This is a genomic window from Ligilactobacillus murinus (genome assembly GCF_003288115.1).
GTDB classification, from domain to species: Bacteria; Bacillota; Bacilli; order Lactobacillales; family Lactobacillaceae; genus Ligilactobacillus; species Ligilactobacillus murinus.
Genome location: NZ_CP023565.1, coordinates 1687335 through 1918020, shown reverse-complemented (window position 1 = coordinate 1918020; position 230686 = coordinate 1687335). Strand labels below are relative to the sequence as shown.

General features: G+C 39.9%; 201 protein-coding genes, 2 tRNA genes, 5 pseudogenes and 1 other annotated feature (2 of these 209 only partly in view). Of the genes and pseudogenes, 105 read left to right on the top strand and 103 right to left on the bottom strand.

All coding sequences use genetic code 11. The features are described from left to right. From CPS94_RS09370 to CPS94_RS09360, 3 genes are all read right to left on the bottom strand, one after another. Positions 1-1300: the 5' portion of an ATP-dependent Clp protease ATP-binding subunit gene (locus CPS94_RS09370; RefSeq protein ID WP_112193980.1), read on the bottom strand. It extends 848 nt beyond the left edge of the window; the window shows 1300 of its 2148 coding nt (coding positions 1-1300); the start codon lies at positions 1298-1300; its stop codon lies off the left edge, out of view. Between the two features lie 159 nt (positions 1301-1459). Continuing rightward, a complete protein-coding gene (locus tag CPS94_RS09365; RefSeq protein WP_004051003.1) occupies positions 1460-1687 on the bottom strand; it encodes a hypothetical protein in 228 nt (75 codons plus the stop codon). A 144-nt stretch (positions 1688-1831) separates the two neighbouring features. After that, a complete protein-coding gene (locus tag CPS94_RS09360; protein ID WP_004051005.1) occupies positions 1832-2308 on the bottom strand; it encodes a nucleoside 2-deoxyribosyltransferase in 477 nt (158 codons plus the stop codon). 219 nt (positions 2309-2527) lie between these two features. Between CPS94_RS09360 and CPS94_RS09355 the strand changes: the two genes are divergently transcribed. From CPS94_RS09355 to CPS94_RS09345, 3 genes are all read left to right on the top strand, one after another. Further along, the gene (locus tag CPS94_RS09355; RefSeq protein WP_112193978.1) at positions 2528-3274 is read left to right on the top strand and encodes a deoxynucleoside kinase; all 747 of its coding nucleotides are present in this window, start codon (positions 2528-2530) and stop codon (positions 3272-3274) included. A 57-nt stretch (positions 3275-3331) separates the two neighbouring features. After that, positions 3332-4219 carry a CPBP family intramembrane glutamic endopeptidase gene (locus tag CPS94_RS09350; RefSeq protein WP_112193976.1) on the top strand — a complete coding sequence of 296 codons (888 nt, stop codon included), beginning with the start codon at positions 3332-3334 and terminating at the stop codon, positions 4217-4219. A gap of 72 nt (positions 4220-4291) precedes the next feature. Beyond that, entirely contained in the window at positions 4292-4765 is a 474-nt protein-coding gene (locus CPS94_RS09345) for a universal stress protein (protein ID WP_112195909.1), read from the top strand. A gap of 125 nt (positions 4766-4890) precedes the next feature. Here the strand turns inward: CPS94_RS09345 and CPS94_RS09340 are convergent, their stop codons facing one another. Both CPS94_RS09340 and CPS94_RS09335 read right to left on the bottom strand, forming a co-directional pair. Continuing rightward, entirely contained in the window at positions 4891-11460 is a 6570-nt protein-coding gene (locus CPS94_RS09340) for a Rib/alpha-like domain-containing protein (RefSeq protein WP_112193974.1), read from the bottom strand. A 554-nt stretch (positions 11461-12014) separates the two neighbouring features. Continuing rightward, on the bottom strand, positions 12015-17360 hold the full coding sequence (locus tag CPS94_RS09335; RefSeq protein ID WP_112286475.1) for a Rib/alpha-like domain-containing protein: 5346 nt from the start codon (positions 17358-17360) through the stop codon (positions 12015-12017). Between the two features lie 317 nt (positions 17361-17677). On the opposite strand from CPS94_RS09335, the gene CPS94_RS09330 reads away from it, so the two are divergent. Continuing rightward, positions 17678-18547 (top strand): YitT family protein, encoded by an 870-nt coding sequence (locus CPS94_RS09330; protein WP_004051015.1) that lies wholly within the window; start codon positions 17678-17680, stop codon positions 18545-18547. Here the strand turns inward: CPS94_RS09330 and CPS94_RS09325 are convergent. The 3 genes from CPS94_RS09325 to CPS94_RS09315 all read right to left on the bottom strand — a co-directional run bounded on the left by CPS94_RS09325 (position 18515) and on the right by CPS94_RS09315 (position 22018). Continuing rightward, positions 18515-20200, bottom strand: a complete 1686-nt coding sequence (locus CPS94_RS09325) for an IS1182 family transposase (RefSeq protein WP_112286474.1) — start codon at positions 20198-20200, stop codon at positions 18515-18517. The genes CPS94_RS09330 and CPS94_RS09325 overlap by 33 nt on opposite strands. 168 nt (positions 20201-20368) lie before the next feature. After that, on the bottom strand, positions 20369-20563 hold the full coding sequence (locus CPS94_RS09320) for a hypothetical protein (protein WP_112193971.1): 195 nt from the start codon (positions 20561-20563) through the stop codon (positions 20369-20371). Between the two features lie 204 nt (positions 20564-20767). Next, positions 20768-22018: an RNA-guided endonuclease InsQ/TnpB family protein gene (locus CPS94_RS09315; protein WP_004050805.1), complete on the bottom strand. Its 1251-nt coding sequence runs from the start codon at positions 22016-22018 to the stop codon at positions 20768-20770. Between the two features lie 73 nt (positions 22019-22091). Between CPS94_RS09315 and tnpA (CPS94_RS11650) the strand changes: the two genes are divergently transcribed. Next, positions 22092-22547 carry an IS200/IS605 family transposase gene (tnpA, locus tag CPS94_RS11650; protein WP_112193969.1) on the top strand — a complete coding sequence of 152 codons (456 nt, stop codon included), beginning with the start codon at positions 22092-22094 and terminating at the stop codon, positions 22545-22547. A gap of 447 nt (positions 22548-22994) precedes the next feature. Here tnpA (CPS94_RS11650) and CPS94_RS11385 read toward each other — a convergent pair. The 10 genes and pseudogenes from CPS94_RS11385 to CPS94_RS09265 form a co-directional block, all read right to left on the bottom strand. Beyond that, positions 22995-25502 (bottom strand): annotated as a pseudogene (locus tag CPS94_RS11385) (mucin-binding protein); the annotation flags it as partial. Positions 25503-25563: 61 nt separating this feature from the next. Beyond that, positions 25564-25812 carry a YSIRK-type signal peptide-containing protein gene (locus CPS94_RS09305; protein WP_112193967.1) on the bottom strand — a complete coding sequence of 83 codons (249 nt, stop codon included), beginning with the start codon at positions 25810-25812 and terminating at the stop codon, positions 25564-25566. A gap of 287 nt (positions 25813-26099) precedes the next feature. Then, positions 26100-26579, bottom strand: a complete 480-nt coding sequence (rlmH, locus tag CPS94_RS09300) for a 23S rRNA (pseudouridine(1915)-N(3))-methyltransferase RlmH (RefSeq protein ID WP_004049560.1) — start codon at positions 26577-26579, stop codon at positions 26100-26102. 215 nt (positions 26580-26794) lie between these two features. Continuing rightward, positions 26795-28099: a S1C family serine protease gene (locus tag CPS94_RS09295; RefSeq protein ID WP_112193965.1), complete on the bottom strand. Its 1305-nt coding sequence runs from the start codon at positions 28097-28099 to the stop codon at positions 26795-26797. A 114-nt stretch (positions 28100-28213) separates the two neighbouring features. Beyond that, a complete protein-coding gene (locus CPS94_RS09290) occupies positions 28214-29020 on the bottom strand; it encodes an MBL fold metallo-hydrolase (protein ID WP_004049562.1) in 807 nt (268 codons plus the stop codon). A gap of 21 nt (positions 29021-29041) precedes the next feature. Further along, entirely contained in the window at positions 29042-29854 is an 813-nt protein-coding gene (locus tag CPS94_RS09285; protein WP_112193963.1) for a two-component system regulatory protein YycI, read from the bottom strand. Next, positions 29844-31211: a YycH family regulatory protein gene (locus tag CPS94_RS09280; RefSeq protein WP_112193961.1), complete on the bottom strand. Its 1368-nt coding sequence runs from the start codon at positions 31209-31211 to the stop codon at positions 29844-29846. The genes CPS94_RS09285 and CPS94_RS09280 overlap by 11 nt, the downstream gene beginning before the upstream one ends. Continuing rightward, positions 31201-33066: a cell wall metabolism sensor histidine kinase WalK gene (gene walK, locus CPS94_RS09275; RefSeq protein ID WP_112193959.1), complete on the bottom strand. Its 1866-nt coding sequence runs from the start codon at positions 33064-33066 to the stop codon at positions 31201-31203. Before walK ends, CPS94_RS09280 begins: the two co-directional genes overlap by 11 nt. A gap of 1 nt (position 33067) precedes the next feature. Then, positions 33068-33781 carry a response regulator YycF gene (yycF, locus tag CPS94_RS09270; RefSeq protein ID WP_004049566.1) on the bottom strand — a complete coding sequence of 238 codons (714 nt, stop codon included), beginning with the start codon at positions 33779-33781 and terminating at the stop codon, positions 33068-33070. 218 nt (positions 33782-33999) lie between these two features. After that, positions 34000-34072 (bottom strand) — tRNA-Lys (locus CPS94_RS09265). 248 nt (positions 34073-34320) lie between these two features. Here CPS94_RS09265 and CPS94_RS09260 point away from each other — a divergent pair. Then, positions 34321-35499 (top strand): YSIRK-targeted surface antigen transcriptional regulator, encoded by a 1179-nt coding sequence (locus tag CPS94_RS09260; protein WP_112193957.1) that lies wholly within the window; start codon positions 34321-34323, stop codon positions 35497-35499. A gap of 34 nt (positions 35500-35533) precedes the next feature. Here CPS94_RS09260 and CPS94_RS09255 read toward each other — a convergent pair. The 3 genes from CPS94_RS09255 to CPS94_RS09245 all read right to left on the bottom strand — a co-directional run bounded on the left by CPS94_RS09255 (position 35534) and on the right by CPS94_RS09245 (position 37147). Continuing rightward, positions 35534-35606: transfer RNA gene (locus CPS94_RS09255), tRNA-Lys, on the bottom strand. 134 nt (positions 35607-35740) lie between these two features. After that, a complete protein-coding gene (locus tag CPS94_RS09250; RefSeq protein WP_191981807.1) occupies positions 35741-36304 on the bottom strand; it encodes an ECF transporter S component in 564 nt (187 codons plus the stop codon). A gap of 18 nt (positions 36305-36322) precedes the next feature. After that, positions 36323-37147 carry a pyridoxamine kinase gene (locus tag CPS94_RS09245; RefSeq protein ID WP_112193955.1) on the bottom strand — a complete coding sequence of 275 codons (825 nt, stop codon included), beginning with the start codon at positions 37145-37147 and terminating at the stop codon, positions 36323-36325. 190 nt (positions 37148-37337) lie between these two features. Here CPS94_RS09245 and CPS94_RS09240 point away from each other — a divergent pair, with 190 nt between their 5' ends. Next, entirely contained in the window at positions 37338-37709 is a 372-nt protein-coding gene (locus CPS94_RS09240; RefSeq protein WP_112193953.1) for a DUF1304 domain-containing protein, read from the top strand. Positions 37710-37761: 52 nt separating this feature from the next. Here the strand turns inward: CPS94_RS09240 and CPS94_RS09235 are convergent, their stop codons facing one another. Beyond that, on the bottom strand, positions 37762-39003 hold the full coding sequence (locus CPS94_RS09235) for a NupC/NupG family nucleoside CNT transporter (protein ID WP_076149674.1): 1242 nt from the start codon (positions 39001-39003) through the stop codon (positions 37762-37764). A gap of 993 nt (positions 39004-39996) precedes the next feature. Between CPS94_RS09235 and CPS94_RS09225 the strand changes: the two genes are divergently transcribed. Both CPS94_RS09225 and CPS94_RS09220 read left to right on the top strand, forming a co-directional pair. Continuing rightward, positions 39997-42660 (top strand): HAD-IC family P-type ATPase, encoded by a 2664-nt coding sequence (locus tag CPS94_RS09225; RefSeq protein WP_112193949.1) that lies wholly within the window; start codon positions 39997-39999, stop codon positions 42658-42660. Between the two features lie 128 nt (positions 42661-42788). Then, positions 42789-43298, top strand: a complete 510-nt coding sequence (locus tag CPS94_RS09220; RefSeq protein ID WP_112193947.1) for an acyl-CoA thioesterase — start codon at positions 42789-42791, stop codon at positions 43296-43298. A 52-nt stretch (positions 43299-43350) separates the two neighbouring features. Here the strand turns inward: CPS94_RS09220 and CPS94_RS11440 are convergent, their stop codons facing one another. Next, the gene (locus tag CPS94_RS11440; protein ID WP_004049583.1) at positions 43351-43497 is read right to left on the bottom strand and encodes a hypothetical protein; all 147 of its coding nucleotides are present in this window, start codon (positions 43495-43497) and stop codon (positions 43351-43353) included. 835 nt (positions 43498-44332) lie between these two features. On the opposite strand from CPS94_RS11440, the gene CPS94_RS09215 reads away from it, so the two are divergent. From CPS94_RS09215 to CPS94_RS09200, 4 genes are read left to right on the top strand one after another with little or no spacing between them, the layout of a single operon-like run. Next, positions 44333-45178, top strand: a complete 846-nt coding sequence (locus CPS94_RS09215) for an SAM hydrolase/SAM-dependent halogenase family protein (protein WP_369946819.1) — start codon at positions 44333-44335, stop codon at positions 45176-45178. A gap of 35 nt (positions 45179-45213) precedes the next feature. Continuing rightward, positions 45214-45765 (top strand): ECF-type riboflavin transporter substrate-binding protein, encoded by a 552-nt coding sequence (locus tag CPS94_RS09210; protein ID WP_112193945.1) that lies wholly within the window; start codon positions 45214-45216, stop codon positions 45763-45765. Between the two features lie 4 nt (positions 45766-45769). After that, positions 45770-47479: an ABC transporter ATP-binding protein gene (locus CPS94_RS09205; RefSeq protein WP_112193942.1), complete on the top strand. Its 1710-nt coding sequence runs from the start codon at positions 45770-45772 to the stop codon at positions 47477-47479. Next, entirely contained in the window at positions 47472-48302 is an 831-nt protein-coding gene (locus CPS94_RS09200) for an energy-coupling factor transporter transmembrane component T family protein (protein WP_112193940.1), read from the top strand. Before CPS94_RS09205 ends, CPS94_RS09200 begins: the two co-directional genes overlap by 8 nt. Before the next feature lie 68 nt (positions 48303-48370). Here the strand turns inward: CPS94_RS09200 and CPS94_RS09195 are convergent, their stop codons facing one another. The 20 genes from CPS94_RS09195 to CPS94_RS09105 all read right to left on the bottom strand — a co-directional run bounded on the left by CPS94_RS09195 (position 48371) and on the right by CPS94_RS09105 (position 67788). Further along, positions 48371-48871, bottom strand: coding sequence for a hypothetical protein (locus tag CPS94_RS09195; protein WP_112193938.1), 501 nt, complete (start codon positions 48869-48871; stop codon positions 48371-48373). A gap of 147 nt (positions 48872-49018) precedes the next feature. Beyond that, positions 49019-49849, bottom strand: coding sequence for a pyruvate formate-lyase-activating protein (gene pflA, locus CPS94_RS09190; RefSeq protein WP_112193936.1), 831 nt, complete (start codon positions 49847-49849; stop codon positions 49019-49021). 39 nt (positions 49850-49888) lie between these two features. Then, on the bottom strand, positions 49889-52150 hold the full coding sequence (gene pflB / locus CPS94_RS09185; protein WP_112193935.1) for a formate C-acetyltransferase: 2262 nt from the start codon (positions 52148-52150) through the stop codon (positions 49889-49891). A gap of 224 nt (positions 52151-52374) precedes the next feature. Continuing rightward, positions 52375-53673, bottom strand: coding sequence for an adenylosuccinate synthase (locus tag CPS94_RS09180; protein WP_004049597.1), 1299 nt, complete (start codon positions 53671-53673; stop codon positions 52375-52377). Positions 53674-53866: 193 nt separating this feature from the next. Then, positions 53867-54166: a hypothetical protein gene (locus CPS94_RS09175; protein ID WP_076149685.1), complete on the bottom strand. Its 300-nt coding sequence runs from the start codon at positions 54164-54166 to the stop codon at positions 53867-53869. A 39-nt stretch (positions 54167-54205) separates the two neighbouring features. Further along, on the bottom strand, positions 54206-54925 hold the full coding sequence (locus CPS94_RS09170) for a MerR family transcriptional regulator (protein WP_112193934.1): 720 nt from the start codon (positions 54923-54925) through the stop codon (positions 54206-54208). Positions 54926-55214: 289 nt separating this feature from the next. After that, positions 55215-56564 carry an NCS2 family permease gene (locus CPS94_RS09165; protein WP_004049603.1) on the bottom strand — a complete coding sequence of 450 codons (1350 nt, stop codon included), beginning with the start codon at positions 56562-56564 and terminating at the stop codon, positions 55215-55217. Positions 56565-56684: 120 nt separating this feature from the next. Continuing rightward, a complete protein-coding gene (locus CPS94_RS09160; RefSeq protein WP_112193933.1) occupies positions 56685-57188 on the bottom strand; it encodes a shikimate kinase in 504 nt (167 codons plus the stop codon). A gap of 13 nt (positions 57189-57201) precedes the next feature. Continuing rightward, positions 57202-58491 carry a 3-phosphoshikimate 1-carboxyvinyltransferase gene (gene aroA, locus CPS94_RS09155; protein ID WP_269148573.1) on the bottom strand — a complete coding sequence of 430 codons (1290 nt, stop codon included), beginning with the start codon at positions 58489-58491 and terminating at the stop codon, positions 57202-57204. 35 nt (positions 58492-58526) lie between these two features. Beyond that, a complete protein-coding gene (gene aroC / locus CPS94_RS09150) occupies positions 58527-59705 on the bottom strand; it encodes a chorismate synthase (protein ID WP_162626462.1) in 1179 nt (392 codons plus the stop codon). Between the two features lie 4 nt (positions 59706-59709). After that, positions 59710-59982, bottom strand: coding sequence for a chorismate mutase (locus tag CPS94_RS09145; protein ID WP_112193930.1), 273 nt, complete (start codon positions 59980-59982; stop codon positions 59710-59712). Between the two features lies 1 nt (position 59983). Next, positions 59984-60499, bottom strand: coding sequence for an MFS transporter (locus CPS94_RS11645; RefSeq protein ID WP_238145347.1), 516 nt, complete (start codon positions 60497-60499; stop codon positions 59984-59986). After that, complete coding sequence (locus CPS94_RS11640; RefSeq protein ID WP_238145346.1) at positions 60490-61155, bottom strand: MFS transporter; 666 nt, start codon at positions 61153-61155, stop codon at positions 60490-60492. Before CPS94_RS11640 ends, CPS94_RS11645 begins: the two co-directional genes overlap by 10 nt. Before the next feature lie 22 nt (positions 61156-61177). Further along, positions 61178-62395, bottom strand: coding sequence for an ATP-grasp domain-containing protein (locus CPS94_RS09135; protein WP_112193927.1), 1218 nt, complete (start codon positions 62393-62395; stop codon positions 61178-61180). Between the two features lie 13 nt (positions 62396-62408). Further along, the gene (locus CPS94_RS09130; RefSeq protein ID WP_112193925.1) at positions 62409-63560 is read right to left on the bottom strand and encodes an MFS transporter; all 1152 of its coding nucleotides are present in this window, start codon (positions 63558-63560) and stop codon (positions 62409-62411) included. Beyond that, the gene (locus CPS94_RS09125; RefSeq protein ID WP_112193923.1) at positions 63529-64707 is read right to left on the bottom strand and encodes an ATP-binding protein; all 1179 of its coding nucleotides are present in this window, start codon (positions 64705-64707) and stop codon (positions 63529-63531) included. Before CPS94_RS09125 ends, CPS94_RS09130 begins: the two co-directional genes overlap by 32 nt. A 9-nt stretch (positions 64708-64716) precedes the next feature. Beyond that, the gene (locus tag CPS94_RS09120; RefSeq protein WP_112193921.1) at positions 64717-65388 is read right to left on the bottom strand and encodes a hypothetical protein; all 672 of its coding nucleotides are present in this window, start codon (positions 65386-65388) and stop codon (positions 64717-64719) included. Next, a complete protein-coding gene (locus CPS94_RS09115) occupies positions 65388-66452 on the bottom strand; it encodes a hypothetical protein (protein WP_112193919.1) in 1065 nt (354 codons plus the stop codon). The genes CPS94_RS09120 and CPS94_RS09115 overlap by 1 nt, the downstream gene beginning before the upstream one ends. A 12-nt stretch (positions 66453-66464) precedes the next feature. Continuing rightward, positions 66465-67034: a hypothetical protein gene (locus CPS94_RS09110; RefSeq protein WP_112193917.1), complete on the bottom strand. Its 570-nt coding sequence runs from the start codon at positions 67032-67034 to the stop codon at positions 66465-66467. Next, the gene (locus CPS94_RS09105) at positions 67015-67788 is read right to left on the bottom strand and encodes a hypothetical protein (RefSeq protein WP_112286472.1); all 774 of its coding nucleotides are present in this window, start codon (positions 67786-67788) and stop codon (positions 67015-67017) included. Before CPS94_RS09105 ends, CPS94_RS09110 begins: the two co-directional genes overlap by 20 nt. 238 nt (positions 67789-68026) lie before the next feature. On the opposite strand from CPS94_RS09105, the gene CPS94_RS09100 reads away from it, so the two are divergent. Continuing rightward, positions 68027-68926, top strand: a complete 900-nt coding sequence (locus CPS94_RS09100; RefSeq protein ID WP_112193913.1) for a LysR family transcriptional regulator — start codon at positions 68027-68029, stop codon at positions 68924-68926. A 135-nt stretch (positions 68927-69061) separates the two neighbouring features. On the opposite strand, the gene cysK is transcribed toward CPS94_RS09100, so the two are convergent. Next, on the bottom strand, positions 69062-69985 hold the full coding sequence (gene cysK, locus CPS94_RS09095) for a cysteine synthase A (protein WP_112193911.1): 924 nt from the start codon (positions 69983-69985) through the stop codon (positions 69062-69064). A gap of 13 nt (positions 69986-69998) precedes the next feature. Further along, positions 69999-70826: a homoserine O-acetyltransferase/O-succinyltransferase family protein gene (locus CPS94_RS09090; protein ID WP_112193909.1), complete on the bottom strand. Its 828-nt coding sequence runs from the start codon at positions 70824-70826 to the stop codon at positions 69999-70001. A 162-nt stretch (positions 70827-70988) separates the two neighbouring features. Here CPS94_RS09090 and pepF point away from each other — a divergent pair, with 162 nt between their 5' ends. Beyond that, entirely contained in the window at positions 70989-72794 is a 1806-nt protein-coding gene (gene pepF, locus CPS94_RS09085; RefSeq protein WP_112193907.1) for an oligoendopeptidase F, read from the top strand. Between the two features lie 117 nt (positions 72795-72911). Here the strand turns inward: pepF and CPS94_RS09080 are convergent, their stop codons facing one another. The 6 genes from CPS94_RS09080 to CPS94_RS09055 form a co-directional block, all read right to left on the bottom strand. Then, positions 72912-73559 carry a hypothetical protein gene (locus tag CPS94_RS09080; RefSeq protein ID WP_112193906.1) on the bottom strand — a complete coding sequence of 216 codons (648 nt, stop codon included), beginning with the start codon at positions 73557-73559 and terminating at the stop codon, positions 72912-72914. A gap of 115 nt (positions 73560-73674) precedes the next feature. Next, complete coding sequence (gene hemH, locus CPS94_RS09075; RefSeq protein ID WP_112193904.1) at positions 73675-74613, bottom strand: ferrochelatase; 939 nt, start codon at positions 74611-74613, stop codon at positions 73675-73677. Between the two features lie 81 nt (positions 74614-74694). Beyond that, positions 74695-74973 (bottom strand): hypothetical protein, encoded by a 279-nt coding sequence (locus tag CPS94_RS09070; protein ID WP_056958821.1) that lies wholly within the window; start codon positions 74971-74973, stop codon positions 74695-74697. Between the two features lie 728 nt (positions 74974-75701). Then, positions 75702-76418, bottom strand: a complete 717-nt coding sequence (locus tag CPS94_RS09065) for an aspartate/glutamate racemase family protein (RefSeq protein ID WP_112193902.1) — start codon at positions 76416-76418, stop codon at positions 75702-75704. A 6-nt stretch (positions 76419-76424) separates the two neighbouring features. Next, positions 76425-77681, bottom strand: coding sequence for a carboxylate--amine ligase (locus CPS94_RS09060; protein ID WP_112193900.1), 1257 nt, complete (start codon positions 77679-77681; stop codon positions 76425-76427). Beyond that, on the bottom strand, positions 77681-79228 hold the full coding sequence (locus CPS94_RS09055) for a UDP-N-acetylmuramoyl-L-alanyl-D-glutamate--2,6-diaminopimelate ligase (RefSeq protein WP_191983785.1): 1548 nt from the start codon (positions 79226-79228) through the stop codon (positions 77681-77683). The genes CPS94_RS09060 and CPS94_RS09055 overlap by 1 nt, the downstream gene beginning before the upstream one ends. 882 nt (positions 79229-80110) lie before the next feature. On the opposite strand from CPS94_RS09055, the gene CPS94_RS09050 reads away from it, so the two are divergent. After that, complete coding sequence (locus CPS94_RS09050) at positions 80111-81205, top strand: DnaA ATPase domain-containing protein (RefSeq protein ID WP_112193898.1); 1095 nt, start codon at positions 80111-80113, stop codon at positions 81203-81205. Positions 81206-81335: 130 nt separating this feature from the next. On the opposite strand, the gene CPS94_RS09045 is transcribed toward CPS94_RS09050, so the two are convergent. The 3 genes from CPS94_RS09045 to CPS94_RS09035 form a co-directional block, all read right to left on the bottom strand. Beyond that, positions 81336-82550, bottom strand: coding sequence for an MFS transporter (locus CPS94_RS09045; protein ID WP_112193896.1), 1215 nt, complete (start codon positions 82548-82550; stop codon positions 81336-81338). A gap of 327 nt (positions 82551-82877) precedes the next feature. Next, entirely contained in the window at positions 82878-83750 is an 873-nt protein-coding gene (gene thrB / locus CPS94_RS09040; protein ID WP_004049650.1) for a homoserine kinase, read from the bottom strand. A gap of 3 nt (positions 83751-83753) precedes the next feature. Then, entirely contained in the window at positions 83754-85037 is a 1284-nt protein-coding gene (locus CPS94_RS09035) for a homoserine dehydrogenase (RefSeq protein ID WP_004049652.1), read from the bottom strand. A 166-nt stretch (positions 85038-85203) separates the two neighbouring features. On the opposite strand from CPS94_RS09035, the gene thrC reads away from it, so the two are divergent. Both thrC and CPS94_RS09025 read left to right on the top strand, forming a co-directional pair. Next, positions 85204-86691, top strand: a complete 1488-nt coding sequence (gene thrC / locus CPS94_RS09030; RefSeq protein WP_112193889.1) for a threonine synthase — start codon at positions 85204-85206, stop codon at positions 86689-86691. 29 nt (positions 86692-86720) lie between these two features. Then, complete coding sequence (locus CPS94_RS09025; protein WP_112193887.1) at positions 86721-88079, top strand: aspartate kinase; 1359 nt, start codon at positions 86721-86723, stop codon at positions 88077-88079. 321 nt (positions 88080-88400) lie between these two features. On the opposite strand, the gene CPS94_RS09020 is transcribed toward CPS94_RS09025, so the two are convergent. Then, a complete protein-coding gene (locus tag CPS94_RS09020) occupies positions 88401-89651 on the bottom strand; it encodes an RNA-guided endonuclease InsQ/TnpB family protein (RefSeq protein WP_004050805.1) in 1251 nt (416 codons plus the stop codon). Positions 89652-89724: 73 nt separating this feature from the next. Here CPS94_RS09020 and tnpA (CPS94_RS09015) point away from each other — a divergent pair, with 73 nt between their 5' ends. From tnpA (CPS94_RS09015) to CPS94_RS09005, 3 genes are read left to right on the top strand one after another with little or no spacing between them, the layout of a single operon-like run. Continuing rightward, positions 89725-90180 (top strand): IS200/IS605 family transposase, encoded by a 456-nt coding sequence (gene tnpA, locus CPS94_RS09015; protein WP_004050858.1) that lies wholly within the window; start codon positions 89725-89727, stop codon positions 90178-90180. A gap of 54 nt (positions 90181-90234) precedes the next feature. After that, positions 90235-90534 carry a helix-turn-helix domain-containing protein gene (locus tag CPS94_RS09010; protein ID WP_162626435.1) on the top strand — a complete coding sequence of 100 codons (300 nt, stop codon included), beginning with the start codon at positions 90235-90237 and terminating at the stop codon, positions 90532-90534. Beyond that, positions 90497-91063 (top strand): Rgg family transcriptional regulator, encoded by a 567-nt coding sequence (locus tag CPS94_RS09005; protein ID WP_112193883.1) that lies wholly within the window; start codon positions 90497-90499, stop codon positions 91061-91063. The genes CPS94_RS09010 and CPS94_RS09005 overlap by 38 nt, the downstream gene beginning before the upstream one ends. A 97-nt stretch (positions 91064-91160) precedes the next feature. Here the strand turns inward: CPS94_RS09005 and CPS94_RS11380 are convergent, their stop codons facing one another. From CPS94_RS11380 to dnaB, 3 genes are all read right to left on the bottom strand, one after another. Beyond that, positions 91161-91322, bottom strand: a complete 162-nt coding sequence (locus CPS94_RS11380) for a hypothetical protein (RefSeq protein ID WP_162626434.1) — start codon at positions 91320-91322, stop codon at positions 91161-91163. A gap of 510 nt (positions 91323-91832) precedes the next feature. Beyond that, on the bottom strand, positions 91833-93710 hold the full coding sequence (gene asnB, locus CPS94_RS08995; RefSeq protein WP_112193873.1) for an asparagine synthase (glutamine-hydrolyzing): 1878 nt from the start codon (positions 93708-93710) through the stop codon (positions 91833-91835). Positions 93711-93777: 67 nt separating this feature from the next. Then, complete coding sequence (gene dnaB / locus CPS94_RS08990; RefSeq protein WP_112193871.1) at positions 93778-95166, bottom strand: replicative DNA helicase; 1389 nt, start codon at positions 95164-95166, stop codon at positions 93778-93780. Between the two features lie 167 nt (positions 95167-95333). On the opposite strand from dnaB, the gene CPS94_RS08985 reads away from it, so the two are divergent. Then, positions 95334-95957 (top strand): hypothetical protein, encoded by a 624-nt coding sequence (locus CPS94_RS08985; protein WP_112193869.1) that lies wholly within the window; start codon positions 95334-95336, stop codon positions 95955-95957. A 32-nt stretch (positions 95958-95989) separates the two neighbouring features. After that, entirely contained in the window at positions 95990-96607 is a 618-nt protein-coding gene (locus CPS94_RS08980) for a hypothetical protein (protein WP_112193867.1), read from the top strand. An 83-nt stretch (positions 96608-96690) separates the two neighbouring features. On the opposite strand, the gene CPS94_RS08975 is transcribed toward CPS94_RS08980, so the two are convergent. Both CPS94_RS08975 and CPS94_RS08970 read right to left on the bottom strand, forming a co-directional pair. Continuing rightward, positions 96691-97113: a hypothetical protein gene (locus CPS94_RS08975; protein ID WP_112193865.1), complete on the bottom strand. Its 423-nt coding sequence runs from the start codon at positions 97111-97113 to the stop codon at positions 96691-96693. Between the two features lie 222 nt (positions 97114-97335). Further along, positions 97336-98256, bottom strand: coding sequence for a DMT family transporter (locus CPS94_RS08970; RefSeq protein WP_112193863.1), 921 nt, complete (start codon positions 98254-98256; stop codon positions 97336-97338). 122 nt (positions 98257-98378) lie between these two features. On the opposite strand from CPS94_RS08970, the gene CPS94_RS08965 reads away from it, so the two are divergent. Then, positions 98379-99263: a LysR family transcriptional regulator gene (locus CPS94_RS08965; RefSeq protein WP_112193861.1), complete on the top strand. Its 885-nt coding sequence runs from the start codon at positions 98379-98381 to the stop codon at positions 99261-99263. A gap of 484 nt (positions 99264-99747) precedes the next feature. On the opposite strand, the gene rplI is transcribed toward CPS94_RS08965, so the two are convergent. The 3 genes from rplI to pnuC all read right to left on the bottom strand — a co-directional run bounded on the left by rplI (position 99748) and on the right by pnuC (position 103252). Further along, complete coding sequence (gene rplI, locus CPS94_RS08960) at positions 99748-100197, bottom strand: 50S ribosomal protein L9 (protein ID WP_004049682.1); 450 nt, start codon at positions 100195-100197, stop codon at positions 99748-99750. 27 nt (positions 100198-100224) lie between these two features. Further along, positions 100225-102240, bottom strand: coding sequence for a DHH family phosphoesterase (locus tag CPS94_RS08955; protein ID WP_039936164.1), 2016 nt, complete (start codon positions 102238-102240; stop codon positions 100225-100227). Positions 102241-102481: 241 nt separating this feature from the next. Then, positions 102482-103252 carry a nicotinamide riboside transporter PnuC gene (pnuC, locus tag CPS94_RS08950; RefSeq protein ID WP_112193858.1) on the bottom strand — a complete coding sequence of 257 codons (771 nt, stop codon included), beginning with the start codon at positions 103250-103252 and terminating at the stop codon, positions 102482-102484. A gap of 279 nt (positions 103253-103531) precedes the next feature. Here pnuC and CPS94_RS08945 point away from each other — a divergent pair, with 279 nt between their 5' ends. From CPS94_RS08945 to CPS94_RS08935, 3 genes are all read left to right on the top strand, one after another. Then, a complete protein-coding gene (locus CPS94_RS08945; RefSeq protein WP_112193856.1) occupies positions 103532-104515 on the top strand; it encodes a DUF1002 domain-containing protein in 984 nt (327 codons plus the stop codon). A gap of 155 nt (positions 104516-104670) precedes the next feature. After that, complete coding sequence (locus CPS94_RS08940) at positions 104671-105384, top strand: helix-turn-helix domain-containing protein (protein ID WP_191981800.1); 714 nt, start codon at positions 104671-104673, stop codon at positions 105382-105384. Beyond that, a complete protein-coding gene (locus CPS94_RS08935; protein WP_309299713.1) occupies positions 105270-106232 on the top strand; it encodes an IS3 family transposase in 963 nt (320 codons plus the stop codon). The genes CPS94_RS08940 and CPS94_RS08935 overlap by 115 nt, the downstream gene beginning before the upstream one ends. 97 nt (positions 106233-106329) lie before the next feature. Here the strand turns inward: CPS94_RS08935 and CPS94_RS11375 are convergent, their stop codons facing one another. From CPS94_RS11375 to CPS94_RS08895, 9 genes and pseudogenes are all read right to left on the bottom strand, one after another. Next, positions 106330-106503: a DUF4175 domain-containing protein gene (locus CPS94_RS11375; protein ID WP_143441406.1), complete on the bottom strand. Its 174-nt coding sequence runs from the start codon at positions 106501-106503 to the stop codon at positions 106330-106332. Between the two features lie 18 nt (positions 106504-106521). Beyond that, positions 106522-106674 carry a Blp family class II bacteriocin gene (locus tag CPS94_RS08930; RefSeq protein WP_112193854.1) on the bottom strand — a complete coding sequence of 51 codons (153 nt, stop codon included), beginning with the start codon at positions 106672-106674 and terminating at the stop codon, positions 106522-106524. A gap of 33 nt (positions 106675-106707) precedes the next feature. After that, complete coding sequence (locus CPS94_RS08925) at positions 106708-106848, bottom strand: ComC/BlpC family leader-containing pheromone/bacteriocin (protein WP_082613054.1); 141 nt, start codon at positions 106846-106848, stop codon at positions 106708-106710. A 176-nt stretch (positions 106849-107024) separates the two neighbouring features. After that, positions 107025-107783: a LytR/AlgR family response regulator transcription factor gene (locus CPS94_RS08920; protein ID WP_112193852.1), complete on the bottom strand. Its 759-nt coding sequence runs from the start codon at positions 107781-107783 to the stop codon at positions 107025-107027. Positions 107784-107804: 21 nt separating this feature from the next. Further along, positions 107805-108887 carry an HlyD family efflux transporter periplasmic adaptor subunit gene (locus CPS94_RS08915; RefSeq protein WP_112193850.1) on the bottom strand — a complete coding sequence of 361 codons (1083 nt, stop codon included), beginning with the start codon at positions 108885-108887 and terminating at the stop codon, positions 107805-107807. A 13-nt stretch (positions 108888-108900) separates the two neighbouring features. Then, a complete protein-coding gene (locus CPS94_RS08910) occupies positions 108901-111060 on the bottom strand; it encodes a peptide cleavage/export ABC transporter (protein ID WP_112193848.1) in 2160 nt (719 codons plus the stop codon). A 105-nt stretch (positions 111061-111165) separates the two neighbouring features. Further along, positions 111166-112338, bottom strand: a pseudogene (locus CPS94_RS08905) (IS256 family transposase). A gap of 77 nt (positions 112339-112415) precedes the next feature. Further along, positions 112416-112736, bottom strand: coding sequence for an ArsR family transcriptional regulator (locus CPS94_RS08900; RefSeq protein WP_112193846.1), 321 nt, complete (start codon positions 112734-112736; stop codon positions 112416-112418). A 30-nt stretch (positions 112737-112766) separates the two neighbouring features. After that, on the bottom strand, positions 112767-113213 hold the full coding sequence (locus tag CPS94_RS08895; protein ID WP_112193844.1) for a helix-turn-helix domain-containing protein: 447 nt from the start codon (positions 113211-113213) through the stop codon (positions 112767-112769). Between the two features lie 260 nt (positions 113214-113473). Here CPS94_RS08895 and CPS94_RS08890 point away from each other — a divergent pair, with 260 nt between their 5' ends. Both CPS94_RS08890 and CPS94_RS08885 read left to right on the top strand, forming a co-directional pair. After that, the gene (locus CPS94_RS08890; protein ID WP_112193842.1) at positions 113474-114436 is read left to right on the top strand and encodes an IS30 family transposase; all 963 of its coding nucleotides are present in this window, start codon (positions 113474-113476) and stop codon (positions 114434-114436) included. A 67-nt stretch (positions 114437-114503) separates the two neighbouring features. Continuing rightward, positions 114504-114779: a hypothetical protein gene (locus tag CPS94_RS08885; protein WP_112193840.1), complete on the top strand. Its 276-nt coding sequence runs from the start codon at positions 114504-114506 to the stop codon at positions 114777-114779. Between the two features lie 172 nt (positions 114780-114951). On the opposite strand, the gene CPS94_RS08880 is transcribed toward CPS94_RS08885, so the two are convergent. From CPS94_RS08880 to CPS94_RS08870, 3 genes are all read right to left on the bottom strand, one after another. Next, on the bottom strand, positions 114952-115368 hold the full coding sequence (locus CPS94_RS08880) for an IS3 family transposase (RefSeq protein WP_269148576.1): 417 nt from the start codon (positions 115366-115368) through the stop codon (positions 114952-114954). Between the two features lie 139 nt (positions 115369-115507). Then, the gene (locus CPS94_RS08875) at positions 115508-116035 is read right to left on the bottom strand and encodes a helix-turn-helix domain-containing protein (protein WP_112193836.1); all 528 of its coding nucleotides are present in this window, start codon (positions 116033-116035) and stop codon (positions 115508-115510) included. Positions 116036-116233: 198 nt separating this feature from the next. Further along, positions 116234-116440 carry a hypothetical protein gene (locus tag CPS94_RS08870; protein ID WP_004049696.1) on the bottom strand — a complete coding sequence of 69 codons (207 nt, stop codon included), beginning with the start codon at positions 116438-116440 and terminating at the stop codon, positions 116234-116236. 160 nt (positions 116441-116600) lie between these two features. On the opposite strand from CPS94_RS08870, the gene CPS94_RS08865 reads away from it, so the two are divergent. Then, a complete protein-coding gene (locus CPS94_RS08865) occupies positions 116601-117131 on the top strand; it encodes a hypothetical protein (RefSeq protein ID WP_112193833.1) in 531 nt (176 codons plus the stop codon). A 579-nt stretch (positions 117132-117710) separates the two neighbouring features. On the opposite strand, the gene rpsR is transcribed toward CPS94_RS08865, so the two are convergent. From rpsR to rpsF, 3 genes are read right to left on the bottom strand one after another with little or no spacing between them, the layout of a single operon-like run. Further along, positions 117711-117947 (bottom strand): 30S ribosomal protein S18, encoded by a 237-nt coding sequence (gene rpsR / locus CPS94_RS08860; protein ID WP_003695889.1) that lies wholly within the window; start codon positions 117945-117947, stop codon positions 117711-117713. Between the two features lie 21 nt (positions 117948-117968). Continuing rightward, positions 117969-118523, bottom strand: coding sequence for a single-stranded DNA-binding protein (gene ssb / locus CPS94_RS08855; protein ID WP_112193831.1), 555 nt, complete (start codon positions 118521-118523; stop codon positions 117969-117971). Positions 118524-118559: 36 nt separating this feature from the next. Continuing rightward, positions 118560-118850 (bottom strand): 30S ribosomal protein S6, encoded by a 291-nt coding sequence (rpsF, locus tag CPS94_RS08850; RefSeq protein WP_004049701.1) that lies wholly within the window; start codon positions 118848-118850, stop codon positions 118560-118562. Between the two features lie 340 nt (positions 118851-119190). Between rpsF and CPS94_RS08845 the strand changes: the two are divergent. Further along, positions 119191-119827 (top strand): annotated as a pseudogene (locus tag CPS94_RS08845) (NAD(P)-dependent oxidoreductase). 98 nt (positions 119828-119925) lie between these two features. Here CPS94_RS08845 and gyrA read toward each other — a convergent pair. From gyrA to dnaA, 6 genes are all read right to left on the bottom strand, one after another. After that, positions 119926-122388: a DNA gyrase subunit A gene (gene gyrA, locus CPS94_RS08840; protein ID WP_112193829.1), complete on the bottom strand. Its 2463-nt coding sequence runs from the start codon at positions 122386-122388 to the stop codon at positions 119926-119928. 97 nt (positions 122389-122485) lie between these two features. After that, a complete protein-coding gene (gene gyrB / locus CPS94_RS08835) occupies positions 122486-124444 on the bottom strand; it encodes a DNA topoisomerase (ATP-hydrolyzing) subunit B (RefSeq protein WP_112193826.1) in 1959 nt (652 codons plus the stop codon). Positions 124445-124464: 20 nt separating this feature from the next. After that, entirely contained in the window at positions 124465-125682 is a 1218-nt protein-coding gene (gene recF / locus CPS94_RS08830) for a DNA replication/repair protein RecF (protein ID WP_112193824.1), read from the bottom strand. Between the two features lie 8 nt (positions 125683-125690). Then, positions 125691-125915 carry a S4 domain-containing protein YaaA gene (gene yaaA, locus CPS94_RS08825; RefSeq protein ID WP_056958863.1) on the bottom strand — a complete coding sequence of 75 codons (225 nt, stop codon included), beginning with the start codon at positions 125913-125915 and terminating at the stop codon, positions 125691-125693. A 248-nt stretch (positions 125916-126163) separates the two neighbouring features. Then, positions 126164-127303: a DNA polymerase III subunit beta gene (gene dnaN / locus CPS94_RS08820; RefSeq protein ID WP_112193822.1), complete on the bottom strand. Its 1140-nt coding sequence runs from the start codon at positions 127301-127303 to the stop codon at positions 126164-126166. A gap of 174 nt (positions 127304-127477) precedes the next feature. Continuing rightward, positions 127478-128824 (bottom strand): chromosomal replication initiator protein DnaA, encoded by a 1347-nt coding sequence (gene dnaA, locus CPS94_RS08815; RefSeq protein ID WP_112193820.1) that lies wholly within the window; start codon positions 128822-128824, stop codon positions 127478-127480. Between the two features lie 517 nt (positions 128825-129341). On the opposite strand from dnaA, the gene rpmH reads away from it, so the two are divergent. The 3 genes from rpmH (at position 129342) to yidC (ending at position 130743) form a co-directional block, all read left to right on the top strand. Then, the gene (rpmH, locus tag CPS94_RS08810) at positions 129342-129476 is read left to right on the top strand and encodes a 50S ribosomal protein L34 (RefSeq protein ID WP_003701411.1); all 135 of its coding nucleotides are present in this window, start codon (positions 129342-129344) and stop codon (positions 129474-129476) included. A 65-nt stretch (positions 129477-129541) separates the two neighbouring features. Next, entirely contained in the window at positions 129542-129898 is a 357-nt protein-coding gene (rnpA, locus tag CPS94_RS08805; protein WP_004049716.1) for a ribonuclease P protein component, read from the top strand. An 11-nt stretch (positions 129899-129909) separates the two neighbouring features. Further along, complete coding sequence (yidC, locus tag CPS94_RS08800; RefSeq protein WP_004049718.1) at positions 129910-130743, top strand: membrane protein insertase YidC; 834 nt, start codon at positions 129910-129912, stop codon at positions 130741-130743. A 101-nt stretch (positions 130744-130844) separates the two neighbouring features. Here the strand turns inward: yidC and CPS94_RS08795 are convergent, their stop codons facing one another. Together CPS94_RS08795 and CPS94_RS08790 are read right to left on the bottom strand one after the other, a co-directional pair. Next, positions 130845-131816, bottom strand: coding sequence for an FAD:protein FMN transferase (locus tag CPS94_RS08795; RefSeq protein WP_112193818.1), 972 nt, complete (start codon positions 131814-131816; stop codon positions 130845-130847). After that, positions 131816-132736 carry an NADPH-dependent FMN reductase gene (locus CPS94_RS08790; protein WP_112193816.1) on the bottom strand — a complete coding sequence of 307 codons (921 nt, stop codon included), beginning with the start codon at positions 132734-132736 and terminating at the stop codon, positions 131816-131818. Before CPS94_RS08790 ends, CPS94_RS08795 begins: the two co-directional genes overlap by 1 nt. Positions 132737-133207: 471 nt before the next feature. On the opposite strand from CPS94_RS08790, the gene CPS94_RS11635 reads away from it, so the two are divergent. After that, the gene (locus CPS94_RS11635; protein ID WP_191983784.1) at positions 133208-135433 is read left to right on the top strand and encodes an SdrD B-like domain-containing protein; all 2226 of its coding nucleotides are present in this window, start codon (positions 133208-133210) and stop codon (positions 135431-135433) included. A 158-nt stretch (positions 135434-135591) separates the two neighbouring features. Here the strand turns inward: CPS94_RS11635 and CPS94_RS11870 are convergent, their stop codons facing one another. Both CPS94_RS11870 and CPS94_RS11865 read right to left on the bottom strand, forming a co-directional pair. Further along, the gene (locus CPS94_RS11870; protein WP_191983783.1) at positions 135592-139260 is read right to left on the bottom strand and encodes a hypothetical protein; all 3669 of its coding nucleotides are present in this window, start codon (positions 139258-139260) and stop codon (positions 135592-135594) included. 174 nt (positions 139261-139434) lie between these two features. Further along, positions 139435-139890, bottom strand: coding sequence for a hypothetical protein (locus CPS94_RS11865; RefSeq protein WP_269148572.1), 456 nt, complete (start codon positions 139888-139890; stop codon positions 139435-139437). On the opposite strand from CPS94_RS11865, the gene CPS94_RS11860 reads away from it, so the two are divergent. The 11 genes from CPS94_RS11860 to CPS94_RS08740 all read left to right on the top strand — a co-directional run bounded on the left by CPS94_RS11860 (position 139835) and on the right by CPS94_RS08740 (position 159461). Further along, a complete protein-coding gene (locus tag CPS94_RS11860; RefSeq protein WP_456264534.1) occupies positions 139835-145798 on the top strand; it encodes an accessory Sec-dependent LPXTG-anchored adhesin in 5964 nt (1987 codons plus the stop codon). The two genes, CPS94_RS11865 and CPS94_RS11860, sit on opposite strands and share 56 nt — an antisense overlap. Before the next feature lie 266 nt (positions 145799-146064). Next, the gene (secY2, locus tag CPS94_RS08780) at positions 146065-147294 is read left to right on the top strand and encodes an accessory Sec system protein translocase subunit SecY2 (protein WP_162626433.1); all 1230 of its coding nucleotides are present in this window, start codon (positions 146065-146067) and stop codon (positions 147292-147294) included. Between the two features lie 20 nt (positions 147295-147314). Beyond that, entirely contained in the window at positions 147315-148841 is a 1527-nt protein-coding gene (gene asp1, locus CPS94_RS08775; protein ID WP_112193812.1) for an accessory Sec system protein Asp1, read from the top strand. An 11-nt stretch (positions 148842-148852) separates the two neighbouring features. Beyond that, complete coding sequence (gene asp2, locus CPS94_RS08770) at positions 148853-150382, top strand: accessory Sec system protein Asp2 (protein ID WP_112286470.1); 1530 nt, start codon at positions 148853-148855, stop codon at positions 150380-150382. After that, positions 150363-151256: an accessory Sec system protein Asp3 gene (asp3, locus tag CPS94_RS08765; protein WP_162626432.1), complete on the top strand. Its 894-nt coding sequence runs from the start codon at positions 150363-150365 to the stop codon at positions 151254-151256. The genes asp2 and asp3 overlap by 20 nt, the downstream gene beginning before the upstream one ends. Further along, positions 151257-153611 carry an accessory Sec system translocase SecA2 gene (gene secA2 / locus CPS94_RS08760; RefSeq protein WP_112286469.1) on the top strand — a complete coding sequence of 785 codons (2355 nt, stop codon included), beginning with the start codon at positions 151257-151259 and terminating at the stop codon, positions 153609-153611. It begins immediately after the preceding gene. 18 nt (positions 153612-153629) lie between these two features. Further along, complete coding sequence (gene gtfA, locus CPS94_RS08755; protein WP_112193806.1) at positions 153630-155147, top strand: accessory Sec system glycosyltransferase GtfA; 1518 nt, start codon at positions 153630-153632, stop codon at positions 155145-155147. Continuing rightward, positions 155140-156456 (top strand): accessory Sec system glycosylation chaperone GtfB, encoded by a 1317-nt coding sequence (gene gtfB, locus CPS94_RS08750; RefSeq protein WP_112193804.1) that lies wholly within the window; start codon positions 155140-155142, stop codon positions 156454-156456. The genes gtfA and gtfB overlap by 8 nt, the downstream gene beginning before the upstream one ends. Positions 156457-156460: 4 nt before the next feature. Next, positions 156461-156628 (top strand): hypothetical protein, encoded by a 168-nt coding sequence (locus CPS94_RS11435; protein WP_004049746.1) that lies wholly within the window; start codon positions 156461-156463, stop codon positions 156626-156628. 191 nt (positions 156629-156819) lie between these two features. Continuing rightward, on the top strand, positions 156820-158100 hold the full coding sequence (locus CPS94_RS08745) for an NCS2 family permease (RefSeq protein WP_112193802.1): 1281 nt from the start codon (positions 156820-156822) through the stop codon (positions 158098-158100). A gap of 125 nt (positions 158101-158225) precedes the next feature. Further along, positions 158226-159461, top strand: a complete 1236-nt coding sequence (locus CPS94_RS08740) for a S8 family peptidase (RefSeq protein ID WP_112193800.1) — start codon at positions 158226-158228, stop codon at positions 159459-159461. A 59-nt stretch (positions 159462-159520) separates the two neighbouring features. On the opposite strand, the gene CPS94_RS08735 is transcribed toward CPS94_RS08740, so the two are convergent. Together CPS94_RS08735 and CPS94_RS08730 are read right to left on the bottom strand one after the other, a co-directional pair. Beyond that, positions 159521-159775, bottom strand: coding sequence for a hypothetical protein (locus CPS94_RS08735; RefSeq protein WP_112193798.1), 255 nt, complete (start codon positions 159773-159775; stop codon positions 159521-159523). A 100-nt stretch (positions 159776-159875) separates the two neighbouring features. Next, positions 159876-160544, bottom strand: a complete 669-nt coding sequence (locus CPS94_RS08730) for a histidine phosphatase family protein (RefSeq protein ID WP_112193796.1) — start codon at positions 160542-160544, stop codon at positions 159876-159878. A gap of 128 nt (positions 160545-160672) precedes the next feature. Between CPS94_RS08730 and CPS94_RS08725 the strand changes: the two genes are divergently transcribed. Then, entirely contained in the window at positions 160673-161764 is a 1092-nt protein-coding gene (locus CPS94_RS08725; RefSeq protein WP_112193794.1) for a DHHA1 domain-containing protein, read from the top strand. Between the two features lie 298 nt (positions 161765-162062). Here the strand turns inward: CPS94_RS08725 and CPS94_RS08720 are convergent, their stop codons facing one another. Next, on the bottom strand, positions 162063-163841 hold the full coding sequence (locus CPS94_RS08720; RefSeq protein WP_112193792.1) for a restriction endonuclease FokI C-terminal domain-containing protein: 1779 nt from the start codon (positions 163839-163841) through the stop codon (positions 162063-162065). A gap of 148 nt (positions 163842-163989) precedes the next feature. Here CPS94_RS08720 and CPS94_RS08715 point away from each other — a divergent pair, with 148 nt between their 5' ends. The 8 genes and pseudogenes from CPS94_RS08715 (at position 163990) to CPS94_RS08685 (ending at position 171228) form a co-directional block, all read left to right on the top strand. Beyond that, positions 163990-165966 (top strand): Dam family site-specific DNA-(adenine-N6)-methyltransferase, encoded by a 1977-nt coding sequence (locus CPS94_RS08715; RefSeq protein WP_112193790.1) that lies wholly within the window; start codon positions 163990-163992, stop codon positions 165964-165966. A gap of 161 nt (positions 165967-166127) precedes the next feature. Further along, a pseudogene (locus tag CPS94_RS08710) lies at positions 166128-166514 on the top strand (DHHA1 domain-containing protein); the annotation flags it as partial. A gap of 91 nt (positions 166515-166605) precedes the next feature. Next, positions 166606-167532, top strand: a complete 927-nt coding sequence (locus tag CPS94_RS08705; RefSeq protein ID WP_112193788.1) for an ABC transporter ATP-binding protein — start codon at positions 166606-166608, stop codon at positions 167530-167532. Beyond that, positions 167529-168308 carry an ABC transporter permease gene (locus tag CPS94_RS08700; RefSeq protein ID WP_076150147.1) on the top strand — a complete coding sequence of 260 codons (780 nt, stop codon included), beginning with the start codon at positions 167529-167531 and terminating at the stop codon, positions 168306-168308. The genes CPS94_RS08705 and CPS94_RS08700 overlap by 4 nt, the downstream gene beginning before the upstream one ends. Then, positions 168305-169075 carry an ABC transporter permease gene (locus tag CPS94_RS08695; protein ID WP_112193786.1) on the top strand — a complete coding sequence of 257 codons (771 nt, stop codon included), beginning with the start codon at positions 168305-168307 and terminating at the stop codon, positions 169073-169075. Before CPS94_RS08700 ends, CPS94_RS08695 begins: the two co-directional genes overlap by 4 nt. A 14-nt stretch (positions 169076-169089) precedes the next feature. Continuing rightward, the gene (locus CPS94_RS11370; protein ID WP_162626431.1) at positions 169090-169248 is read left to right on the top strand and encodes a hypothetical protein; all 159 of its coding nucleotides are present in this window, start codon (positions 169090-169092) and stop codon (positions 169246-169248) included. Positions 169249-169306: 58 nt separating this feature from the next. Further along, positions 169307-170491: a YcaO-like family protein gene (locus tag CPS94_RS08690; RefSeq protein ID WP_112286468.1), complete on the top strand. Its 1185-nt coding sequence runs from the start codon at positions 169307-169309 to the stop codon at positions 170489-170491. 74 nt (positions 170492-170565) lie between these two features. Further along, positions 170566-171228 carry a LytTR family DNA-binding domain-containing protein gene (locus tag CPS94_RS08685; RefSeq protein ID WP_112193780.1) on the top strand — a complete coding sequence of 221 codons (663 nt, stop codon included), beginning with the start codon at positions 170566-170568 and terminating at the stop codon, positions 171226-171228. A 116-nt stretch (positions 171229-171344) separates the two neighbouring features. On the opposite strand, the gene CPS94_RS08680 is transcribed toward CPS94_RS08685, so the two are convergent. Continuing rightward, positions 171345-172040 carry a GntR family transcriptional regulator gene (locus CPS94_RS08680; RefSeq protein ID WP_112193778.1) on the bottom strand — a complete coding sequence of 232 codons (696 nt, stop codon included), beginning with the start codon at positions 172038-172040 and terminating at the stop codon, positions 171345-171347. Positions 172041-172163: 123 nt separating this feature from the next. On the opposite strand from CPS94_RS08680, the gene CPS94_RS08675 reads away from it, so the two are divergent. The 4 genes from CPS94_RS08675 to CPS94_RS08660 all read left to right on the top strand — a co-directional run bounded on the left by CPS94_RS08675 (position 172164) and on the right by CPS94_RS08660 (position 176553). Continuing rightward, positions 172164-174050, top strand: coding sequence for a beta-glucoside-specific PTS transporter subunit IIABC (locus tag CPS94_RS08675; protein WP_112286467.1), 1887 nt, complete (start codon positions 172164-172166; stop codon positions 174048-174050). Positions 174051-174062: 12 nt separating this feature from the next. Beyond that, positions 174063-175541, top strand: coding sequence for a 6-phospho-beta-glucosidase (locus CPS94_RS08670; protein ID WP_112193774.1), 1479 nt, complete (start codon positions 174063-174065; stop codon positions 175539-175541). Positions 175542-176051: 510 nt separating this feature from the next. After that, positions 176052-176234, top strand: a complete 183-nt coding sequence (locus CPS94_RS11815; protein WP_112193772.1) for a garvicin Q family class II bacteriocin — start codon at positions 176052-176054, stop codon at positions 176232-176234. A gap of 13 nt (positions 176235-176247) precedes the next feature. Further along, positions 176248-176553 (top strand): bacteriocin immunity protein, encoded by a 306-nt coding sequence (locus CPS94_RS08660; RefSeq protein WP_083659256.1) that lies wholly within the window; start codon positions 176248-176250, stop codon positions 176551-176553. Positions 176554-176774: 221 nt separating this feature from the next. On the opposite strand, the gene CPS94_RS08655 is transcribed toward CPS94_RS08660, so the two are convergent. Together CPS94_RS08655 and CPS94_RS08650 are read right to left on the bottom strand one after the other, a co-directional pair. Then, on the bottom strand, positions 176775-177011 hold the full coding sequence (locus CPS94_RS08655; protein ID WP_056959174.1) for a DUF2922 domain-containing protein: 237 nt from the start codon (positions 177009-177011) through the stop codon (positions 176775-176777). An 18-nt stretch (positions 177012-177029) separates the two neighbouring features. Beyond that, entirely contained in the window at positions 177030-177230 is a 201-nt protein-coding gene (locus CPS94_RS08650; protein ID WP_089135225.1) for a DUF1659 domain-containing protein, read from the bottom strand. 200 nt (positions 177231-177430) lie between these two features. On the opposite strand from CPS94_RS08650, the gene CPS94_RS11365 reads away from it, so the two are divergent. From CPS94_RS11365 to CPS94_RS11360, 3 genes are read left to right on the top strand one after another with little or no spacing between them, the layout of a single operon-like run. Further along, positions 177431-177607: a hypothetical protein gene (locus tag CPS94_RS11365; RefSeq protein ID WP_162626430.1), complete on the top strand. Its 177-nt coding sequence runs from the start codon at positions 177431-177433 to the stop codon at positions 177605-177607. A gap of 17 nt (positions 177608-177624) precedes the next feature. Further along, positions 177625-177780, top strand: a complete 156-nt coding sequence (locus tag CPS94_RS08645; RefSeq protein ID WP_112193770.1) for a plantaricin NC8 alpha peptide precursor — start codon at positions 177625-177627, stop codon at positions 177778-177780. Between the two features lie 20 nt (positions 177781-177800). Continuing rightward, positions 177801-177941, top strand: coding sequence for a hypothetical protein (locus tag CPS94_RS11360; RefSeq protein WP_162626429.1), 141 nt, complete (start codon positions 177801-177803; stop codon positions 177939-177941). Between the two features lie 20 nt (positions 177942-177961). On the opposite strand, the gene CPS94_RS08640 is transcribed toward CPS94_RS11360, so the two are convergent. Together CPS94_RS08640 and CPS94_RS08635 are read right to left on the bottom strand one after the other, a co-directional pair. Then, the gene (locus tag CPS94_RS08640; protein ID WP_112193768.1) at positions 177962-178705 is read right to left on the bottom strand and encodes a response regulator transcription factor; all 744 of its coding nucleotides are present in this window, start codon (positions 178703-178705) and stop codon (positions 177962-177964) included. Further along, positions 178702-179982, bottom strand: a complete 1281-nt coding sequence (locus CPS94_RS08635; RefSeq protein WP_162626428.1) for a sensor histidine kinase — start codon at positions 179980-179982, stop codon at positions 178702-178704. The genes CPS94_RS08640 and CPS94_RS08635 overlap by 4 nt, the downstream gene beginning before the upstream one ends. Positions 179983-180262: 280 nt before the next feature. Here CPS94_RS08635 and CPS94_RS08630 point away from each other — a divergent pair, with 280 nt between their 5' ends. From CPS94_RS08630 to CPS94_RS08545, 18 genes and pseudogenes are all read left to right on the top strand, one after another. Continuing rightward, positions 180263-180526 (top strand): DUF5976 family putative bacteriocin, encoded by a 264-nt coding sequence (locus tag CPS94_RS08630; protein ID WP_238145343.1) that lies wholly within the window; start codon positions 180263-180265, stop codon positions 180524-180526. Next, entirely contained in the window at positions 180516-180710 is a 195-nt protein-coding gene (locus tag CPS94_RS08625; protein WP_112193762.1) for a Blp family class II bacteriocin, read from the top strand. The genes CPS94_RS08630 and CPS94_RS08625 overlap by 11 nt, the downstream gene beginning before the upstream one ends. 15 nt (positions 180711-180725) lie before the next feature. Further along, positions 180726-180932, top strand: a complete 207-nt coding sequence (locus tag CPS94_RS08620; RefSeq protein ID WP_112193759.1) for a Blp family class II bacteriocin — start codon at positions 180726-180728, stop codon at positions 180930-180932. A gap of 154 nt (positions 180933-181086) precedes the next feature. Then, positions 181087-181815, top strand: a pseudogene (locus CPS94_RS08615) (ABC transporter ATP-binding protein). Position 181816: 1 nt separating this feature from the next. Beyond that, complete coding sequence (locus CPS94_RS08610; RefSeq protein ID WP_112193757.1) at positions 181817-182329, top strand: hypothetical protein; 513 nt, start codon at positions 181817-181819, stop codon at positions 182327-182329. Between the two features lie 78 nt (positions 182330-182407). Continuing rightward, positions 182408-182698: a hypothetical protein gene (locus tag CPS94_RS08605; protein ID WP_112193755.1), complete on the top strand. Its 291-nt coding sequence runs from the start codon at positions 182408-182410 to the stop codon at positions 182696-182698. A 57-nt stretch (positions 182699-182755) separates the two neighbouring features. Next, the gene (locus CPS94_RS08600) at positions 182756-183064 is read left to right on the top strand and encodes a hypothetical protein (protein ID WP_112193753.1); all 309 of its coding nucleotides are present in this window, start codon (positions 182756-182758) and stop codon (positions 183062-183064) included. 47 nt (positions 183065-183111) lie between these two features. Next, complete coding sequence (locus CPS94_RS08595) at positions 183112-183291, top strand: hypothetical protein (protein WP_162626427.1); 180 nt, start codon at positions 183112-183114, stop codon at positions 183289-183291. A 79-nt stretch (positions 183292-183370) separates the two neighbouring features. Beyond that, on the top strand, positions 183371-184105 hold the full coding sequence (locus tag CPS94_RS08590) for a LytTR family DNA-binding domain-containing protein (RefSeq protein ID WP_162626426.1): 735 nt from the start codon (positions 183371-183373) through the stop codon (positions 184103-184105). A gap of 146 nt (positions 184106-184251) precedes the next feature. Next, positions 184252-185070: a LytTR family transcriptional regulator DNA-binding domain-containing protein gene (locus CPS94_RS08585; protein ID WP_162626425.1), complete on the top strand. Its 819-nt coding sequence runs from the start codon at positions 184252-184254 to the stop codon at positions 185068-185070. Positions 185071-185326: 256 nt separating this feature from the next. Next, positions 185327-185557: a hypothetical protein gene (locus tag CPS94_RS08580; RefSeq protein WP_112193745.1), complete on the top strand. Its 231-nt coding sequence runs from the start codon at positions 185327-185329 to the stop codon at positions 185555-185557. 133 nt (positions 185558-185690) lie between these two features. Further along, positions 185691-187847 (top strand): peptide cleavage/export ABC transporter, encoded by a 2157-nt coding sequence (locus tag CPS94_RS08575; RefSeq protein ID WP_112193743.1) that lies wholly within the window; start codon positions 185691-185693, stop codon positions 187845-187847. A gap of 12 nt (positions 187848-187859) precedes the next feature. Continuing rightward, positions 187860-189227 (top strand): bacteriocin secretion accessory protein, encoded by a 1368-nt coding sequence (locus CPS94_RS08570; RefSeq protein ID WP_112193740.1) that lies wholly within the window; start codon positions 187860-187862, stop codon positions 189225-189227. A 193-nt stretch (positions 189228-189420) separates the two neighbouring features. Next, positions 189421-189963, top strand: a complete 543-nt coding sequence (locus CPS94_RS08565) for a hypothetical protein (protein WP_112193738.1) — start codon at positions 189421-189423, stop codon at positions 189961-189963. Beyond that, positions 189964-190683 (top strand): GHKL domain-containing protein, encoded by a 720-nt coding sequence (locus CPS94_RS08560; RefSeq protein ID WP_112193736.1) that lies wholly within the window; start codon positions 189964-189966, stop codon positions 190681-190683. A 5-nt stretch (positions 190684-190688) separates the two neighbouring features. Further along, positions 190689-191465, top strand: coding sequence for a LytR/AlgR family response regulator transcription factor (locus CPS94_RS08555; protein WP_112193734.1), 777 nt, complete (start codon positions 190689-190691; stop codon positions 191463-191465). A 143-nt stretch (positions 191466-191608) separates the two neighbouring features. Next, positions 191609-191836, top strand: coding sequence for a ComC/BlpC family leader-containing pheromone/bacteriocin (locus CPS94_RS08550; protein WP_112193732.1), 228 nt, complete (start codon positions 191609-191611; stop codon positions 191834-191836). 11 nt (positions 191837-191847) lie between these two features. Next, a complete protein-coding gene (locus CPS94_RS08545) occupies positions 191848-192159 on the top strand; it encodes a hypothetical protein (RefSeq protein ID WP_112193730.1) in 312 nt (103 codons plus the stop codon). Positions 192160-192328: 169 nt separating this feature from the next. Here the strand turns inward: CPS94_RS08545 and CPS94_RS08540 are convergent, their stop codons facing one another. Beyond that, positions 192329-193003, bottom strand: a complete 675-nt coding sequence (locus CPS94_RS08540) for a VIT1/CCC1 transporter family protein (protein ID WP_112193728.1) — start codon at positions 193001-193003, stop codon at positions 192329-192331. 6 nt (positions 193004-193009) lie between these two features. After that, the gene (locus tag CPS94_RS08535; protein ID WP_112193726.1) at positions 193010-193690 is read right to left on the bottom strand and encodes a VIT1/CCC1 transporter family protein; all 681 of its coding nucleotides are present in this window, start codon (positions 193688-193690) and stop codon (positions 193010-193012) included. 198 nt (positions 193691-193888) lie between these two features. Between CPS94_RS08535 and CPS94_RS08530 the strand changes: the two genes are divergently transcribed. From CPS94_RS08530 to CPS94_RS08495, 8 genes are all read left to right on the top strand, one after another. Next, positions 193889-195676 carry a DUF2207 domain-containing protein gene (locus CPS94_RS08530; protein ID WP_112193724.1) on the top strand — a complete coding sequence of 596 codons (1788 nt, stop codon included), beginning with the start codon at positions 193889-193891 and terminating at the stop codon, positions 195674-195676. A gap of 206 nt (positions 195677-195882) precedes the next feature. Continuing rightward, a complete protein-coding gene (locus tag CPS94_RS08525; protein ID WP_112193722.1) occupies positions 195883-196437 on the top strand; it encodes a histidine phosphatase family protein in 555 nt (184 codons plus the stop codon). A 19-nt stretch (positions 196438-196456) separates the two neighbouring features. Further along, entirely contained in the window at positions 196457-197941 is a 1485-nt protein-coding gene (locus tag CPS94_RS08520; RefSeq protein WP_112193720.1) for a family 1 glycosylhydrolase, read from the top strand. 59 nt (positions 197942-198000) lie between these two features. Beyond that, complete coding sequence (locus CPS94_RS08515) at positions 198001-198420, top strand: helix-turn-helix domain-containing protein (RefSeq protein ID WP_004049788.1); 420 nt, start codon at positions 198001-198003, stop codon at positions 198418-198420. A 369-nt stretch (positions 198421-198789) separates the two neighbouring features. Then, on the top strand, positions 198790-200181 hold the full coding sequence (mnmE, locus tag CPS94_RS08510) for a tRNA uridine-5-carboxymethylaminomethyl(34) synthesis GTPase MnmE (protein ID WP_112193718.1): 1392 nt from the start codon (positions 198790-198792) through the stop codon (positions 200179-200181). 10 nt (positions 200182-200191) lie between these two features. Continuing rightward, the gene (mnmG, locus tag CPS94_RS08505) at positions 200192-202105 is read left to right on the top strand and encodes a tRNA uridine-5-carboxymethylaminomethyl(34) synthesis enzyme MnmG (RefSeq protein WP_112193716.1); all 1914 of its coding nucleotides are present in this window, start codon (positions 200192-200194) and stop codon (positions 202103-202105) included. A 90-nt stretch (positions 202106-202195) separates the two neighbouring features. Continuing rightward, the gene (locus tag CPS94_RS08500) at positions 202196-202657 is read left to right on the top strand and encodes a DUF441 domain-containing protein (protein WP_056958365.1); all 462 of its coding nucleotides are present in this window, start codon (positions 202196-202198) and stop codon (positions 202655-202657) included. Positions 202658-203085: 428 nt separating this feature from the next. Continuing rightward, positions 203086-204459 carry an amino acid permease gene (locus CPS94_RS08495; RefSeq protein ID WP_112193714.1) on the top strand — a complete coding sequence of 458 codons (1374 nt, stop codon included), beginning with the start codon at positions 203086-203088 and terminating at the stop codon, positions 204457-204459. A gap of 78 nt (positions 204460-204537) precedes the next feature. Here the strand turns inward: CPS94_RS08495 and brnQ are convergent, their stop codons facing one another. After that, complete coding sequence (brnQ, locus tag CPS94_RS08490) at positions 204538-205911, bottom strand: branched-chain amino acid transport system II carrier protein (RefSeq protein WP_112193712.1); 1374 nt, start codon at positions 205909-205911, stop codon at positions 204538-204540. 76 nt (positions 205912-205987) lie between these two features. Further along, positions 205988-206245: a binding site (T-box leader), on the bottom strand. Positions 206246-206574: 329 nt separating this feature from the next. On the opposite strand from brnQ, the gene CPS94_RS08485 reads away from it, so the two are divergent. From CPS94_RS08485 to CPS94_RS08450, 8 genes are all read left to right on the top strand, one after another. Beyond that, the gene (locus CPS94_RS08485; RefSeq protein WP_112193710.1) at positions 206575-207582 is read left to right on the top strand and encodes an ABC transporter ATP-binding protein; all 1008 of its coding nucleotides are present in this window, start codon (positions 206575-206577) and stop codon (positions 207580-207582) included. Beyond that, complete coding sequence (locus tag CPS94_RS08480) at positions 207575-208513, top strand: ATP-binding cassette domain-containing protein (protein WP_112193708.1); 939 nt, start codon at positions 207575-207577, stop codon at positions 208511-208513. The genes CPS94_RS08485 and CPS94_RS08480 overlap by 8 nt, the downstream gene beginning before the upstream one ends. A 22-nt stretch (positions 208514-208535) precedes the next feature. Next, complete coding sequence (opp4B, locus tag CPS94_RS08475; protein ID WP_112193706.1) at positions 208536-209495, top strand: oligopeptide ABC transporter permease; 960 nt, start codon at positions 208536-208538, stop codon at positions 209493-209495. Between the two features lie 13 nt (positions 209496-209508). Further along, entirely contained in the window at positions 209509-210378 is an 870-nt protein-coding gene (locus CPS94_RS08470; protein ID WP_112193704.1) for an ABC transporter permease, read from the top strand. Positions 210379-210396: 18 nt separating this feature from the next. After that, positions 210397-212145 (top strand): ABC transporter substrate-binding protein, encoded by a 1749-nt coding sequence (locus CPS94_RS08465; protein ID WP_225427747.1) that lies wholly within the window; start codon positions 210397-210399, stop codon positions 212143-212145. 163 nt (positions 212146-212308) lie between these two features. Further along, complete coding sequence (locus tag CPS94_RS08460; protein ID WP_112193702.1) at positions 212309-213907, top strand: ABC transporter substrate-binding protein; 1599 nt, start codon at positions 212309-212311, stop codon at positions 213905-213907. A gap of 71 nt (positions 213908-213978) precedes the next feature. Next, a complete protein-coding gene (gene yaaA, locus CPS94_RS08455) occupies positions 213979-214728 on the top strand; it encodes a peroxide stress protein YaaA (protein ID WP_112193700.1) in 750 nt (249 codons plus the stop codon). Between the two features lie 27 nt (positions 214729-214755). Further along, on the top strand, positions 214756-216498 hold the full coding sequence (locus tag CPS94_RS08450; RefSeq protein ID WP_112193698.1) for an ABC transporter substrate-binding protein: 1743 nt from the start codon (positions 214756-214758) through the stop codon (positions 216496-216498). A gap of 37 nt (positions 216499-216535) precedes the next feature. On the opposite strand, the gene CPS94_RS08445 is transcribed toward CPS94_RS08450, so the two are convergent. Continuing rightward, positions 216536-217207: a DUF554 domain-containing protein gene (locus CPS94_RS08445; protein ID WP_112193696.1), complete on the bottom strand. Its 672-nt coding sequence runs from the start codon at positions 217205-217207 to the stop codon at positions 216536-216538. A 64-nt stretch (positions 217208-217271) separates the two neighbouring features. Beyond that, positions 217272-218057, bottom strand: a complete 786-nt coding sequence (locus CPS94_RS08440) for a (S)-acetoin forming diacetyl reductase (RefSeq protein ID WP_004049819.1) — start codon at positions 218055-218057, stop codon at positions 217272-217274. A gap of 157 nt (positions 218058-218214) precedes the next feature. Between CPS94_RS08440 and CPS94_RS08435 the strand changes: the two genes are divergently transcribed. From CPS94_RS08435 to CPS94_RS08425, 3 genes are read left to right on the top strand one after another with little or no spacing between them, the layout of a single operon-like run. Continuing rightward, on the top strand, positions 218215-219051 hold the full coding sequence (locus CPS94_RS08435; protein ID WP_112193694.1) for a PfkB family carbohydrate kinase: 837 nt from the start codon (positions 218215-218217) through the stop codon (positions 219049-219051). Then, complete coding sequence (locus tag CPS94_RS08430) at positions 219041-219523, top strand: ECF transporter S component (RefSeq protein ID WP_112193692.1); 483 nt, start codon at positions 219041-219043, stop codon at positions 219521-219523. Before CPS94_RS08435 ends, CPS94_RS08430 begins: the two co-directional genes overlap by 11 nt. A gap of 48 nt (positions 219524-219571) precedes the next feature. Next, positions 219572-221143 carry a cation:proton antiporter gene (locus CPS94_RS08425; RefSeq protein WP_112193683.1) on the top strand — a complete coding sequence of 524 codons (1572 nt, stop codon included), beginning with the start codon at positions 219572-219574 and terminating at the stop codon, positions 221141-221143. A gap of 117 nt (positions 221144-221260) precedes the next feature. Here CPS94_RS08425 and CPS94_RS08420 read toward each other — a convergent pair whose 3' ends face one another. Together CPS94_RS08420 and CPS94_RS08415 are read right to left on the bottom strand one after the other, a co-directional pair. Further along, positions 221261-223177 carry a M13 family metallopeptidase gene (locus CPS94_RS08420; protein WP_112193681.1) on the bottom strand — a complete coding sequence of 639 codons (1917 nt, stop codon included), beginning with the start codon at positions 223175-223177 and terminating at the stop codon, positions 221261-221263. A 20-nt stretch (positions 223178-223197) separates the two neighbouring features. Continuing rightward, positions 223198-224049 carry an aldo/keto reductase gene (locus CPS94_RS08415; RefSeq protein ID WP_112193679.1) on the bottom strand — a complete coding sequence of 284 codons (852 nt, stop codon included), beginning with the start codon at positions 224047-224049 and terminating at the stop codon, positions 223198-223200. Between the two features lie 266 nt (positions 224050-224315). Here CPS94_RS08415 and jag point away from each other — a divergent pair, with 266 nt between their 5' ends. The 6 genes from jag to CPS94_RS08385 all read left to right on the top strand — a co-directional run. Next, complete coding sequence (jag, locus tag CPS94_RS08410) at positions 224316-225023, top strand: RNA-binding cell elongation regulator Jag/EloR (RefSeq protein WP_112193676.1); 708 nt, start codon at positions 224316-224318, stop codon at positions 225021-225023. A gap of 15 nt (positions 225024-225038) precedes the next feature. Beyond that, positions 225039-225509: a MarR family winged helix-turn-helix transcriptional regulator gene (locus tag CPS94_RS08405; protein ID WP_112193674.1), complete on the top strand. Its 471-nt coding sequence runs from the start codon at positions 225039-225041 to the stop codon at positions 225507-225509. Positions 225510-225671: 162 nt separating this feature from the next. Continuing rightward, on the top strand, positions 225672-227420 hold the full coding sequence (locus tag CPS94_RS08400; protein ID WP_238145342.1) for an IS1182 family transposase: 1749 nt from the start codon (positions 225672-225674) through the stop codon (positions 227418-227420). Between the two features lie 174 nt (positions 227421-227594). After that, positions 227595-229190 (top strand): alpha-glucoside-specific PTS transporter subunit IIBC, encoded by a 1596-nt coding sequence (locus CPS94_RS08395; protein WP_112193672.1) that lies wholly within the window; start codon positions 227595-227597, stop codon positions 229188-229190. A 14-nt stretch (positions 229191-229204) separates the two neighbouring features. Next, the gene (locus CPS94_RS08390; RefSeq protein WP_112193670.1) at positions 229205-230545 is read left to right on the top strand and encodes a 6-phospho-alpha-glucosidase; all 1341 of its coding nucleotides are present in this window, start codon (positions 229205-229207) and stop codon (positions 230543-230545) included. A 73-nt stretch (positions 230546-230618) separates the two neighbouring features. After that, positions 230619-230686 carry the beginning of a MurR/RpiR family transcriptional regulator gene (locus CPS94_RS08385; protein ID WP_112193668.1) on the top strand. The gene runs 688 nt beyond the window's last position, so the window shows 68 of its 756 coding nt (coding positions 1-68); its start codon is at positions 230619-230621; its stop codon lies beyond the right edge, outside the window.

The window sequence follows — 230686 nt, the reverse complement described above, 5'->3', positions numbered from 1 at the left end:
CACGTGAAACAGCTTCAACAGCTTCATCTTGACCGATAACTTTGCCCTTCAAGCGACTTTCGATGTTACGTAAGCGTTCGATATCACTTGCACCCATTTTAGATACAGGAATACCTGTCAAACGTTCAACGGATTGAGCAACATCATCAACTGTTGCGGTAACTTTTTGGGCTTCCGAATTGCTGTTTAATTTTGCTTCTAATTCATCGATCTTAGCTTTAACATTCAAAGCTTCTTCGTAGTCTTCTTTATCAGCAGCTGCTTGTTGTTCATCTTTAGCTTTCTTGATCTCAGCTTCGATCTGCTTAGCATCTGTGACCGTGTGTTGTGAGGCTAAGTGAGCAGCCGTCATATCTACTAAGTCGATCGCCTTATCAGGTAATGTCCGTTGTGGGATATATTGGACTGAGAAGTCAACCGCTGCTTTCAAAACATCGTCTGATAAGACAACATTGTGGTGATCTTCGTAAAGTTTACGGATACCTTCCAAGATCTTGAAGGTATCTTCTGGTGTTGGTTCATTAACGACAACTTCATTGAAACGCCGTGCTAAAGCAGCATTTTTCAAAATAGTGTTACGGTATTCATCTTGTGTCGTTGCACCGATAACCGAAATTTCGCCACGAGACAATGCAGGTTTCAAAATATCAGCTAAACCTTTCGAACCACTATCACCACCAGTCGAACCAGCACCCAAAATTTGGTGGATCTCATCAAAGAACAAGATGATGTTGCCAGCTTCTTTAACTTCATTGACCAAGTTTTGGATGTTTTCTTCAAAACTACCACGATATTGTGTCCCAGCTTCAAGTGAAGAAATATCAATGCTTACGATCTCTTTATTCTTGATCGCAGCTGGTACATCACCGTTTACGATCGCTTGAGCTAAGCCTTCAACAACAGCTGTTTTACCAACACCAGCATCCCCAACTAAAACAGGGTTGTTCTTCGTACGACGTGCTAGGATCTCAGCTGCTTCTTGGATCTCTTTTTTACGTCCAATAACTGGATCTAACTTTCCTTCACGTGCATCTTGTGTCAAATTACGACCAAGCTTTTGCAAAACACTACCTTCTTGTTGGCCAGCTTGTTGTTGCATTGCAGCTTGTTGAGCTTGAGCAGCTTGTTGTTGAGCTTGATTTGGCAAGCGACCTGTTTGACGATATTGTCTGAATTCTTCAGGTGTAACTTCATGACCATTGATCATGTAGCGGCTACTTTCTGAACTTAAACCATTGTTACCCCATAATTGATTAAAGATGTCGTCCATGTCTCCAAATGGATCTGTATATCTAGCCATAAATAATCCCTCGCTTTTTTTACTTAAATAATTTTTTAAATTTATAACGCTTGTAATATACAACTTATAATTTTGCATTGCAAACAAAAACACCTGTCTGCAGAAAAAAGCCCAAGCGAACAACCAGAGCCTTTTAGAATCATAAATCGTAATACTACATTACTTCCAATTCATATAGTTTTCTTCAAGCTCTTGCAAAACTTGCCACATCGTTGCATGCTGTGCCCTAGCTAGGGCGTCAAGATCACGCAAATTCAGGGAAGTTGCACGAGTTTGTTGCTTGTTGAACGATTTATGAAGGGTCGTATAACCATAACCTGACCTCTTGGATACCTCATAAATAGTCAATTCCTTTTCACGCAGGTAACCTTTGATGTCGATCTCCATTGGTCCTCACCTCCACAAAAATAATTATACCACATTTGTGATATTTCACAAGTGTAAAATACCACAAATGTGAAATATTTTTTTAAACTTTATTTTTTATAAAAAAATAACCCCTACCACATAGTAGGAGCTAGGCAAACTTATTTAGATCACAGGACGAGGACAGAATTTTGGCATCAATTCGTCAAAATCATATTCTTCCAAAGCTGCCAAACCTTCTTTTGTAACATCAAAATAAGCTGTCAAACCTTGGGCGATCATCAAGTTGACTTCTTTTTCCGGATCAAATTGCACAACGATCACTGGTGTCTTAGTCGCATAAGCATAACCGATCTCAAAGGCTGTCCCTGAGTCTGGTTCGTTTTCTTTAGTCTCTTCTAATTTGTAGTCCACGATCGCTACGACTACATCGCTCGCATCGATCTGGTTAGTATCAAGGCCAAAAGTAGCTTTTTGCCACTCAAAGCTGCCAAATTCAGCTGCTTTATATTCATGTTCATGAGGAATAAAGATATTTTTTGGATCGATCGTTTTATTATTGCTCAAAGCAGCTTTAACTTTAGCGATCCGTTCTTTTTGAGCTGGACTAAAAAATGGTGATGCAAGATATACAGATTTCATTTTAGTTCCTCCTAGGATAAATATATTTTCAGTATACGTGACTAAAATCAGTAAAAGCAAGTTATTGCACTCTCTTCAATCCCCCCACAACATGTTGTGGTTAATTTTAAAAAAACACAAGATACGCTTTATTTTTACGCGATTTCCGAGTATGATTGTAGAGGTACTTAAATAATTTAACACTAACCAGATCTTATAGGAAAGGATGCTTCAATCATTTTGATCACACTATCAGGAATCATCGGCTCTGGGAAGTCGAGTTTAACCGAAATCTTAGCTCAAGAATTAGGCACTAAAGCCTATTACGAACCCGTCAAAGACAACCCTGTTTTACCTATCTTCTACAAAGGTAACGAGATCGCTGCTAAAAAACGCGCAGCTGGCGATAAAGAGGCAACTAACCCATATGCCTATCTCTTGCAAACATTTTTCTTAAACCGCCGTTTTGCAATGATCAAGGCTGCTATGCAAGAAGACAACAACATCTTGGACCGCTCGATCTACGAAGACGAGATCTTCATGAAGATGAACACCGAAATGGGTAACGCAACTAAAGTCGAATATGACATCTACAAGAGCTTACTTTCAAATATGATGGAAGAACTACCATTTGCATCCCATAAGAAGTCACCTGATTTGATGATCACGATCAAAGTGTCCTACGATACAATGTTAAAACGAATCGAAAAACGCGGTCGTGATTATGAACTAGTCGAACGTGATCCTTCCTTAGTTGAATACTACCAACGTCTTTTACGTCATTACGATATTTGGATGGAAGAGTACGATTCTTCGCCACTTTTGATCATTGATGGCGACAAATACGATTTTGTTGGCAGTGTGGCTGATCGGATCGCAGTCTTAGAACAAATCGAAGAAAAGCTTTACGAACTAAACAAGATCAGTAAAGAACAACTTGCCGACCTAAAGAAACAACATCTTGAATTATTAAATGAAGTTGGGTGATAATAGAGCTGAGAGTACTTTCTCAGCTCTATTTTTTATGAAAGAAGGTTTTGTTATATGGAAAAAACTGAACGTAAAGATCTCAAAAAGACACTTTGGGTCGGCCTTTCCTGTTTAATAGCATTTAATATTGCTATTTTACAAGCACTTAGCATCTTAAATCCAGAAAATCCCGATGAAAGTGGCGTCCCATACTTTTTTGCAGTTGCAGCTGAATTATTCATCATCTTTGTTGCCACAAATAAAAAGACTCAACGCCAACTTTTTGATGTTTATCGCCAACCAACTGCCCACAAAATTTTTCAATGGGTCTGCTTTTTAGGTCTGACACAGATCATTTTCAGCTACAACAGTACCTTGATCGAGATGCTTTTAAACTTCTTTCATCTGAGTGCTCAAAACCAAGAAGAAAGTGCTACTGGAGCTAATGAAACGCTCTCGATGTTTATCTATGGATCATTTTTAGCCCCGTTTGGAGAAGAGATCTTATTTCGCGGTTTTCTTTTGCAAAACTTCAAACGCTATGGTGTTCGCTTTGCAATTATTTTTTCAGCCATTTTATTTGGCATCTACCATGGTAACATCGTCCAGACACCCTTCGCTTTCATTTTAGGACTTTTGCTCGGTTATATTACTGTGAGTTACGGTCTCAAATATGCGATCGCTGTCCATATCTTTAATAATATGGTTCTAGCTGATTTTTTAGACCGTTTTTTACAGTTATTCTCAGAAAATACTGCCACAACTATCAGCACCATTATCATGGGAAGTTTAGCACTCGGGGGACTTTATTATTTATATCGTTTTTGGCATACACAACGTCAAAAATTATTTGCCCCGATCGACTATTCCGTCATAAGGAGCGCTTTGTTCAATCTTCCTTTCATGATCTTACTTGTGATCTGCTTATTAGAAATGCTAGCTGGTTTGACTCCGCTTCACTAAGGGATATCGCTTGCAGATATTTAAGCCAAGGGAGTATCATTAAATAAAGAGATAAAGGTAAGGTGATGCATGATGGCACTTAATTATGAACGTGTATTAGTAGCGATCGATGGTTCTAAGGGTTCCGATGTCGCGTTAGAAACTGCGATCGATGTAACTAAAAGAAATGAAGCTCATTTAGATATTTTACGTGTCTTAGACCTCAATTCACTCGAATACGGTGGCGCCGGGATCGCTTTAGATGGGGAACAGATCCATCGGATCGAACAAGAAAACGAAGCTTATTTACTCAAATTGCGTGAAGAACTCATTGAAAAGCACGGTTTTAAGACTGATCAGATCAATGTCCACATTCGTTTTGGCAATCCTAAGATCGTGATCACCGAAGATTTTCAACCTGAATACAACATCGACATGATCATCGTTGGTTCAACTGGCAAGAGCTTCTTGCACCGCATCGTGACTGGTTCTGTTGCTTCTCATGTGACCCGAGCAGCTAAATGCGATGTGTTAGTGGCTCGCTCCACTGAAGAAAACTTGAAATGATCATTTAAGGCCTTGAAACGACTCAAGGTCTTATTTTTTGTACACAAAAAGGCAGGCATATTTCAAATCACTTGAAATAGCCTGCCTCTTTTAGGCTGGGTAAGTCCTAGCTAAAAGGTCAACGCTTATTCTTCTTCACGTTTCTTCTTGTTTTTCAAAGCACCTAAACCTACAAGTCCTGCCAAGCCAGTTAAAGCTGCCCCAAGTACTTTAGCCTTTTGATCGTCTGAATCACCCGTTTGTGGTAACTCAGTCTTAGTTGCATTTGGTAGTGTTTGCTTGTTAGTTGTTGGGGGTGCTACTGGTGCCTCTGTTTTTTGACTTGGAGTACTTGGTGTTTGTCCACCAGCAGTTGCTTTGGCTTTGACCGTGATCGTTGTTTCAACGATGTCAACCGAGCCGTCTGGATACGTGACTTTGACTAACGCTTTGAACATGCCTACTTTAGAAGTATCTGGCATTTCGACCCATTCGACTTTAGTACCAGCTGGCAGATCGCCTAAGTTTGCGATCGCATCTTTAGCATCTGGTACTTGCCCTTGAATGACTTCGATCGGCTTAGTGATCGGTTCGTTCTTATCGGCATCAGTCTTGTTAGCTGTAACTGTGATCTTCACTGTGATCTCATCAGTCGAGCCGTCTGGATACGTCACAACGATCGTGCCATCTTTTTCTCCCGGTGTCGTTGTATCCACTGGAGTCTTCCATTCGAATTTCGTACCTGATGGAAGGTCGCCCTTATTGGCAATTCCGTCTCCTGGTTCTGGTGTGCCTCCCACTGGCGTTGTGATGTCTTTACCAGCTGGATCATACAGATCTGCATCAGTACCAACTTTGACCTTCACGTTGACTTCTTCACTAGAGCCATCTGGATACGTCACAACGATCGTACCTTCCTTATCTCCTGGTGTCGTCGTGTCTACTGGTGTCTTCCATTCATACTTCGTACCTGGTGGAAGCTCGCCCTTATTAGCAATTCCGTCTCCTGGTTCTGGTGTGCCTCCCACTGGCGTTGTGATGTCTTTACCAACTGGTTCATACTTATCTGCATCCGTTGGGGTTTCTGTGACCGTGACTTTCACTGTCACTTCTTCACTCGAACCATCTGGATACGTCACAACGATCGTACCTTCTTTTTCTCCTGGTGTCGTTGTGTCTACTGGTGTCTTCCATTCATACTTCGTATCTGGTGGAAGCTCGCCCTTATTGGCAATTCCGTCTCCTGGTTCTGGTGTGCCACCCACTGGCGTTGTGATGTCTTTACCAACTGGTTCATACTTATCTGCATCCGTTGGAGTTTCTGTGACCGTGACTTTCACTGTCACTTCTTCACTCGAACCGTCTGGATACGTCACAACGATCGTACCTTCTTTTTCTCCTGGTGTCGTTGTGTCTACTGGTGTCTTCCACCCATACTTCGTACCTGATGGAAGGTCGCCCTTATTGGCAATTCCGTCTCCTGGTTCTGGGGTACCACCCACTGGCGTTGTGATATCTTTACCAGTTGGTTCGTACTTATCTGCATCCGTTGGGTTTTCTGTGACTGTGACTTTCACTGTCACTTCTTCACTCGAACCATCTGGATACGTCACAACGATCGTGCCTTCCTTTTCACCTGGTGTTGTTGTATCCACTGGTGTCTTCCAGTCAAACTTCGTACCTGATGGAAGGTCGCCCTTATTGGCAATTCCGTCTCCTGGTTCTGGGGTACCACCCACTGGCGTTGTGATATCTTTACCAGTTGGTTCGTACTTATCTGCATCCGTTAGGTTTTCTGTGACTGTGACTTTCACTGTCACTTCTTCACTCGAACCGTCTGGATACGTCACAACGATCGTACCTTCTTTTTCTCCTGGTGTCGTTGTGTCTACTGGTGTCTTCCATTCATACTTCGTACCTGATGGAAGGTCGCCCTTATTGGCAATTCCGTCTCCTGGTTCTGGGGTACCACCCACTGGCGTTGTGATGTCTTTACCAGTTGGTTCGTACTTATCTGCATCCGTTGGGTTTTCTGTGACTGTGACTTTCACTGTCACTTCTTCACTCGAACCATCTGGATACGTCACAACGATCGTGCCTTCCTTTTCACCTGGTGTTGTTGTATCCACTGGTGTCTTCCAGTCAAACTTCGTACCTGATGGAAGGTCTGACACATTGCCGATACCTTCTTCTGCTACCGGAGTACCACCCACTGGCGTTGTGATATCTTTACCAGTTGGTTCATACTTATCTGCATCCGTTGGGTTTTCTGTGACTGTGACTTTCACTGTCACTTCTTCACTCGAACCATCTGGATACGTCACAACGATCGTGCCTTCCTTTTCACCTGGTGTTGTTGTATCCACTGGTGTCTTCCAGTCAAACTTCGTACCTGATGGAAGGTCTGACACATTGCCGATACCTTCTTCTGCTACCGGAGTACCACCCACTGGCGTTGTGATGTCTTTACCAACTGGTTCGTACTTATCTGCATCCGTTGGGTTTTCTGTGACTGTGACTTTCACTGTCACTTCTTCACTCGAACCATCTGGATACGTCACAACGATCGTGCCTTCCTTTTCACCTGGTGTTGTTGTATCCACTGGTGTCTTCCAGTCAAACTTCGTACCTGATGGAAGGTCTGACACATTGCCGATACCTTCTTCTGCTACCGGAGTACCGCCCACTGGGGTTGTGATATCTTTACCAGTTGGTTCGTACTTATCTGCATCCGTTGGGTTTTCTGTGACCGTGACTTTTACTGTCACTTCTTCACTAGAGCCATCTGGATACGTTACAACGATCGTACCTTCCTTATCTCCTGGTGTCGTCGTGTCTACTGGTGTCTTCCATTCATACTTCGTGCCTGATGGAAGGTCGCCCTTATTGGCAATTCCGTCTCCTGGATCTGGGGTGCCGCCCACTGGGGTTGTGATATCTTTACCAGTTGGTTCGTACTTATCTGCATCCGTTGCCGCAACTTTGTATTGAGCTACAAAAGTTCCACCTGTGGTAAAGGTATCTGGCAAGACTGGATCCCAACCATTTTGAACATAACCTTCTGCTGGTTCGATCGTTGGAACGGTAACTTCACTTGCTGGCGTGCCTTCACGAACATCAAAGACATAGCTTGCACCATCAGCAAATTTACCATTTGTACCAGCATCAAATGTTACTCTGACATAACCTTCTGGGGTCGGAGCATTTGGGTCATTTGTCCGATCAATGACCTTATCCATTACGATAACTTTGACTGTCGTAGTCGACGTTGTGCCATCTGGGAAGGTCACTGTTACTGGAATATCAAATTCACCAGCTTCGGTACCATTTGGCAATTTAGTTGGATCATCCACTGTGATCGTTGGTTGTGGAGTTTTATCTGTCGGATAACCTGTGATCACAGCTCCGATCACTTCATCAGCCGTGGTTGGATCGCCAAAGGCTTTATTGATGGTACCACCCTCAACAACATATTGAACATTGTCTTTGATCTTGTATTGAGCCACATAATTAGCTGCATCCGTAACAGTCTCTGCTAATTCTGGGCTCCAGCCAGTATGCAAGTAATCAGCTGCTGGCGTTACAGTCGGAACTGGTACTTCTGTCATTGCCGTCCCAACTTTAACATCAAACATCGTCTTAGCATCAGCTGCAAAAGTACCATTTGCACCCTGATCAAAGGTCACACGCACATAGCCTTCTGGGGTCGGTTGCGTTGGATCAGTGATCGGGATCACGTTACCTACTACGACTTTGACATTTGTCTTGTCCGTTGTGCCATCTGGATACGTTACCGTTACTGGAACATCATAAACTCCAGCTGTATTGCCATCTGGTAGACCAGCTGGGTCGTCCACTGTGATCGTTGCCCCTGCTGGGGTTGCGATCGGATCAGTCTTACCAGTCTCAGTAAATGTCACTTTGCTGGTCACTTCTTCAGCAGTGGTTGGACTACCAAGTTCTTTATTTAATTGGCCACCAGTCACATCATAATCATCAGCGATCGGGGTTTTGATCGTTACTTTAACAGTAACTTCATCAGTCGAACCATCTGGATAGGTTACTACTACTGGAATATCAAAGTCGCCCGCAGTTTGTCCATCTGGCAAGGTCGTCCCTTCTTTGATCGCCATTGTTGGTCGGTCATTTAGTGTATCTGGGTAGTTGGTCGTTACTTTACCTAAGATCTCTTCTGGCGTTGGCGCTTGACCAAAGTCTTTAGTCAGTTCGCCACCAGTAGCTTCAAAGGTCGTAGCTGCATCATTTGCTACATTGACAGTGACATAAACAAAGTCCTTAGAACCATCTGGATAGGTCACTTGAACTGGGGTGACATATGTGCCTTTACCTGTCAAAGCATTACCCTTAACTGTAACTGCACCTGTCGTTTCATCGATCGTAACATCGGCTGGATCAAGCACTTTGGCATCGGCTGGCACAGTTGCTTTGATATCAGCTGGAATATCCGCATCAGCAGCTGGGGTAAACTTCGTACCTGTTGGCGCTGTTGTAGCTTGACCTGTCGCATCGGTAAATGTCGGTGTCACTGGGGTCGTATCCTGACCGATCGTACCAGCTAATTCTTCATATGCTGGGACATAAGAATCAGCCATCGGTACGCTTGCGATAAAGGAATCTAAGGCTAAAGCATTGTCTAAACTCTTAGTACTTTCACCTTGTTCAAAGACTGCGACCGTAAAGTTGGTATCGCTTGTGATATCATCAGGTACCGTAAAGAGATCTGGCTTGTAAGTCCCATCTGTACTAGAAGTGATCGTTTGCGCTGACCCATAGGCGACCCCATCTTTGAACCATTGAACTTGATACTCACGGGCTGGGAATAAACCACCTACAGTCGACTCAACTTTGTCGCCTGCAAAGGCATGGTTATTTCCGGTATCATAATTTAAAATGTCGACCATTGGCTGTGGAGTCAATAAAGCAAAGTTGACCGAACCATAGTTTGAAGTCGTTCCCACTGAAGTCAAAAAACTATTTGCATCTTGGAACATATTGTTAGTAAAGGCATCATTCCAAATGTTGTAGTTATCGATCAATGGCATAACATACATATACTTCGCATTGATATGGCGCAATGGACCCAGCGCAGTTCCATTCCAAAGCGTGATATTACTGTTATTGATATCTGCATCGGAAACCAAAGTATGCCACTTATCGGCACTAACTGAAAGACCTTTTGTCGTTGGACTAGCACCATACAAACCTCTAAATGGAATATAGTATTTACCGTTAGCGTCAGCAGTGCCAACAACAGATTCAGCAATATGCGAACCTACACCGTGTTCTTCTTGGTATTTAGCAATGATCTCAGCCTGCGCAGCTTTCATATCATCAAGTGAATATCCTTTATGAGCAGCAGCCCATTCATCGATCAAAATGGTCACTTCATCATTCAAGTATGAGGCAACAACTTTAGTCCCCGTTGCTTTGACGTCGTTACTGTCATTGATCCATTGGTTAGCTAAAGTACCAGCTGCATCACCATTTTCATACCAGACCCAACCGGTAACTGCCCCAGATAGACCACGATCTGGCCAACTACCATCGACATTTGGTGGCATTTCCCATTGATCTTCTGGCTTAACGAGCCAATCTTCTAAGCCCATCTTTTCTTGGAAGATGACCATTGAGTTAACGATCCGATTGACCCCAGCGGTAAAGTCCCAGGATTCATTCTTACGATTCAAACGTGTATGGAAACCATAGATCTTATCCCCCGCTTGAACAATACTGTATTTTTCAGGATCTGGATTTTGGACCCATGTTCTGATCGCAAATTTTGCATCACCTGCAAGTTCAAATTTACTTTGTTCTAGTCCATTTGGATCAGAAAGATCGATCGCAAAGGTCCCATCAGCATTAGTCGTGGTGTAGTAGATCTTAGAAACATAACCATTACCATTTACCCACTGCAAATAAACCTTGACACCCGCCATTGGGGTCGAATCCTTACCCATACCATCTAAACCGCCACGGCTCGTATCCAACCAAGCTTTACCAGAATAGGTTTGCTTAGCAGTTGGATCACCGGGACTATAGATCGCATTTTTTTCTAACTCTTCTTGCAGTGCATCTGAAACACTTGGTCCAGCAGCTTGTGCGCTTGGTTGATCATCTTCACCATTTGCGCCTGCAGCACGTAATATTGATGCTTTTGCCGAAGCTTCTTCAGTTGTTGGTTGCACTTCGGGTCGTGGTGTTTCAGCTGTGGGCGTTTCACTTGATCGCGCTTCCGTTTCAGCTGGTGTTTCTGTTGTTTGTGTCGTATCAGTCACTTCTGGTGTCGTTGCAGGAGTAGCCGCTACTTCTGGTGTTTCAGCTACAGTTGTGCTATCATTGGTTGTGGTAGTGTCTTCTGAAGTTGGCGCTTCAGTCGTCTCATTACTATCTGTCATTGGAGTTTTAGCTTGAGGTGTTTCATTGGTAGTGGCATCCTCAGCTGGAGCTCCATTTTCATTATTTGCCTCTTCGGTAGCAGCTGATGTATCACCTGGATCTTCGGCCGAGGTTTCAACCATTTCAGTTCCTGACTCATTATTTGTCTGATCGGCTAAAACACTATTAGTTCGATGAACGGCAAATGTCGTCCCGATCAAAACAGAAGCTACCCCAATACTAAACTTTTTGATCGTAAAGCGTTGATGTTTTGGTTCCATCTTTTGAGATTGTTGCTTCTTGTTATTTTTTGAGAGCATATAAAAACCTCCATCTCTATTTGACCATTTACAAGAACATTAAATCCTTGTAAACATTTACATTCCGTAACATAATACTAACTTTTTATATAAAAAAACTCAAATGATATTACTTGAATGTTCAAAATCTTAAACTTTAATCCCTTTTTAAAACAAAGTATTTATCATAAAAAACAAATAATAACATTACGTTTTTTATAATATAAAAATTAGATAATTATAAAAAATATATTGAATAATAAGTAATTACACACTCTAAAAAGTTAAATTTGCTAATACTTTCAATAAATAAAGTGATTTGTCTCTAATAAAACAATATGTTATAATCTCGGCGTTAGTGTTATTCAAAGCAGTTGCTTTGGCTACAACTTCGATCGGTCGTGCTTTGGTTTGCGCATTTTCCACAGAAGTTCTTGAACACTATCCTCTATAGCAGTCGGATCGACGAGTATTTGCGGTACTCAGTCTGTTCTTGACTGTTTTTTTGTATAAAAAAAGACCTCCACCAAATTTTGATTTGGGAGGAGGTCTCAAACTATTTATTTAGATCTAAATTAGTTTTTGCGTTTCTTCTTATCAGCTACTGCGCCTAATCCAAGGACTCCTGCAAGAGCTGTTAAGATCACGCCAGCAACAGATGCTTGGCTAGTATCAGAATCATCACCTGTTTGTGGTAATTCTTGTTTGCCGTTATCAGCAACCGGTTTAGTAACATTCGTTGGTTTTGGTGCTGGCTTACTTTCATCTGTATTGTTACCTACAGTTGCTGCCTTAACGATCACTTCAACTTCAACAACATCAAAGGATCCATCTGGGTATGTTACCCTTACTAAACCATTAACTTTGCCCGGTGTTGCTGTATTTGGAGTAACGATCCATTCAACTGTCGTACCATTTGGAAGTTCATCTAAGTTAGCGATCGTATCCTTAGCATCTGGAACTTCACCTGGTAAAACTTCAACTGGTTTTGTTTGTGGTTCATACTTATCAGCATCTGTGCGGTCATCTGTTACGACTACCTTCACTGATACTTCATCTGTTGAACCATCTGGGTATGTTACAACGATCGTACCTTCTTTTTCACCTGGTGTTGTTGTATCGATCGGTGTCTTCCATTCGTACTTCGTACCTTCTGGTAAGTCTTCCTTGTTTGCGATACCTTCTGATGCGTCTGGTTGTTTGTTCAAGCCAGTATTCACATCTTTACCTTGTGGGTCGTTCTTTTCAGCATCTGTGCGGTCGTCTTTTACGACTACTTTCACTGGTACTTCATCAGTCGAACCATCTGGGTATGTTACAACGATCGTACCTTCTTTTTCACCTGGTGTTGTTGTATCGATCGGTGTCTTCCATTCGTACTTCGTACCTTCTGGTAAGTCTTCCTTGTTTGCGATACCTTCTGATGCGTCTGGTTGTTTGTTCAAGCCAGTATTCACATCTTTACCTTGTGGGTCGTTCTTTTCAGCATCTGTGCGGTCGTCTTTTACGACTACTTTCACTGGTACTTCATCAGTCGAACCATCTGGGTATGTTACAACGATCGTACCTTCTTTTTCACCTGGTGTTGTTGTATCGATCGGTGTCTTCCATTCGTACTTCGTACCTTCTGGTAAGTCTTCCTTGTTTGCGATACCTTCTGATGCGTCTGGTTGTTTGTTCAAGCCAGTATTCACATCTTTACCTTGTGGGTCGTTCTTTTCAGCATCTGTGCGGTCGTCTTTTACGACTACTTTCACTGGTACTTCATCAGTCGAACCATCTGGGTATGTTACAACGATCGTACCTTCTTTTTCACCTGGTGTTGTTGTATCGATCGGTGTCTTCCATTCGTACTTCGTACCTTCTGGTAAGTCTTCCTTGTTTGCGATACCTTCTGATGCGTCTGGTTGTTTGTTCAAGCCAGTATTCACATCTTTACCTTGTGGGTCGTTCTTTTCAGCATCTGTGCGGTCGTCTTTTACGACAACTTTCACTGGTACTTCATCGGTTGAACCATCTGGGTATGTTACAACGATCGTACCTTCTTTTTCACCTGGTGTTGTTGTATCGATCGGTGTCTTCCATTCGTACTTCGTACCTTCTGGTAAGTCTTCCTTGTTTGCGATACCTTCTGATGCATCTGGTTGTTTGTTCAAGCCAGTATTCACATCTTTACCTTGTGGTTCATACTTATCAGCATCGGTTGGATCTTCTTTTACAGTAACCTTAACTGGTACTTCATCTTTTGAGCCATCTGGGTATGTTACAACGATCGTACCTTCTTTTTCACCTGGTGTTGTTGTATCCACTGGTGTCTTCCATTCGTACTTCGTACCTTCTGGTAGCTCACCCTTGTTTGCGATACCATCTTCTGCTTTTGGTGTTTCATTTACACCTGTTGTTACATCTTTACCTTGTGGTTCATACTTATCAGCATCTGTTTTAGCGACTTCGTATTGAGCCACATAAGTAGCACCTGTTGTGAATGCTGTTGGTAGTGCTGGACTCCAAGCTTCATCACCAGCTTTTTGAACAAAACCATCGTTAGCTTCAACAACTGGTACCTTAAGTTCACTTGCAGGTGTACCTTCGCGCACATCAAATACTGTGCGTGAGCCTGTAGCAAATTTTCCATCTTTACCAGCATCAAAAGCTACACGTACATAACCTTCTGGTGTTGGTTGGCTTGGATCATCTGTGCGGTCAATGACCTTATCCAAAACTGTTACGGTCACTTTGCCATCAGCCGTTGTTCCATCTGGATATGTTACCGTTACCGGCACTTCATAAGTACCTGGTGTGTTTCCATCTGGTAATTTACTTGTATCAGTAACTTTTACTACCGGTTGTTTTGCTTCAGAACTTGGATAATCTGTTGTTACTTTAGATGTTACATCATTTTCTGTCGTTGCTTCACCTGCTGGCTTAGTAAGCTTACCAAATGTAGCCTTATATTTGACATTATCTTTCACTTTATATTGAGCTGTGAACGTACTTTGAGCATCGATCGTAGCTGGGATCTCTGGTGACCAGCCTGTATGCAAGTAATCTTCTTCTGGTGTTACTTCAGGTACGACTTTATCCAATTCAGCTTTAGCAGTACCTTGCTTCACATCGTAAACAGTTACCGCACCGTCGGCAAATTTACCATGGTCGCCAGGTGCAAATGTTACTCTCACATAGCCGTCTGGTGTTGTTTGCTTATCAGGATCGGTCACTGGAATAACGTTACCTACAACAACTTTTACTGTTACCTCATCAGTAGTTAGATCTGGATAAGTCACAACAGTTGGAATATCATAAACACCTGGTGTGTTGCCATCTGGTAAAGTCGTGCCATCTTTAGGTGCAACTGTAGTACCTTTTGGCGCTGTAGCATCTTTACCATCTTTAGTATATGTTACAGCGTTGGCAAGATCGGCATTTGTAGTTGGTTGTCCTAGTTCTTTGTTGATCGTACCACCATTTGCTGTGTATGTTTCAGTATAATCCTTGGCTACTGAAACTGTTGCATAGGTATAATCCTTTGATCCATCTGGATAGGTCACAACTACTGGTGTTACATAAGTTCCCTTAGCTGGTAAACCTTCACCCTTGACAGTGATCTTACCAGTCGCTTCATCAACTGTAACATTAGCTGGATCAAGAACAGTCGCATCAGATGGTAAGTTAGCCTTTTGCTTTTCTTCATCTGTTGTAGCTGTTGTAAACTTAGTACCTGCTGGCGCTGTAACAGGATTACCATCTTTATCCGTAGAATTACCATCTTTATCCGTAAATGTTGGAGCAGCTACTACTGCCTCTTCACCAACAGTTCCATCAACTGGCTTATAAACTGGTACATATGAGTCAGCTACAGGTACAGAAGCTAACAAGGAATCTAGAGCCAAAGCGTTATCTAAACTCTTAGTATTAGTACCTTGCTCAAACACAGCTACCGTAAAGTTAGTATCTCCTGTTAAGTCATTAGGGATAGTGTATGAAGTACTATCTGCTGGAGCAAATGTTCCATCGACCGTTGATACGATCGTTACTGGATCACCAACAGCTACACCGTCTCTGAACCATTGAACTTGATATTCACGTGCTGGTAACAAGCCACCGATCGTAGCTTCGACCTTATCACCAGCAAATGCATTGTGATCACCGCTTGCATCATAATTCAAAGCATCGATCATTGGTTGTGGCGCCATGATCGCATAGTTGATCGCGCCAATGTTATAAGCTGGCTCAACCATGGTCAAGAACTTATCTGCTGGATTTTGGAAGATATTTGATGGGAAACCGTTGCTCCATACATTGTAATTGTCGATCAACGGTGTGATATACATATAGTCTTGGTTGATATGACGGTGTTTTTGACCGATCGTCCCATTCCAAGCCATCAAGTTATTATGAGAAATATCAGCATCGCTCACCAATTTACCGTATTCATCGTCCGTGATCGTCCAAGAAACCTTAAGACCACTATTTTGTTTTGTAGCACTAATACCATAAAGCCCTCTAAATGGGATATAGTAAGTTCCATTAGCCTTCGCTACACCAACCACTGTTTCGGCAATATGCGAACCTACACCGTGTTCTTCTTGATAAGCTTTGATGATCTCAGCTTGAGCCTTGCGCATATCATCTACTTGGTAGCCCTCGTTATTCTTCTTCCATTCATCCAATTGACGAGTTACTTCGTCATTCAAGTATGATGCAACGATCTTTGTACCAGTAGCTTTTACATCATTACCATCATTGATCCATTGGTTAGCAAGCGAGCCAGCATAGTCCCCATTTTCAAACCAAACAGTCCCACGAGCTGTACCGTATATACCTTCTTCTGGCCATTCACCACTTGCGTTAGGTGATTTTTCCCATTGGTCTTCTGGCTTCATCAACCATGTGTCTGCTCCAACCTTATCTTGTAAGATGACCATTGAGTTGACGATCCGGTTGATACCAGCCGTAAAGTCCCAAGATTCGTTAGTACGGTTCAAACGTGTATGGAAACCATAGATCCCATCACCTTGTTTAACGACGTTGTATTTTTCTGGATCTGGATTGTTGATCCATGTCCGAATGGCAAATTTTCCATCACCAGCTAATTGGAATTTGTTGCCGTTTTCCAAGTCTGGATGATCTAAATTGATAACATAGGTTCCGTCAGCTTCAGAAGTCGTATAGTAGATCTTAGAAACATGTCCTTTACCGTTTACCCATTGTAAATAAACTTTGACCCCAGCCATCGGAACATCGCCACTGCCAAAATCATTCATTGCTGTACCAGTAGTTTGAAGCCATGCTCTACCCGCATATGTTTTCTTTTCACCTTGGGTACCAGGACTATAAACAGCATTCTTTTCTAATTCTTCTTGTAATGCTGCTGAAACAGGTGTGTTAGGATCTCCAGGTGTAGCAGATGTATCTGTTGTCTCATCTGCATCAGTAGTTGCTGCTCTGAAAGCCGATGTAGCAACTGGCTTTTCTGCTTGAGCGTTCACGCCTTCTTCAGGTTGAACCGTTGTCGCTTCATCTTTGGCAGTATCTGAGACTGTCGTAGCTTCTGCTTCATTTTCAACAGTATCAGTTGCCTTCTCTGCTTCGTTCGCTTGGGTTTGCGCACTTTCTTCTGTAGGTTGAGCTGTAGCATCAGTATTTGCGGTACTTGTGCTATCCACCTCTGCATTTGTAGCCGCATTTGACAAAACTACTTCTTTATTGTTTACATCCTCTGCTTTATCTTCCACCACTTCAGATGATGTATTTTCAGTTGCTGTTTCATCAGCCGATACATTCCCAGCACCAGAATACATTGCAAACGTTGTTCCGACCAGAACAGAAGCTACCCCTACAGTAAACTTTTTGATCGCAAAGCGTTGTTGCTTGGGCTCCATCTTTTGAGCTTGTAATTTCTTATTATTTTTTGAAAGCATTACACCAAAACCTCCACTTTATTTTGAACTTTCTTAAAATAAACAAGATAAATTTATCATCTCGTCTCTATAATATTAATTTTTACTTAAAAATAAAACAACTATTAATTTTGATCAAACACCGTTTCATACTATTTTTGAGTTTTTTTACAATAAGTTTCCGTTATATAAATTAATTTGAATTTAATAAAATTACGCAATTAAAAAACTAAACATAATCCATATATAATATAATTTCGTAATTTTTCAGTTTAAGCACCATATGTAATAGGTGTATACTTCTATATAATTCAACTAGCTAAATAGGGGGGCTAAATATGTTCAAATTTTTTTCATCTTTTAGTCAAAAAAAGCAGATCCGAAATAGCTTTTTCGCACTGCTTTACGGGTTTCTTTCGGCAATTGCGATCAATTTATTTCTCAATAATGCGCAATCCTATTCCGTTGGAGTGACTGGGATCGCGCAGTTACTGCAAGCTGTTTTAGCAACGTTTGGGATCGACCTTTCGATGAGTATTTTACTGATCTTCTTTAATGTGCCCCTCTTTTTCTTTGCTTGGCGTGCATTTGGGATCAAATACATCACGTACTCACTACTAGCAGTGGGTTCAAATATCGTCTTTTTACATCTCGTCCCCGAAGTCGTGATCGTCAAAGACCAATTGACTAATACTTTGGTCGGCTCAGCGTTAGTTGGTTTGGGGATCGGACTTTGCTTTAATAGTGGCTTTTCAACTGGCGGAACTGACATTATCGTCAACTATATCCAACTACACTATCATAAAAAAATTGGTTTCCTAAACAACCTCTTAAATAGTGGTACTTTGATCATTACTGCACTCTGCTTTGACTTAGGACGAACTGTTTACAGCCTCCTAGGCATGTTGATCACCAGCTATTTGATGGATTCTGTTTTTGTCTTACAAAAAGATGTCAACATTTTGGTCTTCACCAAAAATTCTGCCCCGATCACAGATGCACTTAAAAAATTCGTTCATGGTGCAACTTTAATCAAGGGAACTGGTATCTACACAGGTGAAGATACTGATATCATCATCATTGTTGCCCAAAAAGGCCAGCTCAACTATTTAAAACAACTTATCCAAGCGATCGATCAAAATGCGTTTCTCAGCACCCAAGCGACCGATGCTGATCTAGGAAATTACCGCCGTGTTTTTGAAAACTGACAAAGAGAGGCTGTGACATAAGTCTCTATCTTTAAAGAAGACCATTCGAATTTTTTGAAAATTTTGAAAAATTCGAATGGTCTTCTTTTTGTTTTTATTATTTGGTGATATTTTTGAACTACTAGTGGACATTTTCCACATGTTCAATGCCATTAACGCTATCCCCATTTGTCGATTTACCTTTTTCTTACTTCGTACGGTAAATCGAGTAAAACCCAAATAAGCCTTCAAATTACCGAAAATAGGTTCGATCTCATACTTTCTTCTACGATAGATCTTATTTTTTTCAGTATTTGAAAGGTTTGTTTTTACTTTTCCCTTGAAATATTCCCATTGTGGATTGATATAGATCTTTCTGACATTTCCTTTTTTGGTCAATGCATTTGGATTTTCTTTACGATCTTCATCGAATTTTTCAGCTTCATATACTTTAAAATTTCGTTTATAACCATATGTATCATGGCGATATGCATAGCGTTTAAAGTTAAAACGAACATTCTTTGGATCTATATAGTAATCATCTTCAGCGTTATAATGCCAATTCATCACTTTGCGCTCATCTGATCTCCAACGTTTGGTTTCTTCCTTTAACATCGTATTATATGGAATAAGGTAATCAAACACTCCGAATTTATCTTCGATAAATTCATAGTTAGGTTCAGATCCATAACCAGCATCAGCAACTATCGGACCTTGGATAACATCTGCATCCATCTTTTCTAAAAATGGGATCAAAGTACGCATATCAGTTGGATTAGGTGCGAGGGTGTAGTCCAAAGCAAATTGATTATTAGCAGCGACTTGGAGATTATAGCCAGGTTTGGTTTGACCATTTTTCATTGGATCTTCTTTCATACGCATAAAAGTGGCGTCATTGTCAGTTTTAGAATAGCTGTTTCGCTCGCCAACGATGGCAAACTGTTCAGCATATTTAGAGTTTTTCTGTTTACGCTCGCGTGTTTGTTTTAAGTATTTCTTGGCCGTCCGTCGTTCCTGCTTCGCAGGATTAGGGGAGATCTTCTTAGTCTCTTCGACCTTTTCATTCAAATATTCAATTCGTTGTTCCAATCGGGCACATATCTCATCAAGTTGATCAACAGTCAGATCATCAGCAAAATCAATATTGACGATCGATTCTTTGATCTCTTTTAATAACTTTTTAGCTTTTTGTCGATTTAAATCATCATAGCGAATAGTATTTTTCTTCCAAACAAACGAGTATTTATTTGCGTTAGCAAGAATCTTAGTACCATCAATAAACACAGCCTCATCAATGAGCCCATTTTTTCGCAAATATTCTCTAAATTCAGAAAACGAACTTTTTAGCATCATCTCAATAGTATCAGAGACAACAAAGCGAGCAATAGTACGATAAGTAGGTTGGGCTTCCTGAGTCAACCACATGGCAACAACGTTTTCCCGAGCAAAACGTTCGATCTTTCGACAAGAAAAAATACCATAACTATATGCCAAAAGAACTAACTTGAGTAAGACCCGAGGTTCATATTCGAAAGGACGCCCAAAGGTATAAGAGTCATCAAAATCAATAGATTCGACTAAATGGTGTATGTAGTGTGCTTGATGATTTTTTTCAGGTTCATAGAAGGTCGCCATGTTCAAACTGAGTTGATTTATGTTACAATTACTGTGCATGGGTTTATCTCCTTTCTTTTTTGAGAGGGGTAGACTATAGGGCATCAGGGGGGGTTCTGATGTCCTTTTTTATTTATAGTATACAAAAACGGTCGTAAATGAACAATTTTTAAAGTCCATTTACGACCGTTTTTTGGAGACTTATGTCACAGCCTCTCTTAATCGACATTAATTTTTACGCTTTTTACCTTTTGCAGCCAAGAATAGTGGCGTACATGCGAGGGCTGCTAGTAAAGCGCCTAAGCCCTTGACTTCAGTTTCATCACCTAAAGCAGGTAATTCCGAAGCTACATTGCCATCTTTTTGAGTTGCTAAGCCCTTTGTATTAGAACCTTTTTGCCCACTGTCCATATTCTTTAACATAGTACCGTTATCTTTATTAGACTTAATACGTCAACCACCACTGACTAAAGTCAGTGGCTTGTGAGCCGAAAATCCTTACAGATTTCGAACCACAATTTGCGTAGATAGGGACAACTTATTTGACCAACCGAAATTGTAATCAAACAGCGGTCGTCTAATTACCAACGCCTTTTATGTCCCCAGGTTGCCATAGGGACAGATAAGCTAAGCTAGTTTAGCTATTCCCTTATCAAGAATATTTTTAGCTGCGTTCCAGTCACGAATATGGTGAATACCACAGTTAGGACAAGTCCATTTTCGGTCATCTAACGTTAGTTTGTCCGTCCCATTAGTGCCCATCACAAAGCCACAATCGCAACATGTTTGGGTAGTGTTTCTTGGATTGATTGTGATAAATTGACGCCCATAAAGCTTTGCTTTATAAGCCAACATGCCAAGAAATGTTCGCCAACCAACGTCAGAAATACTAAGTGCTAAAGCATGATTTTTAAGCATATTCTTGCTACGCAACTCTTCGGCTACTACTAAATCGTGGTTCTTGATTAATGCAGTAGAGATTTGTTGGAGAAAATTATGTCTTTGGTTCATTACTTTGGCATGAAGTTTGGCAACTAGCAAGCGTTGCTTTTGGTAATTTTTACTATCGCGTAAAGAACGATGTTCTTTTTTTGCACGTTGTTGCCGTCTAGATAAAATGCGCTGTTCTTTGGCTAATTTACCTTTAATAGTGCGATAATATCGTGGATTAGGAACTATGTTACCTCCACTGTCGGTTAAGAAGTTATCAGTATTAAGATCAATTCCAACATGCCCATGAGTAGCTTTGGCCACTTTAACAAAAGATTCATCTGAAGCTAACTGCATTGATAAGAAGAAGCGATCCGCTGAATCCTTAGTCAACGTCACAGTACCAATTCTAGTCTCGCATATTCTTTTCAAAAGCCGTGCTTGTGAACCGGCAACACGTAACAGTCCGATTTTAGGGACTTTGACATGGCTATTATCTAGAAAACAGACTGTACCGTTAGTTAGCAACGCAGTCTTTTGCCCTGGGTATTGACAATTGGTTTGATAACGCCAGCGATAATTCTTTCGATGAAACTTAGGAACACCAGCGGTGTGAACCTTCCGAAAAGCATTCCAAGCTTTCCGATAGTTCTGAATGGCATTAGCTTTCGTCAAACTATCAATTCGTTTATCTTCTAAGAATTGATAGTGATTAGACATTTGCTTAGCGTTTTGGCGCATAGTTAGTTGCTTAATACGATCCCGAACTATGTCAATCGGTAGCTTAACTCTGCGAAGCTGCATCAGTTCCTTATTGATCGCAACCATTTCGTTATAGATAAAGCGACTAGCGTCACTGTTGATTTTAATCAACTGCTTTTGTTGGTCACTAGGATAGCAGCGCATTTTTAGGCCATAATGATATTTCATTTTTGCCATTGATTTTATTTGATTTCACCTCCCTTATTGATATAATAACATTATATCATGATGTCAATGTATTAACAAAGGAGACCATATTATGACTAAAGAAAAAATCAAAGAGGCCATTTATACTCGTCGTTATATCTATAATTTCCATTACCATTTGATCTGGGTAACTAAATATCGCAATCAGATTTTTACAACCGAGGCCTTATCTAACGAAATGAAAGCTATCTTGCAGCAAGTTGCAGATAACAATGACATCGTAATCGAAAAGATGGAAGTCATGCCGGATCACATTCATATGCTGATCAGTTTTCCGCCAAGCAAAGCGCCGGCTAGTGCCATTAAGGCGCTCAAAGGACGTAGTGCCTATATTTTTTTACAAAATCATCCAGAAATACGACGTAGCCAATATTGGGGCGGTCATCTTTGGTCGCCAAGTTACTATATGAGTACATTGGGCAATATGAGCAAAGAAGTTGTAGAGAAATATATCAATGACCAAAAATATACAGAAACAAACAAAAAGCCCCATAAAGTGGCTCAATAGTGGCCTATCCATCCCATGACTAAAGTCACGGGATTTCCGGCTAGGCGTCATTAAATTCAGAACTTGATCAGCTGCTTCTGAGTTAAGCTCGTCTTTAGCGTTTTCTAAGCCACCATTATTTGTGCCTGCTGTTACTTCAGGAGCTTTGTCTGGACCCGTTGGCGCATCTGGCTTTTCGTTATCTCCATCATCTGGGCTTGTTGGTGTGTCTGGCTTTTCGTTATCACCATTGTCTGGGCCTGTTGGCGTATCTGGCTTTTCGTTATCGCCATTGTCTGGGCCTGTTGGTGTGTCTGGCTTTTCGTTATCGCCATTGTCTGGGCCTGTTGGTGTGTCTGGCTTTTCGTTATCGCCATTGTCTGGGCCTGTTGGTGTGTCTGGATCTACTTTTTCATAAGTGATCGTTAAGTCACTATCTTCTGAATCAGGCGATACTTCTAATGGATCAACTTGTTGTGATGGTTTGTATCCATTAAATTCTGGTAGCGTGATCCCTTCAAGTATGCTTTGATCTACACTCCAATCACCTAACATTTTTTGTCCTGTGAACTGATCAGTCAAGACTTGGCGAGTAAAGGTAGCTTTTTGTTCAACTACATGCGTCTTGCCATCTGGATCGGTGATCGTGATCGTGCGTGTTACGACTTTCGTATCTTCATGTGTTGCATAAGCTACATACAAGATCTCATCTTCCATGTCTTCCATGTCTGGGGTCACAGTTTGTGATTCGATCACTGTTCGTCTAGTAGTATAACCTTCAAGCTGTGGGATGACAAATCCTCCAAATGTTTCTTCGGCTTTTCCCCAATTACCTGTCGCAACGATCTCACCTGCTGCGTTTAAATAAACATTCCGAACAAATCTAACACTTTGAACATGTTGTGGACCATCGCCTCCAAAGGTCCCCACTCGGGGCAAGACGCCATCAACGACTCGAACAGTAAAGGTTCTTTTTACCTCCTTAGTTTGTTGATAGATCTTATAGTAGTCGACTTCAACCGTTGTACTTTGGCTATCTGGATCAACAATGATCGCTTCGACTTCTTCTACAGACGCTACATAACCTTCAAACTTAGGTGGGGCATAGGCTTCAAGCTCTGTTGGTAAAAGATCCCACTCGCCATATGCCACTTCACCGGTCGCCAAGTTTTTCTTTACTTCACGTTTGAACGTTACACTTTGAACATGCTCACGTTTCATCCCATTTGGCAAGTTTAAAATGATCGTACGATCGACCACGCGTTCTTCAAGCTCAGTTTCTACGATCGAAGTATAGTAAATTGCAGCTTCTTCGTCTTCCATGCCTGGTTTAATGCTCTTATTGTCGATTTTTACCGTGTCAGTCGTGTAATTTTCGTATTCTGGTGCATCAAAAGCTCCCCAGATATCTTTACCATCTTTGGCGACCCATTCACCGTATGTCACTTCGCCAGTCGCTAAGTTCTTTTTAGCTTCGCGGCTAAATTCTACGACTTGAGTCACTTCATCGACTTTTTTGCCATCTTGGTAGATGCTGATCACGCGTTTTACAGTATTATACTCCGTCGTTACTTCAGTAGCTGCTTCATAGTAAATGTCGACTGTCCAGTTTTGAGTATCCGGAGTAACCACAGCTGCTTCGACTTTATCCATTATCGGGATATAGTTTTCGACCTTTGGAACTTCATATTCTGGGAATGTTATTTTTTCCATTCCCCAAGCACCATAGACTTCTTCACCTGTTACTAGATTTTTTCTTACCTCACGTTTGAAGGTCACATCTTGCGTAACTTTCTTAGTTTCACCATTTGGCAAGTGAAGGATGATCGTTCTTTGAACAAAGCGTTCCTCGATCCGCGTATCGATCTTAGCTGTATAATTGATCGATACTTCTTGGTCTGCCATGCCTGGTTTGACTACCTCATTGTCGATCTTTACCGTGTCAGTCGTGTAGTTTTCATATGCTGGTGCATCAAAAGCTCCCCAGATATCTTTACCGTCTTTTGCGACCCATTTACCGTATGTCACTTCACCAGTCGCTAAGTTCTTTTTACCTTCGCGGCTGAACTCTACAATTTGAGTCACTTCATCGACTTTTTTGCCGTCTTGATAGATACCGATCACTCGTTTTACAGTATCGTATTCTGTCGTTGTCTCGACTTTAGCTTTGTAGTTGATCGAAACTGTTTCACTTGGAGTATCGGCTGTAACTTTCTTTTTGTCCACTACACCATTTTCTAATTCGTAGTTTTCAAGTTCTTTAGCCTGATATTCATCCCAGTGATCTTTACCGTCTTCTGCGATCCATTCACCATATTCGATCTCATCAGTCACTAAGTTTTTGATCACTTCACGCGTAAAGGTCACACTTTGCTTAACTGTCTCTGTATGTTCACCATCTTTATAACTGTTGATCACACGCTCTACTATTCTTGTTTCTTCAGAAATTTCTTTCTCAGACGTATATTTGATATCATTAACTATGTTTTCTGAATTTGGATTAACGATGCAACGTTTTTGAACTGTTCCTTCTGTATGTTTATAGCCTTCATATTGTGGCAGCGTAACCTCATCGAACATCTTAGTAGGTTCATCCCAAGAACCATAAGTCTTCTCACCAGTTGTTAGATTTTCAGTCACTTCACGCGTAAAGACTACTTCTTGGGGGATAACGTCAAAAAGTTTATCATCATGCCAAATATTGATCGTCCGGGTAATGACCCTTTCTTCAGTGTATGTTTTTGTATCAGCAACATAGTAAACATCGACTACTTGATTTGGAGTATCAGCTGTTACACTCATGTTGTCTACTTTATCGACGGCAACACCATTGACTTGTGCTGTATAACCTGCTTGTTCAGGGATATCATAGGCTTCAAATTGACCAGTTTTTACCCCTACCGCGCCATCATTTTTGACATACCATGTTCCTAAGATCTTATGGAAGTTTACGGTTTGGATTTTTGTGTCGACCAACTCACCGTCTTTATAAAGATTGATCGTGCGAGTAACTGCTTTTTCTTCATACGCTTGCTCATCAGTCTGCTTGCGGCGTCAAGGTTATTTCTGTTTGCTCATTTAAAGGATCGGAGACAGCTTCAACTTGGTTTTCTGTTGTAGCTGTCTCTAAATTTTCATTTTCGGTAGCTGAGATACTACCCGCACCTAAAAATGTCATTCCCAACAAAACTGAAGCTACACCCATGCTTAACTTACGTAGACCATAACGTTGCTTTTTAGCTGCTTGTTTTTCTACCATCAGCTGTTTATTATTTTTTGATAACATCTTATCCTAGATTCTCCTCTTAATAATTAAAACATCAAAAATAACCTCGAATATTATTTTTAAATTTTTAGGTATTTTTAGAGCTAAAGATAAAATATCATACACAACATACTAAAGGGAAATCCTTTAGCTACACTTATAAACAAACTTAATTATAGTTAAAAAATTCAAAATTATTTTTGACCATCTATACCTTTTTTAATCAAAACAATAATTTTTTAAAAAATTTTCTCCAATAAAAAAGCTGTCGCCACAGAAATCTGTAGCGACAGCTTTAGCTAAAAATATTATTTATGATAAGGGCTACCGTTATTGATCATAAAGCCACGGTAGATCTGCTCAGTCAAAACTAAACGCATCAACTGATGGGGCAAAGTAAAACGGCCAAAAGAGATCTTTGTTTGAGCTCGCTTTAAAACAACTGGACTTAAACCAAGTGAGCCCCCGATCACAAAGGTCACATCACTATGTCCGTATGTCCCTAATTTTTCTAATTCAGCAGCAAATTCTTCCGAAGAGCGTTCTTTACCCTCGATCGCTAATGCATAAACATACTCTTTATCCTTAATTTTATGCAAAATGCGCTCACCTTCTTTTTGTTTCACCGCTTCCATCTCGGCTGGACTTAACTTTTCTGGTGCTTTTTCATCGGGAACTTCAATAATTTCAAATTTGCAAAACTTACTTAAGCGCTTAGAATACTCAGCAATCCCTTGTTTTAAGTATTTTTCTTTGAGTTTTCCCACACAAACGATCTTAATATTCACGAAAATAATTCCTTCCTCATATACTTATCCACAAAGTTATCCACATATCCACAGAGTTAACCACAAGATATTGGGGAGCACTTTTGTTCTGTCCCAATATTTATGGGGATAACCTCATTAAATATCTTCTTGTATTATTATACACAATATCCAAAAAGGACGGTACTAAGTTCTCACTTAGTTGCCGTCCTCATAATTAACATTTTAATTTAACTTTATTCGTTGGAATTCGATGATGTCGTCGTATTGGAATCATCTGCTTCCAAGGTCAATTTAACATTAGCGGTCTGTTGCTTACCTTCATGATAATAACCGATCTCAACCGTGTCACCGATTTTATGTTCATATAGTGCTTGACGCAAGGACGCTAAGTCGGTAACTTTCTTACCACCGATCGATGTGATCACATCATATTTAGCAATACCACTATCTTTCAACGGTGAACTAGAATCGATCTTCATAACGACCACACCGCTAGTAACATCTGTTGGTAACTTGAGCGTATCTGTTCGAGCACTTTGAGAGACATAATCTAGATCAACTAGAGAGATCCCCAAGGCTGGACGCTTAACTTTTCCATTTTCAACTAATTGATTGATGATCGAAACCACTTCATTACTTGGGATCGCAAACCCCATCCCTTCAACAGACGTCGATTCACTTGAACCGGTACTTGAAAGTTTCATCGAGTTGATCCCGATAACTTGACCTTGTAAGTTCACTAAAGCACCACCAGAGTTACCTGGGTTGATCGCGGCATCAGTTTGGATAACAGTCGCCTGCCCCGTGGTGACACCATTGCTGTTAGTTACGTTGATCGTCCGACTCTTAGCCGAAATGATACCTTGAGTCAAAGAGGTGGCATATTCTGAGCCAAGAGGAGAGCCGATCGCCAAAGCTGTTTCACCAACTTTGATATTATCCGAGTTGCCAAAACTTGCAACTTGTTTAACATCTTTGGCGCTGATCTTAAGCACAGCTAAGTCAGTTACCGAGTCATGTCCTACTACAGTAGCCGATAACTTCTTGCCACTATTCAACAAGACTTCAACTTTGTTAGCACCTGAGATCACATGGTTATTTGTGACGATATAAGCAGTATTACCGCTCTTTTTATAAATGACCCCAGAGCCTTCACTAGTAGATGTTTGACTAGTCGAGTTACCAGAATTTTGCCCAAAGAGGTCTTCTAAAGACGAACTTGATTGTTGTTCTGAGTAAGCTTCGACCGAAACAACTGCATCTTTGACCGCATCAAAAGCTTTAGTCGTTTGCGTGTTGACATTTACCTTAACGTTGCTAGTCGCTGTCGTTCCTTGGGAATTACTTGCTAGTTGGGTACTATTGTTTTGATACAACGTATAGCCTCCAACAGCTACGCCACCACCAAGTACACCGGCACACAGACCGATCAAAAATACTTTACCTAGCCCTTGTTGCTTTGAGATTGGTTGTTTGGCTGATCCATTATTTGGATCACTTTCAGTAAACTCGCCATCAAATTGTTCATTCTTGCTCATACAAAAAGTCACCTCTAAAATTAAGTATCTGTATTATCTATAATAAGCCTTTTGCAACAAAATTGCTTACAATAATGTAAAAATTAACTTTATCCTAAAAAATATAGTTTTATCTTAAAGAACTGTCAACTCGGTCGCTTGCGCGGGATCAGTGTCTAATAAGCAAAAATCTTGATCAACACCGAAGTCTTTAGCCTGCATTTGACGTTTGACTGTCAAATGTGCTAATTCTTTGACATTATTTTCTTGGCTCAAGTGACCAAGATAGATCTGCTTGGTCCGAGTCCCTAAAACGCTCATCAATGCGTTGGCGCTATCTTCATTGGATAAATGCCCTTGATCACTTAAGATCCGTTGCTTTAGCGACCACGGATAGATCCCGGCGCGTAACATCTCGGTATCGTGGTTACATTCAAATAAATATCCATCTGCATTTTCCACGATCCCCTTGACCCGATCTGAGACATAGCCAGTATCTGTCACAATGGCAAAGGATTTACCCGCATAATGCACTTCATAAAATTGTGGGTCAGTCGCATCATGCGAAACGCCAAAACTTTGCACATCTAGATCACCAAAAGTTTGAACTGTCTCACGTTCAAAAATGTGCTTTTGTTCTGTTTTGACCTGCCCGATCTTAGGCGCCATTTGTTCCCAAGTCTTTTCATTGGCGTAGACATCTAAGCCATAGCGACGAGCTAAAACACCGACACCCTTGATATGATCACTATGTTCGTGAGTCACCAAGAGTTTGTCAACATCTTTTAAGGTCCGCCCGATCGAATTCATCAGTCCTTCGATTTTTTTACCCGAAAGTCCAGCATCGATCAATAATTTTTGCTTAGGCGTCTCGATATAAGTTGCATTACCCGTACTTCCACTGGCAAGCACGCTAACTTTCAACCCAACTTCTTTACTCATTGTCAAGCTACCCTTTCTCGTTTATTTAACACTGATCGTTTCATCCATCACACTACCTGTAAAGGCATTGATCCGCCGATACTGGATGTTGCCTGTATTACTGTTTTTTATACAGAAATTCCAAGTTGGGATATATACGATGCTATTATTTACCGATAATAACCGTGTATACCCTAAATGGCACCACAAAACTTGTGTATTAGCAGGCAATTTATTGTATTGATACAACCAGATCAATGCCCGTTCTTGGCTAATAGTATCACGTTTTTCGCGCAAGATCTGGATATCATTCATATATCCTTGAGTATAGCCTGTAACATAGCCATTTTTGATCTCAAATCGGATCTGACCATCACTCGAGTATACCGGCCCTCCATAGATCATCTGCGTGTAAACGACCACAGATTTAGTTGAAAGATCTTTATTATAAGTATACTCCTTACCAAAGAGAACGACACTATCATCTTTTAAAAATTCATCTATTGTCGCTTGCGGTTTGTCTGGATCGACTAGTTTTAAACCAGCTGTAAAGTTGACCGTTAATTTGTGGTTGGCATATTCCCAACTATAATACAACTGGTCAGCTTTCTCTCGCAAAATATTTGAATTTGAGCTGGAGACATAATAACCAGCTTGTGGTTTATTGGATAGATGACCATAAGAGATCTGATCATTTTTGATACTCTTTAATACAGATCCTGAAGTACTGGTCGTAGAAAATGAACTCGTTCGTTGATCGATCGTATCATTTTGTGTCACATAAACACTCAACAAAAAAATATCTAAGGCGATAAAGGCAATGACAAAGATCCACTCGATACGCTTAAAATTCATTGTCGTTATCCCCCCATTTCTTCCCTGAGACCAGATCTTGATAATTGATCCAAACATTATTGTATTTGACAAAATATGTCGGTGTCAGATCAATGACCAGTGAAGCTGTACCATTTTGTGAGACCGTATAACCGATCTGAATATCGCTGATCTTACCCAAATCGACATCAGCATTTTGTAACTCAGGCAAGATCTCTTTAGTTGGCTTGAGTGTCACTGCTTTACCAGCTGCCGGTACCGGAACTTGTAGACTACATTGGGAAAAGACCAACTTCTTACTGCGGATGCGATTTTGGATCTGATAAGTACCAAAATCACGTGCCGAGATCACAGGAAAACCATCGATGTAACTACGATAGATGACATTTTTTTCCTGTATATCATACTCAGAATACTTAACATCGGCTAAACTAACGCCTAATTGCTCCAGATCAGTAAAATCATTCATTAAATGATCGTCTAAAGTCCAATTTTGGCGCCCAGTCTCATCGGTCAGATAATCCGTATAGGTTATCAAGCCCGTTTTGTCGCGGATGCTCAATTTTTGCCCCGAATCGTCGGAATAGATCGTTACACCATCTTGTTCACGGGTCGTCAACGATGAGGTACTACTCTTCTCAGCTCCTAACAAGCGAGTAACGTACATCCCTACATTTTCTTTATTGTATAAATAACTATAACGTGGCACCGTGATCGGATCTTCATAATACTGGATCAGACGGCCGTTTTGATATTCATAGCTAAGTTTATAGCGCTTGAGTCCCTTAGTTTTGTGGACATTATTAAGCTTAGCTTTAGCATATTTAGTCAACTTGGCCTTGTATACTTTGAGACCTGCATCTTCTAGAAAATAGACGGTAGAGCCATCATAACTGATCACGATCCGATCAAAGCTGTAATTTTCACTCTTAGCTGGCTGTTCAGCAAAGTATTGTTTCAAGACCCCAAAGGAGAGCTCCGAACCATAATTCAACTGATAGGATCTAGGCGTCTGTACCAACTTTAGGTACTCGCTTTTACTAACAGTCTCTGGTTCACTAATATCGGTGATCTTACTTCCTTCTAAAGAGGTCATCATTAGATTGACTACATCGATCCGATTGCTCAATAGCCGACTAGATGATCGTTTATCTGTTACTGTGATCGATACTGGTCGATATACATCAGTTAATTTTTTCTTATCTGTCGTGTTGGTATCATCATTGACAACTTTAGTCTTATCCGGAGCTGCCATCCCTGCTAGTCGTTGAAAATAAACAGGTGTTACCCAGATCAAAGCTGTAAAAACAACACTAAATAACACCGCAAGGATCAAAATGGCATGTAAAAACCACCCATTTAAGCGTTTATTCTTCATCCCATAGATCTCCTTCCTCGTATTCTTCATATGGTAGCGAGATATAGAAGGTCGAACCCTTCCCTTCCGTACTATCGACCCAGATCCGGCCGTGATGCAATTCGATCACTTCCTTAGAGATCGCTAGTCCAAGACCTGTTCCGCCTTGCGCCCGGGAACGTGCTTTATCGACCCGATAGAAGCGTTCAAAGATATGCGATAGTTCCTTTTTGGGCATCCCTAGCCCTTGATCAGAGATACTCATGATGACATGATTATGTGTCTCCAACAAACGGCAAGTGATCACACCGCCATCAGGTGAATACTTGATCGCATTATTCATGATATTATCTACCACTTGAATGATCTTGTCGGTATCGACTTCGACCCAAAGTGGCTTATCGGTAAAGTCACGTTTGATCGTATAATTTTTTGTCACTTCACGTGTATCATTATTGTCTTTTTCAAGCATCATATCAAAGCGATTCAAGATATAGTTGAACAATTCATTTAAATTGACTAGCTCTAAATCTAACTCAACTTTTCCTAGATCCATTCGCGATAAACTCAAAAGATCATTGATCATCCGGATCATTCGGTCAGTTTCTTCTTGCGTGACCTTTAAAAAAGCCGGTGCGATCTCAGGGTCTTGCCAAGCACCTTCATTTAAGGCCTCAATGTAACTGCGCATACTCGTCAACGGTGTCCGCAATTCATGCGAAACATTGGAAACAAATTGTCGCCGTTCGCGGTCGATCCGTTGTTGTTCGGTAATATCATGCAAGACACATACGATCCCGATGATAAAGCCTGAGCGCCGTTGGATCAGCGAAAAATTGGCATTCAAGATCTGGTCGCGATTAGTGTCTAATTCATCCAAAATGATCTCATTTTGATTTTCCAAAAGTTCGCGGATCGTATATTTATCACGGATATTCAAAACATCTAAGATCGACTTATCCCTAACATCATCTGGATTTACTTCTAACGCTTCACACGCCATATCGTTGATGATCGTGATCTTGCCCCCACGATCAGTAGCGATCACTCCATCTGACATATGTGATAAGATCAGATCCAAGCGGCGCCGCTCTGATTCGGTCGCTTCTTGGGCTTCTTCGACTCGGGCTGATAGATTGTTGACCGCTTGGGCTAATTGCCCTAATTCATCGCGTCCATAAACTTGGACTTGACCGGAATAATCACCGCGAGCGATCCGAGCAGTTTGCTTTTTCATTTCATCGATCGGGCGGGTGATCGCACTTGAAACAAGGATCGCAAGGGCTAACCCGATCCCCGTAGCGATCAACGCCGCGGTCGCAAAGATCACGATGACATCATTGACCGAATCGTAGACACTTTCTAAATTAGCGCGGACATAGACCGCACCGACGACCGTATTGTTATTGCCCGAAGTGTTGAACAACGGGGTGATCGCGATATAGTAGCGCCGGTTATCCCGCTCATTATACATCGTTTGTGAGAAATTCCGTCCACTGTACAAAACCTGTTTAATATTATTGTTTGTTGCTTTTTGCCCGATCATCGAGCGATTATTCACATTATTTTCACCACGGATCACACCTTTAGCATCTACGACTTGAATATCTGAAATATTATTATTATTGATATCATCTAAGATAGTTTTGATCCGCTCATTTGCTTCACTCGTATCGGCTTCATTCAATTGCGTGACTAACAAATTGTTGACATAAGCTGGCATTTCCACACTTTGCTTAAATTGTTTTAAATTCTCACTTTTTAAGCGTTGCACAAATACCGCACCAACGATTTGGAAGGCTAAAAACAACAGTAAAGCAAAAACCAGTGCGATCTTAAAATGGATCGACTGGAAAAAATGCAATTTCTTATTCATTTTACTCGGCCTCTGGATTACGTAAATAATAGCCGACCCCACGGCGAGTCACCAACCAGACGGGGCGACTAGGGTTATCTTCGATCTTTTCACGCAAACGGCGGACCGTTACGTCAACTGTCCGAACATCCCCAAAGTAATCATAGCCCCAAACAGTCTGCAACAAGTGCTCTCTGGTCATGACTTGTCCAATGTGTTTGGCTAAATAGTAGAGCAATTCAAATTCACGGTGGGTCAATTCGATATTTTCATCATTTTTGGAGACCACATATGCTTCGGGGTGGATCGTTAAGTTTCCGATCACAATGTCACTACTTTTTTCTTTTTCTTCACTTTGAGCACTAGCAACTACTGTGGCTTGACGCCGTAAATTGGCCTTGACCCGTGCGATCAATTCACGGTTAGAAAATGGTTTGGTCACATAGTCATCAGCACCCATCTCTAAACCTAAGACCTTATCTAATTCAGTGTCTTTAGCCGTTACCATAATGATCGGCATCTCGTATTTTTTCCGGACTTCACGTGCTACTTCGAGTCCATCGACCTTAGGTAACATCAGATCTAAAATGATCAGATCAGGCAAGACCTCTTCGACCTTATCTAAAGCTTCTTGGCCATCTTCGGCAGTGTATACATCGTAACCTTCTTTGGTCAGATTGAACTTAATGATATCTAAGATCGGTTTCTCATCGTCTACAACTAAAATTTTTTTCATAAGTTTAAATTCCTTTTTATATAAATTACATACCTATCACTGTGAGCACTACTGCCCCTTGGAGATAGTCCAATAGACCATACCCATCTTATTGTACTACAAACTCAGCTTGGGTTACAGAAACACAATATTTAGGTTTTGACTATTCTATATCAAAATACACAAAAAAAACAGCAACCACAGAGCAAGATCTGCAATTGCTGTTAGTAAATCTCTGATGGGTGGTCAGGGGATCGAACCCTGGACCCACGGATTAAGAGTCCGTTGCTCTGCCAGCTGAGCTAACCACCCATTTCATCAACGAATAATACTATATCAAAGAAAAAGCCAAAGCGCAAGAGTTTTTTGGTAAAAAACTAAAAACACCATACTATGCTTATTACAAAAGGTCCTTTCTGCCCAAATATTTGCGAGCGGTCCTCCTTAATTTTTGTTTACTTCTCGCAGTAGAATTTTAAACCTTTTTTTGTTTAATTTACTATTTTCTCTTTGTTAGACTTAGCTATATAAAGCTATTTTCTCTGATCGAGGTGATCTTTTTGGAATCCGAATTACTGCTACGTGCGCTCTCAAACTGCTTACATATGCCACTCTTGGTCTTAAATGAACGATTTGTACTTTGTAAATACTACAATGCACTAGAGACTGATTTTAGCTATGACTATCAAACTCTATTTACTGATCTGGAAAAAAAGGGGCAAAAATATGCACTAATAACTGGTAAATTAAACGAACTCCTTTTGCTGTATGCTTTTAGCGACCATTATTTTATCTTTGGTCCTTTTCGCTGCAATTTGACTGATCGTAATGTTTTATATAAATATTTAGATGCTTTAAATACCCCCCTAGCCCAATACGAATTGACCTATACGCAACTGGCTGCCTTACCGATCTACTGTCTCGATGATATCCGTGACATCATCTATCTGATCAATTATTTGTTCACCGGTGAGACCACCGATCAACTTGTTAACCCCAAATTTCAACAGTTGACCCAAACTACTTCCCTTCTAAATAAAAAACGTCGCATTCTACTGACCCAGGCATCATTTTCTTACGCCCAGATCTATCAGCATGAAAAAAAAATACTTATGTGCATCAAAAAAAATGAGCCCCGCCAGCTATCTGAATTCATCCAAACGATCTCCTGGAGTGAATTAGGCCATACTTTAGGACCAGATCTACTCCGGACCCAAAAAGACTATTTGATAGTTTTATTAGAAAAGGTCACTCATCTAGCAATTAAAAGCCAGCTTTCACCCGCTAAATCAAAACGCTTACAAAATATTTTTATTGCCGAGGTCGAACTCTGCACCACTACTGCCCAACTGATTGAGACCTGTACTACAGCCCTCTTACTTTTTACCCAAGAGATCGCTGAGCGCCAAGAAAAGATCCGTTCACCTTTGATCGATCAGATCATTGAATACATCAAAAATAATCTAAATGCCCCATTGCAGATCGATGAACTCTGTGCTCGCTTTGATCTCAGTCAAGCTAGATTAAAATACCTTTTTAAAACTGAACTGCAGATGACGATCCGCCAATACATCATTTTGCAAAAGATCACAGTCGCCAAGCAGTTACTGTGTACAGGCAGTGATATTCAAAAGCTCCCACAAACACTGGGCTTTAGTGACTACGCCCATTTTGCTAAAACGTTCAAACGTCTCACGGGGATGACTCCTAAACAGTTTAGCCAAAATTATCAGGTATAAAAAAATCCCCGAGATATACTCTCGGGGAAAATGATGGGTGGTCAGGGGATCGAACCCTGGACCCACGGATTAAGAGTCCGTTGCTCTGCCAGCTGAGCTAACCACCCAATTTATCAACAAAAAATATTATAGCAAAGAAGCTCTACTAAAACAAGCAAAATTTTTAAAATATTTCTATGGACAAAAATAAGATCTGTTTGGAGAACCCAAGCAGATCTTATTTTCTAAATTCAGTTGTTTATCATAAGCCTCGGCGCTGCTGCATCAAGGTGTAGATCTTTTTGATCATGAAATACAATAATGGTACGCAGATCGCCGTTGAAATGGAATTGATGACCGTCGCAGGTAAGCTGAAAAAGGCGGCCACCGCAGCTGTTTTAAAGCTTGTCCCGACCATCAATGCTTCAATGATCGAAGCTAGATACGAAGTCACGAGCTTGGTCGATCCTGCAGCTATCGCCAAGATCATGATATTTCGCTGACTGTCAACATATCCCATAGCCTTGAAAAGTCCGGAAATTATCAAAGCTACAACTATGACCTCAAGCATCGTCAGCCATGAGACGGCAATATACCCATTTAAGATATCAAACCCGCCCAAGCCAATGATACCGGCCAACATACCATTGCGTTTTCCCAAAAAAAGAATTGCTGTTACTGTCAATGTATTACCAAAATGGATAAACGGTCGCCCGACCATCGCAGGGATCGGGATCCGCAACGTCCAAATGCCAATATAGATCAGTGCAGCAAATAGGCCCGTTAAAATGACCGCTCGCAATGTATTTTGCTGGTCACGCAACATAGTATTTCCTCCAAAAAATCATAACTTTTCCAACAAATATGGTAAGGCACGCGCATAATCGACGCCAAAACGCTGATCTCTGGGTGTCGGTGTCAGCTTTATCGCTTGAAAAATGAATTCCATTGCGAGATCCGCAGCAGCCTTGACCGCTTTTCCCTTCATTATCCCCGCCAGTAAAGCACTAGCAAACAGATCTCCCGTCCCAAAATAGTTCCCAGCCAATTTAGGACGCATCAAGGTCCAAGTTTTGCCCATTTCATAACCGATCACGGCGATCTTGTCACCGCAGTCTATCCCAGTTAAGATCGCAGTTTCTAACTTGAATGTAGTTGCAAAACGCACAAGTAGTTGCCTTGCTTCAGCGATCGCAAGTGGAGAAGTAGTCAAAGCCTCATCTAAAAGCAGTTGGGCTTCCGTTAAATTTGGAGTCGCGATCGTTGCGTGGTGCACTAGTTTGCGCATCTCAGCCACATAATCCATGTCAAAACCGCGGTAAAGTTTACCATGGTCGGCCATTACTGGATCAACTAAAAAAAGCGTTTCAGGTGTCTTAAGAACTGACAGAGATGACAAGATCACATCTAAAGGTCTAGCCCCCAAGTATCCCAGATAGACGGCTGAAAACCTAAGTTGTAATTTTTGCCAATGCTGGAGAATGTGTGACATTTCAGAAGAAAGATCTAAGTAGGTATTTTCACCAAAGCCCCCCGTATGTGTTGATAAGAGTGCGGTCGGTAAAACATCTGGTCTCAAGTTTGCAGCCGCCAGCAAGGGTAGCGCTACACTCATGGAAACCTGACCCACACAGGACAGATCCTGAATGATCAAAACATCGGCTTGCATTTTGTCACATCCTTTTCATACACCTGCAACTATATCTGTTAGAGCGCTCAAACATAAGAGCTTGTATGTATTATATCATCTTTAATGTTTGCTAACCACGCCATTTGGTATTCTTTTGCATTTAATTGTAGATTTATTGCACACAATACTATATAATACTTCTATTAATTTAGTTAAAGGAGTTTTTTGCATGTCAATCATCTCAACTACCTTGATCGTAGTCGTTGCCTTAGAAGCTCTCTATATCATGGGGCTGGAAATGTTTGGGAGTGAAGAAAAATTACATCAAACTTTTGGCCTCAGAAAAGAGTATCTCAAAATGCCCGAAGCCCGGATCGCGATGGCTAACCAAGGTCTTTACAATGGTTTTATCGGTGTTGGTCTCTTATTTGCCCGTTTTGTTTTCCCGGGAAATGCTCAATATATGGGGAGTATGATGTTTGTGATCTTCGTCATCATCGCTGCCATCTATGGCTGGTCAAGTGCTAAGAATCCTAAGATCTTACTTGCCCAAGGAACGCCAGCTATCCTAGCTTTACTTGCACTTTTGATCTTTAAATAAAAAATGGTCGCCTGAATGAAAATTCAAGCGACCATTTTTATTACTATTTATTTTACCAAACGAATAAACCAACCATTGCTGCGGATAAGAGGGAAACTAAGATCCCTGAAAGCAACATGTAGCCAACGTTTTTGGAGATAAGATCGTTCTTTTCACGATCAACGATCCCTTTGAAACAGCCAATGATCATCCCGACCGTTGAGAAGTTCGCAAAGGAGGTCACAAAGACTGTTAAGACAGCTTTGTAGTGTGGTGCAAAGTCATTGATCGTACTTGTTACACGACCCATGACAACAAATTCATTTGTAACTAATTTTGTACCCATATATTGAGCAAATTGGAAAGCTTCGCCATGTGGTAAGCCCATCAACCATGCAAATGGATACATCACGATCCCAAGCAAGTGTTCTAATGATAACCAAGGATTGATCAAGCCAAGCAATTTATCGATCAAAGCTGCTAAAGCAACAAAGGCGATCACGTTAGCGGCAATGATCAAGATCAAACGACCAGCACCTAAGATGGAATCACCCAAGAAGGAGAAGAATGGTTCTTTTTTAGCATTACCATTTTCATCCACATCACCGATCTCTTTTTCGGCCATTGCTGAACTCTTCATCGTAGCGATCGTATCCTCATCGGCTGGAACAGTGACTGGATTTAACATTGCTACTACGATCAAGGCATTGATAACGTTGACAGGGACTGCCGTCAAGATGTATTCACCTGGCATCATTTGCGTGTATGCCCCAATGATCGAGGCTGTCACACAGCTCATCGACATCATGGCTAAAGTCAAGTTACGTTTAGCATTGATCTGCTTGAGCTGTAAAGATGAGACCGCTAAAGCTTCGGTGTTACCAAGAAACATCATTTCGATCGCAAAGAACGATTCGAATTTAGGTTGACCTGTGATAAATGATAACCCACGCCCGATCCACTTGATGATCCAAGGTAAGACTCCGATGTAAGTCAAGATGTCAAATAATGGAACGACCATCAAAATTGGGAGCAATACTTGCACGAACCAATCCATTTGTTTGACTTGGACCATGCTTGGCAAAGCAAATTCGATCCCGATATAAGCGATCTTCATCAATTCGTTAAAACCAGCAGCTGCACCTTGCACGATCGCACGTCCACCTGAAAAACTGGTCAAAAACCATGCCATCACCAAGTTAAAGATGACCATCGTACCAACGCCGCGCCAGTTGATCTCATTACGAGCCTTAGAAAATACGACCCCGATCGCTAAAAAGACAACTAAACCTAAAACATTTATTGCTAAATACAAGATTATTTCTCCTCTCTGTATCAATAAAATAAATAGCAATTTATAAATGACTGTAAAACTTCAATTAGTATATCTATTTCTTTGGGATTTGTAAATATTTTTATTAACATGGTTTAATTTTTAAAAATAATAAAAATATAATTTAACCCGCCAAAAGATACGTACCAATCGCAAACAATAAACTTAACAAACCACAAAAATAGCAAACATTGATCAACACCATCTCCGAACGATTACTTAAAGATTATAACATTAACCAAAAAATAATTTAAAACTACACTTAATTCTAGCAAAACATTCGGAAGTGGTAAAGAATGACTCTTATGAAATGAAAGCGCTTGACTTTAAAGCAACATCTAGTATAATTAAAGGTGAAAAGGGGGCAGTTAAGCCTTCACATGTTACGCACGTACTAGCGTCTGACATTGACGTAGCAAGTGTTTTGGACACTTCACCTGAGGGCTTGTATCCTCCTTTTAGAACCACCCCTGACAGTTCAAATAAACGGATCGCCAATAATGTAAAATAAGATCGTGAAAGAACATAACGGTGGCGATGAAAGGTCTATTTGACTGTGCTATATATAATATAGACCATGGAACTCCTTGCTAGCTTCCATGGTCTTTTTTTGTATTTAACGGGGATTTTTAGAAACTAAAACGAATATTTTTTTTACTATCAATTATATTTTTCGTTTTTTAACAGCACCTAGTTTTACTCGCTAGATCACACCTCTTAAACTTTACCTAAGCTGTTTTAAGTTTGCTTTAAACCTCTGTGTGACCCATTTCTTCTCAGCCCTTATCATAGTAAAATATGCTTAAAATATTAGAACTATTAGATCAATAGAAAGGTAGGTAACACGAGTGGACGACCCTTATCCGCCTCGCGCTATTTTTGTACGCTTAGAAAAAATTTTCTTTGTCTATCGTAGTTAGTGCTAAGTAACAGATGTTAGTGCTAAATATGACTTACAGAAAGGAAATATAATAAGTGAGACCTTATCAGAAGAATTTAGAAGAATTACTACAAAATTATGAGCAAGAGGACCCTTTACAGGGCCTTTCAGCCAAAACTGCAACTAAAAGACTAGCAAGCGATGGGCCTAATGCTCTAGTTGCTAAAAAAACACCAAACTGGCTGTTATTTATCCGCCAGTTCAATAACATGATCATCTATATCTTGTTATTTGCGACCTTATTGACGCTTTTTCTAGGTCACTATACCGATGCGATCGTGATCAGTGTCGTGATCATCGCCAATGCCGTGATCGGTTACTATCAAGAAGCCAACGCCGCTGATGCTTTAGCTAAGATCAAAGACTTGTTGGCAACTAACGCCACTGTCTACCGTGATGGGATCCGGCAAGATATCGATGCGACCAAATTAGTTCGTGATGATGTCGTCTTTTTAGAAGCTGGTGACCAAGTTCCAGCCGATCTACGCTTGATAAAAACCGCTGACCTTAGGATCCAAGAGTCCGCTTTGACAGGTGAAGCTGATGCGGTAACTAAACACGCTTCTGCCTTAAAAACAGCTGACTTACCCTTGGCTGAACAAGCAAACATGGCCTTTTCTTCCACGACAGTCGTCAACGGCTCTGGTTTAGGCGTAGTCGTAGCGACCGGTGAAAAAACCGAATTAGGCAAGATCTCGAGTGCAGTTGCTAGCGCCAAAACACGCCCGACTCCATTAGTCAAAGAGATCAACGCTTTAGGTAAAACTGTTTCTCTTTGCGTTTTAGGTGCAGCTGTCTTACTGTTTATCTTAGGTTTTATCTTTGAGACCTATTCTCTACCGGTCTTGACTTTAGCGATCGTAACGATGATCGTTGGCTCGATCCCTGAAGGTCTACCGGCGACAACTTCGGTGATCTTAGCTTTAGGTGTTTCTGACCTCGCTAAAAATAAAAATGCGATCGTTAAATCCTTACCTTCAGCTGAAACATTAGGGGCAGTCGATGTGATCGCAACTGATAAGACTGGGACATTGACTAAAAACGAAATGACCGTGACAGATATTTACCTTGATGAACGTCATTTTTCAGTCAGTGGTAGTGGTTATGCTCCAACTGGGGCGTTATTTATCAATGGTGAAGCAACGACTGAACGTGAAGCTAAACTAAAAGAACTTCTCTTAGCTGGTTATCTTGCTAACGACACGACTTTGACCCAAGTTGATGATACTTGGACGATCAACGGTGAACCAACTGACGGAGCTTTCTTGACCGCTTACCATAAATTAATGCCAAACAAAGAAAGCGTCCAATTAGAAAAATTAGATCTCTTGCCTTTTGATTCGTTCCACCGTTACATGGCAAGTCTTGTACAGTTTTCAAATGGCGCCAAAAAGATCTATCTAAAAGGTGCACCAGATAAGTTATTCAACTTTGCACAACAACAAGATCCAACCTTCAAACGTTCATTTTGGCAAGCCAAAGCCGACCATTTAGCTAACCAAGGTAAGCGAGTCGTAGCTTTAGGCGTGATCAAAGACGCTGATCAAATTACTGAACTAGAACATAAGCATCTCGAAACAGGCTTTACTTTCCTGGGCTTGACTGGGATCATCGACCCACCACGCCCAGAAGTTATCGCAGCTTTACGTGAGATGAACAAAGCCAAAGTCGAAGTCAAAATGATCACCGGTGACGCTCCATTGACCGCAGCTGCGATCGGACAGCAACTAGGCTTAGCTGATGGTGAATTACACACGATCACCGGAGTAGAATGGGATCAACTGACTGCTGAACAAAAACAAAAAGCAGCCGTTAAGCATCAGATCTTTGCCCGGACAACGCCGGAAAACAAGCTCGAGATCATCGAAGCTTTACAACAAAGTGGCAAAGTGACGGCGATGACTGGTGACGGTGTCAATGATGCTCCCGCACTGAAAAAAGCTGACATTGGTGTTTCCATGGGGATCAAGGGGACTGATGCCGCTAAAGAAGCTTCCGATATGATCTTAACTGATGATAACTTTGCGACTTTAGCGACTGCGATCAAAGAAGGGCGCCGGATCTACGACAATATCAAAAAGAGCATCCTCTTCTTATTGCCGACCTCATTTGCTGAAGGTTTGATCATCTTCTTGACGATCCTTTTCAACCAAGAAATGCCTTTACAAGCGACCCAACTACTTTGGATCAACTTAGTCTCTGCGATCACGATCCAATTTGCGTTCATCTTTGAACCAGGTGCCCGTGACTTGATGAAACGTCCACCACGTAAGAGCAATAGTCGCTTGATCTCAGGGCGCGAAATGCTTCAGCTAGGCTATGTTTCGCTACTGATCGCCTTAGTCGGATTAGGCGCTTATGAGATGCTGATCGCTACAGGTGCTTCGGCAACGCTAGCAAGCACGGCGATGGTCAACATCATCGTCTTTAGCAAGATCTTTTACTTGTTCAACATTCGCACCGAAGAATCAGCCTTCTCTAGTGCCTCATTTACAAATAAAAAGGCCTTCTCGATCATCTTACTCATGATCTTGTTGCAGATGGGCTTGACCTACTTGCCATTCATGCAAGAGGCCTTTAGCACGACAGGGATGCAACTAGGCGAATGGATCTTGACGATCGTCTGCGGTTTTAGCGTGCTAGCTGTGACCGAATTAGATAAATACCTTAAATTCCGCTTAGCTCGGGCTAGAAACTAATTTTAAATGAGAAGCTCACCATGGTGTTTAGGCAGCATGGTGAGCTTTTTGCTATTTATTGCCACACGCTTATTGCGCTAGATATCAAGCACCTATGTTACAATAAAATTAAAAAAGAAGGTGTTTACATGTCTGAAACTATCTCGTGTCGGCAAACACTTGCCGTGACCAGTCATCGCGTCCTAGCTAGCGATCTCAACGAACATGAAACTGTCTACGGTGGTGCATTATTGGCGCTACTCGATGGAACGGCCTCGATCTCAGCCAGTCGTTTTGCCCGCTCACAATGCGTCACAGCTGCCCTTGATCAAGTCAACTTCATCGAGCCTTTTGTGCTAAATGACTCACTATGTATCGAAAGCTACGTGACTGGGCACGGTAAACGGTCGCTCGAAGTTTTCGTCAAGGTCATCGGCGAACATCTCGATACCGGCGAACGTTTCTTAGGGATGACCGCCTTTTTGACCTTTGTTGTTCTAGATAAAAAGGTCACTTTACCCGAACTGAACGCTGAAACACCGGAAGAAAAAAGCCTCTGCGCTGACTTTCAAAAACGTAAAACTTACCGGCGTCAAAAAATAGCCGAACAAAAAAAACTCCAAGCTTCATTGAGTCTAGACTTTCCGTGGTACAGCTAAATATCCCAAAAAGCACGCTCTGAGCTGATCTCAAAGCGTGCTTTTTGGGATATTATTTTTTGTTCGTTAAAGAACCACTATCGACCGCACCTTGCGCCAAGTTCAATAATAACTTGATCGCTTCTTCATAGCTGCAAGCTTTTTCGTTCATAACTGTCCTGATCAACTCTTCAGTTGACGTCTTAGATGAGATCATCATACTAGTCCTGCACTATATCATGTGAGCATCGACCATCAAAGAGATATAGCCTTCCTTTCTCCAAGATCCAAAGCGCTTTGCTTCTTTTACCGTACATCGAACACCCATAACAGGCCCACATCTCATCTCTGATCTGCTATGCATGCTTACCACCAACTAGCAAACACGTGTTCATTTATTTTCGTTACTTTTATATTCTAGCGCGCCACCACAAAAAAATAAAGCATTAATATTATTCAATTTTTTTAACTATCATAACTATCCGTGATAAGACAAGCAAACTTCCCTATAAAAAAATTTTGGACTTCTTTTTTATTCATTTTCACTCGCAAATATTCATTAAAAGCTTTAATAACAACAATAATTCGTTTTTTCTTATAGTCCATCACAAATCCTTATCCAACTTGCTTTCATGATCATTTACATTCTTCTATACGTTGTTATTAATTTATCTTTTGATATACATAAGTTTATAGTTATGGTTATTTGAGATAAGATTTTGTACGGCTAGTTAAAAACAATTGACGTTTATTTCAAAAACAGCTATAATCGCACTAACTTGATCGAACTATCGCTTTGATGAGATGAGTGGTAACGCCTAACAGAGACTAGCTCAATGCTGAGAGAACTAGATGTTAGCCACGGATGAACTCGGAGCTGTCCAACGGTGCAAGCTTTTGGACCGGTGTGAGCCGTTAACGTCCGAACTGGGCCTCCAGTTCATAAGATAGCCAGTGTGAGCTGACTATAAATCAAGGTGGTACCGCGGTAAAACGTCCTGACGATTCTTTCGTGAGGGCGTTTTTTGTTTCTAGCAAAGAAAGGTGGAATTTTGATGACAAATAAGCAATTAGTATTACAAACTGATTTTGGTTTAGCAGATGGTGCGGTCAGTGCGATGTATGGTGTTGCCAAAACGGTCGCTCCCGCATTGCATGTGGCTGATCTGACCCATGAGATCACACCTTACAACATTTGGGAAGCTTCCTATCGTCTCTACCAAACGCTCAATTATTGGCCAGTTGGAACGACCTTTGTTTCCGTCGTTGATCCTGGCGTCGGAAGCGAACGTAAAAGCGTCTGTGCGCTCACTAAAACGGGTCACTATGTTATTACACCAGACAACGGTACCCTTACGCATATCGCCAAATTTTTTGGTTTAAAAGCCGTCTGTAAGATCAATGAAACTACGAGCCGCCTGCCCCACTCCGATGAAAGTCACACCTTCCACGGCCGCGATGTCTATGCTTATAATGGAGCTCGCTTAGCTAGTGGTCAACTCGATTTTTCTGATATCGGACCTAAGATCGACCCAGCCACGATCGTCAAATTACCTCTTCAAGCACCTATTGTCACTGCTGATTCGATCACCGGCATGGTCGATATCTTAGATGTGCGCTTTGGCTCGTTATGGACCAACATTTCATTAGATGCGCTCAAACAGCTAAATATTACTCGCGGTGATCAGCTATTGGTCACGATCTATCACGATAACGCCGAAGTCTATCAAGCAAAATTGCCATTCGTGCGCTCGTTTGCTCAAGTGGCGTTAAACGAGCCCTTGTTGTATATCAACTCTCTTGTCAAAGTCGGGATCGCCTTGAATCAAGCCTCATTTGCGCAAACTTATCAGATTGGAACCGGACATGCTTGGAAAGTCACGTTGCGTAAATTGAGCTAAACCCGCATAATAATTTTAGGAGGAATTTTTAAATCATGAAAAAAGAATTATCTGTAAAAAGTGTAGTTGCGATCGGTATCGGCGCTGCGATCTTTGTGATCTTAGGGCGGTTTGCTTCGATCCCAACTGGTATTCCTAACACTAATATTGAGACCGTCTACCCCTTCTTAGCACTTTTCAGCGTTATCTTTGGCCCCTTAGTCGGCTTTGCTACAGGTTTTATCGGTCACGCTTTAAAAGACTTCATCACATTTGATAATCCATGGTGGAGTTGGATCTTATGTTCAGGTCTGTTAGGCCTTTGTTTTGGCTTGATCGGAAAAAAACTACGCGTCACAGAAGGCATCTTCACTCTTAAAGAAGTTATCTTTTTCAATATTTCTCAGGTTATCATCAATTTCTTGGCCTGGAGTCTGATCGCTCCGACTTTAGATATCTTGATCTACAGTGAACCAGCGAATAAAGTCTTTTTGCAAGGAATCATTACCTCGATCTCCAATAGCTTGACTGTCGGGATCTTAGGCACACTTTTACTCAAAGCCTATGCTTCGACCCGCGTGAAAAAAGGTAGCTTACACAAGGAATAAGCCTATGAATAAACCAATAATTTCATTCAAAGATTTTACATTTAAATATTTAACTCAAGCCGAACCAACTTTGAAAAATATCGACCTCGAGATCATGGCGGGTGAAAAGATCTTGATCGCTGGCCCTTCTGGCAGTGGTAAATCGACACTGGCAAAATGCTTGAACGGCTTGATCCCAAATGAAGATAAAGGCGAGATCAGTGGTAGTTGTATCGTTTCTGGACATGACATCACCAAGACTTCACTATTTGATCTCTCCTTTACGACATCGACGATCTTACAAGATTCCGATAGCCAATTTATCGGGCTTACTGTCGCCGAAGATATCGCATTTGCCTTAGAAAATGATGCCGTTGAGCACCAAAAAATGCACCAGATCGTGCAAAAATGGGCTAAAGAACTCAACTTAGAAGACCTGCTCGCTCATTCACCGCAAGCACTCTCCGGTGGTCAAAAACAACGCGTGGCTTTAGCTGGCGTCTTAGTCAACGGTTCCCCGATCTTGTTGTTTGATGAACCATTGGCTAATCTTGATCCCGCCTCAGGCTATCAGACTATGCAACTGATCGACACGCTCCAACAAAAGACGAAGGCGACCGTGATCATCGTTGAACACCGCGTCGAAGAAGTTTTGACTTGTCCACTTGATCGGATCGTTGTTTTAGATGACGGACAGATCATTGCCGATACGCCACCTGATGCCCTTTTACGCCAAGATATCTTGCAGCAAGCTGGGATCAGACCACCTTTATATTTGGAAGCTTTACGTCAAGCAAAGATCTCGTTAGATCAGCTACCAGATGTCACTAGCGTTGAAAAGCTGCCACCTGATCCAACTATCGCTCAGGCATTAGCTAAATTACAACAAGCTAAACCAGCTACCTCACCTAAAAATACTCCGCAATTGGAACTACACGATGTCTCATTTAGGTATACGCCAGATCAAAAATATCCATTAATGGATATCGATCTGACCGTCAATGCGGGGGAATTTATCAGTATCGCTGGCCAAAATGGGGCCGGAAAAACGACCTTGATCAAGCTGATCTGTGGCTTTTTGAGCGGCAGTGGGAAAATGACTTGGGAAGGACAAGATCTAGCCACAGCTTCGATCAAGGAACGGGCCGAAAAGATCGGTTACGTAATGCAAGACCCTAACCAAATGATCTCACAAAAAATGATCTTTGATGAAGTCGCTTTGGGTCTGCGGTTACGCGGGATCACCGATGAAGCTCAGCTTAAAGAACGCGTCGAGAAGGTTTTAAAAGTCTGTGGTCTCTATGAATTTCGTAACTGGCCGATCTTAGCCTTGAGCTATGGCCAAAAAAAGCGAGTCACGATCGCTTCGATCCTGGTTTTAGAGCCCAAATTGATCATTTTAGATGAGCCAACTGCGGGACAAGATCAGCAAACTTACACTGAGATCATGCAATTTTTGCGTAAATTGAATCAACAAGGCTGTACGATCATCATCATCACCCACGACATGCATCTGATGCTCGAATACACAAAACGCACCTTGGTCTTTAGTCACGGAAAATTACAAGCTGACCTAACACCCGCTCAATTATTGAGCCGCCCTGAGCTCTTACAACAAGCTTCCTTGCGCCAAACCAGTCTTTACCAACTAGCTCAAAAATATAACCTGGAAAATATCGACGCCTTTATCGCGGGTTTCAACCAGCTGACACTGAAAGGAGCGCACCATGAATAAACAAAGTATTCTCGGTTATCAACCGCAAGATAGTTTTATCCATCGACTAAATGCGACGGCTAAGCTCTTTTTCTTTTTACTCGTGTCGATCGCTTGCATGACCACTTTTGATACGCGCTTCTTGCTATTTGTGGCTATCTTTTCGATAATTTTGTTTAAAAGTGCCCATTTGCAGTGGCAACAAGTGTCATTTATCATTAAATTCATTGCCTTGTTCTCACTTTTGAATTTGATCGCGATCTTTATTTTCCAACCGACTTATGGCCAAGAATTATACGGATCTCGTCATGTCTTGCTAGCAGCAGGATACTTTACCTTGACCAGTCAGGAACTCTTTTATCTAGTAAATGTGGCTTTAAAATACTTCTGTACAGTCCCCTTAGCTTTGCTTTTCTTACTGACGACTGATCCAAGCGCCTTTGCCTCTAGTTTAAATAAGCTAAAGATCAGTTATAAAATCAGCTATGCGGTGGCTTTGGCTCTACGTTATATCCCGGATATCCAAGCAACTTATTGGGATATCTCAGCTGCTCAGCAAGCACGCGGCTATGAGCTATCTTCCAAAGCTAAACTCAGTACGCGCTTAAAAGGAGCGATAAACATCATCCTCCCACTGATCTTTTCAAGTCTTGAACGGATCAATACGATCAGTACCGCTATGCAATTGCGCCGTTTTGGTTCAAAGAAAACGCGGACCTGGTATACACAACGCCCGTTCAAAGCTAGTGATTGGTTCGTCATCATTTTAGCCATTGTATTATTTGGGATCACACTTTATCTCTTCAAATTAAATCACGGGCGTTTTTATGACCCCTTCAACTAAAAAAGCTACCAGTCTATACTGATAGCTTTTTGAAAAACTGGTCACGATCAAGATCGCGATCAGTTTTTTTATTTTAGGAGCATTGCTAACACAATACCGAGCACATCTAAGACCGCATAAGTCCCGGTCAGATATAAGGTTCCACGCTTATCTTGTTTACTCAACTGATAATAGATCCCCCCAAAAAGCACGATCTGTAAGATAGTGTTCACGTAAGTTGCGCCAAATACTGCTTCTGTGATCACGACATAACTAGCGGAAATAACACTAATAATGCAATTAACGATCACCAGTGTTAAAAATAATGCCTCTTTATCGCCTTGGTTGGTCGCTAAGATCACTAAGCGTCCAATACCCCATGTTACTAAGAAACTGACTAAAGATCCGATCGCCCCTCCAATGATCGTGACTGCATTTAAAACGTTTTTTCCTTCAAGCGATACATCAGCTGGGAGGGATGTTTCTATATTTTGCGTAATAAGATAGACACTAGCCACTGAGAGAGCAACGACTAAAAAGACAAGTCCTACCTTAGTCAGCGCAGATAATTTAAGTCCTGAATGTGACATTTCAAACACCTCTTTTTACAATTATTTTCTTTAGTATACACTGTTTTATCATACATTAGTCCAAGTATGCATAAGTGGTCATTTATTTAACTTATTTAGCTATCAAAAAAGCAGAGACCAGATGGATCTCTGCTCGCTAGCAATGACTTAAAGCCCTTGCTCTTTTGTATTTATCCCTGGCTTCCAAGTTAAATAGCCTTTATAGTCAGCTACGCAAAGGAGTTTTTCAGCATTTTCGATCCGATCAGCCGTTGGCGGTTCAACACCTTCCAAGCGATACTTGATCCCCATTTCCTTATACTTGCGAACTCCCATAGTGTGATAAGGTAAGACTTCGACTTTTTCGACATTTTTCAACGTCTTGATATATTTGCCGAGTTCTTTTAAATACTTATCATCATCGGTGATCCCTGGAACCAAAACGTGTCTGATCCAAACTGGTTTACCGAGCTCAGATAGATACTCACACAAATCAAGGATGTTCTCGTTTGGATAACCGGTCAAGCGTTTATGCTCATCAGAGTTGATATGCTTGATGTCCACTAATAAAATGTCGGTATATTCCAGTAACTCATTGAATAAGCTAAACCATGGTTCACGGCGCGTAAATGGTGCCCCACATGTGTCCAAACAGGTGCTGATACCATGTTCTTTACACTGCTTGAACACTTCCAAAGCAAATTCTGGTTGCAATAAGATCTCGCCCCCTGAAAGGGTGATCCCACCATCTTCGCCCCAAAAAGCTCGGTATGGTAAAGCTTTTTCTAAAAGTTCACTGGCAGTCATTTGCGTCCCAACATTTTTCTTCCAAGTATCTGGATTGTGGCAAAACTTACAACGCATATTGCATCCCTGCATGAAAGCCACAAACCTGATCCCTGGTCCATCGACTGCGCCAAAGGTCTCAAGGGAATGCACGTAGCCTAAAACCTGACCGTCTTTAGTTGGAACTGGATTAATATATGGATTAGCTTTCATTATTACGCCGCCTTTACTAATTGACTATTGTGCTCTTAACTACATTGAAGTATGGAACGTTCTTGAAATAACGTCATCTTGTTGTTCCTTGGTCAGATCAGCGAAGTATACACAGTAACCAGAAACACGCACAGTCAACGTTGGATATTCTTCTGGATGTTTTTGAGCATCAAGTAAAGTATCGCGGTTGAAGACGTTGATGTTTAAGTGGTGACCTTCATTTTTCATGTAACCACTGATCATGTTTACCAAGGTCTTTTCTTCTAATTTTTCATCGTGCCCAAGTGTTGATGGAGTTACGGCAAAAGTATTGGAGATCCCGTCTGTTGCGTAGCGATATGGTAATTTAGCTACAGAAAGCAAGGAGGCCAATGCCCCGTTTGTTTCAGCACCATAAGCTGGGTTAGCACCTGGTGAGAATGGTTCGCCTGCTTGACGGCCATTAGGTGTCGTCCCGGTATTCTTACCGTAAACAACATTAGATGTGATCGTCAAAACAGATGTTGATAATTTAGCATCACGGTAGAGGTGATGTTTGTTCATCTTGGTGTAAAGTTGTCTTACTAACCATGCAGCGATCTCGTCAGCACGGTCATCGTTGTTACCATAACGTGGGAAGTCTTTTTCAGTCTTGAAGTCAACTGCCACACCGTTTTCATCACGGATAACTTTAACTTTACCGTACTTGATAGCTGAAATGGAGTCAGCAGCAACTGCTAAGCCAGAGATACCTGTCGCAAATGTACGATCTAAGCGGGTATCCTTCAAAGCAAGTTGAGCTGATTCATAGTAATACTTATCGTGCATGTAATGGATCACATTCAAAGCATTTACATAAACATCAGCGACCCATTCCAACATGTCATCGAATTTCTTCAAGAATTCATCATAATCAATATATTCTGAAGTGATCGGTGCATAAGCTGGACCACATTGCATCTTGGTCAATTCATCGACCCCACCGTTGATCGCATAGAGCACGGTCTTAGCCAAGTTAGCACGAGCCCCGAAGAATTGGACCCCATCAGCGATCGGTTGCGCAGACACACAGCAAGCAATGCCATAGTAGTCTGTGCCCCATGTTTCCATCATCAATTCATCGTTTTCGTATTGGATCGTTGAACTTGCGATCGATACACTAGCCGCATAGTTCTTGAACCCTTCTGGCAAACGTTCTGACCATAATAAAGTGATGTTTGGTTCTGGTGCTGCCCCCATGTTATGCAAGGTGTGCAAGAAACGAAAAGCAGTCTTTGTAACGTGGTGACGGCCATCCATCCCCATCCCAGCGATCGATAACGTTGCCCAAATTGGGTTACCAGAGAACAAGGAGTTGTATTCTGGAGTCCGAATGAATGTCACCATCCGGAGTTTCATTGTGAATTGATCGATCAATTCTTGAGCTTCTTTTTCGGTCAATAAACCGTTATCCATATCACGTTTGATATAGATATCGATGAATGAATCGATCCGACCAATAGACATGGCAGCCCCATTTTGTTGCTTGATAGAAGCTAAGTAGCCAAAGTATAACCATTGGATAGCTTCACGCGCATTTGTAGCTGGATAAGAAATGTCATAGCCATAAGAGGCCGCCATTTTCTTCATGTCTTGTAAAGCACGAATTTGTTCAGAAACTTCTTCACGTAAGCGAATAACTTCATCTGTCATTTGACCGTCGCCATAGTTAGCTAAGTCATCTTTCTTAGCTGCGATCAAGCGGTCGATCCCGTAAAGAGCAACACGAGGGAAGTCAGCGATGATCCGACCACGACCGTATGAGTCAGGTAACCCAGTCACGATCTTGTTGTGGCGTGCACGCTTAATTTCGTCATTGTATGCATCAAAAACGCCTTGGTTGTGTGTCTTATGCAAGTCGGTGAAGATCCGTTCTGTTTCCGGATCAATTTCCATCCCGTAAGCAGCCAAAGCAACTTTAGCCATCCGAATACCACCATAAGGCATCAAAGCTTTTTTCATTGGCTTATCTGTTTGCAAACCAACGATCTTTTCTAAGTCTTTATCTAAATAACCTGGTTTGTGTGAAGTGATCGTCGAAACAACTTTGGTGTCAGCATCTAAAACGCCACCAGCAGCCCGTTCTTTCAACTTGATGTCAATTAACATGTCGTTTAATTTTGTGGTTGCTTCAGTTGCTTCTTCAAGAAATGATTGATCACCATCATAAGGTGTGTAGTTACGGTTGATGAAATCACGTACGTCGATCTCGTCTTGCCAGTCCCCGCCTTTAAAACCGTTCCAAGCAGTTGTTACTGTTTCTTTGCTGTTGTCTTTGAGCATCTGTATTCCTCCCTGTGTAAAAAATCCGTCTGACCTAAATAATATAACCTAGCACGCACTAAAAAACGCTTGTTAACGTTTTCATCCTTATATTATCTAAAATCGAGCATAAAAACAAGTCATAATCCATTATTTTTGTACTTTTTTAAAAAATGTTGTCTCTAATTTTTTACCTAAAAAGAGACTGATAGCCACCAATGACTACCAGCCTCTTTCTAATTTATTTAAATTTCTTCCCAAATGTCCTTTAAGACGTTTGTTTGATCACGATCTGGACCAACTGAGAAAGTCGAAACTTCCACACCAACTAATTCTTCAATGCGTTTGACATAGTTACGTGCATTTTCAGGCAGATCAGCTAAAGTCTTAGCCCCTGTGATATCTTCTTTCCAGCCTGGCATTGTTTCATAAACTGGCTTGCATTGTGCCAATTCTTTCAAGCTAGCTGGGTAACGGTCGATCTTTTCCCCGTTTAATTCGTAAGCTGTACAGATCTTGATCTCATCTAGACCAGTCAAGACATCCACACAGTTCAAGCATAAGTTGGTCAAACCTGAGACCCGCTTGGAATGACGCATTACGACACTATCGAACCAACCGATCCGACGAGGACGTTTCGTAACGGTACCATATTCGTGACCTGCTTCACGGATGTAGCTACCGATCTCATCGTGTAACTCAGTTGGGAATGGACCATCACCGACCCGTGAAGTATAAGCTTTGCAGGCACCCACAACTTTATTGACCTTTTCTGGACCAACGCCAGAGCCAGTTGTGACCCCACCAGCGATCGGATTAGAAGATGTAACAAATGGGTATGTCCCATGGTCCACATCTAACATAACACCTTGAGCACCTTCAAATAAAACGTGCCCGCCGTTATCTAACGCATCATTTAAAATAACTGATGTATCAGCTACATACTTCTTGATCCGTTGACCATATTCATAATATTCATTGTAAATTGTTTCAAAATCAAGCGGTTCGCCTTCATAATCGTACATCTTTTGGAATAAACGATTCTTTTCTTCCAAATTACGACGTAGCTTTTCAGCAAATGTATCTGCTTCTAACAGATCTGCGACCCGAATACCGATACGAGCTGCTTTGTCCATGTAGCAAGGACCGATACCCTTATTAGTCGTACCGATCTTGTTGTCTTTTTTGGCGCTTTCTTGTAAGCTGTCCAAAACAATGTGGTATGGCAAGATCACGTGCGCACGGTTTGAAACACGAAGGTTATCTGTTGGGATCCCATTTTCATGTAAGTATTCCAACTCAGCAACTAACGACTTAGGATTCAAAACAACGCCATTTCCGATGACACTGATCTTATCGGAATAAAAAATTCCAGATGGGATCAAGCGCAATTTGTAGGTCTTACCATCAAAAGCGATCGTATGACCGGCATTGTCTCCACCTTGATAACGTGCGATAACATCGGCATTTTTACTCAAGAAATCAGTGATCTTGCCTTTGCCTTCATCGCCCCATTGACTACCAACAACTACTACTGATGACATATACAGTCCACCTCATAATATTTCTAAGCATTACTCTGCTTGCTAGTCTAAATTAACGACCTTGATAATTGTAACAATCAAGCTTAGTTTTTTCAAGCAATTACGAATATTACTTCGCAAAAAAAAAGGCTAAAATTATTAATTGCGAACTTTAGCCTTTTTAATTTAAATTATTCTGATTTAAAGCGAATAACTAATCCCATGGATCGTAGCGACGAAAGGGCAATATGCTACGCGTCCGGGATAATTCTTCCATTTGTTTGACGATCACTAGCGTTTCTGCGCTCATCTTGATCTTGCCTTTGCCTCGTAGCACCGCTTCATAGGACGCAGTTACCATTTTTTCCATAATGATCTGGGGGGCTATCTGTCGCTTGTCCAAAGCATCTTTTCCGTAAGCGACGATCTTTAAAAAGACCTTATCATCTGTGCTTTGTTCCAAAGCCTGTGTCAATTCATTTGCCAGCCGTGCGATCTCTTTGCGTGACTTCATTTCACTCACCTCATCTTCATCTTACACCAAAGCTATAAATTAAGCTTGTTTATCGGCATAGACTTCGATGCAAAAGTTTTTCTGGCTACAATTTGGACACACTAGCTTTCGGGTACTTGGAGTGTGGGCCGACCAAAAATATGCTTTGAGTCCTGGTCGAAATTGGTGTTGGCAGTTAGGACAGATATACGCCGTATGCTGCCAAACATAGTACACTAAGGCTGTTGCGATTACTACTGAGATCACTAAAGCCCCAGCTACTAACCACCATGATCCATGGTTTAAGAAGACATAGATGATACTGCCCCACAAGATCACGTCGATCACAAGTCCGATGCCGATCATTTGCCAGTGTAATTGATGTAATTTTTTTGTCTTTTCCATTTCAAATTCAATTCCTTTCGTAAAATTTCCCGGGAAAACTTGAAATTTTTCTAGTTGTTTGGCTAGATAATCTAACTTAACGGCACGTTTTTTAGCCCGTTCTAGTTCTTTAGCATTTTGTTCTTGGTGCTGAGCCACTAACAACTGTAAAATTTTATAATTTTCCGGTGTATCTAAGAGGCCTTTGATATCTTTTAGCGTGAAACCTAATTCCTTATAGGTCAAGATCATTTCTAAACGTGTGACTTGATCTTTAGCATATAAACGTCGATCAGCCTCTGTGCGACTAGCAACTAACAATCCTTGCCGTTCATAATACTGCACTGTCCGCAAAGTGACGTGGCACTGCTTCGCTAATTGTCCACTTGAATACATTTTCTGCCCCCTTTCTATTTTCACTATAAATGATAACGTTACGTCATCAGCAAGTAAAAAGAAAAGCGTGTGAACTAAAAAAATCACCACGATGCCAAAATGCATCATGATGATCTTCCTTAATTATTTATACGGTATGATTCGCTTTTCTTTGTACTGTGTTTTTTTAGTCGTGCTGCGAAAAGCAATGCCTAGCGGATAACGGTGACTTGCCCATGATGCCAAAAACGCATCCTGGGCAAGTCACCGTTATCCGTACGGCATAGCCCGCTTTTCTTCGCACTGTGGTTTAATTATGTGGCAAGATATTTAGTACATATAACATCGCGATAAAGATAAAGAATAAGACGATGACCACTGGATTTAGTTCTTTGCGACGACCTGCTGCGATCATTGTGATCGGATAAACTAAGAAGCCAAATGCGATCCCGTATGAGATGTTAGATGTCAACGGCATGGCGATGATCGTTAAGAACGCTGGTAAAGCGATCTCGAATTTTTCCCAGTTGATAAAGCGCATCGATTGTGCCATCAAAGACCCAACAATGATCAAGGCTGGCGCTGTAACTTCAGTCGTCACCACACTCAATAATGGGGAGAAGAATAAACTCAGGCCAAACATCCCTGCGATCACTAATGAAGTAAAGCCAGTCCGACCTCCGACTGCGATCCCAGCAGAAGATTCAACATAAGCTGCTGTTGGGGTCGTCCCCATCACAGAACCAGCTAACATTGAAAATGAGTCAGCCATCAAAGCCCGACCGATCCGAGGCATCTTATCATTTTTCATCAAGCCAGCTTGTTGGGCTAACCCAACTAAAGTACCCGCTGTATCAAAGAAAGTCACCAGTAGTAAAACGATGATCACAGCTAGCATTTGTGGCGTATTGATATTACCTAAGTTTGCCAGACCGACCCCAAAAGTTGGCGCCAAGCTTGGGATCGAAGAAACGATCTTATCTGGCATTGGGATCAAGCCCGTTACTAGACCTAAAAGTGTCGTTGCCAAGATCCCGATAAAGATCGAACCTGGGACGCGCCGTGCCATCAATAAGGCTGTAACAAAGAAACCAAAAATCGTTAACCAAGTAGTTGGGACCGTCAATGATCCCAATTCGACTAACGAAGATTTGCTGGCAACGACGATCCCGCCACCCTTTAAACCAACAAAAGCGATAAAGATCCCGATCCCAGCTGCCATTGCGAGCTTGAGATCATGTGGGATCGCATCGATCACGATCTCGCGGATCTTGAATAATGAAAGTAACGTAAAGATAACGGAAGCCACCACGACCCCTGCCATTGCAGTCTGCCACGGGATCCCCATCGTCAAAACGACGGAATAGGTGAAAAATGCATTATCCCCTAAACCAGGAGCGATCCCGATCGGATAATTAGCTAAAAATGCCATCAAGGTACAACCAATGATCGCAGATAGGGCAGTCGCTGTAAAGACAGCCCCTTTATCCATCCCTGCTTCACCTAAGATATTGGCATTGACGAACAAAATGTAGGCCATCGATACGAACGTAGTCAAGCCAGCAACGGTCTCCCGTTTAGTATTAGTTTTTAATTCTTTAAAGTGGAAGGTTCTTTCGAGCCAGCCTGCTTTGGTGGCTGTTGTTTGACCATTATCCAATTTCTTTCACCTCTGAATTTATTTTTACTTTGATAAGTATTACACGTATGATTGTAAAAATCAACCCCTAAATAGTTCGTGTTTTCATCAAATGATATCAATTTTAAGGTGAAAAAACTCTTACTTCGGATAAATAGCGCTATTATTAATAATTTCATTAACAATTTCTTCAGGCGTTAGTGTATTTGTATAAAAAATTTTGTCAGCACATCTAAGATATTGTTCTTGGCGTTGCATTTTTAATGCATACAATTCTTTTATATTCAGATTTGTAGCTAACGGGCGCTCTTGATCAAAATTCAGTCGTTTATCTATACTGTTAATGTCTGCTTCCAATAAAATTATCTGAGCACCTGAATTTTTAAGATATTGCTCATTAAACATCACAGTTCCACCACCTGTAGATAAAATTCCATCCTCTCTAATTAGTTTTCTCAGTACTTTACTCTCTAATTCACGAAAATATCTTTCTCCAAATTTTTTAAAGATAGTTTTTATCTCGGCATCACAAGCTTTACCTATTTCCACATCTAAGTCATAAAAATTCAAATTTAATTTCTTCGCTAAAAGTTTCCCCACTGTTGACTTCCCACTTCCCATAAAGCCAATTAATATCAAATCCATAATATCACTTCCTTTACACAATAATTTTCATCAAATCGTCAAAAAAATTAGGATACGAGATACTTACTATTCCCTCATTCACTAAATATATTTCTTCTTGTGCTTTTAATGCAGCAATTGCTAACATCATTCCAATTCTATGATCCCCATGACTCGACAGAATATTATCATTTACATTCCAATTCTCTTGCCCCCATATGTCCATGCCATCTTCTCTTTCAACTACTTTTACACCTAATTTTTTTAATTCCTTAACTATTGCTACTATTCGATCTGATTCCTTAAACCTTAGCTCTTTAGCTCCACTAATACTACTTTTCCCCCTAGCACATGCTGCTAATAAAGCTACTAATGGCAATTCATCTATTACATTAGGAATATCATCTTTATCTAAAGTAATAGCCTTTAAATTACTTGTTTCCACAGTAATATCTCCAAAAGGTTCTTCATTTCTTTCAATCATACTAATACTAATTTTAGCGTTCATCCTTTTCAAAACATCTAAAATTCCAGTTCTAGTAGGATTTAACCCAACTTCTTTTAAAATCAACTTTGAATTTTTTACAATTGCTCCCGCAACAAGAAAAAAAGCCGCTGATGATATATCACCTGGTATATCTACAAACTGTCCAACAAGACGTAGCGATGGAAACACTCTTATTGTTCTCCCATCTTCCGAAGTTTCTATCTTAGCACCAAACTTATTTAATAGTATCTCAGTATGATTGCGTGTTGGTAATTTTTCGTGTATAACTGATTCCTGCTCTGATTGTAGCGCTGCAAATATTAATGCACTTTTTACCTGTGCACTAACTACATCCATATATACCTCTGCATTATGTAACTTTTGTCCATTTATTATTGCTGGTAATGTATCATCTTTAAATAACTTAATTTGTCCCCCAAAATATTTCAAAGGAGCACTTACTCGCTTCATTGGTCTTCTAGATAATGACTTATCCCCTATCAAAATTGTATCAAATTCTGCCCCCGATAAAATCCCCATCATCAATCTAGCTGTTGTACCTGAATTCCCCATAGCAAGCGGATTTTTAGGAGGTAAGAAATTATTTATCCCTTTTCCAACGACGACTACATTATTTCTACTTTCAATAATTTCTACCCCTAATTTTTTTAATACCTTTATAGTTGTTAAGCAATCCTTCCCATGTGATAAATTCTTAATAATAGTATCTCCGTAGCTCATTGCCCCTATAAGAAGTGCACGGTGAGAAATGCTCTTATCTCCTGGTACGTTCATGCATCCAACAAGTCCATTAATTTTTGTGCATAATTTCTTCAAGTAACATTCCTCCAAATAAAAAACATATACATACATCAATATCTAGAAATATAATTTCTATAATTTTCAACTTCCACTTTTAGACGACTTAAATTTGAAGATTCAAATGTTTCTAAAATAGTACGTACTAATTCTATGGCAATTACGTTCTCTACAATAAGTGAAGCAGGGGCTACAACTGTTATATCCGCCCTTTCTATACTTGCTTTGGCACGCTTTCTTGTTTCTATATCAATAGTTTCAAGGGGTTTTCTTAAAGTAGGTATTGGTTTAAGTGCTGCATCTACTATTAATGGCATTCCATTTGTCATACCACCTTCGATACCTCCCAAATGGTTGGTTTTTCTAGTATACCCACCACTTGGTTTATACGTAATTTCATCCATCACTTCACTGCCAAAATGTCCAACAATATCAAAACCATCCCCAAAACTAACTCCCTTAATTGCGTTAACCCCCATCACTGCCCCAGCCAACCTCACATCTAATTTCTTTTCCCAACTAGTATAGTTCCCTAGCCCAACAGGTAAATTTTCAACTAACACACGAACTTTCCCTCCCAAAGTATCTCCTTTTCTTTTTGTCTGAGTAATCAGTTTATGTATTTCTGAAATTTTTGATTTATCAATAATTCTCAAATCATTATCATTTATTCTTTCACGAATGTCACCAACACTCATTTTTTCAGATGTTTTTATTTTAATATTACCTACTTGGGTAACATATCCAATTAAATCTATCTTCAGTTCTCTAAGTAGTTGTTCACAAATACTACCTATTGCTACCTTTAGTACAGTTTCACGTGCGGAGGAACGTTCTAAAACATTACGTAAATCTCTATGCCCATATTTCATTCCTCCAACTAAATCTGCATGACCAGGACGTGGGCAAGTAACTACTTTGCTAGCATATCTTTCCCCATATCGGATATTTTCAGAATTTGTTTCCATAATACCAAGCCAGTTTTTATGATCTTTATTTTCTACTACCACTGAAATTGGAGATCCTAAGGTAATCCCGCCCCTAATTCCACTTACAATTCGAACTTCATCATTCTCAATCTTTTGTCTCTTACCTCTACCATAGCTATTTTGTCTAATAGATAACGCTAAATTGATTTTATCAACATCAATTTCCAATCCGGCAGGAATTCCCATAATAATTCCTGTCATTTGTTCGCCATGTGATTCGCCAGCTGTCATATATTCCATAATTATTTTATCCCCTATTATTTTTTTGATATTTCTTAGATTGTTTTATTATTTCAATATACACGTTAATAATATATTCTTTAAATTCTGTATCTTCGAGTAACTGATTAGCCCTTTCCAGTAAAATTGACTCTCTCATCTTACTTTCTACCGGTATATCTCTGACTTCTTTATATTGATTTATTTCTTGAACAATATCAAACCGCATTATTAATTCTTGAAATAATGCTTCGTCCACTTTATTTATTTGACTTCTAAAATCCTCGATTTCCTTTTTCATGTCATCCCATCTCTTTTGATTTCATTGCCAAAACACTAACTAAACATAGACCAATAACACCCAATAATAATAATCCTATAAATACACTTAAAATACCGTTTTCAAATAATATTCCTGTTATAATAGGGATAGTAAATGATGCTATACTTCCAAAAAAATAAAATGCGCTAGTCACCAAACTTCTATGCTTTGGATAAATTTTCATAAAAATAACCAATCCCAGTTGCATAACACCACTTGCAGCAGAACCGCCAAATAATAGACATGCTATAGCAATAACTAGTATATTCTCTGAACACAATATAACTGCCAGTGCACCGATAGGAATCATATTTATTAAAACCAACAAACTGTGTATATGTTTATATCTCTGTAACACACAATACAGCACCACTACCCCCATTATGGAACCCAGACTATATAAAGAAAGCAGCATGTGTGACATTTCCTCTGTAAGTCTTAAAAACTGTTTTGCAAATATGGTAATCCATTGTGTAAACCATATCATCATTGCCATAGAAGTGTATCCGTAAATAAGAAGTAACACAGTAGAAATGATCTTTTTTTCTCTACATTTTGGACTGTTATTTCTACTTTATTTTCCTGTATTCTTGGAATGCGAATAGATGCTACATTGATTATATTCAGCATCAATAAAGCTACCATAATAACAAATGACCAGCCAAACCATAGTTTATTAGTTACCAAAAAAGTGACTATTAGTGGCAAAAAAAATTCTCCTAGCGACATAAATATCTTAATAATAATTGTTTTTTCTCCCTCACCTGTACTCATTTCTACTAGCATTGGATATGTTCCTGCATCAAGTGCAGAATTGGCTATTCCGGCAAAAAAAATACACAGATATATGCCAATAAAATTATTAACACTAATAACTCCTACTGCAAAAATTGAGTATGATATCATTCCTATATAGAGAAACGTCTTTTTATTAATTATAGTTGCAATTCTCCCCATAACAGGATATGAAACCAACCTCCCCAAACCTATTCCTGACATCAAAAAAGAAACCATTTTTAACGAAACGTTCCATTTTTCACCTAGTATCCCCATATTTTGAGATAAAATAACTAATCCAAATCCATGAACAAAATAGTTTAAATATAGACTGATCAATAGTCGAACTTTACTGTAATTCTTTGACTTTATCATTCCATCTCCCCCTTTCTATCTGTTACTTATATTCAAACTGCGCAGACAAATACTCCATCCTACGTAAGTTATTTAAATACTCATTTTCAGATTTGCTAATAAATATACTTAAAAATTCATTTTGAATAACAGCAGTGGCCAAGGTCCCCTTATCGCCTACATTAACAAAAAAGTACGTTTTTTCAGTCCAATTAAACTGTTTTTTTTCTGGAACTTTTGTTATTACCCCTTCACGTAAATAGGGAGAATAAGATGTTGCTATTACAGTAGGCATTAATAACATTTTCTCACTACAGTCAGCTTTTTCACTTTGATTAATTGATTGCCAATACTTTTCCAAAATATTTATTCCAAAACCGTACTGAATCAACTCCGGAATTGCTCCACCACCAAATCTTTTTCCAACCTCACAAAACACAAACCGTTTACTTTTATCATCATAAAACCATTCAAAATGGAAAGGAGTAACTTGATCTTCAATCGTGAATACTTCTAAAATATCTTTACATGCTGCAAATATCTTTTTAAGTAGCTCAATATCAGTCCAATACAGATGATTTGTTCTAATAATATAACCACTCTGTTCATTCAAAGTATTTAACAATAATTCTTCATATTCATTTGAAAAAATATACTGGATATTACTCCCCATAGCAAATCCATCACATGTCAACATTTGCTTTAATTCAACATATTCTTCAACTAAATAATTACCGTTATATATTCTTTTAGGCAAATTACCTATTTCTTCTTTCGTCACTTGGTACACTTCTTCTGATCCTGCTAGATTTCGAGCTTTAACAATAGCTTTTGTAAGTTTATTTTTTTCAAAGAAACCAACTAATTTTTCATACGATGTTACTAATTCAAATTTTGGCTGTGGTATTTCTGTACATCCATATAGTACTGAACGCATATAATATTTATCTTTAAACAAAGTATTCACAACAAACGTTGATTGTTTTTTTAGAAAAAAATCTTCTAGGAATCCTACTAATTCCATATCTTCTTCACTTAATGATGTAATACTAGTAATTTCTACACTCTTATTAAGTTCATTAATGCACTTAATTATCTCTGGCAATGTATACATCGTTAAAAAAATAACTTTAGCTTTCACTCCTTGATATTCAGCATATTTTCTTTTTAAGATCTCAGGCGCAATAATAATAGATTTTTTTTCATCCACATACTTTAATTCAACTGCTCGTGGAGAATAGCGAAATAAGATTAAATTCATTTTCAAACACTCCTTAAATTTTTCTGGAAATAAATATCCACAATAAATCAATAACAACAAAGCCTGTAGCTACTAATAGCAATGGCTTATTATTATTCAAGGAAAACAAGTAACCAAATATAAAACTTCCCATTGTCGATCCAATATTTACTATTAGAAAAAATAGTGAGAATATTCTACCTATAATTTTCTGAGGGACATCTTGCTGAATAACAGACTGAACAGTTATGTTATAACGAGCTAAACAAAACGTCAAAATGATTGTAAACAATGCAATTACTAATAAATTTCCATAATAACTCAACAAAATTAACAGGCACGAAGAAATAATGAAGAGATATCTTTCCAATAAAATGCTATTTAGCATTTTCACATATTTCATGGATATAATTCCCAAAATCCCTCCAAATGCCTCTAAAGTCATAATGTACCCATATATCGCAACATTATTAATAATTTTAGTTGTAAAAATCGGTACATAGATATTAAAACCTGCCAAAAATGCATTTAACAATCCACCAGTAACCACTAAGACAAACATTTCAGAATCGCTCTTTAGATAATTAATAGCTGTCAAATAATTGAAACTTATTTTTCCCTTACCACTATCTTTTTTTCTCAAAAACGATAGTAAAACTAAAAATGATAGTAAGTAAGATAATCCATTTAACACAACCACATTATTCATCGAAAGTAATTTTACAGCATATAATGTAGTGGATACCGGGGGGAACAGAACTGTTATTAATTGAACTAAAAATGATAAGTTTGTGTTGTATTTTACAATTTCGTCCTTCCGCACTACATAATGCACTAGTGTTTTAAATAGTGGAGACGATAGATAAGAATTAGCATTTAGAATAAATACTAGGATATAAATCCATAGAAGATCATCAACTAATCCCATCCCTACTACGAAAAAGCATATTAAACAAGCAACACCATCTGATATCAATAATAAATTCATTAGATAACGACTATCTGCAAATATCCCACCTAATAAGTTGCATATAATAGCAGCAATACCTACATATCCATTGATATTTCCCAAAATTTTACTGGAGTTAAATACCTCAATTATCCAAATACTTAATATTGAGTTAAATAATGTTGTTCCTGCAAACGATATAGTTTTAGAAAATATCAATCGATTTTTTCCAGACATTATATCCACACTCCTCAGGTAATCTGATATTTACTTTTTGATAAAATTTTGGATACAAGTATATCACCGCTTGTCCTACATCTAATTTGTTCAATATTTCAAATGGAACTTCAAGGTTCAAATATTCTAACTCGTCCAAAGTACTTGTCCTATGTATAATAAAATTTGAAATTTGCGATAATAATTTTGGGGAAATATCCAAAGGTGATTGAGTGGCCAAAACTAAGCTGACTCCATATTTTCTACCTTCACGCAATAGCTGAAAAAAGCCATTCTCTGACATATCAAATTCATTTTGAGGTAAATACCTATGTGCTTCATCAATAAATAAGCTAACTTTGAAATTGAATTCTGCGGTCATTCGCTTAGCCAAGATCTTTTTTAGGATCAACGACATTAAATATTTTTGTGAGTTCCCATATTTTTTAAGTCTTGATAGATCTAATACCAACGAACGTTTCATGCTCCTTTTTTCTAAAAATAAAGACAGGATATAATCTATATCATATTTAGATCTTCCTGTCTGATTTTTGGCACCAAACATTTCTAGAAAACACTGTCCCCGAATTCGGCGATCTAATACCATGAAGTCATCCCAACACTGATTGATCTTTTCACGATCATATACCTGTCCTACTAATGTATAGTCAGCTGTATCATCTTTTTTAGGAACTACAAACTCTTCGAGCGACTGTTTCGCTAATAAAGCAAACGGATAGCGATTCATCCATGGTTTTAGCTTCTCCACTTTATCCTGATAATCAGCGATTGGTAAACCAAGCTTTAAATAGACTTCTTTTCTCCCCACAATATTTTCTTGTATTTTCAATGATTCTATCGCTTGTTCTACTTTATTAGTTAATAAGGTAGAGGTCTCAATATCTAAAACTCTTAATAATTGCTTTACTTCCAGGCTTCCTGGATCAATGAAAGTATTTTCTCCTAAAGTATATACGACCATGTTAGGGAGTTTAGTATATTCACCCGTTGGATCTAAAATAATTACAGTTTCATTTTCTTTTTGAAGTTGGTAAATCAGTGAACGAGCTGTACAGGTTTTCCCGCTCCCAGTCTGGCCTGTGATCAACATATGCTTATCTACCAATTGTCTCGGTAAAAATCCGGTATTTTCTTTCGTAAAATTCATACTTGCCACCTATTCTAAATTACATAATCCTTCTAAAATAAAAGAATCTTCTGAAATCCATATATTTTGAATACTATATTTCTTCTTGAAGAATACAAATTTTGCTTCCTCAATATTTTCAAATTTTCGCAAATACTTTTGTTTGTATTCGCTTATTCTTAATGTATGGTATGATTGGTCAACTGGTCTTTGAGAATTCCCAACTATTTTATTTAATACAAATGGCTTTTCAAAATCTACTTTAGCTATCCTATTCTTCATTTTGTTAGAATACTTACATTCTATATTTAATATTGATGATTTCAATTCGACTTTATCATCAGAAATATAAATATTTCCCGGGTTTAGCAATCTTTTGTAATACCCCAAATATGTTCCACGCAAAAAAGAACATTCATCATCTACAAAAGATATTATTGGAAAAATATATTCCTTGCTATTAATTACAACCGGTACTTTTACAATAACTTCATGATAATTTATCGTTTCCTTATCATTGATTGTAGATATCATAGATGAAAATGTTACATATAATTTCTCCACGTTTGTCTCTAATATATTTTCCCGCATTAAATCATTTACTACTCTATTAATACTTAGCAACTCATCTTTAGCAACATTTTGAAAATTGATCTCCAAAGTTACATTTGTACCCGAAAAAACGTTAGGAAAATTAATCATTACTTACCCTCCTGAATTTTATAAACTATTTCAATAAAATCTTTTTCACTAGTGATATCACCGCAAAAAGGAATATCGGTAAAATATTTTATTGTTTTTTTACTGTAATGTCTTATGTATTCTCTAGAATTATTCAAAGCGTCTTGAATTTCTTTTGTGATCCCGTACCGATCAGATAACGTAAAAGAATCATATTTTTTCAGTAAGTTAGTATCTAGCTTTTGTAACTTGATCAATTCTTTCTTGATTGCTGCGATAGTTACAGCTTCCAAGAATTTTTTTAGCATATCAATGTCTATCTTTAGCAAAAACATTTGTATAGCTAGAAGTTTATATATTTTTTTCACAGTATGACCTAGATAATTTGATGCAACTGTGATCTGATACTTTTCAATAAATTTCACCGTTTCCACTAAAGAGATCAACCTAATGACCCTTTGATCAGATATTAATTGCTCACTTCCTATCCCAAATGAATCAACAATTTCGAGATATCTCTTACCACAAAATATACAATCCAACTGATCACAAAGCATTTCCAAGTATGATAAATTGATATTGATCTCAAAATATCCTCGCTTATTGATTTGAAATTCAGTACAATCGATCGCTGGATAAAACCGATCTCCAACTAGTGCAAAGATTTTTCTATAATTTCCAACTCTTTGTTTATTAATATGGAAAGGTACTTCTAGCTCGATCTCTTGGATATTTGCATCCAAAAAACCTAAGCTCCCTTTTCCAAAAGAATATAATTTGATACATTCACCTAATTTTGCTTGCACATAGGTGGCTAAAACACTTTGTAAAAAGTAAACTATCTCAGCATTTGATTTATCTATCAACAAAAAATTTTCTGTTTCATTATGTACTTCCCAATACGGATTAACAGGATCTACTGATAGCATTCTAGTCCAGATAGTTGGTTGCTTGTAATAATAATATCCGCCACTCAAGTCTGTATAGTTTACCGATTGTAGGGCTGATCCAATAAACCATTTATCCTTAGTAATTTTTTTAGATGAAATATCTTTGCAATGATACTTTTCAATTAGATCATTCATTTAAAAGTCCTCCTACATAATTTTATAGACACACCATATCATTTGTGGTGAAAAAATATTACGTACCTTCACCGTCTTACATTTTTCTATTAAATACGTATCATAACTTGCTACCGTATATTGATATCTCTTATTCAAAAATATAGATAAAGCTGCAGGTTTACTATCTGCAAGATCAAATTCTATACTCTTCCCTATTACCTCTTCATATTGCTTTATAAAGATAGTCGTTGATGGATGTATAATTGCCCTAGAGTTACAAGCATTTAAATTTTCAAGTAATGCCATTTTTTTAGTCGATAATACAAAACTATCTAAAATAGCTAAATTATTACTATACCTAAAATTATTATCTGTCCAGTTATCTATTCTGCTTCTCCCTCTATATGCAACTGGAACTATAATTAAATCTCCTATAAATTGATTTAAGTTGTCATATATACTTGAGTAGCTATCATGGAGATACAAACTTGCTTGAGATACATCTGGATATTTTTTACAAGCATATTGATATGCTCTAAAACTATCTGTTGTTTTTGGTCCCAATGTATGAACCCAATTGCTATGTTTGAATTGCGTCATAATAACAAATCCCTTCATTTTCTAAAAAAACAATATCTCTTACGTTAAAAAATAAATCTTCCGCATTTAAAAATTTATGACTTAAAAAATACATACTTGACAAATGAAGTTCTGTAGCTTTCCCCAGTATATAGTTATATTTGTCTTTCAAATCTTCCCCAATTCCAAAACGATCTACAGATAATTTGCTGTCATAAAAAGCTTTATCTAAATTATATTCTGTTTTTCTTTCTCCAAATTCTATAAGCTCATAAATACAATTAATTAGTATATTTATTTTTACCCTAGTCCTATCGTCATTTGTAAAGTTGTATTTCGCCTCATAGTAGAACAATGATTGAAAATATTCTGCAAGTACTATTTCTGTCCTAAAATCCTTTATATCAAAGAATTTACCTATGTCTAAGTTATCAACAATAAAATCTTTGCTTGAAACATCCTGTAAAAACATCGCATTCTTTCTTTTCAGAATAACCGATTTAATCGAATATATAATCCCAAGTTTATAATCAAATTTATCAAATATATACCTGCAGACATCCTTCAGATACATATTCAATTTATCTATATATCTCCTTTCTTCAATAACAACTAACACATCAATATCAGATAAAATTTTTCCTTTTTCATCCAACATATAATCCCCTCTATTAACTGATCCTACAATAAACAGAGAAAAATCATAATCTATACTATTTTGGGATATATATTTACCAATCTCCTCCATTAATAATTTTTTTATATTCATTTTCAAATATAATCCTCATTTCAAACAAATTAATATCTTGTTGTAGCTAGATTATCATTTTATTTGAATATATGGAATTAACAATATATAATACTCTGATATAACAAAGCGTTATAACAAATATTAATTAATAAGCTTTATAATTATCCCTAAGAAAAATAGTTAATGTATTTCTCATAAAAGCATGATAATTATTCAGAAATTTACTATTTTTTTAAATTAGCAGTTAAAGGGGCAATAGGATATGTATAATTCATTAAATGTTGACTTGCTATATGTTTTCATCACTGTTGCTAAGACAAAAAATATCAGTAAAAGCAGTAAGATCCTATCTCTATCTCAACCAGCTATCAGCAAAAAAATCCATCAACTGGAGGAACATTTTCAAGTTAGCTTGTTTGTACGTTCTTCCCGTGGAGTTGTATTAACATCAGACGGGCAAGATTTTTATCAACAAGCTATCAAAGTTTTACATGACTTTGATTCTCTTTACAGTGTCAAAAAGAGCGATCTAAATACACAATTTGACAAGCTTAATATCGGTGTAACTAACAGCGCAACTTTGCTTTATCCTAGCTTTTTTAGCAAATTGCTCTTTGAGCAGCATCAACTTATACTGACTAACGATCTGGATGAATTAATAGAAAAATTTAATTATGGTAGCTTAGATATTATCTTCATAAATGATTTTTCTGAAAATAAACTTACCACTGAGCATGAAAAATATACCCTCTACTCAGAACCTTACTATGTTGTATATTCTCAAACCAATCCTTACATCACGTCATCTGATCTTTCACTAACGGCTAACGAATTGAGAAGAGTGAAGTTTATCCTTCATCCTGAATACCATTTTCTTATTCCACAAATTAGAGCCGCCTTTCAAAAAGCCAGTCTTTTGGTCCCCGAAATTCGGCAAGTCAATTGTTTTGACTTTATACATTATTTGATCAGCTGTCCGCAAACTAACTTAACTACTATTCTGCCTAAATTTCTTGCTAAACATTACGAGCAAATTTCCAAAACTAAGCTAACCTCAAAAAAACTAGCTTTACCTAAGTACTATGAAATATCTGTGATCTCAAATGGAAAATACCCACTTACCGCACTCATCCAAAAACTAGAGCAGTCTAAAATTTACTAGACTAAAAAAACATACCTGATCAAATCTCCTAAAAATACAATTTGATCAGGTATGTTCTATTATTAATGCAAGTACCTGCTCAACCGCATAAAAATACTCACACTAGATTTTTTCTATAAATATATTTTCCAACGCTCAGCCTTCAAATAATTCAGTTGAAAGGTAGCGTTCGCCGTTATCTGGGGCAACGGTCAAGACCCGCTTGCCAGCCCCCAATTTTTTAGCTACTTCGATCGCGCCGTAAATATTAGCCCCAGCTGAGATCCCTGGTAAGAAACCTTCTTTTTTCCCAACTTCGCGTGCCATTTCAAGCGCTTTTTGACTTGGAACTTCCAAAACATCATCGTAAAGTTTAGTATCCAAGATCGAAGGCACAAAGCCAGCTGAAATACCTTGGATCTTGTGCTTGCCCTTCTTGCCTTCTTTTAAGACTGGAGATTCACTTGGTTCAAGGGCATATACTTGAATGTCAGCCTTCTTAGCCCGCAAAGCACGACCCACGCCAGTCAAAGTTCCACCTGTCCCGACCCCAGCAACAAAAGCATCTGGTAATTTAGCTCCAAAAGCCTGTAAGATCTCTTGACCAGTCGTTTGTTCGTGGATCAAGGCATTGGCAGGATTATCGAATTGCATCGGTAAGAAATAACCATTCTTCTCAGCCAGTTCCTTAGCGAGTTTGATCGCGCCTCCCATGCCTTCTTCACCTGGGGTCAAGATCAATTCAGCGCCGTAGCCTTGCATCAATTTACGCCGTTCGATACTCATCGTTTCTGGCATCGTGATCAATAAACGATAGCCTTTAGCCGCCGCGACTGCAGCTAAGCCGATGCCAGTATTACCTGAAGTTGGTTCGATGATCGTGCCACCTTTAGTCAACTTTCCGGCTTCTTCAGCAGCTTGGATCATCGCTAAGGCTACCCGGTCTTTGACTGAACCAGCTGGATTGAAAAATTCAAGTTTAACATAAACATCAGCTGCGTTTGCCGGAACAACATTGTTCAACTTGACGATCGGTGTGTTACCAATAGTATCTAAAATCGAATCATAAACTTTACTCATATCAAGACCCCCGTTAATTTTTAATAAGTTCTTTAGCTTGGCGTGTCTTAGCCACTTGGTGTAACCAGTTAGCAAAGAATTGCTTTTGTAATGTTTCCCATAAAAACTGTGGTCGTCCATCAATATAGTAATTTTGAGGACGAGCCAGCGAATCTTTGGCACTTGGATCAGCAGCTAATTCGCGTGCATATTCTTTTTGTAAAGCATCTCCGCCATACTCCAAATGCGAAAATAGAAATGTCTGATGTCTTGTCGGTGCTTCAAGTAAGAAAGCTTCCCCAGTCTGTGAGATAGCGGTGATTTCTAACTCAGGCACTTGTTTTGCCTGGGTAAGATCAATATCAGCATACCGCGCATGTGGCGCTAAAAAGCCCGGCGTGACTTGAGTTAATAAATTGGAATCACGTAAAACTTCTTGCGGATAGATCCCAAATAATTTTTGAGGCAATAAATACTTATCCACACCGTAAAAATAATTGACTGCAGCCATGGCGCCCCAACAGACGTACAACTGCTCGAGCTTATTTTGAGCTAAACAATTAAAGAGCTCCTGCAATTCATTGATGTATGTGATCTCTGCAAAAGCTAGTTTTTCGATCGGAGCACCAGTCACGATAAAAGCATCGAGTTTTTCAACTTCAGCTAACTCAAGTGGGTGCGCGATCTGTGCGACTTGAGCTGGAACTGGCCGATCTTGGTAATGATCTTTAGGATAAAAAAAGGTCAACTCAACTGGCTGAGCCGAATTCTTCAAGATCTGTTCAAACCGTCTTTTGGTGTCTAATTTATCGTGCATCAAATTTAATACACCGATCTTTAAGACATTTTCAGGCGTACGCATGACTATACCCTTCCTTTCTGGATAATTACAGCCAAGTGATTTACTTGTATTCTGTAAGTCAAATTATACACTAGCCCCCTACAAAAGACAATTATGCTACTATAAGATACATGTTTTATGCTATAATTTTGCAAAACCATTTATTTTAAGGGGGCTTTGCCAATGGCATTACCAAATCGAAAAGACGTCGCTTCAGAACTCACGTGGGATCTGACCCCACTTTATCCAAACGATAAAGCTTGGGCTAAAGATCTAACAGTTTTAAAACAACTCGTAACAGATCTTGTGGCTGATTTTGATGGTCACTTGACGACTACCGCTCAGATCTTGGCTGGCTTAGCAGCGCTTGAAAAGGTCGAACAAAAAGCATCTTTGATCGAGCATTATGCTTTCTTACATCAAGCAAGCGATATGACTGATCCGCATTATGATCATTTATTGAAACAAGCCGAACAAACTTTAGCCTTTAAGAACGCTAAACTAGCCTTTTTTGATATCCAAGTCAGCCAAAACTCGACTGCGATCTTAGATGAGGTAGCTACTAAAGAACCACGCTTTGCCTCAGTTATTCGGCATTTGAAAGCTAAACAAAAGCATCTCCTTGAGCCTAAGACCGAAGCGGCGCTTGCCCTATTAGGTCCAACGCTAAATGCTCCTGAAAAGATCTACACGACGACCCGAGCTGCTGATATGGACTTTGAAGATTTTGTGGTCGATAAAACGACATATCCGATGTCATTTGTCTTGTATGAAAATACCTATCAATACCACCCTAATTATAAAGTACGCCAAAAAGCCTTCGAATCATTCTCTAAAACGCTAAAAAAATATCAAGATACAGTGGCAGCTACTTACTACACCCAAGTTGCTAAAGAAAAAACCTTGGCGACCTTGCGCGGATTTGATTCGGTCTTTGACTACCTGTTAGCTGACCAAGAAGTTACTCATGAAATGTTTGACCGCCAGATCGACTTGATCTTAGACAAACTCGGACCAGTCATGCAAAAATATGCTAAACTCATCGGTAAAACACATGGTTTAAAGCAAATGAACTTTGCTGATCTACAGATCGATCTTGATCCTGAATTTGCACCTAAAGTCAGTTTAAACGAAGCACCAAATTACATTAAAAAGGCGGTCTCACTTTTAGGTGACAATTATGCCAAAATGGTCATGCGCTCATTTGATGAACGCTGGGTCGATTTTGCTGTCAACGCTGGTAAGGAGACGGGTGGCTTTGAGACCGATCCATATGGTGTGCATCCTTATATTTTGATGTCTTGGACAGATGAATTAGCCGACGTCTATACGCTTATCCATGAGCTCGGTCACGCCGGTCAAGCACTGCTCACCGCCCAAAATAACTCTATCTTAGGTAGCGACCCTTCGATGTATCTGATCGAAGCACCGTCGACCTTTAATGAATTATTGCTGACGCATTCCTTGGAACAAAGTACGACTGACCCACGAATGCAACGCTTTGCTTACACTAAGATGTTGACCAATACGTTCTATCATAATTTTGTGACTCACTTACTTGAAGCAGCTTTCCAACGTGAAGTCTATCAGATCATCGATGCTGGTGGTTCATTTGATGGGGCTAAGCTCTGCGAACTCAAACAAAAAGTTCTCAAGCGCTTCTGGGGCGATGCAGTCGTGATCGATGAGCGTGCTGCTTTAACTTGGATGCGTCAATCACATTACTATATGGGCTTGTACTCATATACTTACTCAGCTGGCTTGACGATCGCAACTCAAGCTTATTTGAAATTAGTGGCTGATCCAAAGCCACAAGTTGCAGCTTGGCTTGAGTTCTTAAAACTCGGTGACCAAAAAACACCCGTCGCCGCCGCCAAAGTCGCTGGTGTAGACATTTCAACTGCTGCTCCGCTTGAAAATACGATCGCCTTTTTGGATGAGACCGTCGAAAAGATCAAAGCTTTGACAAACCAACTGGAAAACAACTAAAGTTTCATGTGAAACAATACGGTCAATAGCTAGCGATCTTCTTTAATTGTAAAAAGTTAAAAAAGCAACAGATCTTTAACGACAAGCAGGTTGTCTGGCAAAGATCTGTTGCTTTTTTTAGGCGTTTGATATGCTAAAAGCACTCATCGTTGCATAATCGGCTTGGGTGATCCCTGCGATCGTCATGAACACTAACAATTTCCCCAACAGCACCGTTAGATCATGGTCTTCGAGCGCTTTTCCATCATCAGCGACCACTTCATAATAAGCGACATCTTTATAAGAGAAGATCCCCAAGTTAAAGAAATCAAAGCGCGTTAAAGCAACTTTTTCGGGTGCTTGGAATTTATCTTCTAACAACAATTGCAATTCATTTTTGGCGCTCACAAAGATCGTTGGTTGCTTGAACAAAGCATTGATCCCCGTAAACAGTGGCCGCGCTGGCTTTTGGTCTGGTAAGGCTTCTAACTCTGCTTTTAACTGCCACAATTTAGCTTTAAATAATTTGACCAGCTCTTCATTTGGAACCCCATTTGTAGCCGTAGCATAAAGCCCGTCGCTTAGCTTAGCCACAGGATATCTCATACACTGTGTTACTTCTCTTTTTCCGGTCCAAAGACGCTTGTCCCGAAAGAGATTGCCGTACTCTGGATAACGCGTCTGTGCCTGGCGCAAAGTCTGGCCTAGATTACCGATCAAATTAACGGCCATCCCATTGATGTTTTGGTCCGTCAAAAAACTTGCAACAAAATCTTTAACTTTCATAAAACCATCCCTTCTATTTTTCCATTTCGATCATAGCACATTTTAAAGGTAAACGAAATATATTTTTAGGATAACCTAAAATGGTTAAAAAAATAAATAGAACTCACTTCGAGTCCTATTTACTCAGATCCTTTAAAAACGCGACAAATTCAGGATCATCATTTAAACAAGGAACAACATCATAGCACTCTCCACCCGCTTGTTCAAAGTAGGTCCGATTTTCGAGTTCTAGTTCGTATAACGTCTCCAAACAATCCGCCACAAACGACGGTGAGATCACCAATAATTTTTTGCATCCCTGCTTTGGTAAATGCTTGATCGTTTCATCAGTCGCTGGCTCAAGCCATTTAGCTGGACCAAATTTAGATTGGTATGTATGTAAGATCTCGATATCTGGCAACATTGCTTCAAGCTTAGCAGTCGTTTCTTCACACTGTGCTTGGTAAGGATCGCCTTTTTTTACATAACTTTCTGGGATCCCATGATATGAGATGATCAACTTATCATATACTTTTTTACTCCAATACTCCTTGATCTTATCTGCGAGTAGCTTCAAGTACGCCTCACTTTCATAAAAAGAGGTCACAAACTTGATGTTCGGCACATAAGTTCGCTTATGATAAAACCGCATCACATCGTCACTGACTGAACCTACTGTTGTCGTCGAATATTGCGGATAGAGCGCAATAATACATAGCTCAGTTACTTTTTGGGCTTCAAATTCCGCTAAAACCTGCGAAATATCTGGCTCGCTATAGCTAAATGCATACTTTACCACCGTATCTGGCACTAAAGCCTGCAATAATTCAGCCTGTCGCTTAGTATAATATGCCAAGGGCGAGCCGTATTCAGCTGACCAGATCTTTTTATACATCTGTGCTGAAAATTTAGGGCGCCGAGGTAAGATCATCAACTCCAAGACTGGCTTCCAGATCACGTCTGGGGTCGCGATCACCCGTTTATCACCTAAAAAGCGACGCAAGTAGGGGCGCAAATGTTTAGCTGTCGGACTTTTTGGAGTTCCAAGATTTATTAGCAAAATTCCTTTTTTCATCTATTATCCTCTATCCTTAAGATCAGTATACTTAAGATAGTACTACACTTGCGCTAAATTGAAAAATTTAGGTACTCTAACCTACTCTAAGCCCTCTAAATGTTTCTGATATAAGACATCCGCGATCGACTGGGGTAAGATCCGCTGTTCGACTAGAAGATCCAAATACGACTTAAAATCACTATCCCCAGGTGTTTTTTGAGATAAAGCTAATTTTAGCTTTTGCATCCGCTTTTTGAGCACAAAATACGACATCCCCGTCTCAACTGACAACTTTGACAACTTAAAATCCGCTTGCGCTAACTGATGCAAAAAGATGACATCTTCTTGGTCGAGCGCCTCATACCATTTCTTGGACACTTTGATTTCCCCTTTTTTTAAAATATATTGTAATCATAACGCCGAATATTACTAGTAGCAACACCTTAGTAATGGTTATTATCAAATTTTAAAACAACTCTAGAAAAAATCACCTACATAACAGCGATAATAATAGAAAATAAATTTACTCGATCAGTAATATTTAAGTAAATTTAAATTTTTGACAAGTCTATTAAAATTTTTTTTGCACAAAACACCGCCTAGCTCACGTATTGCACATTCTGCCAAAAAATCAATAGTTTTTCACAAAATATAGTGATATATACTTAGTTACGTTGAGAGAACCTCAACTATCCATAATGAAAGAGGTGATGAATCGGTGCTGTTAGCTTTTAGTGGATGCGCCCACCTTAGCTTATAGCTCTCGATCTATTGACATCGTGGTAAGTAGTCTTCTTAACATCCTGCTTAACTTTTTTAGACTGCCCCTGTCCATGTATGTCATATAGTTTCATCGATCTCACTCTCTAACTAATAATTGCCAAAAAGTCGTTAAACAAGACTACCCCCTTGTTTAACGACTTTTTGATATGATCACTTTTTCAGTATTTTGACTAACTCACGTGCTTTACGGAAAGAAACTTTACCCCCGATCGTTGCTTTAGTATCAAAATAAACAAGTGCTCGTTTTCTATCACAAAAAAGATCTGCACGATGCAAATATGCATCATACTGATCTTTACGTTATTTATACAGTGCTACCTGCTTTAGCCCACACTCTTTTGTGTCTTATCAGCCCACTCGATCGTACGGTCGACCAAAGTAGATTGGCTATCTACGAGCGGTAAGTCAGTGATCGGCTCGCGTTCTTGGGCAAGTGATAATTCAGTACAGCCTAAGATCACCACATCACAGCCCGTTTCTTTTATCATTTGGGCTACTAGATCATGGAATAATTTACCATCGACCACATCTTGTTCTTTGATATCATCGTAGATCAATTCGTCAGTCATCTTTTGTACAGCTGGACTTGGCTTGGCTAAGTCATAGCCGGCAGCTAAGATCTCTTTATCGTAGATCTGATCACGGATCGTGCCTTGAGTTGCGACTAAGCCGACTTTTTTAGCTTTTGGATAGCGCTTTTTGATCTCAGCGACTGTTTCTTTAGGCATGTGCAAGATCGGCACATCAACAGCTTTAGCAAGCTCATCATAAAAATAATGCGCCGTATTACATGGTAAAGTGAAAAAGTCTGGGCCAAGCGTCGCATATTGCTTAAAATCTTCGATTAATTCTGGTAAAGGGTTTTGCTTAGTATTATCCAAAATATACGCGGTTCGATCTGGTACCGTCGCATGGTTGACCAAGGTATAGTTGTAATAATCTTGGTCTTTATGCGCTTTAGTACGTAAATTCAACTGGTGGATATAGCTTTCGGTCGCCATCGTTCCCATACCACCGATAATTGTAAAAAAGTTTTTCATCGTATCTTATCCTTTATTTTCTGCAAAATAACGGGCAAAATTCTTTACATAATTGTGGTTCATCCACTTGATCAATAACCACCGCTTAGGATTCATATCTTCAGAATATTCATATGTTGTTCCATAACGATTTTCTTTGATCAACTCTAAAGCACGTTTCTTTGCTTCATTTTCACGTGCGTATTTTTTGAAAGTCTTCACTGGAACACCCAACCATAAAGCAGCATGGTCGTTATGTTCATTACAGTAAAGTGTTTTGGCGTCCTTAAGCTCACCCGTCACGTAATCACTTACGACCCACTGTGCCAAGTTATAACCATTCAAGGTCACAAAGAAGCTACTGCGACCTTGACGCAAGTTGATCTCAAAGAGCTTGTATTTACCATCACGCACATCGTATTTCATATCAAAATTAGCATAACCAGTAAACTTGATCTCTTCTAAGAATCTTTTGATCGTATCATAGATCTCTTGGTTGTATTCTGGCATGATCGCTACATAGTTACCGATCGCAGACGGAGCTGGATCTTCCAGTAATGGATGACCTAAACACATCATCTTGACCTTGTGATCTTGATCAACATAGGCATTTAAGACCCGCATGTTACTATCATCACCTGGGATGAAATCTTGTAAGATAAAATCACCCGTATAGCCATTAGTGTAGGCTAAGTCGACGATCCGGTCAAATTCTTCGCGCGATCGGATCCGAAAGGCCTTCTTACGTCCTTCGAATTTAACGTCTAACCAAGCAATACTATTAGCTGGTTTTAAAGCTACCGGATAGTCAAATGGTTGCTCGATCTTCTCACCGCTATCGTGCATTTCCTTGGTTATAATTTGCGTCTTAGGATAAGGAAGATCATATTTTTCACAGATCTTATAGAAGTTTTCCTTGTTGTTCAACTGATGCAACATATCAACATCGATATATGGGCAAACAAAAACATCCTCTAATTCCTTTTTATGACGGACGATGAGCTCTGCGTATCCATCGCCACAACCGATCAAGATGACTGGTTCTTCATGGTCCCGATAGCGTTCTTTGATCTTTAACATCTCCTCGATCCAGACTGGATCTTCAGCAAAGCCATTGATCAATTCGAGATCCACGATCTTCGTAAAGCGCGTTGGAGCTAATTCTCGTTGTGCAAATGCTTTGACCGGTTTATGGAACATTTCATAAAATGAACGCGCCATGCCGTACACATTAAAATCGCTCCCCAAAAGGATCGGGGTAAAATCTGCTGTTTCGATTGCCATTACTCTAATTCCTCCAAAATCTCTTGTGCCAATTCAACGTCGGTCGGATATAAGATCTCCTCACCTTTAACTTTTAGGTATTTATCTTCCCCACGGCCTGCTAAAACAACAACATCCGTCGCTGTGCTAGCTTCGATCGCCAAACGGGTCGCTTTTTTACGATCAAGTTCAAAAACAACTTCGACCCGCTCATGATCGATATGCGCATCGATCTCTTGGGCGATCTGCAGTGGATCTTCAAATCCAGGATCATCAGTCGTCAAATAAGCAACATCAGCTTCTTCGCTCAAGGCTTTCCCAAAGCCCTCGCGCCGTGAGACCCCTTTATCACCGGTGCTTCCGACTACGACTCTGATCTTTCCAGCATGAGTCTGTTGCCGTAAAAATTTGAGCAACGCACTCAAACTTGCATAATTATGGGCATAATCAATGTAAACTGTCCCGTGAGCTTTCGAGCTGAGCATTTCCATTCGGCCGGGAACTTTGACCAGTGGTAGAGCTTCTTTAGCGACTGCTTTACGAGCCCCAGCTAAAGCCGAAGCGATGATCGCACTAGCTGCATTGCCTTCATTGTAATCACCCGCCAAAGCGATCGCATAAGTACCGTCGATCGCCAAGGCCTGCGCTTTTTTAGTTTTAGCACTCAATTTAAATTCACTTTGTTTAAGATCTTCAAAGTCATTAGCGATCTCAAAATCAACTGGTACATCAAAACTCAGTTGCGCATCTTTTCGGGCATAAAGATAGATATTTCCGCTCCCCACACTCGCTTTAGCTGTTTGATAAACATCCAACAAATATGCTGTTTCAGCATTGATCACACAAGTCTTAGAGTTCAAAAGTAATTGTTCTTTACAGAACAGATAATCTTCAAAAGTCGGATGTTCATTTTTACCGATATGATCGGGGGAAATATTTAAAAACAGCCCGATATCATATTTCAAGCCATAGACACGGCTCTTCTTATAAGCTTGAGAGGAGACTTCCATGACTAAATGATTCATCCCATTATTGATCGCTTGACGCATATCGTGGAAGAGGTCTAAGGACTCTGGTGTGGTCAAGTCAGATTTAAATCGTTGGTCTGGGTTTGGTCCTAAGATCCGGTCGATCGTAGAAAATAAAGCGGTCCGATCACCGGTCGCCTGTTCTAAGATCCCGCGGGTAAAGTAAGCCGAGGTCGTTTTGCCCTTCGTTCCCGTATAAGCGATGATGAACAATTCATTTTGGGGGTAATTGTAAAAAGCAGCTCCCAACAAGGCCATTGCTTTTTGAATATCGGAAACGATGATCGCGGTCATCCCATCGCCTTCTGGGTAATATTGTTCCGCCACATAACCTGTTGCCCCAGCTTTTTTGGCACTAGCTAAATACTCAGGTCTAAAATTACCCTTGCAGATAAATAGCGTTTGGGCTCCAGCTTTACGGGAATCGTATGTAATTTTGGTAAACATTTCCGCTTTAGGTGCGATCACAAGTGATTGCAACAATTGGTGTTCTTGTAATAATTTTTTTATCTCTGGTACAGCTAGCACGCCTGACTGCATCTCCTCATACTCATTTTTATATCTTATTGATTATCTCACGTTTTCAAAAAAAAATACAATATATATGGAACTCAGTGCGGACAAATGCGCTTTGAGCCGTATGAATAAGGATAGCTCAACTTTGAGGCGTTTTTTGCCTCGGAGTTGGGGTATTCTTATTCACTAGGCTCTGCATTGGGTAGCACGACAATACTCAGTGCGGACAAAATCGGGTGAGGCGTTCGGATAGCCTAGAAGAGACAATGATGCGTTTTTGGCATCGTTGGCTATTCGTAGCTATCCGCTAGCCTCAGATTTTGGTAGCACGACAATACTCAGTGCGCAAGACCGCGATCAGCTCCGTAGAAATAACGGTAACTCACTTATGAGGCGGGTCTTGCCTCATGAGCGAGGTATTGTTATTTCCTAGGAGTTGCGGTCTGGTGCACGTCAATAACTCAGTGCGGACAAATGCGCTTTGAGCCGTATGAATAAGGGCTACTCGACTTTGAGGCGTTTTTTGCCTCGAAGGTGAGTTGTCCTTATTCACTAGGCTCTGCATTTGGGAGCACGTCAACACTCAGTGCGGACAAATGCGCTTTGAGCCGTATGAATAAGGGCTACTCGACTTTGAGGCGTTTTTTGCCTCGAAGGTGAGTTGTCCTTATTCACTAGGCTCTGCATTTGGGAGCACGACATTACTCAGTGCGGACAAAATCCCATCTGAGCGAAGCCACAGCACTACTATTTTAGTTTGATATATCTATCTAAAATTCATGCTAGTCTTCCAAGTGTTATTTTATCCTATCTTTAAGGTAAATTAAAGCTAAGTTTATTGTTTACAAGTATAAAGGGGTATAAAATCAAATCAGAAGTATAAACGAGTATAAAGGAGGAGAAATTATGAATAATCCATTCAATCCCAGTTTCGGTAAAGTTCCTAATATTTTTTTAGACCGTGCCCATGCCGTCACTAAATTATCGACCGAACTTCAAAACCCCAATAGTCCCTATCAGACAACTCTGATCTACGGAGTCCGAGGAGTTGGCAAAACTTCACTTTTGACTGATGTTGGTAATAAAATGAGTGCTAAAAAAAATTGGTTAGTGGTAAATCTAACAACTAATTATAATGTTTTACAAACTTTGATCGATTCCATCTGCCAAAAAAGTTCACCTGAGATCAAAAGGTTACTCGATAAGATCGAAGGCATCAAGTTGTCAGCTTTTGGGATCCAATTTGAGTATCGTCTACAAGAGCTTACTGAAACAAATTACCAGATATTACTCGAAAATATTTTGGATAAACTACAAGCTAAAAATATTTCACTGTTGGTCACCATTGATGAAGTCGATCCAACACCCGAGATCAAAAATTTCATCTCATTATATCAGCTATTGATCCGTGAAAACTACCAGATATCCTTGATCATGACTGGTTTGCCCAATAAGCTTTCCGAATTACAAAATGACGATGTTTTGACCTTTCTACTTCGCAGTGCGCGGATGGAACTTTCTAATTTAGATCTACTTTCGATCAAACACAGCTACCAAGATACCTTCGCTAAAAAAGGTATCACTATTAGTGATGATGTTTTGATCGCAATGGTCAAAAAAACTAAGGGATATGCTTATTCTTTTCAACTATTGGGATATTTATTGTGGGAAATTGCCGATAAAAAGATAACTTTGGCAACACTAGAACAGATCCAAGGTGAGTATCTTGCAACTTTAGGCAGAAATGTCTACTACAAGGTCTTACAAGAGCTCTCACCAGTCGATCATAGCTTTGTGATCGCCATGGCAAAAGCTCCGACCCAGGTTGTCACGACCGCCTATCTCCAACAAAAACTGGACAAACCTAAAAACTATCTTTCAATGTATCGCAAGCGCCTTTTAGATGCACAAGTAATCAAAAGCCCTGCGCGTGGAATGCTTGAATTTACCTTGCCATATTTCAAAGAATATATCCTTGAAAACTTAAAATTTTACGTTTAAAAAGAGACTGTGACGGTCTCTTTTTTTAGTGGGAACGCATTCACCAAAAAACTCAAACCCAATGCAAAAAGTGCATTATGTTTGAGTTCACATTAACTGTACGGCACTACCGCTTTAGTTCATACTCTTTCTAATTTAATTTTATCTTTGGCAACAAATATAGATAACACCCAAAGCCTATACTAGCAAGCCCGACCCAAAAGCAGGCTAGGTGATAAGGAGAAAAAGTCGAAGCGAGCATAACACCTAACGCCCCTAACAAAGCGGTCCCCCGATAAATAAAGCCATTTAGTGCCATATACGTTCCACGTAATTCTTGTGTTGATAACTCTGCCAGTATCGTCTTGCTCAACGGAATGATGAAAACTTCACCGATCGAAGCTACAAATACAGCTGATACTAAAGTATAGAAATTATTAGAACTAATAATAAAGAAGAAAGCCGGAATATACATCACTAAGCCTAAGAGCAACAAGTGCTTCTCACCTAACCTTTTAGTCAAACTAGGTACGATCAAGGTCATCAAGACTACGATCAGTGTATTTTCCGTACGGATCAGTCCTGCCATTTGGATCCCAGTAAATTCGTGGCCTAAAACTATCACCTGAAATGACTTGGCTAAACGCACACTAACGTAATTTATCACCTGTGCGTCCAGTGACATGACTAGCAGTTGGGCCACACAATAGATCACAAACTGCCTGTTTTGTAAAACTTTGCCATACATTAAAAGCAACTGCTTTACGTTATTTTTTCCTGTTAAGCTGGGCGCATCATCAGTCAAATAACGTACCATGATGTAAAGTACCACAAGTGATGATAAGGATAGCAGCGTAAATAATTCAAAGCGATATTCATTAAAAAACATCCCGCCGATCATCGAGCCAAACATGATCGACAAATTCATCGCCCAATAATCGACTGCATAGATGAATGAACGATTTTTTGGCGTACTATCATCAATGATCATCGCTTCGGCTGCTGGATTTAAAAGAGCTGTTGCAGTATTTTGCAGTAGCATCATCATAAATGTCACACTAGGGATGATAAATATTGGTGAATTGAAGAGTGCCATAACAGCTAAAGCGCTTGTTTGGCAGAGCTGAGCCCAAATGATGATTTTTTTCTTACCAAATATATCGGCTAAATAGCCACTCAAAAATCCCATTACGATCGCCGCACTGGTGATGATAAGCAACATCGTCCCTGCTGTTTGGTCTGAAAAATACAGCGTTAAATAGATCGACATGAAAGGATAGACCATATTGCCAAAAAAACGAGATAGAAACGATGTCAGTAAGCGCACACGAACATTGATGTTCAAGCTTCGTAACTGTGATACCATAAATTTCCCCCTTATTTTAAGATCTTGACTGCATTTTATTTATGTTTGAGCGCAGGATATTGCTCAAGTCGTTTTGGAATAAAAATCTAATTCCGCATTTTGATAAAAAGATCAAGGCCTGTTTTAAGTGTTAACGTTTCACTCACAAATACTTTCTTGTCCATAATTTCCTCCCCTAGCTACCTTAAGACAATATAAAGTTATCCAAATAATAGCCTTTTTCTACATCTCGGTCAAATCTTTTTTTAATTTAGTTATATGTTTTTTAATAAAAAACAGCCCTAAAACCAGTTTTTCCCGGTTTTAGGGCTGTTTTAACAAATCTATTTAAATTTCTTCACTCCGGGCGCCCTTTTGATCGACCGCTAATTGGGCAAATTCACCAGTCAAACCGTGTTTTCTGGCTTCCTTGATAAACAGCTCGATCTTTTCGGGGGCAAGCAACGTCATTACGGTGGGACCAGCCCCACTCAAATACGTACCCTTAGCTCCTATTTTATGGCCTAATTCACGTAACACTTTTAAATGTGGGACTAATTTTTCACGGTATGGCTCATGATAGCTGTCTTGTTCGATCAATTCAGCCACTAGCTCTAGATCGTTAGTCAATAAGGCTGCGACCAAGGCATTGCCCACACTTCCCGCTCGTACTGCCGTCGCATATTCCAATTGTTTGGGTAAGACGCTTCGACTGACCTTAGTCTCCAATTCAAAATCAGGAATATACGCTAACAGTCCGATCTCAGGAAATGAAGCTTTGATCGTTTTTGGATGCGCATTTACCATCAATGAGAGCGTCAGACCCCCAAATAATGCTGGTGCTACGTTGTCAGGATGCCCTTCGATCTTAGTAGCTACCTCAAGTAATTCTTGGTCTGAAAACTTTTTGGTAGATAAAACTTGAGCTAACTTCAACCCAGCCACGATCGCTGCTGAACTACTGCCAAGTCCGCGCGCCAAGGGGATCTTAGAGCTCATTTTTAGCCTGTGCGGAGTGAGAGCCTGATCCAAGGTCAAAGCTGATGTGATGACCAAATTTGTTTCATCATGCGAAACTTCTGGGCCAAGATCATGTTCGATCTGCCAGTTAGCCGTTTTTTCCAACACCTCTAATGTCAAATAACGATCAACGGCTAGCCCTAAGGAATCAAAACCAGGACCCAAGTTAGCACTGCTAGCGGGTACAATGATCTTTTTCATACACTAGCCCTCCAATACTTTATATGCAGCCAGTAACTGCATCTCTGGCATTTCTTTTAGTTTGGCTTTGATCGCATTTAGCTGGGCCTCACTCATCGCATGGGTCACAAGTAAGATCCGCGCGGTGCCTTTGCTTTCCCCGGTCTGTTTGATCACATTGAAGCTAGCCTTTTGTTTGGCCATGATCTCAGTTAACTTCAGCATTTGCCCCGGTTTGTCTGGGAGCAACAAGGAAAGATAGTAGGGATAGATCACGTCACTTGCTGGGGCTAAAGCGACGTTTTTGACATAATCGTTAAAGCGACTACCCGTAGTCTCTAAGACGATATCTTTGGTGACTGCAATGATGTCGCTCAAAACACTGTTAGCAGTCGGCAATTCCCCCGCACCTGGGCCATAAAACATCGTCTCACCGACAGCTTTACCGGTCACTAAAACAGCATTATTTTCATTTTGGATCGCTGCCAACGGACGTGAACTAGGAACAAGTACCGGTCCAACTGAAACATCTAATTTATCATCGATGAGCTTAGCGATCCCTAGCAATTTGATCGTATAGCCTAACTGAGCCGCTTCATTGATATCGGCAAGTTGCACGCCATCGATCCCCTCGAGTTTCACATCATTAACCGTGATATCTTTTCCAAAGGCAAACTGCGTCAAAATGATCATCTTATAGGCAGCATCCTTACCTTTGACATCATTAGTGGGGTCAGCTTCTGCAAAACCTTTTTCCTGCGCAAGTTTTAAGGCTTGGGCATATGAGAGTCCATTTTGCGTCATCTGAGTCAAAATAAAATTCGTCGTCCCATTGACGATCCCTAAGACCGACTCCACTTGATCGGCAGCAAACGAATTGACGATCGTACGCAAGATCGGGATCCCCCCAGCAACACTAGCTTCATAAAAGAGGTCACAGTGATTTTGTTTGGCAAGCTCCGATAGCTCGGGGCCGTGTTGAGCGATCAGATCTTTGTTAGCCGTCACCACATGTTTTTTGGCATTGAGCAGTTGCTTGATGTAGCCACGCGCAGTCTCGACTGTCCCCATCACTTCAACGACGATCTTGATATCATCATCGGTCACTAACTTGGTAAAATCATCAGTCAATTCGATCCCCGTCAGATCCACATTACGCTTAGCGGTCACATCACGTACGACCACCGTTTTGACATTTAACTTGCAACCCGTGATGTCTGTGATCTTTTGTGCATTATCCTGTAAGATCTTCACGACCCCGCTTCCAACCGTTCCTAAGCCCAAGATCCCAATATCGATCGTCTTCATGCGCGCATTCCTCCGTGTCTAAAAAAGTTATATTTCCTTAATATTAACACATTCAAATTCCACTCAAAAGATTTTAAACACCTAATTTAACTAATAATTTTTACTTGTTATTTTAACCTTACTTTGGTAGTATGAACTCAAATTTACTCGAAAGGAATGTGAACTTATGGCAATTTCATACCGTAGCACGCGTGACCAACATGCCACCTCTTTTTTGGCCTCACAAGCTGTCTTACAAGGGCTGAGTCCCGATGGCGGTCTCTTTGTCCCAGATCATTTACCCCAACTTAACTTGGAATTAATGGATCTACCAAAATTAACTTATCAAGAATTGGCTTTTAAAATTTTACAACCATTCTTTAGTGATTATACTGCTACCGAATTACAGGACTGTATTGCCAAAGCTTACGGGGATAACTTTACCTCACCCCAGATCACACCTGTCAAATTTACTGCTGATCTTGCCTATTTGGAATTATTCCATGGTCCAACGATCGCGTTTAAAGATCTCGCGTTGCAATTATTGCCACATTTACTGCAATTAGCGGCTAAAAAAAATCAAACTGCTCTAAAGACAGTGATCTTGACTGCAACTTCGGGTGACACTGGTAAAGCTGCTATGGCAGGATTTGCTGATGTTAAAGATACTCAGATCATTGTTTTTTATCCTAAAGACGGGGTCAGTGAAGTCCAAGAAAAGCAAATGCGCTCCCAGACTGGCGCTAACACCCATGTGGTGGCGATCACGGGAAACTTCGATGATGCTCAAACCAAGGTCAAAGAGATCTTCGATGATCCTGATATGGCACTTGCACTACAGCAAAAGGGCTATCGCTTCTCTTCTGCTAATTCCATCAATATCGGGCGTCTATTCCCGCAAATGGTCTATTACTTCTACGCTTATGGTCAAATGCTCAAAGCTGGTAAGATCACTGCCGGGCAAGCAGTCAACTTCAGTGTTCCAACGGGAAATTTTGGCGACATTTTAGCTGGGTGGTACGCTAAAAAACTCGGGTTACCGATCAAAAAATTGCTCTGTGCTTCAAATGAAAACAATGTCCTAACTGAATTTTTTGCGAGCGGGATCTATGACCGCAAACGTCCATTCCACGTGACAACCTCGCCTTCGATGGATATTTTAGTTTCCAGCAACTTAGAGCGTCTATTATTCTATACGCTAGATCAAGATGCAACTAAAACTGCACAATTGATGGATCAGCTCAGTACCAGAGGCGTTTATATGCTTGATGCTGAATTGATCACCAAATTACAAACTGAATTCTTTGCTGATTTTGCCACGATCGACCAGACAGCCACTGAGATCAAACGCGTTTTTGAAAAAGAAGGTTATCCGCTCGATCCACATACTGCGGTCGGTTCGTTTGTCGCACGTCAATACCAGTTAAAAACAGGCGATCTCACCCCGATGATCGTCGTTTCTACTGCTAGCCCGTACAAATTCCCTGAGGCTGTCTTAGATGCTTTAGGTAAGCGCCAAGAAGCCACTGGAACAGCAGCCTTAAAACAGTTACATCAAGTGATCGCACAGCCTTATCCACAAACGATCGTAGAACTCTTTACCGCACCACTCTTACACGATCTGACTTGTGATCCTAAAGATATGAAAAAACTAGTGCTCCAACTCGTTAAGTAAAATTAGATAAGATATAGAGGTTTTTTGTTATGAAAGTTGTTAAATTTGGTGGAAGTTCTTTAGCTAATGGTGAACAGTTCAAAAAAGTTATCGCTATCGTGACCGCTCAACCAGAGCGTCAAGCCGTGATCACCTCGGCCCCAGGCAAACGTTTTAGCGATGACATCAAAGTGACTGACCTATTGATCACTTATGCTGAACAATTTTTAAATTATCTAGATACTAAAAAAATCCAAGAAAAGATCTTTGACCGCTACCAAGAGATCGCCCAAACATTTGAGTTACCAACCGAACAACTCACTTGGCTCAAAAAAGAATTACAACAGCTCCAAGAGCGGACTTATCCCAGTGCCGAATATCTTTTAGCAGCTTTTAAAGCACATGGAGAATATTTCAATGCTCGCCTCTTGACCTTGATCTTGAATCATCTGAAGATCAAAGCGCGTTTCATCGATCCGCGCGAAGTTGGCTTATTAGTCAGCTCTGATTCTAACGACGCCACGGTCTTGCCCGTGACTTATGAAAACTTAGCTCGGCTAGACTATACGGATGAGAAATTGATATTTCCCGGGTTTTTTGGAGTAACAAAAGAAGGGGAGATCGCTACTTTCTCACGGGGCGGATCAGATATCACTGGTGCTATCGTTGCTCGCGGGTTAAACGCTGAGCTCTACGAAAACTTTACCGATGTAGATGCGATCTACGCTACTGATCCTAGATTAGTCCAAGATCCATACGCGGTCACCAAAATGACTTACCGTGAGATGCGCGAACTTTCATATGCTGGTTTTTCAGTCTTTCACGATGAAGCGATCGTCCCTGCGATCGAAGGCCGGGTCAAGATCAACGTTAAAAATACTAACCATCCTGAGCGTCCAGGCACGATGATCATTCCGTATCAAGAATTTACGCCGATCACCCCGATCACTGGGATCTCAAGTGCTAAACATTTTTCTGCTCTGTACCTGCACAAATTCTTGTTGAACAAAGAGACTGGCTTTACGCTAAAAATTTTAAATATTCTCTACAAATACGGAATATCCTATGAACACATGCCTTCTGGGATCGATGATCTGACCATCATCTTTGATAACAGTCAGTTGACTGAAGCTAAAAGAAAAGCCGTCTCGCGTGACATCCGTGCTGTGATCCAACCTGATGAATTACGCTGGATCGATGACTATGCCTTGATCATGGTCGTTGGCGAAGGGATGATCAATCGTATCGGGATCATGAAAGATGTGATCTTAGCTATTTCAGACCACAATATCAACATCCATATGATCAACCAAGGTTCATCTGAAGTCTCGATCATGCTTGGAACTAAGAGCGCTGATGCTGATAAAGCTGTCAAATACATTTACGAAGCTTTTTTTGAACAAAAGTAGTCGTCCCGCTAAAGCAACATAAGCCCTACCATGATGGGTGATCATGGTAGGGCTTATTATTTATACTTTTACACACAATATAGCTTAAGACCTGGGTGGGATCTTAAGCTATATAGCGTATCAGATTGCAACTCATACGCTAAGTCGTCAACCACCACTGACTAAAGTCAGTGGCTTGTGAGCCGAAAATCCTTACAGATTTCGAACCACAATTTGCGTAGATAGGGACAACTTATTTGACCAACCGAAATTGTAATCAAACAGCGGTCGTCTAATTACCAACGCCTTTTATGTCCCCAGGTTGCCATAGGGACAGATAAGCTAAGCTAGTTTAGCTATTCCCTTATCAAGAATATTTTTAGCTGCGTTCCAGTCACGAATATGGTGAATACCACAGTTAGGACAAGTCCATTTTCGGTCATCTAACGTTAGTTTGTCCGTCCCATTAGTGCCCATCACAAAGCCACAATCGCAACATGTTTGGGTAGTGTTTCTTGGATTGATTGTGATAAATTGACGCCCATAAAGCTTTGCTTTATAAGCCAACATGCCAAGAAATGTTCGCCAACCAACGTCAGAAATACTAAGTGCTAAAGCATGATTTTTAAGCATATTCTTGCTACGCAACTCTTCGGCTACTACTAAATCGTGGTTCTTGATTAATGCAGTAGAGATTTGTTGGAGAAAATTATGTCTTTGGTTCATTACTTTGGCATGAAGTTTGGCAACTAGCAAGCGTTGCTTTTGGTAATTTTTACTATCGCGTAAAGAACGATGTTCTTTTTTTGCACGTTGTTGCCGTCTAGATAAAATGCGCTGTTCTTTGGCTAATTTACCTTTAATAGTGCGATAATATCGTGGATTAGGAACTATGTTACCTCCACTGTCGGTTAAGAAGTTATCAGTATTAAGATCAATTCCAACATGCCCATGAGTAGCTTTGGCCACTTTAACAAAAGATTCATCTGAAGCTAACTGCATTGATAAGAAGAAGCGATCCGCTGAATCTTTAGTCAACGTCACAGTACCAATTCTAGTCTCGCATATTCTTTTCAAAAGCCGTGCTTGCGAACCGGCAACACGTAACAGTCCGATTTTAGGGACTTTGACATGGCTATTATCTAGAAAACAGACTGTACCGTTAGTTAGCAACGCAGTCTTTTGCCCTGGGTATTGACAATTAGTTTGATAACGCCAGCGATAATTCTTTCGATGAAACTTAGGAACACCAGCGGTGTGAACCTTCCGAAAAGCATTCCAAGCTTTCCGATAGTTCTGAATGGCATTAGCTTTCGTCAAACTATCAATTCGTTTATCTTCTAAGAATTGATAGTGATTAGACATTTGCTTAGCGTTTTGGCGCATAGTTAGTTGCTTAATACGATCCCGAACTATGTCAATCGGTAGCTTAACTCTGCGAAGCTGCATCAGTTCCTTATTGATCGCAACCATTTCGTTATAGATAAAGCGACTAGCGTCACTGTTGATTTTAATCAACTGCTTTTGTTGGTCACTAGGATAGCAGCGCATTTTTAGGCCATAATGATATTTCATTTTTGCCATTGATTTCATTTGATTTCACCTCCCTTATTGATATAATAACATTGTATCATGATGTCAATGTATTAACAAAGGAGACCATATTATGACTAAAGAAAAAATCAAAGAGGCCATTTATACTCGTCGTTATATCTATAATTTCCATTACCATTTGATCTGGGTAACTAAATATCGCAATCAGACTTTTACAACCGAGGCCTTATCTAACGAAATGAAAGCTATCTTGCAGCAAGTTGCAGATAACAATGACATCGTAATCGAAAAGATGGAAGTCATGCCGGATCACATTCATATGCTGATCAGTTTTCCGCCAAGCAAAGCGCCGGCTAGTGCCATTAAGGCGCTCAAAGGACGTAGTGCCTATATTTTTTTACAAAATCATCCAGAAATACGACGTAGCCAATATTGGGGCGGTCATCTTTGGTCGCCAAGTTACTATATGAGTACGTTGGGCAATATGAGCAAAGAAGTTGTAGAGAAATATATCAATGACCAAAAATATACAGAAACAAACAAAAAGCCCCATAAAGGGGCTCAATAGTGGCCTATCCATCCCATGACTAAAGTCACGGGATGGATAGGCGTCATTAAAGCAATGGAATATCACAAAGTTATTTCAGAGCTTAGAACCAACAAGAACATCAAGGTCTCTGACCTGATCGGCGATAATATGTCGCGTTCAAGCTATAACCGTTTTATTTCTGGAAAGACTGATATCTATAGCCAACACTTACTTGCTTTACTCGATCAGCTCCATGTTTCATTTTCCGAGCTAGAATATATTGCTAGCGGCTATAATACTTCTAAAGAAGATACTTTCTTTCTCAAAGTCGTCCTGGCTGCGCAAGCAAAGGATCATGAGGGGCTGGTCCTTTGTTATCGCCAAGCACAATGATTTTTACACCCATATTTTAGGCGCCTTAGATCTAGTGATCAGTCAACTTAAGTCACAACCATATAACTTAAGTGACAATGCTTTATACACATATTTGATCCAAGCTTTTTCTTGGACCGACTATGAATTTAAATTCTTCCAATTGATCTTACCGGCTCTTTCCCCCGCTGAACTCGAACCATTTTTAGCCAAGATCGAACGTAATCTAGCTAAGTTTGGCAATGCTACACCCTATAATCAGAAAAGTTGCAATTTAATCTGTGATATTATTTTTTATTTTATTCAGCACCAAAATTACGTTAATGCTTCACATTATCTCACGTTACTCGAAAATTATGACCTGACTGAAAATCTAGTCTACGAAAAGTTGTTATTTACATTTTTTACCAACCTCAAGAAATTATTACTTCATCAACCAGCTAATACTTGGCGCCGTCCATTATCCAAATGCATTGCGACCGCTAAATTTCTCGATATGCCTAATTTAGCTGAAAAATTTGAACAAACTATTTTACAGATAACTAACTAAAAGCAGGTAGCCTCCTATAGCACGGAAGGCTACCTGCTTATTTGCGTCGCAATGGATGCAACTAGAGACCACTACTAGGGGTATCATTTTTACGCACTTAAAAGCCAAATTTTAAAAAGATCGCAACTTTTTGGCTGACTTCAGCGATATTTTGTTTAGCCATTAATTCGATAAAAATAAAACCCAGGTTATCTCGCCTAAAAAATATGGCTTTAGCAACTGACATTTCAACAACATCAAATACTTGCCTAAGATGCACTAGTAAAAATCATCGGCGTGACTCTTACTTATATCCTCAACGATCAATATTTCGTATTGATAAACTTTCCTAACGCTAAACCACCCTTATCTGCTGCAGGATCGATCACTGAGCATTTAAGGAATATATCGCTCCATTAACATAAGCTACGCTACCACATAAATAGTGGATCAAAAACCATAAAGATCTTTGATCCACCACTTATCTTATAGTGCACTAAAAACAAACACCGCCTGAGTTTGGACGCTCTGCTGGATGGGTGTACTGCCCGACCTAGGACCAGCCAATGTCACCATTTATTGTAAGCTACTCAACAAATGTCTCAGTCAAGTGCTCATTTATCTGCTTTTTCTTCAAAAAAGATACAGGTGTGTCATTTTTGAGACATTTACTGCTCTGCACTGTATTTCGATCTCCTAGACATATAAAATACCCTCCAAGTATAAGATGAATTTTCTATTTCATCTGTATACTTAGAGGGCATTATAACCATTCAACTAAGAGAAAGGGTTATTTAGTGAGCTTGACCTTGCTTACCGTATCAGCTGTCGTGTCTTCTGGGAAGTACACTTGATACCATAAGATAAAGGTATAGATGGTAAAGATCTTTTGCATGGAAGACTTACCGTTGATATGTTCTTGTAAGATCTCAAGTAAAGCTTCTGGTTCGAAGAATTTCTTAGCTACATCTGAAGTAAATGCTTCTTCGATCCGTTTTCTGAACTTATCTTCTTTGATCCAGCTAGCAATTGGAGATGGAAAGCCAAGTTTTTCCTTATTTGCCACATCTTTTGGTAATTCAGCGGCAGCTGCCGTCCGCAAGGAGACCTTGGTTTCATCGCCACGGATACGCGTTTTGATCGGCATTGTAGCAGCAAAGGCAGCCACTTCTTTATCAACTAATGGTGTCCGGACTTCAAGTGAGTTACACATACTCATCCGGTCAGCTTTGTGCAAGATATCAAATGGTAACCAAGTGTTGATATCAAAGTATTGCATTTGCGTCATTTCATCTTTATCTTTAACGTCATCAAAAATATGCTTGGTATAAGCACCAGAATCAACGTTTAAAGCCTTGTTCTTCAAGATCTTATCCCGATCATGATAGTTAAAGACATAGTTTACCCGGTAGTAGCGTTCACTCAATGGTTGTGCCCCACGGACCAAGAAACGTTGTCCATGGAAACGAGGTAAGTTGATCACCATCTTAGAAAGGGCACTCCGCAAACCTGCTGGAACATATTTTTGATACTTTTCAAATGGACGAGCTTCTAAGTAAGTGTTGTAGCCACCGAAGAATTCGTCAGCACCTTCACCAGAAAGCGCAACTTTAACTTGTTTTCTAGTCCCTTTGGAAAGGTAGTAAAGTTGCATTGCTGATGGGTTAGAGAGCGGTTCATCCATGTAGTACATGATCGTTGGTAAGATGTCAAAGTAATCATCACCATCCATCGTGATCCGCGTATTTTCTTGACCGATCTTTTTAGCAAAGCGAGAAGACCAATCTAATTCACTATATTTGGAATTGTTGAAACCAAGTGAAAATGACTTGATCGGTTTTAACTTAGCAGCTTCGTTCAAAACATAACTTGAATCAACACCACTGGACAAGAAACTACCAACTTCAACGTCTGCGACCATGTGAGCTTTGACCGAATTGTCGACTAAGCCTTGGATCTTCTTAGCATCGCCTTCGATCGTTTGATTTTCATCAATGTGATCGTAGTTGAATTTGTAGTATTGATGGATCTCAGTCTTGCCATCTTTGTGGATAAAGTAATGACCTGGCAAAAGCTTATAGACATTTTTGAACATTGTTTCCTTAGAAGGAATAAATTCAAAACTCAAATGAATTGGTAAAAGCTTTTCATTGAATTCCTTCACAAATTTTGGATGATCTAAGAAAGCTTTGATCTCAGATGCCCATAAGAAACTTTGCCCATCATCATAGTAATACATCGGCTTGATACCAAAGTGGTCACGCGCACCAAAGACTTCCTTAGTCTTGCGGTCATAGATCACAAAAGCATACATCCCGCGTAATTTATCTAATAATTTTGGCCCCCAAGCATCATAGCCATGGATCAAAACTTCTGAGTCAACATCGGTTCTAAATTTATAACCTAAAGCTTTCAACTCTTCACGAATTTCGCGATAGTTGTAAATTTCACCATTGAAGGTCAAGATTTTAGTTTCATCACTGTTATACATTGGTTGCTTTCCATGAGCCAAGTCGATGATCGAAAGGCGACGGAAACCCATTGCAGCCCCTTCGTCTGCAAAATAAGCTTCATCGTCTGGACCACGGTGACGGATACGATCCGCCATTTTTTCAATTGTGTTATCTGGAATATCAGTTTGGTTTACATACCCAACAAAACCACACATAATGTTTGTTCTCCTTTTACTCTGTTTACTGCCTTAGATTACCCTTTATTACGCCAATTGTCAAAATTTACTGTGGTTCTGGCATATAGGCAATATTGGCAAACTTGTTATATGATTTGATAAATAAGAGCTTGACCGTCCCACGCGCACCAGCACGGTTCTTTTCAATGATCAGTTCAACTTCACCGACATCTTGATTTTCCGGCTGGCCATTGTTGTCTGTGTCAGCGTCATCCCCGTCAGCGCGCTCATAGTAGTCATCTCGGTAAAGGAACGCTACGATATCGGCATCTTGCTCGATCGATCCAGATTCACGGATATCAGACAACACCGGCCGTTTATCTTGGCGCTGTTCGACCCCACGTGAGAGCTGAGATAAGGCAATGATCGGGACTGAGAGCTCTTTTGATAATTTCTTTAATTGACGCGAGATCTCAGAAACTTCTTGTTGGCGACTTTCTTTGTTAGAACCTTCGATCAACTGTAGATAATCGATCACGATCAGACCTAGATCACCTTTTTCCTTAGCTAACCGCCGACTCTTGGCACGGATCTCGGACATCTTGATCCCTGGTGTATCATCGATATAAATACTTGTTTTTGAAAGAGCCCCGACGGCCACGATCAGATTAGCCCATTCTTGCTCATCTAATTGCCCTGTGCGCAAGTGATTAGCACTGATCGAGCCTTCCGCACATAACATCCGGTTGACTAGCGATTCGGCACTCATTTCTAAAGAGAACAATGCGATCGTCTTATCAGTCGAAGTCCCGATATTTTGCGCGATATTCAAGGCAAAGGCCGTCTTACCCACAGCCGGGCGGGCAGCTAAGATGATCAAATTATCCGGCTGTAGCCCAGCTGTCATGTGGTCGAAATCTTTGTAGCCAGTTGCAAGCCCTGTGATATCTTCATCTTGTTGTGATAACTTATCGATCTCATCTAAAGAATCAGTCAAAACTTTACTGATCTCTTTAAAGCCACTTTGGGTGCGGTTTTCCGCCACTTCCATGATCTGACGTTCTGCCGATTCTAAGAGATCAGAAACAGGTTCATCTTGTTCTTTTGCTTGAGTGATGATATTGGTTGCCGCTGCGATCACCCGGCGTAGGACAGCTTTTTCTGCCACCAATTTGGCATAATACCCCACATTGGCTGCTGTCGGCACGGATGAAGCCAATTCAGCAATGTAGGCGACCCCACCGACATCATCGAGTTGGTTGTTCATCTCAAGGCGGTTATTGACCGTTAAAACATCAATTGCTTCTCCATCGTCGTTTAGATCGATCATTGCTTGGAACAACAATTGATGGGCACGCCGGTAAAAATCTTTAGCTTCCACAAATTCCATTGCATCCGCTAAAGCATCAGGGCTCAAAAAGACAGCCCCTAAAACAGCCTGCTCCGCTTCAATATTTTGCGGTGGTAGGCTGTCATTTAAAAGTTCATTATCCAACCAGCTTCATCCTTTCTGTATTTTAAGTGTACAACTTGAAATTATAACACAAAAAATAGAACGGTCGAATCTATTGTTACCTATATATCACTGACCTAAAAAATATTGTCTTGTTTTATATCACAATTAGTTCTACACTATAGTAAAAGTTAAAGGGGGAAGTTTCTTTGTTTATCACTCAACTTACCAAGCGTGACTGGTATCGGATCTACAAATATCTTTGGAAGGCGCAGTTATTGCCTCAAAAAATACGCATATGTGTAAAAACTGTTGCCATTTTGCGAATTTTATTAGCAGTATGGGTCCTTTTTCCTATAGTCCTTCGTGTTTTATTTTTATTGCTACTTCGTGCTCCACTAACTTATTATCTTTCTTATTACGAAATTTTCTTGATAATAACTGTGAGCTCACTTTTGATATTCTACTACCCCTTGCTCTTTTGGGCAGAATCACGAAAATTTTCTCCAAAAGTGTTTATCACTTTGAAGCAAGGAACTCCACTTGCTAAACTAAAGAAAATACGCAAACGATATCCGACAGCTTATATCACTCCCAATCAAGGAATGTTTGAGCCACCTTTTAATAGTAAGTGGACCGTTCTCAACTTTGAAGACTGCTACTTACTAGTGGCAAAAGGCAAACTGCCCTATGAGCCTAAACGCTATTTTATATCATTTGCCATCATCAGATATAAAGACATAAAACATACAATAACTTTTTCTAAGCAACTTGAGCCTGTCTGCGAACGGATAGTAAATTATTCTGACGTCAAATTACTTCATGAAGAATAGTTAGTTAATTAAATCATAAAGGAGAAAACGATATGTTTGTCACTCAACTTACCAAACACGATTGGTATCGCATTTATAAATATCTTTGGAAAGCGCAAATATCACCTAACAGATTTCGTATATTTGCAAAATTTGGCATGGTCCTCTTAGTTTTGTTAGCTATATATCTCTTAGCACCTACAATTCTGCGTGTTTTACTCTTATTACTATTTCATATCCCGTTCACTGTTTCTATCTCTTATTCAGGAGCTTTTTTTATCGCAATCATAGTTTTTCTGCTAATATTTTACTATCCTCTACTTTTTTGGAAAGAACTGAGGATTTTTTCTCCGAAAATATTTATCACTTTGACAAAAAGCACTGATCATTTTAAATTAAAGAAGATACGCAAACAGTATCCTACAGCTTATATCACGGCAGGCCTATTTTCTCCGTCTTCCGATAGTGATCTGATAGCTATTAGCTTCAAGGATTGTTATTTACTAGTAAAAAAAGGAAAATTACCATATGATCCTAAACGCTATTTTATCCTACCTAGTGTTATCCGATACAGAGATATTAGTAACAAAACCGCTTTCTATAAACAACTTGATTCTATATGTAAGCAAAAAATCAATTACTCTAAAATTACATTACTTCACGAAGAGTAAATTCCATAATACTACTCATGAATACTATCCAAGTACTCCTATACGATAGTGCACTTATATCAGAATATAGAACAATAACATCACTATTTTCCATATAAACTATACTCAACATTCCCTTCTTTACATATCGCCAATAATACATTATTGGGATCCCCAGCTCTGAAATAAATTTTTTTACCACTAACTTGGCTAATATTTTTTGAAATCGGTATAAGTACATTGCGGATATATCCGTTACTATCGTTATTTCGTAAATTTTCTAATAAAGAACTATTACTAAGAGTTACTTGGTAACCGTCATTAAAGCCACTTACATCAACTTCTAGTCCTTGTCTAGCATAAAATTCTTTTATTTCACGCTTTTCCTGCTCATCTTCTGATCTACTTTTAAAAATTTTTCCACTTTTTGAACCATTTGTTACCTGAACAGTATTGTTTTTAGAACATCCATTAGTGACAGTAAGCATAGCAAACACTATTAATAAAGATATACTAGATTTTTTCATATCGATCCAACTCCGATATCATTTGCCATTTTGTCAGTATCTACGCCTTATCAAAGCGATTCTATCACCTCGGATCAACATGTTCAAATCAATAATTATATGTATTGTAATTGATCATTAGTAAACTATTCCTCCAAGATAAAAATAGCTGATCACATTACATACATAAAAAACACCCCTGAACCTCAATTATAGGGAGGTTCAGGGATATTTTAGTAAATATCATTTCAGTTTGTAACGATTGTACAAATTATTTGCAACTAAGGCACTGATCGTCAATAAGCAACCTACTACTTCATAACTTGTGATCTGGTATCCACGCCAGATAGTGATCACAAAAGCAGTTACAGGCACTAAGTTCATAAATAAGATCCCATTTAAAGCACCGATCAATCGATTCCCCAAATTCCAAGCAAAAACTGCAAGCACACCAGCTAAAGTGATCATATATACAAGTGCACCACTTACCTCTTGAACCTGTATTACAGTCGGAGCTTCTAGCCAACCTAAACTTATCGCTAATGTCAAAATAAGGCTGACCGATATCACACCATAAATTGTTGTTAGTGTTGAATAGCGTAAGATCGACCATTCCTTAAAATCAGCCCCGCCAGTTGTATAGATCACCCAACATAGTGCACCTAGTAGGATCAAAATCGTTGCTAATAACGTATTTTGACCACCCAATAAATTAGCTGGATCACCTTTAGTTACCACTAAAAAAACACCTACCGCAGCAACTAACATTGACATAAAAACAAATTTTCCTGGTTTAGTCCCGCGATAGATCCAGCCAACGATCACACCTAATAGTGGCTGAACTGCCATCATGACCGAGGCGATCAATGCTCCTGAAGAACCAGCTAATTTTTGCCCCAAAAAGACTAAAAAACTAAAACCAGCAAAGGCTGATGTCCCTAGGAACCATAATTTCAAAAAGTGTTTTTCTGGTAAGAATGCCCGTGGTCCTTCTTTCAAGAATAAAATGATCGCAAAAATAACCGCAACGATCCCATATCTAAACAAAGTAAAGTTGAACGGATCCATGATCTTCAAAGCCGGTCCCATGATCGGAAACATAGCCCCCCATGATAAAACGGCGATCAGGCAAAGTGACACACCTAAAAGATAATTTTTACCCATGATTTTCCTCCTTATTTTTCTACTCCCCCAGCGTATCATTATCTTTTACTCTGTGGAATTAACGATATATAATACCCTTATGATTATTCGTTATACCTAAAAATAATGGGGAGGTATCTTTTATGTATGAGTCGCTAAATATTGATCTGTTATACGTTTTTACCACTGTTGCTGAATTAAAAAGTATCAATAAAAGTAGTGATGTTCTATTATTGTCTCAGCCAGCCATCAGTAAAAAGATCAAGCAACTGGAAGATTATTTTGGTAAAAAGTTATTCATTCGCTCTCCCCGCGGAATGGCACTAACTCCAGCGGGAGAACTTTTTTATAGCCAATCTAAAAAAGTTATCCATGATTTTAACTCGCTCTATCATTTGGAGAATGACCAACCATGTTCAAAATTTAGCGAATTACATATTGGTGCTTTGGATAGTATCGCTTCTCTGTTGTATTCTGGTTTCTTTATCGAGGCACTTTCAAAGGCTGAGCAAGTTGTCCTGACTAATAAAGTCACTGACTTGATCAATGATTTTAACCTGGGAAATTTAGATGTTATTTTTATGGATGAATATTTTGAAAATGAGCTAACTACTAATTTTGAAAAATATTTTTTACAAGCCGAACCTTACTATGTACTTTTTTCAAAAAATAATGTCCAACTTTCTAAAATAAAAAGCCCCTGCTTATCTGCGCAAGAGCTTCAAAAATTTGATTTATTATTATATCCAGATTACTGTCCGATCCACATTCGTATAAAGCAGATCTTTCAGCAAAATCACCTTTCCTTTCCCACGATCTATGAAGCTGATTACAATGAATCTACAGCTTCACTAGTCTCATGCTCTGATCTGGTAACTATCCTACCCAAATCACTTGCACTAAATAAATTAGAAAATCCGACTATGCAGCTTGCTGCAAAAGAACTTATGGTCCCTGATTTTCGTCGAACCGCAGTTTTTTCAAATGGTAAAATACCGCTTAACTTTATTGTAAATAAGCTTAGATAGAGCACACGCACCTAGCAGTTCGATCAAGTATCTGCTTTTTTAAGAAATACTGCCAAATACTATTATGAACAACGCTAACCATATAGTATGATCGAATGCTAAAAAACGTTACCTGGATCGATCGTTTTTGTGACAGCAATGATCGTTGGTAATACAAATAATATTGTCGTATTTACTATTTACCAAATATGTTCTCATGCAAGCTGTGAGATCAAACTTATTGGAAAATATTAAAATCATAAATAGAGCTATATATTTGAAACAAGACATGCTAAGTTAAAGATAATGACTAGTAGCAATGCTAGGTTCTTGAGATAGTATTGTTGGCAATAATACTCACTGTTGCCTTGATCTCGATAAATTTCGTACTTTTGTCTTACTAAACGAACCGTTGATCTTCTTGAATAGCCTTGAGCATCAACATGCTAAAAATAACCTACAAATAGCCCGCCAGAATTGCTCTAGCGGGCTATTATTAGGCATTTTATTGTTCTGAGATATGCACGCGGATCTTAGCCGAAACTTCATTATGCAACTTCACTGGGACGTTAGCGTATCCCATTGCACGGATCGGCGCTGCTAGTTCCATCTTACGCTTGTCGATCTTTAAGCCGTGTTGTTTTTCCATGGCTTGGGCGATCTGCTTGGATGTGATCGAACCAAATAAACGCCCGTCTGTCCCAGCTTTTGCCTTGATCTCAACGACATAATTGCCAGATTCTAATTTTTCTTTGAGGACCTTTGCGTCGGCTAATTCTTCAGCTTCTTTTTTGGCTTCAGCTCTCTTTTGACCACGCAATTGGCTCATTGCTGCTGCATCAGCTTGCTTAGCTTTATTGCTCTTGATCAAGAAGTTTGCGTATCCATCCGGAATTTCCTTAACTTCACCGCGTTTGCCTTTACCGCGTACGTCTTGTGTAAAAATAATTTTCATAAAAAAATCCTCCCATACGTAGTTTTGCTACTCTTTATTTTCCTGCTCTTGTTTAAGAATTGCAAGCAGTTGTTCTTTGACCGCACCCACAGTTGTATCAGCGATCTGGGTCGCAGCATTGGATAAGTGACCGCCACCACCCATTTCTTCCATGATCACCTGCACGTTCTTAGTCCCGTTGCTTCGCGCTGAAACGCCGATCTTGCCCGAAGCTCGCTTAGTGATCACAAAAGAGGCTTCCACACCACTGACATTTAACAGTGAATCGGCAACTTGAGCGGCGATGACTGGATCATAGATCTTATCTTCTTCGCCACAACAGATCGCATCTCCTTCAGCAAATTTAGTCCGTTCGACCAAATGATTGCGTTGCATGTAGCTCTTGACACTTTCTTTCATGAAATGCCGTGCCATTGCTAGATCAGCGCCCACTGAACGTAAATAGCTCGCTGCATCAAAGGTCCTAGTCCCAGTCCGCAAAGCAAACGACTGTGTATCGATAATGATCCCCGTGAGCATCGCAGTGGCTTCCAATTTATTGATCGGTTCACTGTCTTTTGCTTGATACTCAAAGAGCTCAGTGATCAACTCACACGTCGAACTTGCATAAGGCTCGATGTAGACCAAGATCGGGTTATCGGGAAATTCTTCGCCCCGGCGATGATGGTCGATCACCATGACACGATTTTTGAGCTTATCGTAGAGTGGGCGAGCGATCGACATTGATGGTTTCGAGTGATCAGCCATGATCAAAAGGCTATCCTTAGTAGCTTTTTCCAAAGCCATTTCCGGGGTTATAATTGAACCCTTGATATTTGGATATTGGTCCAATTCCTCTAACAGACGTTCAATGTCTGAGTGAAGATCTTCTTGATCTAAGACGATCCAACACTGTTTACCATTCATCGCTGCGATCCGCCGCACCCCTAGACAGGCGCCTAGTGAGTCCATATCTGGATGGCGATGTCCCATCACAAAGATCTGATCAGCCTGATTCATCAATTCAGTCAGCGCTTGTGAGATCATCCGTGCTCGAACTCGGGTACGTTTTTCCATCGGATTAGTCTTTCCTCCGTAAAAACGTGCTTGTCCCTCGACTGCTTTGACGACGACTTGATCGCCCCCACGTCCCAAAGCAAGGTCTAAGTTATTTTGTGAGAGCTTTGCTAATTGCGTCAGGTCAGAACCACCATATGCGATCCCTACACTAAGCGTTACAGGTGAATTTTGCTTGGACGTCCACTTGCGCACTTCATCTAGGATCTTGAATTTTTCTTCCTCTAACACTTTGAGTGTCTTGGCATAAGTCAGGATAAAGAAATGGTCTTCATCGACTCGCTTGAGGTAGATCCCAAATTCTTTCGCCCAATCTGCCAAGGCATTCGTCACGAAATTTCCCAGGTTAGAAATATCTTTATCGTTCATCGCACTGGTAACTTCATCATAATTATCCAAGAAGATCTGCCCGATCACTAACCGCGTATCTTCGTATTCTTGTCGGATCTGGGCATAATGCGTCACATCCATCAAATACACCGCATCAATATCTTTTTGGATCATCAGACTAAAGGCACGCCCATGCAATTTGACTTCTATATCTTTGTCCTTATTGTCTTGTTTAGCCTCAAGTTGCTCATAGAGCTGACGATCGACCTCTTTTAGCGGTTTGCCTAGCACTTCTTGATTGTCAAAATAGCGTTGCATATAAGGGTTGATCCATTCAATATACCCTTCTTTGTCGTAAAATAAGATCCCGATCGGCATTTTGATCAACGCATCCTGTTCACCGCGTTTGATCCGATAAGACAGATCAGAAATGTATTCAGTTGTATCTTCAGTAACTTGTTTTAAAGTAATATAGGCAACTACGGTCATGATAAGCATAAAGACCATACTGATATATCCTAGAATAATATTGGTTCTAAAGGCCAGGATCACACAAATGACCGCTACAAGCGCCAGCATCCAAGCTAACACACGCAAATGTCTGTCATACATGAATTCAGGCAGTTGCCAAAAATCTTTGTTAAAAAATTTTTTCACTGGTTTATCCCCGCATTCCTTTCCCAATTCTTAACCTAAATTTTATACTTCTGCTACTTATTCTATCACAAACAAGCTTGACTCTCAGTAAGTATGACTATAATAGCTTGAAAAATCAAGCTGCTTTGCCCAAAATAAAAAGCCACGGAGCAAACCGTAGCTTAGTGTTATGAGTTAAGTTATTCACTTAGTTTAAGTATACGCCCACGCCTATTTATTGTCAGCAATTCCAAACTAAATTTTAAGCTTTCTTTGAGACTTCCCCTCTAAACCAGCTGTTCTTGCTGAAAAAGGCATACATATCATTTAGGAAAAAGACACTATAACTAAAGATCAAGGCAAAATTACCGTCGCCTTGCAGCATCGTTTGGAACCATAAAGCGATCGTAAAAATCGATGCCAGGGTGAAAACATAGTATTGTTCACGTTTACGGTTCAATTCCAATAATGCCCCCGTGATCGCCATCGCTAAATTCAAGCTATCCAAAAAGACCCGCGGATCATTAGTAAAGCTAAAGATCGTATATGTGCATGACCACGCAACTACAAAAAACAAACCATATTTGAGCCACTCGAGCCCACTTTCTAATTTTTCAGCTTGGATATCATCGTTCCATTTTGGATCTAAAATGCAAAAAATATCTAAAAAGATCAAATAACCGATCTGCTCCCAAGCTGTTGCATAATTTTTCGCCATAAAACCAGTTGCTGCGATACAAATAGCCGAGATCGCCCCACACCAGCCTTGGATCCCCGATAAGTTCGAGATCCCGATAACACATGCTACGGACAGATTGCCCCCAACAAAGGCTAACAGTGACTGGACTGGGGTTTGGCTAAAAGAGTGGCCCAACGAAATAACTTGGAGCACGAAGTTGAACGCCAATAAGAAGTAACTAAAATACCCCCAGCCTTTACATTGATTCAATAACCACTTGAAATATCCCTTTCGAAATACATTCTTGGAATATTCTGGCAAATGGGTCAATACATCTTGATAACGTTCAAACATCTAAAAACTTCCTTCCAACTAGATAATAATTTCTCGAATTCAAAAATTTCAATATAACTATTATAGCCACGCCTTCCAGCTAAATTCAACCGAAAAAACACAATATATTGTAATTCTAATTTCATTAAATCTATATATTGTGTATATTTTGATTTTTAAACGTTGATTTTCCTAAGTTTTTCTTACGACATTTATATCTTTTTCTTAAAAGACAAGAATTGATTTCTGGTGGTAAAATTAGAATATAGCTAGATATAAAATCAATGAGGTGTTTTAGAGATGAAATTAAAAAAATTAGCAACTGCATTCTTGGCAGGGCTGACCTTTTTAGGGGTAACTTTGACCAGTGCGCCCAAGGCTTTAGCCACAAGTAGCAGTAATACACATACGTTAAATTCCGCTTATGTCGTCTATGGAGCCGGCACGAGCCAAGAAGCACGCCAAAATTTAGCTAAAGTATTTGAAACTGATTCTTCATTCAAAACTTTGACCGCTACAGCCTCCGATTACAACAAATATATCGCCAATGGCTCGAGCAATACGACTGACGCTGCAATGATCAGCTCAGTTGCGATCGCACCCGGAGATCCTGGTTCTGGGGTCAAGGTCAATATCAAAGACTACAATGGTTCTAACAATATCACACAAGTAACTTCCCAACAATACGCAATGGTCGCACAAATGGCGGGGGTAACCGATGTCAGCATCGTTGTGACCGCTAACCGTCCCGTTTCAGGTAAATCAGCCTTAACTGGGGTCTACAAGGCCTTAGCCGAAGATGGCGTTTCATTGAACACAGAAAACACGGCGACAGCTAACGAGATGCTTTCAGCGACCCAACCAGCGATCAACGCCAACAAAGATGATACGACCTATCCTGGTAAGTTGATGGCCGCTGTTGGTGATGTTTCCAAGCAATTGGCACAACAAAAGCAAGATAACCAAGAACTAGCTACAAAACAAGACATTGAAGATATGTTAAATAAGGCTTTGGCTGACCGAGGCATTCAAGATCAAACAACTTCAGAGCAAGTAACACAGATCTCAGGTGCTTTGGTAAACTTCCAAAATTCACCGATCAGCTCAAGCAAGACATATATCAATAACGTGACAAACACGATCAATAACGTTAAAGATTCGACTGGTAATTTGATGAATAAAGCCAAAGACTGGGCCAACAGTGCTCAAGCTAAAGAAGCCGTTGAACAGGCAAAAAGTTGGTTTACTCGCTTCATCGAATGGATCAAGAGTTTGTTTAACTAAACAAACAAGAGGCGCTGAGATATAAGTCTCCAAAAAACAGGCATAATGGACTTTAAAATTAAAAAGAAAACCACTCGAATTTTTGAGGGGCTATAATGCCCTCTAAGTATACAGATGAAATAGAAAATTCATCTTATACTTGGAGGGTATTTTATATGTCTAGGAAATCAAGATACAGTGCAGAACAAAAATTAGCTATACTAAATGAACTAACCCGTTCTAATATTAGTGAGGTGGCTAAAAAGTATGCAGTGGGCAAGAAAACTATTAGAACTTGGGGGTATCTATATGAATATCAGGGCATTGATGGCTTACGATCTACTCACAATAATCATAGATATTCAAAGGAATTTAAATTATCTTTGGTCCAACAGTATCAAAAATCAGACGCGTCGCTTGAAATATTCGCGATCAAGCATGGGCTAAAGTCCAAAACACAACTATCAGATTGGATTATGCAGTATAATGAATCTAACTTAAAGGCCTATACGCCAAGAAAGCGAGATTCAAAAATGAGTGGACGAAAGACTGACTTTGAAGAACGACTTACTATCATTGAAGAGTTGATTAAGCATGATGTGAACTACAATTGGGCAGTTGAAAAATACCATATTAGTTACCAACAAGTTTATGGCTGGTATCAAAAGTATCGCAAAAGCGGTAATGACCCAGAATCACTTCGTGATCGCCGAGGCAAAGCTAAGCCAGAAGAGAAGTGGACGGAAGTTGACCGACTCAAGGCAGAGAATCGCTTATTAAGGGCTCAGCTAGAAAAGCAAGAGATGGAGATTGCATTCGCAAAAAAATTAACAGAAATACGCAATCGGGAGGTGGAAAAGGACTCCGGTACCAAGCCATCAAAGAACTAAATCAAGAAAATGGATGGTCAATTAGCCAGTTGTGTAAAATAGCTGATTCTTCGCGAGATGGTTATTACAAATGGCTCAATCGAAAGCCAAGTCAATATCATAATGAGCAAGCAGAGTTACTTGAAGCGATTGTAGAGTTAGAAGAAGAACATAATTGGACGCTGGGATATTTAGCGATGACTACACAGTTAAGCTTTGAAAACCGTTTAAGCTTTACCGCTGGATTAAAACGAATAACTAACTGCATGCGTAAGCATGGAATTAGAGCAAATATTAGGAAGAAGAAGCGCAATCGAATTCAACGCCATGAAGAATACATCAATGACAACTTATTGCAGGGACAATTCGACCGTGAAACTAAAAATGAAGTGTGGGTTACCGACACAACGGAAGTAGCCTACGGCGAACACACACTTCATAAAGTACGAGTACACGTTATTTTAGATTTATATGGTCGTTACGCTTTAAGCTACAATATTTCAGACACAGAAACTTCATCAGCAGTAATTGAAACCTTTAATCGTGCTTTTACGGTTGAACCTGATGCGCAACCAATGATCCATACTGACCGCGGGTCAGCTTACTGCTCAAGTATGTTCAACGACTACTTAGCCTCTAAAAATTGTATTCATAGTATGTCGCACCCCGGTCATCCTTGGGAAAACTCACCCATAGAGCGTTGGTGGAATGACTTCAAGCTAATCTGGATTAACAAACACCCTCGTCCTAAGACGCTAGCAGAGCTAGAACAACTCGTCAAAGGAGCCATTGAATACTTTAATACCAAACGCGCTTACACAAGCAAAAACGGCTTGACCGCGGAACAATTCCGCAACCAAGCCGCCTAAAATTTTTATCTATTTGATCTGTATACTTGACGGGACATAGTGCCGAAAAAGTTCGGGTGGTTTTCTTGTAAACAGAGACTCATGTCCCAGCCTCATCTTAACTATTTGTTTTAATAAATTTTTGTAAAGAGAATCCCAAAGCAGCTAAGATTCCCAATCCAAGTGCTACCATTGTTCCGATGGAAATAGGACCTGGCACAAAAAGCATCTTTAACACAATTATCGCAAATAATAATGCGACAACAAGCTTTCCTAAAGTATTTTTTTTCATTTTTCCACCTCTTAGCTATTAGAAGAGGGCTGCAATACCTACTACTGTAGCGCCGACAATAACGGCTTTGCCTGTATAGTGTCCAATTTGACCAGCTAAACGGTTATAGCCACCATTAATTTCTGTTAATTCCTCTTCAGTCATAACGTCAAACATTTGTAAATTTTCCATTTCGTTACTCTCCTTTTTGTATCACTGATAATCTTAAAAAGCGTCCAAAAAACCTTTCCCAAAACTAACAACTGCGTCAACAATATGATAGCCTAAACCTCGTTTCCCACCAACGATATTTTGCAAATCACTAGTTGATAATTCTTCAAACAAATTTAATTCAGCATTATTCATAATAATTGCTTCCCTCCAAATTAAATTGATATCTCTTAACAATTAGAAGTATACAGTTATTTAAGAATAGTAGTTAAAAAAAGAATTATCGGGCAATTTATTGTATTTAGTGTATAATTCTAGACAGATATTGACACTAAATACAATAAATCAGGCATTTAATATTGCTCTTTGAATTAGGTCTGTCCTAAAATTTTTATGGTGTTTTTAAATCTTCTTGTACTTATCGGATATATTTGCCCATTTGATAGAGTTAACGACTTGTTTTTTTTGTCTATTCTGATAATATTTGTAATATTAACTAGGGTAGTTCTGTTACATCTAAGTAAGTAATCATATTGCTCTTCAAAATGCTTTAAACTCCCTAATATATCTTCTTTAAGATTCCTATAATTTAAGCGCACTTGTTTGTTATTGCCTATTATAGACTCAATACTATATACCTGATCAAACGGTATTCGTTCTACAAGTCCATGAGTCATTTCATACGAAAAAAAATTAGCTAAATTAGCTAAGACATTTTTCTTATATCTAGCAAATGCGATATCGATATTTTCACGCACTCTTTGTATAGTAAAATCATCTGCTAAATTTTTGCACAGTATATCCAATGGTTCAGCTCTAGCAGCTATAATTTTCTGGATAGAGTTATAAGAATCTGATAAATATATTATCTCAGCAAATACAACGTTATCTTTAATTTGTTTCCAAATGTTTAAATCATGTGACACTGTATCTATATCCACAAAAATCAAGAAAGATTTATCCTTATGTGCTGCTATATGATTAAGAATATCCGATAAATTGTCAGTAGAAATGGCAATTTCCATGTCATATTCATCCAGAGTATCATTTACCCGTATCCTATTTTGAATAATATTTTGCAATTTATGCCTGTACATTGAATTGCCTTCAAGAATTAACGCAGTAAGCATCTAAAATCATTCCTTTGAGATTTAATATATGTTTTTATTCAAAAGTTTATTTTTGTAATAATCAAAAAATGACATATTGCCTATACTTACAGTAGTATTTCCTTCCATGTCGTACTTAACTTTAGAAAGCATATTTGAAGGGACTTTTGCAGTAGCAGAAACTATGTAGAAAACCCTATTGTTAATTTTTGTTGATGTCATACTAATGCTAGTAATTTTTCCTTTCAATTTAAGAGGAGTGACATTGCTAGTGGAAAATTTAAGTTTGAGAAACTGTCCTTTTCTTATAGAAGTAATATCTCTCTCAGATATATATGCTACCAATTTAACTTTTTTTTCTTTTTGTAAATCAGGATATATTTCAGCTAAAGGAGTACCTACGTTAACCTTACGCATACCGTCATATTCCTGATTAACATGTAGTATTCCAGAAGTAGGAGCGGTGATTTTAGTATTATTACTATAGTCTTTTAAGTTAACTTCCAATTCACTGAGCGATTGTCGTAACTTTTTTTCTTCCTTACAAATATCAGATATTTTTTCAGATTGTAGAATAAATAGTTTATCATCATTGGTAGCAGTAGTATAACCTGCAATTTTATTTTTTTCTGAATCTGAATTTTGAATTTTTAAGATATTGTTTTCATTACTATAAATATCTCGTTGTTTAAGGTATGCATTTAATTCTTCGTGATATCCGAATTCGTCGTTGAAATTAAAGGTATCTATGTTATTTTTTACACCTAATTTCAAAGTAGCTAAGGAAGATAATTGTTGTTTAACTGCATCTATTTGCTGAACAAAATAATTTTCCCTATCTTGATTTTTATTTCTATAGATTAATAGTGTATCTCCTTTTTTTACTTTTTTCCCTTCTTGTAAATTATTTTTCGAGATGGGAAAATCAAGCTGAGATTGAATAACCGCTATTTTTGATATGGGTTGAATATTACCAGATCCCTGTATGACAATTTCTTTTTTACAAAAAATAGAAATTACTATACAGAAGCAAACTACTAAAAATATTGGTATTACCAATAATGTAGAAAAATTTTTATAGCGTTTTGAGTAAAATGCACTACTTTCAAAAAAGTCTTGTTTCATATGAATTTCTCCATTAATTATTTACCAATTTATAGTAAAACCCTTTTTTAGATAATAATTCCTGGTGGGTTCCTTGTTCAACTATAGTTCCGTTATTCAATACAAAAATAGTATCCGTTTTTTCTGCTACAGCTAATCTATGGGCGATGAAAATAATTGTTTTATCTGACATTCCAATTAGGTTTTCGATAAGCTTCTTTTCTGTTAGAGTATCCAAACCACTAGTTGATTCATCTAGGATTAAAACTTTTGCAGGTGATAGTAATGCTCTAGCAATCGTCAAACGTTGTTTTTGTCCACCAGATAATGTATGTCCTTCCTCATCTAGAATCGTGTCATACTGCAAAGGCATTTTTTCAATATCATCTTTGATCATTGCTATTTCACAAGCCTTAAAGATGTCATTCACAGAAATATTACGTCTATTTCCAAGCTTTAAATTTTCCAAAATTGTTCCTGAAAAAACATATGGGTTTTGGGGAACATAGGTAATAAAACTACGTAGTTCCTTTTTAGAAAATTGCTGTACATCTTGATTGTCGATTGTGATATTTCCCGAAGTGGGTTCAAAAAAATTAACTAGTAGTTTAACCAAAGTTGATTTTCCGGAACCACTTTCACCGACAAAGGTGACTTTTTTGTTTGAATTAATTGTTAGATTTATATCGTTTAACACGTTTTTTCCAAATCCATATCTATATGAGACATCATTAAATTGAATGTTTCCACTAGAATTATGGAGACTTTTTGTACTTGAATGTTTATCATCATGTTCACCTTTAACAAGATATATCTCATTTAGTCTATTATTAGCAACTTTTGCAGCCTGTAATTTGGGTTGGAGATTTATAATATTTTGTAGGGGTGTTGTAAAATAAACTAGTAATGCATTATATGTCATCAATTGTCCTAACGACATTTTATTGTAAATGACTAAGTTTGATCCAATCCAAAGTACGATTAGACTTAAGCTTAGTTGAATAAAAGATTTAATTGCTTGTTGCAGTATATCTTTTTTGGAATATTCCATACTCTTTTTTAAAAAGTCTACAAATTCTATATCTATGTGTTGATATCTTTGCTGTTCACTATTCAAAGATTTGATTGTTTCAATGCCTCTAACATCTTCTATAATTGAAGAACTAACAGTAGCATTACTTTCCATTCGTTGTGAATTTAGTTTTTCAAAATAGTTAGCAAATATCAATATCACTAAAATGTATACCGGAAGTACGGATAAGGTCACTAAAAATAACTTTAAGCTTTGGAAAGCTAAAACTATTCCTATAATAAAAACAGTGCCTACGTCTAAAAACATAGATAAAACAGCACTCGCTAATGCGTCAATAATTTTACTTGCGTCATTAAATCTGGATATTATTTCACCAGTTTTTCTAGTGGCAAAAAATTCCATCGGAAGGTTAAAAACGTGCCTAATATATCCCAAAATAATATCTATTGATAACCGTTGTCCTAATATTATGAGTAAAAATTCTTTAGAGTACATGAAAATAGAATTGAACATATAGAACACCAGAAGACCCACAGCGACTATGCCTAGTGTGGTACTTAATTCATTAGGTATGTATGTATCAATTATGCCTTGGATAAAATAGGATCCCAAGATACTAATGATAGTCATCAAAGTAGCAGATAGCACTATATTTGTTAATAGCGCTTTGTTTTTAAAAACATTGTTGAATAGTGAAAATAACCCTTTTTTTCTTTCCTTGATAGGTATATATTCGATTGAAGGTGTTACGAATATAGCTACTCCACTCCACTCTGAAGCAAACTTTTTCTTGGAAATTTTTTTTACCTTTACTGATGGATCAGGGTCAGCAATAGTTACATATTTTTTATTTGATGATATTACAACATAGTAATGCAAAAGCTGATTGTCTTTTATAACATGTGCAATAAAAGGATAGTGAAGATCAGCAATATCAAATAATCGCATATCTGCTTTTATAGCTTTAGTTTCGAAGTTTAATTGCTGAGCAGTTTTGACGATTCCTAATGCTGTTGTGCCATCCTTATCGGTTTTAGCTATGTTTCTCAAATAAGATAATGAAACATCTGAGCCGTAATATTTTAAAAGCATCGCCAAACTAGCAACACCACAATCACTCTCATCGATTTGTGATATATAGTAGTTATGAAAATTAAACATAAATAAATCTCTTTCAATATAAAATTAATTTAGAACAATATATCATATTTTCCAAGTCAAGTCCATAATCCTGTGTAAAATACTATACAATGTTTTACCGGTCTCTCATTGATCAAACTTAATATATTTTCTTGTAGAACTGAGCCATTCGTCATGAAGGTCCATAAGGACAGCTCCAATTAATCGATTGGCAGACGTTCGGTTGGGAAAAATCCGAATAATCTTTTCTCTTCTGCGGACTTCCTGGTTCAGTCGTTCAAGAAGGTTGGTGCTTTTTAGCCGATTGTGACCATTTCCGATAACCGTATATTGAAAGGCTTCTTCGAAGCCATTATCCAATGTTTCGCAAGCTTTTGTATATTTAGACTGGTCGATATATTCACCGACTAAGGCATTCTTAGCTATTCGAGCGAGTTCAATATCCGTAAACTTAAAGATTGCTTTTACTGCTTCTCTAAACGGTTTTGAATTCTTTTTTGGAATGGAACTGAAGATGTTTCTTAAAAAATGGACCTGGCATCTCTGCCAACTTGCGTTGGTAAAGGACTTACGAATCGCAGACACTAGGCCTTTATGGGCATCAGAAATGATGAGTTCTGTCCCCTGTAGACCGCGTTCTTTTAAGTAGTCAAAGAAGATGGACCATGTGTCATCACTTTCTTCATTTTGGATCATGAAGCCAATGATTTCACGGTCACCATCTTCCGTTATTCCGACTGCAATATGGCAGCTCTTAGAAAGCACTCGATGGTCTTCTCGGACTTTTATGTAGAGAACATCCGTCATCAGATAAGGATAATTCGTACCTGAGAGTGAACGGTTCTGTCATTCGTTGACCATCGGGTCTAACTGTTCAGTCAGGCTAGAAACAAAAGATTTCGATACCGATTTTCCACAGAGCTCTTCAACAATCTTTGAAACTTTACGGGTAGAAACACCTGAGACATACATCTCTAACATGGAAGCGAGCAGTGCCTTTTCATTTCGCTGATAACGCTCAAACACCGTCGGTGCAAATTCACCATCACGTGTTCTAGGCACTTTTAATTCAAGTGTACCCACACGAGTCGTAAAATCTCGCTCGTAATAGCCGTTTCTTTGACTCTGACGACTTTCTGATCGTTCATAGTCATCGGCTTGAATATATTCGGTTCGTTGATTTTCCATCAATTGATTGAAAATAGTGGTTAGAATGTTTTTAGATACATCATCTTTTACCGAATGTTCAATAATACTTTGAACCTCTTTGTTGTTTAGTGTAAAATGTACTTGGGTCATGTAACGTCCTCCTAGGTATGTTTTTGTGGTTAAAAACATTGTACCGTAAAAAGGGCTGTTACATGGCCTTTTAACTTTTACACAATTATATGGGCTTTATCATTTTCCAAATTTGGTAAAGAAATTTTCAATTTAATTAAAGTCTTGTTTTCTTCTTTTAATTGTTCAATTTGTTGTTGAAGTAACTGAATTGTTGAAGGTGGTGTATTTTTATTTGTGTTTTCTGATTTTATTTCTTTTTTTAGTTGTTTCAAAACTGTTTCAGGATATAGTTTAGACTTATTTTCTTCAATTCCTGAAACATTAAGTTTCTTTAAATATCTGCTTATCGCGGCTTTGCTAACGCCTAATAAATCAGCGATTTCTGTTTGATTATAGTACTTTGATTCTTGTTTCATTGTTTCAGTTTCCTTATTGTTTCAGCAACACTATTGTAACCATTTTTTGAAGTCAATTTCTTTATTATTATAGTTAGGATTATTGAAAGTGTCATTGTTTTTTTGAATATCTGGACGTAGTTTTTTCCAGATTTCATATTTATGGTGTAAATCTCTATAATCTCCTACATAAAAATAAAATGGATTTATATAGTAAGTTTTTGCTTCTTCAAGTTTGGTAAAGAACCCCAATTTTTTTAGTTTAGTTACTGCCATTGATACTCTTCGAGCGGTAATTCCTAATTTTTCGCCTAGATCTTTTTGCTTTGGCAATTTTACTTCATTATCGTAATTCATTTCTTTTATTGCATATAGTAGAACTTGAATATCAGGGAGTTGAAGAGAATCTTTTCCTTTTGTGGTTGAAGTGATTTGTAAAATTTGATTAATTGCTTCTTTAGTAGTAGCTAGCCAGCGCATGTTTTTATCTTTTTTCATTATTATATACCCTCTTTATTCTGTTTTTATTATAAGATAGAATATAAATTCTAAATATATATCTATAAATAGAACAGTTATTCCATTATTTAATTTAATTATAAATAAAATATCGTTTTAATATCAAGGATTATAGCAATTTTGTAAAAATATTGCTTGGCATTTATATATCGCAGTTTGTAAAATTAAGTTAGAAAAATAAAAAGCCATTTGTGATAGACTTTTGAGTATCGACAAACAAAAGTAAAGGAAAATCACAAATGACCTATAATCATCTTACCATAAGCGAACTGTCCTTCATACAAAATTTTTGGAATCAAGGTGTTAAAGCCTATATTGTAGCTAAAACCTTAAAACGTAGTGCTGAAACTATTTATCGAGTATATCGTTTTTTAGATGCTGGGAATTCGATCTCTGAATACTATGAAAACTATCGGACTAATAAAGCTAAGTCTGGGCGTAAACCGATCGTATTACCTAATGACGAACTTGAGTACATCAAGGAAAAAGTTAGTCTAGGTTGGACTCCTGATACGATCATCGGACGTAATGAAAAACATATCAGTTGCTCAATGCGTACGCTTTATCGCATCTTCAAGCGTTCTAACGTTCTAGATGTGACCTTGCTTCCAATGAAAGGAAAAATACATCCAAATGGTTACGTTGAACGTCGTGGAAAAGCTGGACGACTAGGTCGGGCTCTTTCAGAGCGGCATCAGGACTATCCCAATTACCATAATGAATTTGGACATCTTGAAGCTGATACGATCCAAGGTAAAAACCATCGTGGTGCAGTAATGACATTAGTTGAACGAAAGTCTAAGGCTGTCATCATTTTGAATACACGCTATAAGACGGATAAAGCTATCTTTGAGAAACTTGATGCTTTACTTTCTGTTACTCCTAAAGGGCTCTTTAAATCGATCACTTTTGATAATGGTAAGGAATTTTCTAAGTGGAAAGATATTTCTAATAAGCATGATATCAGTACCTACTTTGCTGATGTAGGTGCTCCTAACCAACGTGCACTAAATGAACATACGAATGGATTACTTAGGAAAGACGGACTAGGAAAAGATATGGATCTCAGTGATCTCTCCACTGACTATGTCCAACAAGTAGCTAGTTATAGGAACAATATTCCACGTAAAAGTTTAAACTATAGAACCCCACTAGAAGTATTCATAAAGTATATTACGAATGAGCAGGTAGTTTTTTTCTAACTTAATTTGACAATTCAGGTATATAATAAAAACATGATATGATGTAATCAGAAAGGAGAGAAAAGTTATGGATTATCCTAAAACTGCTAGCTTGTGGACTAGCTATAAAAATTCTGATTTGCGTGCTTTCTTTAAGAGCAACTTTTTTAGAACTTACGTTAAAGAAGTCGTTGAAAAGCATGGGATTGCAGAAGATGATAATTTACCGTATATAATTCGACTTCAGCTTGCTGATGACATGCAAAAATTAGGATTGATTCCTTTTACGGCTCTTGAAGATGCTTATAGCGAAGAACGTGAACTAGAAGAGCTAAACCGATTTGCACAATTGTATAAATTTTAGCTTGGTTGTTTCCCCGCTATATGGGGGTGTTGTCAAGATCGTAATCGAGCTAGAGACTCTGTTAGAGCCTCTGTGAGGCTTCGTTCTTGACAACTTTCCAGCACTAGTAAGCTGGTTGACGGAAGAAAGGAAAAACTTCTTTGAAGTGAACCCCCTAAGTTGGACACTCTATTTAGACTATATTTCTTAAGGCAAGATGTCGGTATTCTACCGGTATCTTGCCTTTTAGTTTGACCTTTATCCGTTCGTTATTGTAATAGCTGATCATTGCTTTGACCAACTCTTCTTGTGTTGTATATTCTTTATTGTGATATAGCTCTACTTTCATTGTGTGGAAAAAACTTTCCATGGGTGCATTATCTAAGCACGTTGCCCTACGAGACATGCTTTGAAAGATCCTATTTTCTTTTAGCTTCTTTCGCCATTGGACACTCTGATATTGGACACCTTGATCGCTATGGAGAGTCATACGATAGTTTAATTTAGGTCTAAGTTTTATCAATGCATCCAACGGTTTTACCACGAAGGCTGTTGTTGGATGCTTACTGATACTATAGCTTACTATTTCATCTGTACATAGATCTTTGATTTGACCTCCTTTATAAGCTTTAATAGCTCCTCATCTTTATTTTTTCGCCTGTTTATTCGTTGGGCTTGATAGTAAAATGTACTACGTTTAAGACTAGTGTAAGGTAGTATTTCATCCAATGTATATTTAAATTTTTGCCTTAATTCTTGGATGATTTGATATTTTTCTTGCGATGTCCGCGCTTCTGAACCAAGGCATCGAGTTTTTTTAAGTATTCATTTTCAACCCGTAAAGCACGATTCTCAGCTCGTAAACGTTCTAATTCAGATAATTCTGATTTTTCTGCTTGTTTATTATTGTTGGTCGTCATGTGTTTAGCCCGTCCTCTTCTAGTAAATAAGGCATCAACACCTTTAGTATCCAATTTACGTTGCCAAGTCGCGATCGTCCCAGGATTACTTATATCAAACTGAAGTGCTGTTTCCGGATAGGAAGCCTTATGTCTTTTTCTCCAGTTTAAAACGTTGAGCTTAAAATTTCCATCGTAATCGTATTTAGGGTAGCGAACTTTTAACCCATCAATACCATATTTTTGATATCGTTTGACCCACATAAGGATATTTGAGTGATTCTTCACTTTATAAACTTTAGCTACTGTGTTACTTCCATAGCCTCTTAGATACATATTTACAGCCTGCAACTTATCCTCAAAAGAAAATTTAGTCATAGTAAAACCCCCTAAGTCAGATTCCTTTGTCCAACTTAGGGGGTTCACTTCATACTCAAAGTCTATCACAAATGGCTTTTTATTTTTCTAACTTAATTTTACAAACTGCGTCTATTTAAACTGTATACTTGACGGGACATAGTGCCATGCCATTCGAAGATGTCTTTTTACCTATATAACAGTCTCTATTTTCTCAAGCTATGCACCTTGTAATACACCTAAAGCTGAAAAGATCCCGAGTGCGCATAACAAGCCCCCACTGATGATACCTAACCACAAACGACTACTAGAAAGCATATTTTTGCGATCTGCCACGACTAATTTGTGATAATAGCGATATGTTGCATAAAGTTCAAACGCCCCTATAACAAAAATTATTGCACTTAAAACCAAACCTTTGACCATTTTTTCACCCTCATTGCTATTTTATTCCATAATACCACATTTCTTCTATAAAGAGCGCTTGTCTCACTTAGGCAATATCACTTATCATTAGAATGGAGCTAGTGGGCAGAAGATGACGTTTATAAATTATGTTAGTTGATCCATAGAAATGGGGGCAAATATGAAAAAAATCGTTTTTACCGATTTAGCTACTAATTTGTATACCGCACCAATTTTCACTACACTTGAATTTAATGGCCAGCCCTTTTACGGAACCAATCGCCAACTGCCACTTGCAATTTTATTTCGCAAAAATTCACTTGCTTTTGCGAAAACACAGTTTGAAACAACACATCTCAAGCTCTTCGATGACCACGACAATTTAATGCTCACCCTGTCACCCGACCAGACCATTCGGGCTTGCCTGGGAATGTATCTGGCTAAGATCACGCTCCGACCGTTACCCAAACTGACTGAACGCTTCATCTTTTCTCTAATACTCGAGTTAACTGACGACCGCCAGATCCAGTTACTAAATAGCGAAACACAAGCGATCCCTCAAGTGATATCTTGGCTTACCACCCAAAATATCCAAATTGACGATCCAATGCGCCTAGCTTCTAAACTCGATGCATCGACCACGATCGACTTTAGAAACTTTACGGTACTTTCAAATGGTACTGAGTTTGCTAAGACTTTCGAGATAAACTAGTTTCACTAGTCATCGCTGAGTATAACCGCAACGCGGGAGCGGCCATGATGTTGTTACATCGTGGTGGCTCCCGCGTTCATTGTTTGCAAACACCTTGGCGTATAGTCCTATGTTTTTATGAATATAAAAAAACTCCGTGATCGGGGAAAATCACGGAGAAAAAGGTTATGTTATTGGGGAAATACTATCCTAAAGTAAATCTAAGATAGTTATCACTTACTACATAAAAAGGGGAGAAGATTGATTCATCATCAATCTACATATCTATAATACACCTAAATGACCCAAAATGGCTAACTTTTTTATTGATTTTTTCTTAAGAATTTAAATTATATTTTTTTCATAATAGATAAAGTTCGGTTATTACATTAAAGTTTTCCACAACTTTATCCACATACAGCGTTACATCTTTACAAATCTAGGCTTTACCACTATATTCTTTCACTCTTCAACCACTAAATCGTATAATAGCCAACCAAAGAATATAATAGTTCGCCTTTAAAAAACGAAATTTTTAAAAACTTTTTTCAAAAAAATCTTCCCCAACAAAAAAACGCCTCGTAATGAGACGTTTTTTGATTAATCTTCGGCAACGAATGGCAATAAGCCCATGATACGTGCACGTTTGATCGCAACTGTAAGTTTACGTTGGTTCTTTGCGCTAGTACCTGTTACACGACGTGGCAAGATCTTACCGCGTTCTGAGATGAAACGCTTAAGAAGATCTGTATCCTTGTAGTCGATGTATTCGATGTGGTTAGCAGCGATGAAGTCAACTTTACGACGGCGACGTCCGCCTCTTCTTTGTTGTGGCATTAGATTTCCCTCCTGTCAATTTTAGAATGGTAAGTCATCATCTGAGATATCGATCTGTTGCCCACCGGCAAATGGATCAGCCGCATTGTTACTATTGTTTGAAGTGGTATCAAAACCACTACCACCAAAAGCATCATTTGTCTGATTATTTGCTGGAGTCCCAAATGGATTAGATGACTGCATATCATTTGAAGGAGCTGAACCTTGCACATTAGCGTTACTGCTGCCGTGTTGGGCACGATACCTTTCTGATTCAGCCTTGGATTCCAAAAGTGAGAAATTCTCAGCTAAAACTTCAGTAACATAAACACGTTGACCTTGCTGATTTTCATAAGAACGGGTTTGGATCCGGCCTTCGATTCCTACTAAGGAACCTTTGTGGGTAAAATTAGCAAAGTTTTCAGCTGCTTTACGCCACATTACACAATTGATGAAATCAGCTTCACGTTGACCTTGTTGGTTAGTGAAACGACGGTCGATCGCGACAGTAAAGCTTGCCACGGCTGCCCCTGAAGGCGTGTAGCGCAGTTCAGGATCTCGGGTCAAGCGACCTACTAGAACAACTGAATTGATCAAAGTTCATTTCCTCCTTTACTTTATTTATAGTCTATCTTAGTCTTCACGTTTAACGATCATGTGGCGTAAGATACCATCATTGATCTTGGAAAGACGGTCAAATTCGTTGATAGCGTCTGCGTTTTCAGCTTTGATGTTTACGATGTGGTAGACACCTTCTGTGAAACCACCAATTTCGTAAGCAAAACGACGCTTAGACCAGTCTTTTGATTCTACGATCTCAGCACCATCATTTTTCAAGATGTTGTCGAAACGTTCAACTAATTCATTCTTAGCTGCTTCGTCAAGTGATGGGTTGATGATGTAAGTAATTTCATAATTTGTCATGACTGTTTGCACCTCCTTATGGACTATTGGTTCTTTATCTAAAGTAAGAACAAGGAGAATCTAAAGCTAATTTTGTTTAGATACTCACGAAATAGAATTATAACATTATTAAAACTATTTTGCAAGGGATTTTGAACTACGGCTACACTTTATAAATACGCAATTGCTGGCGAAATTTTTTTCTTTTTTCCAAAAAAATTATTTCCGCTAATTATAGGTAAACACAAAAAAATAAAATATTTTCTAGTTGTAACTATTGACATTACATTAAAAAGAAGCTAGACTAAGATCATCAAACAGATGTAATAACAAAAGTTACAACCAAATGGAGGAATTTATTATGACAAAAGTTGCTGTAATTAGTGCTGATGGTCGGATCGCTGGCCACGTTATCAAGGAATTAGTTGCTCGTGGCTATGATGTTACTGGTTTTGGGCGCAGAGATGAAAATACAACGGGGGCACAAACATACATTAAAAAAAGATCTGTTTGATCTCACTAAAGCCGATCTTGCTGAATTTGAGATCGTTGTTTCTGTGTTTGGAACTTGGAGACCAGAAACACTTCATCTTCACGTTGACGTTATCAAACACCTAACCTCGCTTTTGAGCAAGACAGATAAGCGTTTGGTCATCGTTGGTGGTGCCGGTAGCCTCTATGTTGATCCAGAACACAAGACTCAGTTAGTCAATACTCCAGATTTTCCAGCTGAATTTTACGCTTTAGCCAAAGCTCAAACTGATGCCTTAACCGAATTACGCAAACATGATGATGTTGCTTGGACTTTCATCAGTCCAGCTGCCGATCTCCAAGTTGACGGAAAACGTACGGGTGAATACATCCTCGCTGGTGAAGAATTGACCCTTAACGATCGTGGTGAAAGCATCATCAGTTATGCTGATTATGCGCTTGCCATGGCAGATGAGATCCAAAAAGGTGACCATATCCAAGAACGGATCAGTGTTATCCGTAAATAATTAGCTATAGACAAAAAAAATCCACAGCACTCTTAAGAGTACCGTGGATTTTTTTGTGGATAAATTATTTTTAGAATAAATTTTAATTATCCACAGTTTTATTCTTCAGTCGTTTCTTCTTCTTCGACGGGTTCAGCTTCGACTTTAGCCATTGTTGAAACCGTAGCATCATCATCCAAGTTGATCAACTTGACCCCAAGTGTGGCCCGACCAGTTTGGGAAACATTAGCGAGGTTAAAGCGGATCATGACACCCTTATCAGTGATGACCATGATGTCTTCATCCCCATTGACTGTTGTCATACCAGCGAGATTACCGTTTTTAGCAGTGATATTTGTGGTCTTGATACCTTTACCACCACGGCCTTTGATCGGATATTCGCTAGCCGGTGTTTGCTTACCAAAGCCTTTTTCAGAGATGACAAAGACTTTACTGTCAGAACGCAAGATCGAAGCTCCGATGACATGATCTTCATCACGCAAGCGGATACCGCGGACCCCAGCTGCCGAGCGTCCCATTGGGCGGACAGCTGTTTCAGCAAAGCTGACTGCGTAACCACCATGCGTTGCAATGATGATATTTTGCTCACCATCTGTGATCGAAACGTGGATCAATTCATCGCCATCGTGTAACGAGATCGCCTTTAACCCATTCTTTCTGATATTGCCAAATTCAGTCACGGAAGTCCGTTTGACCGTACCTTTGACCGTAGTGAAGAATAAGAAGTGCGAATCATCACGCTTCGCAGCTTCAACGTTGATCACTGTTTGGATCTTTTCTTCTTTATCGAGGTCAAGCAAGTTGATCACAGGGATCCCCTTAGCAGCACGACCATATTCTGGGACTTCATAGCCCTTCATGCGATAAACTTTACCCACATTTGTGAAGAACAACAATTCATCGTGGGTCGAAGTCGTGATCAAGTGCTCAATGAAATCATCATCATGCACGCCCATACCTTGAACGCCACGACCACCGCGCCGTTGTGCTTTAAAATCACTTGTTGGCAAACGCTTGATATAGCCGTTATGCGTCAAAGTGATCACGACATTTTCTTCTTCGATCAAGTCTTCATCTTCAATGCTCAAGACTTCGCCGACCATAAGTTCAGTCCGGCGCTCATCGCCAAAGCGCTCTTGGATCTCCAATAATTCTTGATAAATGATCTGATAGATCCGTTCTTCGTGCGCTAAAATATCTTTGTAATCGGCGATCGCTTCCATCGTCTTTTGATATTCAGCTTCAACTTTTTCACGTTCCAGACCAGTCAAACGAACTAAACGCATATCCAAGATCGCTTGGGCTTGTTTATCACTCAAATGATATTCATTCATCAAGCGATCTTTAGCGATATCACCGCTCTTTGAATTACGGATGATGTTGATGATCGCATCGATATGGTCTAAGGCGATCCGGAGACCTTCTAAGATATGGGCTCGTGCTTGCGCTTTTTTCAAGTCAAATTGTGTTCGCCGCCGAATGACTTCTTCTTGATGTTTCAAGTAATAGGTCAAGATCTGCTTTAGACTCAAGACCCGTGGCGTCCCATTAACGATCGCCAACATGTTGAAGTTGAATGCCGTTTGCATCAAGGTCAATTTGTATAGATTGTTCAATACGACCGAAGCACTGACATCTCGGCGCACATCGATCGTGATGCGCATCCCTTCACGGTCAGATTCGTCCTTGATATCGGTGATCCCTTCGATCTTTTTATCGCGAGCTAATTCAGCGATCCGCTCGATCAATTTAGCCTTATTGACCATGTATGGTAACTCATGCACAATGATCTGTTCACGACCATTTTTTAATTCCTCGATCTCAACTTTGGCCCGTAAAGTAACCGAGCCTTTCCCAGTCTCATAAGCTTTTCTGATCCCAGATTTGCCCATCACGATCCCACCAGTCGGGAAATCAGGCCCTGGTAAAGCTTCCATCAAGTCGGCAGTCGTTGCATCGGGATTTTCCATCAACACATGCAAAGCTGAAATAACTTCAGCCAAGTTATGGGGTGGAATATTTGTCGTCATCCCAACTGCAATCCCGGTCGCCCCGTTGACTAATAGGTTAGGGAAACGAGCGGGTAAAACTTCAGGTTCACGTTCGGTCCCATCATAGTTTGGCTGAAAATCGATCGTGTCTTTGTTGATATCACGCAACATCTCCAACGTGATCTTAGACATCCTAGCTTCGGTATAACGCATCGCAGCGGCCCCGTCACCATCGACCGAACCAAAGTTACCATGACCATCAACTAAGAGATAACGGTAGCTAAAATCTTGCGCCATCCGGACCATCGATTCATAGATCGCCGAGTCCCCATGCGGGTGGTACTTACCCATAACATCCCCAACGATCCGGGCTGATTTCTTATATGGTTTATCCGGAGTCACACCTAATTCATTCATACCGTATAAGATCCGGCGGTGAACAGGCTTCAAGCCATCACGCACATCAGGCAAAGCGCGCGCAACGATAACACTCATCGCATAATCTAAAAATGAGGTCCGCATGACTTTGGATAAATCAACATTGCTAATTCTGTTAGGTACTTCTACCACGTCCTGTGCCTCCACTTCTTTTCTTACTTTTTAACTTATACACAGTTTATTCACACTATTTTGTGCATTATGTGCAGAACTTATTCTCCTGCTTTCATTAAACGTCCAAATTGTCCACGAAAGTTGCATTTTCTTCGATAAATTGACGTCTTGGGCCAACTTGATCGCCCATCAACATTTCAAAGACTTCATTTGCTTCCATCGCATCCGATAATTCGACCCGTAATAAGCGCCGATTTTCTGGATCCATCGTAGTTTCCCACAATTGTTCAGCATCCATTTCACCTAAACCTTTGTAACGTTGAATAACTGGTTTTGGACTTGGTGGTAATTGACCTAATACTTCTTCTAATTCTTCATCTGTGTCGATGTAACGGATCATCTTGCCTTGGCGCACTTGATACAATGGTGGCTGTGCGATATAAACATAGCCTCGGTCGATCATTGGACGCATAAAGCGGTAAAACAACGTCAACAATAAGGTTCTGATATGGGCTCCGTCGACATCGGCATCGGTCATGATGATCAATTTGTGGTAATTTACTTTATCCACGTTAAAGTCATCTCCAAAGCCTGTGCCTAAAGCTGTGAATAATGAACGGATCTCTTCATTGGCCAAGATCCGATCTAATGTAGCTTTTTCCACATTCAAGATCTTGCCACGGATCGGTAAGATAGCTTGGGTCAAACGTGAACGCCCTTGCTTAGCTGAACCACCCGCGGAGTCCCCTTCGACGATGAATAATTCTGAGATCTCAGGGTCTTTGCTGGTGTTATCAGCTAATTTACCTGGCAAATTAGAGATCTCAAGGCCATTTTTCTTACGCGTAACTTCACGTGCTCGTTTAGCTGCGACACGAGCCTTAGCAGCCAACATCCCTTTTTCCACGATCCGGCGTGCCACATTTGGATTTTCCAGCATGAACTTGCTGAATGTTTCGGAAAATGTCTTATCTGTCGCCGCTCTAGCATCGGAGTTACCCAATTTAGTCTTAGTTTGCCCTTCAAACTGAGGATCAGGGTGCTTGACTGAAACAACTGCAGTCAAGCCTTCACGGACGTCTTCACCAGACAAGTTAGGTTCATTTTCCTTTAACTGGCCCGATTTACGTGCATAATCGTTGATAACACGTGTCAAAGCAGTCTTGAATCCTGATTCATGAGTCCCACCTTCATAAGTGTGGATATTGTTAGTAAAAGTCAATAAGTTAGAGTGGAAATCATCGGTGTATTGTAATGCCACTTCAACTGTAATGCCTTTTTGTTGGCCTTCCACATAGATCGGTTCATCAAAAAGAACTTCTTTGCCCTTGTTTAAGAATTCCACATAGTGTTTGATTCCACCAGCATAGTGGAATTCTTCATGGGTCGGTTCTTCTGGGCGCATATCATCGATCGTGATCTTTAAGCCCTTGTTCAAAAAGGCCAACTCACGGATCCGCGTCGTCAAAACTTTGATGTCATAGACAGTTGTTTCCGTAAAGATATCGGGATCAGGCAAGAAATGCACTGTCGTCCCGTGTTCATGCGGTCGACTTTGCCCCACGACTTCCATCACATGGTCGACTTTACCGAGTTTAAAGTCCATCCCATAGACATTTGTATCTCCTTCACGTCTAACTTGAACATCTAAGTTCGTTGAAAGGGCATTAACGACCGAAGCCCCGACCCCGTGGAGACCACCGGAGACTTTATAACCACCACCGCCAAATTTTCCACCGGCATGAAGCACAGTAAAGACGGTTTCTAACGCTGGACGGCCTGTTTTTTCTTGGATATCGACCGGGATCCCACGTCCATTATCTTTGACCGTGATACTATTGTCTTTTTCCACGATCACATTGATCTCATCAGCAAAGCCCGCTAAAGCTTCATCGATCCCGTTATCGATGATCTCCCATACTAAGTGGTGTAGGCCTTGTGAGCTAGTCGAGCCAATGTACATCCCAGGACGCTTGCGCACGGCTTCTAAGCCTTCAAGGACTTGGATCTGACTGGCATCATATTCTTTTGCTTTTTCTTCCTTTACTTCTTCAAGCGTTTCTTTTTCTGTCACGTTTAGTACCCGCTACATCTCTATGTAGACTGTCCTTTCTTGGATTTTTCATTCTTTGGATAAAATGTAACAACTTTATTTTCATCTTCTGAAATCCAGTCGATGTGATTTTCAGCCATTTCTGAGTTTTCAGAGATCTGGCCATCATCAATATGAAAAATCTTTGGTTCTTTGATCAACTGTTGGGTGATATCATTTAATCCAGGTGTCGTTAAAAAGGTTTGGACGCGCCCTTGGATCGTCTTCAACAAATGTGTTTGCCGATTTCCATCAAGCTCAGACAACACATCATCAAGCAATAAGATCGGGTATTCGCCTGTCTTACTTTTCATCAATTCGATCTCTGCTAATTTGACCGATAACGCTGTCGTTCGCTGTTGCCCCTGCGAACCATAGATCTGAACATTTTGTTCGTTGATCTTAAATACAACATCATCGCGATGTGGGCCTAAAAGGGTCGTCCCTTGAAAAATTTCTTTTTGTTGTAAATTTGCAAAGCCTTTTTTTAATGCTTCGGTAATTTCATTTTCAGTAGCCTGACTTGGTTCTTTCAAACTACTTTCATAACTAAAAGCTAACTGCTCTTTGTCCTGTGTTATCTGACTATGGATCTCTTTTGCATAGCGCTCAAGTTCCGCTAAAAATTCTAGTCGTTTCACAATGATCGCCCCAGCAAATTGCGCTAGTTGTTCCGACAAGACCTCTAAATAGAGCGTATCCGTCGCCTTTTTTTGCTGGAGTTGTTTTAGATAATTATTTCGTTGCTTTAAGATCGTGCGATACCGCGTCAAATTGTAGAGGTAGCGTGGGTCGATCTGACCAAATTCCATATCGATAAAGCGGCGTCTGATCGCGGGTGACCCCTTGACTAAGCTGAGATCTTCTGGCGCAAACAAGATCACATTCAAATTACCGATATACTGAGATAAGCGTGCTTGCTCGAGATGATTGACTTTGGCCTTCTTACCTTTACGGCTCAAACTGATCTCTAACGGCAAGCTACCTAACTTACGCATCACGCGCCCACTTAAATATGCCTCTTTTTGTTTAAAGCTGATCAACTCACGCTCATTATTGGTCCGATGACTACGCGCCATCGCTAAAACATAGATCGCCTCTAACAGGTTGGTCTTGCCCTGAGCGTTTTTTCCGATCAAGACATTTATCTGCGGTGAAAATTTGACCGCTACCGTTTGATAGTTACGGAAATTGCGAAGGTCCAGCTCTTCTAAATACATTGCCTTAGCTAGCTTTCTTTCAATAGATAGCTGCCTTGATCTTTGATCTCAACACTATCTCCAGGATAAAGCTTGCGTCCACGACGGTTTTCTGGCTCACCATTGACTAAAATGTCATTAGCGTATTCTTGTAAGAACCACTTTGCCTGCCCGCCAGAAGAAACTAAGTCCGCAATTTTAAGCAACTGGCCTAAGGTGATATGCGGTGTTTTTAAGTGAATTTCTTCTTTCAAAAAAATGCCTCGCTTTCCTTTTAGTACTCATTAAATTATACCTTTTTTAAAAACTAAACACAATCATGGAAACCAATTAAACGCGTTCTGAGCTAATTTGACCTATCTGAGTGTTATGACACCCTAGACGATAAAACTGGCCTAGAAATTGAATATATGCGTTCTAAATTCCATTTATACCTTTTAGAGAAAAATAAAAAGCGAGCGGTCAAATACCACTCGCTTTTGGCCTCTAAAGCACAAATATTTTAGACGGTTCGAACTGGGGTGATCAATTGGATGAATTCGCCTTGAGCTTCACTTGGGACCAAGGTAAAAGGACGCAGTGGCATCGTAAAGTTCAAGGTCACTTCACTTTGTCCAAAGGAACGCAAAGCATCTTTCATATAGTCAGGGTTAAAGGAGATGTCTAGATCATTTCCTTCAAGTTTGTTGAAGGTCAATTCTTCTTCAACATTCCCGACTTCAGGGGAATTGCTGTAAAGTGTTGCTTTGGCCGCACTAGCTTGCATCGATAATTTGACCACGTTATTGCGCCCTTCGTGTGAAAGTAACGAAGCACGTTCGATCGCACGTAAGAAAGTAGGTGCATTGATCTCTAACGTTGTGGTTGAGTTTTGAGGGATCAAACGTTCCGTGTCAGGGTAGTTTCCTTCAAGTAAACGTGAGTAAAAGGACGTATTGCCTAAGATGAAGAGGATCTGATTTTCTGAGATCTGGATCTCGATGTCTTCGCTTAGATCACCTAACATCTTAGCTAACTCATTCATTGATTGCCCTGGGACAATGATATCGTAATCAGCAGCACTATCACCATTTAAAGTAAGTTTTCGTTGGCTCAAACGGTGTGAGTCGGTTGCTACAGCTAAAAGTTGGCCATCTTTGATCGCTAAATGGATCCCCGTCAAGATCGGGCGTGTTTCTTGCTTAGAAGCTGCGATCACAGTTTGATTGATCACTTGTTTTAATACATCACCTGGTAACGTCAATTGTTCACGTGAATCGATCTCTGGTAAATGTGGATAATCATCTGGATCGAGACCATTGATGATAAATTCTGCTGAGCCAGATCTGATCGTTGCTTGGAAACGATCATTTACTTCAACACTCAAACTGTCTTCAGGTAACTTTTTAACGATCTCATTGAAGAAACGAGCTGGTAAAACTACGCTCCCAGTTTTTTCAATGTTTAAAGCTGCATTTTCATCAGCGATCGAGATCACGGTCTCGATCGAGATATCAGAGTTACTTCCTGTCATCGTTAAACCATCTTCAGAAAGATCGAGTTTGATCCCAGACAAGATCTCTAAAGCAGCTTTAGATGAGATAGCACGTTGAACATCATTTAGGTATTGGATGAAAGCTGTTCTATGTACCGTAAATTTCATAAGGCAAAATTCCTCCTGTTTGTTAAATATATATTATTAATAAAGTTAGTAGTAATAGTAGGGGCTGTTTATACTGTGGAAAAAGCCCTAAAACCTTTGATGATCTATGAAATCACCTGTTGATAACTTGTGGATAACTATTAGGGTTTATCCACACTAATTCACAGGCAGTTGTTAACTGTGTAATTCAGCCCGCAATTTAGCGACCTCTTTTTTGAGCTCTTCATCGCTTTTGAGTGCCTCACTGATCTTTTCATGTGCATGAATGACCGTGGTATGATCTTTGCCACCAAATTCTTGTCCGATCTTAGGCAAAGAAGCTTCGGTCAATTCACGCGCGAGATACATTGCGATCTGGCGTGGGATGACGATCGTTTTGACACGTTTTTTTCCTTTGAGTTCAGCTACAGTAACGTGGAAAAACTTAGCAACTTTCTCTTGGATCATCGCGATCGACAGCTCTTTGGCTTGTGGAGCACCATTTAAGCTTTGTAAAGCTTCTGCCGCTAAGCTCGTTGAAACGGGCTGACCATTTAGCTTAGCATAAGCTTGGACCCGCATCAATGCTCCTTCTAATTCACGGATATTGGAATCGATCTGACCAGCAATATAGCTTAAAGTATCATCAGGGACTTTAAGGTGTTCGGTTTCAGCTTTGTTACGCAAAATAGCGATCCGCGTTTCCAAGTCGGGTGGGGTGATATCAACAGATAATCCCCATTTGAAACGCGAGACTAAGCGTTGTTGAAGCTTAGGGATCTCGTTTGGTAGGCGATCTGAAGAAAGAACGATCTGCTTTTTATCGTCGTAGAGAGCATTGAATGTGTGGAAAAATTCCTCTTGCGTTCCAACTTTATCTGAGAAAAATTGGATATCATCAACTAATAAGAGATCAACATTGCGGTATTCTTGGCGAAACTCTTCTTGATGCTTAGATTTGATCGAATTGATGAAATCATTGGCAAACGATTCGCTAGTGACGTATTTGACACGGGCGTTAGGATTATTTTCTAACATCTGATGCCCGATCGCATGCATCAAGTGGGTCTTACCTAGACCTACTCCACCATAAAAGAACAACGGATTATAGAAGACACCAGGCTCTTCAGCGACTGCAAGTGCAGCTGCATGTGCCAACTGATTGCCTTTACCGACCACAAATGATTCAAACGTGTATTTGTCATTTAGTGGGGTGCTTTTTTTAGGTACAGCTAGCTTAGGCTCAAGTGACCTGACTTTAGGCTCGGTCTGAGCTTCGGCCAAAGGATTGGGCTCGTCGACCGTTTTAACTAGGATCGTGATCTTAGTTAAAAGATTATCTGCAAGCAGTGAAGTGATCTGAGGAATAATATTTTGTTTCCAGTAGTCTTGGTGCAATTTAGAGGCCACTTCAACGACTAAAGTATTATCGGTGAGCTGTAGTGGTCGTGCCGATGCGATCCAAGTGGTAAATGCGATCGGCGAAAATTCAGCTTCGAATTTATCGCGGATATACTGCCATAAAGTTTCAAGATCAAGCACTAAGATCCCTCCTTTTTGATAAAGTTTGCATGCTCCTATTGTAGCATTAAAAAAAAATGTTTTCCACAGGTTGGGGAAAAAAAGTAAAAAATAAATCACAGGGTGTTAATTAACTTATCCACAAGTTGTGAAAAATTGTGGATGTGTAAATTATTTTAAAAAGTTATTCACAGAAAAGTTCAAAAGCTGTAACCCTTGATATTCAAAAGATACGAGAGTTATACACATAGGGTTATTTACAAATTGACAGGTCGATATTGACAGGCTGTGATTTGTGGATGGTTTTGGGGATTATGCTGTGGATGTAAAAATTTTATCGACAGCTAAAAAATGTAAAAGTGGATAAAATGTGCATAAAAAGCACAGCCAAAGTAGTACTTTTTTGTCATGAAAACTGAAAAAAAACTTTGAATTTTAGCTAAGATATGGTAGTATTACAAAGTAAGTCTGAACTTGACATCAAGCTACGATTTTTGTAGGATATTAAGTAACATTGTATAAAAGGAGGTGTTCTGTTGTGAAAAGAACTTACCAACCTAAGAAACGCCATCGCCAACGCGTACACGGTTTCCGTAAACGCATGAGTACAAGCAACGGTCGTAATGTGTTAGCACGTAGACGCCGTAAAGGTAGAAAAGTATTGTCTGCATAGGCCACTGGACCGTCAGTGGTCTTTTTTAGTGTATGCGGACTTTTCAAATCATTTGGAGATGGGTCATGAAAAAATCATACCGCGTCAAGAAAGAAGCGGAGTTCCAAGAAGTCTTTACCCAGGGTAAGTCATGTGCGAACCGCATGTTTGTGGTCTACATGATCGAAAAGCCCGAGCAAAAGCATTTTCGCGTCGGAATTTCCGTCGGTAAAAAGATCGGGAATGCTGTCGCGCGTAACTGGGTCAAGCGTCGGATTCGGCAGAGCTTGACTGAATTAAAGCCGCAGCTAAAACAAGATTGCGATTTTATCGTGATCGCGCGCCCAAGTGCTGCTGGGATCTCAACAGCTGATGCAAAGAAGAATTTGATCCATGTTTTGCACTTGGCAAGAGTATTGTCGGATGATCAATTTGCGAAGTGAGGTAAATGCAAATGAAGCAAGGGAAAAGACTAGCCGCTGTTATTAGCGTTTTAGGTTTAATGCTCTTTTTGAGCGGCTGTAGTACTGATCCGGTCAATGCCCAAAGTACTGGGATCTGGGATCATTACATCGTATGGAACTTTATTCGGGCGATCGAAGCCTTGAGCAACATTTTTGGTCATAATTATGGCTGGGGGATCGTGATCTTTACCATTATCATACGGATCGTGATCTTACCGTTGATGATCTATCAAATGCGCAGCATGCGTAAAACAAGTGAATTGCAACCAAAATTAAAGGAATTGCAAGCTAAATATCCAGATAGAGATGTTGAATCCATGCAAAAGATGCGGGAAGAACAACAAAAGCTCTATGCCGAAGCTGGGGTCAATCCAGTAGCTGGATGTTTACCGATCTTAGTTCAAATGCCGATCTTGATCGCCTTATATCAAGCGATCTATCGGTCAGAAACTTTGAAGACAGGGCATTTCTTGTGGATGCAATTAGGTGGGCGTGACCCATACTTCATCTTGCCAGTTTTAGCAGCGTTATTTACGTTTGCAACCTCTTGGTTAAGTGTCAAAGCTCAACCAGAACAAAACATGATGACAACGATGATGACTTATGGGATGCCACTGATCATCTTCTTTACCGCGTTAAATGTGCCCGCAGCCCTTTCATTGTACTGGGTGATCACAAACGCCTTTTCAGTTGTTCAAACACTTGTGATCAACAATCCGTTTAAGATCCAACGTGAACGTGAAGAAAAGAAACGAGCTGAAAAAGCTCGCCAGCGTAAACTTGAAAAAGCTAAACGCAAAGCTCTAAAGAGCAAAAAGAAATAGTATTATCATAACCGAGCTGCTCGCAAGTGCGAGTGGCTCGGTTTTTTGGCTATCAACACTAAAAAACAGGCTGAGATCCAGCCTGTTTTCTAGTATATTCTTTATTTAAATTCTAATTCAAAAGTATCATCAAGTAAGGATACCTGGTTTGGTGAAAGGCCACAAACTTGGATCTTCTTATCTTTGGTGACAAAAATAGCACCATAAATATCATCTGTTACCGGCCAGTCTTTTTTAGGACCATCAGAAAAGAAGAGGCGTGTCGTTTCGATCTCAGCTTGAACTGATCTTTTAGTTAAGACTGTGACACTAGCTAAGTTATTCTCATGTGGATAACCTGTTTTAGGATCTAAAATGTGATGATAAGTTTTCCCCTTAGTTTTCAACAGGCGCTCATAGATCCCACTAGTAACAGCAGAGCAAGGGCCAAATTTAACTGATAAGATCGCGTTTCCACGTTTAGTAAAGGGGTCTTGGATCCCGATACGCCATAAACCATCAGGATGATGCGGCGCTTGTCCTTTCAATAAGAGATTACCACCTAAATTGATCATCCCACTACTGATCCCCTTAGCTTCCCAGAGATCTTGAATCCGATCGGCGATATATCCTTTAGCGATCGCTCCGAGATCAAGTTGCATCCCGGCTTGCTTTAAAAAGATCGAAAACTCGTTATCATCCAACTCAACTTGTGTAGGATCGATCAAAGCCAAGCGTGAAGTGATCTCCTCTTTAGGTGGAAGTGAAGCTCCTTTAAAACCGATCTTCCATAACTTGACTAATGGTCCGATCAAGGCGTTAAAACCAAAATTTTCTTGGCTAGTCTGGATCGCAAGTTTTGTCAGTTGGTAAGTCGCATCACTGACGGAAATGGGTCTGATCCCAGCAGCCTGATTAACAGCCATCAGTTCTGAGTGGTCTTGATTGACAGTCAATGCTGATTCATATTCTTTTAACAAAGCATAACTATCATCAAGATCTTTTGAGTTGGCACTGCCAAAAGCCGTAAAGTAGATATTTGTCCCCAAACCACGATAAGTTTTGTGGATAAAACGTTGTGCTTGTTGTTTCATTAGCTTTCAGAAGCTCCTGTAGTGGTATCGACTGCTGGAATAGGAGCGGATTTTTTTGGTGGTTCGGTTTGGGAAGCGCTGGTCAAAGCATCTTCAGTATAGACTAAAACAGGCGGTTCGGGTGCGACTTTAGGTGAAGTAGTAGTCTCCAAAGTGTTGATAGGATCATCTGGGAGCTTGAATTCAATATCGTCATCTAGGACAAAATTGATCCCATTAGCTTCTTCAAAACTCATATCGGCAGTTTCAGAAGCGCCGGTAGTAGTATCGATCTCATCAAGTGCTTGGAAGGCACTTTTGGCTTCTTGCTTTTTTAGTTGCGGATCGAGTGAATGTGAGATGCTAGACGTTTTGATCTGTGCTTTTTGAGCACTTTGTAATTTTTCAAGTGCGCTTGCGTAGTGGATAAAACCGTTAAAGCATTGTTCTAACCAGGATACCGTACCTGGATCAAGTAAATTCCCTTTTTCATCAAAAGCAGATTCTGCTCGCCCAAGTAGGAACTGAAAACCTGGCAAAACAAATGAACCTAAGCCAGGGGAATCCAAGATCCGGCGTAAACTTTCTTGCGCTTGGACAGTACCAAGATTACCTAAAGATGCGCCAACGATCATAACGGGGCGCTTAGTCAGCGGATGGACTTTCCATGAGAGCCATTCGATCACTGATTTTAAAGCAGCCGGGATATCATGATCATATTCAGGGGTCCCAAAGATCACCCCATCTGCGCCTTCGATCTTTTGGGCAAGGTCTAAAACACTTTGGGGCGTTTGTTCATAGTCTTCACAAAAAAGCGGGATATCTTTGATCTCTGTTACTTCGATCTGTGCTTGGTTAGCAAAGTGTGAGCTCATGAATTGTAGTAATTTACGGTTATAAGATTTTGTAGCATTAGTTCCAACGATAGCGATAAATTTCATATTAAGCCTGCTATATAGAATGTAAGCAAACAGCGCGTGTTTGAGAGAGAAATATAGCTTTTCCTTTCGTGATGAAATGATTGTCATAATGGTCTCTTACATTTTAACTTTCTGTGACCAGACTGTTCATAATTACCTATATATAAAGATAAGGATATTTGTTAAGAAGAGCAAGTCTTTTATAGGAAAGTAGCGGTGAAATGTAGAAGCGTGAGTTAGCGAAAATTTATATATTTAAATTATTATATATTAATAAAAATAAATGCACTTTATCTAATTCTTGTTTTTTAATTGCAATACGTATATTTGTTCAAAAAATACTCAATTATACAACTTAAAAATAATAAACATTTAACTTTTTATTCAAATATTTATTGATTTGTACAATAAAATTAAACCTAAATTTTTATAGAATGAAACTGAGAACGTAATGATAGAAATAAGTTTTTGCTAAAAATTGGGAGAATGTATATGAAAGAAAGGAAATATAAGAATAATTATATTGAAACTGACCGTAAAACACGGGTCAAAATGTACAAGTCAGGGAAGCAATGGGTCAGTTCCCTCATATCAAATATCGGTTTAACAAAGATATTTAAAGGGATCGCAGATAAAAATGTGGTTGTTGACCAAGAGCTCTTCCAAAAAAATGATGTTGAAGATGACAGTCTATTAGATTCTAAAACCGAAAAGTTGATCAAGGGAGCTGCTACAGTTGGGACACTGGCTGGTGGCGTTTTTGTTACTCAAGGCGTAGTATCAGCTGATCAAGTCGAAAAAGCACTTGAGTTGCAAACAGATCAAGCCGATATACTCGCTAATGCTGAAACAGTGACACTTGAAAGTACAAGTTCTTCTGATACGACTAGTGTTTCAAACTCAGCTTCGGTCTCAGAAGAAGTTTCGACTTCAGAGTCACTTTCAATGTCAGCTTCTACTTCTACTAGTCTAAGCTCTTCAATGTCACTTTCAGAAAATATGAATAGTGAAACTTCTGAAAGTACAACATCAAGCAGTGAGACAAAAGAAATCTTGAGTTCTGGATCTGAAAGTACCTCAGCTTCTAATGTAAGCGAAAGTAATGCGCAAAGTATTTCAAATGAAAACAAATCAACTTCCACCAGTGAATCTGAAAGTTTAATTGAAAATAATAGCCTATCACTGAATAGTACCGAGATTTCGAATACAGCTGAAAAAACATACGAAGTGGGGTCAGATGGTTGGCTATATGAAGTAACGACAGCTGCTGATGGAACTAAAAACTATCGCATGACTTCAATCTTGCCACGTCCTGAATGGGACGGAATGAGTTTTGCTGAGCTTGGGATCACAGGTTCAAGTTTTCGCTCAGTAACAAATGGAACTAAAACGACATTTACATTAAGTGATTTTTTAGGAACCAAATTAGGTTGGTCTGGGGGAAACAAACAGTTTGCGGATACTATGCAAAGTGTCACTGCTGTCTATGATGCAACTACTAAAACGATATCTTGGACTGTAGTTTATGATGCAAGTTCAGTCTTAACTACAAAAGATTGGCAAAAATACGGAGCATATACCGGTCTTTGGATCAATACAGATGCTGATCCTAACTTAGGAGCACCAACTGATGTAAAAATTGATGGGCAAAATACCCGTAAAGTTACTAGAAGTGAATCCTTAGCCCATGGTGGAACTAATAAAGGCCGTGCAAGTTCTAGCGGAGCAGAGTATGTTTCACTTAATCCTAGTAAACCAATAAGAAGTCACACGTTTACATTTAAAACAGCATTCACTGGTTCAGTAGCTGATCTGGCGAATTTAAAGATCGGCTTGTTCGGTGCATCAGCTACAGGTAATCCAGCCAGTTCTTCAAGTGCGCGATATATGTATGATTCAGGTAGTTCTACCATGAGTGGTCGTTATACTAAAGAGGGGGATACTTTAAAAACGGTCTATATCTCAGGGGCAGAAACGACGACAGCAGTTAGTGGTATATACATCGGTGGTATCAAGGATGCTTCTGTACCAAAAGTTACTTATTCGATAAGTGGTACAGTTTATGAAGATACTGATAAAAATGGGATCAGAAATGCACAAGAACAAGCAAAATCAGGTGTTACAGTTGTTTTAAAGAATAGTAATGGCAATGAGATAGCACGAACAACGACCGATGCAAATGGTGGATATGTATTTACTGAACGAGGAAGTGGTAATTATACGATCACCGTTATACCACCAGTAGGATATACTGTCGTAGGTAATTCATATTTTAATACTTCAGGAAATGCTAATGTTACTGTTAGTGACAGTAACTTGACTAATATTGATGTTGGTCTATATAACTCGGCTTCTGAAAGTACAAGTATCAGTCGATCGCAAAGTATAAGTGGGTCTTTGAGCACAAGCCAATCGCAAAGTGTAAGTAACTCGTTGAGTACAAGCCGATCGCAAAGTGCAAGTAACTCGTTGAGTACAAGCCAATCACAAAGTGCAAGCCGATCCTTGAGTGCAAGTCAATCGCAAAGTGTAAGTAACTCGTTGAGTACAAGCCAATCGCAAAGTGCAAGCCGATCCTTGAGCACAAGTCAATCGCAAAGTGTAAGTAACTCGTTGAGTACAAGCCGATCACAAAGTGCAAGCCGATCCTTGAGTGCAAGTCAATCGCAAAGTGTAAGTAACTCGTTGAGTACAAGCCGATCGCAAAGTATAAGCTGATCCTTGAGCACAAGCCAATCGCAAAGTGTAAGTAACTCGTTGAGTACAAGCCGATCACAAAGTGCAAGCCGATCCTTGAGTGCAAGTCAATCGCAAAGTGTAAGTAACTCGTTGAGTACAAGCCGATCGCAAAGTGCAAGCCGATCCTTGAGCACAAGTCAATCGCAAAGTGCAAGCGAATCAACGAGCGCATCAGTGAGTGCGAGTGAATCAGCATCTGCCTCAGTAAGTGCAAGTGAATCGACAAGTGCGTCAGTGAGCGCAAGTGAATCAACGTCTGCTTCAGTAAGTGCGAGTGAATCAACAAGTGCGTCAGTGAGTGCGAGCGAATCAGCATCTGCCTCAGTAAGTGCAAGTGAATCGACAAGTGCGTCAGTAAGTGCGAGCGAATCAACAAGTGCGTCAGTGAGCGCAAGTGAATCAACGTCTGCTTCAGTAAGTGCGAGCGAATCAACAAGTGCGTCAGTGAGCGCAAGTGAATCAACGTCAGCGTCAGTGAGCGCGAGCGAATCAACAAGCGCATCAGTGAGTGCGAGTGAATCAGCAAGTGCGTCATTAAGTGCAAGCGAATCAATGAGCGCATCAGTGAGCGCCAGCGAATCGACAAGTGCGTCAGTAAGCGCGAGCGAATCAACGTCTGCCTCAGTAAGTGCAAGTGGATCAACAAGCGCATCAGTGAGTGCGAGTGAATCAGCATCTGCCTCAGTAAGTGCAAGTGAATCGACAAGTGCGTCAGTGAGCGCAAGTGAATCAACGTCTGCTTCAGTAAGTGCGAGTGAATCAACAAGTGCGTCAGTGAGTGCGAGCGAATCAGCATCTGCCTCAGTAAGTGCGAGCGAATCAACGTCAGCGTCAGTGAGCGCAAGTGAATCAACGTCTGCTTCAGTAAGTGCAAGTGAATCAACGAGCGCATCAGTAAGCGCGAGCGAATCAACAAGCGTATCAGTAAGCACAAGTGAATCAATAAGTGCGTCAGTGAGCGCCAGCGAATCAACAAGTGCATCGGTAAGCGCAAGTGGATCAACAAGTGCGTCAGTAAGTGCAAGTGAATCAGCAAGTGCATCAGTAAGCGCAAGTGGATCAACGAGTGAGTCAGTAAGCGCCAGCGAATCAACCTCTGCCTCAGTAAGTGCGAGTGAATCAACAAGCGCATCAGTGAGCGCGAGCGAATCAGTGTCTGCCTCAGTAAGTGCAAGCGAATCAACGTCAGCGTCAGTGAGCGCCAGTGAATCAGCCTCAGCGTCAGTGAGCGCCAGCGAATCAACAAGCACTTCAGTAAGTGCGAGCGAATCAACAAGCGTATCAGTAAACACAAGTGAATCAATAAGTGCGTCAGTGAGTGCAAGTGAATCAACAAGCACATCAGCAAGTGCAAGTGAGTCAGCCTCCGCGTCAGTGAGTGCGAGTGAATCAGTGAGTGCGAGCGAATCGACAAGTGCATCAGTAAGCGCGAACGAATCAACAAGTGCGTCAACGTCTGCCTCATTGAGTGCAAGCGCATCAGCAAGTGCCTCAACAAGTGCATCGGTAAGTGCAAGTGAATCAATGTCTGCGTCAGTGAGCGCAAGCGAATCAACAAGTGCATCAACAAGTGCATCAGTGAGTGCAAGTGAATCGACAAGTACCTCGGTAAGTGCGAGCGAATCAGCGAGTGCGTCAGTGAGCGCAAGTGAATCGACAAGCGCATCAGTGAGCGCAAGTGAGTCAACGAGTGCATCAGTGAGTGCGAGCGAATCAACGTCTGCCTCAGTGAGCGCGAGTGAATCAACGTCTGCCTCAGTGAGCGCGAGTGAATCAACGTCTGCCTCAGTAAGTGCAAGTGCATCAACAAGTGCGTCAGTGAGCGCGAGCGAATCAACAAGCGCATCAGTAAGTGCAAGCGAATCAACGAGTGCGTCAGTGAGTGCGAGCGAATCAACAAGCGCATCGGTAAGTGCAAGTGAATCAGCGTCTGCATCAGCAAGTGCGAGTGAATCAACGTCAGCGTCAGTGAGTGCCAGCGAATCAACAAGTGCGTCAGTGAGCGCAAGTGAATCAGCAAGTGCGTCAGTAAGTGCGAGCGAATCAACGTCAGCGTCAGTAAGTGCAAGTGAATCAACAAGCGCATCAGTGAGTGCGAGCGAATCAGTGTCTGCCTCAGTAAGCGCAAGTGAATCAACGAGTGCATCAGTGAGTGCGAGTGAATCAGCAAGCGCATCAGTAAGCGCGAGCGAATCAGCAAGTGAGTCAGTAAGCGCCAGCGAATCAACCTCTGCCTCAGTAAGTACGAGTGAATCAACGTCAGCGTCATTGAGCGCAAGTGAATCAACAAGCGCATCAGTAAGTGCGAGCGAATCAACGTCAGCGTCAGTGAGTGCAAGTGAATCAACAAGTGCGTCAGTGAGTGCGAGCGAATCAACGAGCGCATCAGTAAGTGCGAGCGAATCAACGTCAGCGTCATTGAGCGCAAGTGAGTCAGCGTCTGCGTCAGTAAGTGCAAGCGAATCAACGAGCGCATCAGTGAGCGCAAGTGAATCAACAAGCGCATCGGTAAGTGCAAGTGAATCAGCGTCTGCCTCAGTAAGTGCAAGTGGATCAACAAGCGCATCAGTGAGTGCGAGTGAATCAATGGGTGCGTCATTGAGCGCCAGCGAATCAACGAGCGCATCAGCAAGTGCGAGTGAATCAGCATCTGCGTCATTGAGTGCCAGTGAATCAACGAGCACTTCAGTAAGTGCGAGCGAATCAATAAGCACTTCAGTAAGTACAAGTGAATCAACGAGCGCATCAGTAAGTGCGAGTGAATCAACGTCAGCGTCAGTAAGCGCCAGTGAATCAACAAGTGCATCAGTGAGTGCGAGCGAATCAGCAAGTGCGTCAGTAAGCGCGAGCGAATCAGCAAGTGAGTCAGTAAGCGCGAGCGAATCAACAAGCGCATCAGTAAGTGCAAGTGAATCAACGAGCGCATCAGCAAGTGCGAGTGAATCAGCATCTGCGTCATTGAGCGCCAGCGAATCAACAAGCACTTCAGTAAGTGCGAGTGAATCGACAAGTGCGTCAGTGAGCGCCAGCGAATCAACAAGCACTTCAGTAAGTGCGAGTGAATCGACAAGTGCGTCAGTGAGCGCCAGCGAATCAACAAGCACTTCAGTAAGTGCGAGTGAATCGACAAGTGCGTCAGTGAGCGCCAGCGAATCAACAAGCACTTCAGTAAGTGCAAGTGAATCAACGAGCGCATCAGTGAGTGCGAGTGAATCAACGTCAGCGTCAGTAAGCGCAAGTGAATCAACAAGCGCATCAGTAAGTGCAAGTGAATCAACAAGCGCATCAGTGAGTGCGAGTGAATCAACAAGTGCGTCAGTGAGCGCAAGTGGATCAACAAGCGCATCAGTGAGCGCGAGCGAATCAACGTCTGCCTCAGTAAGTGCGAGTGAATCAACAAGCGCATCAGTAAGTGCAAGCGAATCAACAAGTGCATCAGTGAGCGCAAGTGAATCAACGTCTGCGTCAGTGAGTGCGAGTGAATCGACAAGTGCATCAGTAAGTGCGAGCGAATCAGCAAGTACGTCAGTAAGTGCGAGTGAATCAACAAGCGCATCGGTAAGTGCAAGTGAATCAGCGTCTGCCTCAGTAAGTGCAAGTGGATCAACAAGCGCATCAGTGAGTGCGAGTGAATCAATGAGTGCGTCAGTGAGCGCCAGCGAATCAACAAGTGCATCAGTAAGTGCGTCATTGAGTGCAAGTGAATCGACAAGTGCGTCAGTGAGCGCAAGTGAATCAGCAAGCACGTCAGTAAGCGCAAGTGAATCAACGAGCACTTCAGTAAGTGCGAGCGAATCAATAAGCACTTCAGTAAGTACAAGTGAATCAACGAGCGAATCAGCAAGTGCGAGTGAATCAACGTCAGCGTCAGTGAGTGCAAGTGAATCAACAAGTGCGTCAGTGAGTGCGAGCGAATCAATGAGCGCATCAGTAAGTGCGAGTGAATCAACGTCAGCGTCAGTAAGTGCAAGTGAATCAACTCAAGAATCAATATCAGTAAGTGAATCTGAGTCAGAAGAATTCAGTGAATCTGTAAGAGAATCTGATTCTGAATCGACAAGCTCCTCCTTGAGCACGAGCGAATCAGTGTCTACCTCAGTGAGTGCAAGTGCCTCAACGAGCGCATCAGTAAGTGCGAGTGAATCAACAAGTGCGTCAGTGAGCGCAAGTGGATCAACAAGTGCATCAGCATCTGTCTCAGTAAGTGCGAGTGAATCAACGTCTGCATCAGTAAGTGCGAGTGAATCAACAAGTACCTCAGTGAGTGCAAGTGAATCAACGAGCGCATCAGTAAGCGCAAGTGAATCAACGAGCGCATCAGTAAGCGCAAGTGAATCAACAAGTGCGTCAGTAAGTGCAAGTGAATCAGCCTCTGCGTCAGTGAGCGCGAGCGAATCAACGTCTGCGTCAGTGAGTGCGAGCGAATCAACAAGCACTTCAGTGAGTGCAAGTGCCTCAACGAGCGCATCAGTGAGTGCGAGTGAATCAACAAGTGCATCAGTAAGCGCGAGCGAATCAACGTCTGCGTCAGTGAGCGCAAGTGAGTCAACGAGTGCATCAGTAAGCGCGAGCGAATCAACGTCTGCGTCAGTAAGCGCAAGTGAATCAACAAGTGCGTCTGTGAGTGCAAGTGAATCGACAAGTGCGTCAGTGAGCGCAAGTGAATCAGCATCAGCGTCAGTAAGTGCGAGTGAATCAACAAGCGCATCAGTAAGTGCCAGCGAATCAGCAAGTGCATCATTGAGCGCAAATGAATCAACGAGCGCGTCAGTAAGTGCAAGTGAATCAGCGTCTGCCTCAGTAAGTGAAAGTGAATCAACAAGTGCGTCAGTGAGCGCGAGCGAATCAACTCAAGAATCAATATCAGTAAGTGAATCTGAGTCAGAAGAATTCAGTGAATCTGTAAGAGAATCTGATTCTGAATCGACAAGCTCCTCCTTGAGCACGAGCGAATCAGTGTCTACCTCATTGAGTGCAAGTGAATCAACAAGTGCGTCATTGAGCGCCAGCGAATCAGTAAGTGCATCAGTGAGTGCAAGTGAATCAACGAGCGCATCAGCAAGTGCGAGTGAATCAACAAGCGCATCGGGAAGTGCAAGTGAATCAGTGTCTGCCTCAGTAAGCGCGAGCGAATCAACAAGCGCATCAGCAAGTGCAAGTGAGTCAGCCTCCGCGTCAGTGAGTGCGAGTGAATCAGCAAGCGCATCAGTGAGCGCCAGTGAGTCAACGAGTGCATCAGTGAGTGCGAGCGAATCGACAAGTGCATCAGTAAGTACAAGCGAATCAGCATCTACTTCAGTGAGTGTAAGTGAGTCAATGAGTGCGTCAGTAAGCACGAGCGAATCAACAAGTGCCTCGGTGAGTGCAAGTGAATCAACGTCAGCGTCAGTAAGTGCAAGTGAATCAGCATCTGCGTCATTGAGCGCAAGCGAATCAACAAGCACTTCAGTAAGTGCAAGTGAATCAACGAGCGCATCAGTGAGTGCAAGTGCCTCAACAAGCGCCTCAGTAAGTGCCAGCGAATCAGCAAGTGCATCATTGAGCGCAAGTGAGTCAACGAGTGCGACAGTGAGCGCAAGTGCCTCAACAAGTGCCTCAGTGAGTGCGAGCGAATCAACAAGTGCGTCAGTGAGCGCAAGTGAATCAGCATCAGCGTCAGTAAGCGCGAGCGAATCAGCATCAGCGTCAGTAAGTGCGAGTGAATCAACGTCAGCGTCAGTGAGCGCGAGCGAATCAACAAGCACATCAGTGAGTGCGAGCGAATCAGCAAGTGAGTCAGTAAGCGCGAGCGAATCAACGAGTGCATCGGTAAGTGCAAGTGAATCAACGAGTGCATCAGTAAGCGCAAGTGAATCAACGTCAGCGTCAGTGAGCGCGAGCGAATCAACGAGCGCGTCAGTAAGCGCAAGTGAATCAACGTCAGCGTCAGTGAGCGCGAGCGAATTAACGAGCGCGTCAGTAAGTGCGAGTGAATCAACAAGTGCATCAGTGAGTGCCAGCGAATCAACTCAAGAATCAATATCAGTAAGTGAATCTGAGTCAGAAGAATTCAGTGAATCTGTAAGAGAATCTGATTCTGAATCGACAAGCGCCTCCTTGAGCACGAGCGCATCAGTAAGTGCAAGTGAATCAACGAGTGCGTCAGTGAGTGCAAGTGAATCAACGAGCGCATCAGTGAGCGTAAGTGAATCAACGAGTGCATCAGTGAGTGCGAGTGAATCAGCAAGCGCATCAGTAAGCGCGAGCGAATCAGCAAGTGAGTCAGTAAGCGCCAGCGAATCAACCTCTGCCTCAGTAAGTACGAGTGAATCAACGTCAGCGTCATTGAGCGCAAGTGAATCAACAAGCGCATCAGTAAGTGCGAGCGAATCAACGTCAGCGTCAGTGAGTGCAAGTGAATCAACAAGTGCGTCAGTGAGTGCGAGCGAATCAACGAGCGCATCAGTAAGTGCGAGCGAATCAACGTCAGCGTCATTGAGCGCAAGTGAGTCAGCGTCTGCGTCAGTAAGTGCAAGCGAATCAACATCTGCTTCGTTAAGTGCGAGTGAATCAACTCAAGAATCGCTATCAGTAAGTGAATCCGAGTCAGAAGAATTCAGTGAATCTGTAAGAGAATCTGATTCTGAATCAACAAGCGCGTCATTAAGTGCAAATGAATCAACGAGTGCGTCAGTAAGCGCCAGTGAATCAACAAGTGCGTCAGTGAGTGCAAGTGAATCGACAAGTACGTCAGTGAGCGCCAGTGAATCAACAAGTGCATCAGTGAGTGCGAGCGAATCAGCAAGTGCGTCAGTAAGCGCGAGCGAATCAACGAGTGCATCAGTAAGCGCGAGCGAATCAACAAGCGCATCAGTAAGCGCAAGTGAATCAACGTCAGCGTCAGTGAGCGCGAGCGAATCAACTCAAGAATCAATATCAGTAAGTGAATCTGAGTCAGAAGAATTCAGTGAATCTGTAAGAGAATCTGATTCTGAATCGACAAGCTCCTCCTTGAGCACGAGCGAATCAGCAAGTACGTCAGTAAGTGCGAGTGAATCAGCAAGCGCATCATTGAGCGCAAGTGAGTCAACGAGTGCATCAGTGAGTGCCAGCGAATCAACGTCTGCCTCAGGAAGTGCAAGTGAATCAACGTCAGCGTCAGTGAGCGCGAGCGAATCAGTGTCTACCTCAGTGAGTGCAAGTGAATCAACAAGCGCCTCAGTAAGTGCAAGTGGATCAACGAGTGCGTCAGTAAGCGCGAGCGAGTCAACGTCTGCGTCATTGAGCGCAAGTGAGTCAACGAGTGCGTCAGTGAGTGCAAGTGAATCAACAAGCACTTCAGTAAGTGCAAGTGAATCAACAAGTACCTCAGTGAGTGCCAGCGAATCAACGAGTGCGTCAGTAAGTGCAAGTGAATCAACGTCTGCGTCAGTGAGCGCAAGTGAATCAACGAGCACCTCAGTAAGTGCGAGTGAATCGACAAGTGCGTCAGTGAGTGCAAGTGAATCAACAAGCACTTCAGTAAGTGCAAGTGAATCAACGAGTGCGACAGTGAGCGCAAGTGAATCAGCATCAGCGTCAGTAAGCGCGAGCGAATCAACGTCAGCGTCAGTAAGTGCAAGTGAATCAACAAGTGCGTCAGTGAGCGTGAGTGAATCAACGAGCGCCTCAGTAAGTGCCAGCGAATCAGCAAGTGCATCATTGAGCGCAAGTGAATCAGCATCAGCGTCAGTAAGTGCGAGTGAATCAACGTCAGCGTCATTGAGTGCAAGTGAATCAGCCTCTGCGTCATTGAGTGCAAGTGAATCGACAAGTGCATCAGTAAGTGCGAGCGAATCAGTAAGTGCAAGTGAATCAACAAGCGCATCAGTGAGTGTGAGTGAATCAACGAGCGCATCAGTAAGCGCGAGCGAATCAACAAGCGCATCAGTAAGCGCGAGCGAATCAACAAGCGCATCAGTGAGCGCAAGTGAATCAGCATCAGCGTCAGTAAGTGCGAGTGAATCAACGAGCACCTCAGTAAGTGCGAGTGAATCGACAAGTGCGTCATTGAGTGCAAGTGAATCGACAAGTGCATCAGTAAGTGCGAGCGAATCAGTAAGTGCAAGCGAATCAGCAAGCGCATCATTGAGCGCAAGTGAATCAACGAGCGCATCAGTAAGCGCGAGCGAATCAACAAGCGCATCAGTGAGCGCAAGTGAATCAGCCTCAGCGTCAGTAAGTGCGAGTGAATCAACGTCAGCGTCATTGAGTGCAAGTGAATCAGCCTCTGCGTCATTGAGTGCAAGTGAATCGACAAGTGCATCAGTAAGTGCGAGCGAATCAGTAAGTGCAAGCGAATCAGCAAGCGCATCATTGAGCGCAAGTGAGTCCACGAGTGCATCGGTAAGCGCAAGTGAGTCAACGAGTGCGTTAGTAAGTGCGAGCGAATCAGCAAGTGCGTCAGTAAGTACAAGCGAATCAACAAGCACGTCAGTGAGCGCGAGCGAATCAACGTCTACCTCATTGAGCGCAAGTGAATCAACGAGCACTTCAGTAAGTGTAAGTGAATCAACAAGTGCGTCAGTGAGCGCAAGTGAATCAGCATCAGCGTCAGTGAGTGCGAGCGAATCAACGTCTGCCTCAGTAAGTGCAAGTGAATCAACGAGCGCATCAGTAAGTGCAAGTGAATCAACAAGCGCATCAGTGAGTGCGAGCGAATCAGCAAGTGAGTCAGTAAGCGCGAGCGAATCAACGAGTGCATCGGTAAGTGCAAGTGAATCAACGAGTGCATCAGTAAGCGCAAGTGAATCAACGTCAGCGTCAGTGAGCGCGAGCGAATCAACGAGCGCGTCAGTAAGTGCGAGTGAATCAACAAGTGCCTCAGTGAGTGCGAGCGAATCAACGTCTGCCTCAGTGAGCGCGAGCGAATCAACTCAAGAATCAATATCAGTAAGTGAATCTGAGTCAGAAGAATTCAGTGAATCTGTAAGAGAATCTGATTCTGAATCAACGAGCGCCTCCTTGAGCACGAGCGAATCAACGTCTGCCTCAGTAAGTGCGAGCGAATCAGCAAGCGCATCAGTGAGTGCGAGTGAATCAACAAGCGCATCAGTGAGTGCAAGTGAATCAACAAGTGCGTCAGTAAGTGCAAGTGGATCAACGTCTGCCTCAGTAAGTGCAAGCGAATCAGCAAGTGCGTCAGTAAGTGCAAGTGGATCAACGTCTGCGTCAGTGAGTGCCAGCGAATCAACAAGTGCATCAGTGAGTGCAAGTGAGTCAACGTCTGCGTCAGTGAGTGCGAGTGAATCGACAAGTGCATCAGTAAGTGCGAGCGAATCAGCAAGTACGTCAGTAAGTGCGAGTGAATCAGCAAGCGCATCATTGAGCGCCAGTGAATCAACGAGCGCATCATTGAGTGCGAGTGAATCAACAAGTGCATCATTGAGCGCAAGTGAATCGACAAGCACATCCATGAGTGTTTCCACACAAGAATCAATTTCTGTAAGTGAATCCGAGTCAGAGGAATTCAGTGAATCGGCAAAAGATTCTGATTCTGAATCAGAAAGCTTGTCTGAAAGTACAAGCGTCTCATTGAGCGCCAGTGAATCAACGAGCACTTCAGTAAGTGTAAGTGAATCAACAAGCACCTCAGTAAGTGCGAGCGAATCAACTCAAGAATCAATATCAGTAAGTGAATCTGAGTCAGAAGAATTCAGTGAATCTGTAAGAGAATCTGATTCTGAATCGACAAGCTCCTCCTTGAGCACGAGCGAATCAGTGTCTACCTCAGTGAGTGCGAGCGAATCAACGTCTGCATCAGTAAGTACAAGCGTCTCATTGAGCGCAAGTGAATCAACAAGCGCATCAGTGAGTGTGAGTGAATCAACGAGCGCATCAGTAAGTGCGAGTGAATCAACAAGTGCATCAGTAAGTGCGAGCGAATCAACAAGCGCGTCAGTGAGTGAAGTAGGGTCAAAAAGTGAAGAAGTAGGTCCGGGTACAAGCTTTGACCTTTCAGAATTCCCAATGAGTGAAGCGATCAGTGGATCACTAAGCACATCATTGAGTGCAAGTGAGTCAATTAGTTCTTCCCATTCCACCTCAACTAACTCTCAAGGCTCAAACACTTCGGATACTTCAATGGATAACAGTTCAACTGCAAATAGCTTAGTGATGACGAACAATAGCGGTAATGCCGAAATGAACAATGGTGGCAAACATGATGCTGTAGATGATCTAGTAGCTAAGAACAATAAGGCAACTGCAAATAAGGAATTGCTACAAAGGGGTAATGGCCTGGAACAAGGTGGTCTCTTGTTAGGCCTTGGATTGATGGCAAGTTCACTACTATTAGCAATGAAGAAAAAGAAAGCTAATAAGTAAGATCATCCGACATAGGTAGTGTAAAACTGCCAAAAAGAGACTGTGGCTTAGGTCATAGTCTCTTTTACATATTAATTAAAATTTTTGATAGATTATACACAGTTTTTTTACCATAACAGGTTATAATGAAAGTATTGAGAACAAGATATATGTGCATCAGTTAGAAAGAAAAATGTGAGACTGGTGGTCAAGTAAAATTTTTAGAGAAAGGAGCACCTATATTTCTTTCACAAATGCCAATTTGCTCACATGATATAGCAAGATCGATGAAAAAAGAAAAAAGTCCTTTGCGTAAACGGATACTGTTCAGTTTATTCTTATTGGTGATCTATGGTTTTGGAAAAAATATCCCACTACCGTATACTGATCCGACTGAAACGGTGCAGCAATTGCAACAAAATAGTTTTTGGCAGCTGACAAGTGTAGCGACTGGGGGCAATTTTACAGCGCCAACACTATTTTCTCTTGGGTTAGCTCCTTGGATGGCGGGAATGATCTTTTGGCAATTATTGACAATGACAAAGATCTTTGGTCTGGATCAACTGCCACAAAAACAAGTAGATCTAAGACGAAATCTCTTTATTTTGGTGGTCGCCTTGATCGAAGGGGTCGGGACAGTATTATTGATGAAAGGTCGCTTTATTGATTTTTCTCAAGGACAGCTCCTTGAATTGACGCTCCTATTAGTTGCGGGTTCATTTTTCTTGATCTGGTTAGCTAACATCAATAGTGTTTGGGGCTTAGGTGGTCCAAGTTTGCTGATCTTATATGGAATAGTTGGTTCATTGGGGAGTCAAATTGGAATGATCATCAGAAATATTTTGACGTATCCAGTTTGGTGGGCACTTGGAGCGAGCATGATACTGATAGTGGCTACTTTAGGGGTGATCGCCCTAGCGTTTATCTTTGAATTATCGGAGTATCGCTTAGAGATCAATCGTATCATGTTGAACCAACAACTGCTAAAAACTTCATATATCCCATTGAAGTTAAATGCTGGAGGTAGCATGGCGTTTATGTTTGGGTTAACGATGTTGATGTTGCCCCAAGCGCTTTTTCAACTATTAGTCGAATATTTCCCTGGAAATAAGATCTTGTTGTGGCTGGTAAGTAATAGCAGTAGTACGGAGTTTTTTGGCGTTACGGTCTACAATATCGTGTTGTTTAGCTTAACGATGTTGTTTGCGTATGCAATGTTAGATATGACGGAAATGGCGGATAATTTGCGTAAAAGTGGTGATTATTTCACTGGGATAGATCCAGGCCGACCGACAGCTAAATATTTGCGTTCAAAGCAGCGAGCAACTGCCTTTATCGGAGCGACTTTCACGGTTACGGTAGCTGGTCTACCACTATATTTAGGGGTTATTTGGCCTAAATATGCAGCTGTCGTTATGCTACCGGGGATGAGTATCATGTTGGTCGGTTTGGCAGTGACAGTAATGTTTCAAGTACGGGCGATCAAGATCTTGCACAATTACGATGAACTATTTTAGTGAAATGAGGTGGAAACCTGATGTATTACTTTATTCCGGCGTGGTTTAAAAATAATGAACGTTCATTTTACAATGTGGCTAAACCATGGTACCGCGATAGTAAAAAGATCGAATTTGATGACTCGATCAATCAGATCAAGATGTTTGAACAAGCTGGAACAGCTGTTAAATTGTTGATCATTGGATACATGCCAAATCTGCGCTCATTTTTGCAGCGCCAAGAATTGGATGAGACCGCATATCTTAGTATCTTTGATGAATTACAGGGGATCAGCTTGCAGGGGACACGGCGAATCATGGTAAATGATCTGAAGTTTCCTACCGATGCTGAGTTTGTCTATACTCCATTTCGGATCATGGTCTATCACAAAGAGCAACTTTACGCCAAAGTTGATGTTGGAACTTTAGGGGAGATCTTGACAGTAACACGCCCAACTAAGCAGTATGTTTTTGATGACCGTGGCTTTCTATCAAGTATTCTCTATACGACGGCTGAAGGGACACCTTTGCGACAAGAATATTTAAATCTTGCAGGTGAAGTGCGTTTCATAGAAGATCTACAAAGTGGAAAAGTTCAGATCGCGCCAGCTTTCTTGAAAAATTTCAAGTATTCAGAATATGAAAATATCCAAGCACTGGTGACTGAAAAATTCAACCAATTCTTGCAACAAGTCACAAATGATGATGCATTTGTTTTGGCGGCGGGAGGTCAGCGGACTAAATTAGCATTAGAATTGATCAATAGTCCTAAGATCATCATGTCTTATTTCACCGGACGTAATAAAGAGTTAGCCCCACTGCAAGTAGAACCGGTCGCTAAAGCATATCTAGCTGTTGCAGATACCCAGGCGACAGCAGATCTGATCGCCCCACTTTATCCGGCTGAAAAGATCAAGGTGGTCACGCCTTTTGATACGCGGTTGCGTTTAGGGCACAGTCAACGGCTAGCCAAAGATTGGCTACTCTTTTTAGTGGATGAGATCGCTGCGTCAGCGCTGGATCAAGCTTTAAGTCAGATCTTAGAGTTGATGCGCCAACAGCCTAAATTGGGGCTAGAACTTGGAGTTTTCAGAAGAGATGATGTTAATTTGCATAATTTGCGGGCCCAGATCTTAGCTAAAGCGCCAGATTTTAAAGTGACTTTACCAGGGGATGAAAAAGAAGCTGAAAATCAATTGGAAGAAAAAAAATATGCGGGTGAAGTTCATTTATTTTATCTAGACACGGAAAATGAGATCGTACGAGCTTTGGACCGCGCGCGGGTTTTGATCGATCTAGGAACTCCCCCAGATCTTTATGCTCAGATCGCAGCGATCAGTGCGGGAGTACCGCAGATCGTTTTGCATGCCGAACAACTTGTTGAGCATGAAAAGAACGGGTTAGTCTTACAAGGTGATATAAATAATTTAACGAAAGCGATCAAATATTATACGCAAGAATTAAAATACTGGAATGAGGCGATGATGTATGCTGTGGCGAAGATCTCAGAACTGACCGGTGGGAACTTAGCTAAACGTTGGCAGACATGGTTGGAACAAAGTGAGTAGGTGATGAATAAATGAAGATTCTTCAAATTGGCCAAACAGATCTACGCTCAGAGGTCAAACTAGAGCAAAGCACCAAGTGGGAGTTTTGGGAAGTCGAACAGATCGCAGAATTTTTGGTACCCTATAATTTGCCAAAAAAGCCAGCTCGTTTTAACTTTGCAGCTGTCATTTTCACAAGTACAGTCCCAGCAGAAAGTTTAAAAATGCTCCAGAAATTTCTCCAAGCTTATCGAGTCGTTATTTTAGCTGGCGTACAGCTACCAGAACTAGTTGTGCGCTACAGTGCTTGGCAAGTCACCCAAGAGCAACTACCCCACTTTGTAAAAGATATCGAACGTGATTTTTTCCTCAGTCAATACGGGGATAATGCAGCGATCGAAAGTGTCGAAGTTGCGCGCTCTTTTCAAGGAGATATCAAGTATCGTGGGCGCCACCAGTTGGAATTGACGGGGGATTTTGGAACTGAATTCAAACCGATCGCGACCTTTAAACGTGGATTTTATATTTCGGAAAAAAACGGCATTGAACTATGGCCAGTTTTTGAAAAAAGTGCAGCCGTTGAACTTAAATTTGTTGTGCGCTTAGCCCATGTTGAGGATATCGAGATCCAAAAGACATTGGAATTTTCTAAAGCTCAGCTAGATGAACCGCTGATCTTAGAGGGACTAGATGGCAATGCTACGGCAACGGTCAGTATATGGGCTAAAGGGCAAGGAACTTTGGTATTAGGTAATATCAACAATCGTTTGACACGGCATCAATATGGTACTTTGATCATGGGAGGCCAACGTTTTACCGATCATAAACGCCAAGAATTTTTCTATTACTTTGATCCAGGAAACTTAAAGCCCCCACTCACGGTCTATTTTGCTGGGGGGCAACCACGAACTGGTTTTGAAGGATATTTTATGATGAAACGCTTGGGGCATCCGTTCATTTTATTTGCTGATCCGCGCTTAGAAGGTGGAAGTTTTTACCTAGGTTCAGCAGAATATGAGGCCAAGATCAAAGCTGTGATCGAGGAAAGCTTGGCTAAACTTGGTTTTACCAATAAAGAATTGGTCTTGTCAGGGATCTCAATGGGAACGACAGGTGCGATCTATTACGGTTCTAAAATCGGTGCTCGAGCAGTGATCGTGGGTAAACCCTTGATAAATTTAGGGACGATCGCTTTGAACAACACTTTGCACCGAGCAAATGAGTTTGATACGGCGCTTGATCTTTTGTTGCTCCAACAAGGAAAAAATTCAGCAAAAGCAGCTACTGAGCTTGATCAGCGAATGTTACAGGCTTTGAAAAATTCTCAATTAACGGCAGGGCAAGTTTTAGCAGCCTATATGCGCGAAGATGACTATGACGGCACGGCTTTTCACGATCTAGTGGAAAATTTACAAGCTGATCAAGTAAAAGTCATCGGTCACGGTTATACCGGCCGTCATAATGATGCTTCTAATAAAGTCATAGCCTGGTTTTTGAAACAGTATGAATTACTTTTACAAGGATTTGAAAGGGAGGGGCAAGATGAAACAGATCAGCGCTAATATCATCACTTGGGATCCACGTGAAGATAAAACGTATTTGAATGGTTCGCAGATCAAACTTTCAAAAGGAGAAGTCGCGTTTGAAAATGAATTGATGAGTCCAGGAAAAGCGCTAGTTACTTGGTATTCACAACAAAATTACCAAATTAACCGCAATCTAGCTAAGTTGCCCCTTTTGGCTCGGGGGCAGACCTATCAGCTAAAATTGGTGGCAACCGTTGAACCACGCCAAACGCTTTACCTCAAAGTGAGTTTTTATAGTCGCTTTGGTGAGGTGGTGCAGACGACCTTTATCAAAGACTTGCAGGGTGAATTTGAGTATCCTAAAGATGCTTACGAATACCGCTTAGAATTGATCAATGCAGGAGTAAAGAAAGTAAATTTCAAATATTTGATCTTGGCCCAGGCTAAACTCGAGCTGCAGTCAGGCTATTGTGTTCAAACGGGAAGTTCATTAGGGGCAAAAATAGCAATCGTTTTTACCGAACCAGATCTGCGGGCACTGATCACAACAAAACCTAAAGCTGATACGGTCATTTTTAGTGCGTATAGACCACAGGCGTATTTTGAACCAAGTGTGGGTGAAAAGATCGCAGAAGTTGCTGATAAAGCTGAACAATTGGACTTTATCGGCAATGGTGCACTTTCAAATGCTGTCGCAGCCTATTACAGCAATAAGTATCAGCAAAAATTGTTGATAACTCCACAATTGCCGACAGAAAAGCAATTGACCCACCTTCCAGTAAACCTTTCAGACTTACAAGCGACTTTTGAAAAGGCGACAATTTATCATCAGAACATGAAAATAGAGGATGATTTTGCAGAAAAGCTTTATGAAAATAACGTGGCACAAGATGATTTGAGGGTCAGATAAATGGAATTAACAAAAATCGTTGATCGCAGAGATTATCATATTTTAAACCGAAAGTTAAAGCAGATAAATCGCCTGGCTCCACAAATGGCGGCCTTGACTGATGGAGAGTTACAACATAAAACCACTGAATTCAAGGAACGCTTAGCCAAAAAAGCGACCTTAGATGAGCTCTTGCCCGAAGCATTTGCGGCGATCAGAGAGGCTGCCAAACGGGTCTTAGGTATGTTTCCCTATGATGTTCAAGTCCTAGGTGGCATCATCATGCATGGGGGCAATATTGCTGAGATGAAGACAGGCGAAGGCAAGACATTGACGGCGGTAATGCCGCTATATCTGAATGCATTGTCAGGCAAAAGTACGATCTTAGTTACGCCTAATGAATACCTAGCTCAACGGGATGCAAATGAGATGGGGCCATTATATGAATTTATGGGACTGAGTTTAGGCTGTCGTGCAGGTGAAGAACAAGAGGAACTTAAACCACACGATAAACGCTATCTTTACCAACAAGATATTGTCTATACGACTAACGCTACGCTAGGTTTTGACTATTTGATCGACAATCTAGCGGAAACGGTGGACAAAAAGTTTATGCCTGAATTCAATTATGTGATCATCGATGAAGCCGATGCGATCTTACTTGATTCAGCGCAAACTCCCTTGATCATTTCTGGGGCGCCCCGGGTGCAGTCAAATCTCTATGGTTTAGTGGACAATTTTATTTTGACGCTAGAAGAAGATCAAGCGTACAAATTGGATGAAAAAAGAGAGGCTGTTTGGTTGACACCAACAGGGATCGCTGAGGCAGAGCAATATTTTTCGGTGCCCAAGTTATATGATGGGAGCCATACCGAATTAGTCAAGCACATCAACTTAGCATTACGGGCTCATTTGCTGTTTGAAAATGGCAAAGATTATGTTGTTCGTGACGGAGAAGTGGTCTTATTGGATGATAAAGATGGGCGGATCTTGGAGATGACAAAGCTTCAGGGGGGCCAACATCAAGCTTTAGAGGCCAAAGAACATGTTGAGATCACGCATAATATGCGCGCAATGGCATCGATCACCTACCAAAATCTGTTCAAGCTTTTCCAAAAGACGGCGGGAATGTCAGGAACAGCAAAAACGGCTGAAGATGAGCTGATCGAAGTTTATCAGATGAAAGTTTTGCCGGTCCCGACTAACAAGTCCGTGCAACGCATCGATGAACCAGATGAAGTCTATCTGACTCTACCGGAAAAATTGCGGGCTTCAATGAAAGTCGTGAAAAAGTTACATGCTAAAGGCCAGCCCCTTTTGATCGTCACTGGTTCAGTCGAGTTATCTGAGATCTATTCGGAGCTATTGTTAGCTGAAATGATCCCACATAGTGTATTAAATGCCTATAATGACGCTAAAGAAGCACAGATCATCAAAGAAGCTGGACAAAAGGGAAGTGTAACGGTCGCAACTTTGATGGCGGGACGTGGGACCGATATCAAGTTAGGCCCGGGTGTCAAAGAACTCGGTGGCCTAGCAGTGATCGGAACTGAAAAGATGCAAAATGTTCGGATGGAACTACAATTGCGGGGGCGAGCTGGCCGGCAAGGAGATCCAGGTTACAGCAAGTTTTTTGTGTCGCTTGAAGATGAAGTCGTCCAAAAAAATAGCGCTAAGCGGATCGAAAAATACTGGCGTAAACATAAAGATCAGCCTACTGATCGGCCTTTGCGCTCGAAATATCAAAAGATCGTTGCAAGCGCTCAAGTTGCTAGTGATAATAGTGCGCGTAAACAGCGCCAATTGACGTTAGCTTTTGATGAAAGTGTCAAGACACAACGCGAGAAGGTCTACCACCAACGCAATGAATTTATTTTTCAAGCAGATGATTTTGATTATGATGTTTTAGCTTTGATCAAAAAGGATGTAGATGAGTTTTTACAACAAGGTCAAACGACTAAGGCTCAGATCGAGCGCTATATTTTTGATAATATCAGCTATGAGGCGCATTTTTTACCAGAAAAGATCGATAATGCCCAGGTAAAAGAAATGATCTTACAATTAGCTCAGACCGAGTTGAAGCGTAAAGCAGATATTTTAAAAGATCCAGTCCAATTGCGCAATTTTTATCGGATATGCTTGTTAAAAGCGATCGATACTAGTTGGATCGAAGAAGTCGACACATTGGAACAGCTAAAGAATTTGATCACAGCGCGGACCTCGGCCCAACGTAACCCAGTTTATGAGTATCATTTTGAAGCTAAAAGAGCTTATCAAGCGATGCAGGCTAATTTACGGCGGTTAGCGCTCCAGAATCTACTTTTGAGTACGATCACTGTTAAAAAAGACGGTAGTTTAGATGTTTATTTTGCATAATAGAAAGGTGAGAATACGATGACGGTCTATAGTTTTAACCAAGGTATCGGTTGGGCGAGCAGTGGGGTCGAGTACGCCCAAGCATATCGCGCCAAAGTTTTTGCTGATTTAGGGGTCGATGCTAAATTTGTCTTTACCGACCTTATCTTGAGTGAAAATCTCCAAACCTTAACTTCAAATATTGGTTTTAAAGATGAGCAGATCATCTGGTTGTATCAGTATTTTACAGACATTAAGATCGCTCCTTCCAGTTATACGCTAGAACAGTTACAGGCTAGCCTCCGTTATACTGAGCGTGAAGGTGAATTTGAAACAGTCAATGAGCGGATCGTGCGTTTGCGCTTTCCTAAAGAAGACCAATATGCGACGGTCTATTTGAAAAAAGGCACGTCTGATATCGTGGATCGAGTAGAGCATGTTTCCAAAAATTATTTGATCCGCAAAGATTATTATACCTATACGCGCTTATTGACGGAGTATTACGCACCGTTTGAAAATAAAGCGACGGTCTACTTGCGCCGCTTTTATAACGAAGATGGTTCGACAGCTTATGAACAAGTCGTTGGGCCAACGCAGACGCTTTATCGTTTTAAAGACCAAGTTTTGTATTCCAAAAATGAATTTATCGAATATTTTATCAAGCAACTGCATTTAACAGCTCAAGATATATTGATCATCGACCGGGCAACGGAATTGGGGCAAGCCGCTTTTGTAGCCCATGAACCAGCTAAATTAGGCGTTGTAGTTCATGCTGAGCATTTTAGCGATAATGTGACCGATGATAATTATATTTTGTGGAACAATTACTATGAGTACCAATTCGATAATGCTGATGAGATCGATTTTTTCATCACGGCAACGGCTAAACAAAAAGAACTGCTAGAACGACATTTTGCTAAATATCAAGGAAAAAGTCCTAAAGTAGTTGCGATCCCAGTGGGTAGCTTAGCTCAATTACACCAGCCTGTGACCTCACGCCGACCATATTCGTTGATCACGGCATCGCGCTTAGCCTCAGAAAAACATATCGACTGGCTTATTGAAGCAGTCGTCATGGCTAAACAACACTTACCTGAGTTGACGTTTGATATTTACGGTGAAGGCGGCCAACGTCAACTATTAGAAGAGTTGATCGCTAAACATCAAGCAAGTGATTATATCAAGCTCAAAGGACACCATGACTTAGAACAGATCTATGCCCAATACGAAGCCTATGTTACCGCCTCGACCAGTGAAGGTTTTGGTTTGACTTTGATGGAAGCGGTCGGTTCAGGGCTAGCGATGATCGGCTTGGATGTGCGCTATGGAAATCAAACCTTCATCGAGCCGGGACAAAACGGTTATTTATTGGAATATACCGGGAAAAAAGATCAAAAACAGACCATTGACCGGTTAGCCAAAGCGATCGTAGAGCTATTTACTAACGTTGACCTAGCCAAAGCACATCAAGCATCATATGCGCTCGCACAAGAATATTTGACCAGTGAAGTGGAACAAAAATGGCACCAACTTTTAGGAGGAATGACCAATGCTTAATTTATTTGAACGAAATGATCAAAAAACACGTGACCTCCTGTATTCTTTGAAGCAAGCGGGCTTTGAGCGCCCAACTGTTTTTTTGGAAGATGATGGTTGGTTACCACCTGAATGTGAATCACCGTTTGCTTATTTTGCTAAGCAAGAAAAAAGCGGACGTCCACGTTATTTCAATGAGATAAAAGTCCCACGTTTTTGGGAGATCATAGGCGATAATCGCCAAGCAAGTATTGGCTTTTATGGTCAAACAAAAGCCAAGATCGTTTATGCAGCACCTAAAGAAAAACGTTGGATAAAAGAGGTCAAATGGCTCGATCCAGCAGGAAGGACTCGCCTGATCGACCACTATGATCAATATGGGCATCGTTTTGCTCAAAGTGTATGTGATGAGGCACAAAAGCCGATCGTTAAGACTTATTTTGACGCTAAACAACATGAAGTATTGGTCCAAAACTTTGTGACTGATGATCTGATCTTAAATCAAGGTGAGCAGATCTTGACGTTTAAAAATCTGACCGAATTTATGCTGTATTATTTGGCTAAACGTAAATTTAGTATTGAGCAGATCTTCATCAATTCGCTCTCTTATCCACTCTTTGTACTACTTAAATTACCACAAACGGGAAATGATGTCTTGTTTTGGCAAGAAGATTTCCAGGGAAATGTTCCTGGAAATATGGAAATGATCTTAAACGGTAGCGTTCCACGTCTCAAAAAGATCGTCGTCCAAGATGCTAAGGCCTATCAAACGGCAATGCAACTGTCGAATAACTCACCATATTTTGAAAATTTGGGCTTTATTTATGAAAAGAAACGTGAAAATGGGCAACGAAAGCAGATCTTTATCCTGACAAACAGCGACCAACTCGAGCAGATCAAAACCTTGTCCGCCCAATTACCAGAATTTGAGTTTCATATCGCAGCGATCACAGAGATGTCGCAAAAATTGATGGATCTGGGACACCAAGCAAATATTTCGTTGTATCCCAATATTGCGCCTAAAGAATTGGCGAAGCTTTGGCAACAGGCAGATTTTTACTTGGATATCAATCATCACCAAGAACTCATGCAAGCGGTGCGTCAAGCCTTTGAAAATGAAATGTTGACGGTCGGCTTTGAAAATACGGTCCATGATCGACATTTTATCGCACCTGAAAATATTTATGCACCAGAGCAAGTTGAGCAGATGGTCCAAAAGCTAAGACGCGCAGCAAGTGACCGAGCATATTTAGCGACACTCTTAAAAGCGCAAAAAAAGCAAGCTGAGGTGGGATCGGTGGCAATGTATCAAACTGTGTTAGGGGGATAAGCTGATGAGTGAAGATCCGTTAAGAGAAGAGATCGCCAAACGAATGGAGCAGGTCAGAAAAGACATTCCGGTCGAAAAAAAGTCTAATTGGCGACGAAAAGTGATCGTTTTAATGATGACCTTGGTCTTGGCTGGGATAATGTTATTTTCGATACTGCGCTATTTTTGGTAAGAAATAAGCCAATAAAGAGGACTCAGCATAGTGGGTCCTCATTTTGTGATAAAATGATTAGAATTTATCAAAATGGATGATATTACTTTTTTTAATATGAAGTATATCGAAAAAATCAGTTTTGGTAGTTGGCTAAAATTTTTGCTAGAATTGAATAATGTGTTAAAAAATAATAGAAACGAGGGGCGAAAGTGTTAGCTGATCTTAAAAATTTGACGAAGCAAGCAAAAAAGACGGAGCTCATTTCCGGGCTAACGGGCTTTTTTGCGATCTCATATATCATCATTGTAAATCCGTTGATCTTGGCTGATGCCCATATCCCAGCGACTTTGAGTGTGTTTGCGACGATCTTTTCTTCGGCGTTAGGCTGTTTGATCATGGGACTTTTTGCAAATGCCCCGATCATTATCACACCTGGAATGGGGGTCAATGCCTTCTTTACCTATACTTTAGTGGTCGGAATGCACTTAAATTGGCAACAAGCGATCGCGATCTCGATCATCAGTAGTGTCTTGTACATGGTGGTAGCCTTCAGCAAGGCAAGCGAGAAATTATCTGAAGCGATCCCGCAAGAGTTAAAGATCGGGATCACAGCGGGGATCGGGCTGTTTTTAGTCACTTTAGGCTTAGAAAAAGCCAAATTGATCCAACAAGGCGGTTCCCGCGCGCTCTTGGCTGTTGGACACCTGACTGATCCAGAAGCGCTCTTAGCCTTGTTTGGTTTAGCCTTGACCTTAGTTTTGTATTTAAAGAGAACTAAGGGAAGTTTTATGATCGGGATCGTCGTAACGAGTGCCTTAGGGGTGATCTTTAACGTTGGACTTCAAGATCCGCCGAAAGTCAGTTTAGTTGATCTAGGGAAATACAGTACGATCTTATTTCAAGGTGATTTTAGTAGCATATTTTCTTTGAAATTCTTATTGGCGGTCTTTTCGATGTCGATGATCTTGATCTTTGAATCAATGGGGATCTTAGAAGGATTATTACCAGATACGAAGAAATTTAAAAAGACTTTTGAAGCTAGCTCAGTAGCAACCTTTTGTTCAGGCTTCTTAGGCACCAGTCCGACAGTTGCCGCTGCTGAAAGTGCCGCTGGGATCGAATCTGGGGGCAAAACAGGCTTGATGGCGCTAGTCAGTGGGGCCATGTTTATCTTGTCATTATTCTTTATCCCATTGCTCAGTTATGTTCCGCAAGCAGCGATCGCACCAGTGATCATCATTACAGGAGCGATCATGATGCAACAGCTGAAAGCCTTAGATTTCGATGATTTTTCAGAATGGTTCCCCGCTTTTTTGATCATCGTTTTGATCCCACTGACCGGCTCGATCTCAGTTGGCTTAGCTTTTGGTTTTGCAGCTTATCCATTGGTAAAATTTGCGGCACATAAAACGGATAAATTAAATCCATTATTATGTTTGTTGAGTCTCTTATTTATTTTACAATTGATCTGTGAAGCAGTCTTACTATAGTAAATTAGGTTTTGGACAGAGCATTCTGTTTAAAACCTTTTTTTATTAAAAAAGTATTGTTTTTGAATGTGAAAACTTGCTATACTTAGGAATGAAAACGGTCTACATTGAGGGTGGTGAGTTAGGTGAGATTTTTCCAAAAGCTCAGTTGTGTAATGCTGCTTTTGGCGTTAGTTATTTGTTTTTATTATCGTGATGGCTTAGTGAGTAAACCGATCGGACAGACGGGCGAGTTTGCTATAAAGCATGAACAGGCAGGCTATGCTGTTTCTTTGTACTACCCAAAGATAGATCCAACTAAGGCGCATCAAAAAAATGTTAGGGTCGGTATTATCGACTCAGGGATTTCACCTAAAGTAGGCTCTGAATTAAATATCGCAGCTGCTTATGATCTTTCGGGACAAAATGAACCGTTTGATCAGATAGGTCAGGGGACTAGGATCGCAAGTATTATTGGAGCTAAAGATAATCACCACAAAATGATCGGTTTAGCGCCCAATGTTAAACTCTATTCATATAAAGTGGATGCTACCAGTCGCACGCTACAAGCTGCTTTGCAACAAGCTTTAAGTGATCGCGTTGAAGTTTTAGATCTCGGCTTTAAAGTCGAGCAAATAACGCCACAGATAAAAGGACTGATAAAAGAGTATCTCGCGCAGGGAGGCTTGTTTTTTACTGCGGACAAGCGCTTGGGGCAGATAAAAGGAGTTGCCACGGTCGGAGCGTTCAACGAGTATTTAGAGTTGCTGGACAGTGGGCGGACCTACTATGCTCCAGCAAAACAGCTGGCGTTGGGGCGAGATGGGCGCATTCAGACAGTGACTGGCAATGCGTATAGCACGGCATTTGTCAGTGGGACGGCTGCCAGTCTGCTGGCGCAAAAATTAGCGCCGGCGCAAGTCAAACAGCAACTTGCAACGTATTTTAGCCCGCAGGTGATCGAAAAGCACCGTAATATAAGTCATGTGATCGCTAAAACTTTTAGCAAAAGTGATACGTATCTAGGTATTTCCCTGGTTATTTTGACTTTGATAACAGCTGGCCTAGCGTTGATGTTGGCCATCAGGCGGCGCAAGAACAAGTATTTGTTAGGTGTGAGCATCAATACTTTGTTGCTTTTGATCTTAGCGTATTTGTTGGTGCCGATCCAGGCTAATGCTCAGACGATGAAGTATTGGATCTTAGGCTTATTAGTGCTCTTTACGCTCTTTCAGTTGTATTTTAGTTGGCGTCTAGATATGACCAAACCTTTTAGCTTAAATCGCCTATTTAATTTAAGTTACAATATCTTTTTGCTGGTCTTTTCGCTTTGGTTGATCATGTTTGTGATGTTAGGCTATGCGGGAAGTACGCACTTTTAGCTAAATAACGCGGGATCCATTATGATAGATCCCGCGTTATTTAGTCGGTGCTGACCGCCTTATTTTTGAGCTAAGGTTTGCAGTTTATCGAACAGCTCATTCGCTTTTTGGCTTAATTTTGGTGTGGTACGTTTGATGACTGGTGCCATATTAGTGAATTTATGCAATCCAGCTTTGAATTCCGTCTCGGAACTGTTCTTGAAGGCTGTAACAGTCTCTTCCATATATTCGGTGAATTTGGTGTCTGGTTGGGTCTGTTTGAGTTCGGTAACTAATTTTTCTAAAGTTGCGACGATATTTTCTTTTGTACTCATAATAGATCATCACCTTTACTGTAATTTTTATTTACACCTAGAAGAATACGCTTACATCAAACTAAATGCAACAAAAAAGACCGCAAAATTCGGCCTTTTTTTAATAAGTTTCACTATCTAGATAGTGGTTATAGTATTGAACTTTGACATCAGCGTCAGTTACAGTCAATTTTGTGACAGCACCGTTTTTCGGGCCTAATTTGTCAGCGCCTAGATCAGGGGCAAAGTGATCAACGATACTTCTGATCGTGATACTGTGGCTGACTAAGAGCACTTTTTGACCATCAGGGGTATTTTTACGTAGATGCTCAAAACCAGCATTGAGCCGGGCCCAATATTGCTCGTCATTTTCAGCGTCCTTAAATGGATCGGTCTCATGCAACAGATCGCGCGTTTTTCCCAAGTCATATTTTTCTAAAATATCGTTGTACGTGCGACAACCGTGTAATGCGCCGACCATGAGCCAAGTTTGGGCCGCGTCGTTACCTTCGAAATAGCCAAAGCTTTGTTCACGGAAGTTCTTGAGTTCACTAGGCACGATATCTTGGGAATGGTGGTTATTTTCTAAGATAAAATGGCAGGTACGCATGGCACGTGTCGTATCAGAATGATAAGCTTTGTCGAACTTGATGTCGGCTAGATGCTTTCCCGCACTTTTGGCATCGTTGATCCCTTTTTGCGTTAAAGGTGAATCACACCAGCCTTGGAGACGGTTATAACTATTCAAGATCGTTTGCCCATGGCGCACCATATAAAGTGTAAATGTCATTGTAATATCCCTCACTGTTTTTTCGATACTTTAAATAATAACATGCACAGACTAGCTTTTAAAGCGTTGTTACGGGTATAATTAGGCTAGAATAAAAAATGAGCGTAATCTTAGAAAGGAATTTACATTTGAAAAAGACACGACATATCAAGCTTTTTTCGCATAACGACTTAGACGGATTTGGAGCTCCCGTCTTGATCACGACGCTAGCGCCCTACCTTTTTAAGGACGTTGAATTTGACCTAACAACTTGTTCGGCAGGTAATCTTGATCGCGAATTATCCTATTGGTTCCGCCAACCCGACATTTCTCGCTTTACCGATGTCTACATTATGGATATGACACCGGATAGTGATTATTCGTTCCAACAGCTCGAGCAACGTTTTGCTAATCATTGGTTGATCTTTGACCACCATGAAAGCGAAGAAGAGTTACGGAACAACTATGCGCTAAACTGCATCAAACCGCTAGATGAGGGGAAAAATCCAAGTGCGGTCAGCTTAGTCTATGATTGGTTGAGCCGAAAGCCTGATTTTATGAAGATCCCCGAAAAGAAACGGGCGCAAGTGGCGGAATTGGTAGAGTTGATCCGGGCGTATGATACTTGGGATTGGCAAAATGATCCGTTGATGTCACTCGAAGAAAGACAAGCAGCTGATGAATTGAATCAACTATTTTGGTTCTATCCGTTGAGCAAATCGCGCAATTTTGTCGAAAGTGTCTTTGCTACAGGCTGGGAAGAGTATCGTCAAGCAAACGAACTGTTGATCCACACCTTAGCTGGCAGACGCACCCGTTATTTGGAAAAGCACCTTAAAAATGTTGAGACCTGTGAATTGGATGGGCATAGCTTTGGTGTTGTCTATGCTAGTGATTATAAGTCTGAGATCGCACATGCATTGTTGAAACGTTACGATGTCGATGCCGCCTTAGTGATCGATGGGCACAGCGTTTCTTTACGCTCTAATGGACGGCTAGATGTGGCTAAATTTGCCGCTGAATATTTTGGGGGCGGGGGCCATGCTGATTCCGCTGGTGGAAAATTAGAAGTTGAACCACTTAAAGTTGCTGAACAAGCAGTGATCGAGTCGATGCGTCAACGCTCCACGCTAAATGCTGATGTTGCTAAACAAAATAATAGTGAGAAAGCTTCATTAGCTGACCAACTAGATCCAGAAATGGCAGCCAAACTCGCCGCCTTATTTGGAAATGCTGATTAATTAAATCCTGCTCTGTAAGTGCTAAATCCTGTATGGCACTTGCAGAGCTTTTTTTGTTGCCTTAAGCTTAGGGCAAAAAGACACCAGCTAAATACATTCGAACAGTTTTAAGTTTAACTTCAAAACCAAATTTAGTCATAGTAAACCCCCTAAGTCAAATCCTATTGTCCAACTTAGGGGGTTCACTTCAATAAGATGAATTTTCTATTTCATCTGTATACTTAGAGGGCATTATAATCGTCATTAAGAGTTGTCTTCTTTTTAACAAACTTTGTAACACTAGTTGAGGCGATAAATATTATATCTTTGATTCACTACTAGAGAAGCGAATGACCTCGTTTTTCATGTATTTAGGTAAGTCATTGACATCAAGATTCCCTTTCATAACAGCATCAGCACCAAGCAAAAGTTGTTGAACTTCTAGTCCGCCCCCATTAACATGAGACCGATGATTAGTTTGCTTTAATTGTTCGGTAAAGGTAGGTAGAAATTTACCTGAAACCCAAAGATAGTAATAGCTATCTTTAGGGATAAATTCACTAAAATTTTCCCACCATCTATTAGGATTACGAAAAGTATCTCTTTCTTGATTATCCTGGATGTATCTAACCATTTCATCAATTTGTGAAATATATTTTCCGTAGCCTTTTCCGTAAGCTTTTGTATCGAGAATAATACCAAAATTATCGTTATATATGACTCCATCAGGCTTATTTTGACCACCTAAATGTATTGAAGATAGACCATAACCTTCTTTAAATAAGCTTGCGGTAATGATTTCAAAGTCACGATTTCTATCTTTATCAAAAGCGATATCAAGTAAATTAATATATTTTTCTGGAAGATCTGTGATGCGACGAAAGTGGTTCTTGAGTTTTTCAGAAGAAATATCACTTTCCGCTGGGGTAAATGTTTGATTTGGAATTGAAAAATCATGTATTTTATCTAGTAAAGAAACCTTATTTCCGGAAAGTTTGATTCTCAAACCAAATGAAATCAACTTGTTTAAATCCGCTATCAGTGTCTCTTTTTCTTCAGGAATTCCGCTATTTTTAAGTGCATTAAGCAATGAGTCGATAGTATGGTGATTTTTTAATAGTTTTATAGTTAATGCACGACGTGTTCTAATGAAATCACGAGTTTGTTCATTGTCTTTTTTGCCTCCAATAGCAAGGAATTCCCACATAATAAATTTGGTTTTTACAGTTTTTTTGGACGAACCAATAGATTGGTTAAATGCATGTAGTCCGGGTCCAGTGATAGAAAATTCCTGAAATCCAGTAATATCGTTGCCTTGAAAATTCTGATATTTTGAGGTTGTTTTTTTCACGAGACCTAATTTAGAAAGCCAATTTGCAATCATGCGAGCATATTTATCACTAGTTCCTTCTACATCTGAACGAATCTTTTTTTGTTCTTCTTTGGAATTTGTAGATTTTAACCAATCAATCATTAATGATTCATCGTATGAGGAAAAACCTTTCTCACCTACAAATCCTAATTGGTTGCCAATATAAAACTTTGTTAGAGATCTTTTTGATTCTGCGAGCAGAGACAGTACTCGAGTGGCAGGGGGATAACCAAGTAAAGCATTAGTTAAAATATTATGCTCCTCGGTGGAATTTGCCGCTACTTTAGACAACTTTTTTCCGGATTCAGTAATAGAAAATGTGTCAGTTTCTCTATTATATCTTACAAAACCAAGGCTGACTGCCCAACGCAAATAACCATCTGATGTCCAATTATCAGTATAGAGTTTTCCCTTTGTATTTGCGGACTGTGGAAGGATGGTAATTTGAAGAAGAGAGTTGGCGACGGCATCAGACCTTCGTCTCGGGGACTTGTGTTTCTTGTTAACGCTAGTACCAACTAGGTCATAGTAGCTAAATTCACATATTTCATTATCTAACATTGATTGTAATCGTTTTTTATCTTCGTCAAAGAAGATAACATCTTGAATGATATACCTTTTCAGTTTTGTATATTGATTAGAGCTTGGATCGAAAACCTCAACTGTTTTTTTTAATTTTTCAAAATCTGAGGGATTTTGTACCCAGCCAAATGTCCTATATTTCAAATTTAATTACCACCTTTCTATTCATTCTCTCTAATGATAACATTTTTGTATGTTATGTAGGTATAACTTATGGGATAAAATATCTTGTTAATGAATACATATTGGGGTATGATAATATAACAACAAGGATGAAAAGGGATGTTATTTTATGAGATATATTGGATCAAAACGGTTATTGTTAAGAGATATAGAGAAAGTTATATCTACTCATAGCGATGGCTCGGAACAAACATTCTTGGATTTATTTGCTGGGACAAATATAGTAGGAGAGCATTTTAAAAAAAAATATACGATTATTAGCAATGATATGCTTTACTTCAGTTATGTCAATGCCAAAGCAATAATTGAAAATAATAACATTTTAACATTTAATGGATTAAAGAGAATAGGGATAAAAGATCCATTTGTGTATTTTAACAATGATGACAATATAAAACCTACTGGGCATTATTACGAAGAAGCTTATACTCCAACCGGTGGAGCTATGTATTTCACTGTGGAAAATGGAAGAAGAATTGATTTTATCAGAGATAAGATCGATGACTGGTTGGGTGCGAAATTAATAACGGAAACGGAATATAATTATCTTGTTTCAGCTCTAATTCAAGCTGTTCCTTTTATTAGTAATATAACTGGTACATATGGAGCTTTTCTTAAAAAATGGGACAAACGTGCACTCGGAAAGTTAGTGATGAAGCCATTAGCTGTTACCAACAATTATCGCAAAAACAGATCCTATAATGAAAATTCAAACCAACTTATCAGACGTATGGACGCAGATATTGTGTATATTGATACACCATATAATTCACGACAGTATGCTTCTAATTATCATTTACTAGAAAATATTGCTCGTAATAATAAGCCAGTACTAAAGGGAAAAACCAAAATTTTTGATTGGCAAGAATTGCGTAGCGACTATTCTATGAAAAAAAGAGCATTACAAGCAATGGAGGATCTAATTAAAAACATAAAAAGTAGACACATTGTTCTCAGTTATAGTAATGAGGGAATCATTCCAGAGAAAGAACTCATTGAGTTAATAAATATGTACAGTACAGTTCCAGCTGAAATTCATCGTATTGACTATAGAAAATATGAATCTAAAGTAAAATCTAAAATTAAGGGACTAAATGAGTTGTTGATTTACTTTAGTAGACAAGATGATACAGAAAAAATAAGGGTGCCGAATGTGAAAGAAGAACCTATGGTAACTACCTGGAATCCACAAGAAAAACAAAAATATATAAAGAGTCCGTTGAACTATATTGGGGGGAAATACAAGTTATTGCCACAAATTTTACCACTATTTCCTGACAAAATAGTTACTTTTGTTGATTTATTTAGTGGAGGAGCTAATGTTGGGATAAATGTAAGTGCTGACAAGCATGTATTCAATGATATGAACTATCGCGTTAATGAAATGTTTCGATATTTTAGTCACTACACGCCAGATGAATTAGTTGAAATGATCAATAAAAAAATACGACAATATAGTTTGAGCAAAACTAATAAAGAAGGGTATTTGAAGTTTCGGGAAGACTATAATAATGATCCTGACCCATTAAGTCTATATGTTTTAGTTTCATATAGTTATAATTATCAAATACGGTTTAACAATAGTATGGAATTTAATAATCCTTTCGGTAAGGATCGAAGTAGCTTTAGCCAAAATATGGAGAAAAATCTCCGAGCTTTTGTTGATAAATTGAATAATATAGATGCAGAATTTACTGATGTTTTTTTTGATGAGTATGATATTTCGTTATTATCAAAAGATGATTTTGTATATATGGATCCACCATATTTGATAACAACTGGAAATTATAATGATGGAAATCGTGGTTTTGTTAATTGGGGGGAAGAACAGGAAAAGAAAATGTATCAAATTATGGATTCCTTGACGAATAAAGGTGTTAAGTGGGCTTTAAGCAATGTTTTGGAACACAAAGATAAAACTAATGTGTTGTTAAAAACGTATATAAACAATCATGAAAATATATATGTTGAACATTTAAAATACACTTATAAAAATTCATCGTATAATACTAAGAGAAGATTTAGTGACGAGGTGCTGATTACTAACTATGATCCAGGGAATTGGCGTACTGATAGATTATTCTAGGAATGTGCTATTTAAAATAACAATGAGGTTGTAACATATAATTATATAATTGTTAATTAAGGTAGCTTGGCTGACAATATGGAACAAGAAAAGGTAAATTGCTAATGGAAATAACATTAATGGCATTAATAATGGAAACAAAAGAAGAATACCCGAAAATAAAATTGGATGGGCATAGCTTTGGTGTTGTCTATGCTAGTGATTATAAGTCTGAGATCGCACATGCATTGTTGAAACGTTACGATGTCGATGCTGCCTTAGTGATCGATGGGCACAGCGTTTCTTTACGCTCTAATGGACGGCTAGATGTGGCTAAATTTGCTGCTGAATATTTTGGTGGCGGGGGCCATGCTGATTCCGCTGGTGGAAAATTAGAAGTTGAACCACTTAAAGTTGCTGAACAAGCAGTGATCGAGTCGATGCGTCAACGCTCCACGCTAAATGCTGATGTTGCTAAACAAAATAATAGTGAGAAAGCTTCATTAGCTGACCAACTCGATCCAGAAATGGCAGCCAAACTCGCCGCCTTATTTGGAAATGCTGATTAATTAAATCCTGCTCTGTAAGTGCTAAATCCTGTATGGCACTTGCAGAGCTTTTTTTGTTGCCTTAAGCTTAGGGCAAAAAGGGGATGAAAAAATGATCGAGGTCAAAAACGCGACACTACAGTATACAACTTTTAAGCGATCACAGGGCTTAAAAGGCGTCATGCATGATTTTTTCAAGCGCTCGGTCATTCAGGTCGAGGCACTATCTGACATTTCATTAACGATCAATGAAGGGGAAATGATAGGTTTGATCGGCAGAAATGGAGCTGGAAAAACAACATTGATCAAATTATTGACCGGAATATTGCCTTTAAGGCAGGGAGAAATAAAGATCGATCAAATGTTGCCCTATCAAAGGGAAAAAGTGTTCCTAAAAAATATTGGTGTTTTATTGGGACAAAGATCGCAATTGATTTGGGATCTACCAGCGATCGATACCTATGATATGTTGGCTGCCATTTACGAACTACCAAAGCAAATGTATAATGCTCGTTTGACTTGGTTGAGCGAACAATTGGAAGTAACTGAACTGTTATACATTCCAGTACGTAAATTATCACTGGGTCAACGAGTGAAGTGTGAGTTGATCGCGGCTTTGCTACATCGACCGAAGTATTTGTTTTTAGATGAGCCCACCTTAGGACTAGATTTTGTAACACAAAAGACTATTTATAAGATCTTGCGCCTTGAAAATCAATATCATAAGACAACGATCATAACCACGTCGCATTACATCAAAGATATTGAGCAATTAGCAGATAAAGTAATTATCTTAAACAAGGGAAAAATCATTTTTAATGACAAGTTAGAGCAGTTACCAAAAGAACTAACCACCGAAATTTTATTTGATATTGATTTCTTAAATTCAAAATCAGTGGAGAAAAATCTAACGTGTGCCCCAGATAAACTAAATGAAATTCTGGCTAAAATACCCGCAGAAAGAATTTTACGTGTCAGTCAAAGAGGTATGGAATTAGAAGAATTGATCCTGCAATTTATTAAAGGGGATAGTATATGAAATACTTGTATGTTTTTTTAGCTAGTTTAAAAGCAAAATTGATCTATCGGACTAATATCGTACTAGAGTATGGGCTGACTATTTTGCAGGTAGGAGTTAGTATTTTTGTTTGGGAGGCGCTATATAGCCAGAAAGCTTTGGTAGTTCCAAACTATAGTCTGGAAAAATTAAATGCCTACCTTTTTCTAGCCAATTTTTTAGCGCTGAGCTTCAGTGTTGCTCCAGCCTTTAGATTAGCGACGCAAATAAAATCGGGGCGTCTCTCAACGCTTCTTGAACGGCCTATTTCTTTATACGGTGAGCATCTGGCATATTTTATAGGCGATCAGTTTCTAGGGATAGTGATAAATTTATGCTTAGTAGTATATTTTGGGTCTTTATCGGGAATTTCAGTATTAATGTTACTTCTCTTAGTAATATATCTGGCTTTTGCAGGCGTAATGTTTTTTTCTTTGATGATGATCTTAGGAATGCTGGCGTTTTGGTTGATCGAATTATGGCCACTGCGTTCATTTGTGACAGCGTGCTACTTATTATTTGGGGGACGTTACTTTCCGTTGTCACATTTACCTAACAAGGTTTTTATAGTAATTCAATATAATCCTTTTTCTCTAGTTACTGACATACCAGCGCGCTTTTTAACTGTTGGTCTGTCTGGATATGAATTGATGCAATACTTAATTGTTACGCTTGGATGGACATTTATATTTTTAGTGATATATAGGCTTATTTTAAAGCATGGATTACGTCTATATGAAGGAGTCGAGAGTATATGATGCGTGTGTTAAGCTGTGCTTGGGATAAAAGTCTTAAACAGTTTATGATCTATCGAGCAACAGGCTGGTTAACTTTTTTGTTAGCAATTATTTTCTATGCAATAGAGTATGTAACAGGATATGTATATTTTTCGAGCAATACGTCGGTAAATGGTTGGGATCGTACTGATTATTTAGTATTAGTGACGGGTGTATCAGTTATGGTGTCGGCCTACAACTTTATATTTATTTTGGGTCATGAAGAACTAAGCGAGCTAATTGTTGATGGGGGCTTGGATAGTTTATTGCTCAAGCCATTAGATCCGTACTGGTCGGTGATGTTAGTTGGTTTTGATATGCCTAGCTTGGTAGAGTTAGTTGTTACAATAGCGGTATTTATTTATTTGCTCCAGAACTATACTTTAGGGATCATAAAAGTTTTTATGATCATATGGGCTCTGATCATGGGTGTAATGATGATTTTTTTATTGAATAGGATATGCATATGTTTTAATTTTTGGCTGGCTAAAGTAAGTTCATTAGGTGGTGTGATAGAAGACTTAACGAGTATGCTCAGTAGACCAAAAGTGTTTTTTCCGACTATTATTCAGTTAGTTTTTACATTTGTAGTTCCTATATTAACAGTCACTAATATGCCGGTCGAAATTATAAAAGGGGATGGTAGTGTTAAAGAACTTGTGTATTTCTCGCTCGCCTGTGTAGCGCTATATTACTTATCGCGTTATGAGTGGAACCAAGGGATGAAGAATTACTATTCTGCAAATTAAAGGAGGTGATAAATATGGGCTCAGCAAGGACAGAAATCAATGGTAAACGCATCGGACGTGGCTTTGCATCTTTGTCAGACAAGCAAAAGCAATTTTTTGAAATGCTAGAGAATAAAAAAGGTGTAAGTCTAAATGATCTGATGGTAAGCGGTGCAAAAGTTGTTAAGTATTAGTGTTTTAAAGCTCGTAACAAGTTTTGTTACGAGCTTTTATAAATTAGGGGGAATAAAGATGCTTAATATTGAGAGGGAATTTTCGACGGAAGAAGCTAAGAAATTTGCCCTGAATTGGGTAAAAGAACAAGGTTATACATACGAGGAACAAGAATTTAGCACAAATGATCATAAGTTTAAAATTTATCGTGGAATTTTAAAAAAAGGGAAGGAAGTAATTGCGGTTGGTAATGGAAAAGGATTAGGTGACGAACCATTAGTGGGTGCAATATTTGAAACGATTGAACACTTTTACTATAATTCGCAAAGGCATAGAGAACATATAATTTTTTCAACGCAGAACTTAAAAAGACAATTGAAATCTTTAGGAGTCAATAGCTATCCTATAAATCTGTTACATAGCCGGTCAGCTTACGTGCAAGTTGATAAATTTTTAGGGATAAATAACAATGAAAGCTTTTATTATCCATGTGTATTGAATGATGTAAATTTTAAAGATAATCATGACGATAATGATATATCTGGCTATAGATCAGACAATGGTTATGCTATTGGGGCAACAAAAAAAGAGGCGGTACTACATGCATTAAATGAAGTTATAGAACGTGATTCTATTTCAAAAGTATTAATAAGATATGGTTTGGGAATTTATGATGATTGTGATTGTTGGGAGGTTGATAAGAAAACATTACCATATGATATTAGAGTATTAATAGAGTCAATTGAGACAACATCTGGTACAGAAGTTAGATTAATTAGAATACACAATGTTTATTCTATACCTACGATACTATGTGTATCTAAAGGTAAAAAATGGAAATATCCATTATATGGAGCAGGAACATCTTTAGATTTAGAGTATGCAACAATCAGAGCAGTAACAGAATTACTGCAACTAATATTATTATTTGGTAAAGAAGACCAATTATTATTTGAGAGATTAGATAAACAATGGAAAGAATATAACTTAACTAAAAGAATGCTAAGGTTTGAATTTTTAAGTAATAGACCAATAAGAAATTGGAATTATAGGAAAGGTAAGAAATTTCACAAAAATGTTGATGGATTGATAGCGGAAGAAGTTAGTAAACTGGAAAGATGTAAAAGAAGGACTTACGTGAGGAATATTTATGAAGGAAATGGAGTATATGTTGTTCAAGTAATAGTTCCGGGAACGGAGTTGTTTAACTTAATTTTAGAAGGTTCAGTGTTATTGCCTTGTAATTATTATGGAGAGCAATAAAGAAAAATTCATTCAAAATATTTTACCCACGGGGATAGTTTTGCGTTAAAATTACGCTAAAGGGGGAATGAAAAATGCAGGTTATGTATTTTGTACCGACAGCATCGTTAGATTCAAATGCCAAGTTAAAAGATTACCTGGCGAAAGGACCTTGTTGTGATGAACTTCAGACTTTAGAGAAGACGTCAGCACAAGTCTGGATCGTAGTTTTGACCCAGAAGTTGTGCCAACAGACTTTGGCAACCTGTAAGTTACGTCAGCAGTTGGATCCAAGTCAAAAATTTATTTTCTTAGTTGATCAAAAAGAGCTTTGCTTTTGGATGTATCGCTATCAATTACAGGTAACTGCAGTTATTTTTTGTTATGCTAAAACATGGTATCAAGAATTGATGGCTGCATTGCAAGAGCTTGAGAAAGCTACGGAACTTTGCTTTAAAAGCAGGGGAAAAGTCATCAAAGTCGAGCTTGAACAGATCTGTTATGTGGAGTCACATTGCTCTAATACACATGCTGCTGTTTTGTGGCTCATGGATAAACGACCGCTCCAAGTTCCTAAGAATTTGCGTATTTTAGAAAAAGAAAATCCTCGTCTCTGGCGCAGTCATCAGAGTTATCTCCTTAACCCGGGAAATGTCTATATGTTAGATAAGTTGAACGCTACTGCGACTTTTGTTAATGGTCTGAAATGTCCGATCTCACGTCAAAAATTCAAGACTCTAGCCGAACGCTTTGCGTAAATTAGCAGATCTTTATCACATAGTAATAGCCACTGGTAGATCCAACTTGAGCTACTAGTGGCTATTAGTGTGGGCAAGAGCTAGCCAAAATAAAAAAGCTAGCCCTTAGCCAGCTTTTACGCGTTACTTTGGATAAAAAACTTGGAATTTTCATAATGGTAGGTCGTTGTTGAATAATCGAACGGCTCACCTGAAGTCAGATAATAGATCTCGTTGATGGTAAGTGCAGGATCACCTGTTTTGACACCTAGGAGGTCAGCCGTTTTTTGATCGAGTTTTTTTACAGTTAGGTACTTGTCTGAAAAACCGATCGCGATACCTAATTCACGTACATAATTGAAGATCGAACCTTGCGCGATCTGTTCATTGAGATACATGATGATATCTGTTCTAAAATAAGATTCTTCTAGACACAAAACATCAGCATCGATATAGCGTAGACGCCGTATTTCATAGACCTCGGTCTGCTCAGAGCCAAAGACAGCTTGAACTTTTTTGGGTGGTTTGATCTTACGTAACGTTAAGACTTTTGAAGCCATTTTATGCGTGGGCAGATCAGCAGTAAAGCCGTTATTATCGATCAAATTGACGTAATCAGCCCGTTTTGGTCGGCGGACAAAGACGCCACTACCTTGCACTTGATAGATCAGTCCACGATTTTCTAGCCGTTCTAAAGCTTTAACGATCGTACTTTTGCTGACACCATAAAGTTCCATTAGTTCAGCTAATTTGGGGAGTTTTTCGCCTTGAGAGAGATCTTTTTCAATGATCCAAGCTTCCATTTTATCAGCAATTTCAAGATATTTAAGCAATTCCTTCACCTCACTATAAAAAATTATATCACAAAATTGAAAACCTTTTCTTGACAAATTGTGAATGCACAATTATTATATAAATATACAATAAATTAAAACGTTTACAAAGGGAGTGGCAAGATGGCTGAAAAAGTTAGAGATTACAAAAAATTAGCGCAAACGATCGTTGATATCATTGGCGCCGACAATATCGTAAGTGCAGGACACTGTGCAACGCGCTTACGTTTGGTGTTAAAAGAAACACCAGCTGATGCTAAAGAAAAGATCAGCGCTTTACCAGGCGTCATTACGGTCGTTGAAAATGGCGGACAATTTCAGATCGTGATCGGTCCGCACGTTGTTGATGTTTACAATGAATTTAAGAATTTAGTTGATCTTAGTGAGAGCAATGATTTAGAAGCTGAAAAAAAGAGCATCATGAGTCGTGTGATCGCAACGATGTCAGCCGTCTTTGCTCCTTTTATCTATATTTTAGCAGCGGCTGGTTTATTACAAGGGCTCTTGATCTTAGGCAAATTAGCTTTCCCAACTTTTGAAGCAACGGGCACGTATAAGATCTTTGATATGATCTCATGGGCACCATTTACGTTTTTGCCGATCTTGATAGCGATCACAGCATCGAAACATTTTAAGACCAACACCTATATTGCAATTGCATGTTGTGCAGCGTTGGTCTCACCGACCTTAGCTGAGTTGACACAACAAGTAGCTAGCGGTAAAGCGATCGAGCTGTTTGGCTTACCATTGTCCCAAACGACGTATACATCATCAGTCTTACCGCCACTTATCTTGGTTTGGATCTTATCATACGTTGAGCGTTTTGTAGAAAAACGTTTGCCAGGTGTGGTCAAGCAACTCTTTACGCCGTTGATCTGTTTAGTTTTGATGGTACCTTTGACCTTATTAGTTTTAGGCACAGCTTCATCTGTTGTGGCAGCTGGGATCGCTAATGGTTACAACTGGCTGGTCCAAGTTGCACCACCGTTAGCTGCTTTGATCATCGGTGGCTTTTGGCAAGTCTTTGTTATCTTTGGGGTCCACTGGGGGATCACGCCAGTTATTATGGCTAACTTTGACATGTATGGTCGTGATAGCTTCCAAGCTTTCCAAACGATCGCTGTGACAGCGCAAGTAGCTGCTACATTAGGCGTCTTTTTGAAAGCTAACAGTAAAGAACTCAAAAATGTTTCACTTTCAGCTGTGATCACTGGCCTTTTTGGGATCACAGAACCAGCGATCTACGGTGTTACGCTACGTTTTAAACGACCTTTCATCTATGGCTGTGTAGCTGGTGGGATCGGTGCTGTCGTGGCAAGTTTCTTTGAACCATATTATTTCGCTTATGCCGGCTTACCAAGTATTTTGACGAGTGTGAATGCGATCGATCCTAAGATGCCAATGTCATTTATCGGGCTTGTGATCGGCTTAGGGGTAGCGATCGTAACCGCGATCGCATTGAACTTGATCTTTGGTTTTGGTGAAACCCCAGCTAAAGATGAAAAAATAAAAGCTCAAGTTGAAGATGCACCCGGAACCCCAGTTGAAGTGCTCAAAAATGTTGCGATCTCTTCTCCATTACAAGGTGAAGTGATGCCTTTGAGCCAAGTACCTGATGAAGTCTTTTCAAGTGGTATGATGGGCCAAGGGGTGGCGATCATGCCAACTGATAATAAGGTCTATGCTCCGTTTGACGGTAAAGTTGCTATGGTGACTGGCTCCAAACATGCGATCGGGCTTACCGCAGATAATGGGATCGAGTTGTTGATCCATGTCGGTCTAGACACCGTTCAATTAAACGGCGTACCTTTCAACTATAAAGTGGCTGAAGGTGATAGATTTAAGGCAGGCGATGTCTTATTGGAATTTGATCTAGCTGCGATCAAACGTGCAGGGCTATCACCGATCACCCCGATCATTGTGACAAATAGTGCAGCATATGCAATGATAACACCAGAAAATGAACTAAAAAATATCAATACTGATGAACCGATCTTACAGATCAACTAATGGAGGAAAAATATGCAAAAAGATTTCTTATGGGGTGGCGCAGTAGCTGCTCATCAATTTGAAGGTGGCTGGAATGAAGATGGCAAGGGCCCAAGCGTGATCGATGTTTTGACAGCTGGAGCTAATGGTGTGCCACGTAGATTGACCGATAAGATCGAGCCAAATGAATTTTATCCTAACCACGAAGCGATCGATTTTTATCATCACTACAAAGAAGATATCGCACTTTTTGCACAAATGGGCTTAAAGTGTTTTAGGACCTCGATCGCTTGGACAAGGATCTATCCAAAAGGGATCGAAGAAGAGCCAAATGAAGCAGGTCTCAAATTTTACGATGATATGTTTGATGAATTGTTAAAATATGGCATTGAACCAGTGATCACTTTATCACACTTTGAAATGCCACTTTATCTAGCAAAAGAATACGGTGGTTTTCGCAATAAAAAGGTGATCGAGTATTTCGTCAAATTCGCTGAAACTGTTTTTAAACGCTATAAAGGCAAGGTCAAATACTGGATGACTTTTAACGAGATCAACAATCAAATGGATACCAACAACCCACTCTTTTTGTGGACTAACTCAGGCGTGACTTTAGCCCCTGATGAATCGGCGCGTGAAGTGTTGTTCCAAACTGCACATAATGAGCTAGTCGCAAGTGCTAAGGCTGTGATCGTTGGCAAGCAGATCGACCCTGAATTTAAGATCGGTTGTATGGTCTCACACGTTCCGATCTACCCTTACTCATGTGATCCAATGGATATGCAGGTCGCTCAAGAAGCGATGCATGAACGCTACTTCTTCCCTGATGTTCAGGTGCGTGGTCACTATCCAAATTACGCTAAAAAAGAGTGGGAACGCCAAGGCTATAATTTAGACATCACGCCAGAAGAATTGGCGCTTTTAAAGCAAGGAACGGTCGATTATATCGGGTTTAGCTACTATATGTCCACAACTGTTAAAGCTGGTGCTAAAAATGATAATTTAGAAACAACGACTAACGGTGGGATGGAAAATGCAGTTGAAAATCCATATATCAAATCTTCAGATTGGGGTTGGGCGATCGATCCAGTTGGATTGCGTTACACACTGAATAATCTCTATGAACGTTATCAAAAACCATTATTCATCGTAGAAAATGGCTTTGGTGCGGTCGATCAACTTGAAGCCGATGGTACGATCCATGATCAAGCACGGATCGATTACTTGACTGCACATATCAAAGAGATGCAAAAAGCGGTCGACTATGATGGAGTTGAACTCATGGGATATACTCCATGGGGCATTATCGATCTAGTCTCATTTACGACTGGTGAGATGAAGAAACGCTATGGGATGATCTATGTTGATCGTGATAATGAAGGCAAGGGGACGATGAAACGTTATAAGAAGGATTCCTTTGCTTGGTATCAACAGGTGATCAAAGACAATGGGATCAAGCCAAAATGTCTTGTTCATAAAGATAAGAACTGCGAGCATGTGGTCAACGATTAAATTAGAGGCTGTGACATAAGTCTCTAAAAAACGGTCGTAAATGGACTTTAAAAATTGTTCATTTACGGCTGTTTTTGTATACTATAAAAAAGTATCAGAAACCACCTGATATCCATACAGAGACTTTTATAGAGAAACAAGAGCTAAAAAACGAGATCTAGACACTATTACTGCGCAACAAGTTAGTTATAGAATTAAAACTAAGATCGAGCAAGTCCTGAGAAAAGAACGGGGAATATTGGCTAGAAGAAAACGAACACTGAACGATAATACGTCATTATAGCTCTAATATTAGGTGGATATGGTATTCATCGTCACTAGCTTAAAAAGACGAATACTAAGAAGGTCGTAACAGAAAAAGTTGAAAGAAGATAAACGTTGAAACTAAAAAGGAACATTCTACAAATACTGATATAAAACTAAATAAAAAATTGTATTTTGATTAGATCGAAACCATGGTAGAATATCTTCATAAAAGGATAATTGTTTTTTGATCCTTAAAAATGAGATGTGTTAAAAGGTAAGGGATATTGCAAACCTGTTTATTATGCAGCTAATAGTTATTCATGTCGTTACAAGAACGGTCAATGGGATCACATTGTTACTAAGGGAAATTTGGAAGCGACTCTGGGTGTTATGTCTAATGGCTGGGTAAGTTCTCTTGGTGGAGGATATTTTAACCGTCCTAAATAGTGGGTGATATAAAGTGAAGGAAGATATAACAGAAGAAAAAATTATGAATGAAGTATACAACTTCATTGTAGATGAAAAAATTACTGATGCTGAGCGTAAGGTTTTTATAAATTTTAAAAATAAAATTGGTGAGAAGGTAGATTTTAGCGAAGCATTAATGGCATTATCTTATGATTTAAGAGATTTGGCTATTAAAAATATATCTGAAAATAAAGGCTTGACCCCAGATGTAAGTAATTTTTACAAAAAAATTTCAAGCTATGGTCAATTAAAACTTAATTGGGCACGAGGTTTAGCTTCATATGGTATTATCTTCTAAAAAGAGGATGTGACATAAGTAGTTTTTCGCATTGTATATATTAATAAAAAATTGCCGCTAAAAAATTATTATTCGTTATTACTTTCCACAACAAAGTCTTAAAAACTAGTATTTTCAAGATGAAAAAAGACATCTCCAAAATTCCAACGTTCGGAATTTGGAGATGTCTTTACTTATGTCACAGTCTCTTGGTCAGCGGGACATAAGATCTTTAACCCGGGTTATTTCGCGGGTTTGTTATCGAATAAAACGTGATCAGTGGTCGTGACATACCGCGCACCCATGGGGACTTCATACAGCGGATGCTTATCCTTGTCGACAAATAACTTCAGATCAGCGAGTTGTTGCATCGCTTGTTTGACCTTTTCTGTGTCAAGATCGGTATCGACAAAGTTAAATTGCATGTGGTGTGTTGCATGCTTGGCCGTGGATAAGAAGATGAGATCTAATTTTTTCATAATACGATACCTCCGTGGTTAATTAGTGTGGCTTGTGGTCATGACATAAACTTCTTTTAGCTGTTCGCCAGTCAACGTAGCGACGAGTTGTCCAAATTGATGGAGTTGATCGGGAGTTGCCCCTTGAACCACATTGTTAAAGGAACGTTGGCGGGTCGAGCCGTCCTTTTTTACAAGTTTTACGCGAATTGCATTTTTGTCCCAGATTGCTTCAGTCATTGGTCATTCCTCCTTAGATTTATTATGTAAGTCGATCGCCCTTACACTACTAATAACGAAATGAGTTGCCGATATGTAACCCTAAAAAATAATTTTTTTGAAATAGACCACTTACTGAAAAATAGAACCGTTTACTGTTAGGGGATATTTTTTCAATTTTTTTGATAGTATGATTAGATTATAGAAAGGAACTGAAAAAAATGCGTAAGCTAGAAGAATTTAAGGTGTTAGACGAAGATTCAAAACGCTCAATCGTTGGTGGTGGAATTCCATTTTGGTACTATAACACATTATGGAAAATTGGAGTGTCAGGTTATAAGCATCGTAAGGATATTTTAAGTGGCTTTGATAAAGGTTTTAAAAATTATCCAGGATAATTTTGGGGGTGACTATAATGGAGAAATTTCAAAATTTAGATAAAATGAACGGAAGTTTCTTGAATAAAGTAAAGGGTGGTTTTGATATTGAAAAAAATCTTTGGAATGGTTATGGCTATCAATTAGGATGGCGGAGTAAGTGGAATTTAAATCACCGATACTTTAAGATTTGAAGTGTTAAGGAGGAATAACAATGAAGAAGAAAAAGGGTCTGAAAGCAAAATTTGCGCTTGTCGGGATCATTGTGTTAGGAATTATTGTCAGTTTTTCATTGTGGACACATCGGGCAGATTTTTTTCAAGGATTTGATGCAGGGTTTGAACAAACAAAATAACTAAAAAACAAGAGTAGTTCTTACTCTTGTTTTGGGATGCTAAGTAACTGTTCTTGGATATTTTTTAATTTGCGTCGCGATATAGGGCATACGAGATCGTTTTTAAAATGTAGTAGTTTCTTCGTTCTATCAATAAATTCGACATTGGCTAAATTTACCAAGAAACTACGATGTACGCGAACAAGTCGATGATCTTCTCTTTCTATTTCGTGGAGATTTTTAGAAATTTGTAGCTCACGATTGTCCAGTAACCACAAAAGTGAGGCGTGGCTATTTGCGTAATGTGATTCAAAGAAACATATCTTATCGAATTCAATATTGATGAACTTAGTACCAACCTGTAAATTAAACATGTCAGAATCAATTTTTTTGCGTTTGTTCAAGACTATTTTTAAATCTTCCTTGATATCATCAAGGAGAGTTTGACTATCTTTAGCGATGAAATCTAGTGCAGATACTTTATACCTATAAGTTAAAGGAAGTAATTCTGAGTGTGAAGTAAAGAAGATAAGTGACGCATAGCTGTCATAATTTCTGATAAGCTTACTTATCTCTAAACCTTGTTGTTTATTTCCTTCAAGTTCTAAATCTAAAAAATAAATATTTTGATTACTAGGGACAAAAAGATCGTTTAGCAGTGAATCTGACTTTTTAAATGTTTTGAGCTCGTATGTTGAAATATTTAATTCTTTTAGAATTGTACTGATAATTTCGGTTAAGCGATAAGTGTGAATATATTCATCTTCAAGAATAGCGATATTCATGGTTGGCCTCCTGCGATAGTGATTTCTTGTTGAAAGACATACTCGTTTGAACTGGTAGTTAAGGTAATGAATGGATAATTATTAAGAATGTACCTAATGTTAGTCAATCCATGCCCGTGATCACCTGTTTTTTTAGTAGTAAACCCTGATTTATTAAGGGATTGTAGAGGTATCATTTTTTCTTTTGTATTATTACGAATAATGATAATTTGTTCATTATTATGTTCAAAAAAAGCAACGGATAAAAGTTTATTACTAGACTCACAGGCTGCTTCAATTGCATTATCTATTAAGCACGAAAGTATTCGAACCATGTCTAATTGAGAGATTCTTGAATCAAGAAAAATTTGTTCCGGTACTTCACAGGTAACTTTAAGTTTCTTTGAGAGGGCTAGAGAGAGTTTGTTAGATAAGATTCCCTTAAGTGCAGGATCACCAATATTTTGCAGTTGACCAATGATTTGTAATTCTAGAGAAATTACAGATTTTGTAGGTACTATGGCATTTTGGTATATTTCTTTAACTCCAGCCAAATCATCATGATCCAAACAATATTCTAGTGAGATCAGAATGTTTTTATAGTCATGTTTAAAGTGACGCAACTCAGTGTATAGTTTTTCTATTTGTAAAGTATATTCGAGTAAATTTTGTAATTGTGCTTCTTTAGCAAGTTTTATTTCTTTTCCCTGTGAATATAATGTAATGAAGTAGATATAAGCTGCAAGGACGCCTAGGATCACACTAGCAATGAGAGATTTATTCTCTAACTCTGAAAATCTCAAAAAAACGTAACTTAATAAAACGATATCAAAAATAACGGCCTGATTACGATATTTTGCTAAAATATTATTTGCAAAGTAGATCAGATAACTTCTAAAGTAGTATATTAGCGCAGTTTGAAGTAGAAATACGGCGCAAGGTAAGAAAATAAGTTCAATAATGATCATTAGCGTATAGTTACTGTTATAGCTGCTATAGATCAGGAGTAAAACATCATCTAGTAATTGATAGATGATAGCTGTTGACACTAGTAGATATGAAGTATAGAAAATACTTACTAACACAGGTATTTTTCCCCTAGAAAAATAATTGATCATAAAACTAAAAATTATAGCATATAGTATATTTCCCCACCAACCATAGGCGAAAAATGTTAGTATGCTCAAAAATAAAATATTTTTTTTACTTAGATCAATAATATTTAGTTGATCAAATAATAAAGCAACAAGCAGACCCTGAAGAAACATGAAAGTATAACTTAAAATCATATCAAGCATAAAAAATACCTCAAAGGAGTTGGTCACCATAACTACTAAAAAACAATACTTAACTATCTCAGAGAAAAAACTTCAAAATGTACGTGGGGGCAAGCAAGAACCTAAAAAGCAAAAAAACTTATGTAATAAGGTTTTACTATACAGTAGCATTTTTTGTACAAAATAATTATATCACGATGGGGGGATGGATGTGAATTTTTGGGGTATACCATTAAATTGGTCAAATAGTACTACAATTTACTGCCCAAATTTTAGATGATCAATGATAGGAGATGATTTAATGAAGTTATGGAATTGGTGGTTGCTAGGTGGCATTAAAGGTAATAAACGGTACATCATTTTACCAATTTTGGAGTCACTAGCAATTCCATTTGGTATCTGGTTTTTTGGTGATCGTGATGATAATTTTTGGCAGTTTTTAACGACTCCTAAAATGATTATCGTTATGGTTATTTGTTTGATAGGCGGTGGAACTTTGTTTTACGTTCTAGATAGTGTTGTTAGGTTTAATGAAAAAATGAAGGATGGTTATCATGGAAAATAAATTTGTAACTTTGACAGAAGAAGAATTAACTCTTGTATACGGTGGAAAAGGTGGAAAAAGTTGTGTTAACAATTTTTTAGGTGGTTTAGCTGCTGGAGCTGCTGCTGGAGTTCCAGGTGGAATCGTTGGAATCATTGGTGGAGCTAATCTAGGCATGGTTGGTGGAGCAATTTCTTGTCTATAAAAAAGGAGTAATAAAATGACTGATAATAATCAAAAATTTACATTGATGACTGAAAAAGACTTATCATCAGTAGTTGGTGGTAAAGGGGAATATGGTGCTAGTGGTAATCGATATGTTCATTGTGGTGCTGGAATTGTCGGAGGTGCATTGATCGGGGCTATTGGTGGTCCTTGGGGAGCTGTCTCTGGGGCGATCGCTGGTGGTTCATCTAATTGTTTTTAAAATATTTATATACGATAAAAGAATCTTAGCGAATAAGGTAGCACTACAATGTGCTGCTTTTTTTGCGTGTGCATATTTGTCATAAAAAAGACCATATCTGATAAATACCATTTCTGCGTCAAAGATAAGTTATACTCACAGTGAGGTGATACAGATGATCGAATTCAAAGGTGTAACTAAAAAATATGATAATGTGATCGCTTTGAATAATTTGAACCTGGTGATCCCAGCGGGGTAGATCTTTGGCTTTTTAGGCCATAATGGAGCGGGAAAATCAACGACCTTAAAAAGTTTAGTCTCGATTTTAAATCCAGATGCGGGGCAGATCATAGTTGATGGAAAAGATTTGGCCGAACAACGCTTTTCGGTCAAGAAAATGATCGGCTATGTTCCCGATTCACCCGATATCTTTTTACAGCTAACAGCAGCTGAATACTGGGACATGCTAGCGGCCGCTTATGAGATCAGAGCAAGTGAAAAGACTAATAGGATCAAAGAATTAGCTGACTCATTTGGGATCTTAGAACGTCAAGATGAAGTCATGGAGAGCTATTCGCATGGGATGCGCCAAAAAGCGATCATCGTGGGAGCTTTATTGTCTGAGCCAGATATCTGGGCCTTAGATGAGCCTCTATAAGGACTAGACCCGCAAGCAGCTTATGATTTAAAAGAGATGATGAAAAAGCACGTTGCGAAGGGGAAAACGGTGATCTTTTCAACACATATCTTAGATACGGCTCAACAATTGTGTGATGAACTAGCGATCTTGAAGAAGGGTTCACTGATCTACAATGGTACCGTGGCGGAACTGTTAGCCAAAGAACCAAGGAGATCTTTAGAACAGATCTATCTAGGGTTAGCCGGCCGGAAAGAGGGTGAATAGGATGGTCGATCTGCATCGGTTATGGGCTTTGATCAAGATAAATCTGATCTACCGTCAACCTGAACTGACGCTAAGAGAGCGAAAAAATCACAAGAGTGGGGACCAACTGATCAAGAAGTTTTCATTGATGGATCTAGGTAGTGGTGCCCTATTAGCTATTGTTTTCGGGTGGATATTTTTAGCAAGTGACTTTATACGATCGCCGGGACTATTTACGCTGATGGTCGTGTGGTTTGGAGTGTTCACTATTTCCCAGGAAATAATGTTTATTTACAACATCTTTTTTGATAATCGCGATCTAAATGCTTATTTGCCGTTACCATTTAAGATGAGTGAGCTTTTTTTGGCAAAAATACTGACGGTATTTAGGTCGACACTACTAGTAACTTTACCACTTTATGTCATGATGTTATTGACTGCTTGGCAAGCACGGGGCTTCTTTTGGTTAAGAGTCTTGGTTGCGAGTTTAGCGTATCTTTTATTAGTTATTTTGTTGTGCCTTTTGGGAAATTGACTCGTTTTTTCTTTAACTAGAAGTAAATTCTTTCAGCACCACAAAAAGATCATTACTTTTGTCTTGTTGGGATTTTCAATGGTGATAATCTTATTTAGCTATGTTCTTTTCAAAGATATCTTTAAAGTAGCTGAACATGTCAAAGTGATAGCGATAGCATTACCATTTTACAAATTGATCGTGATGCCAAGTTGGCAAGCGGTGATCTTTAGTTTACTAGAGATCTTAGGTGTTATCGGAATCTTGGGCTGGGGCTTGAGTAAGCTCTTCTTGAGAGATCTAAATGCCCAATTGATGAGGGATAAAGTTAATAAAGTCGTCAAAAAACACCGTGAGTTTAATAACTTGGATCAGGTTTTACAGCATTAAAATATAAGATTATTGAGTGATCCCACTTTGTTGTTGCAGGTGATCTTGGGGAGTTTGATGATCCCACTAATGTTTATGTTACCTGGCTTATGGGGACAAAAACTGACTCTACAAAATATTGCGGGGCGATACCATGAGAGCTTTTTACTAGTGGGTGTATGTTTAACGCCATTAATGTATGGAACAACTTCATTAGGAGCGATCATTATCTCACTAGATCGTGAAAATATATATTTTATTGAGAGTCTCCCACTTAGTTTGAAACGATATCTCAAGAATAAGTTTAAGATCGTCTGTTGGCTACAAATGAGTCTATCATTTGTAGTAGCAGTTATTTTAGGGATAATCACTCATTTTCCGTGGTAGGGGTGGGTATATTTTTTCGTTAGAGATTGGCGAAAAAGATATCTATAATGGGTCGACATGACATCTCACAACTTTTCACACGCGGTGGCGGACAGATCGTGCTATTTTTGCAAGGGGCAGTACTGTTGTTAGTTGAAGGGATCATTATGGAGATCGCTGTTTTCTTGGCTACGATATTACCTGCTTGGGTAATAAATACTGTAATACCGCTCGTTATTTTGGGGTAACGATTTGGTGTCATAGGTACTATCACGAGACTTTTTGGCAGCAGCTCGAATAAATAATGGGCATTAGGAGGGGGATATGGTGCTTAAAGTAGTTTTTGTTGGTGATGATCAGTCAGCATATCCTTTGATTTTGCAAAATCGAATTGAAATCAATCAAACAAATTCAATGTATGATGCTCAAATTGTTTTGATAACGGATGATACACGTGAAGCTGAGAATTATCTATGTGAACACAGTTTAAATGAATTCTTTGTAATACTTGATTTACGATTACCAGGTGCGTTTGAATGTGCACGGATCGCTCGAGAACAGGTTCAATTTATGACCCTTGTTGTGCTAGATAAAGATGATAGCCAACTAAAGAGATGTGTTCAAGCAGGGCTCGAAATAACATCGATGTGGCAAGAGCCAGTTGTTGATAGTGATATCCAAAATGAATTAGATATAGCTTATAAAAAATATTTAAAACATTTTGGTAAGTATGGAGATGGATACTTTGTCAGTTATGATAACAATAATGTCAAACGAAGAATTAAGTTTGTTGATGTTTTGTGGGCTGAAGTTCTAACAGGAAAGAATCGTCATATATTATTGCATGAGAAATCGGGGGTAACTTTTGAATTGCATATGAATTTAAAAAAAATGGAAGGATATACGGACGATTTTTTTAGAATTTCACGTTCTGTTTTAGTGAATTTACAAAATATTACGTATTTAGATAAGAAAAATCACTTGGTATACATGGAAAATGAAAGTGTAGGATTAGAAGTTAGTGGTCGTAAAATAAAAAAAATCACAGATAGTTTGAAATAAAAGAATTTAGCCGTCAGAAAATATTGATCTGACGGTATTTTTGACATTTTTTGCAGAAAAATAGTCATTTAATGCAAAGTGAGTAGAAAATCATTTATTAGTTTATGATTATGGATAAGATGAGTTTGTGTTTAGGGGATGTGCTGATGAAGTACTCAGTATTTGTATGTGAAGATCCAAAGATCAAGCTTGATTTGTATCACTTAGTTAAACTAGCAATTACTATTCAAGAAGATATTATACACGAGAAAATATCTTTTGATGGAGTGTATACCGATCCAAACAAGTTATTAGATCATATCGAGCAAGAAGCTGTTAACTACGGAATATATTTTTTAACAACTAGTATTTTTGCTGGGAAAATGGGGCTTGAACTAGCTAAAAAAATCAAGTTGATTGATGCTTCTGCGCAGTTGATTCTAGTAACGGATGATATTTCAAAAGTATATTTAGCTTTTGAAAATAATGTTGAATTATTAGATTGTATTAGTAGTAAGCAGCCAATTTATAAGATACAAGAACGCTTAAATGATGCTGTTTTATCTGCAGTTAAGCGACAAGATTTGGAAGGAAAACGTAAGCAAACTATTTTCTATTATAGAAATGGGCAATGTGCGTATGCTGAAAATCTTGACAATATTGTCTGTATCACAACAACAACTAAACCACATAGATTGTGTCTAGAGACATTAACAGGTACACACGAGATCAATGGCAGTTTACAACAGTTTGCTACTGCATATCCGATGCTATGGCGGATATCGCAGTCATGCTTGGTAAATGATAACAATATTTGTTTGATCGATTTAAAATCACACAAAGTCCTGTTCTCTAATGGTGAATTTGAGTATTATTCTAAACGTGCTATTAAGGTGATCAGAGAAATTTTGCGTCGTCGCGTGGCTAAAAAAAGTAGTTTTAGAGGAAGTTGTAGGTATGTTACTAATTGTTTTTTATGGAAGTAATTCGTTACCATATGAGTTATTGCAGAGCGAATCGTTAAAAATCATGATGCTGGAGTTCAAGTGAGTCGTCAAGCTATTTAGTTTATTTAGAAGAAGCGTTCCTGAATTATAGAAAAGGTTTAGTTCTACTGATAGAGCGTTATATTGCAAATATGCTTTAAATTATACCAATTATGACATCTTTCAAAGAAATCGTATTTTTTGTCCTAAAATAAATGTTGTGAATTATTTTGATATCTGGGGTAGGGTGGATAAAATGGTAAAGTCACAAACTATATTTTTTTGGCTTAGTACAGGAATTAGCTTAGGATTTATTTGGACTATGTGGTATTGGATAGATAAGTATATACGAAACCTCAAGTTATTAATGGGAATTTTTATAGCAGTTTTGCTATTTGAAGTTAATGCTGATGCGGGGGTTTTGTTTATGATAGTCATAATTATCACGGCAATTATTATTTTAATGAAGAAACGTATGGACTATTAAGCTTAAAGGGCTGATCTTTCATTGAAAAGATCAGCCCTTTTTGCCAAAAAATGCAAGTAATATTCCATTGACTGTAATTGTATTGTCCAGCTAAAAATGAAAAGTTAAATTAAAACTACGAGGAGGGACTACTATGCGTAAATTCTATAGATACTACACATCACAACTAGATGAAATGGATTGTGGGGTAGCCTGTTTAGCCATGATATTAAAACAATATGGATCAAGAGTTTCACTAGCTTATTTACGTAATCTTGCTAAAACAGATCTAGAAGGAACTACAGCGTTGGGGTTAGTAAGAGCGGCTCAAGCTCTAAATTTTGACACGCAAGCAATACAGGCAGATATGTCGTTGTTTGAAGTTTCAAATTTAAAATATCCATTTATCGTACATGTGGTTAAAAATGAAACTTTATTACATTACTATGTGGTTTTAGGCGCAAACAAAAAGAATATTTTATTAGCAGATCCAGCTCCAAATGTTGGAGTTATCAAAATGTCGCGACAACGTTTTGAAAAAGAATGGAGTGGGATCGCATTGTTATTTGCCTCAAATATTGATTATTCTCCAGTTAAAGAAGAGCGACAAGGCTTATGGATGTTATTTGTAAAGTTAAAAAGGCAATGGCAGTTAATTATAAATATAGTATTAGCTGCTATGCTGATTACTTTGATCAGCATTTTAGGATCATACTTTTTGCAGGCTGTGATCGATAACTACATTCCAAATAGCTTAAATAATACATTGGCTATTGTTGCTAGTGGGTTACTGATTTTATATGTATTTAATTCTATGTTCAATTATGCACGAGATTTTTTATTGACGATTTTAGGACAAAGATTATCAATTGAAATTATTTTGGGATATATCAAACATATTTTTGAATTACCAATGGAATTTTTTGCAACAAGAAAAACTGGGGAGATAGTTTCACGTTTTAATGATGCTAGTAAAATAATTGATGCTTTAGCTAGCACTGTAATTTCGATGTTTTTAGATGTCGGCATAGTTGTGATCATGGGAAGTGTTTTAGCAATACAGAATAGGACACTTTTTTTGATAACCTTGGGTTGCTTACCTTTATATTTGTTGGTAGTTGTAGCTTTTACAAAAAGTTTTGAAAAATTAAATAATAAGCAAATGGAAAGTAATGCTGTCTTGAGTTCATCAATTATTGAAGATATTCAAGGTATAGAGACAATCAAAGCATTGAATAGTGAACATGAACGCTACCAAAAAATCGATGGACAATTCGTAGATTTTTTGCGTAAAAGTTTAGACTATACAAAAATAGATATTTTACAGCAAGCTTTGAAAACATTTGTACATTTGGCCTTAAATGTGATTATTTTGTGGATCGGTGCACAATTGGTTATGAAAAATGAGATATCATTAGGGCAATTGATGGCCTACAATGCGTTATTGGCATATTTTACTGATCCGCTACAAAATATTATCAACTTACAACCTAAATTACAAAGCGCACAGGTAGCAAATAATCGTTTAAATGAAGTTTTTTTGGTAAAAGGTGAGTTTAACGCTAAGAAACATAAGTTATTAGCAGATCAGCTAGCTGGTGTGATCACTTTTAAAGATGTATCTTATTGCTATGGTTATGGACAAAACGTTTTAGAAGGAATAAATTTGACGATCAAAGAACATGAAAAATTGACGATCGTAGGGATGAGCGGATCAGGGAAATCGACTTTAGTTAAGTTACTAGTTAATTTTTTTGAACCAACGATAGGGAGTATAACTTTTAATGAACATCAGATAAAAAATATTGATAAACATCTTTTAAGAAGTTATATCAATTATGTTCCACAAACACCATATGTATTTTCAGGAACTATCATGGAAAACTTAACTTTGGGGAATCGTTCAGACGTTACTGAAAAAGATATATTTAAAGCGTGTCAATTAGCAATGATCACAGAAGACATAGAGAAGATGCCGTTACAATATGACACTGTACTTGATGAGAATGGTGGAATCTTATCTGGGGGTCAGAAACAACGTATTACGATTGCACGGGCAATACTGTCTCCAGCAAAAGTTTTGATTTTTGATGAATCAACAAGTGGCTTGGATGCAATAACTGAGAAAAAATTGATCGATAATTTGATGTCACTTGAAGATAGGACCATTATTTTTATTGCACATCGACTGGCAATAGCTAAGCGGACCGATAATATTTTAGTGTTAGATAAAGGCAGGATAGTTGAACAAGGTGATCATGAAACATTAATGAATAAAAATGGATACTATGCTAGTTTAGTCAATAGTTAGGGGGATGTATCAATGGAGTCAAAATTTTTGGAAAGCAGTGAATTTTATACTGCACGCTTTAAAAACTTTACTACACTTCTGATTATTCCTAGTGTAATCCTAGTTTTATGTGTGCTGATTTTTTCGTTAGTTGGTAAAAAAGAAATCGCAGTCAAAGGGATTGGTACAATAGAACCTCTACAGGGTACGACTGTAATCCAAACGTTCATCGGTGGTAAGTTAAAGGAGAATTTGCTTGAAGAGGGAAAAATTGTTAAACCTGGAATGACAATTTTAAGATTTGACAACAGTCAAGTGCAACAGAAATTAAATCTAGCACAAAAACAAAATTCTCTGCTAACTGAACAAATTAGAGATATTAGACTTTTACAAACTAGTGTTGCTGAAAATCGAGATCTATTTAGTAAGGAAGACAATTTTGGGTATCAAGAACGCCTAAAGACATATTTATCTCAAAGAAATAGCATTCAAATTGAGTTAGAGGAGCTAAAGGATAAAGCTACATTGAAGCAAGAACAGCGTGATCAGCTAGCTAAAGTGCAAAGTGATGCATTTAGTCGGGAAAAGCAACAGCTAAAAATATATCAACAACTATATCAAGACATTCAAAATGAGCATGAGTACACAGCAAATGACTCAGGAAAGACTATCTATCAAAGTTATCAGACTCGACGTAATATGCTAGAAAATGCAGAACGTGAGCAATTAAAAGCAGAAACTTTAAAAGATCTGCAGAAGCAAATTGATGATACCAATACTCAGCTAGATAGCATTGAGACGCAAAGAATTCAACAAAAAGATGTAAATACATCTGAAGCAGAGAAAAAAGGATTGCTACAAAAATTACAAACGTTACAAACGGAACAATTAAGTGATATTTCGCAGTTATTGAATAAATTACTACAGGAACAAAGTGAACTTCAAGCAAATATTAAGACTCTTAATAATGAAAATGATAAGTATGTAGTTAAGGCAACTAAAGCGGGTAGATTACATGTAATTCAGGAATATGTTGGTGTTAAGTCTCTCGGGGGGCAGATACAAGTTGCAAAGATATATCCTGAATTGGTAAGGAACGCAGAAATCAAGGCTTATATTCCAGAAAATGAGATATCTACTGTCAAAGTAGGACAGATGTTGAAATTTAAACTGACTAAAAATATATCCAAACCATTGTTACTTGAAGGGAAAGTGACTAAGATAGCAACAGCCCCGACTCAAGTAGACAAAAATAATTATTATACCGTAGTTGCGAAAGTTAGATTATCTAAAACAGAAGCAATGAGTAGTAAATATGGGATGTCAGGATCTGTTTCAATAGTTACTGGAAAAGAAACTTTTTTCAATTACTTTAAAAACAAAGTAGTCAAAGAAAAATAACGGGACGTAAGATAATGATAAAATAAAAGATAGACACCTTGATACCTATTGATATAATGATCAAATTCTCTTGAATTTTCCTAAAATTGCCATGCTTTTAGTATGGCAACTTTTTTCGAGCATTTGAGTATAGTCCAAATATTGTCTTATGTTAAGATGAAATCAAGATTTTTGATGATAGAAGGGATCGGATATGCTGTATCGATGGGGCTTTAGCCTGATCGCAACGATTATTGAATATAGTGCGATCTACCTTTTGATCAAGCCTAACAAGAGTCGGTCACAGACGATGCTTTTTATCGCAGTTACTTTGCCACTCCCAGTCAGTTTAGATCAAGCGGGGATCGTTGGGAAATACTGTTCCTTGGCGTTAGAAATGCTCGCATTTTACTTCTTTTATCGGACCAGGCCACGTAATTATGCGCTACTAGGGCGATTAGTGCTGGCAAATTGCCTAACATTTATTGCAGCTTTAGCAAGTGATATTCTCTGGCGTTATTATTCTGCAAATTATTTTGCTTTAGGGCATTTAGCTGTTGAGGCGTTGTGTGGTGCGATCTTTGTTTACATAGGAGTGCATCTTAAAGTTGATAGTGAGTTGGATAGCGAGACCGGAAAACCCGTCTTTTTGCTTATTTGCTACATGGGGCTTACTTTGAACTCGTTTCTCTTTATCCGGGATGTGAGTCAAAGTAAGTTTGTGACGGGGATCTTGTTTGGTTTTACCGTGATCTAGTTGATCTTTGTCGGGATCATTTACTCTTTGATCAAGCAGTATCAGCATAAAAAAGACCTCGAAGAACAGCGGCGAAATCTGGAAGCCTATATGCGTGAATTAGAGCTAAATCAGCGTAAGTTGCGCAAATTCAAGCATGATTATCAAAATATGTTGCTCATTCTAGAGGAAAGCATTCGGGCGGGCAAGAGTGAACAAGCTTTACAGCAGTTAGCTAAGTATTCGCAAAAAAATTTTACGGATAAACTTTTGTGGCGTTTTAATGATGTAGATAATATCAAAGATCTACAGTTAAAGAGTATCTTTATCAATAAGTTAAACATTTTATTCAGCTATGATATCAAAGTCGATTTCGAATGTCGGCAAGAGATCAAGACACCTGTGCATTTAGATACCTTTGATCTAGTGCGGATCATCGGGATCGTTTTAGATAATGCGATCGAAGAAAGTCGTATTTTAGGGGCAAGTGCTCATGTCCAAATGGCACTCTATCAGACAGAGGGCGTGTTAGAGATCATGCTCAAGAATAGTTGCCGACATGAAAAAGTCGAGTTAGCTCAGATCGAAAATGCGAGCTATTCAACTAAAGCCGGACATTATGGGGTGGGGCTTACGACTGTGCGTGAGATCGTATCAGACTACAACAATATTTTTATCGAGTATACGTCAGCCAAGCATGAATTTGCCTTTGAGATGAAGGTCGTTTTGGAAGAAAGGTGAGAGAGATGAAACATCAAGTGCTTGTATGTGATGATGAATTAGCACAAGCCCAAAGCCTAGCCGAGATGCTTGAGTGGGCGATTGTGATCCAAGATGATGAGCGACAGGGGAAATTAGATTTTTTAGGGTACTACACCTCGTATGCTGCGACGCTACAAGCGGTCACCGACCATCAAGTGACGGAAGGGATCTATTTTTTAGATATCGAACTTTCGCCTAAACAGTATGATAAGACCGGTTTGGATCTAGCCGAAGCAATCAAACGACAAGATCCTAAAGCGCAGATCATTTTTGTAACAACGCATGATGAATTGGCACTAATGACTTTCCATCGGCGGATCGGTGCTTTGGATTATATCATCAAAGATTCGACGCGCTCGGAATTTCAAGGTCGAATAACAGAGGCCTTAGCCTTAGCTTTAGAAAATATCGCTACAAGTCATACAACACAAAAATACACCTTTACCTATAAGATAGGTCATAAGATATATAACGAAAATATTGATGATGTCGTCTGCATCGTAACGACTGAGCGCTCACCTCGACTGCGCCTATATAAAGTTGATGGGATCGCTGAATTTAATGGCAATTTAAAGGAGCTAGTCGAGCAATTCGAGTTCTTACATCCGATCTCACAATCTTGCATCGTCAACGACAAAAATATCAAGTCGATCGATCTTAAGGAAAGAAAGATCCTGTTTGTTAACGGTGAGTTCGAGTATTTTCCACGTCGTTCGCTCAAGCAAGTCAAACACTTGATCGACGAACTGGGAAAGAGTTAGTGATTATTTAGAGAATATATCACATTTGTATTCGTTTTTGACAAAAAAAAGCCCAGTTATGATTTTTGTGATGCTTTTTAGAAAATATGTGCTATTTTAAAAGTGTAGTTAGGAGCTATTTTTTAGATAGGGAGATGTGAAATATGAATGATTGTATTAATTTGAGCAATCAATACAAACCACTGTTAACAGATGAGATGCAAAAAATTGAAGGCGGTGGTGGATGGGGAGATGCTTTACTAGGTCTCCTAGGTGGATTAGGAAAAGCACCAACTGCGGATCAACTAAATGGTGGAGCAACACGGAACTTTAGAGCACATAACTGTGGTCCGTATGGTCAAGGTGGAACTCCGAATTCGTGTAATTTTTAGGTGAGAGCTTAATGCAAGCTAAATTACACGGAAAAACAGTTGAAGTTTGGCAAGTAAGTCGGACTAATGAACAGCCACAATGGGTCAAAGAAGCTTTTGCTAAGCATTATTTGACATGGGTCGGTAAGCGTTTACGCATCGTGATGCCGGCTTTATCCCCTTCGACTGTAGCGAACCTAAAGTTGGGGATGATCGGGACTTTAGGTGGTGGCTTTTGTGGGTATATGATGTACGTCATGGCCGACCAAGGCGACTATCTAGATGTGACGAACCATCGTGTTGTCAGTGAACGGCAATTTTTACGGAAATATCAAGTGGACTAATAAGTATGTGATAATGCGGTTAGTGCCGTATGAATAACGCGGGCCCCACCAAGATATGGTGGAGCCCGCGTTTTCTTTATCGCTTATGCTTTATTCGTACTTCTTTGCACTGTGAAGTTGCGTTGCAGTTATTTCTACGGAGCTAAGCGCAATTCTCCGCACTGTGTATTTACAGCATGATCCCGACTGTATAGTGGATGATCATGGTGATGATTCCAACGATCAAATTGCGTAAGATAGCCGTCTTGACCATGCCATTGCCTAACTTAGCACTTAAATAACCTGTTAATGCGACTGAGACACAGACTGCTAAGATCGTGAGCGGCCATTGGTATTGAACCGGACTCAAAGTCATCGCTGCTAACGGGAAGATCCCACCGATCGAAGCTGAGACTAAAGATGAAAGCGCTGCACTCCAAGGGTTCATGTATTGCCCGAGATTTAGGTTGTATTTGATGCTGATGACAGTCTCAAGGGGCTTTTTTGCCATCAGATCTTGGGCGATCAAAGCAGCAGTTTGTTCACTTACCCCTCGTTCAACGTAAAACATTTTGACAGTTGCTAGTTCACTTGAAAAATCAGTCTTTAATAATTGCTTTTCTTTAGCGACTGCCGCTTTTTCGGCATCTTTTTGAGTGCTGACTGAAGCGTACTCGCCGGCTGCCATCGAAAAAGCACAGGCAAGTAGATCGGAAAGTCCGGCGATAAAGATCGTGAACTGATCAGTTGTTGCCACCGCCACACTGAACAATACACCGACCACGGTCAAGATCCCGTCATTTGAACCTAAAACACCAGCACGTAAAGTATTGAGCCGTTCACTCATTGAACTTGTTTTTTTCATCTGCGTTTACCCCCCAATAATTTTCCCGATCAAATATGTAACTGCCATCGTCAGTGTCCCCGAGATGACATTACGGATGATACCTTGCTTTTTATCGGCTTTACTTAAAATAGCTGCCCCTAAGCCAGTCAAGGCTAAAGCGAGCAAAACCGCGATAAATGTTGCTATGATCTTGATCTTTTCGGGAAACAACGTGATCGCAAGCATTGGCAATAATGAACCAGTTGGAAATGAGACCATTGAAGCGATCGCGGCGGCATAAGGATCGATGATCTCATTGATGTTTAAGCCATAGCGTTCACGAACTGTGGTCACGAGAGGGTCTTTTTGCATCATTTCTTCCGTTGCTTTTTGCGCTAGATCGGGTCTGATCCCTTGAGCTAAATAATTTTGTTTGACCAGTTCAAATTCATGCTCATAGTTCAACTTTAAGCGTGATTTTTCTTCAGCGACAGCTTGTTTTTCGGAGTCTTTTTGCGTACTGACTGAAACATATTCCCCCATTGCCATCGAAACGGTCCCAGCTAGCATCCCGGCGATCCCTGAGATAAAGATCCCGTAGTTGCTGGCAGAAGCCCCAGCTACCCCGACAACGATCCCCGCGACCGAGATGATCCCGTCATTTGCCCCCATGACACTTGCACGTAAAATGTTGACACGCTGAGCTAAAGTTAACTTACTATTCATGATCCATAACCTCTTTTTTAGAATGATTCTAAAATATATTTTACCGCAGAATTTAAATTTGTAAACAAAAAAATTTAAGGTAACCAAAAATATTTTATCTGTATACCTATAATTATAGATCTAATGCTAATCTTTGTCTTAAGTTAACAATTTTGAGATAATAAGAGAAGATATCATCAGGCAAAGGGGGCAATGAAAATGAATCGGATAAGTAAGTTGATAGTAAGTCTTTTGGTCGCTCTGGGCTTATTTTTTACTGCGAGCAAGACAGCTTTAGCAGATGGCAATTATCAAATAACCAATTATGATGCAACGGCAAATATACGTGAAGATGGCAAGATCGATCTTACCCAACGGATAACCTACGAATTTGATGGTGATTTTAATGGGGTATATTACGACCAAAATCTGGCTAAAGTTACTGATGTCAGTGATCTTGGGGTCTCGATCACCCAAAATGGTCAAACGACGCAGTTAGCTGAGAGTTCAACTGGGGAAAACAACACATTTACGCAAACAAAAACGGCAGATAATTTAAAGCTCAAAGTCTATCATAAGGTCAGTGATGATAAGTTGACGGTGAACTATCACTATATTTTGAGTGGCTTGATCATGAACTATCAAGATACGGCTGAGTTAAATTGGAAGATCCTTGGTGCAGGTTGGGATGTGCGCTTGCATAATGTTAAGGTGACGCTACAATTGCCCAAACCGGTCGCTGACTTGCAAGCTTGGACACATGGGCCTTTGACTGGCTATACCGATGTTGAGCGTGCGCAGGGCAAAGTGACGCTGACACTTGCCGAACTTGATACCGATGAGATGTTGGAGACACATATGCTTTTTCCAACTTCAGTTACACCTAATAATCCTCAGGTATCTAATGAAAAGGCAAAAGAAAAGATCAGGCAAGCTGAGGCTAAATTGGCTGATGAAGCTAATCAAAAACGTAAAGCTGAAGAAAAAAGGGCTCAAGTTATCAAGCGGATTTTCAGCGGGATCGTATTTGCGCTTTCGCTAGGTTTTATCGGGATCTTGGTGATTAACCCAGGAAATAAAAAGACTAAATTACCGCCACTCAAGCATAGCTATGAGATCCCTAAATATGCGCCTGAAGTAGCTTTTGCGGTATTGAACCAAACGTTACCGGATAATCAAGCGTTTAGTGCTCATTTATTGGATCTTGCAGGTCAGGGCAAGTTAGAGATCGTTGAAGCTTCCGGCAAAAAGAACTATGTGATCAAGTTAAAGGATAAGGTACTTTTGGAAGATGGATTGTTGCATTTTCTCTTTAAAAATGTCGGAAATGGGACCGAATTTGATCTAAAGACCCTTAAACAAGTAAAAAACAAGCGCAGTAGATCCAAAGCGCTCAGTCAAAAATTTGATAAATGGGCTAAGCAGGTAAAAAATCAAGCTGATGCCTATAACTATATCGATAAAAAGACCCGTGCTTGGTGTATCACCGTTATGCTAGGTGCTTGTGTCAACTTAGGGATCTTATTGTTGGCAGGGGTCATCTTTAGTGGAATGATCAGATGGATCTGTTTAGGCTTAGGGCTCGTGATCATTTTATTAAGTGCCAAGTATTTGCTGACGCATTCGGGCTATACGCCAACAGGAGAAAGAGAGATCTATGAATTACGGTGTTTCAAAGCGATGTTAAAAGATGTTGGCCGGTTTGATCTGCGTGAAGTAGGAGACATTGTTTTATGGGAACAGATCATGCCGTATGCAGTGGCATTTGGTCTAGCTAAAAAGGTCATCAAGGCTTTGAAAGCCGAGTTTAGTGTAGCTGAATTAGAGAATGGTTTTGGAATTTATTATGCTTTGTATTTTGCAGGTAGTTGGAATGACAGTTTCACCTCAAGTTTTGAGCAAAGTATTGCAGCAGCCAATGTTGATTCGTCGGCTAGTGGTAGTTCTGGCGGGTTCTCTGGTGGCAGTTCCGGTGGCGGTGGCGGCGGGACCGGCGGCGCATTTTAGAGTCGGAGTTGCTAAACATATTTCAAAGGCAGTGCTAAGAAATCTTAAGTGTTTCTTAGCACTGCTTTATTATTATTTTAAGTAAAAAACCGGATAATGATGAGCAGGTATTATTGTAGTAGTTGTTCTTTGCTTAGTCAGAAAGAAAGCGTTATACTGATTAAGTAAAGTCATATTTATAAAAGAATATACTTTATGGAGGGCTTATGGAACAAACATTGTATTTAATGCGACATGGTGAAACATTATTTGACCAATTAGGTAAGATGGAAGGCTGGAGTGATTCACCACTGACTAAAAAAGGTATCAGACAAGCTAAGCGAGCAAGTGAATACTTTAAAGCCGTTGATCTTTCGGCTGCTTATTGTTCAGCTTCTGAGCGCTGTTGTGATACTTTGCGTCAAGTTACATCATTGCCATATATGCGCCTAAAGGGCTTAAAGGAACAAAACTTTGGCTTGCTTGAAGGTGAACATAATTACCTACAACATTTGCGCCCCTATGGTGATCTGTTTGTTAAGTACGGTGGTGAAAGCGATTCTGAAGTTCAAGATCGGATCGTTACAACTTGTACTGAATTGATGCATCGCTCCAGTGGCCAGACAGTTTTGGCAGTTACCCATGCCAATGCGTGTTTACAATTTATCAAACGCTGGGATGACCAGCTTGAGCTCTCCAGTATCCCGAATGGGGCGATCTTTAAATATGGCTTCAGTAAAGAAAATGATACGTTTGAACTGTTAGAACAGGTAACGGTTTAGGCAAGAAAGGGTGAGCTGATTGGCTTTTAAGAAAGATTTTTTGTGGGGTGGCGCAACGGCTGCTAACCAATATGAAGGTGGCTTTGCTGAAGATGGTAAAGGTCTAAATGCGATCGATGTTTTAACGAATGGCTCAGCGACTGAACCACGTAAAGTTACCTGGGTACGATCTGATGGTACGACAGGCGCAACGCCACTTGAATGGGGAAGTGATTTTGAACTGCCAGCTGGCGCAAGACCGGCATTAGTCGATGGGTATTACTATCCAAGTCATACGGCGACAGATTTTTATCATCACTATGAAGAAGACCTTAAATTGATGGCGGAGATGGGATTTAAGTGTTATCGGCTCTCACTCAATTGGTCACGGATCTTTCCAAATGGCGATGAAGAAACGCCAAATGAAGCTGGGCTAGCCTTTTATGATAAGATCTTTGACCTCTGCCAACAATATGGGATAGAACCACTGGTGACTCTTTCACACTATGAGACTCCCCTTGGACTGATCAACGACTATGGTGGTTGGAAAAATCGCAAGTTGATCAAATTCTTTGAAAATTATGTGCGGACCGTCTTTACACGCTATAAGGGCAAAGTAAAGTATTGGTTGACTTTTAATGAGATCAATGCGGTCGATCTAGCTCCATATATGGGAGCCGGACTGTTAGATTCGAGTTTGCAAAGTCGGGCGCAGGCGGCACATGATCAATTTGTCGCTAGTGCTTTGGCGGTTAAATTAGCTCATGAGATCGATAAAAAGATGCAGGTCGGGATGATGTTAGCCTATCAGCCGGTATATCCGTATACTTGTGATCCCGCCGATCAGATCAAGGTCATGGAATACAACCAAAAGATGCTTTTTTATGCCGATGTTCAAGCCGGTGGGTGCTATCCTAACTATAAATTGAAAGAATATGAACGTGAAGGGATCACGCTTGATATTTCACCAGAAGATCATGCTTTGCTCAAAGACTATCCGGTCGATTTTATTAGCTTTTCTTGTTATGGTTCAAATGTCTTAACAACGCATGAAAAAGAAGCCGGTGATAGTGGGAATCTAGGGATCAATGGGATCAAGAATCCTTACTTAGAGACCAATGCTTGGGGCTGGGCCACTGACCCCGATTGTTTGCGGCTAGCTTTGAACGTTTTGTGGGATCGTTATCACAAACCACTTTGGATCGTGGAAAATGGCTTAGGTTGGAGTGATGAACTCACAAGTGATGGCAAAGTCCACGATGATTATCGGATCAAATATTTAAAGGAAAATATCCAATCGATGAAAGATGCGGTAAACCTAGATGGGGTTGAGTTGCTGGGCTATACGATGTGGGGCTGCATCGACCTTGTTTCCAACGGGACAGGTGAGATGAAGAAACGCTATGGTTTTGTCTATGTCGAGCGCGATGATTTTGGCAAAGGTAGCTTGAAGCGAATTCCGAAAGATTCATTTTACTGGTACCAAAAAGTTATTGCCTCAAATGGTGAAGATCTGACGATTTAAGCAATTTCCCGGGTTATTTTTGCTATAATTAAGTGAAAATAGGGAAATGAAGTGATGCAGTGGGTAAACGAAAAAATGAGTTGATGGTAGGCACTTTACCGAATGTAGCTGATTTTATTCGCGAAATGGCTGCCGATAAACAGGCGATCTTAGCCAAAGCAGCGCAAAAAAAGCGCCAGTTACAAGCTTTTATGGCTAAGGAGGGTGATCACCAGACTAATTTCAATGCTAAAATGATCGCAGTGACTCCCGAACAAAAACAAGCCTACCGAGTTCGCAATCTACAGGTAGATTATCAATTTGCAGTACGAAAATTACGGCAAGAAATGGGGCTAGATCGACCCCATTTTGCATATAAAGCAGGCTTTAGCTTGGAACGTTTAGAAACGATCGAAGCGGGTGAAGCTTTGCCGACAACAGACGAATTATTACGGTTAGCTGAAGTCAGTGGGCGCTCAGTCCACATAAGATTTGATTAAAGCAAACAAAGCGATCAGCGCCGTATGGCTAAACCGGTCTTTCTCAGACTATGCATTTTGCGTTCTGAGGGAGGTTGGTTTATTTTTATTCGGAATTTATTTGCTGCTTCTTGGATCAGTGAACAGTAAAAGGCTTTTTATTTAGCAAAATTAGATGAATAGCTAGCAAATAACTAGACTAAAGACACCATGTTTTCTGATTGACAAATCAAAAGTTTAACATTATATTATAAATAATCATTCTTATCTTAATTGATAAAGTAGTCAAAGTGCTTTATCCACATGAGAAGCTTGTCTTGGGGACAAGTTTATTTTGTGTGGAGTAGGCGCTTTTTTTATGCTTAAGGATAAATTTTACGGAGGGAAATAATGGCAAATACAGTGACTGAATTTGATACGATCGCGGCGATCGCTACTCCACCTGGGGAAGGGGCGATCTCGATCGTGCGGTTGAGTGGCGATGATGCCGTGACGCTCGCTGATCAAGTATTTAAAGGCAAGGATCTGACTAAAGTTTCTAGTCATACGATCAATTATGGTCATTTTATCGATCCTAAAACCCGGGAAATAATCGATGAAGTAATGGTCTCTGTGTTGCGAGCACCTAAGACATTTACTCGCGAAGATACAGTCGAGATCAACTGCCACGGTGGGATCGTGCCCACTAATAAGATCTTACAAGTCTTATTGACTAATGGTGCGCGGTTAGCTGAACCGGGGGAATTTACTAAGCGAGCCTTCTTGCATGGGCGGATCGACTTGGCACAAGCTGAATCAGTGATGGATCTGATCCGTGCTAAGACCGACCGCTCGATGAAAGCTGCGTTGAACCAACTTGATGGCGAGCTTTCGCAGTTGATCAGGAATTTACGCCAAGAGATCTTGGATGTATTGGCTCAAGTCGAAGTCAACATTGACTATCCTGAATATGATGATGTTGAAGAGATGACTTCTAAGTTGTTGCGTGAAAAAGCGCTCGATGTTTGTGCTAAGATCGAACAGCTTTTAGTCACAGCACGTCAAGGCAAGATCTTGCGTGAAGGGCTAGCTACTGCTTTAGTAGGACGGCCTAATGTTGGCAAATCCAGCTTATTGAATCACTTGTTACACGAAGATAAAGCGATCGTGACAGATATCGCTGGGACGACGCGCGATGTGATCGAAGAATACGTCAACGTTTTAGGTGTACCATTAAAATTGGTCGATACAGCCGGGATCCGCGAGACCGATGATAGGGTCGAAAAGATCGGGGTCGAGCGTTCACGTCAAGCGCTCGATCGCTCTGATCTGGTGATATTGTTGTTAAATGCCAGTGAACCTTTGACTACTGAAGATATCGAGTTATTGCAATTGACGCAGGATAAAAAACGGATCATCGTCTTGAATAAGATGGATCTTGAACCAAAACTCGATCTTAATGAGTTATATCAATATGTTGATAAAGCTGAAGTCCTCAAGACCTCGGTGCTAAAAAATGAAGGGATCCGCGAATTAGAAGAACATATCGCTACGCTTTTCTATGGTGGGATCGAAAATTCGCAGACGACAGTTTTAGTGACCAACGCACGCCATATTGCTTTGTTAGAACAAGCTAAGGCTGCTTTGGAAGCAGTTTTAACTGGTTTGGAGCAAGAATTGCCAGTTGATCTAGTCCAGATCGATATGACACGTGCTTGGGAACTTTTAGGTGAGATCACAGGCGATAGTTACCAAGATGAGTTATTAGATCAGTTATTCAGTCAATTCTGTTTAGGAAAATAAGGGAGAATTTATGCAATTTGGAGAAAAATACAAGGCAAAAGATTATGATGTGATCGTAGTAGGGGCTGGACATGCGGGCTGTGAGGCAGCTTTAGCTTCAGCACGGATGGGTAATGAGACCCTTTTGATCACGATCAACTTAGAAATGGTGGCATTTATGCCATGTAATCCTTCGATCGGTGGTCCAGCTAAGGGGATCGTTGTGCGTGAAGTCGATGCCCTCGGGGGTGAAATGGGTAAAAACATCGATAAAACTTACGTGCAGATGCGGATGCTAAATACTGGTAAAGGCCCAGCTGTTCGAGCTTTGCGGGCTCAAGCAGATAAGAGTCGCTATTCGATCGAAATGAAGCATACATTGGAAGATCAATCACATTTGACTTTGCGCCAAGGGATCGTGGATGATCTGATCGTTGAAGATGGTGAAGTCAAAGGGGTCGTGACTAACACAGGAGCTTGTTATGGTGCTAAGGCGGTTGTCTTAACGACCGGGACTTCAGCTCGTGGCAAGATCATCATTGGTGAATTGATGTATTCTTCCGGACCTAACAATACACAAGCTGCGATCGAATTATCTAAGAATCTAGAACGTCTAGGTTTTGAACTCAAGCGATTCAAGACTGGTACCCCGCCACGAGTAGATGGTAACACGATCGACTATGCTAAGACCGAAGAACAACCAGGTGATGTAGAACCACATTTATTCAGTTATGAAAGTGACGATGCTAACTACCTAGATGTAAAACAACAGCTATCTTGTTGGTTGACGTATACGCAAGAGATGACACATAAGATCATTCGTGACAATCTCGATCGAGCACCGATGTTTTCCGGTGTGATCGAAGGGGTCGGTCCGCGCTATTGTCCTTCGATCGAAGACAAGATCGTCCGTTTTGCTGATAAACCGCGGCATCAGTTATTTATCGAACCAGAAGGCCGGGATACCGATGAATATTATATCCAAGGACTATCAACATCACTTCCAGAAGATGTGCAACAACAAATGGTCCATTCGATCCCAGGCTTAGAACAAGCCGAGATGATGCGCCCTGGTTATGCGATCGAATACGATATCGTTTCACCATATCAGTTACGTCCAACACTTGAGACCAAGTTGATCAAAGGCCTATACACGGCTGGACAGACTAATGGAACTTCAGGCTATGAAGAAGCAGCTGGCCAAGGTTTGATCGCTGGGATCAATGCCGGGCGTCATGCTTTAGGTAAAGCAGAGATCGTCTTGAAGCGTAGTGATGCCTATATTGGGGTCATGATCGATGATCTAGTAACTAAGGGGACAAATGAACCTTACCGTTTGTTGACGAGTCGAGCAGAATATCGCTTGATCTTGCGCCATGATAATGCTGATCTGCGTTTAACAGAACTTGGTCATGATATCGGTTTGATCTCAGATGAACGTTTGGCAACTTTTGAAGCTAAAAAAGCAGAGATCGCCGCTGAAAAAGAGCGGTTATCAAAGATCCGCATCAAGCCGTCACCAGAAGTGGATGCATATTTAGAAGCGCATGGCGATCGTCCCTTGAAAGATGGAGTTTTAGCAAGTGATCTCTTGCGTCGTCCATACGTGACTTATGCTGATCTGATGCAATTTATCCCCGCTGCACCGAAAGCTCTTGATCGGCGTGTGATCGAGCAGATCGAGATCCAATATAAATATGAAGGTTATATCAAAAAAGCCTATGAAAAAGTTGAAAAATTGAAGCGAATGGAAGCCAAGACAATCCCAGAAAATATTGATTACATGGCGATCGAAGGCTTAGCTACTGAAGCTAAACAAAAATTAGTCAAGATCCAACCTGAGACCTTGGCTCAAGCAAGTCGGATCAGTGGGGTCAATCCTGCCGATTTATCGATCTTGGCTGTCTATATCGAACAAGGCAAGATCGCAAAAGTGAGCGACTAGCAAAAAGGACGAATGGCAAACATTCGTCCTTTTTAATTTAGCACTAAATTTGGTATTATTTGATTATGTTTGAAAAGAGGGGGATATTTAATGGAAACTTGGCTTTTTTTACTGCTGATCTTAGCAGTTTCATTTTTTGGTAAAAATAATTCTTTGATCATCGCAACTTTAGTCGTCATGGCGATCAAGTTGATCCCAGCATTATCTGAAAAGTGGTTCCCTGTGATCCAAGCTAAAGGGATCAATTGGGGCGTTACGATCATTTCGGTTGCGATCTTGATCCCAATCGCGACCGGGCAGATTACGTTTAAAGACTTGATTGATGCCTTCAAGATGCCAGCTGGCTGGATCGCAGTTGGTTGTGGGATCTTGGTTGCGATCTTATCACGTTATGGTGTCGACCAATTAGCAGCGACGCCCCAAGTGACAGTCGCTTTAGTCTTTGGGACGATCTTAGGCGTCGTCTTTTTACGTGGAGTTGCAGCTGGCCCTGTGATCGCTAGTGGAATGACCTTTGTGATCATCAGTTTGTTAGGCCTTAGTTTTAAATAGAACTACTAAAAAGTGCTTGGGGGCATCACCCCAAGCATTTTTTAATATGATCTACAGATAAAAGAAGATAGTCCCTGAAAGCAAATTAAGTTTGACTATTTTACATGTCTTGAAAATATATTCAAGAGTCGTTGAGATATTCAGAGATCTGTTTGATACCAGCGCCAGTTTGGTGCTACTTGCCCAAAGTTGATCTTTTTGGTCAATAGATTGGTGAGTATTAGTTAGGGCTATTTGTATGAACGTCATAGATAGTATCGATCAAAGCATAGTTTGTTGTTCTAACGCACTTAACATGGCACTCTCAAGTACGTGTTTGAAAGGAAGATGATCCATAAGAAGAGGCCCCTTCTAAATTTAAATCGTGTTATAATATTATTTAATATCTTATTCATGTAAATGTAATTCTATAAGTAGGGGGACCATCAATGGCATATAAAACACATTTAAAACGTAAGATGCAGGCCCGACATATCCAAATGATATCTTTGGGTGGAGTGATCGGGACTGGCCTTTTTTTGAGTTCGGGTTATACGATCCATGAAGCAGGTCCGCTCGGAACGATCATTGCTTATCTGATCGGAGCACTACTTTGTTTTTTAGTCATGTTGTGTTTGGGTGAACTCAGTGTAGCAATGCCCTATACTGGCGCTTTTCATGTCTATGCTAAACGATATATCGGTCCAGCGACAGCATTATTGGTTGCTATTTTATATTGGTTGACTTGGACGGTAGCATTAGGATCAGAATTTACGGCAGCGGGGCTGATCATGCAAAAATGGTTTCCTGATACTCCTGTTTGGCTTTGGAGTTTAGCTTTTATTATTTTGATCTTTTTGACCAATGCCTTTTCAGTTAGAGTTTTTGCTGAGAGTGAATATTATTTTTCCCTGATCAAAGTGTTAGCGATCGTTGTGTTTATTTTATTAGGTGGGGCAGCGATCATTGGAATATTTCCATATGCTGGGTTTTCACATGCACCAGGCTTAAGTAATTTAACGAAAAATGGTTGGTTCCCTAATGGCTTTGGAGGGCTTTTTACCACGATGTTGACGGTCAATTTTGCTTTTTCTGGGACAGAACTCATTGCGATCACAGCAGGTGAGGCCAAAGATCCAAAGAAAACTATCCCCAAAGCGATCCATGCGACCGTACTGCGCTTAGGGTTATTTTTTATCGGAAGTATCGTTGTCATGGCGGCGCTGATTCCTTATCAAGTGGCGGGGGTAACACAAAGTCCGTTTGTCTATATTTTTGAGCGGATGGAACTTCCTTATGCAGCTGATTTGATGAACTTTGTTGTACTGACAGCGATCATTTCAGCTGCTAACTCAGGTTTATATGCGTCAACACGGATGCTGTGGTCACTGGGAAATGAAAAGACGTTTTCTCCAATTTTTACTAAAACTTCTAAAAGAGGGGTTCCACTAGTTGCTCTTTGTGCAAGTATGCTTGGTGCGATCTTAGCATTGATCTCAAGTGTTGTTGCCGCTGATACTGTTTATTTAGTCTTAGTCTCGATCTCAGGCTTAGCTGTTGTTATCGTGTGGATGGTGATCGCTATTACCCAGATCAGATTTCGTAAATCTTTTTTGGCTAGTGGACGTGAGCTTTCAGAACTGGAGTATAGAACACCGCTATTTCCGCTTGTTCCTTGGGCGGCGTTTATCTTGAGCGGAGCGTCATGCTTATTGATCTGGTTTGATCCTGATCAAAGAGTAGCGTTGTATTGGACAGTGCCCTTTGTTATCTTATGTTACTTAGGGCATTATATTTGGCAGCGATTTAACAGGAGAAAATGATACAAAAATAGTCGACAATGAACTTCAACTGGAAAGTTTATTGTCGACTATTTTTTTATAAACAGGAGGTATAAAAGTTTAATCTTCAACTAATTCTGGTAAGTTGCTCCGACGGACAAAGTGAAGTACAAGTCCTACGACAAGTCCAACAAGAGCTGGGACAGCCCATGACATTCCGATGTTTGCTAACGGTAAGTAGGAACGCATACCAGCAACGGCTAAACCAACATGGCTTTGGCTGACTACTTTAGGGAAGGCCACGATCATATCAAAGAATGCAGGAACAACTGTGCAAACAACTACAGTAAGATAAACTACACCATCACGTTTGAAAAGTGGTGAGAAAACTGAAAGTAAGATCAAGACCATTGAAAGTGGATAAAGAAACATCAACATTGGAGTAGACCAAGCGATGATCGTTTCGAGCCCAAAGTTAGCAGTCAAGAATGAAGCTAAACAGCTCAAGAATAGCCAAACATGGTAGCTGACTTTTGGAAAATGATTATGGAAATCTTGAGCAAAAGCAGCAACTAAGCCCACAGCTGTTGTTAAGCAGGTCACAGTCAAAAGGGTCGCTAAAACGGCTTGACCAACTGGACCAGCGTAGGCATTTACGATCTGGGTGAAAGCTGTACCGCCTTCAGGTGAAAGTTTGAATTGTCCTAAAGACATCGCACCTAATAAGATCAATAGTAAATAGATCAAGGCAACTGCACCCATGGAGAAGAAACCTGATTTAGCAGTTACAAGCGAGACGCTTTTAGGATCTTTTTGCCCCATTTGTTGGATAGCTGTAACGACAGTGACCCCAAATGCTAGACCAGCTAAAGCATCCATCGTGTTGTAGCCTTCTAAAAAACCATTTGTCAAAGCATTTGAGAAGTTAGAATATGCTACCGTAACAGGTGCGCTAGTAGTTGAACCTAGCGGACTTGCGAAAGCGACCAAAAAAACTAAAGTCAAAAGTGCTAAGAATAGTGGGTTCAAAACTTTGCCGACGTTGGACAAAATGTCATTTTCACGGTAGGAAAATGCAAAAGAGGCTCCGAAAAATAAAGCAGAAAATAAGAGCAATCCCCAGCTGTTACCAGCGCCTAAAAATGGCTTCAAACCAACTTCATAAGCCACAGTTGCGGTCCGAGGTGTTCCAAAAAGCGGTCCGATCGTAGCGTGGATCAAGACCATAAATGTCAAGGCAAACCCAGTTCCAAGTGGTAATCCAACGTCGTAGACCCCTTTAGCACGGGTGATAGCAATGGCTAAAACTGACAATAGTGGTAATAAGACCCCAGTAACTAGGAATCCAAGTGCGGCTGGTCCCCAATTGTGACCGGCTAATTGACCTAAGTGAAGTGGGAAGATCAAGTTCCCTGCCCCAAAGAATAGACCAAATAGTAATGAACTGACGACGGCATAATCTTTAAATGTCATCTTTTTTTCTGTGTTATTCATAAATCCATACACTCCTTTTTAGTTGCACAAAATATCAGAATTAAAAGAAAAGGCGTCCCTAGACTGATCTGATCAGTCCAAGGACGCCTTTAGAGCGTGGTACCACCTTGCTTTACGAACGCCTCGCTACGTTCGCCTTTCACATACGGCCCATACCTAGAATAAAGGCGATATGCTAACACTGTAATGGGTGTACCCAGAGTATCTACTAGAAGTACGTTCGATACAACGCTCGAAAGTGATTTTTCATCGTAAGGCTGACCTGCTCTCTTTCACCAACCAGAGCTCGCTTTTAGGCGCACATACGATTACTTGTCTTTCTCATTGCGTTTGCTGATATTTATTGTTGAACTAAATTTACAACCTTTTTTTGGTAATGTCAACACTTTTTTTGAAGAAAATAAGTTAGCTCCAAAAATGTGTTTATAAAAACGAAATTTTTTAATAATCTTTTTCTAATATTTTTAACTAGTACTAGATAATAAAGGTGTAAGTAAATATTTTTAGTTTTTATTTGATGATTTAACTTCATATTTCAATTATATCCCCTAAAAATACATGTTTAAAAAACAAAAAAATTTAGTAAATTAGTTGTTGACAAAATAAAAAAATATAAATAGAATTGGTAAAAAATTCACTTACGCTAAATTGGGGGGCGAGATATTGTTACTGGAAATCAAAAATGTCAGTACCGCATTCAAAGTTGAGGGCCAATTTTACAATGCACTTGATGATGTTTGCTTAGAAGTAAATGAAAATGAAGTTTTGGCTATCGTTGGTGAATCTGGCTGTGGTAAAAGTACTTTAGCCACGAGCATTATGGGGCTACACAACGAGAAGCAAGCAAAAGTGACAGGAAGTATCAAATACCGCGGTACTGAACTTGTGGGCACAAAGAGCCAACAACTAGAGCAGATCCGTGGTAAACAGATCGGGATGATCTTTCAAGATCCGCTATCTGCGCTCAATCCATTGATGCGTGTGGAAGATCAAATCAAAGAAAGTCTAGATCTCCATACGAAGATGACAGGTGAGCAAAAACATGCTCGTGTGCTTGAATTACTACAACAAGTAGGTTTAGAACATCCCGCGCTAGTAGCACGTCAATATCCACATGAGTTATCAGGTGGGATGCGGCAACGTGTCGTTATTGCGATCGCGATCGCCTGCAAGCCCGATCTGATCATTGCCGATGAACCAACCACAGCTTTGGATGTTACGATCCAAGCCCAGATCTTGGATCTGTTGCTAGCGATCCAAGCCGAAAATCATGCGGGGATCATTTTGATCACCCATGATCTAGGGGTCGTAGCAGAAATGGCTGACCGAGTTGCTGTGATGTATGCGGGGCAGGTCGTTGAGTTAGGGTCGGCTAAGCAAATTTTTACCGATCCCAAACATCCATATACGCGATCACTCTTACGCTCAATGCCACAAGCAGATAGCGATCAAGAAGAGTTATACGTGATCGAAGGTATGGTTCCATCGTTAAAGAATATGGAACATAGCGGTTGTCGATTTGCTAAACGCATTTCATGGTCAAATGAGCTAGCGCATGAAAATGAACCACAAATGCACCAAGTAGCAGTCGGACATTATGTCAGATGCATTTGCTGGCGAGATTTTAAATTTCCCGCTGAAACTAAAGTAGGGGGCGCTGATAATGGGTGATGAATTACTGAAAGTAGAGAGTTTGCGGGTCCATTATCCCGTACGATCAGGTTTTTTCAATCATGTAACAGACTATGTCCATGCGGTCGATGGGATCTCATTTACGATCCAAAAAGGACAAAGTTATGGTGTGATCGGTGAATCAGGCTCGGGAAAATCAACGATCGGGCAAGCGCTTGTTGGCTTGGTCGAAGCAACTTCGGGGACGATCACTTACCGCGGCAAAGATGTGACTGACAAGCGGGTCAGAAGAAAACTAAAGTACAACAAGGACGTACAAATGATCTTTCAAGATTCACTTTCCAGTCTAAATCCTAAGAAAAAGGTCATCGATATCATTGGTGAGCCACTCAGAAATTTTGAAAAATTATCACGCAAAGCTTTAAAACAGCGGGTCCTTGAATTACTACAAACTGTGGGCTTGGATGAGGAATCACTTTATAAGTACCCCCATCAATTTTCGGGGGGGCAACGACAACGGATCGGAGTTGCGCGAGCCGTGGCGACTAAACCCAAATTGATCATTGCCGATGAACCAGTCTCAGCTTTGGATCTGTCAGTCCAGGCCCAAGTTTTGAATTACATGAAGGCGATCCAAAAAAAGTATGGTGTAGCCTTTCTGTTTATTTCCCATGATCTAGGGGTCGTCTATCATATGTGTGACAATTTGGCGATCATGCACCGGGGACGCTTTGTTGAAATTGGGACACGTGAGGATATTTATCAAGATCCACTGCATATTTATACAAAACGTCTTTTGGCTGCTATTCCGCAGACCGATGTAGAAAATCGGGAAAATCATCGCAAAAAGCGTCAAGCACTCGAAGCCGAATATAATGCTCAAAAAGAGGATTATTATGATAAAAATGGTCGGGTCTATCCGTTAGAAGAGGTAACGCGGACACACTTTGTTGCTTTGAGGAAAGAATGAGCACTGAAAGGGGAATCAATATATGTGGAAAATTATTTTAAGACGTGTTTTGCTGATGATCCCAGAATTAGTCTTGCTGAGTATCTTGATTTTTTTTATCGCAAAATTAATGCCTGGAGATCCATTTACGGGGATGATCACACCGCAGACTTCACCTGCGCAGATCGAAGCTTTACGGATCAAAGCTGGGGTCTATGATCCGTGGTATCTACAATACTGGCACTGGATCGTCCGCATGGTCCATGGAGACCTAGGGATGAGTTATCAGTTTAAGACACCCGTTGGAAGTCTGATCTTATCGCGGATGGGCAATACGATCTGGTTACATTTATTAACTTTGATCTTGAGTTATTCGTTAGCTATTCCATTGGGGTTGATCGCAGGAAGGTATGAGAATTCAAGATTGGATAAGGGGATCATGATCTATACCTTTGTTGCGTACGCGATCCCATCCTTTGTCTCTTATCTGTTAGGGGTTTGGTTATTTGGGTATAAATTGCGCTGGTTTCCGACTTCTGGTTCTGTCTCAGTCGATGTTACTGGGACGTTAGATTATATTTTGAGTCGTTTGGATCACATGATCTTACCAGCTTGTTTGATGGCTGTTCTTAGTGTGACCGCAATCGTGCAATACTTGCGTAGTGAGGTGATCGACAATAAGAATCAAGATTATGTTAAGACGGCTCGCGCTAAAGGTGTGCCAGAAAAGAAGATCTTTACGCATCATATCTTCAGGAATTCATTATTGCCGATCGCTGCTTTCTTAGGATATTCGATCACAGGGCTGCTGGGGGGCTCGATCTTTATCGAACAGATCTTTAATTATCCAGGTATGGGGCTATTATTTATGAATTCGATCTTAAACCGCGATTATTCAGTGATCACCGCTTTAGTCCTGTTATATGGCACGATGACTTTGCTCGGCTCATTATTGTCAGATATTATTTTGAGTTTGGTCGATCCACGGGTCCGGATCGAATAATGGGGGAAGGATTATGAAAAAGAATACGTCTAATTTCGCAATGATCGTGCGCGAATTTAAACAGGACAAGGGAGCAACATTTTTCTTGTTTTTATTGTTAACACTGATTTTGTTTATTTATGTTTATGCGGCTTTTTTGAATACTAAGCAAGTAATGCATGTGGACATCATAAATAGCTACGGCCATCCCGGAAAAGATGGGCATTTATTGGGGACCGATCAAGGTGGACGTGATGTTTTGAAGTATTTAGTTTTGGGGACACGTAATTCATTAGATATTGGTTTAGCGGTCACATTGATCGTCGAAGTGATCGGGATCGTTTTTGGCTTAGTCGCAGGTTATTACGGTGGACTCGTCGATAATATCATGATGCGTTTTTTGGATTTTATGATGCTGTTACCGATGCTGATGTTAGTTATTGTGATCGTATCGATCATTCCAAACTATAGTATGTTGGACTTTGTTTTAGTCGTTTCGGCTTTTTTATGGGTCGGTACGGCGCGTTTGATCCGCTCTAAGACGCTAGCTGAATCACAGAAAGAATATGTTTATGTGGCTATGACTTCAGGAAGTAGTGCTTGGAAGATCATGTTGACCGATATTTTGCCAAATATCAGTTCACTTATCATTGTTGATTTGATCTTGAGCTTGACCGCAAATATCGGGATCGAAGTTGGTTTAAGTTTCTTAGGGTTTGGTTTGCCGGAATCAGTGCCAAGTTTAGGTTTGATGATCGGATTAGCTCAAGATCCGGATGTCATGATCGGGGCACCTTGGGTCTGGATACCGGCATCGTTGTTGATCTTAGTGTTATGTGTGGGGATCAGTTATGTTGGAAATGTTATTCGACGTGCGTTTGATGCACGTCAGCGTTTAGGATAAGCGAGGAGAGATTTTAAAATGGGGAGAAGACATTTATTCACGCAAACAGTAGCTTTGTTGACAGTTCTAGCGGGAACACTAGCCGTCCCGACCAGCACTGTCTTAGCCAAAGATGTGACATTGAAACAAACGTATGTTAATCATAAAAAGGAATTGAAAGGTGGCACGCTAAAAATCGGCTATCCTTCAAATAATAACTTTAAAGGTATCTTTATCCAAGAGTTGGGGACCGATTCTGAAACGGATAGTTTAGCAGAATTAGGGCAACCAGGCCTGTTCAGAAAGGATAAAAATGGTAAATATGTCAAAGGTGGGTTAGCGGATGTTTCATTTGATCGCGGTAGCAAAACGGCTTTGATCACGATCGGACCTAAAACACGATGGTCTGATGGTGAGCCTGTAACGGCCCGCGACGTGGCATTTGTGTATGAGATAATTGCTAACAAAGACAGTACGTCGGAATATTACAGTGAAAATCTTGAGACGATCATGGGGATGAAGGAATATCATGAGGGGAAGACTGACCAGATCGCCGGTCTACAGATCAAAGATAGTAAGCATCTTTTGATCCATTATACGAAGATGGCACCGGCAATGGAATATGTTGACTCAGGTTATTTGTATAATGACGCCCAACCTTATCATTACTTAAAAGATGTTCCGATGGCCGAAATGGCACAGAGTGATAAAGTGCGTAAACATCCATTGTTCTTTGGGCCATACACGATCAAAAAAGTCGTACAAGGTGAAGCAATCGAGTGGGTCCCGAATAAATATTACGGTGGTAGGAAGCCTAAATTAGATAAAGTGGTCGAAGAAGTAGTGCCAGTTGCTCAGGTCGCTGAAGCCATGCGTTCGCATAAGTATGATATCATCTTGCATGAATCACGTGCTACTTATGCTAAGACGAGCAAAGTTGATCAATATGTGACACTAGGGACGATGGCATATGGCTTACAATACATGGGTTTTCGTGTAGGAGATAAGAACCCAAATGGTAAAAGTGTGTTAGATAAAGAGCTAGTTACTAATAACCGCGCTTTGCGTCTAGCTTTAGCATATGCGATGAATACGCAACAGATCGTAGAAGAATATGGTGCTGGTCTGCAAAAATGGGCTAATTCAATGGTCTCACCGGCGTATGGTGCTTACCATGACAGTAAGACTGAGCCGTACTATCAAAATTTGAAGAAAGCCGAGCACTTACTCGATCAAGCTGGTTTTAAGCGGGGAAAGGATGGCTACCGAACGCGACCAGATGGTAAAAAATTAACGTTGCATTTATTGGATCAAGCGAGTGGACGTGGAAATGATGAGATCAGGGCTAATTATATGCAACTTTGGAAGAAGATCGGGGTCAAAGTTGAATTGGTAAATGATCGACCTTTGGAATTCAATACGTATGAAGATCTGTTGCATAGTAATTCACATAAGTTTGATTTTTGGTTTGGCACTTGGTCGTTAGTTCAAGAACCGTCATCTGCAGCAACTGCGGCCTATAGTCCAAGTTCTTCGTTCAATTATGGGCATTTTGTGACCAAAGAGAACACTAAATTATTGGAATCGCTGAATTCAGTGAAGGCATTTGATGCTAAATATCGGATCAAGCAGATGCACAAGTGGCAAGAATATATGCGTAAAGAAGCCTATGTTGTTCCACTTTCATATAGCTATGACCTGACGGCAGTGGGGAAAAATGTCAAGGGGATGACGGTCGATAATAGCACACAATTGACAGTTTGGGATAATGTTTGTTTAACAAAATAAGGAGACAAAGTTGAAGTATAAAAAAATTTTGCAGTGTTGGGTTGTCGTAACGACAGTAAGTTTATTGACTATTTCTAGTGTGCAGTCCTTAACAGTGGAAGCAGTCAGTTTTCCTGATAAATATGTAAATCATAAAGAAGCACTTAAAGATGCGACCTTGTGAGTGGGCTATGCTTCGGATGAGCCCTTTAAAGGTGTCTTTATTGACGAATTAGCCAGTGACGAAAAAACAAGTGTTATGGCTGCTCCAGGTGCTACTAGCTTATTTGGTTATGATAAGGATGGTAAATATGTTGCTGGAGGCTTTGGAAGGGTCAAGTTTGATCGGAAAAACAATGTAGCCGTGGTCTCTATCAGTAAGAAAGCCAAATGGTCGGACGGCAAGCCAGTAACGTCACGTGATGCAGCCTATGCTTATGAGATCCAAGCTAATAAAGATAGCAATTCTCTTTACTATAATGAGATGCTAGAAAATATCGAAGGTGTAAAGGAATATCATGCGGGAAAAGCAGGCAAAATCACAGGTTTGGAAGAAAAAGATAGCAAACATTTATTGATCCATTTAAAGAAATTAACACCAGCAGCTGAATATGCTGGCTCGGGGTATTTGTTGAATGTAGCCTATTCTTATCATTACCTAAAGGATGTTTTATTTGCTAAATTAGCCCAGAGTGATAAGGTCAGAAAACACCCAATGTTTTTTGGACCTTATAAAGTTAAAAAAATCGTACCGGGTGAAGCGATCGAATGGGTCCCAAACAAATATTATGGAGGACCTAAACCTAAACTGGCTAAGATCATCACGGAGATCGTACCACTTTCGCAAGTTGCAACCGCTATGAAGGCTGGTAAATACGATGTTTTGCTGAATACATCAAGTGCAACGTACAATAAGATAAAAAATGATAAGAAATTGGTAACTTTAGGGAACTTGGGGATCGAGATCACCTATCTTGGCTTTAAAGTGGGGTACACCGATAAAGATGGAAAAAGTGTGATGGATGCTTCTTTACCAACAAGTGAGCTGGCTCTTCGTCAAGCGATGGCCTATGCGATGAATGTAGATACAATAACTAAGAAATTTGGTCGAGGGGTAACAAAATATGCAAATACGCTACTCTCTCCCGCTTATGGGGGGTATCACGATAAGAATGTCCAACCGTATAGCTTTGATCTAAAGAAAGCAAATAGACTATTAGATAAGGCAGGCTTTAAGCGAGGAAAAGACGGGTATAGAACTCAGCCCAATGGAAAGAAACTGGTGTTGACGATGTTAGACCAAAAGGGGAGCAAGAATGATGAAGCAGTGCGGACTAACTATATCCAACTATGGAAAAAAGTAGGGCTAAATGTCAAATTATATGAGGGGAAGGCCCTTGAGTATAATAACTACTTAGATGTGTTATCAAGTAATAAGAGACATGATTTTGACCTTTGGACAGGGGTTTGGGTCTTGCCTCCAGAACCAACTAGTTATCCAAGTTACATCTCTGCGCCAGACTCAGAATTAAACTATGGTCATTTTACCTCTAAGGAAAATGATAAATTAGTTGCTCAGATGAATTCGCCAAAGGCATTCAATACCAAATATCGGATCGGGCAAATGCATAAATGGCAACGGTATATGCAAAAAGAAGCGTATGTTGTTCCGTTATATTACCAATATGACCTAGAAACGATCAGTAAAAATGTAAAGAATTTTTCAACTACTACCGAAAATGTTAAATATAATTTTTGGGATCAAGTGGCATTGACTAAATAAGGCAAAGCGTTTCGTGTTTCACGTGGAACAAATTATGCTAGAATTTGGGTAAAACGATTGGAATGGGAAACATGAAGATAATTATTTCACCAGCTAAGAAGATGCAAGATGCGAGTTCTGATTTTGAGATAAGAGATACGCCACTATATTTAGCCAAAACTAAGCAGTTACTACAGCGGTTGCAACGAGCATCCTATCCAGAACTGCAGCGTCTTTGGAAATGTAGTGAAAAGTTAGCACGACTAAATTATCAACGTCTGCAAGATGCGGAACTTGAAAAAAACTTAACGCCAGCTTTATTTTCGTATGTGGGACTACAATATAGTTCCATGGCACCGGATCTCTTAGAAGCAGCGGCTTTAGAATATTTGGAGCAAAATCTACGGATCTTATCTGGATTCTATGGGATCTTAAGACCGTTTGATGGGGTGATCCAATATCGGCTAGAGATGGGAGCTAAACTTGTGGGAGCTACTTATCAAGATCTATATGAATTTTGGGGCGCTGAGTTATATACAGAGCTTTATCGAACACAAGAGCCAGTAATAAATTTAGCCTCAAAGGAATATTCAAAAGCGATCGAACGGTATTTAGCACCCAATGATGTGTTTGTCACGCTAGAATTTAAAGAGTTTGATCCTAAACGACAAAAATATGTTCAAAAAGCAACACATGCTAAACAAGCTCGAGGACAATTTGTGCGTTATTTAGCAAACCAAAAAGTAAAAACGTTAGAACAACTTAAAGAATTCGATGAATTGGGATATCGTTTTGTAACGGAAAGATCAACGGCAAAAAAGTATATTTTTTTGAAAGAATAATAATTTTGAGCGGGGAGAAGATCGATCATGAAAAAAATGAAATTGACTAAATATATCATAACATTGATGACGGCATTATTGGTTATGGGGATGACCAGTAATAGCGTTTTAGCAACTAAATTTCCGGTAGAATATGATAATCATAAAAAAGTAAAGAAAGGAGGTACATTACGCGTTGGCTATGTTCATGATGGCGTTTTTAAAGGTGTCTTCGCAGACGTTTTGAGTGTTGACGGGCCAACAACAGACGTTGCTCAATTTGGAAATTATAGCTTATTTAAACCCAATAATGACTATACGTATTCCAAAGATGGTTTGGCTCAAGTTTCGTTCAATAATGCCGAAAAAACAGCAACGGTCAAGATCAAGAAAAATGCGGGATGGTCAGATGGACATCCTTTAGAGGCTAAAGACATCGAGTATACCTATAAAGTGGTGGCAAATAGTGCTACGAATTCAGGGAGTTACAATGCACAATTGCGAAAAGTAGTTGGGATCGAGGACTATCATGCCGGAAAGACTGATAAGATCTCAGGTTTAGAAGTAAAAGATTTAAAGACCATGGTTATCCATTTTACAGATATGGAACCTGAAATGAAGTTTCCTAATGCTGGTTTTATCGTTTCGAGCTTGCTACCGTATCACTATTTAAAAGACGTTCCATTTGATAAGCTAGCTTCTAGCGATAAGGTGCAAAAGGATCCACTCTTTTACGGACCATTCAAGATCAAAAATATGGTGCGTGGACAGTCAATCTCATGGGTGCCTAATGAGTATTACGGGGGTAAACGGCCTAATGTTTCTAAGATCAACATTGAAATGGTCTCTAGTGGTCAAGCAGCAGCAGCGATGCGAGCTAATAAATATGATATTTTATTGAATGAAAGCGGTGGGACCTACAAGAAAGTTCGTAAATTACAGCAGTATGCTGTTTTAGGAGTAAAAGAAAAGTATTATTCGTATGTCGGTTTCAAAGTCGGTCATGCTAATAAAGAAGGGCTAAGTGTAATGGATCGTAAGACACCAGTACAAGATAGAGTATTACGCCAAGCTATGGGCTATGCACTTAACATGGATCAATTATCTAAGAAATTTGATGCTGGTTTGTATTATCGTGCTAATACGGTCGTACCCGATGCTTTTGGAAAATATAATGATCATAAAGCAAAAGGGTATACTTTAGATTTGAAGAAGGCCAATAAGCTGTTAGATAAAGCGGGATACAAGTTGCAAAAGAACGGCTATCGAACGTTACCTAATGGCAAAAAATTCAGTTTGAAACTATTATCTGAAGGTGGGAATAGCTCAGATGAGCGTGCTATGATCCAAAACTATCTTGAACAGTGGAAAAAAATCGGGGTCAAAGTTGAACTAAAAGATGGACGATTGCAGGAATTTAATTCCTATATCGAACAATTAGTCAATGATGGTAAAGGCTTTGATGTTTGGCTCAGTAATTGGGCTGTTCCAATGCCACCAACAACAAGTGTAGCTGGAAATTATATGCCGTCTGATCCATATAATTTTGCCCATTTTGTCACTAAGGAAAATACTGAGTTGATCGAATCTTTGAGTTCCAAGAAGGCTTTCAATGACAAATATCAGCTAAAACAATTTTATAAGTGGCAAGAATACATGAATAAGGAAGCGTACATCGTTCCAAGACAATTCCGCTATTCGACTTATGTTTTCTCCAAAAAACTGACTAATATCTCTTTGAAACCAAAAGAAAGTTATAATTTGTGGGAAAATATCGCATTTACAAAATAAAAGAAAAAGGAAAGCTTTTGTGCAAGGCTTTCCTTTTTTAATGCCAAAATAACAAGTACAGTGGTGGGATAAGTAAGCTGGGTAAGAGATTTAAAACGCTGATCTTAGTCAATTTGAGAATATTTGTCCCAGAAACAAAGATCAATATTCCACCAATGATCGAGAGCTCAGTCATCAAAGTCGAAGAGATACTACCAGCTAAGCTAAGGGCGATCAAGTATAAGCTACCTTGCCAAAAAAAGAGGACGACACCACAAATAGCGATCGCAAAACCATAAGCAGAAGCTAGGATAAGCGAAGTGATTCCATCGAGTAGGCCGTTGGTGATCAGATAGGTATAGTCGTGATCTAACGCGGCTTTAAATGGTCCAAGGATCGAAAGCGAACCAAGGCAAAAGAGTAAGATCCCAGTCGTGATCGCCCCACTAGTTTCAGTTGAGCCCAATTTTTTCGTCAGTGTTTCAAACCGTTCTTCCAAATGCAAAGCTTGTCCGAGCAAACTGCCTACTGTCAAACTGACGATAAATAAGACCGGTAATGAACTTTTTTGCAGACTAGTACTAGCAGTGCTTATCCCTAACAAAATAACACAAAGTCCCAACGCTTGCAGCAAAGTTTGATGATAGGCAGGTTTGAGCCCTTTTTTAAAGAGGAGCCCTAACCCACTGCCTAAGATGATCATTCCAGCATTAAAAATAGTGCCCCACATATTATCACCTCATAAAAAAACTAAGCAAGCTAAATCAGCTTGCTTAGTTTACTATAGCAAAATTTTAGTGGAATTGCATACCACCGTCAACGATCAAGGTTTGACCAGTGATATAGTTGGAATCTGTTCCGGCTAAAAATGAAACAGCGGCTGCTACATCTTCTGGTTCGGAGAGTTTTTCTAGGGCAATATCCTTAGCGAAAGTTTGCATGCCCCATTCATCATCTTTGCCCGCATTTTGACCAACACGATGGGCAATATCGTACATCATTGGGGTTTTTACGATCCCAGGGGCAAAAGCAGTTACTGTGATCCCTTCTTTAGCAAGGTCACGTGCAGCTACTTGGGTGATACCTCGAACGGCAAATTTGGTTCCACTATATAATAAAAGATTAGGATTACCTACGACACCAGCTTGAGATGTGGCATTGATGATCTTACCAACGATCTCTTTGCCAACGCGTTTTTTCTTTCTAAATTGTTCAACTGCGGCTTGGATCCCCCAAATAACACCAGCAACGTTGATGTGGTAAACTTGATCAAATTGTTCAGGTGTGATCGTTTCGATCGGAGTGGTCGGGCCGACCCCAGCGTTATTGACGATCACATCAAACCCGCCAAATGCGTTATATGTTTTTTGTACGGCTTGGAAAACGCTATCTTTATCAGCAACGTCAACTTCGATCGCAACAGCGCTTTTACCAGCAGTTGTTAGATCAAAGGCTGTCTGTTTAGCTGCTTCTAAGTTGCGATCGGCAACGGCAACTGCAAAACCATCATCAGCTAACCGCCGTGCGATCGCTTGTCCAATACCTTGTGCGCCCCCAGTGACTAATGCTACTTTTGTCATAAAAAAACCCCCTTATTGAATTTAGCAACTAACTCCTTAGTTAAGTATACCATTTTTTACAGTTGAAGAAAACGGTTACAATGATAATAAGCTTGAAATATGCCCAAAAAAAGCTATAGTTAAGTAATTAAGACTGACATTTCAGGGGGTAAAATTGATGCAGATAAAATTTGATGAAAAGATGCTCGTGGCTCAAGACCTTTCAGCGATCGGTAATCTTTCACTGGCAGTTGCGATCCCGATCTTACAAGTTCAAAAGATCCCGCTAGCTATTTTGCCGACGAGCTTATTATCGACTCAAAGTGAAGGCTTTGGCACACCTGCAGTCAGTGATTGCTACTCCTTTGTCAAAGCGACTTTTGCGCATTGGCAAACACAAAATGTTAATATTACAGCAGCGTTAGTTGGTTATATCGATAATTTAGCTACCGGTAAAGCACTATACCAATATTTAAACCAGGCCAAGTTAGAATTAGTTGTGATCGACCCAGTTTTTGCTGATGAGGGGAAATTTTACCCCAATTTAGATGAACGACATTTGGCTTTGCAAAAAAAGTTGTTGCAAGTAGCTGATTTTGCGACTCCGAATTTGACTGAAGCCAAGTTTTTAACAGGGCAAATGCAAAGTACCCCAGATCTGACCCAATTAGCCCGTGAGGTTGAACGGCTTTTACGCTCAGGAGGCAAGGCTGTCATCACTGGCGTCGAGTTGGACGGACAAAAAGGATGTATTTGGCTTGAAGAGGGGCAATTAAAGACTTGTTTCTTCCCCAAGGTAGAGGGGCACTTTTATGGTAGTGGTGATGTTTTTGCGGCTCTTTTAGCTTCATTTTTACGGCAAGGGGTTTCGTTTGAACAGGCGATAAAGCAAGCCACGAGTTTGACACAACAAGCCTTGATCCAGACCGCTGACCAAAATGTTGAGCGTAGTTATGGGATCTATCTGGGCGAATTATTGCCCAAATTAGCAAAGGGGATATCACATGAAGACTAGACAAATCGTGACGTTAGCTTTGATCACAGCCTTAAATGTAGCTGTGGCACGCATATTTTTGATCCCGGTAGTATTTACGCATGGAAATATCAATTTATGTGATGCGGGGATCGTTCTTTCAGGGATCGTCTTTGGAGTGCGCGGTGGTGCGTTAGTCGGGGGCCTGAGCGGCTTTTTACTCGATCTCTTTAGCGGTTATCCGCAGTATATGATTTTTTCTTTGGTGATCCATGGGACACAAGGAGCGCTTGTTGGAACCGCTCAGACTAGATCTTTAAAAGAACAGCTCCTAGTTTGTGGAGGAGCGATCGGAGTTTTAGTTGGGGGATATTTTATTGCCGATAGTTTGTTATATGGCTGGAGTGCCGGGATCTTAGGGATAGCGACTAATTTATTACAAGGGATAGTTGGGACTGGGCTGGGATTGGTCTTGGCCCGCAGAGCACCTAAGATAAGAGCGCAAAAGTGGTAATTTGTTCGTTTTTTCTGATATGATGAAAGAAAAACGGGAGGGGTTTTTATGCACGAATTAAGTGGGTGGCTACTGTTGATCTTTGCCTCAATAGCAGCTAGTATTTTAGCGCAGTTTTTTCCAAAGATCTCGGAAAATTATGTCAGTATGGCAGTTGGCGCAATAATTGCTAGCATACCCTTTTTCAACGATATGATCCCCGAGTTTGAGCCTGAAGTCTTTATGATCACGATCATTGCGCCATTGCTATTCTTTGAAGGGCAGGCGATGAATCTCAATCGTGTGGGGCACAAACTCAAAACTATCTTGGGGATCGTAGTTATTTTAGTAGTCATCAGTACAGTAGTAACGGGTTTTGCACTCTCATATATCACGGGGATCGGCTTGTCGCTAGCATTAGTGATGGCAGCGATCAGTACCCCAACTGATGCGACGGCGACCGAATCTGTTTCTGAAGGACTACAGCTTCCCAAGAGCGAAAAAAATATGCTAAAAATGGAAGCCTTATTCAATGATGCTTCTGGGATCATCTTATTGAATGCAACGGTGCTCTTTTTACTTCGAGGAGAGATCGATTATAGCTCAACGATCATAAACTTCTTATTTGCAGCGATCGGTGGTGCTTTGTTTGGTGCTATCGTTGCTTTTATTGCGATCTTCTTTCGCCAAGCCTTGATCCGTTTGCCTTTTGATAATGCAGTCAATGCCCAGATCATGTTAGCTGTGGCCTTACCATTTATCATTTACGTTTTAGCTGAAGAGATCCATGTATCAGGGATCATTGCGGTCGTATGTGCTGGCTTATTGCATAACAGTGAAGCCCAGCGGAGTCGTTTCAGTGATATGCAGCAATTTTATTTAGGAAATAATATTTTTTCTTTAGTGCAAGAGTTATTGAATAATGCTGTCTTTTTGATCTTAGGCTTAAACTTTGTCCGGATCGTTATGGACGAAGATGTGACTTTCTCATCGTGGATCTGGATCACAGCTGGGATCGTCTTATACGCCCTGAATTTACTTGTTCGCTATCTCTACGTTTTACTGATCATGAAGCGTGGTCACCGTAGCGCCTTGATCTTTTCGTTAGGTGGTGTCCATGGAGCGGTTACTTTAGCGCTTGTCTTTATGGCAGCAAGTTTGGGGCTAAGTTCAAATCAATTCAACTTAGTCATCATGTCTGAATCAGTAATGATCATTTTGAGTATGTTAGTTCCAAGCATCGTTTTTTGGTTTATTTTGCCAAAAGAAGAGCATGATACAGGTGAAAAGAAAAAATATCGCCAAGAGATGATCAATCGCGCGATCAGTGAAGTTGAGCATATGTATCTGCCTGAAAAAGTAAAGCAAAGTGTGATCTATGATCTGCGTGACCAAAATTCAGAGACCAGTTTGCGCCAATTTTGGCAACAGTGGTTTTACGTTTCACGTCGCCCAGCTTTCAGTAAGGTCGAACGCTCCTTAGAACAACAAGCTTTGTTATGGTCATTTTATATTGAACGTGAGTATTTGGCAGAATTACTGGAGGCAGGTGAAGTTGATTCGACTGATCTGTATGACTTGTATAACGAAGTCGCATTAGCTGAAGCCATGGTCTTAGATCCCAAGAATTCATTTCACTAAATAGCTCGAGTAACGCTATATGAACAAAAAGAGCCACCACGAGCTCTGAAGTGCCCCTAAGTTAGTAGGGGAGTTACTTCAGTTCGTAGTGGCTCTTTTATTATTGCTTAGCGGACTTTACCAGATAGCGATCCGTTTATCTGGTGCTAGGTACATGCCATCACCTGGTTTGACATCAAAGACTTGATAGAAGTCGTCGAGGTTACGGGGCTGGATATTTGCTCGTAAGACATGTGGCGCGTGAACATCGATCGCTAAGAGAAGTTTTTCTCGCTCTGGTGCCGACTTCATTCCCCAGATCCGGGCCCAGTTGATGAAGAATTCACGCAGATCTGCATCCGGTTCGCTTTTGGCAGCTTCAAGCGCACAGCTCAATCCACCTGCATCTGCAATGTTTTCGGAAACAACAAGCTTACCGTTGACTTTTCCGGCAGGCAATTCTAGGCCATCGAATTGTGCGATCATTTTTTCAGCTAATTTTTGGAAGTGGGCTAGGTCTTCTTTAGTCCACCAATTAGCTAAGTTACCATGTTCGTCAAATTGAGCTCCATTGTTATCAAACGCATGGGAGATCTCATGGGCGATAACGGCACCGATCCCACCATAATTAGCACTTGAAGTTTGTTCAAGACTGTAAAATGGTGCTTGCAAGATCGCTGCGGGGAAGACGATGATGTTAAATGAAGGGTGGTAATAAGCATTGACCATGTGCGCCGGCATCTCCCAACGTGTGCGATCAACTTTTTCATCGATCCGTTCAAAATGACGCTTAGTTACGATCTTGGTGAATTTTGTCACGTTATCGACTAAGTTTAAGTCGTCATCAACGATGAACTTGGAGTAAAGGGGATCGAGTTCATCAGGATAGCCAACGTTGATCCCGAGCGCATCTAACTTAACGATCGCTTTTTTACGTGTTTCATCACTCAACCATTCATTTTCTTCCAGCCGTTTTTTATAGACAGCGATCATCTTTTCGACCATGTGGTGCACGTCTGCTTTAGCCTGAGCCCCAAAGTATTTATGAGCATAATAGAGTCCGACTACTTGACTGTATTGATTTGTCGCTAAGTAAAAGGCTGCTTTTTGCGGATTCATTGCCTCTTTTGAACCAGAGAGCGCCCGATTATAGGTCCCCCCTAAAATGCGGATCTCATCGCTCAATAACCCGGTTAGACCAAGAAGAGTTTTGACAAATAACCAACTACGCATGCTCTCAAAATTTTGTTCGTTGACTAATTCATTTAAGGCCGCATAGTACTTAGGTTCGCTGACGATCACTTGTTCAGGCGCTTTTCCAAGTAAAGCTGTTACGACTTTAGCGAGATCGACATGTGCGCTCAATGATACGAAATCTTGGAAAGTGTACTTGTTGTAAGATTTTACGTAATCTGCGCGTTCTGTGCTATCCTTTTGAAAAGGTGCTAGTTTTTTGTCGTAAGCCAAAGCTTGTGCGATCGTTTTTTGGCTAAATGCTTCATCATAACCAGCTAACTTGAAGAGCTCAGTCAGCATTTGTTCTAAGATCTGAAGCAATGTTTTAGCTTGTTCATTACCGGGTTCATAATAGGTCTTATCGGGTAAAAACAAAGATGGAACATCAGCATAGAGCGCGTAATGCTTAGTATCTTTCATATCCGGTGAAACATAGAGTTCAAACGGTGCATCGTAATTTTCAAGGATCAGATCTGGCAAAGCGTCTTGCCAAGCCTTTAGATCTTTTAAGGCTAAGACCTTATCTAAATACTTTTTAGCTGGAGTAGCACCAGCTTTGTTACGGGTTTCAAAATCAGATGCAAGGCGATAAAACTTTACAAATTCTGCCATTTCTTTGGTCTGTGGTCGGTCTTTTTTGGTCAACATTTTGCCAAAATCAGCCATCAGTGTTTCTTCGATATTGTCGGCCAAGTCCGCAAAGCCCCCAGTAGTTGCCTTGTCGGCTGGGATCACGGCGGTTTTGAGCCATTCGCCGTTGACGGCTTGGTAAAGGTCATCTTTTAGTAAAGCTTCATTGACAGTTGTATTTTCCCCCATAAAAATTCCCCCTTAGGTTTTTAAAAATCAGCCGTATCAGGGTCAGTTGCAAATCCAGCAACACCCTTTAAGGCATCGATCTGTTGCATCTCGCTTTCGGTCAATTCAAAATCAAAGACTTCAGTATTTTCTTTGATCCGTGCCGGATGGACCGATTTTGGTAATGGTAGATAACCGTGTTGCAATGACCACCGTAAGCAAAGTTGTGCGACTGAACGCTTTTTCTTTTGGGCCAAAGCTTTTAAGGTCTCATTAGCAAAGATCTGTCCGGTACCAAATGGACTGTAAGCTTCCAATAAGATATCGTGTTGTTGACAGTAATCAATAGTCAAACGATCGACATCACCTGGGCAGATCCGGATCTGGTCGACCATCGGCTGGATCTTTTGTGTTTTTTTCAAAACTTCAAAATGCTTAGGTTTAAAGTTTGAAACTCCGATCGCCTTGACTTTCCCAGCCGTGTAGGCATCTTCTAAGGCACGCCAAGTCTCTTGGAGATGTTTTTCCCAGTCATGATCACGAAAAGCCTTTGGATTAGGCCAATGGATCAGAAATAAGTCCAAATAGTCGGTCTGAAGGTCGGATAAAGAACGATCGAGGGCTTGAGTAGCCAGTTCGTAAGTATGAGCCTGATTATCCAATTTACTTGTGATAAAAAGGTCACTACGAGCGATTCCGCTTGCTTTTACGGCTTGACCGATACTTTTTTCGTTGCCATACATTTCTGCAGTATCGATATGGGTAAAACCAGCATCAAGTGCAGCTAAGACAGCATCGGTAGCTACCTTACCTGCAGGAGTTTGCCAAGTACCAAAACCTAAAACTGGGATCTTAACGCCGTTCTCAAGTGTATATGTGTTCATCAAACTCATAAATTCCCACCTATCCTTGTATTGAATTATTGTGTACTACACGCCTTGATTATACCATAATTAAGTAAATGTCCATCTTTAGAGCGCTTATGTATTAAGGAATTTTGTTCTTTTTAGAATAAAAGCATTTTCACGGCTAATATTTGTGTGAAACAAAATATAAGTATGCTATACTACTAAATGAGTTGCGGACGAGTTAGTCTGCTATTTTTGTTGATCACTTTTTTGAAAAATGTAGTTTATTGCTTTATTTAGGGGGAAACGATGTGAAATTTTGGGGCAAGACAACACAAGATGCGATCAGATCTGGCTTAGAGGAATTGCATAAGACTAAAGCACAGGTCGAAGTAAAAGTTATCAGCGAAGGAAGAAAGGGCTTTTTAGGGTTTGGTAAGAAACCAGCTGAGGTGGAACTCGTTGTTAAGGAAGAAACAACACATAAAAATGCTGGGCGACCACACGCTAAAAAAGTGGCTGTTGCAAAACAAAAGGTTGAAGACTGGGAGAAATATCTGCACGAATTAGGTTACTATTTGGCAGATGTCACACAGAAGATGGGGATCAAGACAACGATCGATGTAGTGGTGGAAAAACGGGTCGTGACCTATAATTTTGAAACTAAGCAGGAAGGTAGCTTGATCGGGCGCCACGGAAAAACGCTCAATGCGTTACAGTTGTTAGCACAAGATTTCTTGGATAAGAAGAGTAAAAGGAAGATCCAAGTCATCTTAGATGTGGCTGACTATCGGGCGCGACGCAAAGAAACGCTCCAGTTTTTAGCACGAAAAGTTGCACGGGATGCAATTCAACAAGACCAACGACAACGGTTAGATCCAATGCCTTCATTTGAAAGAAAGATCATCCACGCTGCTTTGGTTAGAAATACTGAGGTCAAAACCTATTCAAGCGGTAATGAACCGCGACGCTTCGTCGTTGTTGAGCCGGCGTATACCAAAAATACAGGGAAGAACTAAGAGAGGATTTTGACTATGTTTGAGCATAACCCCAACCATTTAGAAGATGAATTGTGCTTTTCGATCTATACCGCACAACGCTTTTATAACCGTTTCTATACTGAAGCCTTGAAGAAGTATAATTTGACCTATGCACAATACATCACGTTATTAGTTTTATGGGAAAGTAAAGAAAAGATGATCATTCGTGATCTAGGTCTACGTTTGAAACTTGATACCGGGACATTGACGCCTTTACTAAAGCGCATGGAAAAAGAAGGCTGGGTAACTCGTACGAAGACAAAGGCTGATGGACGCAAGGTCTATATCACTTTGACTGACAAAGCTCTTGAGTTGGAAGACCAGATCAAGGCCCGGGTCACTGGTTGCTTTGGTTCCGTCGATATGTCCAGTGACGAGTATAAAAATGCTGTCAAATTTATCCAAGACATCGCTAAGAAGTTAGAAGATAACAACAAGTTGTTGGTGGAAAAAACTAAATTCTAATAGCGTTATGAGGCTGTGACATAAGTCTTCAAAAAACGGTCGTAAATGGACTTAAAAATTGTTCATTTACGACCGTTTTTGTATACTATAAATAAAAAAGGACATCAGAACCCCCCTGATGCCCTATAGTCTACCCCCTCAAAAAAGAAAGGAGATAAACCCATGCACAGCAATTATAACATAAATCAACTCAGTTTGAACATGGCGACCTTCTATGAACCTGAAAAAAATCATCAAGCACACTACATACACCATTTAGTCGAATCTATTGATTTTGATGACTCTTATACCTTTGGGCGTCCTTTCGAATATGAACCTCGGGTCTTACTCAAGTTAGTTCTTTTGGCATATAGTTATGGTATTTTTTCTTGTCGAAAGATCGAACGTTTTGCTCGGGAAAACGTTGTTGCCATGTGGTTGACTCAGGAAGCCCAACCTACTTATCGTACTATTGCTCGCTTTGTTGTCTCTGATACTATTGAGATGATGCTAAAAAGTTCGTTTTCTGAATTTAGAGAATATTTGCGAAAAAATGGGCTCATTGATGAGGCTGTGTTTATTGATGGTACTAAGATTCTTGCTAACGCAAATAAATACTCGTTTGTTTGGAAGAAAAATACTATTCGCTATGATGATTTAAATCGACAAAAAGCTAAAAAGTTATTGAAAGAGATCAAAGAATCGATCGTCAATATTGATTTTGCTGATGATCTGACTGTTGATCAACTTGATGAGATATGTGCCCGATTGGAACAACGAATTGAATATTTGAATGAAAAAGTCGAAGAGACTAAGAAGATCTCCCCTAATCCTGCGAAGCAGGAACGACGGGTGGCCAAGAAATACTTAAAACAAACACGCGAGCGTAAACAGAAAAACTCTAAATATGCTGAACAGTTTGCCATCGTTGGCGAGCGAAACAGCTATTCTAAAACTGACAATGACGCCACTTTTATGCGTATGAAAGAAGATCCAATGAAAAATGGTCAAACCAAACCTGGCTATAATCTCCAAGTCGCTGCTAATAATCAATTTGCTTTGGACTACACCCTCGCACCTAATCCAACTGATATGCGTACTTTGATCCCATTTTTAGAAAAGATGGATGCAGATGTTATCCAAGGTCCGATAGTTGCTGATGCTGGTTATGGATCTGAACCTAACTATGAATTTATCGAAGATAAATTCGGAGTGTTTGATTACCTTATTCCATATAATACGATGTTAAAGGAAGAAACCAAACGTTGGAGATCAGATGAGCGCAAAGTGATGAATTGGCATTATAACGCTGAAGATGATTACTATATAGATCCAAAGAATGTTCGTTTTAACTTTAAACGCTATGCATATCGCCATGATACATATGGTTATAAACGAAATTTTAAAGTATATGAAGCTGAAAAATTCGATGAAGATCGTAAAGAAGATCCAAATGCATTGACCAAAAAAGGAAATGTCAGAAAGATCTATATCAATCCACAATGGGAATATTTCAAGGGGAAAGTAAAAACAAACCTTTCAAATACTGAAAAAAATAAGATCTATCGTAGAAGAAAGTATGAGATCGAACCTATTTTCGGTAATTTGAAGGCTTATTTGGGTTTTACTCGATTTACCGTACGAAGTAAGAAAAAGGTAAATCGACAAATGGGGATAGCGTTAATGGCATTGAACATGTGGAAAATGTCCACTAGTAGTTCAAAAATATCACCAAATAATAAAAACAAAAAGAAGACCATCCGAATTTTTCAAAATTTTCAAAAAATTCGAATGGTCTTCTTTAAAGATAGAGACTTATGTCACAGCCTCTTTTTAGGGCTCTTTGTCAACCACTGTGTAAAGAGTAAATATTTAGAGAAGCTCTGTGAGAATGGCTTAGGCTGTTTTCACAGAGCTTTGTATTTTTTCTAAGCTATGTTTAGAGATAGCTCTTTTTTGGGGAAAATTCCCATAAGTTGACACTTTATCCCACTAGAGGAAAGGAAATATCACTTTACTAGAAAACGATGAAAACGGATACATTAAAATGGTATGCTTAGGTTGTTAAGAAAAGCTAAAGTTTTTTAGGAAAGGTAGTGAAGTTTTATGATGGAGAAGATCCAGCGCTTTGGGGGCGCAATGTTTACACCAGTCTTACTTTTCTCGTTTGCCGGGATCATGGTCTCGATCGCGATCGTAGCGACTAATCCGGTCTTAGTTGGTGATCTAGCTAAAGAAGGCACGATCTGGTATAACTTTTGGAAGATCGTTGAAAATGGTTCTTGGACCGTTTTTAACAACATGGAGCTCTTGTTTGTGATCGGTTTACCGATCGGGTTAGCTAAAACAGCTAATGCACGGGCGGTAATGGAAGCCGTAGTCACATATTTGACCTTTAATTATTTCGTCAGCACAATGTTGCAATTATTTGGCTCAAGTTTTGGTGTTAATTTCAAACAAGCAGCTGGTGGTGAAAGTGGCTTAAAGCTGATCGCCGGGATCAAGACCTTAGATACTGGGATCATCGGTGCGATCTTTATCTCAGCGATCGTAGTCTACTTGCATAATCGCTATTTTGAAAAGAAATTACCTGATTTCTTAGGGATCTTCCAAGGATCATCTTATGTTGTTGTTTTAGGATTCTTTGCGATGTTACCGATCGCCTTATTGACCTGCTATATCTGGCCTAAGATCCAATTTGGGATCAGCTCATTACAAGCGATCTTAGCTACTTCAGGCGTGGTCGGAGTCTGGATCTACACTTTCTTAGAACGGATCTTGATCCCAACAGGTCTACATCACTTTGTTTACACTCCATTTGTCTTTGGGCCAGCGGTCGTTGAAGGTGGGATCACGCAGTATTGGTTTGCACACTTAAATGAATTTTCACGCTCGACCCAACCACTTAAGACATTGTTCCCAGAAGGTGGGTTTGCGCTTCATGGTAACTCTAAAGTCTTTGGAGCTCCAGGGATCGCATTAGCCTTTTACTTTACAGCTCGACCAGAGAACCGTAAAAAAGTGCTCTCCATGTTGATCCCTGTAACATTGACAGCTGTATTGTCCGGGATCACTGAGCCGTTAGAATTTACGTTCTTATTCCTATCTCCACCGTTATTTGCAGTTCATGCTGTTTTAGCAGCAACTTTAGCAGCAACACTGTACACATTTGGTGTCGTTGGTGATATGGGTGGGGGCTTGATCGATCTGTTGACAAGAAACTGGATCCCAGTATTTTCAAATCATGCCGGTACGGTGCTCATTCATATCGTGATCGGACTATGTTTCACATTTATCTGGTTTGTTGTCTTTAAATTCTTGATCGTAAAATTCAACATTATGACGCCAGGGCGTGATATCGACAAGGAAGCTGACATCAAACTCTACTCTAAGCAAGATTATAAAGACAAAAAAGCGGGTAAAGGTGATGAAAATAAAGCCCCTGCAAATCGTTATCGTGAACAAGCAGCGATCTATTTAGAAGCAGTCGGTGGACGTGACAATATTGAAAAAGTCAACAACTGTGCGACTCGGTTACGTTTGACCGTCAAAGATCCAGCTTTAGTTGAAAATGATGCTGCCTTTAGAGCAGGTGGTGCACATGGTGTCGTGCGAAATGGTAATGCTTTACAAGTTATCGTGGGCTTAGACGTGCCCCAAGTCAGAGAACAATTTGAAGAATTAATGAAGATTGATGATTAGAGGAGGAATTTAACATGGATAAGAAGTTTTCAGTTGTGATTGCAGGGGGTGGGAGTACCTTTACTCCGGGGATCGTATTGATGTTACTGGAGAATTTAGATAAGTTTCCGATCCGTCAGATCAAGTTTTACGATAATCTTGAAGCACGTCAAAAAGTGATCGCAGATGCCTGTGAGATCATTTTAAAAGAAAAGGCACCAGAGATCGACTTTGTTGCGACAACTGATCCAAAGACGGCCTTTAGTGATGTAGATTTTGTCATGGCCCATATTCGTGTCGGACTATATGCGATGCGTGAAAAAGATGAAAAGATCCCACTTAAATATGGTGTTATCGGGCAAGAAACTTGTGGACCAGGGGGGATCGCTTATGGGATGCGTTCGATCGGAGGCGTCCTAGAGTTGATCGACTACATGGAACAATATTCACCAGATGCATGGATGTTGAACTATTCCAATCCAGCGGCGATCGTAGCTGAAGCAACACGTAAGTTACGACCTAACTCTAAGATCATCAACATTTGTGACATGCCAGTCGGGATCGAAGAGCGGATGGCTCATGCGATCGGGCTCAAATCGCGCAAAGAGATGGAGGTACGCTACTATGGCTTGAATCACTTTGGCTGGTGGACCGATATCAGAGATCACGCTGGCAATGACTTGATGCCACAGATCAAAGAACATGTAGCTAAATACGGCTATTCACTCAAAGAAGAGCTCGGAGAACATGAATCACAACATACTGATCCAAGCTGGATGCACACCTTTGCTAAAGCACGTGAAGTCTATGCGGTAGATCCAGATACTTTACCAAATACGTATCTCAAGTACTATCTCTATTCACAAGATGAAGTTGAGCATGCAGACCCTGAGTATACTCGGGCAAATGAAGTTATGAACGGACGCGAAAAGCATGTCTTTGGTGAATGTAAAAAGATCGTCCAAGCAAAAACAGCCAAAGATACCAGTTTAGAAGTTGACGAGCATGCCAGCTATATCGTGGATCTAGCACGGGCGATCGCATACAACACTCACGAACGTATGCTGTTGATCGTGGAAAATAATGGTGCTTTGAGCAACTTTGAGCCAACGGCAATGGTCGAAGTCCCATGTATCGTAGGGAAAAATGGACCTGAGCCATTAGTTCAAGGCCAGATCCCGCGTTTCCAAAAAGGTTTGATGGAACAACAAGTAGCTGTCGAAAAACTCGTCGTTGAAGCTTGGGAAGAACACTCCTATCAAAAACTATGGCAAGCGCTAACGCTTTCTAAGATCATTCCAAATGCAAGAGTTGCTAAGCAGATCTTAGATGACTTGATCGAAGCTAACCGAGATTTCTGGCCAGAACTCAGATAGTGTAATCGCTTTAGTTGATCGTGCGAAATATGCTATAATTTAGCATATTAGTAGACAGATCAGGGGGATGCACATGACACTAGAAGAATTGATCACAAAACATCAAAAGGCCTTAGGAGATCTTGATAAGACCATCTTGCG

Coding starts and splice junctions, on each gene's coding strand:
- CPS94_RS08425 (WP_112193683.1), top strand. CDS start 219,572: ATGCACGAATTAAGTGGGTGGCTACTGTTGATCTTTGCCTCAATAGCA.
- CPS94_RS08620 (WP_112193759.1), top strand. CDS start 180,726: ATGACTGATAATAATCAAAAATTTACATTGATGACTGAAAAAGACTTA.
- CPS94_RS08690 (WP_112286468.1), top strand. CDS start 169,307: ATGCTTAATATTGAGAGGGAATTTTCGACGGAAGAAGCTAAGAAATTT.
- CPS94_RS08790 (WP_112193816.1), bottom strand. CDS start 132,736: ATGAAATTTATCGCTATCGTTGGAACTAATGCTACAAAATCTTATAAC.
- CPS94_RS08970 (WP_112193863.1), bottom strand. CDS start 98,256: ATGGGTAAAAATTATCTTTTAGGTGTGTCACTTTGCCTGATCGCCGTT.
- rpsF (WP_004049701.1), bottom strand. CDS start 118,850: ATGACAAATTATGAAATTACTTACATCATCAACCCATCACTTGACGAA.
- CPS94_RS08445 (WP_112193696.1), bottom strand. CDS start 217,207: ATGTGGGGCACTATTTTTAATGCTGGAATGATCATCTTAGGCAGTGGG.
- CPS94_RS11360 (WP_162626429.1), top strand. CDS start 177,801: ATGAAGAAGAAAAAGGGTCTGAAAGCAAAATTTGCGCTTGTCGGGATC.
- CPS94_RS08890 (WP_112193842.1), top strand. CDS start 113,474: ATGACCTATAATCATCTTACCATAAGCGAACTGTCCTTCATACAAAAT.
- CPS94_RS09130 (WP_112193925.1), bottom strand. CDS start 63,560: ATGTCTGGAAAAAATCGATTGATATTTTCTAAAACTATATCGTTTGCA.
- CPS94_RS08735 (WP_112193798.1), bottom strand. CDS start 159,775: ATGAGTACAAAAGAAAATATCGTCGCAACTTTAGAAAAATTAGTTACC.
- cysK (WP_112193911.1), bottom strand. CDS start 69,985: ATGAGTAAAGTTTATGATTCGATTTTAGATACTATTGGTAACACACCG.
- CPS94_RS08670 (WP_112193774.1), top strand. CDS start 174,063: ATGCAAAAAGATTTCTTATGGGGTGGCGCAGTAGCTGCTCATCAATTT.
- CPS94_RS08435 (WP_112193694.1), top strand. CDS start 218,215: ATGCAGATAAAATTTGATGAAAAGATGCTCGTGGCTCAAGACCTTTCA.
- CPS94_RS08530 (WP_112193724.1), top strand. CDS start 193,889: ATGAATCGGATAAGTAAGTTGATAGTAAGTCTTTTGGTCGCTCTGGGC.
- CPS94_RS08795 (WP_112193818.1), bottom strand. CDS start 131,816: ATGAAACAACAAGCACAACGTTTTATCCACAAAACTTATCGTGGTTTG.
- CPS94_RS08685 (WP_112193780.1), top strand. CDS start 170,566: ATGCAGGTTATGTATTTTGTACCGACAGCATCGTTAGATTCAAATGCC.
- dnaN (WP_112193822.1), bottom strand. CDS start 127,303: ATGAAATTTACGGTACATAGAACAGCTTTCATCCAATACCTAAATGAT.
- CPS94_RS09115 (WP_112193919.1), bottom strand. CDS start 66,452: ATGAATGATCTAATTGAAAAGTATCATTGCAAAGATATTTCATCTAAA.
- CPS94_RS08540 (WP_112193728.1), bottom strand. CDS start 193,003: ATGAAAAAAACAAGTTCAATGAGTGAACGGCTCAATACTTTACGTGCT.
- CPS94_RS09010 (WP_162626435.1), top strand. CDS start 90,235: ATGGAATATCACAAAGTTATTTCAGAGCTTAGAACCAACAAGAACATC.
- CPS94_RS09205 (WP_112193942.1), top strand. CDS start 45,770: ATGAATAAACCAATAATTTCATTCAAAGATTTTACATTTAAATATTTA.
- CPS94_RS08705 (WP_112193788.1), top strand. CDS start 166,606: ATGATCGAGGTCAAAAACGCGACACTACAGTATACAACTTTTAAGCGA.
- CPS94_RS09035 (WP_004049652.1), bottom strand. CDS start 85,037: ATGAAGACGATCGATATTGGGATCTTGGGCTTAGGAACGGTTGGAAGC.
- CPS94_RS08975 (WP_112193865.1), bottom strand. CDS start 97,113: ATGAAAAAATCTAGTATATCTTTATTAATAGTGTTTGCTATGCTTACT.
- CPS94_RS09135 (WP_112193927.1), bottom strand. CDS start 62,395: ATGAATTTAATCTTATTTCGCTATTCTCCACGAGCAGTTGAATTAAAG.
- CPS94_RS08945 (WP_112193856.1), top strand. CDS start 103,532: ATGAAATTAAAAAAATTAGCAACTGCATTCTTGGCAGGGCTGACCTTT.
- CPS94_RS08695 (WP_112193786.1), top strand. CDS start 168,305: ATGATGCGTGTGTTAAGCTGTGCTTGGGATAAAAGTCTTAAACAGTTT.
- CPS94_RS11365 (WP_162626430.1), top strand. CDS start 177,431: ATGCGTAAGCTAGAAGAATTTAAGGTGTTAGACGAAGATTCAAAACGC.
- CPS94_RS09250 (WP_191981807.1), bottom strand. CDS start 36,304: ATGTTGCGTGACCAGCAAAATACATTGCGAGCGGTCATTTTAACGGGC.
- mnmE (WP_112193718.1), top strand. CDS start 198,790: ATGGCAAATACAGTGACTGAATTTGATACGATCGCGGCGATCGCTACT.
- opp4B (WP_112193706.1), top strand. CDS start 208,536: ATGTGGAAAATTATTTTAAGACGTGTTTTGCTGATGATCCCAGAATTA.
- CPS94_RS09200 (WP_112193940.1), top strand. CDS start 47,472: ATGAATAAACAAAGTATTCTCGGTTATCAACCGCAAGATAGTTTTATC.
- CPS94_RS08575 (WP_112193743.1), top strand. CDS start 185,691: ATGCGTAAATTCTATAGATACTACACATCACAACTAGATGAAATGGAT.
- CPS94_RS08470 (WP_112193704.1), top strand. CDS start 209,509: ATGAAAAAGAATACGTCTAATTTCGCAATGATCGTGCGCGAATTTAAA.
- CPS94_RS09055 (WP_191983785.1), bottom strand. CDS start 79,228: ATGCAGTCAGGCGTGCTAGCTGTACCAGAGATAAAAAAATTATTACAA.
- thrB (WP_004049650.1), bottom strand. CDS start 83,750: ATGAAAAAGATCATTGTACCCGCTAGCAGTGCTAACTTGGGTCCTGGT.
- CPS94_RS09025 (WP_112193887.1), top strand. CDS start 86,721: ATGAAAGTTGTTAAATTTGGTGGAAGTTCTTTAGCTAATGGTGAACAG.
- CPS94_RS08570 (WP_112193740.1), top strand. CDS start 187,860: ATGGAGTCAAAATTTTTGGAAAGCAGTGAATTTTATACTGCACGCTTT.
- gtfB (WP_112193804.1), top strand. CDS start 155,140: ATGCTTAATTTATTTGAACGAAATGATCAAAAAACACGTGACCTCCTG.
- CPS94_RS09305 (WP_112193967.1), bottom strand. CDS start 25,812: ATGTTATCAAAAAATAATAAACAGCTGATGGTAGAAAAACAAGCAGCT.
- asp2 (WP_112286470.1), top strand. CDS start 148,853: ATGAAGATTCTTCAAATTGGCCAAACAGATCTACGCTCAGAGGTCAAA.
- CPS94_RS09245 (WP_112193955.1), bottom strand. CDS start 37,147: ATGCAAGCCGATGTTTTGATCATTCAGGATCTGTCCTGTGTGGGTCAG.
- CPS94_RS08915 (WP_112193850.1), bottom strand. CDS start 108,887: ATGAAACAAGACTTTTTTGAAAGTAGTGCATTTTACTCAAAACGCTAT.
- CPS94_RS08400 (WP_238145342.1), top strand. CDS start 225,672: ATGCACAGCAATTATAACATAAATCAACTCAGTTTGAACATGGCGACC.
- yycF (WP_004049566.1), bottom strand. CDS start 33,781: ATGAAAAAAATTTTAGTTGTAGACGATGAGAAACCGATCTTAGATATC.
- CPS94_RS09240 (WP_112193953.1), top strand. CDS start 37,338: ATGTCAATCATCTCAACTACCTTGATCGTAGTCGTTGCCTTAGAAGCT.
- rplI (WP_004049682.1), bottom strand. CDS start 100,197: ATGAAAATTATTTTTACACAAGACGTACGCGGTAAAGGCAAACGCGGT.
- CPS94_RS11645 (WP_238145347.1), bottom strand. CDS start 60,499: ATGGCAATGATGATATGGTTTACACAATGGATTACCATATTTGCAAAA.
- CPS94_RS08635 (WP_162626428.1), bottom strand. CDS start 179,982: ATGCTTGATATGATTTTAAGTTATACTTTCATGTTTCTTCAGGGTCTG.
- CPS94_RS09020 (WP_004050805.1), bottom strand. CDS start 89,651: ATGAAATCAATGGCAAAAATGAAATATCATTATGGCCTAAAAATGCGC.
- CPS94_RS09145 (WP_112193930.1), bottom strand. CDS start 59,982: ATGAAAAAGGAAATCGAGGATTTTAGAAGTCAAATAAATAAAGTGGAC.
- walK (WP_112193959.1), bottom strand. CDS start 33,066: ATGAATAAGAAATTGCATTTTTTCCAGTCGATCCATTTTAAGATCGCA.
- CPS94_RS08700 (WP_076150147.1), top strand. CDS start 167,529: ATGAAATACTTGTATGTTTTTTTAGCTAGTTTAAAAGCAAAATTGATC.
- tnpA (WP_112193969.1), top strand. CDS start 22,092: ATGACTAAAGAAAAAATCAAAGAGGCCATTTATACTCGTCGTTATATC.
- CPS94_RS11640 (WP_238145346.1), bottom strand. CDS start 61,155: ATGATAAAGTCAAAGAATTACAGTAAAGTTCGACTATTGATCAGTCTA.
- pflA (WP_112193936.1), bottom strand. CDS start 49,849: ATGAAAGCTAATCCATATATTAATCCAGTTCCAACTAAAGACGGTCAG.
- CPS94_RS08870 (WP_004049696.1), bottom strand. CDS start 116,440: ATGGTCAAAGGTTTGGTTTTAAGTGCAATAATTTTTGTTATAGGGGCG.
- asp1 (WP_112193812.1), top strand. CDS start 147,315: ATGTATTACTTTATTCCGGCGTGGTTTAAAAATAATGAACGTTCATTT.
- CPS94_RS09325 (WP_112286474.1), bottom strand. CDS start 20,200: ATGCACAGTAATTGTAACATAAATCAACTCAGTTTGAACATGGCGACC.
- secA2 (WP_112286469.1), top strand. CDS start 151,257: ATGGAATTAACAAAAATCGTTGATCGCAGAGATTATCATATTTTAAAC.
- CPS94_RS08630 (WP_238145343.1), top strand. CDS start 180,263: ATGAAGTTATGGAATTGGTGGTTGCTAGGTGGCATTAAAGGTAATAAA.
- recF (WP_112193824.1), bottom strand. CDS start 125,682: ATGTATTTAGAAGAGCTGGACCTTCGCAATTTCCGTAACTATCAAACG.
- CPS94_RS08885 (WP_112193840.1), top strand. CDS start 114,504: ATGGATTATCCTAAAACTGCTAGCTTGTGGACTAGCTATAAAAATTCT.
- secY2 (WP_162626433.1), top strand. CDS start 146,065: ATGAAAAAAGAAAAAAGTCCTTTGCGTAAACGGATACTGTTCAGTTTA.
- CPS94_RS11435 (WP_004049746.1), top strand. CDS start 156,461: ATGAGTGAAGATCCGTTAAGAGAAGAGATCGCCAAACGAATGGAGCAG.
- CPS94_RS11370 (WP_162626431.1), top strand. CDS start 169,090: ATGGGCTCAGCAAGGACAGAAATCAATGGTAAACGCATCGGACGTGGC.
- rpsR (WP_003695889.1), bottom strand. CDS start 117,947: ATGCCACAACAAAGAAGAGGCGGACGTCGCCGTCGTAAAGTTGACTTC.
- CPS94_RS09080 (WP_112193906.1), bottom strand. CDS start 73,559: ATGAAAGTTAAAGATTTTGTTGCAAGTTTTTTGACGGACCAAAACATC.
- CPS94_RS08465 (WP_225427747.1), top strand. CDS start 210,397: ATGGGGAGAAGACATTTATTCACGCAAACAGTAGCTTTGTTGACAGTT.
- CPS94_RS09175 (WP_076149685.1), bottom strand. CDS start 54,166: ATGAAGTCACGCAAAGAGATCGCACGGCTGGCAAATGAATTGACACAG.
- brnQ (WP_112193712.1), bottom strand. CDS start 205,911: ATGAATAACACAGAAAAAAAGATGACATTTAAAGATTATGCCGTCGTC.
- CPS94_RS09280 (WP_112193961.1), bottom strand. CDS start 31,211: ATGAAGAATAAACGCTTAAATGGGTGGTTTTTACATGCCATTTTGATC.
- CPS94_RS08925 (WP_082613054.1), bottom strand. CDS start 106,848: ATGAATAATGCTGAATTAAATTTGTTTGAAGAATTATCAACTAGTGAT.
- CPS94_RS08655 (WP_056959174.1), bottom strand. CDS start 177,011: ATGAAAAAATTAGATCTCATCTTCTTATCCACGGCCAAGCATGCAACA.
- CPS94_RS09090 (WP_112193909.1), bottom strand. CDS start 70,826: ATGCGTACGCCTGAAAATGTCTTAAAGATCGGTGTATTAAATTTGATG.
- CPS94_RS08605 (WP_112193755.1), top strand. CDS start 182,408: ATGGTGATAATCTTATTTAGCTATGTTCTTTTCAAAGATATCTTTAAA.
- CPS94_RS08730 (WP_112193796.1), bottom strand. CDS start 160,544: ATGACATTTACACTTTATATGGTGCGCCATGGGCAAACGATCTTGAAT.
- CPS94_RS09100 (WP_112193913.1), top strand. CDS start 68,027: ATGTATAATTCATTAAATGTTGACTTGCTATATGTTTTCATCACTGTT.
- CPS94_RS09295 (WP_112193965.1), bottom strand. CDS start 28,099: ATGAGCAAGAATGAACAATTTGATGGCGAGTTTACTGAAAGTGATCCA.
- mnmG (WP_112193716.1), top strand. CDS start 200,192: ATGCAATTTGGAGAAAAATACAAGGCAAAAGATTATGATGTGATCGTA.
- CPS94_RS09350 (WP_112193976.1), top strand. CDS start 3,332: ATGGAAAAAACTGAACGTAAAGATCTCAAAAAGACACTTTGGGTCGGC.
- CPS94_RS08585 (WP_162626425.1), top strand. CDS start 184,252: ATGAAGTACTCAGTATTTGTATGTGAAGATCCAAAGATCAAGCTTGAT.
- CPS94_RS08625 (WP_112193762.1), top strand. CDS start 180,516: ATGGAAAATAAATTTGTAACTTTGACAGAAGAAGAATTAACTCTTGTA.
- CPS94_RS09170 (WP_112193934.1), bottom strand. CDS start 54,925: ATGTATTCAAGTGGACAATTAGCGAAGCAGTGCCACGTCACTTTGCGG.
- tnpA (WP_004050858.1), top strand. CDS start 89,725: ATGACTAAAGAAAAAATCAAAGAGGCCATTTATACTCGTCGTTATATC.
- CPS94_RS09290 (WP_004049562.1), bottom strand. CDS start 29,020: ATGAGTAAAGAAGTTGGGTTGAAAGTTAGCGTGCTTGCCAGTGGAAGT.
- pepF (WP_112193907.1), top strand. CDS start 70,989: ATGGCATTACCAAATCGAAAAGACGTCGCTTCAGAACTCACGTGGGAT.
- CPS94_RS08940 (WP_191981800.1), top strand. CDS start 104,671: ATGTCTAGGAAATCAAGATACAGTGCAGAACAAAAATTAGCTATACTA.
- CPS94_RS08865 (WP_112193833.1), top strand. CDS start 116,601: ATGAAAAAAATCGTTTTTACCGATTTAGCTACTAATTTGTATACCGCA.
- thrC (WP_112193889.1), top strand. CDS start 85,204: ATGGCAATTTCATACCGTAGCACGCGTGACCAACATGCCACCTCTTTT.
- CPS94_RS08580 (WP_112193745.1), top strand. CDS start 185,327: ATGGTAAAGTCACAAACTATATTTTTTTGGCTTAGTACAGGAATTAGC.
- CPS94_RS08600 (WP_112193753.1), top strand. CDS start 182,756: ATGATCCCACTAATGTTTATGTTACCTGGCTTATGGGGACAAAAACTG.
- CPS94_RS08715 (WP_112193790.1), top strand. CDS start 163,990: ATGAGATATATTGGATCAAAACGGTTATTGTTAAGAGATATAGAGAAA.
- CPS94_RS08440 (WP_004049819.1), bottom strand. CDS start 218,057: ATGACAAAAGTAGCATTAGTCACTGGGGGCGCACAAGGTATTGGACAA.
- CPS94_RS08555 (WP_112193734.1), top strand. CDS start 190,689: ATGAAACATCAAGTGCTTGTATGTGATGATGAATTAGCACAAGCCCAA.
- CPS94_RS08415 (WP_112193679.1), bottom strand. CDS start 224,049: ATGAGTTTGATGAACACATATACACTTGAGAACGGCGTTAAGATCCCA.
- CPS94_RS09160 (WP_112193933.1), bottom strand. CDS start 57,188: ATGGATTTGATATTAATTGGCTTTATGGGAAGTGGGAAGTCAACAGTG.
- CPS94_RS08930 (WP_112193854.1), bottom strand. CDS start 106,674: ATGGAAAATTTACAAATGTTTGACGTTATGACTGAAGAGGAATTAACA.
- CPS94_RS09005 (WP_112193883.1), top strand. CDS start 90,497: ATGAGGGGCTGGTCCTTTGTTATCGCCAAGCACAATGATTTTTACACC.
- CPS94_RS08450 (WP_112193698.1), top strand. CDS start 214,756: ATGAAAAAAATGAAATTGACTAAATATATCATAACATTGATGACGGCA.
- CPS94_RS08565 (WP_112193738.1), top strand. CDS start 189,421: ATGCTGTATCGATGGGGCTTTAGCCTGATCGCAACGATTATTGAATAT.
- CPS94_RS09110 (WP_112193917.1), bottom strand. CDS start 67,034: ATGACGCAATTCAAACATAGCAATTGGGTTCATACATTGGGACCAAAA.
- CPS94_RS08645 (WP_112193770.1), top strand. CDS start 177,625: ATGGAGAAATTTCAAAATTTAGATAAAATGAACGGAAGTTTCTTGAAT.
- CPS94_RS09360 (WP_004051005.1), bottom strand. CDS start 2,308: ATGAAATCTGTATATCTTGCATCACCATTTTTTAGTCCAGCTCAAAAA.
- CPS94_RS11440 (WP_004049583.1), bottom strand. CDS start 43,497: ATGATGATCTCATCTAAGACGTCAACTGAAGAGTTGATCAGGACAGTT.
- CPS94_RS09210 (WP_112193945.1), top strand. CDS start 45,214: ATGAAAAAAGAATTATCTGTAAAAAGTGTAGTTGCGATCGGTATCGGC.
- CPS94_RS08395 (WP_112193672.1), top strand. CDS start 227,595: ATGATGGAGAAGATCCAGCGCTTTGGGGGCGCAATGTTTACACCAGTC.
- CPS94_RS09365 (WP_004051003.1), bottom strand. CDS start 1,687: ATGGAGATCGACATCAAAGGTTACCTGCGTGAAAAGGAATTGACTATT.
- CPS94_RS08875 (WP_112193836.1), bottom strand. CDS start 116,035: ATGACTAAATTTTCTTTTGAGGATAAGTTGCAGGCTGTAAATATGTAT.
- CPS94_RS09060 (WP_112193900.1), bottom strand. CDS start 77,681: ATGGCAATCGAAACAGCAGATTTTACCCCGATCCTTTTGGGGAGCGAT.
- CPS94_RS09045 (WP_112193896.1), bottom strand. CDS start 82,550: ATGGTATCACAGTTACGAAGCTTGAACATCAATGTTCGTGTGCGCTTA.
- CPS94_RS11635 (WP_191983784.1), top strand. CDS start 133,208: ATGAAAGAAAGGAAATATAAGAATAATTATATTGAAACTGACCGTAAA.
- CPS94_RS08420 (WP_112193681.1), bottom strand. CDS start 223,177: ATGGGGGAAAATACAACTGTCAATGAAGCTTTACTAAAAGATGACCTT.
- CPS94_RS09220 (WP_112193947.1), top strand. CDS start 42,789: ATGTCTGAAACTATCTCGTGTCGGCAAACACTTGCCGTGACCAGTCAT.
- CPS94_RS09340 (WP_112193974.1), bottom strand. CDS start 11,460: ATGCTCTCAAAAAATAACAAGAAGCAACAATCTCAAAAGATGGAACCA.
- asp3 (WP_162626432.1), top strand. CDS start 150,363: ATGAAACAGATCAGCGCTAATATCATCACTTGGGATCCACGTGAAGAT.
- CPS94_RS08900 (WP_112193846.1), bottom strand. CDS start 112,736: ATGAAACAAGAATCAAAGTACTATAATCAAACAGAAATCGCTGATTTA.
- CPS94_RS09050 (WP_112193898.1), top strand. CDS start 80,111: ATGAATAATCCATTCAATCCCAGTTTCGGTAAAGTTCCTAATATTTTT.
- CPS94_RS08640 (WP_112193768.1), bottom strand. CDS start 178,705: ATGAATATCGCTATTCTTGAAGATGAATATATTCACACTTATCGCTTA.
- rnpA (WP_004049716.1), top strand. CDS start 129,542: ATGAAAAAATCATACCGCGTCAAGAAAGAAGCGGAGTTCCAAGAAGTC.
- CPS94_RS08500 (WP_056958365.1), top strand. CDS start 202,196: ATGGAAACTTGGCTTTTTTTACTGCTGATCTTAGCAGTTTCATTTTTT.
- CPS94_RS08895 (WP_112193844.1), bottom strand. CDS start 113,213: ATGAAAAAAGATAAAAACATGCGCTGGCTAGCTACTACTAAAGAAGCA.
- CPS94_RS09320 (WP_112193971.1), bottom strand. CDS start 20,563: ATGTTAAAGAATATGGACAGTGGGCAAAAAGGTTCTAATACAAAGGGC.
- pnuC (WP_112193858.1), bottom strand. CDS start 103,252: ATGTTTGAACGTTATCAAGATGTATTGACCCATTTGCCAGAATATTCC.
- hemH (WP_112193904.1), bottom strand. CDS start 74,613: ATGAAAAAAGGAATTTTGCTAATAAATCTTGGAACTCCAAAAAGTCCG.
- yaaA (WP_112193700.1), top strand. CDS start 213,979: ATGAAGATAATTATTTCACCAGCTAAGAAGATGCAAGATGCGAGTTCT.
- CPS94_RS09330 (WP_004051015.1), top strand. CDS start 17,678: ATGTTCAAATTTTTTTCATCTTTTAGTCAAAAAAAGCAGATCCGAAAT.
- CPS94_RS09120 (WP_112193921.1), bottom strand. CDS start 65,388: ATGATTAATTTTCCTAACGTTTTTTCGGGTACAAATGTAACTTTGGAG.
- CPS94_RS08980 (WP_112193867.1), top strand. CDS start 95,990: ATGTTTGTCACTCAACTTACCAAACACGATTGGTATCGCATTTATAAA.
- CPS94_RS08535 (WP_112193726.1), bottom strand. CDS start 193,690: ATGAATAGTAAGTTAACTTTAGCTCAGCGTGTCAACATTTTACGTGCA.
- gtfA (WP_112193806.1), top strand. CDS start 153,630: ATGACGGTCTATAGTTTTAACCAAGGTATCGGTTGGGCGAGCAGTGGG.
- CPS94_RS08675 (WP_112286467.1), top strand. CDS start 172,164: ATGGCTGAAAAAGTTAGAGATTACAAAAAATTAGCGCAAACGATCGTT.
- CPS94_RS09285 (WP_112193963.1), bottom strand. CDS start 29,854: ATGAATTTTAAGCGTATCGAGTGGATCTTTGTCATTGCCTTTATCGCC.
- CPS94_RS08550 (WP_112193732.1), top strand. CDS start 191,609: ATGAATGATTGTATTAATTTGAGCAATCAATACAAACCACTGTTAACA.
- CPS94_RS11375 (WP_143441406.1), bottom strand. CDS start 106,503: ATGAAAAAAAATACTTTAGGAAAGCTTGTTGTCGCATTATTATTTGCG.
- CPS94_RS08965 (WP_112193861.1), top strand. CDS start 98,379: ATGTATGAGTCGCTAAATATTGATCTGTTATACGTTTTTACCACTGTT.
- CPS94_RS09335 (WP_112286475.1), bottom strand. CDS start 17,360: ATGCTTTCAAAAAATAATAAGAAATTACAAGCTCAAAAGATGGAGCCC.
- CPS94_RS09195 (WP_112193938.1), bottom strand. CDS start 48,871: ATGTCACATTCAGGACTTAAATTATCTGCGCTGACTAAGGTAGGACTT.
- CPS94_RS08910 (WP_112193848.1), bottom strand. CDS start 111,060: ATGTTTAATTTTCATAACTACTATATATCACAAATCGATGAGAGTGAT.
- CPS94_RS08610 (WP_112193757.1), top strand. CDS start 181,817: ATGGTCGATCTGCATCGGTTATGGGCTTTGATCAAGATAAATCTGATC.
- CPS94_RS08430 (WP_112193692.1), top strand. CDS start 219,041: ATGAAGACTAGACAAATCGTGACGTTAGCTTTGATCACAGCCTTAAAT.
- CPS94_RS08480 (WP_112193708.1), top strand. CDS start 207,575: ATGGGTGATGAATTACTGAAAGTAGAGAGTTTGCGGGTCCATTATCCC.
- CPS94_RS08405 (WP_112193674.1), top strand. CDS start 225,039: ATGTTTGAGCATAACCCCAACCATTTAGAAGATGAATTGTGCTTTTCG.
- pflB (WP_112193935.1), bottom strand. CDS start 52,150: ATGCTCAAAGACAACAGCAAAGAAACAGTAACAACTGCTTGGAACGGT.
- CPS94_RS08495 (WP_112193714.1), top strand. CDS start 203,086: ATGGCATATAAAACACATTTAAAACGTAAGATGCAGGCCCGACATATC.
- CPS94_RS09125 (WP_112193923.1), bottom strand. CDS start 64,707: ATGAATTTTACGAAAGAAAATACCGGATTTTTACCGAGACAATTGGTA.
- CPS94_RS08650 (WP_089135225.1), bottom strand. CDS start 177,230: ATGACTGAAGCAATCTGGGACAAAAATGCAATTCGCGTAAAACTTGTA.
- yidC (WP_004049718.1), top strand. CDS start 129,910: ATGAAGCAAGGGAAAAGACTAGCCGCTGTTATTAGCGTTTTAGGTTTA.
- CPS94_RS08525 (WP_112193722.1), top strand. CDS start 195,883: ATGGAACAAACATTGTATTTAATGCGACATGGTGAAACATTATTTGAC.
- CPS94_RS09065 (WP_112193902.1), bottom strand. CDS start 76,418: ATGAAAAACTTTTTTACAATTATCGGTGGTATGGGAACGATGGCGACC.
- CPS94_RS08595 (WP_162626427.1), top strand. CDS start 183,112: ATGGGTCGACATGACATCTCACAACTTTTCACACGCGGTGGCGGACAG.
- CPS94_RS08390 (WP_112193670.1), top strand. CDS start 229,205: ATGGATAAGAAGTTTTCAGTTGTGATTGCAGGGGGTGGGAGTACCTTT.
- CPS94_RS09345 (WP_112195909.1), top strand. CDS start 4,292: ATGGCACTTAATTATGAACGTGTATTAGTAGCGATCGATGGTTCTAAG.
- CPS94_RS09180 (WP_004049597.1), bottom strand. CDS start 53,673: ATGTCATCAGTAGTAGTTGTTGGTAGTCAATGGGGCGATGAAGGCAAA.
- CPS94_RS09215 (WP_369946819.1), top strand. CDS start 44,333: ATGACAAATAAGCAATTAGTATTACAAACTGATTTTGGTTTAGCAGAT.
- CPS94_RS08545 (WP_112193730.1), top strand. CDS start 191,848: ATGCAAGCTAAATTACACGGAAAAACAGTTGAAGTTTGGCAAGTAAGT.
- CPS94_RS08920 (WP_112193852.1), bottom strand. CDS start 107,783: ATGCTTACTGCGTTAATTCTTGAAGGCAATTCAATGTACAGGCATAAA.
- asnB (WP_112193873.1), bottom strand. CDS start 93,710: ATGTGTGGTTTTGTTGGGTATGTAAACCAAACTGATATTCCAGATAAC.